General features: G+C 32.8%; 209 protein-coding genes and 6 tRNA genes (1 of these 215 only partly in view). 99 read left to right on the top strand and 116 right to left on the bottom strand.

The features are described from left to right. A protein-coding gene (locus EDB96_RS05470; protein ID WP_134139585.1) for a SusC/RagA family TonB-linked outer membrane protein crosses the window boundary here: on the bottom strand, positions 1-2,036 show its 5' portion. Its footprint begins 1,252 nt before the window's first position; the window shows 2,036 of its 3,288 coding nt (coding positions 1-2,036); its start codon is at positions 2,034-2,036; its stop codon lies off the left edge, out of view. 441 nt (positions 2,037-2,477) lie between these two features. On the opposite strand from EDB96_RS05470, the gene EDB96_RS05465 reads away from it, so the two are divergent. Further along, positions 2,478-3,143: a ribonuclease HII gene (locus tag EDB96_RS05465; RefSeq protein ID WP_134139584.1), complete on the top strand. Its 666-nt coding sequence runs from the start codon at positions 2,478-2,480 to the stop codon at positions 3,141-3,143. A 42-nt stretch (positions 3,144-3,185) separates the two neighbouring features. Here EDB96_RS05465 and EDB96_RS05460 read toward each other — a convergent pair whose 3' ends face one another. The 4 genes from EDB96_RS05460 to EDB96_RS05445 form a co-directional block, all read right to left on the bottom strand. Continuing rightward, on the bottom strand, positions 3,186-3,776 hold the full coding sequence (locus EDB96_RS05460) for an NAD(P)H-dependent oxidoreductase (protein ID WP_134139582.1): 591 nt from the start codon (positions 3,774-3,776) through the stop codon (positions 3,186-3,188). A gap of 77 nt (positions 3,777-3,853) precedes the next feature. Next, positions 3,854-4,672, bottom strand: coding sequence for an AraC family transcriptional regulator (locus tag EDB96_RS05455; protein WP_134139581.1), 819 nt, complete (start codon positions 4,670-4,672; stop codon positions 3,854-3,856). 18 nt (positions 4,673-4,690) lie between these two features. After that, positions 4,691-5,392: a lipoyl(octanoyl) transferase LipB gene (lipB, locus tag EDB96_RS05450; RefSeq protein WP_134139580.1), complete on the bottom strand. Its 702-nt coding sequence runs from the start codon at positions 5,390-5,392 to the stop codon at positions 4,691-4,693. A 5-nt stretch (positions 5,393-5,397) separates the two neighbouring features. Continuing rightward, on the bottom strand, positions 5,398-6,150 hold the full coding sequence (locus tag EDB96_RS05445) for a hypothetical protein (protein WP_134139579.1): 753 nt from the start codon (positions 6,148-6,150) through the stop codon (positions 5,398-5,400). Positions 6,151-6,483: 333 nt separating this feature from the next. On the opposite strand from EDB96_RS05445, the gene lysS reads away from it, so the two are divergent. After that, positions 6,484-8,187 carry a lysine--tRNA ligase gene (lysS, locus tag EDB96_RS05440; protein WP_057117071.1) on the top strand — a complete coding sequence of 568 codons (1,704 nt, stop codon included), beginning with the start codon at positions 6,484-6,486 and terminating at the stop codon, positions 8,185-8,187. A gap of 114 nt (positions 8,188-8,301) precedes the next feature. Here the strand turns inward: lysS and EDB96_RS05435 are convergent, their stop codons facing one another. The 3 genes from EDB96_RS05435 to EDB96_RS05425 all read right to left on the bottom strand — a co-directional run bounded on the left by EDB96_RS05435 (position 8,302) and on the right by EDB96_RS05425 (position 10,961). Beyond that, complete coding sequence (locus EDB96_RS05435; protein ID WP_134139577.1) at positions 8,302-8,904, bottom strand: hypothetical protein; 603 nt, start codon at positions 8,902-8,904, stop codon at positions 8,302-8,304. Positions 8,905-8,939: 35 nt separating this feature from the next. Beyond that, positions 8,940-9,965, bottom strand: coding sequence for a 2-hydroxyacid dehydrogenase (locus tag EDB96_RS05430; RefSeq protein ID WP_134139576.1), 1,026 nt, complete (start codon positions 9,963-9,965; stop codon positions 8,940-8,942). Positions 9,966-10,037: 72 nt separating this feature from the next. Then, a complete protein-coding gene (locus EDB96_RS05425) occupies positions 10,038-10,961 on the bottom strand; it encodes a DUF4274 domain-containing protein (RefSeq protein WP_134139575.1) in 924 nt (307 codons plus the stop codon). A 217-nt stretch (positions 10,962-11,178) separates the two neighbouring features. Here EDB96_RS05425 and EDB96_RS05420 point away from each other — a divergent pair, with 217 nt between their 5' ends. Together EDB96_RS05420 and EDB96_RS21170 are read left to right on the top strand one after the other, a co-directional pair. Beyond that, positions 11,179-11,610 carry a hypothetical protein gene (locus EDB96_RS05420; protein WP_134139574.1) on the top strand — a complete coding sequence of 144 codons (432 nt, stop codon included), beginning with the start codon at positions 11,179-11,181 and terminating at the stop codon, positions 11,608-11,610. 160 nt (positions 11,611-11,770) lie between these two features. Further along, the gene (locus EDB96_RS21170) at positions 11,771-12,508 is read left to right on the top strand and encodes a hypothetical protein (RefSeq protein ID WP_243839309.1); all 738 of its coding nucleotides are present in this window, start codon (positions 11,771-11,773) and stop codon (positions 12,506-12,508) included. A gap of 44 nt (positions 12,509-12,552) precedes the next feature. Here EDB96_RS21170 and EDB96_RS05410 read toward each other — a convergent pair whose 3' ends face one another. The 5 genes from EDB96_RS05410 to EDB96_RS05390 form a co-directional block, all read right to left on the bottom strand. Further along, entirely contained in the window at positions 12,553-15,027 is a 2,475-nt protein-coding gene (locus EDB96_RS05410) for a zinc-dependent metalloprotease (protein WP_134139572.1), read from the bottom strand. 163 nt (positions 15,028-15,190) lie between these two features. Then, a complete protein-coding gene (gene hemL, locus EDB96_RS05405) occupies positions 15,191-16,477 on the bottom strand; it encodes a glutamate-1-semialdehyde 2,1-aminomutase (RefSeq protein WP_134139571.1) in 1,287 nt (428 codons plus the stop codon). Between the two features lie 149 nt (positions 16,478-16,626). Continuing rightward, positions 16,627-17,526: a glucosaminidase domain-containing protein gene (locus EDB96_RS05400; protein WP_057117081.1), complete on the bottom strand. Its 900-nt coding sequence runs from the start codon at positions 17,524-17,526 to the stop codon at positions 16,627-16,629. Further along, positions 17,519-18,427: a 1-aminocyclopropane-1-carboxylate deaminase/D-cysteine desulfhydrase gene (locus EDB96_RS05395; RefSeq protein WP_134139570.1), complete on the bottom strand. Its 909-nt coding sequence runs from the start codon at positions 18,425-18,427 to the stop codon at positions 17,519-17,521. Before EDB96_RS05395 ends, EDB96_RS05400 begins: the two co-directional genes overlap by 8 nt. After that, positions 18,424-18,759 carry a hypothetical protein gene (locus EDB96_RS05390; protein WP_134139569.1) on the bottom strand — a complete coding sequence of 112 codons (336 nt, stop codon included), beginning with the start codon at positions 18,757-18,759 and terminating at the stop codon, positions 18,424-18,426. Before EDB96_RS05390 ends, EDB96_RS05395 begins: the two co-directional genes overlap by 4 nt. 113 nt (positions 18,760-18,872) lie before the next feature. Between EDB96_RS05390 and EDB96_RS21020 the strand changes: the two genes are divergently transcribed. The 5 genes from EDB96_RS21020 to ilvA all read left to right on the top strand — a co-directional run bounded on the left by EDB96_RS21020 (position 18,873) and on the right by ilvA (position 24,853). After that, positions 18,873-19,049, top strand: a complete 177-nt coding sequence (locus tag EDB96_RS21020; protein ID WP_157848510.1) for a DUF5522 domain-containing protein — start codon at positions 18,873-18,875, stop codon at positions 19,047-19,049. A gap of 149 nt (positions 19,050-19,198) precedes the next feature. Then, positions 19,199-20,173: a 2-hydroxyacid dehydrogenase gene (locus EDB96_RS05385; protein WP_134139567.1), complete on the top strand. Its 975-nt coding sequence runs from the start codon at positions 19,199-19,201 to the stop codon at positions 20,171-20,173. Positions 20,174-20,597: 424 nt separating this feature from the next. Beyond that, entirely contained in the window at positions 20,598-22,577 is a 1,980-nt protein-coding gene (locus EDB96_RS05380; protein WP_134139566.1) for a urocanate hydratase, read from the top strand. Positions 22,578-22,717: 140 nt separating this feature from the next. Further along, positions 22,718-23,257, top strand: a complete 540-nt coding sequence (locus EDB96_RS05375) for a DUF4136 domain-containing protein (protein WP_134139565.1) — start codon at positions 22,718-22,720, stop codon at positions 23,255-23,257. 351 nt (positions 23,258-23,608) lie between these two features. Next, positions 23,609-24,853, top strand: a complete 1,245-nt coding sequence (ilvA, locus tag EDB96_RS05370; RefSeq protein ID WP_134139670.1) for a threonine ammonia-lyase IlvA — start codon at positions 23,609-23,611, stop codon at positions 24,851-24,853. A gap of 78 nt (positions 24,854-24,931) precedes the next feature. On the opposite strand, the gene EDB96_RS05365 is transcribed toward ilvA, so the two are convergent. Then, a complete protein-coding gene (locus tag EDB96_RS05365) occupies positions 24,932-27,094 on the bottom strand; it encodes an RICIN domain-containing protein (protein ID WP_134139563.1) in 2,163 nt (720 codons plus the stop codon). A gap of 376 nt (positions 27,095-27,470) precedes the next feature. Here EDB96_RS05365 and EDB96_RS05360 point away from each other — a divergent pair, with 376 nt between their 5' ends. The 3 genes from EDB96_RS05360 (at position 27,471) to EDB96_RS05350 (ending at position 30,321) form a co-directional block, all read left to right on the top strand. Beyond that, positions 27,471-27,881, top strand: a complete 411-nt coding sequence (locus EDB96_RS05360; protein WP_134139561.1) for a group III truncated hemoglobin — start codon at positions 27,471-27,473, stop codon at positions 27,879-27,881. 80 nt (positions 27,882-27,961) lie between these two features. After that, entirely contained in the window at positions 27,962-28,408 is a 447-nt protein-coding gene (locus EDB96_RS05355) for a hypothetical protein (RefSeq protein ID WP_134139560.1), read from the top strand. Positions 28,409-28,545: 137 nt separating this feature from the next. Continuing rightward, positions 28,546-30,321, top strand: a complete 1,776-nt coding sequence (locus EDB96_RS05350) for an aromatic amino acid hydroxylase (RefSeq protein ID WP_134139558.1) — start codon at positions 28,546-28,548, stop codon at positions 30,319-30,321. Between the two features lie 194 nt (positions 30,322-30,515). Here the strand turns inward: EDB96_RS05350 and EDB96_RS05345 are convergent, their stop codons facing one another. The 6 genes from EDB96_RS05345 to EDB96_RS05320 all read right to left on the bottom strand — a co-directional run bounded on the left by EDB96_RS05345 (position 30,516) and on the right by EDB96_RS05320 (position 41,566). After that, the gene (locus tag EDB96_RS05345; protein ID WP_134139557.1) at positions 30,516-31,145 is read right to left on the bottom strand and encodes a DUF4230 domain-containing protein; all 630 of its coding nucleotides are present in this window, start codon (positions 31,143-31,145) and stop codon (positions 30,516-30,518) included. A gap of 177 nt (positions 31,146-31,322) precedes the next feature. Continuing rightward, entirely contained in the window at positions 31,323-33,641 is a 2,319-nt protein-coding gene (locus EDB96_RS05340; protein ID WP_134139555.1) for a BamA/TamA family outer membrane protein, read from the bottom strand. Continuing rightward, a complete protein-coding gene (locus tag EDB96_RS05335) occupies positions 33,625-38,733 on the bottom strand; it encodes a translocation/assembly module TamB (RefSeq protein ID WP_134139553.1) in 5,109 nt (1,702 codons plus the stop codon). The genes EDB96_RS05340 and EDB96_RS05335 overlap by 17 nt, the downstream gene beginning before the upstream one ends. 165 nt (positions 38,734-38,898) lie before the next feature. Further along, entirely contained in the window at positions 38,899-39,858 is a 960-nt protein-coding gene (locus EDB96_RS05330; RefSeq protein ID WP_134139551.1) for a GSCFA domain-containing protein, read from the bottom strand. A 78-nt stretch (positions 39,859-39,936) separates the two neighbouring features. Continuing rightward, positions 39,937-40,713 (bottom strand): hypothetical protein, encoded by a 777-nt coding sequence (locus tag EDB96_RS05325; protein WP_134139550.1) that lies wholly within the window; start codon positions 40,711-40,713, stop codon positions 39,937-39,939. Positions 40,714-40,837: 124 nt separating this feature from the next. After that, a complete protein-coding gene (locus EDB96_RS05320) occupies positions 40,838-41,566 on the bottom strand; it encodes a hypothetical protein (protein ID WP_134139548.1) in 729 nt (242 codons plus the stop codon). 231 nt (positions 41,567-41,797) lie between these two features. Here EDB96_RS05320 and EDB96_RS05315 point away from each other — a divergent pair, with 231 nt between their 5' ends. Then, on the top strand, positions 41,798-42,919 hold the full coding sequence (locus EDB96_RS05315; protein WP_134139547.1) for a matrixin family metalloprotease: 1,122 nt from the start codon (positions 41,798-41,800) through the stop codon (positions 42,917-42,919). A gap of 55 nt (positions 42,920-42,974) precedes the next feature. Here the strand turns inward: EDB96_RS05315 and EDB96_RS05310 are convergent, their stop codons facing one another. Further along, positions 42,975-43,760, bottom strand: coding sequence for a hypothetical protein (locus EDB96_RS05310; RefSeq protein WP_134139545.1), 786 nt, complete (start codon positions 43,758-43,760; stop codon positions 42,975-42,977). Positions 43,761-43,998: 238 nt separating this feature from the next. Then, positions 43,999-44,736, bottom strand: a complete 738-nt coding sequence (locus EDB96_RS05305; protein ID WP_057117096.1) for a hypothetical protein — start codon at positions 44,734-44,736, stop codon at positions 43,999-44,001. A 322-nt stretch (positions 44,737-45,058) separates the two neighbouring features. Between EDB96_RS05305 and EDB96_RS05300 the strand changes: the two genes are divergently transcribed. After that, entirely contained in the window at positions 45,059-46,804 is a 1,746-nt protein-coding gene (locus EDB96_RS05300; RefSeq protein WP_057117097.1) for an ABC transporter ATP-binding protein, read from the top strand. 439 nt (positions 46,805-47,243) lie between these two features. Here the strand turns inward: EDB96_RS05300 and alaS are convergent, their stop codons facing one another. Beyond that, on the bottom strand, positions 47,244-49,880 hold the full coding sequence (gene alaS / locus EDB96_RS05295) for an alanine--tRNA ligase (protein WP_134139544.1): 2,637 nt from the start codon (positions 49,878-49,880) through the stop codon (positions 47,244-47,246). A 278-nt stretch (positions 49,881-50,158) separates the two neighbouring features. On the opposite strand from alaS, the gene EDB96_RS05290 reads away from it, so the two are divergent. From EDB96_RS05290 to EDB96_RS05255, 8 genes are all read left to right on the top strand, one after another. Beyond that, complete coding sequence (locus EDB96_RS05290; RefSeq protein ID WP_057117100.1) at positions 50,159-51,136, top strand: M23 family metallopeptidase; 978 nt, start codon at positions 50,159-50,161, stop codon at positions 51,134-51,136. A gap of 49 nt (positions 51,137-51,185) precedes the next feature. Then, a complete protein-coding gene (locus EDB96_RS05285; RefSeq protein WP_057117101.1) occupies positions 51,186-51,518 on the top strand; it encodes a MerR family transcriptional regulator in 333 nt (110 codons plus the stop codon). Between the two features lie 34 nt (positions 51,519-51,552). Next, complete coding sequence (locus tag EDB96_RS05280; RefSeq protein WP_057117102.1) at positions 51,553-52,137, top strand: LemA family protein; 585 nt, start codon at positions 51,553-51,555, stop codon at positions 52,135-52,137. 70 nt (positions 52,138-52,207) lie between these two features. Beyond that, the gene (locus tag EDB96_RS05275; protein ID WP_057117103.1) at positions 52,208-52,645 is read left to right on the top strand and encodes a TPM domain-containing protein; all 438 of its coding nucleotides are present in this window, start codon (positions 52,208-52,210) and stop codon (positions 52,643-52,645) included. 3 nt (positions 52,646-52,648) lie between these two features. Further along, positions 52,649-53,488: a TPM domain-containing protein gene (locus EDB96_RS05270; protein WP_134139542.1), complete on the top strand. Its 840-nt coding sequence runs from the start codon at positions 52,649-52,651 to the stop codon at positions 53,486-53,488. Positions 53,489-53,592: 104 nt separating this feature from the next. Beyond that, positions 53,593-54,006, top strand: a complete 414-nt coding sequence (locus EDB96_RS05265; protein WP_057117104.1) for an RrF2 family transcriptional regulator — start codon at positions 53,593-53,595, stop codon at positions 54,004-54,006. A 250-nt stretch (positions 54,007-54,256) separates the two neighbouring features. Next, positions 54,257-56,803 carry a TonB-dependent receptor gene (locus EDB96_RS05260; RefSeq protein ID WP_134139541.1) on the top strand — a complete coding sequence of 849 codons (2,547 nt, stop codon included), beginning with the start codon at positions 54,257-54,259 and terminating at the stop codon, positions 56,801-56,803. Between the two features lie 164 nt (positions 56,804-56,967). Continuing rightward, the gene (locus EDB96_RS05255; protein ID WP_134139540.1) at positions 56,968-57,705 is read left to right on the top strand and encodes a DUF2490 domain-containing protein; all 738 of its coding nucleotides are present in this window, start codon (positions 56,968-56,970) and stop codon (positions 57,703-57,705) included. Between the two features lie 127 nt (positions 57,706-57,832). Here EDB96_RS05255 and EDB96_RS05250 read toward each other — a convergent pair whose 3' ends face one another. The 3 genes from EDB96_RS05250 to era form a co-directional block, all read right to left on the bottom strand. After that, the gene (locus tag EDB96_RS05250; protein WP_134139539.1) at positions 57,833-60,586 is read right to left on the bottom strand and encodes an outer membrane beta-barrel protein; all 2,754 of its coding nucleotides are present in this window, start codon (positions 60,584-60,586) and stop codon (positions 57,833-57,835) included. Positions 60,587-60,742: 156 nt separating this feature from the next. Then, positions 60,743-62,053, bottom strand: coding sequence for a ribosome biogenesis GTPase Der (der, locus tag EDB96_RS05245; protein ID WP_134139537.1), 1,311 nt, complete (start codon positions 62,051-62,053; stop codon positions 60,743-60,745). Positions 62,054-62,327: 274 nt separating this feature from the next. Continuing rightward, the gene (gene era / locus EDB96_RS05240; protein WP_057117109.1) at positions 62,328-63,209 is read right to left on the bottom strand and encodes a GTPase Era; all 882 of its coding nucleotides are present in this window, start codon (positions 63,207-63,209) and stop codon (positions 62,328-62,330) included. Between the two features lie 116 nt (positions 63,210-63,325). Between era and EDB96_RS05235 the strand changes: the two genes are divergently transcribed. Continuing rightward, positions 63,326-63,398 (top strand) — tRNA-Met (locus EDB96_RS05235). 158 nt (positions 63,399-63,556) lie between these two features. Here EDB96_RS05235 and EDB96_RS05230 read toward each other — a convergent pair. Next, positions 63,557-63,982 (bottom strand): hypothetical protein, encoded by a 426-nt coding sequence (locus EDB96_RS05230; protein ID WP_134139535.1) that lies wholly within the window; start codon positions 63,980-63,982, stop codon positions 63,557-63,559. 22 nt (positions 63,983-64,004) lie between these two features. After that, positions 64,005-65,369, bottom strand: a complete 1,365-nt coding sequence (locus EDB96_RS05225) for a hypothetical protein (protein WP_134139534.1) — start codon at positions 65,367-65,369, stop codon at positions 64,005-64,007. A gap of 582 nt (positions 65,370-65,951) precedes the next feature. Between EDB96_RS05225 and EDB96_RS05220 the strand changes: the two genes are divergently transcribed. Together EDB96_RS05220 and EDB96_RS05215 are read left to right on the top strand one after the other, a co-directional pair. Then, entirely contained in the window at positions 65,952-66,623 is a 672-nt protein-coding gene (locus EDB96_RS05220; protein ID WP_134139532.1) for a hypothetical protein, read from the top strand. A 464-nt stretch (positions 66,624-67,087) separates the two neighbouring features. Continuing rightward, a complete protein-coding gene (locus EDB96_RS05215; RefSeq protein ID WP_134139531.1) occupies positions 67,088-68,182 on the top strand; it encodes an exopolyphosphatase in 1,095 nt (364 codons plus the stop codon). A gap of 72 nt (positions 68,183-68,254) precedes the next feature. On the opposite strand, the gene EDB96_RS05210 is transcribed toward EDB96_RS05215, so the two are convergent. After that, the gene (locus tag EDB96_RS05210; RefSeq protein WP_057117114.1) at positions 68,255-68,500 is read right to left on the bottom strand and encodes a hypothetical protein; all 246 of its coding nucleotides are present in this window, start codon (positions 68,498-68,500) and stop codon (positions 68,255-68,257) included. 288 nt (positions 68,501-68,788) lie between these two features. Between EDB96_RS05210 and EDB96_RS05205 the strand changes: the two genes are divergently transcribed. Both EDB96_RS05205 and EDB96_RS05200 read left to right on the top strand, forming a co-directional pair. After that, the gene (locus EDB96_RS05205; RefSeq protein ID WP_134139530.1) at positions 68,789-70,048 is read left to right on the top strand and encodes a putative DNA modification/repair radical SAM protein; all 1,260 of its coding nucleotides are present in this window, start codon (positions 68,789-68,791) and stop codon (positions 70,046-70,048) included. A gap of 5 nt (positions 70,049-70,053) precedes the next feature. Next, positions 70,054-70,836 (top strand): TIGR03915 family putative DNA repair protein, encoded by a 783-nt coding sequence (locus EDB96_RS05200; protein ID WP_134139529.1) that lies wholly within the window; start codon positions 70,054-70,056, stop codon positions 70,834-70,836. A 6-nt stretch (positions 70,837-70,842) separates the two neighbouring features. Here EDB96_RS05200 and EDB96_RS05195 read toward each other — a convergent pair whose 3' ends face one another. Continuing rightward, positions 70,843-72,309 (bottom strand): glycoside hydrolase family 130 protein, encoded by a 1,467-nt coding sequence (locus EDB96_RS05195; protein ID WP_057117116.1) that lies wholly within the window; start codon positions 72,307-72,309, stop codon positions 70,843-70,845. A 205-nt stretch (positions 72,310-72,514) separates the two neighbouring features. Between EDB96_RS05195 and EDB96_RS05190 the strand changes: the two genes are divergently transcribed. Further along, positions 72,515-73,054 carry a helix-turn-helix domain-containing protein gene (locus tag EDB96_RS05190; RefSeq protein ID WP_134139527.1) on the top strand — a complete coding sequence of 180 codons (540 nt, stop codon included), beginning with the start codon at positions 72,515-72,517 and terminating at the stop codon, positions 73,052-73,054. An 88-nt stretch (positions 73,055-73,142) separates the two neighbouring features. Then, positions 73,143-74,081: a hypothetical protein gene (locus EDB96_RS05185; protein WP_134139526.1), complete on the top strand. Its 939-nt coding sequence runs from the start codon at positions 73,143-73,145 to the stop codon at positions 74,079-74,081. 27 nt (positions 74,082-74,108) lie between these two features. On the opposite strand, the gene EDB96_RS05180 is transcribed toward EDB96_RS05185, so the two are convergent. Beyond that, entirely contained in the window at positions 74,109-74,354 is a 246-nt protein-coding gene (locus EDB96_RS05180; RefSeq protein ID WP_134139525.1) for a hypothetical protein, read from the bottom strand. Positions 74,355-74,760: 406 nt separating this feature from the next. On the opposite strand from EDB96_RS05180, the gene EDB96_RS05175 reads away from it, so the two are divergent. From EDB96_RS05175 to EDB96_RS05160, 4 genes are all read left to right on the top strand, one after another. Continuing rightward, positions 74,761-75,309 carry a DUF4494 domain-containing protein gene (locus EDB96_RS05175; RefSeq protein WP_057117119.1) on the top strand — a complete coding sequence of 183 codons (549 nt, stop codon included), beginning with the start codon at positions 74,761-74,763 and terminating at the stop codon, positions 75,307-75,309. 202 nt (positions 75,310-75,511) lie between these two features. Continuing rightward, positions 75,512-77,044: a glycosyltransferase family 39 protein gene (locus tag EDB96_RS05170; protein ID WP_134139524.1), complete on the top strand. Its 1,533-nt coding sequence runs from the start codon at positions 75,512-75,514 to the stop codon at positions 77,042-77,044. Further along, positions 77,037-77,561, top strand: coding sequence for a DUF4269 domain-containing protein (locus EDB96_RS05165; protein WP_134139523.1), 525 nt, complete (start codon positions 77,037-77,039; stop codon positions 77,559-77,561). Before EDB96_RS05170 ends, EDB96_RS05165 begins: the two co-directional genes overlap by 8 nt. Before the next feature lie 91 nt (positions 77,562-77,652). Then, positions 77,653-77,725, top strand: a tRNA-Met gene (locus EDB96_RS05160). A gap of 206 nt (positions 77,726-77,931) precedes the next feature. Here the strand turns inward: EDB96_RS05160 and EDB96_RS05155 are convergent. From EDB96_RS05155 to EDB96_RS21015, 5 genes are all read right to left on the bottom strand, one after another. Continuing rightward, a complete protein-coding gene (locus tag EDB96_RS05155) occupies positions 77,932-80,100 on the bottom strand; it encodes a peptidase domain-containing ABC transporter (protein WP_134139522.1) in 2,169 nt (722 codons plus the stop codon). Positions 80,101-80,107: 7 nt separating this feature from the next. Further along, complete coding sequence (locus EDB96_RS05150) at positions 80,108-81,250, bottom strand: HlyD family secretion protein (RefSeq protein WP_134139520.1); 1,143 nt, start codon at positions 81,248-81,250, stop codon at positions 80,108-80,110. Between the two features lie 114 nt (positions 81,251-81,364). Then, complete coding sequence (locus EDB96_RS05145; protein ID WP_134139519.1) at positions 81,365-81,832, bottom strand: CPBP family intramembrane glutamic endopeptidase; 468 nt, start codon at positions 81,830-81,832, stop codon at positions 81,365-81,367. A gap of 69 nt (positions 81,833-81,901) precedes the next feature. Further along, positions 81,902-82,066 carry a class IIb bacteriocin, lactobin A/cerein 7B family gene (locus tag EDB96_RS05140; protein ID WP_134139518.1) on the bottom strand — a complete coding sequence of 55 codons (165 nt, stop codon included), beginning with the start codon at positions 82,064-82,066 and terminating at the stop codon, positions 81,902-81,904. A gap of 18 nt (positions 82,067-82,084) precedes the next feature. Beyond that, positions 82,085-82,243, bottom strand: a complete 159-nt coding sequence (locus tag EDB96_RS21015) for a hypothetical protein (protein ID WP_166669269.1) — start codon at positions 82,241-82,243, stop codon at positions 82,085-82,087. Positions 82,244-82,565: 322 nt separating this feature from the next. Between EDB96_RS21015 and EDB96_RS05135 the strand changes: the two genes are divergently transcribed. From EDB96_RS05135 to EDB96_RS05110, 8 genes are all read left to right on the top strand, one after another. After that, the gene (locus EDB96_RS05135) at positions 82,566-84,281 is read left to right on the top strand and encodes a helix-turn-helix domain-containing protein (RefSeq protein WP_134139517.1); all 1,716 of its coding nucleotides are present in this window, start codon (positions 82,566-82,568) and stop codon (positions 84,279-84,281) included. Positions 84,282-84,426: 145 nt separating this feature from the next. After that, positions 84,427-84,603, top strand: coding sequence for a hypothetical protein (locus EDB96_RS21010; protein ID WP_166669268.1), 177 nt, complete (start codon positions 84,427-84,429; stop codon positions 84,601-84,603). A 63-nt stretch (positions 84,604-84,666) separates the two neighbouring features. Further along, a complete protein-coding gene (locus tag EDB96_RS05130) occupies positions 84,667-86,349 on the top strand; it encodes a S8 family serine peptidase (RefSeq protein ID WP_166669267.1) in 1,683 nt (560 codons plus the stop codon). After that, positions 86,346-88,547 (top strand): lantibiotic dehydratase family protein, encoded by a 2,202-nt coding sequence (locus tag EDB96_RS05125; protein WP_134139514.1) that lies wholly within the window; start codon positions 86,346-86,348, stop codon positions 88,545-88,547. Before EDB96_RS05130 ends, EDB96_RS05125 begins: the two co-directional genes overlap by 4 nt. Continuing rightward, entirely contained in the window at positions 88,548-89,423 is an 876-nt protein-coding gene (locus tag EDB96_RS05120; RefSeq protein ID WP_134139513.1) for a thiopeptide-type bacteriocin biosynthesis protein, read from the top strand. It begins immediately after the preceding gene. Positions 89,424-89,564: 141 nt separating this feature from the next. Continuing rightward, positions 89,565-89,720: a hypothetical protein gene (locus tag EDB96_RS21005; RefSeq protein ID WP_166669266.1), complete on the top strand. Its 156-nt coding sequence runs from the start codon at positions 89,565-89,567 to the stop codon at positions 89,718-89,720. A 141-nt stretch (positions 89,721-89,861) separates the two neighbouring features. After that, positions 89,862-90,368 (top strand): PRC-barrel domain-containing protein, encoded by a 507-nt coding sequence (locus tag EDB96_RS05115; protein ID WP_134139512.1) that lies wholly within the window; start codon positions 89,862-89,864, stop codon positions 90,366-90,368. Positions 90,369-90,762: 394 nt separating this feature from the next. After that, a tRNA-Glu gene (locus tag EDB96_RS05110) sits at positions 90,763-90,834 on the top strand. A gap of 110 nt (positions 90,835-90,944) precedes the next feature. Here EDB96_RS05110 and EDB96_RS05105 read toward each other — a convergent pair. Continuing rightward, positions 90,945-91,250 carry a hypothetical protein gene (locus tag EDB96_RS05105; RefSeq protein WP_057117129.1) on the bottom strand — a complete coding sequence of 102 codons (306 nt, stop codon included), beginning with the start codon at positions 91,248-91,250 and terminating at the stop codon, positions 90,945-90,947. A gap of 524 nt (positions 91,251-91,774) precedes the next feature. Here EDB96_RS05105 and EDB96_RS05100 point away from each other — a divergent pair. Then, positions 91,775-92,263 carry a DUF1761 domain-containing protein gene (locus tag EDB96_RS05100; RefSeq protein WP_134139511.1) on the top strand — a complete coding sequence of 163 codons (489 nt, stop codon included), beginning with the start codon at positions 91,775-91,777 and terminating at the stop codon, positions 92,261-92,263. Between the two features lie 118 nt (positions 92,264-92,381). Next, positions 92,382-93,527 carry a GNAT family N-acetyltransferase gene (locus tag EDB96_RS05095; RefSeq protein WP_134139510.1) on the top strand — a complete coding sequence of 382 codons (1,146 nt, stop codon included), beginning with the start codon at positions 92,382-92,384 and terminating at the stop codon, positions 93,525-93,527. A gap of 12 nt (positions 93,528-93,539) precedes the next feature. Here EDB96_RS05095 and EDB96_RS05090 read toward each other — a convergent pair whose 3' ends face one another. Beyond that, positions 93,540-94,409, bottom strand: coding sequence for a diacylglycerol/lipid kinase family protein (locus tag EDB96_RS05090; protein WP_134139508.1), 870 nt, complete (start codon positions 94,407-94,409; stop codon positions 93,540-93,542). Positions 94,410-94,470: 61 nt separating this feature from the next. Between EDB96_RS05090 and EDB96_RS05085 the strand changes: the two genes are divergently transcribed. Continuing rightward, entirely contained in the window at positions 94,471-95,433 is a 963-nt protein-coding gene (locus EDB96_RS05085; protein ID WP_057117133.1) for an App1 family protein, read from the top strand. Between the two features lie 226 nt (positions 95,434-95,659). Here the strand turns inward: EDB96_RS05085 and EDB96_RS05080 are convergent, their stop codons facing one another. From EDB96_RS05080 to EDB96_RS04990, 18 genes are all read right to left on the bottom strand, one after another. Then, the gene (locus EDB96_RS05080) at positions 95,660-97,573 is read right to left on the bottom strand and encodes an ABC-F family ATP-binding cassette domain-containing protein (protein ID WP_134139507.1); all 1,914 of its coding nucleotides are present in this window, start codon (positions 97,571-97,573) and stop codon (positions 95,660-95,662) included. Between the two features lie 233 nt (positions 97,574-97,806). Continuing rightward, positions 97,807-98,805, bottom strand: a complete 999-nt coding sequence (locus tag EDB96_RS05075) for a TerC/Alx family metal homeostasis membrane protein (RefSeq protein ID WP_134139506.1) — start codon at positions 98,803-98,805, stop codon at positions 97,807-97,809. 30 nt (positions 98,806-98,835) lie between these two features. After that, a complete protein-coding gene (locus EDB96_RS05070; protein ID WP_134139504.1) occupies positions 98,836-100,347 on the bottom strand; it encodes a helix-hairpin-helix domain-containing protein in 1,512 nt (503 codons plus the stop codon). Between the two features lie 2 nt (positions 100,348-100,349). Next, positions 100,350-101,759, bottom strand: a complete 1,410-nt coding sequence (locus EDB96_RS05065) for a PP2C family serine/threonine-protein phosphatase (protein ID WP_134139503.1) — start codon at positions 101,757-101,759, stop codon at positions 100,350-100,352. Between the two features lie 5 nt (positions 101,760-101,764). Then, positions 101,765-102,817, bottom strand: coding sequence for a TerY-C metal binding domain-containing protein (locus EDB96_RS05060; RefSeq protein WP_134139502.1), 1,053 nt, complete (start codon positions 102,815-102,817; stop codon positions 101,765-101,767). Between the two features lie 249 nt (positions 102,818-103,066). After that, positions 103,067-103,558: a hypothetical protein gene (locus EDB96_RS05050; RefSeq protein WP_134139500.1), complete on the bottom strand. Its 492-nt coding sequence runs from the start codon at positions 103,556-103,558 to the stop codon at positions 103,067-103,069. A 2-nt stretch (positions 103,559-103,560) separates the two neighbouring features. Continuing rightward, the gene (locus tag EDB96_RS05045; RefSeq protein ID WP_057117141.1) at positions 103,561-104,196 is read right to left on the bottom strand and encodes a vWA domain-containing protein; all 636 of its coding nucleotides are present in this window, start codon (positions 104,194-104,196) and stop codon (positions 103,561-103,563) included. An 81-nt stretch (positions 104,197-104,277) separates the two neighbouring features. Continuing rightward, positions 104,278-104,916: a vWA domain-containing protein gene (locus EDB96_RS05040; RefSeq protein WP_134139499.1), complete on the bottom strand. Its 639-nt coding sequence runs from the start codon at positions 104,914-104,916 to the stop codon at positions 104,278-104,280. 12 nt (positions 104,917-104,928) lie between these two features. Continuing rightward, a complete protein-coding gene (locus EDB96_RS05035; RefSeq protein WP_057117143.1) occupies positions 104,929-105,342 on the bottom strand; it encodes a hypothetical protein in 414 nt (137 codons plus the stop codon). Further along, on the bottom strand, positions 105,342-106,001 hold the full coding sequence (locus tag EDB96_RS05030) for a TerD family protein (RefSeq protein WP_134139498.1): 660 nt from the start codon (positions 105,999-106,001) through the stop codon (positions 105,342-105,344). The genes EDB96_RS05035 and EDB96_RS05030 overlap by 1 nt, the downstream gene beginning before the upstream one ends. 21 nt (positions 106,002-106,022) lie before the next feature. Then, complete coding sequence (locus EDB96_RS05025) at positions 106,023-106,574, bottom strand: TerD family protein (protein ID WP_057117145.1); 552 nt, start codon at positions 106,572-106,574, stop codon at positions 106,023-106,025. Positions 106,575-106,582: 8 nt separating this feature from the next. Then, entirely contained in the window at positions 106,583-107,548 is a 966-nt protein-coding gene (locus tag EDB96_RS05020) for a hypothetical protein (RefSeq protein WP_134139496.1), read from the bottom strand. 28 nt (positions 107,549-107,576) lie between these two features. Beyond that, positions 107,577-108,662: a toxic anion resistance protein gene (locus EDB96_RS05015; protein ID WP_057117147.1), complete on the bottom strand. Its 1,086-nt coding sequence runs from the start codon at positions 108,660-108,662 to the stop codon at positions 107,577-107,579. Between the two features lie 4 nt (positions 108,663-108,666). Next, positions 108,667-109,275: a TerD family protein gene (locus EDB96_RS05010; protein WP_057117148.1), complete on the bottom strand. Its 609-nt coding sequence runs from the start codon at positions 109,273-109,275 to the stop codon at positions 108,667-108,669. 3 nt (positions 109,276-109,278) lie between these two features. After that, positions 109,279-109,833: a TerD family protein gene (locus tag EDB96_RS05005; RefSeq protein WP_134139495.1), complete on the bottom strand. Its 555-nt coding sequence runs from the start codon at positions 109,831-109,833 to the stop codon at positions 109,279-109,281. 3 nt (positions 109,834-109,836) lie between these two features. Beyond that, the gene (locus EDB96_RS05000) at positions 109,837-110,643 is read right to left on the bottom strand and encodes a phosphoribosyltransferase family protein (RefSeq protein WP_134139493.1); all 807 of its coding nucleotides are present in this window, start codon (positions 110,641-110,643) and stop codon (positions 109,837-109,839) included. A gap of 2 nt (positions 110,644-110,645) precedes the next feature. Further along, positions 110,646-111,311, bottom strand: coding sequence for an HAD family hydrolase (locus tag EDB96_RS04995; protein WP_057117151.1), 666 nt, complete (start codon positions 111,309-111,311; stop codon positions 110,646-110,648). Positions 111,312-111,383: 72 nt separating this feature from the next. Beyond that, positions 111,384-111,959 (bottom strand): TerD family protein, encoded by a 576-nt coding sequence (locus EDB96_RS04990; RefSeq protein WP_057117152.1) that lies wholly within the window; start codon positions 111,957-111,959, stop codon positions 111,384-111,386. 308 nt (positions 111,960-112,267) lie between these two features. Here EDB96_RS04990 and EDB96_RS04985 point away from each other — a divergent pair, with 308 nt between their 5' ends. Beyond that, positions 112,268-112,651 (top strand): DUF983 domain-containing protein, encoded by a 384-nt coding sequence (locus EDB96_RS04985; protein ID WP_134139491.1) that lies wholly within the window; start codon positions 112,268-112,270, stop codon positions 112,649-112,651. Here the strand turns inward: EDB96_RS04985 and EDB96_RS04980 are convergent. The 8 genes from EDB96_RS04980 to topA all read right to left on the bottom strand — a co-directional run bounded on the left by EDB96_RS04980 (position 112,632) and on the right by topA (position 123,644). Then, the gene (locus tag EDB96_RS04980; protein ID WP_134139490.1) at positions 112,632-113,705 is read right to left on the bottom strand and encodes an NAD(P)/FAD-dependent oxidoreductase; all 1,074 of its coding nucleotides are present in this window, start codon (positions 113,703-113,705) and stop codon (positions 112,632-112,634) included. The two genes, EDB96_RS04985 and EDB96_RS04980, sit on opposite strands and share 20 nt — an antisense overlap. Positions 113,706-113,776: 71 nt before the next feature. Continuing rightward, complete coding sequence (gene gldN, locus EDB96_RS04975; RefSeq protein WP_134139669.1) at positions 113,777-114,766, bottom strand: gliding motility protein GldN; 990 nt, start codon at positions 114,764-114,766, stop codon at positions 113,777-113,779. Between the two features lie 187 nt (positions 114,767-114,953). Then, entirely contained in the window at positions 114,954-115,943 is a 990-nt protein-coding gene (gene gldN / locus EDB96_RS04970; RefSeq protein ID WP_057117156.1) for a gliding motility protein GldN, read from the bottom strand. 44 nt (positions 115,944-115,987) lie between these two features. Then, on the bottom strand, positions 115,988-117,529 hold the full coding sequence (gene gldM / locus EDB96_RS04965) for a gliding motility protein GldM (RefSeq protein ID WP_057117157.1): 1,542 nt from the start codon (positions 117,527-117,529) through the stop codon (positions 115,988-115,990). A 51-nt stretch (positions 117,530-117,580) separates the two neighbouring features. Beyond that, a complete protein-coding gene (gene gldL / locus EDB96_RS04960) occupies positions 117,581-118,228 on the bottom strand; it encodes a gliding motility protein GldL (RefSeq protein WP_057117158.1) in 648 nt (215 codons plus the stop codon). Between the two features lie 59 nt (positions 118,229-118,287). After that, positions 118,288-119,688: a gliding motility lipoprotein GldK gene (gene gldK, locus EDB96_RS04955; protein WP_134139488.1), complete on the bottom strand. Its 1,401-nt coding sequence runs from the start codon at positions 119,686-119,688 to the stop codon at positions 118,288-118,290. Positions 119,689-119,951: 263 nt separating this feature from the next. Further along, entirely contained in the window at positions 119,952-121,103 is a 1,152-nt protein-coding gene (locus EDB96_RS04950; protein ID WP_134139487.1) for a formimidoylglutamase, read from the bottom strand. Positions 121,104-121,109: 6 nt separating this feature from the next. Continuing rightward, positions 121,110-123,644, bottom strand: a complete 2,535-nt coding sequence (gene topA, locus EDB96_RS04945; RefSeq protein WP_134139485.1) for a type I DNA topoisomerase — start codon at positions 123,642-123,644, stop codon at positions 121,110-121,112. Between the two features lie 443 nt (positions 123,645-124,087). Here topA and miaB point away from each other — a divergent pair, with 443 nt between their 5' ends. From miaB to EDB96_RS04895, 10 genes are all read left to right on the top strand, one after another. Next, complete coding sequence (gene miaB / locus EDB96_RS04940; protein WP_057117162.1) at positions 124,088-125,533, top strand: tRNA (N6-isopentenyl adenosine(37)-C2)-methylthiotransferase MiaB; 1,446 nt, start codon at positions 124,088-124,090, stop codon at positions 125,531-125,533. An 84-nt stretch (positions 125,534-125,617) separates the two neighbouring features. After that, positions 125,618-126,139 carry a YcxB family protein gene (locus EDB96_RS04935; protein ID WP_134139484.1) on the top strand — a complete coding sequence of 174 codons (522 nt, stop codon included), beginning with the start codon at positions 125,618-125,620 and terminating at the stop codon, positions 126,137-126,139. A gap of 56 nt (positions 126,140-126,195) precedes the next feature. Further along, entirely contained in the window at positions 126,196-127,455 is a 1,260-nt protein-coding gene (locus EDB96_RS04930) for a sigma-54 interaction domain-containing protein (protein WP_134139483.1), read from the top strand. Between the two features lie 96 nt (positions 127,456-127,551). Then, a complete protein-coding gene (locus tag EDB96_RS04925) occupies positions 127,552-128,058 on the top strand; it encodes an LptE family protein (RefSeq protein WP_134139482.1) in 507 nt (168 codons plus the stop codon). 79 nt (positions 128,059-128,137) lie between these two features. Beyond that, positions 128,138-129,820, top strand: a complete 1,683-nt coding sequence (locus EDB96_RS04920; RefSeq protein ID WP_134139480.1) for a tetratricopeptide repeat protein — start codon at positions 128,138-128,140, stop codon at positions 129,818-129,820. Between the two features lie 3 nt (positions 129,821-129,823). Then, positions 129,824-130,165, top strand: a complete 342-nt coding sequence (secG, locus tag EDB96_RS04915; RefSeq protein ID WP_134139479.1) for a preprotein translocase subunit SecG — start codon at positions 129,824-129,826, stop codon at positions 130,163-130,165. A gap of 143 nt (positions 130,166-130,308) precedes the next feature. Then, positions 130,309-130,584: a co-chaperone GroES gene (gene groES / locus EDB96_RS04910; RefSeq protein WP_012023920.1), complete on the top strand. Its 276-nt coding sequence runs from the start codon at positions 130,309-130,311 to the stop codon at positions 130,582-130,584. Between the two features lie 81 nt (positions 130,585-130,665). Beyond that, positions 130,666-131,022: a four helix bundle protein gene (locus EDB96_RS04905; RefSeq protein WP_134139478.1), complete on the top strand. Its 357-nt coding sequence runs from the start codon at positions 130,666-130,668 to the stop codon at positions 131,020-131,022. A 141-nt stretch (positions 131,023-131,163) separates the two neighbouring features. Then, positions 131,164-132,795 carry a chaperonin GroEL gene (gene groL / locus EDB96_RS04900; RefSeq protein WP_057117167.1) on the top strand — a complete coding sequence of 544 codons (1,632 nt, stop codon included), beginning with the start codon at positions 131,164-131,166 and terminating at the stop codon, positions 132,793-132,795. A 300-nt stretch (positions 132,796-133,095) separates the two neighbouring features. Further along, on the top strand, positions 133,096-134,295 hold the full coding sequence (locus tag EDB96_RS04895) for an ectonucleotide pyrophosphatase/phosphodiesterase (RefSeq protein ID WP_057117168.1): 1,200 nt from the start codon (positions 133,096-133,098) through the stop codon (positions 134,293-134,295). A 253-nt stretch (positions 134,296-134,548) separates the two neighbouring features. On the opposite strand, the gene EDB96_RS04890 is transcribed toward EDB96_RS04895, so the two are convergent. The 5 genes from EDB96_RS04890 to EDB96_RS04870 all read right to left on the bottom strand — a co-directional run bounded on the left by EDB96_RS04890 (position 134,549) and on the right by EDB96_RS04870 (position 139,760). After that, a complete protein-coding gene (locus EDB96_RS04890) occupies positions 134,549-135,388 on the bottom strand; it encodes an oxidoreductase (RefSeq protein ID WP_057117169.1) in 840 nt (279 codons plus the stop codon). 91 nt (positions 135,389-135,479) lie between these two features. Continuing rightward, the gene (locus EDB96_RS04885) at positions 135,480-136,388 is read right to left on the bottom strand and encodes a helix-turn-helix domain-containing protein (RefSeq protein WP_134139476.1); all 909 of its coding nucleotides are present in this window, start codon (positions 136,386-136,388) and stop codon (positions 135,480-135,482) included. A 361-nt stretch (positions 136,389-136,749) separates the two neighbouring features. Beyond that, the gene (locus EDB96_RS04880; RefSeq protein WP_134139475.1) at positions 136,750-138,279 is read right to left on the bottom strand and encodes a SulP family inorganic anion transporter; all 1,530 of its coding nucleotides are present in this window, start codon (positions 138,277-138,279) and stop codon (positions 136,750-136,752) included. Between the two features lie 243 nt (positions 138,280-138,522). Beyond that, on the bottom strand, positions 138,523-138,762 hold the full coding sequence (locus tag EDB96_RS04875; RefSeq protein WP_241774361.1) for a hypothetical protein: 240 nt from the start codon (positions 138,760-138,762) through the stop codon (positions 138,523-138,525). Positions 138,763-138,770: 8 nt separating this feature from the next. Then, complete coding sequence (locus EDB96_RS04870; RefSeq protein ID WP_134139474.1) at positions 138,771-139,760, bottom strand: hypothetical protein; 990 nt, start codon at positions 139,758-139,760, stop codon at positions 138,771-138,773. Positions 139,761-139,847: 87 nt separating this feature from the next. On the opposite strand from EDB96_RS04870, the gene EDB96_RS04865 reads away from it, so the two are divergent. Together EDB96_RS04865 and EDB96_RS04860 are read left to right on the top strand one after the other, a co-directional pair. After that, positions 139,848-140,933, top strand: coding sequence for a sensor histidine kinase (locus EDB96_RS04865; protein WP_243839308.1), 1,086 nt, complete (start codon positions 139,848-139,850; stop codon positions 140,931-140,933). Beyond that, positions 140,906-141,619, top strand: a complete 714-nt coding sequence (locus EDB96_RS04860) for a LytR/AlgR family response regulator transcription factor (protein ID WP_134139472.1) — start codon at positions 140,906-140,908, stop codon at positions 141,617-141,619. The genes EDB96_RS04865 and EDB96_RS04860 overlap by 28 nt, the downstream gene beginning before the upstream one ends. Positions 141,620-141,693: 74 nt before the next feature. On the opposite strand, the gene EDB96_RS04855 is transcribed toward EDB96_RS04860, so the two are convergent. After that, complete coding sequence (locus EDB96_RS04855) at positions 141,694-142,110, bottom strand: hypothetical protein (RefSeq protein WP_134139471.1); 417 nt, start codon at positions 142,108-142,110, stop codon at positions 141,694-141,696. A gap of 288 nt (positions 142,111-142,398) precedes the next feature. On the opposite strand from EDB96_RS04855, the gene EDB96_RS04850 reads away from it, so the two are divergent. The 6 genes from EDB96_RS04850 (at position 142,399) to EDB96_RS04825 (ending at position 146,846) form a co-directional block, all read left to right on the top strand. Beyond that, a complete protein-coding gene (locus tag EDB96_RS04850; RefSeq protein ID WP_057117174.1) occupies positions 142,399-142,863 on the top strand; it encodes a hypothetical protein in 465 nt (154 codons plus the stop codon). 402 nt (positions 142,864-143,265) lie between these two features. Continuing rightward, positions 143,266-144,495, top strand: a complete 1,230-nt coding sequence (locus EDB96_RS04845) for a TMEM143 family protein (RefSeq protein ID WP_134139470.1) — start codon at positions 143,266-143,268, stop codon at positions 144,493-144,495. 341 nt (positions 144,496-144,836) lie between these two features. After that, positions 144,837-145,352 (top strand): DUF2199 domain-containing protein, encoded by a 516-nt coding sequence (locus EDB96_RS04840; protein ID WP_134139468.1) that lies wholly within the window; start codon positions 144,837-144,839, stop codon positions 145,350-145,352. 45 nt (positions 145,353-145,397) lie between these two features. Continuing rightward, positions 145,398-145,862, top strand: a complete 465-nt coding sequence (locus EDB96_RS04835) for a DUF962 domain-containing protein (RefSeq protein ID WP_134139467.1) — start codon at positions 145,398-145,400, stop codon at positions 145,860-145,862. An 80-nt stretch (positions 145,863-145,942) separates the two neighbouring features. Then, a complete protein-coding gene (locus EDB96_RS04830; protein WP_134139466.1) occupies positions 145,943-146,467 on the top strand; it encodes a hypothetical protein in 525 nt (174 codons plus the stop codon). A gap of 187 nt (positions 146,468-146,654) precedes the next feature. After that, positions 146,655-146,846 (top strand): hypothetical protein, encoded by a 192-nt coding sequence (locus tag EDB96_RS04825; RefSeq protein WP_134139464.1) that lies wholly within the window; start codon positions 146,655-146,657, stop codon positions 146,844-146,846. Between the two features lie 37 nt (positions 146,847-146,883). Here the strand turns inward: EDB96_RS04825 and EDB96_RS04820 are convergent. The 16 genes from EDB96_RS04820 to mraZ form a co-directional block, all read right to left on the bottom strand. After that, positions 146,884-146,957, bottom strand: a tRNA-Arg gene (locus tag EDB96_RS04820). A gap of 80 nt (positions 146,958-147,037) precedes the next feature. Beyond that, positions 147,038-147,487, bottom strand: coding sequence for a GatB/YqeY domain-containing protein (locus EDB96_RS04815; protein ID WP_057117182.1), 450 nt, complete (start codon positions 147,485-147,487; stop codon positions 147,038-147,040). 201 nt (positions 147,488-147,688) lie between these two features. Next, the gene (ftsZ, locus tag EDB96_RS04810) at positions 147,689-149,665 is read right to left on the bottom strand and encodes a cell division protein FtsZ (RefSeq protein WP_134139463.1); all 1,977 of its coding nucleotides are present in this window, start codon (positions 149,663-149,665) and stop codon (positions 147,689-147,691) included. Between the two features lie 86 nt (positions 149,666-149,751). Continuing rightward, positions 149,752-151,161 (bottom strand): cell division protein FtsA, encoded by a 1,410-nt coding sequence (gene ftsA / locus EDB96_RS04805; protein WP_057117184.1) that lies wholly within the window; start codon positions 151,159-151,161, stop codon positions 149,752-149,754. A gap of 6 nt (positions 151,162-151,167) precedes the next feature. After that, on the bottom strand, positions 151,168-151,890 hold the full coding sequence (locus tag EDB96_RS04800; protein WP_057117185.1) for a cell division protein FtsQ/DivIB: 723 nt from the start codon (positions 151,888-151,890) through the stop codon (positions 151,168-151,170). Then, positions 151,877-153,226 (bottom strand): UDP-N-acetylmuramate--L-alanine ligase, encoded by a 1,350-nt coding sequence (murC, locus tag EDB96_RS04795; protein ID WP_134139462.1) that lies wholly within the window; start codon positions 153,224-153,226, stop codon positions 151,877-151,879. The genes EDB96_RS04800 and murC overlap by 14 nt, the downstream gene beginning before the upstream one ends. Before the next feature lie 202 nt (positions 153,227-153,428). Continuing rightward, positions 153,429-154,514, bottom strand: a complete 1,086-nt coding sequence (murG, locus tag EDB96_RS04790; protein ID WP_134139460.1) for an undecaprenyldiphospho-muramoylpentapeptide beta-N-acetylglucosaminyltransferase — start codon at positions 154,512-154,514, stop codon at positions 153,429-153,431. 40 nt (positions 154,515-154,554) lie between these two features. After that, positions 154,555-155,865, bottom strand: a complete 1,311-nt coding sequence (locus EDB96_RS04785) for an FtsW/RodA/SpoVE family cell cycle protein (protein WP_134139458.1) — start codon at positions 155,863-155,865, stop codon at positions 154,555-154,557. Between the two features lie 78 nt (positions 155,866-155,943). Then, positions 155,944-157,275 (bottom strand): UDP-N-acetylmuramoyl-L-alanine--D-glutamate ligase, encoded by a 1,332-nt coding sequence (gene murD, locus EDB96_RS04780; protein ID WP_134139456.1) that lies wholly within the window; start codon positions 157,273-157,275, stop codon positions 155,944-155,946. Positions 157,276-157,338: 63 nt separating this feature from the next. After that, positions 157,339-157,689: a four helix bundle protein gene (locus EDB96_RS04775; RefSeq protein ID WP_057117190.1), complete on the bottom strand. Its 351-nt coding sequence runs from the start codon at positions 157,687-157,689 to the stop codon at positions 157,339-157,341. Between the two features lie 52 nt (positions 157,690-157,741). Beyond that, on the bottom strand, positions 157,742-158,977 hold the full coding sequence (gene mraY, locus EDB96_RS04770; protein WP_057117191.1) for a phospho-N-acetylmuramoyl-pentapeptide-transferase: 1,236 nt from the start codon (positions 158,975-158,977) through the stop codon (positions 157,742-157,744). A 112-nt stretch (positions 158,978-159,089) separates the two neighbouring features. Beyond that, positions 159,090-160,553, bottom strand: a complete 1,464-nt coding sequence (locus tag EDB96_RS04765; RefSeq protein WP_134139455.1) for a UDP-N-acetylmuramoyl-L-alanyl-D-glutamate--2,6-diaminopimelate ligase — start codon at positions 160,551-160,553, stop codon at positions 159,090-159,092. Continuing rightward, positions 160,550-162,559 (bottom strand): penicillin-binding protein, encoded by a 2,010-nt coding sequence (locus EDB96_RS04760; protein ID WP_134139454.1) that lies wholly within the window; start codon positions 162,557-162,559, stop codon positions 160,550-160,552. Before EDB96_RS04760 ends, EDB96_RS04765 begins: the two co-directional genes overlap by 4 nt. Beyond that, positions 162,550-162,897, bottom strand: coding sequence for an FtsL-like putative cell division protein (locus EDB96_RS04755; protein WP_134139452.1), 348 nt, complete (start codon positions 162,895-162,897; stop codon positions 162,550-162,552). The genes EDB96_RS04760 and EDB96_RS04755 overlap by 10 nt, the downstream gene beginning before the upstream one ends. A 21-nt stretch (positions 162,898-162,918) precedes the next feature. Then, positions 162,919-163,827, bottom strand: a complete 909-nt coding sequence (gene rsmH, locus EDB96_RS04750; protein WP_208326182.1) for a 16S rRNA (cytosine(1402)-N(4))-methyltransferase RsmH — start codon at positions 163,825-163,827, stop codon at positions 162,919-162,921. Continuing rightward, entirely contained in the window at positions 163,802-164,275 is a 474-nt protein-coding gene (gene mraZ, locus EDB96_RS04745) for a division/cell wall cluster transcriptional repressor MraZ (RefSeq protein ID WP_134139448.1), read from the bottom strand. Before mraZ ends, rsmH begins: the two co-directional genes overlap by 26 nt. A 378-nt stretch (positions 164,276-164,653) precedes the next feature. Between mraZ and EDB96_RS04740 the strand changes: the two genes are divergently transcribed. Beyond that, the gene (locus tag EDB96_RS04740) at positions 164,654-165,418 is read left to right on the top strand and encodes an alpha/beta fold hydrolase (RefSeq protein WP_057117196.1); all 765 of its coding nucleotides are present in this window, start codon (positions 164,654-164,656) and stop codon (positions 165,416-165,418) included. Positions 165,419-165,461: 43 nt separating this feature from the next. Further along, a complete protein-coding gene (yihA, locus tag EDB96_RS04735; RefSeq protein ID WP_057117197.1) occupies positions 165,462-166,094 on the top strand; it encodes a ribosome biogenesis GTP-binding protein YihA/YsxC in 633 nt (210 codons plus the stop codon). A gap of 929 nt (positions 166,095-167,023) precedes the next feature. Here the strand turns inward: yihA and gldC are convergent. After that, positions 167,024-167,362, bottom strand: coding sequence for a gliding motility protein GldC (gene gldC, locus EDB96_RS04730; protein WP_057117199.1), 339 nt, complete (start codon positions 167,360-167,362; stop codon positions 167,024-167,026). Further along, entirely contained in the window at positions 167,362-168,318 is a 957-nt protein-coding gene (gene gldB, locus EDB96_RS04725) for a gliding motility lipoprotein GldB (protein ID WP_057117200.1), read from the bottom strand. Before gldB ends, gldC begins: the two co-directional genes overlap by 1 nt. Positions 168,319-168,418: 100 nt before the next feature. Here gldB and nadE point away from each other — a divergent pair, with 100 nt between their 5' ends. Beyond that, the gene (nadE, locus tag EDB96_RS04720; RefSeq protein ID WP_134139446.1) at positions 168,419-169,225 is read left to right on the top strand and encodes an NAD(+) synthase; all 807 of its coding nucleotides are present in this window, start codon (positions 168,419-168,421) and stop codon (positions 169,223-169,225) included. A 93-nt stretch (positions 169,226-169,318) separates the two neighbouring features. Continuing rightward, positions 169,319-169,948 (top strand): response regulator transcription factor, encoded by a 630-nt coding sequence (locus tag EDB96_RS04715; RefSeq protein ID WP_008467169.1) that lies wholly within the window; start codon positions 169,319-169,321, stop codon positions 169,946-169,948. A 97-nt stretch (positions 169,949-170,045) separates the two neighbouring features. Here EDB96_RS04715 and dnaG read toward each other — a convergent pair whose 3' ends face one another. The 4 genes from dnaG to EDB96_RS04695 all read right to left on the bottom strand — a co-directional run bounded on the left by dnaG (position 170,046) and on the right by EDB96_RS04695 (position 174,657). After that, positions 170,046-172,112: a DNA primase gene (gene dnaG / locus EDB96_RS04710; RefSeq protein ID WP_134139444.1), complete on the bottom strand. Its 2,067-nt coding sequence runs from the start codon at positions 172,110-172,112 to the stop codon at positions 170,046-170,048. Between the two features lie 128 nt (positions 172,113-172,240). Further along, positions 172,241-173,269 (bottom strand): hypothetical protein, encoded by a 1,029-nt coding sequence (locus EDB96_RS04705; protein WP_134139442.1) that lies wholly within the window; start codon positions 173,267-173,269, stop codon positions 172,241-172,243. A gap of 112 nt (positions 173,270-173,381) precedes the next feature. Further along, the gene (locus EDB96_RS04700; protein ID WP_134139440.1) at positions 173,382-174,110 is read right to left on the bottom strand and encodes a hypothetical protein; all 729 of its coding nucleotides are present in this window, start codon (positions 174,108-174,110) and stop codon (positions 173,382-173,384) included. Beyond that, positions 174,097-174,657 (bottom strand): RNA polymerase sigma factor, encoded by a 561-nt coding sequence (locus tag EDB96_RS04695; protein ID WP_134139438.1) that lies wholly within the window; start codon positions 174,655-174,657, stop codon positions 174,097-174,099. Before EDB96_RS04695 ends, EDB96_RS04700 begins: the two co-directional genes overlap by 14 nt. A 311-nt stretch (positions 174,658-174,968) precedes the next feature. Here EDB96_RS04695 and EDB96_RS04690 point away from each other — a divergent pair, with 311 nt between their 5' ends. Beyond that, entirely contained in the window at positions 174,969-175,844 is an 876-nt protein-coding gene (locus EDB96_RS04690) for a hypothetical protein (protein WP_134139436.1), read from the top strand. A 3-nt stretch (positions 175,845-175,847) separates the two neighbouring features. On the opposite strand, the gene EDB96_RS04685 is transcribed toward EDB96_RS04690, so the two are convergent. Next, positions 175,848-176,825, bottom strand: a complete 978-nt coding sequence (locus EDB96_RS04685) for a polyprenyl synthetase family protein (protein WP_134139434.1) — start codon at positions 176,823-176,825, stop codon at positions 175,848-175,850. A 161-nt stretch (positions 176,826-176,986) separates the two neighbouring features. On the opposite strand from EDB96_RS04685, the gene EDB96_RS04680 reads away from it, so the two are divergent. Further along, on the top strand, positions 176,987-177,847 hold the full coding sequence (locus EDB96_RS04680) for a hypothetical protein (protein WP_057117209.1): 861 nt from the start codon (positions 176,987-176,989) through the stop codon (positions 177,845-177,847). A 272-nt stretch (positions 177,848-178,119) separates the two neighbouring features. Here EDB96_RS04680 and rlmN read toward each other — a convergent pair whose 3' ends face one another. After that, a complete protein-coding gene (gene rlmN / locus EDB96_RS04675; RefSeq protein ID WP_134139432.1) occupies positions 178,120-179,166 on the bottom strand; it encodes a 23S rRNA (adenine(2503)-C(2))-methyltransferase RlmN in 1,047 nt (348 codons plus the stop codon). A gap of 320 nt (positions 179,167-179,486) precedes the next feature. Between rlmN and EDB96_RS04670 the strand changes: the two genes are divergently transcribed. The 3 genes from EDB96_RS04670 (at position 179,487) to EDB96_RS04660 (ending at position 181,443) form a co-directional block, all read left to right on the top strand. Continuing rightward, positions 179,487-179,885, top strand: a complete 399-nt coding sequence (locus tag EDB96_RS04670) for a hypothetical protein (protein WP_134139431.1) — start codon at positions 179,487-179,489, stop codon at positions 179,883-179,885. A 111-nt stretch (positions 179,886-179,996) separates the two neighbouring features. Next, positions 179,997-180,638 carry an O-methyltransferase gene (locus EDB96_RS04665; RefSeq protein WP_111284805.1) on the top strand — a complete coding sequence of 214 codons (642 nt, stop codon included), beginning with the start codon at positions 179,997-179,999 and terminating at the stop codon, positions 180,636-180,638. 82 nt (positions 180,639-180,720) lie between these two features. Beyond that, entirely contained in the window at positions 180,721-181,443 is a 723-nt protein-coding gene (locus EDB96_RS04660; protein ID WP_134139429.1) for a phytanoyl-CoA dioxygenase family protein, read from the top strand. A gap of 165 nt (positions 181,444-181,608) precedes the next feature. Here the strand turns inward: EDB96_RS04660 and EDB96_RS04655 are convergent, their stop codons facing one another. The 7 genes from EDB96_RS04655 to EDB96_RS04625 form a co-directional block, all read right to left on the bottom strand. Beyond that, entirely contained in the window at positions 181,609-182,172 is a 564-nt protein-coding gene (locus EDB96_RS04655; RefSeq protein WP_134139428.1) for a phosphatase PAP2 family protein, read from the bottom strand. Then, the gene (locus EDB96_RS04650; protein ID WP_113679888.1) at positions 182,172-182,519 is read right to left on the bottom strand and encodes a twin-arginine translocase TatA/TatE family subunit; all 348 of its coding nucleotides are present in this window, start codon (positions 182,517-182,519) and stop codon (positions 182,172-182,174) included. Before EDB96_RS04650 ends, EDB96_RS04655 begins: the two co-directional genes overlap by 1 nt. Positions 182,520-182,672: 153 nt before the next feature. After that, positions 182,673-184,916: a M1 family metallopeptidase gene (locus EDB96_RS04645; protein WP_134139427.1), complete on the bottom strand. Its 2,244-nt coding sequence runs from the start codon at positions 184,914-184,916 to the stop codon at positions 182,673-182,675. A 65-nt stretch (positions 184,917-184,981) separates the two neighbouring features. Beyond that, positions 184,982-185,488, bottom strand: coding sequence for a DUF6702 family protein (locus EDB96_RS04640; protein ID WP_134139425.1), 507 nt, complete (start codon positions 185,486-185,488; stop codon positions 184,982-184,984). Next, positions 185,485-186,240, bottom strand: coding sequence for a hypothetical protein (locus EDB96_RS04635; protein ID WP_057117221.1), 756 nt, complete (start codon positions 186,238-186,240; stop codon positions 185,485-185,487). The genes EDB96_RS04640 and EDB96_RS04635 overlap by 4 nt, the downstream gene beginning before the upstream one ends. Continuing rightward, on the bottom strand, positions 186,230-186,928 hold the full coding sequence (locus tag EDB96_RS04630; protein ID WP_134139424.1) for a carboxypeptidase-like regulatory domain-containing protein: 699 nt from the start codon (positions 186,926-186,928) through the stop codon (positions 186,230-186,232). Before EDB96_RS04630 ends, EDB96_RS04635 begins: the two co-directional genes overlap by 11 nt. Positions 186,929-186,944: 16 nt before the next feature. After that, positions 186,945-187,715 (bottom strand): carboxypeptidase-like regulatory domain-containing protein, encoded by a 771-nt coding sequence (locus tag EDB96_RS04625; RefSeq protein WP_134139423.1) that lies wholly within the window; start codon positions 187,713-187,715, stop codon positions 186,945-186,947. A gap of 163 nt (positions 187,716-187,878) precedes the next feature. Here EDB96_RS04625 and pepE point away from each other — a divergent pair, with 163 nt between their 5' ends. Continuing rightward, positions 187,879-188,586 (top strand): dipeptidase PepE, encoded by a 708-nt coding sequence (gene pepE, locus EDB96_RS04620; RefSeq protein ID WP_134139422.1) that lies wholly within the window; start codon positions 187,879-187,881, stop codon positions 188,584-188,586. A 140-nt stretch (positions 188,587-188,726) separates the two neighbouring features. Here the strand turns inward: pepE and EDB96_RS04615 are convergent. Together EDB96_RS04615 and EDB96_RS04610 are read right to left on the bottom strand one after the other, a co-directional pair. Next, positions 188,727-188,799: transfer RNA gene (locus tag EDB96_RS04615), tRNA-Gly, on the bottom strand. A 107-nt stretch (positions 188,800-188,906) separates the two neighbouring features. Next, positions 188,907-188,979: transfer RNA gene (locus EDB96_RS04610), tRNA-Gly, on the bottom strand. A 135-nt stretch (positions 188,980-189,114) separates the two neighbouring features. Here EDB96_RS04610 and EDB96_RS04605 point away from each other — a divergent pair. Further along, on the top strand, positions 189,115-189,552 hold the full coding sequence (locus tag EDB96_RS04605) for a GNAT family N-acetyltransferase (RefSeq protein WP_166669265.1): 438 nt from the start codon (positions 189,115-189,117) through the stop codon (positions 189,550-189,552). A 1-nt stretch (position 189,553) separates the two neighbouring features. After that, complete coding sequence (locus EDB96_RS04600) at positions 189,554-191,137, top strand: murein L,D-transpeptidase (RefSeq protein WP_134139418.1); 1,584 nt, start codon at positions 189,554-189,556, stop codon at positions 191,135-191,137. Here EDB96_RS04600 and EDB96_RS04595 read toward each other — a convergent pair. After that, positions 191,126-191,851 (bottom strand): murein L,D-transpeptidase catalytic domain family protein, encoded by a 726-nt coding sequence (locus EDB96_RS04595; protein ID WP_057117231.1) that lies wholly within the window; start codon positions 191,849-191,851, stop codon positions 191,126-191,128. The two genes, EDB96_RS04600 and EDB96_RS04595, sit on opposite strands and share 12 nt — an antisense overlap. 541 nt (positions 191,852-192,392) lie before the next feature. Here EDB96_RS04595 and gpmI point away from each other — a divergent pair. Further along, a complete protein-coding gene (gpmI, locus tag EDB96_RS04590; protein ID WP_057117233.1) occupies positions 192,393-193,910 on the top strand; it encodes a 2,3-bisphosphoglycerate-independent phosphoglycerate mutase in 1,518 nt (505 codons plus the stop codon). 133 nt (positions 193,911-194,043) lie between these two features. Here the strand turns inward: gpmI and EDB96_RS04585 are convergent, their stop codons facing one another. Next, positions 194,044-195,297: a DUF445 domain-containing protein gene (locus EDB96_RS04585; RefSeq protein ID WP_134139417.1), complete on the bottom strand. Its 1,254-nt coding sequence runs from the start codon at positions 195,295-195,297 to the stop codon at positions 194,044-194,046. Positions 195,298-195,553: 256 nt separating this feature from the next. On the opposite strand from EDB96_RS04585, the gene map reads away from it, so the two are divergent. The 8 genes from map (at position 195,554) to EDB96_RS04545 (ending at position 205,250) form a co-directional block, all read left to right on the top strand. Continuing rightward, the gene (gene map, locus EDB96_RS04580; RefSeq protein ID WP_057117239.1) at positions 195,554-196,372 is read left to right on the top strand and encodes a type I methionyl aminopeptidase; all 819 of its coding nucleotides are present in this window, start codon (positions 195,554-195,556) and stop codon (positions 196,370-196,372) included. 69 nt (positions 196,373-196,441) lie between these two features. Next, complete coding sequence (locus tag EDB96_RS04575) at positions 196,442-196,846, top strand: GxxExxY protein (RefSeq protein WP_134139416.1); 405 nt, start codon at positions 196,442-196,444, stop codon at positions 196,844-196,846. A gap of 40 nt (positions 196,847-196,886) precedes the next feature. Then, positions 196,887-197,660, top strand: coding sequence for a class I SAM-dependent methyltransferase (locus EDB96_RS04570; protein WP_057117668.1), 774 nt, complete (start codon positions 196,887-196,889; stop codon positions 197,658-197,660). A 61-nt stretch (positions 197,661-197,721) separates the two neighbouring features. Then, complete coding sequence (locus EDB96_RS04565; RefSeq protein WP_243839307.1) at positions 197,722-200,682, top strand: DEAD/DEAH box helicase; 2,961 nt, start codon at positions 197,722-197,724, stop codon at positions 200,680-200,682. Between the two features lie 75 nt (positions 200,683-200,757). Further along, positions 200,758-202,017, top strand: coding sequence for a DUF5103 domain-containing protein (locus EDB96_RS04560; protein ID WP_134139415.1), 1,260 nt, complete (start codon positions 200,758-200,760; stop codon positions 202,015-202,017). A gap of 79 nt (positions 202,018-202,096) precedes the next feature. Continuing rightward, on the top strand, positions 202,097-202,483 hold the full coding sequence (gene apaG, locus EDB96_RS04555) for a Co2+/Mg2+ efflux protein ApaG (protein ID WP_008467225.1): 387 nt from the start codon (positions 202,097-202,099) through the stop codon (positions 202,481-202,483). Between the two features lie 154 nt (positions 202,484-202,637). Next, a complete protein-coding gene (gene pruA / locus EDB96_RS04550) occupies positions 202,638-204,263 on the top strand; it encodes an L-glutamate gamma-semialdehyde dehydrogenase (RefSeq protein WP_057117247.1) in 1,626 nt (541 codons plus the stop codon). A 255-nt stretch (positions 204,264-204,518) separates the two neighbouring features. Next, the gene (locus EDB96_RS04545) at positions 204,519-205,250 is read left to right on the top strand and encodes a hypothetical protein (RefSeq protein WP_134139414.1); all 732 of its coding nucleotides are present in this window, start codon (positions 204,519-204,521) and stop codon (positions 205,248-205,250) included. Positions 205,251-205,318: 68 nt separating this feature from the next. Here EDB96_RS04545 and rsmG read toward each other — a convergent pair whose 3' ends face one another. Next, positions 205,319-205,948, bottom strand: a complete 630-nt coding sequence (gene rsmG, locus EDB96_RS04540; protein ID WP_057117253.1) for a 16S rRNA (guanine(527)-N(7))-methyltransferase RsmG — start codon at positions 205,946-205,948, stop codon at positions 205,319-205,321. Positions 205,949-206,055: 107 nt separating this feature from the next. On the opposite strand from rsmG, the gene EDB96_RS04535 reads away from it, so the two are divergent. Beyond that, positions 206,056-207,153, top strand: coding sequence for a fatty acid desaturase family protein (locus EDB96_RS04535; protein ID WP_057117256.1), 1,098 nt, complete (start codon positions 206,056-206,058; stop codon positions 207,151-207,153). Positions 207,154-207,223: 70 nt separating this feature from the next. Further along, the gene (locus tag EDB96_RS04530) at positions 207,224-208,414 is read left to right on the top strand and encodes a pyridoxal phosphate-dependent aminotransferase (protein WP_057117259.1); all 1,191 of its coding nucleotides are present in this window, start codon (positions 207,224-207,226) and stop codon (positions 208,412-208,414) included. Between the two features lie 60 nt (positions 208,415-208,474). On the opposite strand, the gene EDB96_RS04525 is transcribed toward EDB96_RS04530, so the two are convergent. Continuing rightward, on the bottom strand, positions 208,475-209,533 hold the full coding sequence (locus EDB96_RS04525; RefSeq protein ID WP_134139413.1) for a serine hydrolase domain-containing protein: 1,059 nt from the start codon (positions 209,531-209,533) through the stop codon (positions 208,475-208,477). 203 nt (positions 209,534-209,736) lie between these two features. On the opposite strand from EDB96_RS04525, the gene EDB96_RS04520 reads away from it, so the two are divergent. From EDB96_RS04520 to EDB96_RS04500, 5 genes are all read left to right on the top strand, one after another. Continuing rightward, positions 209,737-210,192 carry a ferritin-like domain-containing protein gene (locus EDB96_RS04520; protein WP_057117264.1) on the top strand — a complete coding sequence of 152 codons (456 nt, stop codon included), beginning with the start codon at positions 209,737-209,739 and terminating at the stop codon, positions 210,190-210,192. Between the two features lie 413 nt (positions 210,193-210,605). Next, positions 210,606-212,480 (top strand): peptidase U32 family protein, encoded by a 1,875-nt coding sequence (locus tag EDB96_RS04515; protein WP_134139411.1) that lies wholly within the window; start codon positions 210,606-210,608, stop codon positions 212,478-212,480. 402 nt (positions 212,481-212,882) lie between these two features. Further along, a complete protein-coding gene (purT, locus tag EDB96_RS04510) occupies positions 212,883-214,058 on the top strand; it encodes a formate-dependent phosphoribosylglycinamide formyltransferase (RefSeq protein ID WP_262712469.1) in 1,176 nt (391 codons plus the stop codon). A 3-nt stretch (positions 214,059-214,061) separates the two neighbouring features. Beyond that, a complete protein-coding gene (locus tag EDB96_RS04505) occupies positions 214,062-214,382 on the top strand; it encodes a DUF6370 family protein (RefSeq protein WP_134139409.1) in 321 nt (106 codons plus the stop codon). After that, entirely contained in the window at positions 214,382-214,957 is a 576-nt protein-coding gene (locus EDB96_RS04500) for a Crp/Fnr family transcriptional regulator (protein ID WP_134139408.1), read from the top strand. Before EDB96_RS04505 ends, EDB96_RS04500 begins: the two co-directional genes overlap by 1 nt. Before the next feature lie 162 nt (positions 214,958-215,119). Here the strand turns inward: EDB96_RS04500 and aceA are convergent, their stop codons facing one another. Together aceA and aceB are read right to left on the bottom strand one after the other, a co-directional pair. Then, on the bottom strand, positions 215,120-216,400 hold the full coding sequence (gene aceA / locus EDB96_RS04495) for an isocitrate lyase (protein ID WP_134139406.1): 1,281 nt from the start codon (positions 216,398-216,400) through the stop codon (positions 215,120-215,122). 132 nt (positions 216,401-216,532) lie between these two features. Further along, positions 216,533-218,134 (bottom strand): malate synthase A, encoded by a 1,602-nt coding sequence (aceB, locus tag EDB96_RS04490; RefSeq protein ID WP_134139405.1) that lies wholly within the window; start codon positions 218,132-218,134, stop codon positions 216,533-216,535. Positions 218,135-218,252: 118 nt separating this feature from the next. Here aceB and EDB96_RS04485 point away from each other — a divergent pair, with 118 nt between their 5' ends. The 4 genes from EDB96_RS04485 (at position 218,253) to EDB96_RS04470 (ending at position 222,137) form a co-directional block, all read left to right on the top strand. Beyond that, the gene (locus EDB96_RS04485) at positions 218,253-219,734 is read left to right on the top strand and encodes a helix-turn-helix domain-containing protein (protein WP_134139665.1); all 1,482 of its coding nucleotides are present in this window, start codon (positions 218,253-218,255) and stop codon (positions 219,732-219,734) included. Positions 219,735-219,740: 6 nt separating this feature from the next. Next, positions 219,741-220,100: a hypothetical protein gene (locus tag EDB96_RS04480; protein WP_057117290.1), complete on the top strand. Its 360-nt coding sequence runs from the start codon at positions 219,741-219,743 to the stop codon at positions 220,098-220,100. 506 nt (positions 220,101-220,606) lie between these two features. Further along, the gene (locus EDB96_RS04475) at positions 220,607-221,323 is read left to right on the top strand and encodes a pirin family protein (protein WP_134139404.1); all 717 of its coding nucleotides are present in this window, start codon (positions 220,607-220,609) and stop codon (positions 221,321-221,323) included. 280 nt (positions 221,324-221,603) lie between these two features. After that, positions 221,604-222,137, top strand: coding sequence for a YceI family protein (locus EDB96_RS04470; RefSeq protein ID WP_057117295.1), 534 nt, complete (start codon positions 221,604-221,606; stop codon positions 222,135-222,137). Positions 222,138-222,380: 243 nt separating this feature from the next. Here EDB96_RS04470 and EDB96_RS04465 read toward each other — a convergent pair whose 3' ends face one another. Beyond that, positions 222,381-223,244: a helix-turn-helix domain-containing protein gene (locus tag EDB96_RS04465; RefSeq protein WP_134139402.1), complete on the bottom strand. Its 864-nt coding sequence runs from the start codon at positions 223,242-223,244 to the stop codon at positions 222,381-222,383. 163 nt (positions 223,245-223,407) lie between these two features. On the opposite strand from EDB96_RS04465, the gene EDB96_RS04460 reads away from it, so the two are divergent. Next, complete coding sequence (locus tag EDB96_RS04460; protein WP_057117300.1) at positions 223,408-223,770, top strand: DUF983 domain-containing protein; 363 nt, start codon at positions 223,408-223,410, stop codon at positions 223,768-223,770. 73 nt (positions 223,771-223,843) lie between these two features. Next, positions 223,844-224,719: an ACP S-malonyltransferase gene (fabD, locus tag EDB96_RS04455; protein ID WP_057117303.1), complete on the top strand. Its 876-nt coding sequence runs from the start codon at positions 223,844-223,846 to the stop codon at positions 224,717-224,719. A gap of 247 nt (positions 224,720-224,966) precedes the next feature. Here fabD and EDB96_RS21135 read toward each other — a convergent pair whose 3' ends face one another. From EDB96_RS21135 to EDB96_RS04435, 5 genes are all read right to left on the bottom strand, one after another. Continuing rightward, entirely contained in the window at positions 224,967-225,137 is a 171-nt protein-coding gene (locus EDB96_RS21135) for a hypothetical protein (RefSeq protein ID WP_208326181.1), read from the bottom strand. After that, on the bottom strand, positions 225,122-225,316 hold the full coding sequence (locus EDB96_RS04450) for a hypothetical protein (protein ID WP_134139401.1): 195 nt from the start codon (positions 225,314-225,316) through the stop codon (positions 225,122-225,124). Before EDB96_RS04450 ends, EDB96_RS21135 begins: the two co-directional genes overlap by 16 nt. 196 nt (positions 225,317-225,512) lie before the next feature. Next, a complete protein-coding gene (gene galE / locus EDB96_RS04445; RefSeq protein ID WP_134139399.1) occupies positions 225,513-226,526 on the bottom strand; it encodes a UDP-glucose 4-epimerase GalE in 1,014 nt (337 codons plus the stop codon). A 13-nt stretch (positions 226,527-226,539) separates the two neighbouring features. Next, entirely contained in the window at positions 226,540-226,980 is a 441-nt protein-coding gene (locus EDB96_RS04440) for a nuclear transport factor 2 family protein (RefSeq protein ID WP_134139398.1), read from the bottom strand. Between the two features lie 3 nt (positions 226,981-226,983). Next, a complete protein-coding gene (locus tag EDB96_RS04435) occupies positions 226,984-228,117 on the bottom strand; it encodes a DegT/DnrJ/EryC1/StrS family aminotransferase (RefSeq protein WP_134139397.1) in 1,134 nt (377 codons plus the stop codon). Between the two features lie 132 nt (positions 228,118-228,249). On the opposite strand from EDB96_RS04435, the gene EDB96_RS04430 reads away from it, so the two are divergent. Together EDB96_RS04430 and EDB96_RS04425 are read left to right on the top strand one after the other, a co-directional pair. Continuing rightward, the gene (locus EDB96_RS04430; RefSeq protein ID WP_134139395.1) at positions 228,250-229,479 is read left to right on the top strand and encodes a 3-deoxy-D-manno-octulosonic acid transferase; all 1,230 of its coding nucleotides are present in this window, start codon (positions 228,250-228,252) and stop codon (positions 229,477-229,479) included. Positions 229,480-229,829: 350 nt separating this feature from the next. Beyond that, positions 229,830-230,045, top strand: a complete 216-nt coding sequence (locus EDB96_RS04425) for a hypothetical protein (protein WP_057117327.1) — start codon at positions 229,830-229,832, stop codon at positions 230,043-230,045. Positions 230,046-230,167: 122 nt separating this feature from the next. Here the strand turns inward: EDB96_RS04425 and EDB96_RS04420 are convergent, their stop codons facing one another. Beyond that, on the bottom strand, positions 230,168-230,551 hold the full coding sequence (locus tag EDB96_RS04420; RefSeq protein WP_057117330.1) for a hypothetical protein: 384 nt from the start codon (positions 230,549-230,551) through the stop codon (positions 230,168-230,170). Between the last annotated feature and the right edge of the window lie 135 nt (positions 230,552-230,686).

Here is a 230,686-nt window from a genome sequence, read left to right as displayed (position 1 = left end):
TCATCTTGTGGCAACATAGAGAATGCATCATTACGCACTGTTCCTTCTACAAAAAAGAAATCTCTGAATCCTACTGAAGCAGATGCATAAACACTGTTTACCGCTGAATTATCTTCAACCTCAACTGGAAATGGAGAAGCATTTACTGAATTTGATAATGCATAGATTTCCGGAATAATAAGTCCTCCATCTGTAGAAGCTAAGGTAGATGTACGTCTGGTTCTTAAAGCATTATATCCAATCAAACCTGTTAGTGAGAAATCCTCAGTAATTTTTTTATTGAAGTTTAAGGTAACCTGATAGTTTTGCTCAGAAAACATACCCGTATATTTTTGGTATCCTGAACCAACAGCTAAACGGTTAATACCAAATGTTCCTGCCAAAGATCCTACTGCTTTTCTCTCTTCACGTAATTCTGAATAAGAATCTGTACTTATTTTTCCTGTAGCGTTTAACCAATCTGTAAATTTATAATCTAACTGACCATAACCGATGAAACGATTTCTTTCGTCTGTTTGGTAATTTCTATATCTTGTAAAATATGGGTTATCCCAATACTTAGGATTTGTATTTCCATTAGCAGGATCTGCCATGTTCCATGAAATATTTTGTCCGCCTGAATTTTGGAAAGCTTCTTTCTGAGATTGAATATCTACGTTAGTTCCCCACCATTGACGAAATAAACCTGCAACGTTGTCTCCACCGTAACCAGTAGTATTTCTACCCATTGTAGTCTGTGCTAAATAATTTGCGAAAACACTTGCAGATAATTTATCCGTTAATTTGTGGTTGAATTTAATACTTGCATTATTTTTCTTCAATTCACTATTTGGTAAAATACCAGTCTCTTTATAGTTGTTGTAATTGATAACAAAGTTGCTTTTATCTGAACCACCTTCAAAAGAGATTGAGTTATTGAATGTTTGAGCAGTTTGAAAAAATGTAATTGGACCATTTTTAGCAGCTACCCATGGAGATTTTTGTCCAAATTTTGAAGAATATGGAGAATATGATTCCCAAGTATAAACAGAAAGATTTGGATCAAACGCAACACCGTAAGAAGCATCATCTGTAGTACTTACCACTTGGTTACCATTTTTATCGATAACAAAAAAAGCACCTGTTGGCCCAACTGGAGTACCTTTTGGATTTCCAGCTGCATCATAAGTAGGTCCATAACCTTGTCCGTATTTATTTTGGTAAACAGGGAAAGTCTTTTTATCAACTGAGCCTACTCCAAACTCACTAGATACAGTCACTCCCATACCTTTTTGAGCTTTTCCTTTTTTTGTAGTAATCATAATTACACCATTTCCAGCTTGAAACCCATATAAAGCAGATGCGGCAGCACCTTTCAGTATGTTTAATGATTCGATATCATCAGGATTAATATCCATACCAGCATTACCGTAATCATAAGTATTACGTGCTCCAGCAGTTTGTGCTCCATTACTAGAATTCACATTGGAATTGTTAATAGGCATACCATCAATAACAATAAGCATTTGGTTATTTCCAGTAAGGTTTTTAACACCTCTCGAAACTACGTTTGTAGATCCTCCAAAGTTTGTGTTCTTTCTAATTTGTACCCCAGCAGATTTACCAGAAAGATCATTAAGGAAGTTTGCACCTGTTGTTCCACCCACTAAATCTTGTCCTTTTATTTCCTGAGTAGTATATCCAAGAGCTTTTTTCTCTCTTTTAATACCTAAGGCCGTAACAACAACACCTTCTAACTCAGTAGTATTGCTAGCTAATTTTACATTTAATGTTGTAGAACTAGCTGCAACTTCTTGCGTTTTCATTCCAATGTAAGTAAAAGTCAAGACTTCGCTTGACGTAGCTTTGATAGAGAATTTTCCATCAAAATCTGTTTGTGTTCCAGTTTTAGTTCCTTTAACTAATACACTCACACCTGGTAGAGGCAATCCTGCATTATCGGAAACCACACCCGAAACAGTTCTTTCTTGCGCAAAGGTTAGTTGCGTAATCAGCGCCACCAAGAGCACTAAGAATCCATTTAACTTTAGTTTCATTTTTAAAAATTTTGAATTAGTATCTGGCAAACATCTTAATATTTTCTTAAAATAACAACAAGACAAAATAACACTATATCGTTTTCGTTTTAAACTTACTTCAAAACAATTGTCAAAAACTTACTTTTTTATAAACAAACCTCAAGATTATCAGACATATACGTAAAATTAGAATGGTTCTATTTAATTTATTTTTAACAATAATTTAACATTATTTTAGCAAATTTAATTTTTTATTTAACTCATAAATCCATATATCAGATGTATAAACTGACAAAATTTCATTTTTTTTTAATGTATTTTAAACTCTATTTGTTAAAAAATGTTAATTACATCCATTATTAAGAACTTATTTAACATTTTGTTAATGATTTCTTATTTACTCAAACATTTGCAAATCAGAAGAAAAAAATACAATCTTTGTGATTCAAAAAAAATTAAATGCTTCAATTAAATTATTCAGGATTTATTTTAGAAACTGGCACTGATGAAGCTGGCCGCGGATGTTTAGCCGGTCCTGTGACAGCGGCTGCAGTAATTTTACCTCATGATTTTAACAATGAGTTTTTGAATGACAGTAAGCAATTGTCTGAAAAAATTAGAAAAGAACTAAAACCTATAATTGAGGATCAGGCTGTTTGCTTTTCAGTAACACATTTACATGCGGATGAAATAGATGAAATCAACATCTTAAACGCTTCGATGAAAGGAATGCAGGAATGCATCTTGAAATTGAAACATGTTCCTGAATTTATTATTGTTGATGGAAACCGATCTTTAAATGCCAAACTTGGACTTAAAAATGCTTTTGGAAGACAGTTTTCTGAAGATGAAATAACACTTTTAAAATCGATCCCAAATCAAAGTATTATAAAAGGAGATGCGAAATATTTAAGCATTGCCGCTGCTTCAGTTTTAGCTAAAACCTATCGTGACGAATTTATGGATAAGATTCACGAAGAATTCCCCATGTACAACTGGAAACAAAATAAAGGATATCCAACAAAAGAGCATCGCGAAGCCATTAAAGAATTTGGAACAACAAAATACCACCGAATGAGTTTTAGACTTCTTCCTGAACAATTAGAATTGAATTTTTTAGAATAAAAAAAGACTTAATTGGATAAGTCTTTTTTTATTGCACTAAAATTAATTAGACAATGTCTTTTCTAAAAATAACATTTTGAGCTGATTCTCCCACTCTAATACATTTTCAACAGAAGGTCTATCTGCTTTATCAAAATAAAAATGGTGTTTAATTTCTAAACCACTATAATTAAAAATCCCAGTGTCTGAAGTTAATGTCAAGGCTTTATCCATTCCCATTGTTTTATATTCAGCATTCGATTTTCCATGAGAGTTAATAATAATGGTTTGTTTTCCGGTCAATAGTCCTTTTTGAATTCCTTGATCATATCGATATGCAAATCCATAACTAAAAACTCTGTCAATATATCCTTTCATAATAGCTGGCATTCCAGTCCACCAAATTGGATAAATAAAAATAATCTGATCTGCCCACGAAATAAAATCTTGTTCTATTTTAACATCATCAGCAACCTGTCCAATCCTTTGTCCCTGCATATCTTGCAAAGAAAGAACTGGATTGAAATTGATTTCATTTAAATCACGAACAACTATTTGTTGTCCAGATTTTTCTAAAGATTCTATAATGGTATTTTTGAAAAAATGGTTTAAACTTCCTGAATTTGGATGTGCATAAATAATTAAATTTTTCATGTTTCTATTTTTAAAGATTAACATGACAAATGTAAAACGCACATTTGGGTGACAATTGTAAGAAAACGAAATTAGCTTTAATCCATTTTTGAACTGCAAATGTCTGATTGAAATTTCAAATATTTGGTAGGCGAAATATTCATGTAGTATTTAAAATCATGAATAAGCTGGCTTTGATCGTAATATCCACATTTATCTACAATAGTTAACCAATCTGTTTTGCATTCTTCTAGTATATCTTTCTCTATTTGATTAACAGCTTTTAAAAACCTTTCGTAACGATTTGCTTCTTTAATTGTGTAACCAAAAATTTTCTTTTGGTTAAGTTGAATATTTCTTTCTGTTTGGTTGATCTGCGAAGCTATTGCCTTTATAGGATTTATATTCTCGTTTTGAAAATCGTTTAAAAGTGTTGTGATTGCTGTTTGCTCTCTTAAATATGGCTTGCAGAAATCTAAAATATAATCAACACGATCTTTTGTATCTGGAAGTTTAATGAGCTCATCCCATAAAAGTGTAAAACAATTTTCATTAATTAAATCATCTGGATGAATGGGCAGAGAATCAAAAAGAGCATTTCCAAAGAACCGATAAAAAGCATCTTCTTTAAAATTGGCAACTAGAATCTCTGAATTAGGTTCTAAAGTATAATCAAAAGCTTGTTTTATCGGACCAAGAAGAACACATTTTTCAACTTCCAAAAAATGATTCTGCTGAGATTTCAAGTATGATTTTGTGCCGAAGTTAAAAACTAAAATAGTCTGAAAACTAGGCAATAAAGTTTTTGTAATAGGAAATGTCGTTTTGTTTTCGGCAAAATAAAAATGAGAGAAAACAGTTTCAAATGCTGAAGGAACTGCAATTCTATAATTGTTATTTTCTTCAGCATTTTTCATACTATAATTATTAGAAATTTATTCAACAAATTCAGCCTCAAACAAATGAGCTAAATGCTTAATAATTCTCGATTTTACTTCTTCTTCATCTACTCTTTCCACACCAAGTTCAACTTGTAAAGAAGTAACGCCTTTTCCGCGAATTCCACATGGAATAATATTATCAAAATAACCCAAATCTACATTGACGTTTAATGCAAATCCGTGCATGGTTACCCACCGTGAAGCTCTTACGCCCATTGCGCATATTTTGCGGGCAAACGGGGTTCCAGCTCCAAGCCAGACACCAGTTTCTCCTTCGCTTCTACCCGATTCTAAGCCATATTCTGCTAAAGTCAAAATAATTGATTCTTCGAGTAAACGTAAATATTTATGAATATCTGTAAAGAAATTTTCTAAATCCAGAATCGGATAACCCACAATTTGTCCAGGTCCATGATACGTAATGTCGCCGCCACGGTTAATTTTATAAAAAGTTGCTCCTTTTGCTTCGAGCTGTTTTTCGTTTAATAATAAGTTTTCTAAATCACCGCTTTTTCCTAAAGTATAAACATGCGGATGCTCTACAAACAATAAATAATTTGGTGTTGGCAGATCAAGTTCTTCTCTTCTGTTTTTGATCTTTAAATCGACTATATCTTTAAAAATTTCTTCTTGATATTCCCAAGTCGATTTATAATCTTTGTTTCCCAGATCCTGAAGTTGGATTTTTTTATTCATTTTAATTATTTTTCAAACTCAACATCAAAGTTAAGTTTGTCTGGATTCTCCATATAATCCGTGAAAGAGTATTGAATTGTAATTGATTTTCGATCGTCGCTAAATAATGCATTCGGATTAGAGACTTTCTTAATCTTTTCTGGAAAGTGATATTTTACAATATAGTTAGAAGATGCAAACATCATTTTAGACATATCTGGAGCAGAGTCCTTCGCTTTTGCTGCCAGTTTTTGCTGGTCTATTACTGCTTTTCTTGTAAATTTCTTTCCGTCGTATGTATAGCTTAATTTACTATTATTATCTCCAAAACCATTTCCAAGCGGATTTGCATTTGCTCCTCCTTCCAACTTTTGAAATGTGCTTAGTGTTTGCAAAATGTCTTGCAGCTCGTTTACATTTTTAAAGTCAGTAGCCATTGTCATTAGAAATTGTTTTTTCTCCGAGCTCATTTTTGTGGTAACTACAAAGTTTTCGAGTTTTTTGAGTTCTTTTTGAGTTTCTGGAGACAACTTAGCAATACTGTCTTTTTTCTCTTCGAATAATTGTTTGAAGGTAAAAGTGGAGTCAATATCTTTTTTAGCATCGCTGCCCATTTGACCTGCTAATTGATCTCCCGCCATTTCCATCAAAGCAGAACCATCCATGTCAACAGCAAATTTTCCAGTTCCGTTATCATTGATGTAAATATTTTCAGTAAAAGTACAGCTTGTTAATGTTGCTATTAAAAAAGAAAAACTAAGTAGTTTGTATAATTTCATCGTAGTGCAATTTTTTATCAAATATACGAAGACTATTTTATTTTTTAAGATTCTGAGATATTCAGATATTAAGGTACCAAGATAATAGCTTTTAAATTCAGTAAAATACTTCTCAAAGCATATTTTGAAAATAAAAATATCTAACATATTTCCGATAGAAGCGGTATCGTTTTCTGCTTTTTCTGCAAAAAAGATACAATTGCCCCCAAGCTTCGGAAGCAAGACAAAAGGTGATTGAAACCCAATAAATTGCTGCTGCAAAAAATCTAAAATCTGCATTCTAAAATCTACATTCTTTTCTTTATCTTTGCACACTTAAAAAAAGAGCACAAAATGGCATTATCAGAACAAGAAATCATCAGAAGAGAAAAACTTCAAAACTTACGCAGTCTGGGAATCAATCCTTATCCAGCTAATCTTTTTCCTGTAAATCATACTTCTAAGCAAATTAAGGAGTCTTTTGAAGAAGGTAAGAAGGTTATTGTTGCGGGTCGTTTGATGAGCGTGAGAGATCAAGGAAAAGCTTGTTTTGCTGAATTGCAGGATAGCGAAGGACGTATTCAATTGTACGTGAATCGCGATGTTTTGTGTGAAGGTGACGATAAAACTTTATATAACCAAGTATTTAAAAAATTAACCGATTTAGGTGACTTTATTGGTATTGAGGGTGAATTGTTCACTACAAAAGTGGGTGCACAATGCGTTCGCGTTGACGGTTTTACTTTCTTGAGCAAAACGTTACGTCCGCTTCCTTTACCAAAAGTTGATGAAGAAGGAAACGTTCACGATGCATTTAATGATGCTGAATTGCGTTACAGAATGCGTTATGTAGATTTAACTGTAAATCCGCATGTTAAAGAAACTTTCATCAAACGTACAAAGTTATTCAGCGCAATGCGTGGTTATTTTAACGATGCTGGATATCTTGAGGTTGATACTCCGGTTTTGCAGTCAATTCCTGGTGGTGCTGCGGCAAGACCATTTATTACACACCATAATTCGCTTGATATTCCGCTTTATATGCGTATCGCAAACGAATTGTATTTAAAAAGATTAATTGTTGGTGGATTTGAAGGTGTTTATGAGTTCTCAAGAAACTTTCGTAATGAAGGAATGGACAGAACACATAATCCTGAATTTACTGCAATGGAAATATATGTAGCCTACAAAGACTACAACTGGATGATGGAATTTGCTGAAGGTTTATTGGAACATTGCGCAATTGCTGTAAATGGTACAAGCGAAGTGACTTTTGGTGAACATACAATCAACTTTAAAGCTCCTTATGCACGTGTTACAATGACAGATTCTATCAAACATTTTACTGGTTTTGATATCTCTGGAAAAACAGAGCAAGAATTGTTTGAAGCTGCAAGAGGAATGGGAATCGAGGTTGACGAAACAATGGGTAAAGGAAAATTAATTGATGAAATTTTTGGAGCGAAATGTGAAGGAAATTATATTCAGCCAACTTTCATTACAGATTATCCAAAAGAAATGTCTCCGCTTTGTAAAGAGCATAGAGATAATCCAGATCTTACAGAGCGTTTTGAATTAATGGTTTGTGGTAAAGAAATCGCAAATGCATATTCTGAATTAAATGACCCAATTGACCAGCGTGAGCGTTTTGAAGATCAAATGCGTTTGGCTGCAAAAGGTGATGATGAAGCTAACGGAATTATCGACGAGGATTTCTTAAGAGCGCTTGAATACGGTATGCCACCAACTTCTGGAATGGGAATTGGAATGGATCGTTTGATTATGTATTTGACAAATAATGCTTCGATTCAAGAGGTTTTATTGTTCCCACAAATGCGTCCGGAGAAAAAACAAGCTCAAGTTGAATTATCGGATGAAGAAAAATTTATCGTAGATTTATTGAAAGGAAACGAAAGTAAAATGGATCTTCAGCAATTAAAAATTACTGCCAATTTAAGTGGTAAAAAATGGGATGCGTCTATGAAAAATTTATCTAAACATGGTTTGACTAAAGTTGTGGTTGACGGCGAGTTTAAAACGGTGGAATTGGTGGGATAAATTTTTTAAAATTCCAATTTTAGAAAATTTCAAATTCCAATTTGGAATTATAATATTCAAACCCGATAGGTTTTAAAAACCTGTCGGGTTTGTTAATTTTTAATAGATTCAAACCTAAAACGAATACTTCTCTAAATTCTTTCCTTGAATATCTAAAACTGTTGTACTTTCTTTTGGAATATCCCCTTTTAGCTTTTCTTGAACAGAAGGATTTGACGGATATTTTCCGTTTTTCATTTTTACAAGATGAGAAATTCCGCCGCTTTTCACGATCAGATCATAAAATTTATCGGTTGAGGAAGTCGCTACATAAATTGGAAAATCGGTCACTGTGAAACGATTAATTACGCTTCCGTCATTATTTAAAATATACCCCGAACATCCTCCGCTTCCGCAGAAATATGAATTGGAGAAACCAACAAAATATTCATTTTTTTGATCGTTATTCAAATCAAAAGCTTCATAATAAAAGTAACGGTCATCTTTTGTCATTGCAGGAAGATCTGCTTTTAACAACACATTCAATTGTTTTCGAATCAAGTCAACTGTTTTATCTTCTTTTGCTGGAGCGTCACTTACGTCGGCAGTTCCCGCAGCAGTTTTTGACAAAGTGTCTTCAGCAATTGTTTTGATTATACTTTTGTCGTCGGTTTTATCTTTATTTTGACATGAAATCATTCCCAGAATCATAACTGCCGCTAAAATTGTATTTCTCATAATTTCTTTATTTTAAATTCTCAACATTACGTTTGTTAAACCAATAAAGCTGCTTTGTTTTCAATATCATTTTGACTTACCAGTGATTTTATATTATTGAACGTTACCAAAGCAATCTGCGTTAAAGCTTCATTGGTAAAAAATGCTTGATGCGCTGTTACCAAAACATTCGGAAAACTCATTAAACGCTGAATTGCATCATCTTGAATAATATCTGCTGAAAGATCTCTAAAGAACAGTTTTTCTTCCTGTTCGTAAACATCAATTCCTAAATAACCTATTTTACCTTCTTTTAAACCTTCAATAACGCAGGCCGTTTCTATTAATCCACCACGGCTTGTATTGATAATCATAACGCTGTCTTTCATCAAAGCAATTGAGTCTTTATTAATGACATGCTTCGTTTGATCGTTTAGCGGACAATGAAGCGAAATGATATCACTCGATTTAAAAATCTCTTCTAAACTAACAAAAGAAACGCCGTCTTTTATCATTTCTTCATTGGTAACAATATCATACGCCAAGACTTTACAGCCAAAACCTAGAGCAATTTTCGCGAAAGCTTTACCGATATTTCCTGTTCCGATAATTCCAATTGTTTTGCCAAATAAATCAAAACCTAATAATCCATTTAAGGAAAAATTCTGTTCGCGAACTCTGTTGTAAGCTTTGTGTGTTTTTCGGTTTAAGGTTAAAATCATTGCCATTGCATGTTCTGCAACTGCCTGCGGAGAATAAGCTGGAACACGGCAGACTTTTATATTGTATTTTTTAGCAGCTTCTAAATCAACATTATTAAATCCGGCGCATCGTAAGGCTATAATTTTTACATTCTTTTCTGCTAATTGTTTAATAACGGCTTCGTTCACAATATCATTTACAAAAACGCAGACAATCGAAGCGTTTTCGATTAAAATTACGGTTTGCGGATTTAACTGCGTTTCAAAGAAATCCAGTTCAAAACCAAAATCAGTATTATATTTATTAAAGAATGCTTTATCGTAAGGCTGTGTTGAGAAAAAAGCAATTTTGTTGTTCTTTACATTATTTTCTAAACTCATAATACATCGTTTTTGGTTCTTAATTTCTAGTTTTACTAAATTAAGCAATTAATTCTGACGAAAGCATATAAATTACTGTTCTCTGAATTTTAAATGATCTGTACTAAAAAGCAAACCAATTCCACTGTAAGGATCTTTTTTTAAATCGAAAAAACTATTTACTCCCGACAGATCTTTATATAAATCAGCAATTATAGAAGAATTTTGAAATCCATCAATTGTATGATTTATAATTGTATCAGCAAGACAGGTTAATTCTTTTGAAGCATTTGTAACACCAATGTTATTTCCCGTTTCCCAATCCCAAATAATCCAATCCCAATTGTGTTTGCGTCTCACACAATCAAGCCATAAATAAGAAAGATTCGTGATTTTTAGTTGATTAAAATCTTTTTCTTTCCAATATTCCACACTTTCTATTATTGCTTCTACAGCTTCATCTGTTTGATCGTATATAAAATCAGGATTAGAGATCTGAATAATCTTTAGAGCATTATTTATTTTTGTATTGATTGATTTTAATTCTTTTTCAGTTGGTTTTCTTAAAAAGGCAAAATCAATATCTTGTTTTTCAAAAACGTCTCCTGCTGATTTTACAAGCATTACATAAGGAATACATTTTACATTAGCATTTAGGTCCAAAAACTCTTCATTTGGATCAAAAGAAAAGTTAGCAGCAGTATAAAAACCTGAGACATATTTCTCCTCAATTTCTTTTATCAGCTGATAATTATGATAATTTAAATCTTCCTTTATTTCATCTTCATTCTTAAAGTTACAAAAATAATCTGGCTGAAGCATCCAATACAAACAGAGAGCCGTTCCCTTATCAAGGTATTTTTGTTTTATAATCCATTTAAAAGGTTCAATACCATCATCATAATTCCAATGTTGAACAAATTGATGAAGCTCTGGAGCAGTTAGTTTTTGATAAGACAGCTCTCCTTCTAATGCTTTAAGGACTCTATTCTTGTTATTTTTAGTAAATAGTTTCATTTTAGTTTTGATAGTGTCAATTTTTGAAAAACATGCAATAATTAAACAAATTTAATAGTTTATAAAAGGAGAACTAAAATAATTGGCTTCATTAATTTATTAGTATTTATTTTTTGATTATTATTTTATGTTAAAAAAAAGATAAACCAAAAGATTACTTTAAACCTATTACATCGATTAAAGTCTAACGAGTATAACAATTAAAAAAACTTAAAAAATGAAAAAATTATTAATCGCAGCTATGTTATTTGTTGGAATAGCAAGTTTTGCACAAGACACAGATCAAAAACCTCAACGCGAGCAAAGAGAAAGAATGACTCCAGAACAGCGTAATGAGAAACAATTACAAAAATTAACAACAGAATTAAGTCTTGACGCTAGTCAGCAAGCACAGGTTAAACAACTTTTGGCTGACAGAAGTGCTAAAGCTGAAAAATTTAGAGAAGCAAGAAAAGACAATACTACAAAACCTACTGCTGAAGAAAAAGCTGCTTTCAAAAAACAAATGGAAGATGAAGTTGCAGCAAACGATGCTAAAATGAAATCGATCTTAAAAGCTGACCAATACACAAAATGGAAATCTTTGCAAGAAGAGAAAAAAGATAAAATGAGAGAAAAGGTAAAAGAGTATAAAAAAGAAAACAACTAAAAGTAGTTTATAAAAGAGGTCTAAATGGCCTCTTTTTTATTTCCATTATTATTTATGCTTTCATTAATACTTTCTGTTAAATAAAAGACAAACTTAATATTTGGATTAAACTTAATAAAATCGTGGCAGTCTAATTGCTATAATCTTAAAAAAACGAATTATGAAAAAATTATTTATCGCAGCTTTATTATTCGTTGGAGTAGTAAGTTTTGCACAAGACATCAATCAGAAACCGGCACGTGATCAAAAAGAAAAATTAACTCCGGAACAGCGTAACGAAAAACATTTACAAAAACTGACTTCTGAATTGAATTTAGATAAGAAACAACAAGAACAAGTAAAACAGCTTATAGCTGAAAAGAGTGCCAAAGCAGAAAAATTTAAGGAGTCTAGAAAAGACAGCAAAACAAAACCTACTGATACCGAAAGAGAAGCTTTAAAAAAACAAATAACAGCTGAAAAAGAAGCTACAGATGCTAAAATGAAAGCAATTCTAAACGCTGATCAATACACAAAATGGACGGCTCTTAAAAAAGATCACAAAGATCATAAAGGAAGAGGAGATCATAAAGGAGATCACAAAACGCCGCAAGAACGCGATCAAGCACATTTGCAAAAATTAACTACTGATCTAAGCTTAAATGCTGACCAGCAAAAACAAGTCAGCCAGCTTTTATCTGACAGAAGTACAAAAATGGAAACGCTGAAAAAAAGCCGAGGTGACGCAAAACCAACTGACGCTGAAAGAAAAGCCATGAAAAAACAAATGGAAGAGGATCACAAAGCTTTTGATGCAAAAATGAAATCTATTTTGAATGCAGATCAATATAAAAAATGGACAACGATTCAAAAAGAACACAAAGATAAAATGAAAGATCACCGAAAAGATAAAATGTAATTGAGATCAAAAAAAGAGGCTGTTAAAGCCTCTTTTTGTTTGTATTATTTTATCGGATTTAATATCAAATCAATTCTTTTGATACAATCTTCATAATGATATTTGGTTTCGGTATTAACTGCTCCTGCTTTTGCTGCAACGAGTGATTTTCGTAGTGCACTTAATTCTCCTCTTACTAACGCTCTTAAATCAGATTGAGTTACGTTATAATAAATAGTAGATCTATCTGTTGGTTTAATTTCCTCAGTCATTAAATATCCCATTCTGTCAATATATGCACGCTGTAAGTTCCTGCGATAAACAGTTACATTTGAAGCCGCCGCAGCTTCTTTCCAAATTCCTCTTCGGATGTCTTTGAAGAAATCTAAAGCTTTGTAATTATCACCGCTCAAAATTTCGTTGTCCATTAGTCTTCCAACTCTTCCTAAAGTCATTAAATTATTAAGCTGTCTTACTTGCAGACTTCTAAACTTTTCTGTGTAACCCGCAAACTCTGTATTTTGGAGCGTTTTTACATTTACAATCCAGGTTGGCGATTCAAAAGCATTTTTTTGAAGCCAATTCATCGCTTCAATTTGTTTTGCTTTTGGCACTACTTCATAAACACTTCCTGCTTGATTTGGCTTTTTAGTATTTTCATAAATTCCTCCAACATTGGTTACAACATGACCAACATAACGACTCCAGCAATCTAATAACTCTTTGTATAATTCGTCTAAATCTTCGTAATTATTAGTAACATTACTGGTCCATTCGTTTAAATGACTCGCTACATATTCTAAATTTTTAAGTCCGTAAGAACTTGCTTTCATCGAATTATTTCCAATGTCTTCTGTTTGAGAAGAAGGATCAAAAGCACTACTTTGTTTTCCGAATTTATAAATCGGATTTCCTGCTTTATCCAAGATCCATTTGTCTAAAGTTGGTACTTCTTCTTGTGGAGATTTCACATTCGGGATCACTCTGTATCCCCAATTTACAGCATATTGATCGTAGGCACCCATTTTACGAACAAAACGTATATTTTTATCTCCAGGCTGTGCGATGTAATTAAAACGGGCATAATCCATTATACTGGCTGAGATTCCGTTTTGCTGTGTAAAATCCCCATTTCTATAACTCTCCACATCATAAGCACAACTTGCGCCCATATTATGAGGAAAACCTAATGCATGCCCAACCTCGTGTGCAATAACCATTCGCATCATTTCTCCCATTTCTTCGTCGCTCGTCTGTAAAGTTCTCGCTGACGGATTTGCTGCTCCAGTTTCTAATAAATATCTATTTCTATAAGAACGCAAATGATTGTGATACCAAATTACATCACTCTCTATAATTTCTCCCGTTCTCGGATCTGAAACACTTGGTCCAACTGCATTTCGTGTTGTACTGGCGACATATCGAATCACAGAGTAACGAACATCTTCTGGGCTAAAATCTGGATCTTCTTCTTTAGTTGGGGCATCTTTGGCAATAATGGCATTTTTAAATCCAGCGGATTCAAACGGTTTCTGCCATTCTTCGATTCCTTGTTTAATGTATTTTTTTAATTTTTCAGGCGTTGCAGGATCGAGATAATATACAATTGGCTTTATTGGCTCAACCAATTCTCCTCTGTTGTAGGCTTCTGGGTCTTTTGGCTCTAATCTCCAACGTCTGATATAGGTTTTCAAATCCGATTTTAATTCGTTACTGCCATAATCGTATTGACTTACAGTAAACCAGCCCACACGCGGATCTGCCAATCTTGGTTTCATTGGAACTTCTGGAAGCAAAATCATAGATTGATTCATTTGAATACTTATAGATTCTGATTCTTCTAACATCGAAGGTTTCGAAGCGTTGTATGTAAAGTCTTGAATTACTTCGATATTCATCGGAAAACTTTTCATTGCATTAATGAAACTTCTCGAATCATCTAAACCTTTAACTTTATAGGTTTCTCTCATTTCTGCTGAAATTCCGCTGATTGCTTTTACATCTGTGCTGTAGAATTTAGTAACATCAATAACTATATTTGCCGAATCTTTACTAAAAGCAGCGATATCAAAAGCATATAAAGTTGGTTCATAATTATTTGATTTTACCGAAATACTAATCGGTAATGTATCATTGGCAACAGCATTATAAGATTTTGATTTGATTAAGATTTTATCTTGAAAACGCTGCCAGACAATTAACTGTTCATTGGTTTCAGAACCTGCGTTTACGTAACCTCCACCTAAATTAGAAGGCAGTTTTGCAAGTCTGCTCACTAAAAGCATGTCTTTGTTTAAATATTTATTCGGAATTTCGAAGTAGTATTTTTTATCGACTTTATGAACTGTAAATAGACCTTCGTCTGAAACTGCATCTTTGGTAATTACTTTATTGTAATCTTTAATCGAAGATTCTGGTTTCTTTTCTGGCTGAGGTGCCGGAACTTCTTTTTGATCTTTTTTCTTTTTATTCTGTGAAAATGTTTTGGAAGGAGATAGCGCAAAAATGGCTATTAAAGATAAAATGAAAAATTTCTTCATTTAATGTTAGTTTAGTGGTTAATTGACAAACAAAAATAATTTTTACTTACAATAACACAACCAATACCATTCGTATTAACTTTTTATTAACTAATAAAATTCTTGCATAAAAAAAGGCTCAACTTTTTAATAAAGCGAGCCTTAAATATTGTTTTTCTATAAATTAGAATGTCTTCGAAACTTTGTCGATCGCATTAATTGTAAAATCTAAATCTTCGTAAGTTAACGCATCTGTAATAAACCAAGTTTCATAAGCAGATGGCGCAATGTAAACACCTTCCTGCAATAATCCGTGGAAGAATTTCTTAAAGGTTTCATTATCACCTTTTGCAGCCGTTTGAAAATCTGTAACTGGATTGGCATCAAAATGAACAGAAATCATAGAACCAACTCTATTAATTGTAAAAGTGACATTATTCGCTTTTAAAACTCTATCAATTCCTGCTTCTAGGTAAGCTGTTTTTTCTTCTAAACGAGTAAAAATTTCTCTATCATTATCCAATGCTTTTAGCATTGCCAATCCCGCTGCCATTGCTAATGGATTTCCAGATAATGTTCCTGCTTGATAAACTGGTCCAAGAGGCGCTAAATGGTTCATGATTTCTTCGCGCGCAGCAAAAGCCCCTACTGGAAGTCCTCCTCCTATTACTTTTCCAAAAGTCACAATATCAGCATCGACACCATACAATTCTTGAACTCCACCACGAGCCAAACGGAAACCTGTCATAACCTCATCAAAAATCAAAAGAATTCCGTTTGCTGAACACAATTCTCTTAAGCCTTCTAAGAATCCTTTTGCTGGCGGAATACATCCCATATTTCCAGCAACTGCTTCAATAATAATCGCTGCGATTTCTCCTTTATTAGCTTCAACTAAAGTTTTTACATTTTCTAAATCATTGTATTTTGCTAACAAAGTATCTTTTGCAGTTCCTTCTGTCACTCCTGGACTATTTGGAGATCCAAAAGTTACAGCACCGCTTCCTGCCTGAATCAAAAATGAATCAGAATGTCCATGGTAACAGCCTGCAAATTTTACTATTTTATCTCTTTTTGTAAATCCGCGAGCCAGACGAATCGCACTCATACACGCTTCTGTTCCTGAATTTACAAATCTAATTTTATCAATATTCGGAACCATAGAAACGGCCAATGCTGCGATTTCTGTTTCCAATTCTGTCGGCATTCCAAATGAAGTTCCTAGTTTTGCTTTTTCGATCACGGCATCAACAACCGGCTGATAAGCATGACCCAAAACCATTGGTCCCCAAGAGTTAATATAATCAATTAATTTATTTCCGTCTTCATCATATAAATAAGCACCTTTAGCACTTTTTACAAAAATTGGAGTTCCGCCAACAGCTTTAAACGCTCTTACTGGTGAATTTACTCCTCCTGGAATTACTTTTTCTGCTTCAGCAAAAAGCTGACTACTTCTTTTATATAACATTCTTATTTTAGATTTTAGAGTTCAGATTTTAGATTTTTTAGATTAAAAACTGAAAAACTTATTTTTGGATTTTATATTAACTTCAAACTGAAAACTGAAAATTGTGACTGAACACTGTGACTGAACACTGTGACTGAGACTGAAAACTTTTACTTCACCTTCAATCTCTGCCCAATTGAAATCGCATTATCAGTCAGGTTATTTTTTCTCTTCAAATCATCAACTAATAAATTAAATTTCTTTGAAATGGAATACAAAGTATCTCCTTTTTGAACTTCGTATGAATTTGGATCATACGTATTCATATTGATCTTTGGATCAGATGCGACATCATAAGATGTTTTTTTTGCTGGAGCAGAAGTATTGATTGGCACGTAGTTTCTACCTGTAACTTGACAATCGTATTGATGCAGATTGTAACGTTCAATATAACTAATTAACTTATCTGGATATTTTGGATCTGTTGCATAACCTGCCGCTCTCAAACCTTTTGCCCAAGATTTGTAATCGTCTTTTTCGTAAGTAAATAAGGTAGCATATCGTTTTTTTCCAACCAAAAATAAAGCGTGATCCCTGTAAGATTCTGAAGCTTGAGGATATTTTCTAAAACATTCCTGAGCCGAATCATCGTCGTGGCGAACACTTTCTCCTAACCAATCATTATGACATTTAATCCCGAAATGATTATTCGCTTCAAGCGCTAGATCTCCTCTTCCCGCACCCGATTCCAAAATTCCCTGTGCTAAAATAATACTGGCTGGAATTCCATAAGTTTTCATGTTTCCCATCGCAATCTCTTTATACTGCAAAACATAATTATTAATCAAATCGCTGGTTACAACTGTTTTTGAAGTAGATTGAATAACCTCAGTTGTATTATTTGTAGAAGGATAATTTTTACCAATTGGTTTAACGGGAGTAGTTCTTTTTGCCGCTGCAGTCCTCGTTTGAACTGCTGCAGCCTTTTTAGTCGTCGCGATGGCAGGCTTACTAGAAGAGCAGCTTGCTAAAGCTAATATTACGAGAAGTAATACAATTTTTTTAATCATTGGTTTTGAGTATTGGTAATTTTTTCTGCTTCAACTTTATATTCATTCCATCAATTCCCTGTAATCCACCAGTGTGAATGAGTAAAATTTTTGAATGTGCAGAAAAATAATTTTTGCTGATTAAATCTATAACGCCAAAAACCATCTTTCCTGTATAAATTGGATCTAAAGGCACTTTATTTTCTTCAAAAAAAGCATTTATAAATTCGATTAATTCTAAATTTATCTTGCCATAACCTCCAAAATGATAGTCAGAAATTAAATTCCAGTTATCTTTTTTTGCAAAAATACGAATTTCATCGGTTAAAAAGTCACCTTTTAACGCTGGAAACCCTAAAATTTTCTGATTTGGCAATGCACTATTAATTAATCCAGAAATCGTGCCGCCAGTTCCAACAGCGCAACAAACATAATTAAAGTCGACATCTTCATCTGTCAAAATCTCTTCACAGCCTTTTACAGCCAGTTCGTTTGTGCCTCCTTCTGGAACTAAATAAAAGTCTCCAAATCTATCTTTTAACTTTTCAATAAAAGAACTTTCGTTTTTTAAACGGTAATCTTCACGAGAAACAAACTCAAATTCCATTCCGTTTTCCTGAGCAAATTTTAAAGTTGGATTTTCTTCAATTTTATTCAAAAGTTCATCGCCTCGAATAATACCAATCGTTTTAAAACCCTGCTCCTTTCCCGCATACGCCACTGCTGCAATATGATTGGAAAATGCGCCGCCAAAAGTCAATAGCGTTTTTTTATTTTCGGCTTTCGCCTGAAGTAAATTATATTTTAATTTTCGAAATTTATTCCCCGAAACAAAAGGATGAATCAAATCTTCACGCTTTATCGTCAAAGAAATGTCATTTGGAAAATTGATTGAAATAGGCTGGTTGATAACTGGATTCATTTTAATGTAATATAATGTAGAAACTGAAAAAAAGATCGCTGTTTCAAATAATCCAACTCGGTTTCTTTTGCGTAAGCTTCTCTCTCAAAACTAATATTTCGGTATGCCAAATCCATGTTTTGGTATTGAACTAATCGAATTAAATATTCGAGAACATACCAGACAAAAAACGGAATTACCAAAAGTTCTAACTGCTGTCTCAAATGAATTTTTTCGTGGTTTACAAAAACTCCGTTCGATTTATCAAAATCATATTTTATTAAAATAAACGGAAATACAGCCATTCCGCGATATCCTTTCGGAATTAAATATTTGGCAACAATCAGAAACATTGGCTGTAAAATTTATAAATTTGTAGATATAAAATTATTAGATTTCATTAAAATCATAATCAAATATTTATTTTTGATTTTTAAGAAATGAAAATACGACCGAAAGCAGTTTTATGAAAGAGCAAAGTAATGAAAATAAATTAATCGAAGGCGAAGATTTTTACTATACACCCGAAGGTTATAAATGCTTTACTGAAAAACACCATTTAAAAAGAGGTTATTGCTGCAAAAGCGGCTGTCGTCATTGTCCGTATGGTTATGATAAAAAGACAGGCACGATTAGGAAATAATCTAATTAGAAAATGTGCCAATTTGATAATTAGATAATTATTGAAAGTGAATTTAAATTAAACTAACCTCATTAAAGATAGATATGATTTTCAACTTCAAAAAAATCTAAGAAGTCTAACAATCTAACATCTAAAAATCTAAACAAAAAATGAATGTTTTTATAACTAAAAATATACCTGAAGCCGGGATTGCATTATTAAAGGAAAAAGGCATCAACCTAACTATAAATCCAACAAAGCATGTATTATCAAGGGAGGAATTTATAAAAATATGTCAGGAAAATGATGCTCTTCTAAATGTAGGCTCTAGTAATTTAGATGAAGATTTTTTTGAGCAGTGCCCAAATTTAAAAGGTATTGCTTTGTTTTCTGTCGGATTTGATTCTGTTAATATAGAATCGGCAAATAAGAGAAAAATTCCTGTTGGAAATACGCCTGATGTTTTGAGCAGAGCAACATCTGACACCGCTTTTTTATTGATGCAGAGTGTAGCCAGAAAGTCGTTTTACCATCACAAAAGAATTATAAACGGCGAATGGGGAACTTTTGATGCAATGGCCAATTTAGGACAGGAACTTTATGGAAAAACGTTGGGAATATTTGGTTTAGGAAGAATTGGTTTTGAAATGGCGCAAAAGTGTAAAGCTGCTTTCGGAATGAACATTATTTACCACAATCGTTCTCATAATGAAAATGCCGAAAAAGAACTTGATGCGGAATTTGTAGATTTTGAAACTCTACTTTCACAAAGTGATGTTTTGAGTGTTCATGCTAATTATACTTCAGAAAACAATGAACTTTTCAATAAAGACACCTTCGCTAAAATGAAACCTAATTCGATTTTCATTAATACAGCGAGAGGAAAATTTCATAATGAAGAAGATCTTTATCATGCCTTAACCAATGATATAATTTGGGGAGCTGGACTTGACGTTACGAATCCAGAACCTATGAAACAAGACAATCCGTTATTAGAGCTGCCAAATTGCTGTGTTTTACCGCATATTGGTTCTGCAACCTACGAAGCCAGAAATGGAATGGCTGTTTGTGCCGCACAAAATATAATAGCACTTTCTGAAAATAAAAAAATGCCGTTTTGTGTTAATGAAGAAGTTTATATTTAAAAGTTCCAAATTTTTAAATTCCAAATTCCAATCTAAAATCTGAAATCAACAATCTAAAATTATAAAATGGATATTCGTTCAAGAAAATTTAGGATTAAAATCCACAAATCTTATCATAGGTCGGATATCCGTTATCCGTAGTTTTTTTTAATTAGAAAATGTGTCAATTTGAAAATTAGATAATTATTGTTTTATCGAATTTTCATGGGCAAAAATTTCGCTCCGATGGAGCTTTTGTACCGATCCGTTTTTATTCTCTATAACTATTTCGCCTTTCCAAGGCTTAAAAAAAATAACTCTGGAGGAGTTAAATATTTATAGAACATAATTATCGATTTTAATTTCAGCCCCAGCGGGGCGACACAACTAAAGGTAAAAAACCTTAGCAACTCAGAATCTTAGCAACTTAGCACCTTAAAAAAAAATGACTTTCAAAGAAGAAATACAACAAGGAATTCCAAATATATTACCTCCAAAAAAAGAATACGATTCAACGATTAACCACGCGCCAAAACGAAAAGAAATTCTTTCGGCAGAAGAAAAAAAACTGGCTTTAAAAAATGCGTTGCGTTATTTTGATCCAAAACATCACGCCGAATTAATCCCTGAATTTTCAGAAGAATTAGAAAAATACGGACGTATTTATATGTATCGCCTGCGTCCAGATTACAGAATGTACGCAAGACCAATTGACGAATATCCAGGAAAATCATTGCAAGCCAAAGCTATCATGCACATGATTCAGAACAACTTGGATTATGCTGTAGCGCAGCATCCGCATGAATTGATTACGTATGGAGGAAACGGTGCCGTTTTTCAAAACTGGGCACAATATTTATTGACGATGCAGTATTTGTCTGAAATGACAGATGAGCAGACTTTGACCATGTATTCTGGACATCCGATGGGATTATTTCCTTCGCATAAAGAAGCACCAAGAGTAGTGGTAACAAACGGAATGGTAATCCCAAATTACTCCAAACCTGACGATTGGGAAAAAATGAATGCCCTTGGCGTTTCGCAATACGGACAAATGACCGCCGGAAGTTATATGTACATTGGCCCGCAGGGAATTGTACACGGAACTACAATTACGGTTTTAAATGGTTTCAGAAAAATAAAATTAAATCCGGAAGGAAATCTTTTTGTGACATCTGGACTTGGCGGAATGTCGGGTGCACAGCCAAAAGCTGGAAATATTGCCGGATGTATTACGGTCTGCGCCGAAGTAAATCCGAAAATCACTAAAATTCGTCACGAACAAGGATGGATTAATGAAGTGGTAACTTCTACAGATGAATTGGTTGCGAGAGTCAATTCGGCGAAAGCCAATAAAGAAGTAGTTTCGATTGCTTATTTAGGAAATGTAGTTGATGTTTGGGAACGCTTTGATCAGGAAAATATCAAAATTGATTTAGGTTCAGATCAAACTTCTTTACATAATCCTTGGGCTGGAGGTTACTATCCAGCGGGGATTTCTTTTGAAGAAGCCAATCAAATGATGGCCGATAATCCCGAATTATTCAAAGAAAAAGTACAGGAATCTTTACGCCGTCAAGCGAAGGCAATTAACAAACATACTGCAAAAGGAACTTACTTTTTCGATTACGGAAATGCCTTTTTACTGGAAGCTTCCCGCGCTGGTGCAGATGTCATGGCAGAAAATAATATCGATTTTAAATATCCAAGTTACGTTCAGGATATTATGGGACCAATGTGTTTTGATTACGGATTTGGTCCTTTCCGTTGGGTTTGTACCTCTGGAAGACCCGAAGATTTATTAAAAACAGATGCAATTGCTTGCGAAGTTTTAGAAAAAATGGCTGAAACTGCTCCAAATGAAATTCAGCAGCAAATGCAGGATAACATCAAATGGATTAAAGGTGCACAGGAAAACAAACTGGTAGTAGGTTCTCAAGCCCGAATTTTATACGCTGACGCAGAAGGAAGAGTTAAAATTGCAGAAGCTTTTAACCAAGCGATTGCTAGAGGTGAAATTGGAGCTGTGGTTTTAGGACGCGATCATCATGACGTTTCTGGAACTGACTCACCTTATAGAGAAACATCTAATATTTATGACGGATCACGTTTTACAGCCGATATGGCTATTCAAAACGTAATTGGCGACAGTTTTAGAGGAGCAACCTGGGTATCAATTCATAACGGCGGAGGAGTTGGCTGGGGAGAGGTTATAAACGGCGGATTTGGTATGGTTCTTGATGGTTCTAAAGAGGCTTCAAAGCGTTTAGCATCAATGCTTTTCTGGGATGTTAACAACGGAATTTCCAGACGAAGCTGGGCTCGAAATGAAGGTGCTGTTTTTGCCATAAAAAGAGCAATGGAAAATGAGGCTTTATTAAAAGTAACTTTACCTAATATGGTAGATGAAAGTCTTCTTAGCTAAGTAGATTTTTTCGTACCCTTATTGTCATCTTGAGCGAAGTCGAAGGCTAATGAAACCGAATGAAATCACTCTGACAGAAAAAATAAAGTTGTTTTTTAGGATAAACTAATTACAAACAAGAACATTAAATTTTTAATAATATGAAAACACTTAAGTTAATTCCATTTTTCCTGCTGTTGATACTTTCTTCCTGCAGCAGTGTTACTGTTTATTCTGATTACGACAAAACTGTCGATTTTACGCCTTATAAAAGATACGCTTACTTTAAGCCCGGAATTGACAAGGTCGAGATATCAGATTTAGATAAAAGAAGAATTCTTCGTGCTATCGATGATCAAATGCAGGCTAAAGGTTTTACTAAAAGCGATAATCCTGATTTACTTGTAAATATATTTACAAAATCAAGAGAACAAGTAGATGTAAATCAATTTAGTGCTGGCTGGGGTTACGGCTGGGGATGGGGATGGAATCCGTGGATGATGTATGGCGGTAACCAAACTACTGTTTCTACTTCTACCGAAGGAACTTTGTACATTGATTTAATTGATGCTAAAAAGAAAGAAATGATCTGGCAAGGTGAAGGTGTTGGAACTCTAACTCGAGACATCGATAAAAAAGATGAAAGAATTGCCGAGTTTGTTGGTAAAATTTTAGCACAATATCCTCCAGTTAAGAAATAGTATTCAGTTTCAGGTTACAGTGGAAATTTTCAGTTTATTTCATAAAACTTAAAATATTTCATGAGTACTTCGCAAAATAATTAATACATTTGCTATTCAAATAACAAAAAAATGACAAACTTTAGTAACATTATTATCGCTATTATTAGCATTATTGCAATTCAGCAGTAATGGCGAGGTGTTATATAAGTTTGTAAAAATATAATTTATAGAAACCTCCCAATTGGGAGGTTTTTTATTTTAAAAAGATTTTAAATAGCCAAGAATTGCACCAATTAGCACGAATTATTTTTTCTAAGAGAATAAAATTAGTGTCAATTCATGGAATTCGTGGCAAAAAAACAAAACATGATGAGTTTATTTAACGAAGTACTTAATGCAAAAAAGCAGCTCGCAGATGTAGTTGCCGCAACTCCTTTGACACAAAATTTGAATCTTTCAGATGAATTTAAAGCTACCGTTTTATTAAAAAGAGAAGATTTACAAATCGTTCGGTCGTATAAAATTAGAGGTGCTTACAATAAGATTTCTTCGTTAAACGAAAAAGAAAAAGCAAACGGAATTGTTTGCGCCAGTGCAGGAAATCATGCGCAGGGCGTTGCTTATTCTTGTAATCTTCTCCAAATAAACGGCAAAATTTATATGCCAAAAACTACGCCGAAACAAAAAGTAAAGCAAGTACAATTGTTCGGGAAATCGTTTGTTGAAATTGTTCTTACAGGGGATACTTTTGATGATGCCTACGCATCTGCAACTGCTGATGCGATCAAAAACCACAAAACATTTATCCATCCTTTTGACGATGAAAAAGTAATTGCAGGACAAGGAACTGTTGGTTTAGAAATCTTAGAAAGTTTTAAAGAACCTATTGATTACGTATTTGTGCCAATTGGCGGCGGCGGACTGGCTTCTGGTTTGTCTGAAGTTTTTAGACACTTAAGTCCGAATACAAAAATAATCGGCGTTGAACCAAAAGGAGCGCCTTCGATGAAAACATCGATTGAAGAAAATAAAAATACGCCGCTAAAAACCATTGATAAATTTGTAGACGGAGCTGCTGTTAAACAAGTTGGCGATAAAACTTTTGAAATCTGCCGCTACAACCTAGAAGATATTATTCTTGTTCCCGAAGGAAAAGTGTGCACAACAATTTTACGATTGTATAATGAAGAAGCTATGGTTGTTGAACCTGCGGGTGCGCTAACAATTGCTGCTTTAGACTTTTATAAAGATAAAATTAAAGACAAAAATGTGGTTTGCATTGTAAGCGGCAGTAATAATGATATTGAAAGAACTGCCGAAATAAAAGAACGTTCTTTACTTTACGAAGGTTTAATGCATTATTTTATGATTCAGTTTCCACAGCGTCCTGGGGCTTTAAAAGAATTTGTCAATAATATTTTAGGTCCAGATGATGACATCACGTATTTCCAGTTTGCTAAGAAAAACAGCCGCGAAGTGGGTTCTGTTGTTGTGGGTTTAGAGTTGAAAAACAAAAATGACATCATGCCAATTAAACTCAAAATGACTGAAAATGGTTTCGAATTTCAATATTTAAATGACAATCAAGATTTGTTCACACAATTAATTGGATAAAAATAAAAAGGCTGTCACATAAAATGACAGCCTTTCCAAATCAAATATAAAATTACTAATTGAATTCTAAACTTGTAATTACTGCTTTAGTATTTTTTTAGAATAAGAGCCTTCACCATCCGTAACTCGCACTACATAAACTCCTTTTGGCAATCTCGAAATCTCTATTTCTTGTTGATTTCCTTTGACAAAGTTTATAGTTTTCTTTAAAACAGGCTGTCCCGTTATATTAAATATTTGTACATCGGCACTGCCTTGATGATTGGTATCAATTTTTAAATAATTGCTGGCTTCATCAACAAAAACTGTCATATCATTTGAGCTCTCATTTTCAGCCACTACTGTTTCTACTGCCAAAGCACTTTTGGCTGCAGAAGACTCAACTTGCACGAATTGCCATTGTTGGTTCAAACCTCCAGTATAACTCCAAACTTGAATATTGGCTCCATTTGCTGTAGATACATTTTCAACATCTAGAGATTTTCCGCTGTTTACATTTATGATTTTGTAGTAACCGCCTCCTAAACTTGTCACAGTCCATTTGAATTCATTTGAAGACAAAAAAGTTTTTTGCTGCACCTTTAATCCATCTGCGGTACCGTTATTTTCCACAGCCAAGTACATTCCAGTTGATTTTACAATAATGTAATAATTCCCGCTTCCGTCAGAAACAAATTTCCAGCGCTGATTATTGCCGCCTCCGTTTGTTATATCATATTGCTGAATCCTTCCTCCGCTTGTAGTTGAATTATCAGCAACATCTAAACCTTTATTACTATTTCTTGAAATAATATTATAGTAACCAGGAAAACTAGTAACAGGAGGTGTTCCTGCTCCCCATGTAAAAGTTACTGCAGATGAAGCAGGAACTGCATAATTAAATGCCGATGATCCTGATACTACTTTTATTGTGTTTGATGATCCGCCGGAGTTATATACTACAAGTGCAATGGAACCATCAGGATTTTTAAATCCAACTGATGAAATACTGCCGCTTGTACTTGACGAACTAATTCTTACAGCTCCTGGTTTTACATATTTTGAAATTTGGCCAATAATATAAAATGCAACATTTTTAGTATAGGTAGTGCTATTATTAACTGTAATCGCTCCTAAACAAGTGTTACATCCGCCTGGAGTTCGCGGTCCTAAACTTGAATTATTTGCTGCATTCCATTCCAAAACTGTTTTCGACCAGTTATTTGTACTGCCTATCACAACATTTTGCATATGCCAGCCAAAATCACCGCTAAAACTTCCGCCTGAGCCTGTATATTGTTCTGTAAAATATACGTTTTTATTTGTGGCATTTCGTACTGTTGACATTGCCGATATATTTCCTAAATACAAATGAAAAGCTGCTCCATCTACATAGCTGCTATTATTCAAAACATCAGTAGGATATGCGGTGTTATCGCAGTTATGATCAAAAGCAATAATTTTGACATTTCCGTAACCTGCCGCAGTCATTTGAGGTCCAAGTTGTTGATTAATAAAATTCTTTTGTTCTGTCGAATTCATCAGCATACTTGGCTCATTATTTGGATTTTCTGGCTCGTTTTGTGGAGTAATTCCCCAAATCGGAATTCCCTGCGCCTGCATTGCCGCAATGTATTTCACAAAATATCTCGCATAAGCCGCATAATATTGTGTTTGTAAACTTCCTCCAACCCAAGAACCATTAGTTTTCATCCAGCGTGGTGCAGACCAAGGTGTAGCTAGTATTTTTATGTTTGGATTGATCTGCTGGATTTTTTTGATAATTGGAATTAAATATGTTAAATCAGGCCCGTTTAAGCTAAAATTGTTCATATTTGTATCGCCAGAAGTTTCATTGTAACTGTAAGATGAACTGCTTAAGTCAGAAGCTCCGATACTGATACGAACTACACTTGCATTTAATCCTGTTGTAGGATTATATAAATCATTTAGCAATTGGTTTTGCTGTGTTGCTGCCATACCGCTGATCACTTCACAACTGCCTTCAGTTAGGGTGTAACCAAATCCATCAATGGTTTGATAAGTTGTTCCCAGATTGACTGTGACTGTGGAAGGATTAGATCCTGAATTGGTTCCAAAGCTGACAGCAGATTGCTGCTGTAATAATTTGGTTTGATCTCCTGTTGTCATCCAAGGAGTTACAGTTTGTGCATTTAAGCTGTAAATAAATAATAGCATACTACTAAGAAGCAGTTTTCGCATTTTATTTACTCGCGCAGATGTTTGAGTAGTTTTGTGCATTTTTTTGTGGTTTTGGTTTTTGATAATTAGTTTTTCTTATTAATTTCCTTTTATTTTACTAAAACATCACAATATTATGAGTATTTTTACAATATTATCATTTTTAAAACTTTACAAATACACATCAAATTTAAAAATCAGATATAACAAAAACTCATCTCCTTGTTCTATAATTAACTAAGAATCATTAATTTAAAAAACAAAAAATCATAAAAAACTTACTTATACAAAGCTAAATAACTTATCAAAAAACAAAATAGTTATACAATTACCTTACAAAACGTGTTTATTGCGTATTTACAGGGATTAATGACAAATATCAGTATAGTGAAAAAAGTTAAATTGTATTTTTGCAATCTACTTTAAATACAATAAAATGGCAGATTTAAAAGATATTTCGACAATAGAAGACATTAAACAAATGGTCGACAGCTTTTATGGAAATGTTAGAAAAGATGATCTTATTGGTCCTATTTTTAATGATAAGCTGCAAGATCGCTGGGAACCGCATTTGCAAAAAATGTATAATTTCTGGCAGACTATTTTATTTGATGTCCGCGCTTATTCTGGAACTCCATTTCCACCACACAAACAACTGCCTGTTGATAAAACTCATTTTGACCGCTGGATTCAGATTTTCAATTCTACCATTGACTCACAATTTGCGGGTGTAATTACTGAAGAAGCTAAAATGCGTGCCGCAAATATGGCTTTTATGTTCAGTCATAAAATTGAATATTTCAGAAATGCCGAAAACGAGTTACGAAATTCCAGTAAAAAAGATTAAAAACTAATTGGTCAATAAAAAACAGATTCCTTAATTCGATATATTTGAATGAATTAATCTCAAATCTATATTTCTTATTTATGAAAAAAGTAATCTTGTTTTTTATAATTTGTTTTTCTTTTATAAATCATTCAAACGCACAATCTCAAGCTCCAGTTTCTAATTTATACAAAGGAACAGTTGACGGAAAAACTCCTATAACACTTTATATCAAAACAGAAGAAAATCCGTGTACTGCCGATTTAATGTTTACTTCAATGTATCGCTACAATAAATCAAATAATTGGATTCAGCTTGATATTACTCAAAACAGAAAAAAAGAGAATGAATTTGTCTTAGTCGAACATGGTTTCAGCGGTGTGTTAATCTTAAAGAAAACCGGCAATACGTTTACTGGTTTATGGATTAGCCCTGATGCTCAAAAACAGCTTAAGGTTGATTTAAAAGAGGCTTCAATGACTAAAAAGGAAATTGAAAACTTTGAAAAAACAATGGAAAAAGTCAATTATGAGAATAATGACTGCTAAAATTTTAACTATTACTCATTTCTCAAAATCTATAAAAACGCAATAAAAATCACTTTAGAATAAAAATATTGTGGTAAACAGCAAAAATTAGCGGTCTAAATTCGTAATTTTACATTCTAATCTACAACGTTTGCGAAATGAACCCAAATATTGAAACCAATCCGTTATTAGAGCGATTGCCTAAACATTTACAGCAATTTATTAAGCCTCAAGATTATAGTGATTATACTCCTATTAATCAAGCGGTTTGGAGATATGTTATGCGTAAAAACGTAGATTATCTTTCTAAAGTTGCCCATCATTCGTATTTAGAAGGTTTACGCAAAACTGGAATTGAGATCGATTCCATTCCGAGTATGTACGGAATGAATCGTATTTTGAGCGAAATTGGCTGGGCGGCAGTTGCCGTTGATGGATTTATTCCGCCAAATGCTTTTATGGAATTTCAGGCTTATAATGTTTTGGTTATTGCTTCGGATATCAGGCAATTAGAACATATTGAATATACTCCCGCACCAGACATCATTCACGAAGGTGCTGGCCACGCTCCTATTATTGCCAATCCTGAATATGCTGAATATTTGAGACGTTTTGGCGAAATTGGGTGCAAAGCCATTTCTTCTCATAAAGATTATCAAATGTACGAAGCGATTCGTCTGCTTTCTATTTTAAAGGAAGCCGAAGACACGCCGCAAGAAAAAATAGACGAAGCCGAAAAAGCTGTTGCCGATTTACAAAACAATATGGGCGAATTGTCTGAAATGGCGCAAATTAGAAACCTGCATTGGTGGACAGTTGAATATGGCTTAATCGGGACGGTTGAAGATCCTAAAATATATGGTGCCGGATTACTTTCTTCTATTGGTGAAAGTGCTTGGTGTATGACTGATAACGTGAAGAAGATTCCGTATGATATTTCAGCGGCGAATCAGAATTTTGATATTACGCAGTTACAGCCACAACTTTATGTAACGCCGACATTTTCTTATTTGAGTCTGATTTTAGAAGAATTTGCGAATAAAATGGCTTTGCGAACTGGAGGCCTTTCGGGAATTCAGAAATTGATTCAATCCAATGCTTTAGGAACAATTGAATTGAGTACAGGTTTACAAATTTCAGGAGTTTTTACCAATGTAATTGAAGACGAAGGAAAACCTGTTTACATTCAAACAACTGGAAAAACAGCATTGGCTTACCGCGAAAAAGAATTAGTCGGCCACGGAACTTTAACACATCCTCACGGTTTTGGAAGTCCTATTGGAAAATTGAAAGGTTTTAATCTGGCCATTGAAGACATGAGTCCGAAAGATCTGCAGGCTTACAGTATTGTAGAAAACGAGACTGTAAAACTGGAATTTGAAGGTAATATTATTGTTGAAGGTGAAATCATTACAGGTTCTAGAAATCTTCATGGAGAGATTATTTTAATCAGTTTTAGAAATTGTACGGTTACGCATGGTGAAACGATTTTGTTTCAGCCCGATTGGGGAAATTATGATATGGCGATTGGTAAAAAAGTTATATCTGCATTTTCTGGTCCAGCCGATGTGAACTCTTTCGATTTAATTAATATTGTTCCGACCACTAAAACTATAAAGGCAAAACATACTGAAGAGCGTGATGAATTAGAAATTCTATACGCAACAGTTCGTAACATTCGAAATAATAAAGACTCTAAAACCGAATTAAAGTCTGTTTTTGAAAAATTAAAAAATAATCATTCTAACGATTGGTTGTTATCAATTGAAATAGCAGAGCTTCTAAAAGATTCAGACGAAAAGCAGCTTTTACAAGAAGTATTGGTTTACTTGGATCAATTGAAGGTAAAACGTCCTGAAATTGCACATTTAATTTCTGGCGGATTGGATTTGATTTTTGATAGCTCTTTGCCTAATTTGCCACAAAGGCACTAAGGCGAGAAAGTTTTTATTATTTGAGTTTTTTAAGCTTATTTGTCATTTAGACGGAGGAGCAATTACACTCGGGATTCGACAAAGATTGACGATTAGAATTGCGAAATTTCTAGTGTGATTGCTCCTCCGTCAAAACGACAAGATTGCAAAAAAACCTTTGAACCTTTGCTACTCTGAACCTTTGTACCTTTCCTCTATAACTTCAAATCTTGATTCAGCTCAGTCTCAGATTCGATAACTTTCCCGTTGTATTGTAATTTCCAGCCCATTGAATTTGTCATAATTAAGATTTTTGACAATTCACTTATTAATCTATTTTGGGCATTTGTTTTTAGAGTAGATTTCTCAATTTTTTTAGCCAGATTGGCTTTTACTGATTTATTGATTTTATTGTAGTCATCTCCAGTAAACGGATTCAGTTTACTTTGTTCAACATCATAAAACTGAATATCTGGATTTATTGTAATTTCTTCTTTTGGGATATTTAATATGGTTATCGTTTTGTTTTTTTCATCGATGTCGTATTTCATTTGATGTAAATCGTAAGCAACAGTAACATTAGCATTTACTACAATTAGTGCTTTCTTTTCAAAAGAAACCAAATCCATTAAATATTTCTGCTGATTCTTATAAGTAACTACCTCAGAGAAATGACCTTCGGTTACGACCAATTTTCCGACGTTAAGAATCTGCTGCTGAATTAAATTAGTATTGTACTGAATATCAGAATCGTCTTCTTTTTTAAACTGACAATATTTAAAAGCCAGAACAATTAATAAAACGATGATACCAATACCTATAATTCTTTTGATTAAGTTTTGCATTCTAATAAAATATTTAGACCAATTTACTTCTTTTTTTACTATTCTTTGCCACGAATTGCACTAATTACACTAATTTTTTAAAATGTCAAATTTGACGTTCTTAATTTTTAATTTGTGAAATCGATAAAAAACATACAGCTAAGATTAGTGAAAATTCATGAAATTAGACACAAAAAATTAGAACGGATATCCGATCGCAATATTCAAAATCAGGTTGTCTTTTCTCCAAGAGCTATCTCCAAAATCAATCTTATCAATCACCCAGCGCTGCCCATCTGGAAGCGCAGGATTACGAAGCGGAATTGCTAAATCTGTTCTTAAAATCAAAAATGACAAATCAAAACGCAAACCTACTCCGGCACCAACTGCAAGTTCTTTCATAAAATCTTTTGAAATTTCAGCTGCTGGTTTATCTGGGTCGGCATTTAAAAGCCAAATATTTCCAGCATCCAAGAACACTGCTCCACGAACAATACTAAACAATTTAGCTCGATATTCTGTATTAAATTCCAACTTCAAATCTGCTGATTGATCTGGTGTGTAATTATTATTTGTTGTCGGCGGAATCACATAACTACCCGGTCCTAACGTTCTGGCTCTAAAAGCTCTAATACTATTCGTTCCTCCTACGACAAACTGTTTTGAAGTTGGAAGTGTATTTGAGTTTCCATAAGCAAATCCAGCACCGAGAATTAATCGGCTTGCTAATTCGCTTTCTTTTCCGAGTTTTAAATAATGTCTGAAATCTGTTTTGATTTTTACATATTGGCTAAACGGAACATCGAATATAGTCTTTACATTATCTTTCTTATAATTGGCACCTGTAACCAATCCTGTAATATTTCCCGCTAAATCCAATTCACCATTAAAATAGATGGTATTTTTTCGGCGTTTCTGCATGGTATTCGTATAGGTATAATTGTAAGTCGGACCAAAAATCAACTGTTTTTCAATTACTTTTCCAAGCGCAGGATCTTCTTTTATATCTGCCAAATATTCTGGTGTAACATGATTTGGACTCACATACGTAACATCAATAACATTTAATTGATGTTCTTTACGAATATTTTCTTTCCATAAATAACCAAATGAAGTGTTGAAAGAATTCAAGGCATACAACTGTGTTCTTTTTTGATATTCGTAACGCAAAGTTGCTTTAGTTCTTGGCACAAATTCGCTGTTTCCTTGTATATTAAATGGCGTTATAAATCGTGGCCAAGTCAAACTAACTTCCCCTCCGAGTTTATAAATATTTTTTCCTCTATTCACTCCCCCAAGCTGGAAATCAGCTCCTCCAAAGACCGAAGCTGTAAATAATTCTGCTCCTCTAAAAAAGTTTCGATTGTTCCAATTTAAATTTAATTCTGTCCCCGTGTAACTTGCTGAATTGGTTTTACCTATAACTTCAACACGAATAAACTTTTTAGGAAGCAAGGTTAAATAATAGTAGGAATTTAAAGCATTTGGAATCGAATCAGACGGTTTAAATTCGTTTTTCACAAAACTGAATGTTCCCAGATTTACAAATCGGTTTAAAGTTAAATTGTGATCTTTTCTATTGTATAAATCTCCTTTTTTAAAGTAAATCGTTCGATCATAAACTCTTGGTTTAAAAGTTTCTGCAGTGTCTATTATTGTAAAATCTTTGTATTGTGTGATATTTCTTTTTCGATAAACGGCACTATCGTTTGTAAGTGAGTAATTTGGATAAACAAATATTTTATCAATCTTGTAAGAAGTCAGCGCTTTTACTGGCGTATCATCTTTAATTACAAGTCTAATTTTTACTTCATGATTTCCTTTAGTACTGTCTACTTTTGCTAAAATATAATCTGGATTAAAATAAAAATATCCATTTTCTTTTAATCTCGCATCAATACGTTCTCTCTCGGCTTTAATGACATCCAAATCGTAAGGTTTTCCAACTTTAAGAAGACTTCTACGGTGGCTCTTGGCTATAATCTTTGATATTCTTAAAGAGTCATCAGGGAAAGTAACACTTTTTATAATGTATTGCTGTTTCGGAGTAACGGTGTATTCTGCAGTTACTCTTTTATTTCGAACAGTCGAATCGGCGCTTACACGGCTTTTAAAATAACCTCTGTTTTCCGTAAAATTTCGCAAAACCGATGCGTTATAATCCAAATCAACTTTGCTGAATAAAACCGGTGCTTCTCCCACTTTATTTCGAAGCCAATATCGTGTTCCTTTTTGTTTTTTAGGTTCTCCAGCCAAATTATAAATCCATAATTTAGGACGTAAACCGAAAATCTGTTTATTAGGTTTTGGACGCAATAAATCTTTCAATTCAGTTTCCAGCGCCTTACGGTCTTTCTTTTTCATCAGCGAATCTTTTACGGTAACCGAACCGCCGACATAAAGCAAATCGCCTTCTGGAAGATATTTGGTATTACTGCATCCTACAATAAAAAACAAGGAAAACAGTGCCATACACTTGATATAAAATTGTCTTATATGTTTATGTTTTCTGCTCATTTCCTTCAATTTGTTTTTCTTCCTGATTTTGTATTTCTGGTTTTTCTTTTGCTTCTTTTTCTTTCTGTTTTTGTTTTTCTTTTCGAATTTTTTCTTCGCGAATCATTTCTTTTTCCTGCTCACTGCGATGAAACAACTCTCTAAATTTGTTGTAACTCATTGTAATCACAAATGCAACTCCTGTTTCAACAACCTGACCTTCAACAGCAACTTGATATTGGTTTTTTCTATAGGCACGAACCATATATCTTCCGTCTTTTGTTAATTGATAATCTAAAGCAACATCGCCGGCAATATTTGTACTTTCTTCATTGGCACGTTCCTGTCCTTCAACACCAAAACTGCTTCCCACGGTTACTTTCAATCTATCATCCAGCAATCTTTTAGAAACTTCAACATTCAGGTCGGTTCTATTCTGCATAGTTCCAGTTGTATAATCTTCTGTAGATTCTAAGTCAAAATTTACTTCAAATCCGGTAATCAATTCGCCTGCAAGATTGTTTAACTGCTGCGAAAGTATTTTACTTACACTTTGTCTGGCAAAAGATTCAGCACTTGCGCCGCCGCTTTCGCTCGAAAACGGATTTTCTCCAACAAATCTATTTAATAATAAAAGTGCAAAAACCTGCTTATTTAATTCTGCTGGATCTTGTTCCAGTTGTTTTAATCTTGTCTGCGTAAGTTCAACCACATCTGAAGCAACATTATAATTTCCTTCCGGAAGTGTAATTCCAAAAGAGATTTCTGGTTTCATCAGCTCTCCGTTCATCTTTAATAAAGTCTGAAAAGGAAGTTTTTGTTTGTATGTATTTTGCACCGTTTGAGGTTCGCTTTTTAACTGATTACCCAATAAATCAATCGGCGCTGCATCTACTTTATAAATGGCGGTTATATTTAAGTTGGCTAATGTCGGTTCGCCATTCCATGTGATGTAACTTCCTTTCTGAATATCAAATTTTCTTCTGATGCCGTTGAAATTCATTTCGTAAGCTCCATCAGAAAACTCATATTTACCAGTCAGAGTCGTTTTACCCGATTGATCGATTCCTCCGACTAATTCTGCTTCACCTTTTAATTTTAAATAATCGCCATTTCCTTTATCGATCAGCAAAGTTAATTCTGCTTCTTTATCAATCGTAATGGCAACGTTTACATCCATTCCTTTTAGTTCCGATTGATCGAGTTTATTCTGCATGTCAACAGTTTGTTTCAGATACATATTATCTTCATCAACAAACTCTACAATTCCTTCTCGATCTGCAATTGAAGGATCTGACTGCGGCAATACAACCGTAAATTTGGTTTCTTTATTTATTTTAATCGTTCCGTCGACAACTGGACTATCCAAATTTCCTTTGATATTCAATTTGGTATCCAAAAACAAATCACCATAGAATAAATCATTATCTGCTGCTTTAGAGTTTATGGCTCTAAAATCATTTGCTTCTACCAGAAGATTAAAATTATACTTCACAAAATCAGCCGATTGAATTGTTCCGTTAACATACAATTCGTTGTCATTTTCATCAAAAAGAGAGAACTTATCAAATGAAATCGTTTCATTATTAAACGTGATTTTTTCTTGTCCAATTTTAAAGTACGAATTCAATTGTGTAACTCTAAAAGCGGCATCATTAAAATTCAATTCGCCATTAATTTTAGGAGCCGAAGTATTTCCTGTCAATTTAAAATTTCCAGAAAGAAAACCTTTTCCTTCTGTTATATTTCCCATACTAAAACCTTGAACACTTTTGATATTCAACTTATTAATTGCAACATCAAAATCAAAATTTCCAACATCTAGTTTATAATCTCCAGTTAATTTTACATCATTTCCTTCGTCGCTTAAAGCAACATTCGCAGCAAGCGTATTAGCGGTTTTATTATCTACTTTTATTTCTAAATCACCTACTTTTTCAGCTTTAAAAGTAAAATCATCAATTTTTAAATCTGATGTAAATGTCGGATTGGTCATAACGTTTTCGACCAAAGCATTTCCGTTTATTAGACCCTGCATCAACAACTCATCTTTTTTAACCATGTTCATAATGGTTTCAATTTTGAAGTTTACAAAATCAACTTGAAGCGGTGCATTATTCTGAGTTCCCTGCGACTGAATTTTTAATTCATTACCAGAGTTATCTAAATAGAATTTGTTGATATAAAGTCTTTTATCTCCAAACTCAATCGAATTTTCGGGATCAACGTTCCATTTATCATAATTTAAAACGAAGTTCTCTGCGTCAATTTTAAAAATGTTTTTAGAATTTTCATGGTTCAGATTTCCAGCAATGTAGTATTGTTGTTTGTCTTTAACATCTTTCACTTCCAGCGCATACGTTAAGACGTTGTTTTCTACTTTTCCAGACAAACTAGTAAACGGAATTTTAAGAGAACCGCTTTCGATAGTGGCAACAGAAACCAAATATTCTAAAGCATTTTCTTTTGCTTCAATATTGATTCTTCCGTCTGAAATAGTGTTATCGGCATAAACAATTCTCGGAATAGTTCCTTTTATGGCTAAAGAATCTGTTTGATTGTTATAATTTCCATTTATGGTAAAAGGTTCTAATCCAGTTAATTTTGGTAATAATTTAAAAAGAACAGGATCATTATCTACTTTTAATTTGAATGCCAATCGCTGTTCGTCAGATTCTGCATTGACTTTCGGATTTTGAAGGTCAATATATTTAGACAATGATTTTTGAATTGAATTTGATAAAGTGGTCAACTTATATTTTCCTACTACTTCGGCTTTTAAAAATTGTGACGAAATTTTAATCGAATTACTGTCTTTATCTGCAAAAGCAAGAACGCGGATCGAATCTAAAACAATTGGTTCGGCATCCTTTAAGATCTGAATGTTCGAAAGAAAAACTTTTCCGTTTAAGAAATCAGGATTGCTGTTTGCGATATCAGCATCAACATTTCCACGAAGCTTCATTGGCCCGGCATGCAGATTCAGTTTTTCTAGATCGGCAATATCTAGATTTAGTTTTAATTTTATGCTTGGATATTTGTCTTTTGTATCACCTGAAGCCGTCAAATCAAAATTTAGATTTGGATCTTTCATTCCAGATTTTACGGCAAAAGAACCATTTTCAATATTTCCTTTTAAAGCTAAATCTTTGTACGTATAGCGATTAAAAACAGCTTTTTGCACCAGACCATCAATTGCAGCATTTGCCGTTTTTGGGTCTAAACCATTTCCTTTTACTTTCGCTTTAAGCGTAATTTTTCCGATCGAATCGTTTTTAATTAATCGGCCTACATTAAAATCCAATAAATAAACGGTTGCATCGTATTTTTCTCTTTTTTTAAGACGCTGATCAAATAAAGCATCAACTTTGGCATTTCCGAAACTGCTTTTTAAGGCGAGATTGGTTTTAAAGTTTTGAACCGATCCTTTAAATTTTCCCTGCAGATTTAGTTGAGAAGGCAATTGAATGTTTTTGGGAATTGTCCCAGCCGGCACAAACATATTAATGTCTTTTGCAGTGCTCGAAATGTTTTTAATATTCAAGTCGTAATAAGCTTTTTGCGCATCCGGCAGTCCGGCGATTTTCCCCGAAAGGGAAACTTTTGTAGAACCTATTCCGCTCATTTCGAATTTCGAAATATTCAGATCTTTTACTTTTCCATTTACTCGGCTGTCTACATACAAAATTGCATTTGGATTACTCTTAAACGGATTTGTTTTTTGCAAATCTGGCACAAATAATAAGATATCTTTGAAACCAATTTTTGATTGTTTCAAATTAGCATCAACAGCAAAATTTCCTAAATCTTTTTGAAGAGATTCCAGCGATTTGTATGCTGCTTTAATTTTATCCTGCACAAGGGTTTGAGGCGTTTTCAAATACAAATTATTCAAATACGCATTTTTTGGTCCGTAGAAGAAATCTGTTTTTAAAGCCTGAATTTGTAAACCGCTTTTTTCGTTTACGGTAAGTGTTTTTATGTTTCCAGAAATCGTATCGTTTGCATAATATAATTTCTCTGCTTTGAAATTGAATTTACTCAAATCTAAATGACTGTAATCTAAACCTTTTGTTTTGGGTTTTGACTGCATATCATCAAATTTAAAAGCTATATTTTCTAGACTGGCATCATTCAGCTTAACTTTCCAGCCTGCTTGTTTGATAGAAGTTGAGTCTAAATCCGGCGCTTGAATTTGTTTATCTTTTGCACCTAATCGTAAATTTCCGCTAAGGTTTTTCACTTCAAATGTGTCAAAATCTAAAAGCTGTTTATTGAGATCAATTTCGTTTACAGCCAAATTCAAATTCCCTAAACGAATGCCCGAATTTAATTTTGAATCTTTATTGTCGTATAAAATATCAATTTTAGATAAAGTGATTTTATCCAGCGCAAGTTTAAAATCTGGTCTTTTTGAAATCGTATCGACAGTCTTAACTGAAACTTCAGCAATTCTTTCCACAACATCTTGATCTAAAACTACTTTTAAGCCATTTAAATTGATATTCGGAATATTAAAATCCATTTTATCAAGGTCAAATTTCTTGAATTTGGTATCAAAATGGGTCAGATTTACACGAATATCATTTTTAGAAAAATCATCTTTAAAATTGAATTTTACTTGATCGAGATTTACTTTTACTACAGAAATTTTGAAAGGTTTGGCATCTGGATCTTCAACTTTTGGTTCTTTAGATTCAAACGCTTTTATAATATAATCGAAATTAAAAACCCCATCTTTATTTCTTGAAATATTAGCTTTTACATTTTCAAGTGAAACTGAATTGATTTCAAGTTCGCTGCTTACGAGTTTAAAAAGATCAACATCAACTTCTAATCGTTTACCAGCCAGTAACGTATCTTTTTTCTGGTCTTCAAAATAAAAACCTTCCAGCACTACATCTTTTGGAAATTTAATGGAAATATGATCTAAAGAAACCTTGGTTTTAATCTTATTATGAAGATAAGTAATCGCTTTATCCTTAACGAAATTCTGAACCGACGGAACTTGAATTAATATGATAAGAAGAAGTAAAAGTGCCACTATAGAAACCACGCACCATAACAGTACACGAAGTGTTTTTTTTAAATAATGAATGGGTTTCTTATTCATACGTCAATAAAATACATGATTAAATTGCTTCTGAAAAAAGCATAATTAGACATTTTACAAAAATGTAAAATTTAAACTTTAACAATTTACACAATTATCAGGAATTATTCTAAAATTTTACTGTTAAAAAGCTGTCATTGGTTACAACCAAAGGCTTTTTATAATTTAAAATTTTATATGAGGCAGTTTATCTCCTATTGCAATTATTTTCTGTTGTAATTTTGCCAGGAATTTTTGATGCTGTTCAGATTCTGGATTGAAGCTTCTGTGGCGTAGGCTTTTTTGAATTTCATCTACTTCCTGCATTAGCGCAAAACTCTCTTGTGAAATATAATTTTCGCTGAAAAGCTTCCAGATATAATCTATAGCTATTTGATTAGGATGAAGCATATCTTCTGAATAAAAACGATAATCGCGAAGTTCATCCATCATTATTTCATAAGACGGGAAATAATGATGAATTGTCAATTGTGAATTGTCAATTTTTAAAACGTTGTGAAGCGCTGTAAATAAATGCGATTTACTTAACTGGTTTTCCACGAAACCGTCTTTTATATGACGAACTGGAGAAATCGTAAAAATGAAATTTATCTCTGGATTTACAGTATGAATTAGCTCAATTGTACTTTGAATACTTTTTTGAATTACATCAACAGATAATAGTTCTTTTGAAAATTGCTTTTGAGGAACTTTATGACAATTAGCAACTACTTCTTCACTTTCTACATTTCTGTAAATCCAAGAAGTTCCAAAAGTTATAATAAGGTGCGTCGCTTCTTTTAGCTGTTTGTACGTTTCTGTAACCGCTTTATTTAGGCTTTCAAGAAGTTCTTGTCTATCAGCATTACTTAAATCAGAATGAACATCAAAACTATGCCAGCGTTCGTTATGAAAGAAAACATCTTTTTCTCCGAAAAGTTCCTGATGGCAAACTCTTTTAAATAGTTTCTCAATTGAAACAGGATTAAATATAATTCCAAAAGGATTTGTTTCATTTTGAAATTTGAAGTAATCGAATTTCTCCGCCATATTTTCTGCAAAACAAGAACCAATAGAAAGTAATTTCGAATTATAATCGATTGGTTGATTACTTTTTAAAATTGGAATTTGGGTTCTGAATTGCATGGTGTTTATTTTAAACACGAATTTCAGCAATTTTCATCAATAAAAAAACCAAATACAAAAGTATTTGGTTTTTATAAATTAGTACGTATACTCTATTTCATATTCGATTGATCCACTATTAGTATGCGAAGTATGTCTTGTGGGATAATTTTTATCATTATAAATATAGTCAGACAAATAAACACCTTCAGAACAATCAGAGCAAGCTTTGGAGGTTATTTTTACAGCGTTGTTTTTACCTATTTCACTGATTTCATTTAGCAACAGATCAAAGCCCAAAACATTCTTAAGAGGATTGTTTTTGGTATCATATTCATAAACCCTAGTTGCGCTGCCAGATTGTTCCTTTGTAAGATTTCCATCTTTGTAAGTCAAAATTCCTTCATTATATTTAGTTTCCTCTTTCGTATTTATATTTACTGAATAATTTACATAGGATATTGATTCGTTAGAAGAATGAGTGTAAACTGTTTTTGTAATATATTGCCCTTCTGGATATTGAGTTGTAATAATCTCTCTGAAAATTTTAGTTTTTAATTTTCCATTTTCATACGTATAAACAGCTTCATCAGTTTTAGTTTCATTTCCCTGCTGATCTATTTCAAACATTTCTTGCTTGGTTATCAGGTCAACATTATAAGTAAATAATGTTTTTGAATCTGATTCTGTGCTACTTATAATTTTATTTCCATTATATTTCAGAGTAATAGTTGTATTTGTTCCCAAATATATATTGGGATAGATGTAAGATATTGTTTGTGGCAAAACCGATTTGTCTTCTGAAGAACTATCATCACTTGAACAAGAATTGAGTATTAAAATTAAAACAAAAGGGAGGATTAAAAGTTTTTTCATTTTTACAGGCTAAGATTAGTGATTCAAAAATAAATCAAACCTATATAAAAAAGCAAAAAAATCTTACCTTATTTTAATACAAAAAGAACTTATTGAAGCAGTTTAAAAAATTTTAAAATAAATATCAATACGAGTATTCCACAATTTCCTCGATTTCTCCTTTATAATCATAAATTGTCTTTTTAGTTGGATAGCCACTCTTATTATATTCGTATTCCATATTATAAGAACAGGGTTCAAAAATCATATCTGGCACATAATTAATTTTAACATCGTATTTTTTCAAATTATTACTTGACGATATATTCTGTTCAGACTCAAAATTAATCTGATCCAACAACTTACTAAAACCTAAAACATTTTTAAAAGCGTTATTCCTTTCATCATAATCGTAACGAGAAGTGGAAACAATATCTCTAAAACCCCAACTAAAAACTGAATTGGTCAAGTTTCCGCGAACAAAAGTGAGTATTTTATTTTCGGAATTTTTGAACTCTTTTTCAGTTTTATTATCGAAATCGTAGGTTTCCTTTAAAATTGTACCATCACTCTTATAACTGTAAACATACTTTTTCACTTTACCGCTTAGGTTAACATTTACAGTCTTTAGATCTTCATTTTCATACTCATAAGAAGTTTCAGAATATTCTACTTCTCTTCCATTCACTAATTTATATCTAGTTTCTTTTACTATATAACTGCCTTCATATAAATACTTAATCTTTTCTTTTTCATTACTTATCATTAGAATTTTAGATCCGTCATACACAATAGTTGTTAAGAAATTTTGAGAAGGAGCACTAGGATATTTAGTGTGGAGAGTTTTAGGAAAAATATTGTTTTGACTATGCATATACTCTTCATCTGAGCACGAAATCAAAACAAAACAAATAACTGATAAACAAAAGAATAAATACTTTTTCATTTTTATATTGTAATAATAATGTACAAAATGAATCTTTTTGCTAATTCTTAGTTTCCATCAAAAGACATAATTATACCAGTATAAGACATAGTTGAAAAGTGACCTGAAAAAATAATATCCCTTATTTTAAATTTACACTCTATCTAAAACGTTTTTAATATGAGAAAGGTTAAATTTCTAATTTGTATTTTTATTTTAGGCCTCTTTTCATGTAATCATGAAGAAAATAAAACCTCTGACGAGATGCAGATGTGTGCTTTTGATTACGTAAATGAAAATTCTGATCCAACTACAAAATCCAACGCCGCTATTATAAATTGGCCGAGATGGCAAACGGGTCAAACTATTAAAATTAAATTTTTGGATGGTGATGCTGCTGCCCAGGAAAAGGTAAAAAGGTTTGCATCCGAATGGACAAATTATGCCAATCTAACATTTAAATACGTTCCCACAGATGAATATGCCGATATTAGAATTGGTTTTAATGTTGGTAATTATGGTGCATGGTCTGTTTTAGGAATGCGATCTGCGTATGGAAATGTAAACGAACAATCAATGCGCCTTGGTCCTCTTACTTCTGCAAATGAAGCTTCTGTACGAAGAACGGTATTACACGAGTTTGGGCATGCATTAGGACTTATTCATGAAAATGCAAGTCCGGCCGCCAAAATTAATTGGGATTTACCTAAAGTTTATAAGTATTATAGTGACTTAAATGGATGGTCAAAAGAAGAAGTAGATCAGTACGTGATTAAAAGTCCTGAATCAACTAATTATAGTGAGTATGACCCTCTTTCTATTATGCACTACTACGTTGATCCAGCTCTTACTGCAGATGGAGTTCGTGTAAACGAAATGAGCGTTTTATCGGATATTGACAAAAAGTCAATCAATGAATGGTATCCTTTTCCTGCAAGATCAAGTATAAATTCTGGAGAAAGAATTGATTTAATTCCTTGGACACAATCTATAAAATCTCCCAACGGTAAATATCAATTAAAATTCAGTATTGGTGTTTTGCATATAATTGATTTAACTGATAATACAATAATATGGCAAGTTGGAAAAGCATTTGGAAGCAATGATAGTTCTTGCCAATTAGAAACTAATGGAAATATTATAATCAAAGGCCGTAAAAATATGACTACCGGCCAGAGTGTATTATGGACAAGTTCAACTTCAGGATTTCCAGGAGCAACACTTAACTTGCAAGATGATGGTGATCTTCAACTAATTTATAATGGTTTTGTAAAATGGTCCTCTAAAAATGGTAAAATGTAAAGAAATAAAAAAGCCAGATGCAAATTACATCTGGCTTTTTAAAAAATATACTTATTTAATAAGTATACTCAATTACTTTTAGAACTGTCCCATGGGAGTTGTATATGATCTTTTTAATTGGAAATCCTTTAGTATCATAATCATAGTCATTTGTAGATATCATAAAATTAGATGCTATATTATTAGTTACATTGAATGTCGTTTGTTTTACAACATTATTTGCCGAAAGGATATTTGGCTGAAAAGATATATCTTGTCTATACAACAAATTAAAACCTTCTACATTTTTAAAAGGATTACTATTAGTATCATAATCATAACTGTTTGTAGAAACAGAATCACCATAAGTCGAAACGATTTGATCTAAATTTCCATTTGAAAAAGTAAGTGTTTCAAAACCTTGGCTTTTTGTTTTAACTCCAGTTTTTTGATTTACATTATAAAATTCCACCTTAACTGTTCCGTCATTATTATCTGTGTAAACCTCTTCAGAAGAATAACTATTAGGTATTACAGTAGATATCGTCGCTAATTTGCCATTTAAATAACTATACGAGATTTGCTTTTGAATAGTATTTGAAGCATTTGAAATAACTTGTTTTACTATTAAGTTTCCGCTATAAGTATATTCTGTTTTTCCACGCTCATTTGTAATACTAACAATCTTATTTCCATCATAGACAATTTTATTTGTTAAATTTTCAGAAGAATAATTTGGATCACTAAGTTTAATAGTTTTAGGCAAAACTACATTTTCCGCTTTTGGAGTAACAATTTCATCTCGATTACAAGCTAATAGTGTCAAAGCTAAAGCACTAAAAAGGCATACAATTTTTTTCATTTTTGTAAATTAAAAGGTTAAATAATTATACCAAAAGTATATTCCTCCAAATGAATTATATACCTCTAAAGGTTTTATCAATAACAGAAAACGACAAAATTGTAATTTTAAACTTAGGATTATATTTTTAAGATCTAGAACTAAATTTTTACTATTTCCTGACCTTTATGTTTATTCCAAAAATTAAAAAGCCAGAAGTTACTACTTCTGGCTTATAAGCTAAATTGATTATCTCTAATTAGTAGAAATATTGAGTTGAATAAGAAATTCCATCAATCTTATCATTACTCTTTTCAGGGTAGCCTGAAGTATTGTAAGTGTAAGTATAAGTACCTGTAATTACGCCATCCGTAGTTTCAGAAACTTCATTATGTGCAATACCAGTTCCTTCACCATCCACAAATGCAATTTTATTGAAGCCTAAAATATTTTTAGCTGGATTATTTTTATCATCATAGGTGTATTTTCTATCAGGTTGATTTCCTGTAATTGAAATAATTTCAGCAACTTCACCATTTACAAACTTAATTGTTGATGTTCCGCCAACACTAGTTTGGACTTCACTATCCCCTCCATAAGACTGAACAGAAATTGTACCATCAGCATTATAAGTATAAACTTCTTTATGTCCCCAATCCATATCAGGCTCAACTCTCACAAAAGTTGCTAATTTATTATCGGAATTATAAGTGAATGTATTAACTTGTTCGATAGAACCATCAGAAAGTTTAAATTCAATTTTGGTAATTAAATCACCCGTGTAAGTGTAATTCATAGAGCCAGTCTCATCAACAATACTTACAATTTTGTTACCATTGTATGTATAATTTACTGTGCTTTTACTTTCTCCATCTTGGCTTGTCAGAATTACTTTTTTTAGCAAAACTGAATCAGAAGAACCAGAAGGTGAATCATCGCTTGAACAAGAAGTTAATGATAGAGTCAAAGCTCCAAAAAGAAGTAAAAATTTTTTCATAGTTTTTTTGATTAAATTTGTTATTGGTGCAAACGTAATACAACATAAAACTAAAACCTTACGGGATTCCGCATTCAGATAAATAATATAATTCAAACATTATTTAATACACTAATAGCAAGCGATCTAAGAATAATCAACTTAAAAATAAAATTTAATCATAAAGAAAAAAAGGTGTAAATACTTAGCTTTTTTCCTGCATTTTTAAACATAGAGGCTAAAAATGGGGTTTAAAAAAAATTTACATTTTTAATAACAGAAATCAACTATACATCCCCAAACAATTCCTTATTTTTGCATCTTCCACTTTTTAAAATCTTATATGAAATTATTATATACTTACATCATCAAACATAAAATGCTTTTATTTTTTGCTTTGATCATGGCTTCTATCAACATTTGTTTCAGTTTATCAGACTCAATAATTACAGGAAAACTAATGCAGGATTGCGGAGTTGGTTTACACAAATACGCAGGAAATCCAACCGGTTTCATCAAATCTTTATCTTTCTGGCTTGGTCTTTCGCTTGGAGCTGCTATGATTTCCAGAATTACCAAAAATTTTCAGGATTACTTTACTAATGTCGTGATCCAGAGAACTGGAGCTCAAATGTATACCGACGGAATTAAAAAATCTTTAGATCTGCCTTATGCTGAATTTGAAGATCAGCGAAGCGGTGAAACTTTGAGTAAATTAACCAAAGTACGTTCTGATTCTGAAAAATTGATTACTCTTTCTATTTCATTGATCTTTCAGACTATAATAGGATTCATATTCGTAATCGTTTATGTTGCTCGAATTGACTTTAGAATTTCTATTATCTTTTTAATTACAGCTCCAATTATTGCTTTGGTAAGTTCTTATTTAGGTAAAAAAATTAAAATTGTTTCTAAAAAAATCGTTAATCAAACGAACGCTTTAGCAGGATCAACAACTGAAAGTTTAAGAAACATTGAATTGGTAAAAAGTCTTGGTTTGACTTATCAAGAAGAGAAACGTCTAAACTTAAACACTTTTAAAATTCTACAGTTAGAATTGGAGAAAATTCGATTTATTAGAAGTTTGAGTTTCATTCAAGGAACAACAGTTCACTTTTTAAGAACTTGTGTTGTTTTTACTTTGTATTATTTCTTATTTGGAGGAAAAATTATTGTTGGTGATTTACTAACAATGGTATTTTTTACTTTCTTCATTTTCGGTCCGCTTCAAGAACTTGGAAACTTCATTATTGCATTGAACGAAACCAAAGTTTCAATGGAAAATTTCAAAGTCTTATTAAGCGCTCCAAAAGAATTCCGTCCAAAAACTCCAAAACATGTTGGTGCAATTCAATCCTTATTATTTTCGAATGTAAGCTTTCAGCATAAAACGGCCAAATTTAAAGCGGTTGAAAATATCAATTTTGAAATCAAACAAGGGCAAACTGTAGCATTTGTGGGTCCGTCTGGTTCCGGAAAAACAACTTTGGTAAAATTATTAGTTGGATTATATACACCTGCTGAAGGTCAAATTTTGTATAACGATATTGATTCAACCGATATTGATTTACTCGATCTAAGAAAACAGTTAGGTTTTGTAACTCAAGATGCCCAATTATTCTCTGGAACAATTCGCGAGAATTTATTATTTGTTAAGCCAAACGCAACCGATGAAGATTTATATGATGCACTAAAAAGAGCAAGCTGTGACAAACTTTTGAGACGTGCCGAAGATGGTTTAAACACGACAATTGGAGAAGGCGGCATCAAAGTTTCGGGTGGAGAAAAACAACGTTTATCTATTGCCAGAGCTATTCTTAGAAATCCAAATCTATTAATTTTTGACGAAGCAACTTCTGCCTTGGATTCTATTACTGAAGAAGAAATTAACGCCACAATCAGAAATATATCTGACAAAAATAGAATTACTGTTTTAATCGCACACCGTTTATCTACTGTAATGCATGCTGATAGGATTTTTGTTTTGGAACAAGGTAAAATCATCGAGCAAGGTAAACATGATGATTTAATTGTTGAAAAAGGATTGTATTATGCTATGTGGCGCCAGCAGATTGGAGAGCGTAAATAATTTTAAGGTTCTTAGTTGCTGAGATACTAAGTTTCTAAGTTTTTTGAATAGCGTTCAGCTTTAGCTGGATGAAAAAATTAAATAAAAGAGAGAGGCTTTAGCCAAAACTATTACGTTTGGCTAAAGCCCTTTTCTTTTAACCTACTATTGAGCAGGTTTTTTATTAAAATATCGATTAAACGCTCTATTTGTCATTTCGACGAAGGAGAAATCTTCGCAAGTAATTCCGCAACAAGAATCAAACTTTGTCGAGCTTCTCGCGAAGATTTCTCTCCCGAAGCCTCGGGATCGAAATGACATAAAATGAGAAAAAATAAATACTATAAACACAAAACCCGACAGGTTTTAAAAACCTGGCGGGTTTGCTTTATTGTAATTTCAAAGTCTTAGAACATTAATATCTTAGTCCCGAGGCTTCGGGATAGCAATTTTAAAAAACTTACTTTAAAAACTCACTTGCCTTAGCCAAAGCCTCTGCAATTCCATTTGCATTTTTACCTTTTCCAGATGCGAAGAAAGGCTGTCCTCCTCCGTTTCCTTCAATATATTTACCTAATTCTTTGATTACTGCGTTTGCATTTAAGCCTTTAGCTGCAACTAATTCTTTAGCGATATAACAATGAATATTCGGCAAACCGTCTTCAACAGAAGCTAAAAACACAAACGAATCTGGTTTTGAACTTCCTAATGCCGAAGCTAACTCTTTTGTCGACGCCATGCTTAAATCAACTTGTTTAGCTAGGAAATTAACTCCGTTTACTTCTTGGAAATCTTTCTCTAATTCAATTTTTAATGCTCCTACTTTTTCTTTTAATAACTGCTCAACTTGTTTTTTCAACTTCGCATTATCATCTTGTAAAGAAGCAACTGATTTTAAAATATCCTGTGGATTTTTTAATGTTTCTTTTATTTCAGATAACGTATTTTCTTGATTTTGATAGAAGTCTTTTACAGCATTACCTGTAATTGCTTCAATACGACGAATTCCAGCCGCAACCGCACCTTCCGAAATAATTTTGAAATGCCAGATTTCAGCAGTGTTTTTCACGTGAATTCCACCACAAAGCTCTTTACTTTCACCAAACTCAATCATACGAACATTATCGCCGTATTTCTCTCCAAATAAAGCCATTGCACCTTTATCCAATGCTTCTTTAATCGGAATATTTCTGTGTTCTACCAACTGTAATTGCGCTTCAATTTGTGCATTTACACTTGCTTCAACCTGACGTAATTCTTCATCAGAAACTTTGCTGAAATGAGAAAAGTCAAAACGAAGATAATTTGGATTTACCAACGATCCTTTTTGCTCTACATGCGTTCCTAAAATACTTCTCAAAGCTAAATGCATTAAGTGCGTAGCCGAGTGATTTTTTGAAGTTGATGTTCTTAAATCAGTATTTACTTTTGCCACAAAACCTGCTTCGATATTTTCCGGCAATTGTTTTGCAAAATGCAAAATCAGGTTATTTTCTTTTTTAGTATCGATGATTTCAATTGTTTCATTTGCAGAAACTAAAGTTCCTTTATCACCAACTTGCCCTCCTCCTTCTGGATAAAATGGCGTATTGTCTAAAACGATTTGGTACAAAACACCATCTTTTTTAGAATCAACTTTACGGATTCTTGTAATTTTTACTTCGTTTTCTGTTTTATCATAACCCACAAATGTTTCTACATTTCCAGGAATTAAAACATTCCAGTCTTCTGTAGAAACCTCAGAAGCAGCACGAGAACGAGTTTTTTGTTTTTGTAATTCAACTTCAAATTCTTCTTCCTTATATGAGAAACCTTTTTCTTTTAGAATAAGAGCTGTTAAATCTTTTGGAAAACCAAACGTATCATACAATTCAAAAACCTTAGCACCAGAAACTTCTTTTCCTGTAGTTTCTGCTACCACATTTTCTAACAATTGTAATCCTTGATCAAGAGTTCTTAAGAAAGAAGCTTCTTCTTCGCGAATTACATTCGTAACCAATTGCTGCTGTGATTTGATTTCTGGGAAAAATTCTCCCATTTGGTTTGCCAGAACTTCTACCAATTTATTGATAAAAGGCTCTTTTGTACCTAAAAATGTAAATCCGTAACGAATAGCACGACGCAAAATTCTACGGATTACATAACCTGCTCCTGTGTTTGATGGCAATTGTCCGTCAGCAATTGCAAAAGCAACCGCACGTACGTGATCGACAACTACACGAATCGCAATGTTTGTTTTATTTTGTTCTTCCGAGATATCTTTTACCTCGTCAGATGTATATTTTAAACCTGTAATCTGTTCTACTTTTTCTATAAGAGGTGTAAAAACATCCGTATCATAATTGGATGTTTTTCCTTGTAATGCCATACACAAACGCTCAAATCCCATTCCCGTATCAACGTGTTGTGCAGGAAGTTTTTCAAGAGATCCGTCAGCTTTACGGTTGAATTCCATGAATACGTTATTCCAGATTTCAACTACTTGCGGGTGATCGTTATTAACTAAACTTTTTCCTGATACCAAAGCTTTTTCAGATTCTGGACGTAAATCAACGTGAATTTCAGAACAAGGTCCGCATGGTCCTTGATCTCCCATTTCCCAGAAATTATCTTTTTTATTTCCAAGAATAATTCTATCCTCATCAATTAAAGTTTTCCAAATATCCCAAGCTTCCTGATCAAACGGAACATTATCTTCTTTACTTCCTTCAAAAACAGAAACATAAAGATTTTCTTTAGGGATTTTATAAACTTCAGTCAAAAGCTGCCATGCCCAATTGATTGCTTCTTTTTTGAAATAGTCTCCAAAAGACCAGTTTCCAAGCATCTCAAACATGGTATGGTGATACGTATCAAAACCTACATCTTCTAAATCATTATGTTTTCCTGACACACGAAGACATTTTTGCGTATCGGCTATTCTTTTACTTTTTGGAGTTCCATTCCCTAAGAAAAATTCTTTAAACTGGGCCATTCCCGAGTTATTGAACATTAAGGTTGGGTCATCTTTAAGAACGATAGGAGCCGATGGAACGATTAAGTGTCCATTGCTTTTAAAAAAGTCTAAAAATTGTTTACGTACGTCTTGTGATTTCATATTTAAATTAGAAAATGTATCTGTTTACAAATGTGTCAATTGATAATGTGATAATTAGAGAATTTGCCAATTTGATAATGCGTTAATTTTAAAATCGAAAACTAAAAACTTATGTTTTACAACAATAAATTCCCTATTTTGCGCATTATATAATTATGTAATTCCCCCAAATTATAAATTATTTTGTTCTTGTAAAAAAGCGGTCAACAACTGAAACATTTATCTGTTTTGTTCGTCTAACTTATTTTACGAGCTGCAAAAATAGCGTATTTTAAAATATGGCGAAAGTAAAATATTATTACGACTCAGAAAATCTGGCTTATACGAAAATAAAAACCAGAAAAAGAATTAAAATCGGTTACGCATTACTGTTTTTATTGGCTTCGGCACTGTTTGGCTTTTTAGTTTTTGTTCTTTTAATTAATACTCCCTATTTTGAAACTCCAAAAGATCGTTTACAGGCACGTGAAATTGAAAATTTAAAATTACAGTATTCGATTTTGAATAAAAAACTAGACGAAATTGACGAAGCTGCAGATGCCTTGGAAGAACGAGACAATAATATTTATAGAGTTTATTTTAATAAAGCTGAAATTCCAGATTCTATTAGAAAAGCAGGTTTTAGAAATCCTGAAAGATACAAAGCTTTAGAAGGTTATAATAATTCGCAGTTGGTTACAAACACCACTAAAAGAGTAGATAAACTTTCTAAACAATTGGCAATTCAATCTCAATCTTTGGACGAAATATTGAAATTAGCGGGTGCAAAAGAAAATTTACTATTAGCAATTCCAGCGATTCAGCCCGTTCAAAATGAAAATTTAAAACGTGTTGCTTCTGGTTTTGGATATAGAATTGATCCTTTCACGAAAGTACGAAAAATGCACAACGGAATGGATTTTACTGCCAACACTGGAGCACCTGTTTATGCCACTGGTGATGGCGTTGTAGCAAGAGCTGACAACACAGCGTCAGGCTTTGGGAACCATGTTGTGATCAGGCACGGTTTTGGATATGAGAGTTTATACGCGCATTTAAGCAAATACAACTGCAGACCCGGACAACATGTCAAACGCGGAGATGTAATTGGTTATGTTGGAAGCACAGGAAGATCTGAAGGGCCTCATTGTCATTACGAGGTTCATAAAGATGGAAAAGTGGTAAATCCATTAAATTTTTACTACGGAAATATTTCTGCAGCAGAATATGTAGCAATTTCGCAAATGGCAAACCAAGAAAATCAATCATTAGATTAATATCACGAAAAAATAGTATTTTTGAAATAAATATAGAAAAAAACGAATCATGCATATTGAACTTTCTAAAGATAAAAGATATTATAGTATTGGCGAAGTTGCCAAAGCTTTTAATGTCAATGCTTCTTTGATACGATTTTGGGACAGCGAATTTGATATCCTGAAACCTAAAAAAAATGCAAAAGGAAACAGAATGTTCACGCCGGATGATGTTACAAATCTTCAATTAATTTACCACTTGGTCAAAGAAAGAGGTTTTACTCTTGAGGGCGCCAAAATACATTTAAAAGAGGGACAGAAGAAAACATTAGATAAATTCGAAATAATACGTAAATTAGAGTCCATAAAAACACAATTGAACGACATCAAAAACGAATTGTAATTAAAAATAGATATAAACATAAATCAAAACAAACATGAAAAAGTGGTTAATCCCTGTAGGAATTATTGTAGCACTTATTGCTATTATCGCATTTTGGTCGATTGGTATTAAAAATACTGCTTTACAACATAGTCAAGCCGTAAATAAAGAATGGGGAAATGTTCAAACGGCTTACCAAAGACGTAATGATCTTATCGGGAACTTAGTAAACACTGTAAAAGGTGCCGCTGATTTTGAAAAAGGAACTTTAACAGCAGTAATCGAAGCTCGTGCAAAAGCTACTTCAGTAACAATTGATCCAAGTAATGTAACTGCTGAGCAATTAAAAGAATTTAATCAAGCTCAAAGCGGTGTAAGTTCATCATTATCAAGATTATTGGTTTCTGTTGAGCAATATCCAACTTTAAAAGCAAACGAAAATTTCTTAAAATTACAAGACGAATTAGCAAGTACTGAGAACCAGATTTTAACTGCTAGAACTCGTTTTAATGAAGCTGTACAAGTTTACAACGGTTATGTTTTAAAAATTCCAAACAACTGGTTCTTGAGCGAATACAAAGAAAAACCTTATTTCGAAGCTTCTACGGGAGCAGACAAACCTGTTGAAGTAAAATTCTAAAAGATTAGAATAATATAAAATCTATCCCGTCCCGAGGTTTCGGGATCGGGACTAAACTCTAAAATTAGTCATGTCAAAAGTAGAAGATTTTTTAACCAAAGAAGAAGAACAAGAGATTGTTGAAGCTATTCGTATGGCAGAAAACAATACTTCTGGCGAAATTAGGGTACATATAGAAAAAACAACTTCTAAAGCTCATTTTGACAGAGCTTTAGAAGTTTTTCATGAATTGCGAATGGATGAAACGAAATTGAAAAATGGCGTTCTACTCTATCTTGCAGTTGAAGATAAAAACTTCGTAATCTGCGGCGACAAAGGAATTAATGATGTAGTAGCTGATGATTTTTGGGATTGCACCAAAGATGTTATGACCAGCCATTTTAAATCTGGAAATTTTAAGCAGGGAATTGTCGATGGTATTTTAAATGCCGGAGAACAACTCAAAAAATATTTTCCATCTTTGGAAGATGACACAAACGAATTATCTAACGAAATCTCAAAAGGATAAATGATGAAAAATTCCAAAAATAAAATCTCAAATTCCAATAGAATTTTTCAGTTTACTCTTTTGTTTATATCGTTTTTAACCTGTAATATCATTTTTGCACAATTTGAAATTCCGGAAAAACCTAGTTTTCAAACTTCTGTTTACGATTATGCCAATGTTTTAAGTTCTACTGAAAAAGCGCAGTTAGAAGAAAAACTTATTCGCTATTCTGATTCTACGACAACACAGATTGTAGTGATTACCATTGAAAGCTTAAAAGGCGAAGATGTAAGTCAGCTGGCAACAAAATGGGGACAAACTTGGGGAATTGGAGGAACAAAGCAGGACGATAATGGTGTTGTAATTCTATTAGCTAAAAATGAAAAAAAGATAGCTATTAATCCAGGATATGGACTTGAAGATCGTTTAACAGCAGGAATTGGCGGTACAATAATTCGAAATATCATTATACCAGAATTTAAGGCCGGAAGCTTTTACAATGGTCTTGATAAAGGTACTGATGCAATCATAGATGTTTTTAAAGGAAAATTTAAAGGCGAACGCAAACAAACCAAAGGCAAAGATTTTCCAATTTTTCCTTTTATTGTTATCGTCGTAATTGTACTAATTTTACTTGCCCGCAATAAAAAAGGCGGCGGAGGTAATTCTGGCAATAATGGCGGTGGAGGTCCTAGCCTGCTTGACGTAATTATTCTAAGCAATCTTGGAAGAAGCGGCGGCGGAGGATTTGGAGGCTTCGGCGGCGGATCATCTGGTGGTGGTTTTGGCGGCGGAGGCGGAGGTTTCGGCGGTGGATTTGGCGGTGGAGGTTTCTCTGGCGGTGGTTCTAGCGGTGGCTGGTAAACTTACTTTGTTTCAAGTTTTTTTGGTTTCTCCCGAAGTCTCGGGATCAAGTTTAGGTTTCAAGGTTAAAAAATCTTATTTTTACAATTTACAATTTAATATAGATGTTATCACATAAAGCAAAATACGCCCTTAAAGCATTACTTTATTTAGCAGAACAAGACGAAAATCACATTTCTAGAACTGTAGAAATTGCTGATGGCGCCAATATTCCTAAAAAGTTTTTAGAACAAATTTTATTAGATTTAAAACGAGGACGTTTTGTGAGCAGTAAGCAGGGAAAATTTGGCGGATATTATCTAATAAAATCAAAAAATGACATAACTCTGGCAGAAATTCACCGATTATTTGACGGTGCAATTGCACTTTTGCCATGTGCTTCTTTAAATTTTTACGAGCCTTGTTCTGATTGTAAAACCGAGTCTGAATGCAGTCTGCGTCACGGTTTAATGCTAATTAGAGACAAAACTTTAAAGGCTATGGAAGGTATCACAATCGCTTCATTGGTAAATAAATAAAAAAATATTTTTTAATTCCTAGTAAATCGATAGAATTAATATTTATATTTGCAGAAAATAATTAACTAATCATTTACTAAATTTTAACTCATGAAAGTACATTCTAGTCAATCAGGTGTAACAAAACTTTTGCAAAACAAACCAAAAAGACTTTCAGCCTCTACTGAGAGCAATTCATTTATAATGTGTATGTGCTGATTTTAAAAAATTTTATTTTAAATTCTACTAATCACATATACTTAATATAAAAATGAAAACATCTATAAAAAATATCTTTACATTATTATTATTTTTAACCTTCTCTATTTCATTTGCACAAAACATTGAAGGTGTAGTTACAACAAGTGAAAACATTCCTTTAGAAGCGGTAAACGTGGTAATTAAAGGAACTACTCATAGCGCTATAACAGACAACAGCGGTAAATTTATCATTGACTCACAAGGCAGATTACCATTGACTCTTTTGATTCAATATGTTGGATATAAAACAACTGAAATTGAATTAAGTGCCGTTCCAGCAAATCCAATTCAGGTTGCTCTTAAAGAAGAAAACGAACTTGTTGAAGTTGTAGTTTCTTCAAGACGTCGTATCGAAAAAGTTCAAGATGTGCCAATTGCGATTTCTGTAATTACAGGAAAACAAGCAGAACAAACTGGGGCATTCAACGTGAACCGTATTAAAGAATTGGTTCCTTCTGTTCAGCTTTACTCTTCAAACCCGAGAAATACGGGTATCAACATTAGAAGTTTAGGTTCTCCATTCGGATTGACAAATGATGGTATCGATCCAGGTGTTGGTTTCTATGTTGATGGTGTTTATTATGCACGTCCGGCCGCTACAACACTTGATTTTATCGATGTGGAACAAATTGAAGTTTTACGCGGACCACAAGGTTCATTATTTGGAAAAAACACAACTTCGGGGGCTTTCAATATTACAACTCGTAAACCAAGTTTTACTTCTGGCGCTGACTTTGAAGTGAGTTACGGAAATTACAATTTCTTACAGGCGAAAGCTTCTCTTACTGGGGCTTTGGGTAAAAAAGTCGCAGGTAGAATATCTTTTTCTGGTACGCAACGAGATGGTCTAGTTGATAACATTGTAACTGGAAGACCTACAAATACTTTAAACAATCAAGGAATTAGAGGTCAATTACTTTGGACTCCAACAGTAAATACGAATGTTATATTTGCTGCCGATATTACAACACAGCGTCCTGACGGATATGCTCAGGTTGTTGCAGGTGTAGCTCCAACGCAAAGAGCAGCATACCGCCAATTTGATGCTATTATTAAAGATTTGAATTACCAATTGCCAAGTCTTAATGCTTTTGATCGTAAAATTGATCAAGATACACCTTGGCGCTCTAATCAAGATATGGGAGGTTTCTCTTTAAATATTGATACAAAAATTGGAGGCGGAACTCTTACTTCAACAACTGCATGGCGTTTTTGGAACTGGGACCCTTCAAATGATAGAGACTTTACAGGATTACAAGTTTTGGCAAAATCTCAAAATCCTACAAGACAAACTCAAATTACACAGGAAGTTCGTTACGCAGGACAGTTAACTTCTAAAATCAGCGGTGTTGCTGGAGTATTCTTTATTGACCAAACTTCGCAAACTGATGGTACTGAAGAATCTGGAAATGCACAATGGAGATTTGCTCAAAGTTCAACTAGTTCTTTATGGAAAACCCCAGGTCTTTTTGAAGGATATGGAATTAAAACCGATGCAAATATTAGAGCTTCTAGTGCAGCTGTATTTGGCCAAATTGACTGGGCTATTACTGATTTTCTTCATGTTTTACCAGGTTTACGTTATAACTTCGATAAAAAAGATGCTCATTATGCCCGTACAACTTATGGAGGTTTACAAACAACAGATCCTGCTTTACTTGCTTTGAAAAAACAAGTATATTCTGATCAGGCATTTGATTCTGCTATTGACAATACCGATTTTTCTGGAAACATAACAGTTACTTTAAAAGCTTCAGACAAAATTAATGCGTACGGAACTTTTGCAAAAAGTTACAAGCCAGTTGGTGTAAACGTTGCTGGACTTCCAACTGATTCTAAAGGTAATCCGTTATTAGAACTTGCGGTTATTAAACCTGAAAAAGTATATCATTATGAAGTTGGAGTAAAAACTTCACCATTCAGAAATTCAATTTTCAATTTAGCTTTCTTTAAAACAGATATTAAAGATTTCCAAACAAACGTTCAGGCTGCAGAATTAGGTGTTAATCGTGGATACCTTGCAAATGCTGACAAAGTACGCGTACAAGGTGTTGAATTAGATGCTAGTTTTGTTATAAATCAGCATTTAACTATTAATGGTGCTGCCACTTATACAGATGGTACGTATGTAAAATTTACAAATGCACCTCTTCCGTTAGAAGAAACTGGAGCTCCAGTATCTTTTAAAGATGTTTCTGGCACTAATTTGCCAGGTGCTTCAAGATGGGCAGGATCTTTAGGAGGTGAACTTTCTGACAATGCAAGATTCTTCGGAAATGCTGGAAAAATTTTCCTAGCTGTTGATTCTTACGCTCGTTCTGAATTTTCTTCAAGCCCTTCGGCTTCAAAATATTTAGTTGTTCCAGGATATGCGATTTTCAATGCCCGTTTAGGTTTCCGTGCCGGACAAGGTTTATCTGTTCACTTTTGGGGTCGTAACCTTTTAAATAAAGATTACTACGAGCAATTATTACCGGCTGGTGGTAACGCTGGACAATATGCTGGAGTATTAGGTGATCAAAGAACTTATGGGGTTACATTGAAGTACTCACTATAAGGTTAGAGTTAATTAGTTTAGTATTAAAACCGAGATCTATTTAAAAATATATCTCGGTTTTTTTATTGTACGAGATTGAAATCACAAATTACTATTTAAAGCAAATTTTATTCTTCTTCAATCAATCTTCGTTTGTATATATTCGCAGCCTGAATGTATATTGAATGAAGATTTTCAAATTAATATTTCTTTTAGGCTTTTTAAGTCCGATTTTATCGGCACAAAATATAAAGAAAACAGATCAGCAGACACTGACTTGGATTCGTTATTACAACATATTTCCTTTAAGCAAAAAATGGGCGCTTCATTCTGAATTTGACAATAGAAGTTTTGTAAATCCAATTCATGAAAATCTTTTTGTTATAAGATCTCAGGCTCGTTATCGTGCAAGTAAGATTATGGACTTCGGAGGAGGATTTGCCTATTTTAATGTGAATACTCAAAACCCAAATGTTGATCCTGATTATTCTGTTCCCGAATATCGCGCACAACAAGATTTAACTTTTATAAATGATATTGCTAAAATCACCTTTCATAATCGTTTTCAAATAGAAGAACGTTTTATTCAAAAAACAGACAAAAATGAACTTTTAAACGAATTCTCATTTGCGTACAGATTTCGTTATCGCCTGCAAAGTACTTTTACGATTTGGGAAAAAGAACAACGAAGCATAATAGGAACTATTTCCGATGAAGTAATGCTGAATTACGGCAAAGACAATAGAAAGAATACCTTTGATCAAAACCGGTTGTATATTGCATTAAGGTATCATTTCACGCCTAATCTGGGTTTAGAATTAGGATATCTCAAAAATTTTCAAAGACGCTCCAGTGGTATCGATTTCTATGACCGTGATATTATTAGGTTTACAGTTTACCATAGAATTAATCGTAGATTTTAGATCTAAAAAAACCGAATCAAATTAAAAATTTGATTCGGTTTTTTAATTTGAGCCTTTGTCACTCTGAACCTCAGCAACTCGAAACTTAGTACCTCAGAACCTCAGCCTCTTAGAACCTCAAGAAAAATCATGACCCTCTCTGTCTTTTTCCTCCTTTTTTACTTTCGGCGAAGTTTCCGATTTTGTAGGCCAGAGAAAACATTACATAACGTTTTAAAACTGTATTTTCTTCATCACGAATGGATGTTGAAGAAATTGTTCTTGTAGCACTTTGATTTTGATTTAAAACATCATACACTTTAACTTTCGCATATAATTTTTTATCTAAGAAACCGTACGATAAACTTGTATTCCAAAGAAAGAAATCCTTTTTGAAATCATCTGAAATGTTTGAGTTATAAGTATATCCAAAATCATTTCCAAAAATTAAATTAGCCGGCCAATAAGATGTTGTCTGCAGATTAATTCTATGAATAACATTTGATGTCGCATCTCTTGAATAATTTTCATATCGAGTTTCGTTATATGATAAACTGTAAGATGGCGCAATCGAAAGTACATCTCCATAATCGTAAGATACATAAACACTTGGCGTTACTACAATAGATTTTGCATTATATAATTGTGCGTTTGTAAATCCTTTATCAAAATTATAATTTCCACTTAAACGCAATCCGTATCTTAAAGTATGAGCATCTTTTTTAATTTGCTGATTCCAGTTTCCTCCAAGAGAAGCTGAATAAGTTCCTGAAATATTCACGTACGTTGTATTTCTTTTTCCACTTTCATCATAAATTGAAGTTGAAACAACATCATTGTTATAATAATCTCCTTTTATAAAAACGCTATAACCAGAACGCGTTCTAAAATCGAAATTTTTGAAATCAATTCCAACGCTGTTTTTCTCGATCGGATTCAGGTCTGGATTTCCAATAACACTATTTAACGGATTATTTAAATTCGCTACAGGCATTAATTGGACTGCAGATGGAAGTGCATTTGAATAATCATATTTGAAAGTCAAATTCTTTGAACGATTGAATTTATATCGAAATTGAGCATTCCCATACGGAAGCGCATATCTTTTATTCAAATCTGTTGCTTGATTGAGGTAAAAAGAATGATTATCAAATTCAACTATTGAGGTTCTTGAATTTACATTCAGGCTAAATTTACTTTTCTGCCAGCTGATCCCAACCTTTGGGGTAATTGAATTTTGCTTAGATGTGGTATAATTCGTCAATGATAAATTTAAATCTGAATATTGATCTGTATTTTCATCAAAATTGAATGTTTTTTGATCATTTACAGAATTCTGCCAGTTAAAATCGGTTCCAAAACGTACTCTAAGCGAATCTGTTATCGGCTCTGTATATTCTAGATCCAAAGCATAATTATCACTTTTAGAGGTATTCTTTGCATTTTGATTTCTTTCATCATTTGGTTTTCCATCTTGGTAAAAAATAGTTTCAGAAACGTTGATACCGTTTGAATCGTTTTTAGTGTTATTGTTATTAAAAACTACACTCAGGTTTCGTGATTTCTTTTGAAAAACTTTATTAAAATTAATACTATTGGCAAAATTCAAATTTGAACCTTCCGTATGCGATGTGGCGCTACTTTCGTTCAAAGGATCTCCATTTTCGTTTTCAGAAAAAGTCGATGAAGATGAATTACTGGTCGATTTCGATTGATTTAATTTTGGAGCAAAAACGATCTGCATTGTTGGATCGATTTTATATTCTAATTCAAAATTGACATTATTTCCAGTATTTTCATTTTTAGTTTTAGAATCTGCTTCGGTCACAATATTTCCAGTTGGCAGGAAACTTATTTGATTCGATTTACTGTCATTTTTAGTAATGGAATTAGTAAAATTATAACTGCTCATAAACTCCAAATCGTCTGTCCAGTCATCAGAATAATTAATTCCCGCCAAAGTAGATTGCGTAATTCCTTTTCCGCCCCCGCCAGCGCCTTGACTACCTCCTTTTGCGTTACGTCCGCCACCCATATTATCAAAAACCTCATCCATAGAAAATCCGGTTGAGTTGATATTATTTGAGGAAGCTAAAACGCTGATTTTTTGTTTATTCTTAAAAAAGTTCATCATCAAACTGCTTTCATAGCGCTCGTCTGATCCATATCCGCCAAGTACTTTTCCAAAATACCCTTTATTTTTCTTTTCGTCAATGGTAATATTTACAGTCGAATAGTCTGAGCTAGATTCCTGCTTAGCGAGTTCTTCTTTCTTGGTTTTAAAATCAGAAACCTGAATTTTTTTAATAATGTCAGCTGGAAGGTTTTTAATTGCAATGGCTCCGTCTTTGTCAAAAAACGTTTTTCCGTTTACCAAAAACTGAGTGACTTCTCGCCCATTTACCGTAATTTTCCCTGTATTATCTACATCAAATCCTGGTAATTGTTTCAGTAAAGTTTCTACATTCGCATCTGGGCGAACCTTATAAGAACCTGCGTTAAATTCTAAAGTATCTTTTTTAATTGTAATTGGCGGTGCTTCGCTTTTAATTACTACCTCGTTTAAGACATTTGCATTTTCAAGCATGTATAACTTTCCGAAATCTTTACTTTCTGTAAGTCCTTTTTGTTCTTCGTAATAAGCTTGATAACCCGTATAATTTACTTTTAAAAAAACTGGTTTTTCATACTTTTTAGTATTAATAATAAAATTTCCGTTTTTATCTGTAGTAGCATATTCTATAATAGTAGAATCTTTTACGGTAGTAAAATAAACGGTAGCAAGTTCAAGCGGCAATTGCGTGTTGATATCAACAACAGTTCCTTTAACAACAATATTATTTTGGGCATTTGCCGAGTAAACAAAAGCTAAAAACAATAGAAACGAATAAATTTTGGTCATAAAATAGGTTAGTTAGATCAGTAAGACTTAAAAAAATGCAAAAGGTTTAATTGTGTTTTTCACATTTATTCAAATATAGTGCCAATAAAAAATCAGTTTTGTAATTATATAGACACCAAACATAAAAAAGTCCCCTATTTTTGGGGACTTTTTTTTTTATTTTTCTCTGATATAAATATCGATTGGGACTCCAGAAAAATCCCATTTCTCTCTAATTTTATTTTCCAAGTATCGTTTATACGGTTCTTTAACATATTGCGGCATATTAGCAAAAAATACAAACTGAGGTGTTTGAGTTGGTAATTGCATACAATATTTAATTTTCACATATTTTCCTTTTGTCGCCGGCGGCGGATAAGCTTCAATAACTTTCAACATAAATTCGTTGAATTTTGAAGTAGGAATTCTTTGTTTTCTGTTTTCAAAAACCTGAACCGTAGCTTCCAATGCTTTTAATAAACGCTGCTTTGTTAAAGCAGAAACGAATAAAATAGGCACATCTGTAAAAGGCATTAATTCTTTTTTGATTTTCTCTTCGTAATCACGAGTCGACATGGTATCTTTCTCTACCAAGTCCCATTTGTTTACCAAGATTACCACACCTTTACGGTTTTTCTCTGCAAGCCAGAAAATACTTTGATCCTGACCTTCAAATCCGCGGGTTGCATCGATAACTAATATACAAATATCTGCATGCTCAATTGCACGAACTGAACGCATTACAGAATAAAACTCTAAATCTTCTTTAACCTTTGCTTTACGACGAATTCCCGCAGTATCTACTAAGTTAAACTCAAAACCAAAACGGTCAAATTTGGTATCAATTGCATCACGAGTTGTACCTGCAATATCTGTTACCATGAAACGTTCTTTACCAATTAATGCATTAATAAAACTTGATTTACCTGCATTCGGACGTCCTACAACAGCAAAACGTGGTAAAACCACTTCTTCTTGAGGTGTCTCTGGCTTTTCTGGGAAAGCATCGATTAGAGCATCTAATAAATCTCCTGTTCCGCTTCCAGAAATACTGGCGAAAGTAAAATATTCACCCAGACCTAGGTTATAAAACTCAACTGCATCTTTTTCACGCATTGCGTTATCAACCTTATTTACAGCCAATAAAACTGGTTTTGTTACTTTACGCAGTAATTTAGCAACTGTTTCATCCATTGGTGTAATACCTTCTTCAACATCAACCACAAAAATAATAACATCTGCTTCGTCGATAGCAAGCTCTACTTGTTTACGGATTTCACCTTCAAATACGTCATCAGATCCGCGAACGTATCCACCTGTATCAATGACAGAAAACTCTTTTCCGTTCCACTCGCTTTTACCATAGTTTCTATCACGGGTAACCCCAGATACTGAATCTACAATAGCTTCTCTTCTTTGTATCAGCCTATTAAAAAGGGTCGATTTCCCTACATTAGGTCTTCCTACTATCGCAACAATGTTATTCATTTTTTTGAATTTTAGATTTCAGATTTAAAATTTCAGATTTCGTTTTTGACTAAATCACAACAAATTATAAATCAAAAATGCTTTATTTAAATTTTTTGCAAAGGTAGTCTTTTTTAGTTTGCAGTAACAGTTTTAAGTATTCAGTTAAAAAACTGGTAAAAACGTGACCTCTAAATTAAAAACTGACTACTTTTTTTGGAGTTGTTTCCTGCTATATTTAATTCGCATTCACAATTTTCAGACTGAGACTGTAAACTGCGACTGAATACTCTTTTTACTGATTATATCCAAATCGTTTCAGCATATTAGCGTTGCTTCTCCAGTTTTTATTCACTTTTACATATAGTTCAATGTGAATTTGTTTTCCGAAGAATTTTTCTAAGTCGGCACGTGCATCGGTTCCCACTTTTTTAAGGGCTGCACCTTTATGTCCTATGATGATTCCTTTTTGCGTTTCGCGCTCCACCATAATTACAGAACGGATTCTGATAATTTTTTCATCTTCAAAAAATTCTTCTGTAACGATTTCAACTGCATACGGAATCTCTTTACTGTAATTCAATAAGATTTTCTCACGAATAGTTTCATTAACAAAGAAACGTTCTGGTTTATCTGTTAATTGATCTTTAGGATAATAAGCTGGTGATTCTGGAAGTAATTCGATAATTCTTCCAAAAACTTCTGGAACATTGAAATTCTGCAAAGCCGAAATCGGGAAAATTTCTGCATTTGGTACTTTCTCTTTCCAAAAAGTAACTTGCTGCTCTAATTGTTCCTGATTGGAATTATCGATTTTATTTAATAGTAATAAAACTGGAATTTTAGCATGAATGATTTTATTAAAGAAAGCTTCGTCTTTTAAGTCCTGCTCTCCTATTTCGACCATGTAAATCAAAATATCTGCATCTTCAAAAGCCGATTTTACAAAGTTCATCATCGATTCCTGCATTTCGTAGGCCGGCTTAATGATTCCAGGCGTATCAGACAAGACCAATTGAAAGTCTTCGCCGTTTACAATTCCTAATATTCTATGACGTGTAGTTTGTGCTTTAGATGTAATGATTGACAATCGCTCTCCGACGAAAGCGTTCATCAATGTTGATTTTCCAACATTTGGATTCCCGATGATGTTTACAAAACCTGCTTTATGTGACATTTGCATAATATTTAAGGTGCAAAGGTAGTCATATCAACTCAATACAGAAAATAAAACATTTTTTAAAGTTTTCGTTGGATTTCTAAAAAATCGGCGTATCTTTGCACCCGAAACATCGCGGGATAGAGCAGTAGGCAGCTCGTCGGGCTCATAACCCGAAGGTCACAGGTTCGAGTCCTGTTCCCGCTACTACTTTAAAGCAAAAGCCTGAGAAATCTAGATTTCTCAGGCTTTTTTTGTGTTTCGAAAAATACTGTTTTATTTTTTTTTATATTTGTTGCAATTCGTGAACAATTATTTCAAAGCCAGTTGGGTACTATTATTCTAGAGACAACTAAGACGATTTTTTATCCAAAAATCACAATTGAAATATTAACTTTAATATAATCGGTCTTATCATCACTTTCCCTTATTAAAATAATTTTATAGTTTTTCATAAAATCCATCAATCCTTTTATATCTAATGATATTTTCCCTTGATTTATAAAAAATTTTGAATTCCTTATAAAATACTTTAAATCTAAGACCTCGACAGGTTTTAAATCAAATAAAATTTCAGCTTCTTGAAAACAAAATTCGGTGTGTCCATTTCTGTCTTTAATAAAAAAAGTTTTAGGAATATTCTTGTTTTCAAATAGATAGGAATTATCTATTTTAAAATACAGCGTATCTCTTTTTTCTTTTTCCTGAGCTTGTACATTACTTAAAAAAAATAAACATATAATAATTGCACATCCTGTAAAAAGAGAGCTTTTAAATTTCGACATCATCATTCAAATCAAATTAAGTTTGATATTATTTACTACAAAGACTAACTTGTGTTAGCTTCTTAGCTACATTATTAAACGTTGCATTTATTGATGCTTTTTTTTCAGGAGTCAAATTGTCCCAAGCTACCACATCCACCTCTTTCAAGCCATTCCACGCCATTGCTTCATACAGTTCATCATTAGGCTCTTCACCGTAAAAATTTACATATTTATCAAAATCCTCTCGCAAAACATTTTTGTGAAAATCTTTTAGAGCCTCTTTCATACTACTCATATACTGGTTAGCCATAGCACTATGGTATTGCTCACCCGCATATCTTGAATAAACCTCTCTAAAATTTGCCGCCTCTATATCATTAATATCTGTTGTAAGTAACTTTCTCAACATATCAGCGTGTATATATTCGTGTAAAATTAATCTAGCTGCTTCCAAAGAACTTATAGATTCAATTTTAGAACTACTAATTAATATTTGCAAATCATTACTACCAACAGTATAAGTGGTCTTTCCATTTATTTCTTCGTTGTCACTATTAAAAACTTTATCAGCCGAACCAATGACAATGTTAAATTTCGCATTACCTTCAAAATTACTTAATAATTTTTCAATAAAAGAATTTCCATTCTGATTTAGTAAATTATTTATACATTTTGCCTTACCAGTAAGATTATCAATAATTTGTGGTTTAGCTGGAGTACTTGTTCCAGGATTTGAACCAGCGCCGCCCCCGCCGCCATAGCTTGGAGGAATGTCTTCTTCTCCTGTTGGTCCTCCACCTTCACAATACAACAATTGAATCGGATGAAAACCATCTTCCTTCCACCATCCAATCCAAACACAAGTTATTGCTTCTTCACGCATTTTTGCAGTTTGCGAAGGTAAGACTTTATTTCCATCTTTAAATTGCAATTGAGTATTCACACCATTAGACAAGTCTTGTAAAAAAACTTTTCCATCAAAATTTTCGTTAATATTATAATAATTGAAGTTATTATTATCAACATTTGATTGCTTAGAATCTGTAAAAATCTGAACATAAAAAACACGAAACTTATTTTGGTCATTTTTTAAGAACATCAATCGGTGATGGTCGTTAAATAAACTAGCTTTTTCATTTGAAGATTGCAATTGGCTTTGTAAAGTAAATGGAACTTCAATTACAACACCATCTGCACCATCTGAAATTATAGCATTTTCCCACTCTAGTGCATCTATATATTCAAAGATTGGTGAATTAAGTTCATTTTTGTGTAAACGATACCAATTTTTCACTTCATTTACTGCGCTAGCAGTCGAATTATCTTCAATTTCATTTGTACCACAATTTGAAAGGAGTAAAAGAAAGCATAAAAGCGTAAAGCTTTTGAGAAGGAGTGTAATTTTTCTCATTTTAATATCGTTTAATTAGTTTGGTAATTTAAAAATTTTAACAAATAAAAAATTACGGAAAACCGTAAAAACATATAAAAATTCGTAATTCTGAAATTTTAAATTAAAAATAACTGTCCATTTAATACAAATAACGCTATCATTTGCCACGGAATTAAAAATATAAATATCCTGAGAAAAAACGGGGAGTTGCAATAACTGCTTATACTTACTACCTTACGCTTTTCTTAAATAGTAAACAAGTCGATTTTCTATTAAATATTCTTTTTTGCTATGATTGGTATATCCACCTTTTCACTTCGGTATTTAATCAATACTTTAGTAAAAATTTATTGATAGAATGATTAATAAAAAAAACTAACTAAAAGAGATATCTGTTCCAAATTTATAAATCCTGCTTTATTAAAATCTGGTTGGAATATAAAAACACAAGTCCGAGAAGAAGTCACATTCACATATGGACGTATTATAGTACAAGGAAAATCATTCAAATCCTTCAGCCTGAGGGGGACACAAATATTCGAATCTGCAGTGGAGGAAATTATAGCTCAATCTTAACAGCTATCGTTTAAATAAATAATTATGATACTCTCATTATTAATAAATAATTTTATGAAAATTTTATGTGTAATCTTTATTGCAATATTTTTTTTTAGTTGCAATAAAATTGTTATAAGTGACAATCTCAATTTTGTACCTGAAAAAACTTTTAAAATCAAAAACTTAAATTTTTCAAAAAAGAAAAGTATTTCTATAGGAAGTTACGTAACAGATAATGATTCTGTTATTTCCCAATACAAAATCCCTTCAAAGTACTCTCTTATAGTTATCAAACTGTCAAACATCTCTTCTAACTTAATCTTTAATAGCTACCAGAAAAGCAACTACCCTACTCCTGGTTACTTTTCCACAATTAATGAAGATTTATTTGAGATGAATATAAGTCCGAAAATTTTTGATGAAAAAGAAAGAATTAAAACAATAGATTTTATTACTGAACAAAGACCAACATTTAATATTAATAATGATAGCGTTAAAAATTTTACTGTCAATTTTAATAAATTAGTGATTAAAATCAATGATGACGCTAACAAAGTTATATATGGAAAAATTGAATACTATGGATTAAAAAATCTTGATGCGGAAATTTTGTTCTACAAAGTTGAAAATGAGGGATACTTATTTATTTTGACTCCTTCTAAAGAAAAGGTAATTATGGAAAAAAATATCTTATATCAATATCTGTTTGAATGATTCAAGTATATGAAATTATCATATCTTTCATAGAATAAATTTATCTTTTGTAAATCATCTTTAAAATGGTTCGAAAATTGTCCTTTTGGGATTACTAAGACAAAAGCTTCAAAGAAATCTGAAGCTTTTCTATTATACAAAAATTACTAAGCCCACTCATTCTCTTCTACCATTTTACTCTAATAAATTGATTTCTATTGTGATATATAATCTTGCTTAACGTCTAAAATATCTCATTTTAATATAAAACCACAAACTTCCAAGCATAGTAATAAAACTTAAATAATTAAATAATATGTTTTCTTACTAACTGACTTTAAATTAGTAAATGTTTTTATAAATTTGCTATCCTGTAATGAAAGCTGTTTTTTTCAATAGAAAATTATGACTTTCACACAAATACCACCAAAATCACTTTAAAGTCTTTATTCGAAAACAAATCATATAATCACAATTACAATACAATGCTTAAAAAAAACAAACCCCAAGTTCTATTTTTTATTCTTTTAAATTTATTTTTTACGCTTAATTCATTTTCTCAAAAAAGCATTTATGCAGGAATTGAAATCGGCCGCAGGGCTATAAAAGTTTCTGTTCTCGATGTAAGTAACATTAAAAAAGCCGATTATAAAATCCTTTCTTTCTGGACAGAAAGAATTCCTTTTGCCGATCATATTGCTGCTTCTGGCGAACTTACTCAAGATGACATCACTAAAACTAGTGTTATCGTTGTTGATCAATTAAAGAAAATAAGAGCCGAGTATAAAATTCATGAAGAAAACATTTTTATTGTTGCTGCTCCAGTTTTTCAATCTGCACGAAATATTGATGTTTTAAAAAACAAAATCTTTTCTCTTAACAATAAAGAATTAGAAGTGCTGGATGCAAACGAAGAAGCAAAAACTTTAGTTAAAGGTGCTATTCCTCCTGTTGATTATGCAAATGCTTTCCTTCTTGACATTGGAGCTCAAACTACTAAAGGCGGTTACATTGATGAGCTTAAAGACAACAAACTAGAGTTTATTCCTTTAGCATTAGATTTTGGTACAATGACACTTACTGATGCTGTAGAAAAAACGGTTGTAAATAAAAGTCAAGTAAATGATATGTCGACTTATCAAGAAAAATCTTTTGACTTTAACCCAATTCTACGTAAGAAGACAAAAGAAATGTTTGATGCAAATCCTCCTTTAGAAAAAAAGGATAAATTATATTTATCTGGCGGAGCTGTATGGGCATTTTCGACATTATATTATAACGAAAACGTTAAGGAACATTATGTTACATTAAGTCTGCAAGACGTTATTGATTACGATGCCATTCTAAAAAACAACTTTAGCAAGTTTACAAACTTGGCAAAAACGAATAAAGAAGCTGCGAGAGTTTTAAGCACTTACGATCAAAAATACCTTATTTCTGCAAATAATATTCTAGTGACTTGTCTAGAAAGTATTCCAAATTTAGCGGCAAAGAAAATATACTTTGTAAAAGAAGGACAAGTAACTTGGCTGATCTCTTACATTGCAGATCGTTCTAAAAAGGTAAATACTAATTTCTAAAAAGTATCTTCACTTATACAAAAGCTTCAGAGAAATCTGGAGCTTTTTTTATTCGATTCCTTAACCAACAAATCAAGCAGCTTTTTTTACCCTGCGTTTTTTCTTCTCTAAAAGTTGGAGATTGTTTTCGGCACAAAGAATCTTTTCTGTTGTACCATTTTTTTGAATTTCAATCAAATAATGAAAATCTCTTTCTTTTGAAGCAGATCTTATTATAAGTCCTTTTTTAAAATCCATTTTTCTTTCGATCACTGTTCCCTTATAAGATATTCCACTCAATGCAGTGTAGGTTACATCTTGTCCTTGTATAAATTTCATCGTTTTAGCTATTCGGTTTATTATTCGCTAATACTAGTAAAAATCAATCATTAAGGGGGTTTGATTAATTTTTATACTGTTGCGCAATATAAAGACATTGAAAAAACTGCAGCTACGTATTTATACCTGTTTTCGGATTATGAATGTTAATTTTTCAGAATAGATATTTACTTATCTGCTCAAAAATTGATACAATTTAGAACAGCTATTTTCGAGTCATTTTTGAGTCAAATGAGTAGTTTTGAAGGTGATAAATTTCATTTCAAACAACAAATAAACAAGATCAAAATGGTACATGAAAGAGTGATGGAGAAATTGGCGATCTTAGCAGATGCAGCCAAATATGATGTTTCTTGTTCTTCAGGTCAGAGCAATCGCAAGAATAAAAACAAAGGATTAGGAGACGCTTCTGCAAATGGAATCTGCCATGCATTTACCGAAGACGGCCGCTGTGTGGCTCTGCTTAAAATTTTATTGACCAACCATTGCATTTTTGATTGTGCTTATTGTGTCAGCCGAAAAAGTAATGATATAAAACGAGCTGCCTTTACGGTTCAAGAAGTTGTCGATCTTACAATTGGTTTTTATAGAAGAAATTATATCGAAGGATTATTCCTGAGTTCGGGTATTTTTGATAATCCCGATTATACAATGGAACGTCTGGTTAGAATAGCGAAAAAATTACGACTGGAAGAAAATTTTAACGGATATATTCATCTAAAAGCTATTCCAGGCGCCAGTGACGAATTACTAAAAGAGGCTGGACTTTATGCCGATCGTTTAAGCGTAAATGTAGAAATGCCGACTGAACAAAGTTTGAAACTGCTTGCGCCAGATAAAAATCACATCGATGTAATTAAACCGATGGAATATCTTAAAAATGAAATTGTCGGCTACAAAGAAGAGAAAAAATTAAACTACAAAGCACCGCTTTTTGCGCCTGCAGGACAAAGTACGCAAATGGTTATTGGCGCCACAAAAGAAAATGATCTCGAAATTTTAGGCATGGCCAATTATTTCTACGAAAAAATGAATATGCGCCGCGTTTACTATTCTGGATATGTACCCATAAGTTATGACAATCGGCTTCCTGCAATTGGCACACCAGTACCTATGATTCGGGAAAATCGTTTGTATCAAGCCGATTGGTTAATTCGCTATTACGGATTTAATGTAAATGAAATTGTTGGTTTCGATCAGCCAAATCTTGATCTCGAAATCGATCCGAAATTGGGCTGGGCTTTACGAAATTTAGATCAATTTCCTGTTGATATTAATACCGCAGATTTAGAATTAATTCAGCGTATTCCAGGAATAGGATTTTTGAGTGCTAAGAAAATTGTTGCCGCCCGACAGTTTAAAAAACTCCAGCCGCAAGATTTAAAAAAATTAGGAATTGCTTATAATCGCTCTAAATTTTTTCTAGCATTTGCATCTCCTTTTTACCTGCAGAAAGATTTGACTTCTGTTCAAATAAAAAATCAGATTTTAAATTTACAAAACAGTAAATACCAAAATAATTTTTCTAACCAGCTGGCTTTATTTTAATTATAATGACACACGTAATTTATGACGGAAGTTATGAAGGCTGGCTTACAGCTGTTTTTGAAGTTTATGAATATAAGCTCGAAGATGTAATTTTTGCTAAAAAAGAAGTTTCAAATGTTTTACTTTTTTCAAATACTCATTTTGTAACGACAGATAACAATAAAGCCAATCGAGTTTTAAATGGTCTACAAAAAAAACTTTCTGCCAGTGGTTTTACGAACCTTTATTATGCTTTTTTATCAGAATTGAATCAGATTGACGAAACCTTATTTCGATTTGTACAATATGTATTTTCAAGTTCACAAAACATCGAACAAGATTTTAGCAATAATGATGTTTTAAATGTTAGAAAAGCAACACATTTAACCGGCAAAGAAAGTCATAGAATGAAAGCTTTTGTTCGTTTTAAACTAACTAAAGATGAATTGTATTATGCAATTGTCGAACCCGACTGCAATGTTTTGCCGATTATAGAAAATCATTTTAAAAACCGTTACGCAGACCAGCGCTGGCTGATTTATGATGCAAAACGGAAATATGGCATTTATTATGACCTGGAAAATGTTTCAACTGTCGAATTAACGTTTGATTCGAAAATTTCTTCATCCCAATTTTTAGCTGAAATAGCCGATGAGGATGAAGAATTTTTTCAAAATTTATGGCGCAATTATTTCACAAGCGTTAACATTGAATCGAGAAAGAACACGAAACTTCATATCAAACATATGCCAAAGAGATATTGGAAGAATTTGATAGAGAAAATTCCAGATCTTAAAAATAAGCGTTAAACACTCTTATTTACTATTCTTAAGCGCATCCAGCAATTCGGCCAAATTAACTACACCATAAGTAGAACAATAATCTGATACTGCATAAGGTAGTATTAAACTATCGTTATGAATAATGGCACCGCAGGAATATACCACATTTGGCACATATCCCTCGCGCTCATCTTCTAATGGAGAAAGCAATGGTTCTGTAAGTCTTCCTATTTCTTTAGAAGGATCGTCGAGATCAAACAATGAAGCTCCAATACAATAACGTCTCATTGTACCTACGCCATGCGTAATTACAAGCCAGCCTTCTTCTGTCCACAACGGCGAACCGCAATTTCCAATCTGAGTCAATTCCCACGTATAACGAGGTTCCTGCAAAAGAATTGGCGTATTCCATTGTGTTGCACGATCAGAATACATGATATAATTATTTACACCGTCTATTCTGGCAAGCATGGCATATTTACCTTTAATTTTTCTCGGAAACAAAGCTAGATTTTTATTCTGAGCGCCAACACCATGAAGAGGCATGACTCTAAAACTGTAAAAATCTTCGGTCGAAATAAGTTTCGGCAATATTGTATGTCCGTTATAAGCGGTATAAGTTGCCATTACACGAACAGAATCATCATCGTCTACAAAACGTACAAAACGAGCATCTTCTATTCCTCGGCTTTCAGAATCAGAAATTGGAAAAATTACTCGTTCTGTAATATCAGAATCGTGCTTGAATTGTATGTCGTAAAACGAATTCGCCAGCCACAATATTTCCTGTAATGCTGTTTTTCGCTCTTCACGAATTATAGGATCACTCAAAGCTGTGTTTAGCATATTTTTGAGAATCGCAAATTCAAATTCATCTGGGAGGTCCTGCATAATCTGGGTAATATATTTATCCGTCGTATGCATTTCTGTCAATTTCGTTAAAAATCTTTCCTTATTAAATAAAGTCTTATGTTCGATTTCGGCTTTATCAATATGGTTTCCAATTTTCATAATATGGAGATTATTGTCTCTGTCTAAGATTCCTCTCCTAAAAACAATAGACGAAATATGACCTTCACCAGTTGCACGAAAAGAAATTACGACACGTTTTTCACCTGCTTCCAAACCTGTTTGGTCAAAATCTTCTACAATTGAAGGATTGAAAATTGCAGCAGATTCAATTGCATATTCCATTGTGCAATATGATCCAATAAGCATTTTTCTATCTAGAGACATTGCCTCATAATCAATTTTCATTTCTTCAATAATAGGTCTTATTCGTTCGCAATGTCTAAAGAAAACTGCAGAGATGTTTCTATGACGTCTCGCAAATTCTCGCAGTGTTTGTTCTAAAGTTTGTAAAACTTGTTTTTCGTCCAACATCATTATCCGAAGTACCATCTGTTGGGTTCGTTCGTACCCGTTCATAAAATATCGGGCGACAACTCTTCTCGAATCTGGTGTAAATTTTATATTTTTTCGGACTACTGATACTCGCATAAGTTTATTTTTGGTTAAAGTAAATCTTTCTTAATACATAACAAGTTAATAATTTTGTTAAAGAAAAACGATTAAATTTTTATTAAACTTTTCTATTTCTGTTATGCGTCGTTAAAAATGTTAAAGGAAAATAAGGAATTAAATCGCCGGTGATCAAAACTTTTTTCTATTTTCGTCAGCAAACTTCCAAAAGCAATTTATAAGAATGAAGAATAAAGTCAAAATTTTGAGAGAGGAAAAAAACATGACTCAAAATGAACTTGCCGAAAAATCTGGACTTTCATTGCGAACTATTCAGAGAATTGAAGCAGGAAATATTCTTAAAGGATTTACTTTAAAAACAATTGCGCAGTCTTTAGAAACTGAACCCGAAAATCTAATTGCTACAAAAGAAAATAGCGAAATTGAAAGGGCCAAATTAATTAATCTTTCTGCTTTAAGCGGATTTATTATACCATTCGGAAGTATTATTTTCCCTTTAATTTTAACTTACAAAACCAAAGACTTTAAAAACAGAGAACTTGGAAAACAAATCATCTCCATTCAAATCTTTCTGAGTCTTATACTTTCGTTTTTAATGATCTTGAGTCCGTTCATTCAAAAAGCATTTTCTATAGAATTTCCTCTTTTTCTGGTTCCGTTAATTGTAATTCTCTCCTTAAAATTAGTTGTTGTTATATTAAACGGAATTAGTTTAAACCAAAAACAAAGATTAGCTATTAAACTAAAACACAACTTCTTATAGTTAAAGTCATAAAACTGACGTAAAAATGTCGCCTAGTTTTTTCACCAAAATCGGAAACTAAATCCGAATGTTGCAGAAAAAACAAACCATGAAATTATTTAAGAAAATTGCAATTATTAGTGTAACAATTATTGTTTTGTCATTATTGGGAGGATATCTTTACTTTCAAAAGAAATTTACACCACCAGAAAACTACCTGAATGTTTCTGGAACAGCAGAAAATATTCCGACAAGATGGATTTCTACAAATGAAAACTCACATGCTGCTCTGCTTCTGCCGATTAAATTAAATGGAATTGATAAGACATTTTACATGCAGTTAGATTCAGGTTCGCCAATTACTGTTTTCTACAAAAATTCTTTAGAATCAATTTCCGAAAAATTTCCTAATCGAATTAAAATCGATAATGAAAAAAATAAAATCTCAACAGGTTTTAAAATCGGAAATATGAATGTTATTTCTTCTGATTTTGAAGTTTTAAATTATGGCAGTAAAATTGACTTTGACAATGCAAATGCCGAAAATATAATTGGAACAATTGGAACAGATTTATTAGAAAAAAGAATAAGTGTCTTAGATTTTAAGCATAACAAATGTTCTTTTATCGAAAAAATACACGAAAATAATTTTATAGATTTTGAATTTAAAAAACGTAAAATCTTGATTCCTGCTATGGTCGACAATGAAAATTTAAAATTATTGTATGATTCTGGAACAAGCGGTTACGAATTGATTACCACAAAAGAAGCTTGGGAAAAGTACAAGTCCAAAACAAGCGCAATAAAAACTGAAAAAGGAAATTCTTGGGGCAATACTTTGGCTGTGTTCTCTGCTTCTGCCAATAAGAAAATACAATTTGGAAATGTGCCCTTACCACTTTCAGAAGTTACTTATATTGAAGGTACATCAAAACTACAAAACTTTTTAATGAAACAATCAGGCATGCAGGGAATGATTGGAAATAAGCTTTTCCTTAATCATACTTTAATTTTAGATTGCAAAAACGAAAAATTTAAGCTGGAATAAAAATAAAATTTATCCAATAAAATAATTTTAAGAATTGATTTCGATAATTTCTTTGACGTTCTCGATAAAAGCTTCGGTATCTTTAATTTCTTGTTTGATCGTTGAATGATGATCTGATAAATTATATTGTTCTATCATATCTTTTTTCATATATTTTATCACCGAATCAAGACTTCGAGTATCGTTTTGATTTGCTTTTTTTAATTCACGATGTTTACTTTCGAGATATTTTAGTGTTTCGTTTAATCTTTGAACGTTTAATTTTCCTGTCATTGTATTCCTTAAATTATTAAAAAATAACAGCTAGAAATGTGGCAAAACTCAATATGCCCCAAAAACTAATACCATTCGAATTTACCTCACTCCTAGCCATTATCTTCTCACACTTACGTTCAAATTGACCATTTGGTTTGAGAATGACCTAGTTTTTTTATCAATTTAAAATTAAAGGCAAATAATTTATTGGCTTACAATAATTTAGAATCAAAAAATATTTTTGCAATTCTAAAATCCAAAAGAATGAATGTGATTACAAAGTATTTTTCCAAGCAAAAACACAACAATCAGAACATCAAAACATTATAAAAAACCATCCAAAATTGTGAATATCTATTTCAAGTTTTAACTATTTATTTTCATGTAAAATTTATCTTTGACATCCTTAAAAATTTAAAAAGAAATGAGCGCAGTTTGGTACGAATGCAAAGTAAAATATAGAAAAACAGATGAAACAGGAGGACAAAAAGTTTTAACCGAGCCCTATTTGGTTGATGCTTTGTCTTATACAGAAGCTGAAAAAAGAATGACTGAAGAAATGGCCGCCTATACTAGTGAAGAATTTAAAATCACAGCGATCAAAGTGGCAAACTATGCCGAAATTCATCCTTTTGAAAATGCGGACAGATGGTTTAAATCTAAAATCACTTTAATTGCTTATGATGAAGAAAGCGGTAAGGAAAGAAAAACAAGCATGTATATGCTGGTTCAGGCAAATGATGTTCGCGAGGCTTTTGACAACACACTTCATATAATGAAAAATACAATGGGCGAATATTCTATTCCGTCTATTTCAGAAACACCAATTATGGATGTTTTCCCTTATTTCAGTGGTGAAGAAGGCGAAACAGAAATGCTGGAAAGATTCAATACCTTAAAAGCTTCTAAACCTGAAAAAGCAGAAGCCGAAATTGTAGATCACATGGAATTTGAAACAGCAGGAGAGGAATAATTTTTTTAAATTTTCAAAAAAGAAATTCCAAATTCCACAAAAAGAAATTAATCTTTATAAAATAGCTTCAGAGAAATCTGGAGCTTTTTTTTATTTCTAAAACAACGAAACCCAAACCTTTTATAACAATCAAAATAAATATTATATTCGCTTTACGTTTGTACTGACAGAAAACCACTTACAACTAAAAACCAAAAACTTCATGACTAAAAAAACACTGATTTTAATTGGGTTTATTATTCTAAAATTTGTTTTGCAGTATGTTTTAATTAGTCCCGAATATGATTTGCAGCGCGACGAATATCTGCATTTGGATCAAGCACATCATTTGGCTTGGGGATATTTATCGGTTCCGCCGGTAACTTCATGGTTTTCGTATATTATTTTCCTTCTAGGGAATTCGTTTTTTTGGATCAAGTTCTTCCCTGCTCTATTTGGTGCGTTAACACTTCTTGTTGTCTGGAAAACTATAGAACTTTTAAAAGGAAATCTTTATGCATTAATTCTCGGAGCACTCGGAATTTTGCTTTCTTGTTTATTACGCATCAATACGCTTTATCAGCCAAACTCCTTAGACATTTTATGCTGGACTGCATTTTATTATATTTTAATACAATACATAACTTCCGAAAAACCAAAATGGCTTTATCTTGCAGCAGTTGTGTTTGCTTTTGGTTTTCTAAACAAATACAATATTTTATTTCTCTTACTCGGATTAATTCCTGCCATTTTACTATCAAATCAGCGAAAAATAGTAGCGCAAAAAGAACTTTATTTTAGTTTGATTTTAGGTTTAATTTTAATTATGCCTAATCTCCTTTGGCAATACAATAATCATTTTCCGATTGTACATCACATGAAAGAATTGGCAGAAACACAATTGATAAATGTTGATCGTATCGGATTTTTGAAAGAACAAATTCTATTTTTTATCGGCTCTTTGTTTGTCATTTTTGGTGCACTTTATGCATTATTGGTTTACAAACCTTTTAAGAAATACCAACTCTTTTTTGGAGCTTTTATTTTTACTCTTCTAATTTTTATCTACTTCAAAGCAAAAGCTTATTATGCAATTGGTTTATATCCAATTTATATTGCTTTTGGTGCTGTTTTTTTATCTGAAATTTTAAATAATGGATGGAAACGTTTTTTAAAACCTGTTTTTATTCTTATTCCGTTATTACTTTTTATTCCAATGTATAATATTGCTTTTCCAAACAAAAGTCCAGAATATATAGTGGAGCATCCAGAAAAGTACAAAAAACTGGGAATGCTTCGCTGGGAAGACGGAAAAGACCATCATCTGCCTCAGGATTTTGCTGATATGCTGGGCTGGAAAGAATTGGCCAGAAAAACAGATTCGATTTACGATTTAGTGCCCAACAAAAAAGAAACTATTGTGCTTTGCGATAATTACGGACAAGCTGGAGCGATTAATTTTTATTCTAAAAAAGGAATTAAAGCCGTTTCCTTCAACGCTGATTATCTGAATTGGTTTGATCTTGACATTCAGTACAAAAACCTTATTCGTGTAAAGGATTATGACGAAAACAATGAAGAACTTAAAGAAACGAGTCCGTATTTTGAAACGGCTGCAATTGGTGGTCAAATAACAAATCGATATGCAAGAGAATACGGCACTACGATTTTTGTTTTCACGAATGCAAAAATCAATATCAATAAGAGATTAGAGCAAGAAATCAACGAAGAAAAAAGCGATATCATAAATGATTGATTTCAAGGACATATCTTATTTAAAAACAGGAAACCCAAAACAGCAAGCTGCATTTCATATTTTAAAGCAACATAAAGTTTTAGAAAATCTTGCTGACTTTGACCCTATTTTAGTGGGCACAATTCCTATGAATATTGATATTGAAAATAGTGATTTAGATATTATCTGTTATTGGAAAAACAAATCTGAATTTATGAAGAAAATTAAAAATTTGTTCCAAAATGAAAGCAATTTTGCGATTCGAGAAAATCTCATTAACGATCAAGAATCTGTTATTGCGAATTTCTTCATTGACGCTTTTGAAATCGAAATTTTTGGGCAAAATACTCCAACAGAACTTCAAAATGGATACAGACATATGGTTATTGAAGACCAAATTCTTCGTTCCAAAGGCGAAAACTTCCGATTAGAAATCATTAAACTAAAAGAAAAAGGAATAAAAACCGAACCTGCATTTGTCTTGCTACTTGGCTTAACAGGAAATGTTTACGAGGAATTATTAGATTTTAAAATCTAACAAACACCCTAATTTTGAAAAATTATACTAAATAAAGTACAAAAATTATTTGCATAACCGTATTTAGTGTGTATCTTTGCACCCGAAACATCGCGGGATAGAGCAGTAGGCAGCTCGTCGGGCTCATAACCCGAAGGTCACAGGTTCGAGTCCTGTTCCCGCTACTAAGACAAAGCTTCAGAGAAATCTGGAGCTTTTTTTTGTTTTCTAACTTTAGCTGATATTTTTATATATGTTAGATTAACGAGTAAGAAAGAAGTATAAAGCTCTAAGAAACACAAAAAAAGTACGCAAAGTCAGTCCGCTGAAACTTTCAGGATTTCGCAGGTTTTCAACTGAACACTTTGAGGGAGCGGGAGAACTACAAACTTTAAACTAAACTCTGTTTTTTCCACAAGTCGAAGTATTTTTCTTTTTTCTCAAGTAAAACATGATGACTGCCTGATTCTACAATTTCACCATTCTGCATTACCATAATTTTGTCAGCATTTGAAATTGTACTTAAACGGTGAGCTATAATAATGATAGTCTTACCTTGTTTTTTAAAGTTGCTTATAGTTTCTCTAACAATCATTTCAGAACTTGTATCTAAGGCTGAAGTGGCTTCATCCATTAATAATATTTCAGGATCTTTATACAAAGCTCTTGCAATCGCGATTCTTTGCTTCTGCCCTCCAGATAGCATTGCTCCGTTTTCACCAATTTGGGTTTCAAAACCATTAGGCAACTTCTCAACAAATTCAATAATTCCCAATTGCTTTGACAAATCCAATATTCTTTGAATGTTAGGAAAAGAATCCCCTAATGCAATATTTTCTATAATATTTCCCGAGAATAAATTCAGCTGCTGCGGAATAACTCCAATAAGCTGTCTCAAACTTTTATAATGTATAAATTGAGTATCATAATCCCCAAGATATATTTTCCCTTCATTTATTGAATATAAATTTTGCAATAATGAAATCAATGTTGTTTTTCCACTGCCGCTTTCCCCTACTATTGCTGTTGTTTCATTTTTTCTAAATACAGCGTTAAACCCTTTAAAAACTTCCATTCTTGAACCATATCTAAAACTAACATTTTCAAATTTTATATCTCCGATATTTTCTCTTTGCATTTCAATTTTATTCTCTGTCTTTTCACGCTCCAAATCCATGATTTCAAAAAGCCTGTCAGCTGCAATAAGAGCATTTTGCGCTGTTTTATTCATCCCTATTAAAGACGCGACGGGAGAAGTAAAATAGCCTACCAAAGCATAAAAAGAGAATAATTCGCCTGGCGTAATAGCACCATCAATTACATAACCTGATCCTACCCACATAAGAATTACTGTAAATAAAGAAGCCAAAAATTGTGTAGAAGTGCCTGAAAAAATACTATTTAATCCTGATTTATAAGCTGTAAACAAAAGTTTGACAAATTTATTTTCGGTTTTTAGATTTGAAAATTCTTCTATTCCAAATTCTTTAACTGTTCTTATATGCGTGACGCTTTCAACCAATTGAGTCTGAAGCTCGGCTGCATTCTCCATTATGCTTCGTTCAACTTTCCTATTGAACCTATTGAGAATGAAATAAATTAAACCATAAAAAGGTACTACCCCTAAAATAATTAAAGCTAATTTCCAATGATAGGTAAACATCAAGGCGAATGAAAAAATGACAATAAAAACATTTACAATCATATCAATTGCTACTTCATTAATAAACGATCTGATTTTGACTGCATCATTAATTCTTGATGTAATTTCCCCTATTTGCATTGTGTCAAAAAAGCGCTGAGGCAAATGCAATAAATGTTTATAATAACCTAAAATTAACTTAGCATCTATTAGCTGTCCCGTTTTCAAAACAAAAATACTTTTTTGAGAACCAACAAATCCTTGCAGCAAAATTACACCAAGCATACAAACGCTTAGCAAATTAAGAAGTTTGCGATTGCCTTCTACCAAAATATAATCTGTAATCTTCTGGATATAAATAGACATTGCCAATCCTAAAACGGTAAATATTATTGCGCCAAACAATGCCTGAATTAAAATAGTTTTGTGAGGCTGGATCAGGTGCCAAAATCGAGTCAACGGTGATGTTTTTTCATCGTACGTTCTAAAGCTATCGTTTTGTGCAAAAAGTATTAAAACACCTGACCAGATCTTCTGAAACTCTTCAAAAGTGTACACTTCCATTTTCCCTACACCTGGATCCATCACCGTAATTTTGGACTGATTTTCAACTTTAGATTTTTCAACCCTGTAAATTACCACATAATGTTGCAGCTGTTGCTTTATAAAAACATGCGCAATTGCAGGCATTGGTATTTTATCTAAAGAATCTATTCCTCCCTTTACTCCTTTGGCTGTAAAACCCATTTTCTCAGCTGCTTCAATAATGCCAAGAACATTGGTGCCTCGTTTATCTGTATGTGCATATTGGCGAATTCGTGCTATTGGGAGATTAACCTTGTAATGATTTCCAATAGATACAAGACAAGCAGCGCCACAATCTTTAATATCATGTTGTTTTATTTTGATAGATGCCATTATAGTACTAATTCTCTATTGATAATTGTTTTGGGTTTAACCAGTCATCTACTTTGTCAAATAATAAATCAAACAAAGTTCTTCTGGTTATATAATAACGTGTAGTAAGTGTCATTCCTTTTGAAACCGCGGTTTTATATCCAGATCTAAGTTTCATTTCTGTTGAGGTTAATTCACTGCGAACTTTAAAAAAAGTCTGGTTTTCCTGAACAGAAATATTTCTGTCTATATCGATAACCTTCCCTTCAAGTAATCCCCATTGATTATAATTGAAAGCATCAAATTGAAATTTTACTTTCTGATTTTTATGAATAAGTCCAATATCACTTGGAGAAACCATGCTTTCGACAATTAAATGATCTAATGCTGAAATAGTTGCGATAGACTGAGATGCATTTAAAAAAGAACCTTTCTGTAAGCCTGAAAAATTCTCAATTGTTCCAGAAATTGGCGCAATGATAACATAATTTTGCTCTTCAACATTAATTTTTTCAATACTCCCGTTAAGATTTTTTATACGTTCTTCGAGATCTCTTTTTTGATTTTCCCAAGTTGACTTTTGCTCGCTTATGTAACTTTTCAGAGCTTCATTTGCCGAGCGCAATTCATACTCATATTTTTCATATTCTACTTTTGCAATAATATTTTTATCATATAAACCTTTATTTCTATTGAAATTTACAGTTGCCTGTGAGATCTTACTTTCTAATTCACTTTTACGGGATTGAAATTTTAAATATTCTTCTCTTGCAGTTGTCGTTTTTAAAGTAGTTGTTCTAGCAGATAAAATTGATTTTACATCTTCTAAAAGCTCTGTAACAGAATTAGACACTACATGCTGAGTATTTTTTTCTGTTTCTAGATTTTGTTTGGCAATTTTCAGCAGTATGTCTCCTTTCTGTACTACCTGATTATTTTTTAGATTAAGATATACTATACGTCCACTTACAATTGCAGTTACAGGAACATTATCCGTTGTACTGCGAACAATTCCGCGACTTTGACTGCTAATATCAACTTTAATGATGGGCAACAAAAACAATAAAATAATAATCGTCAAAACAACAATCAAGTAGATAGAAAAACTTCCGGTCTTGTTTTTTGAAACAAGATTTTCCAATGTATTTACTGGATCTGAACTAAAATTCATTTCATTTTAATATTAACGGAATTTGATAAAATATAAGGAATTCTAAAATCTGAAATGGCACAGATCTTCCGTAACAAAAAAATATTGCACGGGTAAACTCTTTTAGAAATTATTTTAAGTTACATAGGTTTTGATAAAAAAAACAAAACCATTATAGATAATATGGGCTACTAATGGTAGTAATATTGCACCCTTTTGATTCTTGCCCCTTATATATAAAAAGGCAAATAACAAGCCTCCTGTGAAAGCGTACAAAAAGTAAAAAATATTATAAAGATGGAATGATGCAAAGACAAAAGCAGATAAAACGCAACAATATTTTAATTTCATTTTTAAACTTTTAAAAATCTCAATAACTACGTACTGAAATAGTAAAGTTTCAATGAGAGGAGCAACTAAAACAAATAAAACTATTTTTTCTTTAACTGTATAACTATCGTTAAAACCTTTATTTAACGAAATATCGAAAAGATTTGAAATAACCGAAAATATGTAATTATTTAAAAAATTAAGAAGAATTACAAGCAATATCAATTCCCACCGCTTTAGTCCAAATACAATATTTTTTATTTTTGAGGTCATATATATTAATTTTAATAAAGAGGCTTTTTTATCGCCTCTTTATTTTTTAACTTATTTAATGAATAAATATTACCATCTTTGATATACTTGTGGCTCAATATCTCTATACGCAGCATACAAACGCCCCGCAACATAACCAACGCCATAAGCTAAATCTTCCCATATTCCGCCATCAATTGCTAATAATTCTTCTGAATTTAATTCATTTACATTCAGTTCGTTTAAATTTTTCATGATAAATTATTTTTTTAATTATTTACTACCAGCTTTAAAGCCATCACTAATTCCTTTTTTTATTTCATCCCAATGATCCACAATTTGGGTAGCGAACCATTCTGGCCATCCACCACCCTCAATAGAAATACTTTGATCTCTATTAAGCTCAACTACATTTAAATTTTCTAAATTCATGATTGATTTTTTTAATGATTAAACATTTGAATTAATTTATTCTTGCAATCGGCCAATTACATTACAAAAAAGAAATTTGTTTCTTGCAGCGACGTCCTACTGTAAAAAATGCCTCACTTTTCTGAAACCAAAACTAGACAAACATGATACTACTCACAAATGTTGGCTATCGAAATTCAGGAATGTCGATAGTAAATTCAGGAATTTCATCAAAAAACACTTCCAAAATACACTATATCAAATAATTACAAAAAATAAAAAAAGCTAAGTATTAGTAATACTTTTTTTGGAGTTATTCTATTTTTGTAAGAAACAACAATACATGATTAACAATAGACCATCAAAAGTGTTATTAATACTTTTATTCCCGTTTTTTTTATTCGCCCAAGTTGACAAAAATGATCTTAAAAAACTATCATATGATGATTTACACGATTTGTATTTTAAAAATATAGGTAATCAAAAGAAACAATTATTATATACAAATGCCTACATGGCTAAAGCAATAAAAGAAAATAGTAATATTAGAAAAGCCAGGGCCAATTACCAAATTGCGTTATTCTACTATCAATCCGACAGAAATAAAGCTATTCAATATCTTGATAGTGTTATCAAATATTCAAAAGAATCTAAAGATAAATTTTTCCCAGCAGCAGCTTATTGTGAAAAGGCAGATCTTTTAAAGTTTCAATTTAAGTTTAAAGAGGCAATGCTTAATTATAACAGAGCGGAGAAAGTGGCACTTCAAACTAATTTAGACTATTACTATGTAGTGAGAGAATATATAGGAATTACTAAATCAGAAGACTTGGGAGAATACAATGAAGCTTTAGAAATCTACAAAGAATGCTATAAGTATTACAAAACGAAAGATTTTAGATCTGAAAGATACGCCAAAGATTATCAAAGCATTATTTTTGGAATTGCAGATTGTCATAAATCTTTACAGAACATTGACTCCACAACATATTATAATAAACTTGGCTATAATGAATCTAGAATAACTAAAAATGAAGAATATCAATATCTTTTTATTTTAAATGAGGGTGCTAACCAAGTATTGAAACAGAATTACAGTTTGGCATTAGACAGTATAAACAAAGCACTGCCTAAGATGATAGAATATAATAACACAGGAAACATTTTAGCTGGTTACTACTACTTAGGAAAAGCCTACGATGGGCTAAGAAAAAAGACAAAAGCTGCAGAAAATTTCATTAAAGTAGATTCTATCTATAAAATGACAAAGGAAATAAGTACCGAGTTTGTAGATGGATATCCATATTTAATTACTTACTACAAAAAATTAGGGGATAAAGAGAATCAATTAAAATATATCACTGCATATATGTCAATCGATAGTTCTTTACAAAAAAATTACAAAGAACTAAATAAATTGGTACATAGAGAATACGATGTTCCTCGTTTAATATCTGACAAAGAAAATCTTATCACTACTCTTAAGAATGATGAAATAAAAACACATTGGGGATTAGGTGTTTTATTTTTAACGACCATCAGTTTAGGCGGTTTTGCTTTCTATGAGTATCGTACAAAGAAACAATATCGATCTAGATTTGAAAAAATAATAAATCAAAATCCCGTAAATAACATTAACGAATCTGAGATTGAAACTAATCCTAAAATTGATCCAACTAAAAGTGAAGAAATAGGTATCGCACAAGAGTTAGTAAATCTAATTTTGGAAAAACTTAGTTTTTTTGAAGATAATAAAGGATATCTGCAATCAAATATAACAGTCCAAATTTTATCCACCACATTTGAAACCAACAGTAAATACGTGTCAAAAATAGTTAATGTATACAAAGAAAAATCATTTACTCAATACATAAATGATCTACGAATTGAGTTTGCCATTAAACAATTACAGGAAAACAACAAGCTTAGAAAATATACTATTCAAGCACTTGCATTAGAGTTTGGTTTTAACAATTCAGAATCTTTTTCGACTGCATTTTACAAAAAAACAGGTTTAAAACCAACCTACTTCATTAAAGAACTGGATTCTGCAATATAGAACAAACCACTAATTAACAACTTATTAAACTCAGAAGTCGACTCGAAATTCAGGAATTTCGACAAGTATACTAACTTACTTTTCTATTATACAAAGTAGACTGATTACATTTGCAACAGTAGCGTAATTTAAAAACTTATTAAAGATGAAAATGAAAAAACAAAAAAAAGAAATACAGAAATTCAGTCTTGAGAAATTCGAAGTCGCAAAACTAAAAAACTTACATTTAATTGTTGGTGGGGGAAATGATATCGATGATCCAATCGATACAAATGATCTTAAAGGAAAAAAAGGTTCTTCTGAAGTTTGTAATAAACCATAAAACTAATTATCTAATTTCACTAAAAAAAGCATTTATTCAGACATGAAATTAATTAATAGTTTCTTGATTTTTTTCTTCATTTTTGTAAGTTGCAAATCTGCCAAAGAATATAAGAATTCTAACAGAATTCTAAATTCTGAAAACACCCCAAAAACAATATCATTAAATAATTGGTATCAAAAAGATTACCAAGAAGATACTATTTCCGGTATTTCACTAGATAAATGGTATCGCCTAAATAAAAAGAAACCAAAAATTAAAAATATTATTGTAGCTGTAATAGATACTCAAATTGATATAAATCATGAAGATTTAAAAGGACAGCTTTGGATAAACAACAAGGAAATTCCAAATAATGGAATTGATGATGATCAGAATGGTTACATAGATGATATTAATGGATGGAGTTTTACAGGTACTAAAAGTGGTGGTTATGTAGTCTGGAATAGATATGAATATGTTCGCATTCTACAAGAATGGACACCTCTATTTAAAGATAAAACAGAATCTCAAATTGATTCTAAAGATTTATACAAATACAATGAATATCAAAGAGCTTTAAAAAAATTTGAAGAAAAAGACAAGTTTTACAAAAATTGGTTAAAATCATTAGATCATAATGTCGCTATTTATCCTTTAGTCAAAGATACGTTAAAACATTTTTTCCCTAAGGAAGATTATACCTACAGACAATTGGATAGTCTCTATAAAAAATATAAAATAAATGATAAAAGATATCGACAAAGAAGAGATGACGGCGATACAGATTTAGGAGCGCTAATTTCTTATATGATGGTTAGTTTAGATGTTGATCAAAATTCTTTACAAGACATATTGGACCAACAAACTCAACTTGATTCTATAGTAAACAAAAACTTGAATATAAATTATAATGAGCGTCTTTCAATAGGTGATAATCCAAATATTTTAGAAAAAGGATATGGCAATAACAATGTCAGTAATAATAAGGTCGGACATAGGCCAATTCAAGATCATAACACAATGGTTTCGGGAATTCTCGCAGCCAACAGAAATAATGATATTGGAATAAAAGGCATAGCAGATATAAAAATTATGCCTTTAAATATATCTCCTTCAGGAGATGAGCATGATAAAGATATTGCAATGGCAGTTCGTTATGCCGTCGATAATGGAGCCAAAATAATTAATATGTCATTTGGAAAAGAGTTTTCCATGCATAAAGATTGGGTATCAGAGGCTTTTAAATATGCCGAAGAACATAATGTGCTTTTGGTGCACAGTGCAGGAAACGACAGTGAAGATTTAGACAAAGTAAGCCACTATCCTAATGATCAAAACTATGATGGTATCAGAGGAATCTGCAATAATTTTATTAATGTTGGATCAACTACTAAAAATTTAGGAGAAAAATTTGTTTCAGATTATTCTAATTACGGCAAACAAAATGTAGACCTATTTGCTCCCGGAGAAGATATTTACACAACTGGTGCCGGAAACATCTATAAGACAGATTCTGGAACTTCATTTTCTGCACCTATGGTAGCGGGAACCGCTGCTATAATCTGGTCTTACTACCCTACTCTTACCGCAAAAGAAGTCAAACAAATCATTATGGATTCAGGGACAGCTTATTCAATAGATGTAATATTACCAGGTACCGAAGACAAAAAAGTTCCGTTTTCTGAATTATCAAAATCAGGTAAAGTTCTAAATGTTTATAATGCTATGCTATTAGCCGAAAAAGTTAGCAAAAAGAAGGAATGAAACCAAAGTTTAAAATTTCTTCTTTTTCACAATATATACTGAGAACCCCTTTATTCCCCATTCCTTTTTATTTGCATCTTCTCAAAAATTATAATTGTGAAAAGGCAATTTCTATTTACAAAAATACACTAGTAAAAGAAGCGTTAAATCTAGCATCACCAGAACTGGTAAATGAGCTTAACAAATGGGAAAATTCTAAAGCTGATTCTTCTAATGAAAAATCAGTTTTAGAATTTACATTACTCAAATATATTGCAAGAATGTCTTCAAGATGCACGCCTTTTGGTCTCTTTGCTGGATGCTCGGTTGGGAAAATAGATGTCGAAAGCAATATAAAATTAGATTTACCTGAAAACCACAAAAGATTCACTCAATTAGACATGCAGTTCTGGGTAGCATTGCTGCAAAATATCACCAAACGAGAAAAAGCAATTTATAATTTAAAATATTTTCCAAATTCTTCTATTTATGAATTTGGTGATTTTTATAGATATATAGAATACAAATACATAAAGACAAAGCGCGAACATACTATTACATCCTTACGAAAAACTGAAGCTTTAAATGAGATAATAAATCAAACAAAATCAGGATTAACTGTAGACGAAATGGTTTCTATTTTAGCAGATGATGATTCTCAAAAAGAAGAGGCTCTAGATTTCATTATACATCTTATAGATTTCCAGTTTTTAGTAAGCGAAATAGAAGCCGCTGTAACTGGCTGTAACGATTTTGATCGCGTTGTGTCCATTTTAAAAAATATCCCAGATCTGGAAGAGGAATATCAATTTTTAAAGGGACTGAATAAACAAGTTTTAGATTTGGATCTTTCTCTGATTCCGGCAGAAAATCAGTACAAAGAAATCAAAGAAAATATTTTCAAAAAAAAGTTTGAATATGATGAAAAATATCTTTTACAAACTGATTTAAACATAACTTCTATAACAAATAGTTTAAATGCCGCTATTTCAGAAAAGGTTATCAAGGGCCTTTATTTTTTAAACGGTATACATCCTGCAAAAAAACCTCATAATCTCAAGATGTTTATCAAAGCATTTTCTGAAAGATATGAAACACAGCAAATGCCTCTTATGGCTGTTTTAGATACAGATTGCGGATTAGGCTATCCTGTAAATCATGAAATGAATGATTCGCATGAGATCCTCGAAGCTTTTACTTTTAAACGTAAAAAGAGCAAAAATGAGACTCAGAGCTGGACTTCATATGATTCTATTCTAGAAAAAAAACTTCAAGAGTGTCTTTCAAAAAAAAAGAACAAAATAGAATTACATGAAAGTGATTTTCCTTATTTTGATACTAATCTGGATCAGATTCCTGCTACATTCTCTGCAATGATTGAGATATACAGTAATCAAAAGCTGGCAATTGAATCTTCAGGAGATATTAGCGCAGCAAAACTCTTGGGCAGATTTTGCAACGGAAACACTGATATTCAAAAACTTACTAAAAAAATTATAAAAAAAGAACAAGAATACCATAATGATAAAATTCTAGCTGAAATTGTTCATATCCCTCAATCCAGAACTGGAAACATTTTACGAAGACCTGTTTTAAGAAATTATGAAATTGCCTATCTGGCGAATTCAGGTACTGAAAAAGAAAACACTATTGAGTTAAATGATTTATTTGTCTCTGTGAGAAACGATGAAATTAAACTCTATTCTAAAAAACTCAATAAAGAAGTTATTCCTTGTCTTTCAAACGCTCATAACTTTAGTACTAATTCACTGCCTGTCTATCATTTTTTATGCGATTTGCAGGGGCAGAATACAAGACCAATATCTAGCTTTAGCTGGGGAATTTTAGAGTCTCATTACAATTATTTTCCGAGAGTAGAATATAAAGAAATTATACTTTCGAAAGCGAAATGGCATATTGCTAAAGAAGAAATGGCTCCATTTTTTAAATTAATTGGTAAAGATCTATTGGAAGCATTCTCGCTTTGGAGAAGCAACAGAGGTATTCCATATCTCGTAAACTGGGTCAATTCAGACAATACACTTCTTTTAGATTTTCAAACAGAAATCGGAATTCAATTGTTTTTAAAGTCAGCTGGAAAGAGAGACAAAATTATTCTGGAAGAATTTCTATTTACGGAGGAATCTATTGTAAAAAATAATAAGGAAGAAGGATTTAGCAACCAATTTATATTATCATTTTTTAAAGAACAATTATAAATGCAGAGAAATTTTTGTTTAGGGAGTGAATGGCTTTACTATAAAATTTACACAGGAGCGAAAACAACAGATCTTATTTTACTTGAAAAATTATATCCTGCTATTTTACAATTAAAAAAGAAAAAAATCATTCAAAAATGGTTCTTCATTCGATACCAAGATAATGACACACATTTTAGAATCCGATTTTTATTGGAAAACAAAAAAGATCTATCAAAAGCGATTCATATACTTTATCCAATTCTGAATGATCTGCTTCAGAAGAATTTAGTGTGGAAAATTCAAACGGATACTTATAAAAGAGAAATAGAGAGATACGGTGAAACCACTGTTGAAGATTCCGAATTTTTATTTTGGAAGGATAGTGAAATGATGATTAAATATATTTCGCTAAAGAAAACATTTCAAAAAAAAGAAATGGCACTTTTATTTAGTTTTTGCTCGATCGACTCTCTTTTAAATTCTTTTTATTTATCTGCGTCAGAGAAGTTCGGTCTAATGCAAACTTTACAGCACTTGTTTAAGGAAGAATTTGAGGCAGATAAAATATTAAAAAAAGAACTTGATAAAAAATACAGAGAATTATCTAACGAAGTAAAGTATTATATAAAAGGACAAAATAGATCTAATATCCCTGATTTTTACGAATTAATCGAAGAAAAACAAAATCAAACCGCAGGGAAAATCTTAGAAATAAAAAATGCAATTCAAATCGATCTTTATGACTTTTTAGCAAGTCATATACATATGATGATTAACCGCCAATATACCTCTAACCAAAGAATGTATGAGCTTATTATTTATGATCATCTCTACAGATATTATAAAACTTTAAATTACGAAAAAAAACATTCCCTCAAAGCTAATACTACTTAAAATAAAACCTTGCCTTCTGATAATCAATTACTCTACTGGGAATTGTGTAACATCCTGCTGAAATTAAATACTTTCGAATCTTTTCTCATTTGTACCTTTAATAGTAATTAAAAACTATTCTATAATCAAAAAAAATACGTTATGGCAGAGATTAAAATTGAGAAAAAGAAGCCGATATGGCCATGGATTGCAGTAGTGCTAATCATAGCAGCGCTTGTTTACTACATATTTGTACAAGATCATGAAACTACAACTGAAAACAATGTAGAAGTTGAAAACACTACAAGTGGACAATAAACATTATTAAGAAAAAGCAGGAATTAATTGCTTTGTACATCTATTAAAGCTTTGTACAAGACATTTTTTACATATCTGCTAAAAGTTTGTTGCAGTTATATGCAGCATACATATGAATATATAATATTAAAAAAAGAATTTATGGAAAATAAACATAGAAATTTATACAGACTCGACGAACTTTCTGATTATAAGATTGCTTCCAATTATTCAGACGTAAGAGGATGGAAAATTGTAGATGCTGATAACCGCACTATAGGTACAATTGATAATCTGTGGGTTAATAAAGATATGCAGCGCGTTGTCTACTTAGACGTAAAAATCGATAAAACATTAATAGACGATAGCCGAAATGAAGTACACGATGCAATAGCAAACGACAATGGAAAGGAATTTATCTATCAAGATGGAGACAGTCACATTATTGTACCTATTGGATCTGTTAGCATTAATAAAGACACGAAAACTGTAATGGCCAATACCATAGGATATGATACATTTAGACATACAAGCAGATATAGCAGACAGCATAATTTTGACAGAAATTACGAAAGAAGTGTAATGAAATCTTATTATCCTGAAAATGATTCCAGCTTTCTATCAGATGATGATACTTTTTATAACCGCAGGGAATTTGACAGCAAATAGTACTGCGACTACATAAAATTTAAATTACAAAAGATCAAACTTTAAAAATGTTTGATCTTTTTTTTATGGATATTGTTGTTGCCTTTAGACCTAGTTGAACTCTTTCATTAGGACTTAAAAAAAACAATCCTAAATTTTTAAAGGAATATTCTTTCAAAACATATTTAAACCAATATTTTTTTAATATTCACAAAAATTGTCATATAATAAATATCATTTTTTTGATAAAAAACAATCAACTACTAATCAAACAAATACATTTAAATCAATCTCATTTATTTACCATTTACAACTGCAAAATTTGAAGTTATCAAAATGACAAAACATTTTTTTTCTAAAAGACACTTGTATATTTGAAAATTAGTTATAGTTTTGCACCCGCATTACAAAAGCAGGTCCGTTCGTCTATCGGTTAGGACGCCAGGTTTTCATCCTGGTAAGGGGGGTTCGATTCCCCCACGGACTACTTAGTCATAATAAAAGCTTCAGAGAAATCTGGAGCTTTTTTGTTTCTATTTAAAACAAAAAAAAGACCTTTTTCAAAAGGCCTTTTTCATATTAATATTTTGAGAAAAATTATGCTCTAAACAAAGCATATTTATTGTAGTTATACAAAACCTTATCATACGGAACATAAAGCGAAACAATCTTTTCTGTTGATTCATCAAATTTGATTCCGTTATGTTTTCTGAACAAATAAATCTCTTTTAAACAATTAGAAAGACTTTGGTGAATTTCACTTGTAAAAGTTGGCAGTTTTTTATCTCCAACCAAAAGGTCAATTTGATAATTTGAACTGCTTTTTGATAAGTTATTACCAATAATTCTTATTGTAAAAGTTGTTGACTTTCCGTATTGTTCACCTTGGTATTGTAGTGTCATAATTTCTGTTTATTAAGTGATTAATAATACCGACCATCAATCGGTTTTTGCTTCTTGGAATAGTTATATTAAAGTTATAAAAAATTTGGACAAACATAAAAAATCCTTTCTAAATTAAATGTTATTTTTTTTAATACCCTTTAAATTCTAAAAACAAAAAACCGTAACGAATTACGGTTTCAGCAATTAACTAAATATATTTAATCAACTTTTTTAACGAGTGTAAAATTCATTCATAAGCACGATTAATTTTGGGTAACTATTGTAATTTATTTTCAAGATTTATGGATTTCGACTGAATAAAACAAAAACTAGCGTATTGGTAAAAAATGCTAAAGTTCAATGATAGATTTTAGTTTTTAATTCTTCGACTAAATTATGCATTTCATAGATATAATGCACATAATGTCGACAAACTGTTAATAAGTAAATAATTAATACGATTTATTCTTCCTTTATTAAATAATAGATGTGAATTAATTTTTTGATTACATTTGACTAACTAATTCTAAAAACCTCATATTATGGAAATTAACTTCGTTGCACTTCTTTTAGCAGCAATTGTCACTCTTGTTGTTGGATTTATTTGGTATAACCCGAAAGTATTCGGAACGATCTGGATGAAAGAAAATAATCTTACTCAAGAAGAATTAAGAAAAGGGAGTATGATTAAAATCTTTGGATTAACATACATTTTTTCTTTAATGATTACGATGACTTTAATGTCGTTGACAATTCATCAGTCTGGCGCAGTGGGTATGGTTGGCGGACCACCGTTAATTGATAGTGCAAAACCATCATTCGCTGCTTTTATGGCAGATTACGGAATGGCGTATAGAACTTTCAAACACGGCGCGCTTCACGGATTTATTTCTGGGTTGTTTTTTGCGTTTCCGCTAATTGGGATTAATGGTTTGTTTGAAAGAAAATCTTGGAAATACATATTTATTCACGCTGGTTATTGGATAGTTACGCTGACTTTAATGGGCGGAATTATCTGCGGTTTCGCATAAATAAAAAAATATATAACCCGTTTGAAACCTAAAGTCAAACGGGTTTTTCTTAATAATAACTTAAAGAAAATGAGTTATTGCAAATATTATCTAATTTTGACGAAATTAGTTCACTCTCTTGAATACAAACTATTCTTTCCAGATTTACAAAAGCGCTTCATTACTGCCTGTAGAATGGAATTTGCTTGCTGCTGATAATATTTTTTTAACGCGAGAATATCTCGAAGTTCTGGAAAACTCTTCTCCAGTTAATATGACTTGTCATTTTATCGGAATTTTTGAAGAAGAAAAACTGATTGGAATTGTTTTAACGCAGTTTTTATTTGCCGAAAAACTAGAATCGTTTGGGGAGCGTGATAAATGCTTAAAAACATCTGTTCGAAATTTTGCTTTAAAGAATTTTGCATCGCATGTTTTATTCATTGGCAATAATATGCTTACTGGTCAGAATGCTTTTGTTTTTGATAAAAATATCAAGCAGTCAAAAGCTATTAAAACACTTCATAAAGCTATCAATCAGCTTAAAAAAGATTTAAAGGAAAGCGGAAAAAAAGTTCATATAACGAGTATAAAAGATTTTACTGCGAAAGAAATAGAACCTTTACAAGCTGAATTCAAAAATAACTATACGTTTTCGACACAGCCGAATATGATTTTTGAAATTCCTAAAAATTGGGAAACAGAACAAGATTATATTGATGCTTTATCTAAAAAATACCGTGACCAATACAAACGCGCCCGAAAAAAATCTGACGGTATCTTGAAACAAAAAATGTTTTTAGATGACATTAAAAAATATGAAGATGTTATTTATGACTTGTATTTTCACGTTGCCAAAAACGCTCCTTTCAATACTTTTTTTCTAGCTCGAAATCATTTTAGCTTTTTTAAAGAAATAATGGGTGAGAACTTTTTGCTATATGGTTATTTTTTAGACGAAAAATTAATTGGTTTCAACACTTTGATTAAAAACGGCGATGTAATGGACACCTACTTTTTAGGCTATGATGAAAGTGTACAGCGCGAAAAAATGCTGTACTTAAATATGCTGTACGACATGATTGCCTATTCTATTAAAAAAGGTTTCAGAGAAATTGTTTTTGCTAGAACGGCACTTGAAATTAAAAGTTCTGTTGGAGCAAAACCTGTAAAAATGTATGGTTTAATTACACATAGCAATGCATTGATTAACCATAACATTTCTAGGTTTTTTAATTATCTGGAACCAAAAACAGAATGGCAGGAAAGAAATCCTTTTAAATAATACACTTTACCGCTAAGGAACAGCCAATTTCATTTGCTTGTGCAAAATATGAATTTCTAAAGATTTCTGTGCCCCGCAATATTCTCCGTCAATCTGAAAATTTACTGGATAATCTGTTTCTATAGTGGCTTTGTCTGTTGAAATAATGACAATATCATCAGAATCGATTGGCATATTTCCCGTAATAATTTTTCCAATTAAAAGTAAATCCAGGCTTTTTAAAATTACCAATTCAAACTTTCCGTCATTCATAGAACCATTAGGATTTATGATTACTCCTGTTCCATATTTCTGCGAGTTGGCAACTACAATCATTCTTGCAACGTGCTGAACTGTTTTGTTGTTTGCCGTAATAGTTGCTACAAATGGTTCTTCTGCCTCTTTAAGAGTTGTAAAAGCTTGTAATGCATATCCCCAAAAACCCCTCACATCACTTTCTTCGTAGTTTTTTACCAAGTTTGCGTTTAAACCAAGATCGCTTAAATGAATACTTTTTTTGCCATTGATGCAAATCATATCCATTTCGATATAGTTGTTTAAAAAGGCTATTTTAAGGTTCTCTTCGATTCCGGCTGGAAGATCCAGATCTACCGAAAGTCCGTTTGCAGAGCCAGCTGGCAGAATACCGATTATGACGTCGTGATCTTCCATTGCTTCTGCAACCATTTTTATAGTTCCATCGCCTCCTGCTACAACAATTCGTTCAGGATTATGCTGCTTATATATAGTTTGTATTGCTTTTAAATCGTTTTTTCCTGTGGTTTCATAAACCTCCAGATTAAAATGATGTGTCGACGCAAATTCTTCAACAGATTCAATTAAATCCGATTTGTCTAGATCTCCAGATATCGGATTTACAATAAATAGTATATTCTTTTTCAAAATTTTATTTTTAAAACCAATTAATTTAAGTAATTTACAGTTACCTAAATATACGTAATTAATGAAACCAATTCTACAATTATATCGAGGTTATGCAAATGAGCAAGAATTAATTGTGATGGGGCATGTTTTAAGAAGAGAACACAATTACGATTTTGAAAAAAAGAAGTTAAAAAATGCCACCTCGATTCTCAAATTATTCCGAATAAAAACCATTAAAAATTTTGATGTTTATCTTCATTATAATGAGGAAATAATTCACACCAAAACTTTAGATGATGGTTATTTTAAATTTTGTATTCCGCTTGAAAAGGAAACGCATTTTGGCTGGATGCCTTATGAAGTAAGCCTGAAATACAATGACATAAAAACGAGCTGCAAAGGCAGTTTTATAAGACCCCATAAAGGCAAACTCGGAATTATATCAGATATCGATGATACTTTTTTGATCTCGCACACCAATAATTTCTTTAGAAAAATCTATATTTTACTTTTTAGAAATGTAAACGACAGAAAGGTCTTTAAAGATGTTGTTTCGCATTATCAGGCGTTGAGCCAGTCAGGAAGAGAGAATCCAGAAGAGGCAAATGCTTTTTTCTATGTTTCGAGCAGTGAATGGAATTTATATCGATTTATTGCAAAATTTACCCGAATTAATAAACTGCCAAAGGCGGTTGTGCTGCTTAAAGATATCAAAAGAGGAATTACGGATTTTTTTATGAGCGGAAGAGGGAATCACGATCATAAATTTGAAAAAATAAAACACGTTGTAGAATTCTACCCTACTCTCAAATATATTTTAATGGGCGATGATTCCCAGCATGATCCTGTATTGTATGAACGAATCTGCAAAATATTTCCCGTTACCGTGATCGCTGTTTACATTAGGCAGACTGGTAAATATCAGAAAAAAGAAGTTCAAAAAATTCTTAAAAACCTTGAAAGCCTAAATGTCTCAGTTTGCTATTTTAAAGACAGCAGTAAAGCGATTGAGCATTCGAGGTCTATTGGGATCATTAAGTAGTTTGTTTTAGGTTTTAGGTTTTAGGTTTTAGGTTTTTGACCAACTTGAAACCTGAAACCTGAAACTTTTTCTAGCCCAGATTGCAGTGGAAAGCCCGGAATAAAAAAAGCAAAAGTTTCTTGTTCTAAAAAAGCGACCAACGGAAGCTCTTTTTAGAACATTAGAAACTTTGCTTTTTTTATGAGGACTTGAAACGGAAAGCTGGATCAGCTCCCGAAAAATTATATTATGCACTAAAATTATCAATTTCTTCTTGAACGACTTCCCAATCTAAAAGTAACTGATCTAAATCTTTTTTCTTTTTGTTGTAAGCTGTAAAAAATGAGGCGTCTTCTATATGTTTATCATAATTAGAAGCCAGTAGTTTATCGTCGTGCTGAATGTCTTTTTCTAATTGCTGAATCTGGCTTTCGATTTTACTTAATCTGTTTTGAAGTGCTTTTCCTTTTTTCTGGTCTTCGTACGATGTTTTGTTATTTTCTTTTGGAGCTGTTGTTTTTACAACATCTTTTTTCTCAACCTCGCGCATGTTTTCTAGATTACGCTGTTCTAAGAAAAAGTTGATGTCTCCCAAATATTCTCTGATTTTTTGATCTTTGAATTCGTAAACGATGTTCGACATTCCTTGAAGGAAATCCCTGTCGTGAGAAACCAATAATAGTGTTCCTCCAAATTTTTGAAGTGCGGCTTTTAAAACATTTTTAGATTTGATATCTAAGTGGTTTGTCGGCTCATCCATCAGCAATACGTTGATTGGCTGTAACAGTAATTTACAAAGTGCCAAACGGTTACGTTCACCTCCAGAAAGTACTTTCACTTTTTTCTCCACATCATCTCCACGGAATAAAAATGAACCTAACATGTCACGAACTTTCATACGATTTGTATCAGTCGCAGCATCTTCCATAGTTTGTAGCAAAGTGATTTCGCCATCTAAGTATTCGGCCTGATTTTGTGCGAAGTAACCCAATTGAACATTATGCCCTAATTTGATGTTTCCTTCGTACTCAAACTCGTTTACAAGTGCTTTGATGAAAGTAGATTTACCTTGTCCGTTTTGTCCAACAAATGCAATTTTACTGCCTCTCTCTACCAATAAACTAATATCTTTTAGTATCGTTTTGTCTCCGTAGCTTTTGGTAACATTTTCTGCTTCGATTACTACTTTTCCCGGCTCTTTTGAAACTGGGAAAGAGATATTCATTACAGAGTTATCATCTTCGTCAACTTCGATTCTTTCTACTTTATCTAATTTTTTAATCAACGACTGCGCCATCGAAGCTTTTGAAGCTTTGGCACGGAATTTCTCGATTAATTTTTCTGTTTCTTCAATTTTTTTCGCCTGATTTTTTTGAGTTGCTAATTGCTTTTCGCGAATTTCATGGCGTAATTCTAAATATTGAGAATAGGGTTTATTAAAGTCGTATGCTTTTCCTAAAGAAATTTCGATTGTTCGGTTGGTAACATTATCCAAAAACATTTTATCGTGCGATACAATCACCACAACGCCAGGATAATTACGAAGAAAACTCTCTAACCAAATAATACTTTCGATATCTAAGTGGTTGGTTGGCTCATCTAGAAGCAATACGTCATTTGACTGCAAAAGTAATTTTGCCAATTCGATACGCATTCTCCAACCTCCAGAAAATGTTTCGGTTTGATTATTAAAGACTTCTCTTTTAAAACCTAAACCTAAAAGGATTTTCTCTGTATCTCCAACATAATTATAACCGCCTAAAAGCTCAAAGCGATGTGTATAATCAGATAAGTCTTCGATAATCTGGCTGTATTCTTCACTCTCATAATCGGTTCTTGTAACCAATTGATGATTGATTTCCTCTAATTTTTTTTCTACAATTTTGATCTCTGTAAAAGCTTCATATGCTTCTTCCAGCACAGTTCTTCCCTGCTCAAAATCAATATCCTGACGCAAAAAACCCATTCTGATATCTTTCTCTTGCGAAATAACTCCTGAGTCTGGTTTAAAATCTCCTGCCAGCATTTTAAGCATTGTAGATTTACCTGCTCCGTTTTTACCCACAAGACCAACTCGGTCTCCTGCACCTAAACGAAAAGTAACTTCTTCAAATAAATATGTTCCTCCAAAAGAAACCGAAAGATTGTGTATGTTAAGCATAATTTGAGCAAAAGATAAAGGCTGAAAAACCTTTATTTTATTAATAAAAAAAACAAAATGTAAATAAACTTAGGTTTTACAATTTTGAAAGTGCAAAAGTATAACTTTTAATTGAAGTTTTTACATTGAAAAACAATAGCTTTACAGTATTCGAAAACAAAAAACGGATTAAAAATTACGTTTAATTTTCAATCCGTTTTAAATTTTAATTTTTTAGGTTAAAAAACCTTTATTTATGCTTCTTTAGGTTCTGGCATTAAGATCGAAGCTAAAACCGAAATTAAAAGAACGCCTCCTATTACCAATAAAGAATAAATTGAATCTATATGATAGAATGGAGAAATGATCATTTTTATTCCGATAAATGATAAGATAATTGCCAAACCATATTGTAATTTGCTGAACAAGTGAATAAAGTTATCCAAAAGGAAGAACAACGCTCTAAGTCCTAAAATTGCAAAAATATTAGAAGTATAAAGAATAAATGGATCGCTTGATATTGCAAAAATTGCAGGAATAGAATCTACCGCGAATAGTAAATCTGTAAACTCAATTACAGCTACAACTACTAAAAGCGGTGTTGCTAATTTTTTTCCGTTTTCTATCGTAAAAAATTTGTCTCCATCATATTTATCGCTGACATTGAAAAACTTTCTAATCAATCTTGCTCCTCTTGTGTTGTTGTAATCTTCCTCATCATCATCGTCTCCAGAAGACCATGATTTAATACCTGCGTAAACAAGGAACAATCCGAAAGCGGTCATGATTAAGTTAATATCATATTTAAATCCTTCTAATCCTGCAAGACCTAAAAGTTTGTTTAAATAGGTAAGTTCGATTAAGAAAGCTCCAGAGAATATAAAAATAGCTCTTAAAACTAATGCTCCAATAATTCCCCAAAACAGAACTTTATGTTTGTTTTGATTAGCAACATCAAAAAACTTAAACACTAAAATAAATACAAAAAGGTTATCAACAGATAATGCTTTTTCAATCCAATAGGCCGATTGGAATTCGTAGAATTTTGCAGGTCCAGCAAAATAATACACTAAACCGCTAAAAAGCATTGCTAAACTAATCCAAACTAATGACCAAGTAATAGCTTCTTTATTTGTTACGACATGGCTTTTTTTGTTGAAGATTCCTAAATCCAGCAACAGCATGATGACTACTGCAACCGCAAAAACGATAATTAAACCGGGATGTTCCGAAAAAATTGGGTGTTGATTCATTTGAAATATTAATTAAGTTAAATTTTAAAATTATGTATTAGCCATTGTAACCATGATTACTCTTCCTCCTTCTTCATTAGAAAGCAGTATTTTTTTTCCGTGTGTAAGTTCCACCATTGTACCAATTGGAATTTCTTTGTCTTCGGTTAAATCTTTTAATGAAGTCAATTTTTGATTAACCAGCACCCACTTACCATTGAAAAAAGTAAAATAGCCCACTGGTACCTTTTGTTGCTGGGTCAATTTCTCATTTCTCGCAATATTACGATTAACATGCCATTGAAACAAATACTGGTCTTTATAGACCATTAGCCTATGATTCTCGGGCTTCCAAGTAGTTTCTTGAAACTGATAATACAAGTCTAAAATAGGAAGTGTCCCTTGATGTGCCGTACCGCAGAAAGGACATTTTGGAGTATTTGTATTGTCAAAAACATACCATTTCTGCTCACATGCTATGTTGTGGCATTTCTGCATCAAATCGGTTGTTTTGAGTAGTGCTATTTCCCATTCTTCCGCATTTGGGCGCTGCATCGGATTGTGTAATCCATCTATAAACACTTTATCGAATAATGTTTTTAAATAGGGTCCAGTTATGGTGTATGGTAATTTAGTTATATCTGCCCACGGCAGGTCCCATTTAGAAACCTGATTCAATTTTGGTCTATTTGTGTCATCTGTTGGGTGTTCAATAAACATTGCTTTTTCACCCATAGATAATAAATCGTCTTTTTCGGTATCTAAATCATGGACTTTCCCTCCTTTTAAAGGGTGTCTGTGCAATAGAAACATATAGATAAGTACTGGAAGTGCATGCAGATCTGTCAATCTATTGGGCAGTTTTCTGTTAGAATCATTTTTATCTAAGTGTTTGGTCGAAAGCACTTCTGGAGCAATAAATTCTGCAGTACCAATTACTTCTGCTTGAAATAAGCCTGGTACAACCAATCCGTCCAAATCTATCATGCAGGCAGATCGTTCAATAGGATCTATCAAAACATTATTGTACGATAAATCAGAGTGCGCCAATCCCATAGCGTGCATTTTTTTTACTCCTCTGGAAAGATTGACACAAACCTGAAAATAGCTTAACCAATCTCCCAACTCAGAATTTGCAATACGGAGTGGAAAATGCGGATTTCTAAATTTCGGCCCAGCAAACCATTTTCCATTTTTTTCTTTTCCAAGAATTAGTTCGCTAGTTTGATACCCTTTCTTAAAGAAAAATTTAGATTTATAAATGGGTACTATTATTCCGGTCGAATTATTATATTCTATAACATCTGTCGGCCATCTAAAAACTTCATTTAAATAGTAATCTCCTGCCTCTCCGTTCTGGATTTGTGCATAGTATTTATTAGTTATTTTTTGAAGTCTTTCTTTCTGATTAAAGTCTAATTTATCTCTAAAAATAGCAACAACATATTTTCTATCTGGACTAAAATAAACATCTTTTACACCACCGCGCATAGGTTCGCCATTATCAACAAATTGATAAGTTTTTGCGGGGTCATTTATCGATTTCACTGTAACTACACTCATATTTAATAAATTATAGCAAGAGTTCTATCATCATGATTGCCAGGACTCCAAAAGTCCATCCAATTAGAAAGCTGGGCTGCAACATCTCCGTTTTCATCATCAAAATCAACTTTAGAATTGTCTTGATTATTCCCTTTTAAGTCAGATAAAAACTCGTTCCATTTTTCAATTTTTTCCAAATTGGCCTCAACTACAAATTTTGGATCGTAAATTCCATCAGTCATTAGCATTAAATAAGAGAAATCATCAACTAATTTAAAGCCGAATCGGGAAGAAAGTTTCTCACTTTGAAAAATCTCCGGCATAGTAATAAATCTTGTACCGCCCCCAAATTCGCCAACGTCTATAAAATTCATTAATGTCACTTCAGTCAAATCTTTATTTAATAAACCTATCGGACAATCTCCAACTCCAAAAGTTAAGATGGCATATCCGAAATCATATTTTTTAACTAAAGCGAAAATTAAAGTCGCATGAAATTTTTTCAGTTCTTCATCAATATTACCAGCAAATTCTTCGATTTTCTGATTGACGAAATGAGATGCTTTTAATAAAGTGTTATAAACAAAATGACTTATTTTTTTTGATGTTTCTAAATCTGTTTTTTTATAGTGCTCTAGCAAAATTTCGTCAAAATCCTTTAGATTTTCCTTATCAAGATTTTGTTCAAAATAGTCAACTACAGTATCGCAAGCCAATTTTGAACCTTTTCTGGATAACGCTGCAGAACCTGCTCCATCAGAAACTGCTAAGACACTCCAGCCATTTGAATCTAAATTTTTGAATGCAAAATCGTCTTCTCTAAAAGAGCCGACATTTGCATGACTTCTTCCTCTTTTTGAAGCCACAACAATTTTTTTATCTAAAAAAGTGCTCGAAATTGCAACATGATCATCTTTGGCAAAAGGAGCATTTTTATCGCTTTCTATATTTTTCCAAAGGGATTTTGGATCTGGATTTACAATAACCGTCAATATCTTTTCATGTGATGGCGTTTCCTCAGATTCGCCTTCAATTTTAAAAAGGAGTTTAATTTTTAAATCACCACTTATTTTTGGGCTTCCAAAAAGCAATTTACTCTCATGGTCAAAAGTAAGTCCCGTTTCTTCTAAATTTTGAATTTCGAAAGAAGTAAAATCAATCCAGCCCAGCTGCGCAAAATCAATTTTAGCGTCGTATATTTTATTTACAGTACCGTTTGGCAGAAAAACAGATTGATGTGTAATATCATCAATTCGATTTTTTAAATTCCAATTTTGCATAATCATCCGCTGTTTTTCTTTAATTATTTTTACTGCTGTGATATTGTTTTCATTATTAATGAAATCTTCAAAAAGAGTTTGTTTACTTTCGGGAATATCGATTTTATTTTGGAATAATAAAGACTGCAGGTATCTTTTGGTCTCTTCCATACGTATTATCCTTGTGTTCTGTTTACATCAAAACCGCCTTCTCCATATCCATAAGATCCTTGATTATTACACCATGGACATGTACTGATTTGCTCGTCGCCAATACAATGTATTTTTTGACATACACATACTGCAAAAGCAATTTGATTGCCGCAGCAAGGACAGGTTGGCGCGCCAAATAGTTCTTCGGTATTTACTTTATTGTTGAAATTAGAGTTATCTGCCAATTCAAAATAATTATTATCAACCTGATAAGCCCCTACTAGTTTGTAATTTTTTGAAGCCAGCTCAATTCCTGCATATATTGAAGGCGCAATGTTCTTGCGGTATTTCATCAAATAAGGTCTCTTTGTATTTTGGCATTTCCCACTAAGAACGACGTAATTATCATCAACATACTGTTTGTTTGGTTCTTCTTTGGTTAAATCAATTTTAGAAATTGTTTCTCCATCTAATTTTGCCAATTCAAATCCAGATGAGTTATTTTCAACACTAATACTGCTTGTTTTAATAGAATCTGTAACCCATTTAAAAAACTCTTTATACGATTGAACGTTTGTATTTTTAAAGTGAAGTACATTTTCTGTAAGCTGTCCCAGTAGTTTTGTATCTGTTTCGTTTCCAAATGAAACCGCAATTAAATTTGCAGTTCGCTGCCAATTATTTTTCCATTCGTTTATTGCTGCCTGCGTATCATCTGTCGGAACTCCATCTGTAAATAAGAATACTATTGGTTTCCAATCTCCTTTTACTTCATAAGTGGTTTTAACGATATTACTTCTTAATTCATACATTAAATGTCCAAGCCCCTTACTTAGTGATGTACCGCTTCCTATTGGAAATTTAGGAGGATAAAAACTCACTATTTCCTGTAAAGGCACCAATGTTTTAGGCTGTCCGGCAAAGACGATAATGGAGACATAAACGGTTTCCAGCGCATGCGGATCTGTTTTTAATGCCTGAATTATAGTGGCCAATCCTTCTTCAACCTGTTGAATTGGTTCTCCAACCATTGATTCAGAAATATCGATTAAAAAATATATTGGTAATCTTCTCATTTTAAAGGAATTTTAATAGCATTAAAAAAATAATTAATAGTACGATCTGTGTCATATCAACTGCAAGACCTACACCTACTTGAAAAGGTTTTATTGTGGTTTTTAAGAAATTGAATATGGGAGAAAATATACTATTGAAAAAATCAAAAACCGTTTTGTATTGAGGATTCAATTTATCTTTATAAGGCAATAATTTTGAATATAAAAACAGACCGACAATTAAAACGTTGATAAATATTTTAAATAAAATCATCTTGAAAGTGTGGCTAATAATTCCGTTGAAATAGCTTTAAAAGCTGCAACTTCTTCTTTATTTATTTTGTCCATTCCATAGACAGAAAAACTATTATTTGGCTCCATATAATTGATAGAGAAAGCCGCTCCATAACATTTATTCCATTCTGAAAATGGTATTGCATGCATTACTTTTACATAAATACAATTTCTTCGCACAATGATATCTTTTATTACCAAATCGCTTTGGTGGATATTATAAGTTAACGATTGCACAGCGCTTTTAATTGAATGATTAGCAGCAATAGTTGAATTATAGCAAACAACTAAATTATCAATATTCATATTGTCTAATTTTTCCTCTTCGCTAAATTCATAATTATCTAAATAATAATTGCTTGTATCCACATGACGATGCGAACTGCCACTATCTGAAGCTTCACTTATTGAAGAAATTATTTTGTACAATAAGGATACAACAGATATTATTGTTAAAATTACTTCCATAATTAAACCACAACTGTTATTTCGCTTGGCGGTGGCGGCAGCGTTACACTTTCTCCCGTTCCCTGACTTTTATTTCCTTGTTCGATGGTTTCAGAAACCCATTTAAAAAATTGCTTCAAAGTAGAACTATCAGCAGAATCTAAATGCACAACATTGTCTGTAAGCTCTTTTAAAATACTGTCGTTTGCCATATGTCCGGCCGCACAACCTACAACTGCACCAAAATTTAAGGCTTTTATTTCTTGAATTTTTTCTCTGTAGAATTGAATATCTGATGGTTTTCCATCAGTAAAAACGAATAATAATGGTTTCCAATCACCTTTTAGAGTTGCAGATCCTTTTATAACTTCTGTTTTTACTTTCTGAATTACAAAATCTAAACCTGCGCCCGTATTGGTCGGACCACTTTGCGGACAAGTTATTTCAGGAAGCTGAAAATGAACCAATTCTGTCAAAGGAACAATTTCTTTTACTTCTCGATCGTAAGTTATAATACTAATCCAAAGCGAATCAAGAGCCTGGGCATCTGAACGCAATGTGTTAATCATACCGCTTAAAGCATTATTCAAGGCTTGAATCGGTTCTCCATACATTGAACCTGAAGTATCTAGCAAAAAATATACTGGTAGTCTTCTCATAATGATTTATAAAAACTAGTAAACAATAAATTACCGAACTATTTTATTAAGACGGTATTATAAACTCCGCCTTCCCTAAACTTAAACTACAATGTTTAGTTCAGATGGCGGCGAAGGTAATTCTTTTACATTTGTAAATTCTCTGCCTAAATCTTCAATTTTTGTAGATGTTACACCAATTGAAGCTGTTACCCATTGAAAAAACTTTCCAATACTAGCGCTATCTGCGTTTTCTAAACTTACTACAGTATCTGTTATTTGTTTCAATACACTGGTATCTGCTCCGCCCCCTGCAGCGCATGCAACAGTAAAAGCTGTTTTTACTTTTTTAAATTCGGCTAGACCACTTTCCCAGTTATCGGTCGGAATTCCATCGGTCATAATAAAAACTAATGGTTTCCAGTCACCTTTTTGCTCTGTTGTTGTTTTTGCAACTTCAGTTTCTATTTTCTGTGCAGTTAATTTTAAAGCTTCGCCTAAAGCAGTTACTCCAGTTGCTTTTAAATCAACCATTTGAAAAGAGGCTAAATCCGTCAACGGAATAATTTGCTGTGCAGTACTGTCAAAAGTAATCACACTCAAAAAAGCAGTTTCAATAGCTTGTGGATTTTGACGAAGTGAACTAATCATCATCTGCACGCCGTTTTTAACAGCTTCGATGGGCTCACCAGTCATTGAACCAGATGTATCTAATAGTAAGTAAACAGGCAGTCTTCTCATGGTATAATTTATTTAAACAGGGATATTATAAGTTGGTGTTTCAGAGGCATTACTGCCCTGATTAGAGCTTTCAACTCCACCAATATTATAAGTACTTGTATTAGCTTCAGGATCATTTTGTATCAATTCACTCATTACTAATTGAGTAAGGTCTTTACCTCCTACTATATGATGATAAAGTGAGCCAATTGTATAAATTGGTCCCCATGGAAATCCCCACCATCCGATAAAGAAATTTAATAAAACATATCCATAAGAATACTTGAAAGTATTTTCGTCAGGTCTGATAAAATAGATATCAGAGCTTCTTTTTAAAGTCATTATAACAAATGAAATGGTGTACGGAAAGATCACAAACTTCCCGCCTTGATCGACTAGGTCTCTTACCTGAGAAACTCTTAGTCCTTCGATATTTTTGATTTGCATTATAGGTAAGACTGAACGATTTTGTGAATAGTTTGTCCTAAAAACGTATCATCTGTTGGATCACCAATTGCGCTGAATTTCCATTCTCCGTTACGTTTGTACAATTTACCCATAATAATAGAACGCTTATTTACGTATTGACGGTCTGCAGCTACATTATACGAAGCAAATTCAGAAACTACTCTTGTTGGAGTACCTTCATACATTCTGATTTTTGCATATGGAATTTGAGAGAAATCTTCTTTTCCTGCATTATTCAAAAAGAAAAATATTTGATTCACTTTGGCATCAACTTTAGAAAGGTCAACTATGATAATTTCATTATCTAATCCGTCATCCCCTCCAGTATCTCCTGCAAGATCATCACCAGTATGTTTTAAAGCTCCGTCAACACTAACTAATTTACCTTTTGGTAAACCAAATTGTTGTAAAACTTCCACTCTATACAAAGGAGAGTATAGGTGATCACAAAGTTTATTTTGATCATCGATCAATACGCAGCTTAAATCTAAATCGATATCTACTACATTTTTTGATAATCCTAAAAAGCCTTTCGTTTCGATTGCTCCCCAATTTACTCCAACACAGAAGTTTGTTAAAGTTTCTCCACTCGTTTTTCTTAAATCAATTTTTTGACCTTTGGTTAAGTTAATTGCCATTTTGAGTTAATGTTTTTTAAATTAATTATATTTATTTAAGTAATCTTGTAAACCGCCTTTCATTCCGATACCAACAGCTTCAAATTTCCATTCGTCATTTCTTTTGTAAATTCTTCCAAATTCAACCGCCGTTTCTATAGAAAAATCTTCATCAAGTTCATACTTAACCAACTCAACGTTAGACTGATCCAAAATTCTGATAAATGAATTTCTGATTTGACCGAAGTTTTGTCTTTTTGTATCTGCATGATGAATTGTAACTACAAAACAGATTTCATAAACGTCTGGAGAAATTTTAGACAAGTCGATGTAAATTTTTTCATCATCGCCGTCGCCATCTCCTGTTAAATTGTCACCTGCGTGAGTAACTGCCTGATCTGGAGATTTTAAATTATTGTAATAAATAAAATGATTGTCATTTGGAATTTTTCCATTTGCACCAACTAAAAAAACTGAAGCATCCAAATCAAAACTTGATCCTGTGCTGCTTGAATTACTATCCCATCCTAATCCTACAGTAAATTTTGGAGCATCGATACTTTGTCTTTGTCCTTTCTCTAAGTTAATTGCCATTTTATTCTTTAATTTATATTAATATTCAACATTGTTTTTAAAATATTGGTCTGTTCATCAACATTCTGTAATTCATCCAGAAAATCTACAGACGAAATTTTTTCAAGATATTCACTTAACACCTCCAGCACACTTTCTGGCAGAGTTGTTTTTATTGTACTAAGCTCATTTTTCAACTCAGCATTTTTATTTTTAAGGCTTTTAATAATTGTTTTTTTAGAAGAATCATTTTTTGAAATATCGATTCCTTTAACTGCTTCTTCATTTAGAAAATAAAATGCTTTTTCGTTTGCTACAAAAACGAACTTATCATTAGAATCCCTAAACTCATAAACCTCAATAATTTCATTATTACAAACCAAACCGCAGGAAAATTTAATTTTAAAATTCAGGATATTTAAACGTCCTAGAAGTTTCCTTTCGAATTTAGCATATTCATTTTCGTAAACGCTTTTATTAAACTGCGAAAGCTTTTCGTACTGATCAATTGTTATTTCTCTGTAATACTCAGCCTGAACACTTTGTGAGAATGCTAACAAATCATTCCAATTAAAAAAAACATCATTTTCTGTTACGAATAACTGATAGAGTTCTTCTATCTTTTTTGACATATTCTGAGCGTGCAGCTGCATTTGTTTTGCCAGCTTTGTCTCTCCCACCTCTAATTTTAATTTCGACAGAATATCATCATTAATATAAATCTCATCCGAAATTAAAACGTACTGCTGTTCTTTTGATTTTTTAATTTTTTGAAATAAATCAATAAGACTATTTGTATACTGAATATGAAATAATTCCAGCTTATTAATATCCAGTATTCTATTGTTTTGAAAGAGTGTGTGAATGATTTTTGTCCTTACCAATACTCCAATAAGATCCTTGTGATTAAAGAAATTGGATAACAATTCTAAAATCACAAGCTTTCTGTTGCTTTCTTTTATTATTTGAAGATATCTTTCCTCTTCCTCCTGCATTAGTTTTACAAATATTTTACGCTTATTTTTAGCTTATAACGCCTTTTTTCAATTCTTGTTCAAGACTTTGTAAACCAGCATCAAGCTGTCTTCTGGTTTCCGTACCCTGCTCGTGAATTTGTTTTACTTCTGTCAAAGTATCAATCAAAGATTTCGTTGTCATTTTAAGAGTTTCAAGAGAAACGATAGTATTTTCGTTTTCTTTGGCAACTTCAATACTGTTTTGTTTCAGCATTTCTGCATTTTTCTGTAAAATAGTATTTGTCGTTTCTGACACTCTTCTTTGTACTTCAATATTTTGCTTTTGTCTTTGTAAAGCAACCGCCAATGTCAGCTGATTTTTCCAAACCGGCATTGTTGTCGTTAGTATAGACTGCGCTTTTTCGGCAATAGAGGTATTGTTATTTTGTACAACTCTAATTTGCGCCAAAGATTGAAGCATAATAAAACGTACAATTTTCATATCGGCAAGACGCTTGTCTAGACGATTAATGAAAGTTCTTTTATCAGAAATTTGATAATCCTGATATTGTGCACTATTACCTTCCATTACAGCAAGTTCTTCGTTCAATTCTTTAAAACGAATTTGACCTGCAATAATGTGTTTTTCCATTTCTTTAATAAGGTTCACATTCCCATCAAACATTGTTTGAAGAGCGCTGTTGTCTTTTACAGAATTAATCATTCCTGCCTTAACTTTATTACTGATTTTGTCAATGTTTACAGTAATTCTATCGTATTCTTGGAATAATTTTTTTACATCTATAATAAACTTATTAAGCAATGGAATTTTTGATAAGAATCTTTTAAAGGGACCTTGATCTAATTGATCAACATCTACATAATTTAATTCTGTCAATAAATCATTAATCAAAGAGCCTACTTCTCCTGAATTGTAAGTTCTTACATTCGTTAAGAAATTATCACTTTGTTTAGCTATAGAATTTTGAATTTCTGCACCATAATTCAAGATTGAATTGGCATCATTTTCATTTAACTGATTTGAAATGCTTTTATAGCTGTTTACTTCTGCTTCTGTAATTGAAGCCAAGTTCACATTTCCATCTTTATCAATTAAAGCAGAATTCTCCTGAGTAACTAATTGGTTTTCCATAATTTTATAGGTGATTCTCTTGAATCGTAACAATAGTTTGTTCTAGTTTTTTATCGTTTGTTGGTACTCCAACTGCGTTAAATTTCCATTCGTCGTTTCTTTTATAAAAAACGCCTAAAACCATCGATACATTTCCTGCAAAAGAAGCATCGTTTGCAATATCATAACGAGCAAATTCTTGACTTACCCTTGTTGGAGTTCCTTCATAAATTCTAATAGATGCGAAAGGAATGTCTTTAAAATCCTGGCCTCTAAAACTATTTATAAAAAACGCAACATAACTTGCAGCAGGTGTTAACTGAGAAAAATCTAACGTAATAACTTCATTATCTAATCCGTCATCACCATTTAAATCTCCTGTTAAATCGTCCCCGCTATGTTTAATAGCACGGTCATTAGAAATTAATTTTCTAAAGTTTACCGAATCGATATGATTTTTTTTGTCATCATAAACGGCGCAGCTTGCATCTAAATCTACTGCTTCTTTTTTACTGCCAAAAAATCCTTTTTTTTCGATTGCTCCCCAATTCACACCAACACAGATGTTTACTAGTTTTGATCCGTTACTTTTTTCAAGATTAATACGTTGTCCTTTTTCTAAATTAATTGCCATATCTTAGTTATATTTATTTAAATAATCCTCTAATCCGCCTTTCATTCCCACACCCATTGCTTCAAATTTCCATTGTCCGTCTTTATTGTAAATTCTTCCAAATTCAACTGCAGTTTCAATTGAGAAATCCTCTTCTAATTCATACTTAACCATTTCAGTATTATTAGAATCATCTACAATACGAATGAATGAATTACGCACTTGACCAAAATTTTGTTTTCTGCCTTGAGCATCATGAATAGTAACAACAATACAGATTTCTTGTACAGCACTGTCAATTTTAGTTAGATCGATTTTGATTTGTTCATCATCTCCATCTCCATCTCCTGTTAAGTTATCTCCTGTATGAATAACCGATTCGTCTGGGGCTTTTAGATTATTATAAAAGATAAAATGAGCATCAGATAATATTTTTCCGTTTGCACCTACAATAAAAGCTGAGGCATCAAGATCGAAACTAGTACCTGTACTGCTATTGTTTGTATCCCATCCTAAACCAATTGTGAATTTTGGTGCATTGATATTTTCTCTTTGTCCTTTCTGCAAATTAATAGCCATGATCTACTCTATTTTTATTTCGTTAATATTGTTTTTGTATTCTAAAATTTGATGATAATTATTACTGATAGCCAGATGAAATAACTCATTGCTTTTTTTTCTGGAAATGTTCGATATTAAGTACGCAAACTGCTTATTTTCGAGACTTAATATGTACTTTACAATTCTTGTATTGTATTGAAAATCTTCGCTGTTTACAATAGATACGATATCTTCTACGTTTTTTACAGCAAAATAATTGTAATGATTTTCTATTTTTGGATGAACCTCTTTATTGACTAATTCTGCATAATAAACAAACAGAAAATCGCCCTTTACTTCGTATTGATTTAATATTTTATTGACAGTGTGCTCATGACTTCCCGTAATTTTAATATCATCTACAAAAACGCATAATTTGCCTTCAATAAAATTACGATCGATATAATAGGTATCATTCGATATTAATTTTACTCTTTGTTCAAAATCTAAATTTCCGTAATCTGTTACATAGGTTTGGTTCCTGTAAATCTTAGATTCAATACAAGCTTTTTTTCCATTTTTAAACAAAAAGCTATTCAGCTCTTTTTTAAAATAGTAGCATAAAAAGTTGGATGCTGTTGGAATAGATAAATAAGGACTTGGCAGGATAACGATTTCTTTATCTGATAAAATTAAATCTCTATGTTGATCAACAAACCCGTCAAAGAGTTCTTCAGCAAATTTCTCTGCATAAAATTTATCTCCAAACTTAAATCTGCTGTACTCTGCTTCTTTAAAAGGACAGATTTTTTCATCAGCAATTTTATGTAAACTGTAGCTTTTATTCACTTTTATATTTTTAATAGATGAGCATTAAAGCCAAATTTTGTGGCTCCATCATAATCAGCAATACTATTATCGCCAACATGCAAAACATCTTTTTTTTCTATTGGTTTATATTTACTTACTTCGTTAAATACTAACTGAAAAATTTCAGTATTTGGTTTTGAAAATCCTACTTCATCAGAATAAATCTGAAACTTAAAATATTGTGACAGGTTATAATATTCTAATACTTTTCGCAAAGTATTTCCTTTAATGAATGCCGTATTACTTAAAATATTTATAGACTTCCCTTCATCAGTCACTTTTTTGAATACTTTTTCGATATCAGAATATATTAAAACTGGTTTATATTCCAAAAACAACTCTTCTGTATGACCATAGAATTGTAGAAAACGATCTGTTCCATTTTTATTTAAGTCAACATCAAGAGCGCTTAAAATTAAGTAATAAATTTCGTACGTATCTATATTTAATCCTGTTTTTTCATTAATATTATTGCATAAAACATCGTAATATCGAATCACTTCATTTACTTTCTCAATTCCGTGTTCAATTTCAAAAAAATCTCTAAACAATAAATTTCTTTTTTGCTTAAATTCTGGATGTGATTTTATTAATGTGAGCCATAAATCAAACGAAAGATGACTGTAATTTTCATAATTTATTTTCAAAAGTCTGCATTTAAAATTAACATCATAAAGTAATTGTACCGAAATTACTTTTTTACAAAGGCGAACTTTTAGTTATTTTATTATTTCTCCAGAATAATATTTCTCTAAAAAATAACTTAAATCGGCTCTGTAACCAATTCCAGAAGCTTCAAATTTCCAATTGCCATTTCTTTTATACAACCTTCCAAATTCAACACCTGTTTCTATAGAAAAATCTTCTCCCAGTTCATACTTAGCAATTTCCTGCCCATTAGAATCATCAACAATTCTGATATATGAATTTCTTACTTGTCCAAAATTTTGTTTCCTGCGTTCAAAATCTTCAATTGTAACCACAAAAAGAATTTCTTCTACAGCTGGATCAATTTTACTTAAGTCTACTTTTATAGCCTCATCATCGTCACCGTCACTATTTCCTCCCGTAGGATCATCACCTGTGTGTAATAAAGCACCGTCTGGAGATGATAAATTATTATAAAAAACAAAATAGCTTTCACCTAAAAGTTTTCGGTTTGCATTTATCATTATCGCTGACGCATCTAAATCAAAATCATGCCCTGTGCCCTCATTAGGATCCCAACCTAAACCAACAGTAATATTAGACAATCCGATATCAATTTTTTGTCCTTTTTGTAAATTTATTGCCATTATAATATTTTATATTAAAAAATTAACCTGTACAATAATACAAAAAAGAAGACCATTAAATAATGAGGGATTCCGTAAAAACGAAAATATTTATCAACAAAAACAGACTAATTTTATATCATAACTAAAAATTATTTATTTTATACAGGCAGATGATCAAAAAAAGAAGCTAAATCATCCATTAATGAAAAGTAAAAAAAGACAATCATATTAACTATCTTTACATTTTAATAAATGGTGAATAAATAAAGAATTTTAATACCTCACTAATCTTAATTGAACCATCATTTTACACTCAATAAATAAAAATGTTAAAAAAAGGATCCAAACTAAATAGTATTTTAACAGGAAGTTGTCCAAAATGCCAAAAAGAAAGCATGTATGAAGACAAAAATCCGCTTCATTTGACTAAAGTTCTAAAAATGAACGAAAAATGCAGTCATTGTGGATTTAAATATCAAATTGAACCTTCGTTTTTTTATGGCGCAATGTATGTAAGCTACGGACTAAATGTCGCTGTTGGAATTGCCGCATTTATTGTTTCTTTTGTCTTTTTTGGAGCTACTATCGAACAATCGTTTGTAGCAATTATTTTGACTTTAGTGGTTTTATTTCCTTTTGTGCTGCGCCTTTCTAGAAACTTATATATAAATATGTTTGTTTCTTATGATCCTAAGGCCGGTCAGAAATAATACTTTTTAAATATCTTTTATGAAATCGCTTAATATCTGCTTCGCGATCTATAGGAATATTGTTTTCGATATGATCGTATAAAGCTTTAGCCATTGCCGGGCCCAGCATTACGCCGCGAGTACCAAGTCCGTTGAGGATGTGTAGTGATTTATAAACTTCATGTGTTCCCAAAAGAGGTCTTCTATCCGAAACGGTAGGTCGTACTCCTCCAAAGTGCTTTACAATTTCAAAATCACACGTAATAATTTCTTTGATACGCTCTAAAAGTTCTTGTTTACCTTCTTCTGTGGGTGTATCTGTTTTATCCTGCCAATTGTACGTCGCACCTACTTTGAACAAATTTCCACCCAGCGGTAAAATGAAAACACTGGTATTTACAATTACATCAATATTTAATTTTGGTGCTTTTATAATAAATAATTCTCCTTTTGTACCATCCAGAGGCAGGTAACTGAAATAAGGATTTTTATGCATTCCGAAACCTTCTGCAAAAATAATATGACGCGCTTTGATATTTTTATATTGAATCCCAGAATCTAAAATCTCTAGGAAACTGCTGTGAAAAGAATCCTCAAGTAATAAATTATTTTCAAGCAAATATTCTCTATAACTATCTAATAATAAAGCAGTCTTAACATAACCAGTATGCAAAACCTCTCCATAATCAAAAGGAGAATCGATACTATTATATTTCTTAGTAATTAATTTGGTAGATAGGAAAGGTGCCAAATTAATTTTATCAGAAGCTGCAAACCAGTTGTTCTGCTCTTCAATTGAAAAGAACTTTCTTAAAACCGGCATTTTAAAATTGAATTTCTCTTTTAATTTATCTTCTACCTGGTGATAGAATTCATTCATGAGAACTAATTGTTCTTGTGCCTTCCACACTTCACTAAAACGCTTTAGAATAACAGGATTGTACAAACCTCCTGCTACTCTAGATGAGTTTTGCGATTTGTTATCCAAAACCAAAATAGTTTTATTGTTTTTAAGTGCGGTTTCGGCAAAAGAAATTCCAGCCAATCCAGATCCGACGATTAAATAATCAAGCATTGCGAAGTGTATAAATAAAAAACTCTTACTACAAAGGTAGCAAGAGTTTTTCTATAATTTGATTTGAGTACTTAGTAATTCCACATATCTTGCTCGAAATTACGTATCTTTTCTTTTAATCTTTCTGATTCTAATAACTGACTCTGTGCATCGTCACGAATATAATCTTTGATCTCACGATCTCCGTACATATTCTCTTCTTTATAAATAACCGCATTAAATCTTCTCGAATTCAATATTTGATCAAATGAAATTGGAAGTGCTGAATTTTGATCATTAAAGGCTTTAGCCTCGTGTAAAACTTCCCGTGCATTCGGGAAAAATACCCAAAACAATTCAATGTAATCCTTCTCGTCACTATTCATGGTATAAACATCTGGGGTTACCGGACAAATGCCAAGTAAACGATATTTCAATTCACTCTGACGTTTATCAAAATACCAAAATCCTTTAATCTTATATTGACTAACATCTGCTGCAGTAAGATCTTGCTTCAATATATATTCAGCAGGAACAGTTCTAGTTGGTCCAACTGTTCGATCTTCATACGTTACTTTTTTGTTCTTTCCCGTACCAGTAACAATCTTTTTCTTAACCACACGTGTTTTGTAGTCATCTGGATATTGATTGATTAATTCTCTACCTGCATCTGTTGTATCTACACGAGATAATGCCCCTTCAATGTCTTTTAAAGATTTCTTTGTATTAAAATAACTGTCTGCATAAACTTCCGTTATTCTACCATTCTTTATAGCCTTCGTCAAAACATCGTAAAGTGAGCGTCTATCGGGGCCAATGTTAGCAGTATCCACAGGAAAATATAATGGAAAGTTGATTTTTTCATTTAAGTCAATGATTTCCCAAGTAGTTTTCCCCATCAAAATATCTCTATCATCTACATAACCATAAGCAAGGGGCTTATCGTTATCAGATACCATCTGTGCAGGTGTTTTAATTCCTATCTGATCTGCAGTTTTTGCATTAAGTAAATTAGACTGCGCATTAGAAGCTAAGCCTCCAGCGATGGAAACAATAGCTATTAAAAAATTTCTTATTTTCATCATAATATTTATTACAAGACATTAAACGAAAATTTATTATAAATATTGTTATTTTTCTTACATAAATAAATTATTATAATTTTGAAAGCTTTTAATTCAGCTTAAAAGCTTTTTTAATTTATTACATAAAAAAAACTCTTACTACAAATGTAATAAGAGTTTTTTAATTATTATGTTATGTATCAACTTAGTAGTTCCACATATCTTGTTCGAAATTGCGAATTTTCTCTTTCACTCTTTCAGATTCTAACAATTGATTTTGAGCATTGTCTTTCATGTAATCGCTAATAGCTCTGTCTCCATAAAGATTCTCTTCTTTGTAAACAACAGCATTAAAACGTCTTGAATTTAAAATCTGATCAAATGAGATTGGAAGAGCTGAATTGTTATCATTGAAAGCTTTTGCTTCATGCAGAGCTTCTCTGGCATTTGGGAAGAATACCCAAAATAATTCAATATAATCCTTTTCATCACTATTCATTGTATAAACGTCTGGAGTTACTGGACAAATTCCAAGTAAACGATATTTCAATTCACTTTGACGTTTATCAAAATACCAGTATCCTTTAATTTTATACTGAGTAACATCTGCAGCCGTAAGATCTTGTTTCAAAATGTATTCAGCAGGAACCGTTCTTGTTGGTCCAACTGTTTCTTCAACATAAGAAACACTTTTATTTTTACCTTTACCTGTTACTACTTTTTTCTTCACAACACGTGATTTGTAGTCATCTGGATATTGGTTAATTAACTCTCTACCTGCATCTGTTGTATCAATACGAGATAATGATCCTTCGATATCTTTCATAGATTTTTTGGTATTAAAATAACTATCAGTATACACTTCTGTTACTTTTCCACCTTTAATAGCTTTAGTCAAAACGTCATAAAGAGAACGTCTATTAGCACCAATATTAGCTGTATCTACAGGAAAGTATAATGGAAAGTTGATTTTTTCATTTAAATCAATGATTTCCCAAGTAGTTTTTCCCATCAAAATATCTCTATCATCTACATAACCATAAGCCAAAGGCTTATCATTGTCAGATATAAGTTGAGCAGGAGTTTTAAGTCCAATCTGATCAGGCGTTTTTGCGTTAAGCAAATTAGATTGCGCATTAGAAGCAAAACCTCCAGCGATAGAAACAACGGCTATTAAAAAATTTCTTACTTTCATCGTGGTATCATTATAAGATATTGAACGTAGCTTACACTACTTTATTATTGTATTTCGTAAATTACTGGAGCAGTTCTTGGCAATAAATAACTACCTGCACCTACCAGTTTAGTTTTAATTTCAGAAATAGTAACTTGGTCTCCTTTACCTGCTCTTGAAAGTACTTGTTTACATTGTGCATTCATTTTGTTTCCTGAAACAACAACTGTAGGTTGTCCAGCAATTTTCATATTGAATCCAACAACATCTAAACCAACCTCAAAATCAAAATCAAGAAGTTTAGCTCCAATAGTAGCAATCTCAAGGTTAGATTTAGGTCCTTTTACAACACCCATTTCTCCTCTAATTGTTCCTGTTGGACCAGGAATACCTTTAATTCTGAATGTTTTCTTGTCTGTTACTTTATCACCGTTTGGTAATGTACCAGTTACAGAAATTGTAGCTTCAGTACCTTGACCTGGGCTCATGTTATATTTTCCTGGTTTTCCAGCTGAAGATAATCCTGGAGCACTAGCAACGATTTTGTTAGCGTCAACACCAGCGAATGATACAGAGATTGGGTTAACAACTCCTCTATATACAACATTCATTTTATCTGCAGAAATTGTAGCAGAGTTTGGTCTTGGAACTACAACATATTTTCCAGAGAATTTTAATGGAATATTTTTTCCATCTTCTAAGAAAGTAAATTGCCCATTGATATCTTGTTCTCCAACTCCACCAGCAGTTAAAGAGATAACAGCTTGTCCGTTTACGATTTGTCCTGGACCTTGGAATGAAGTAGGTTTAGTGTTTTCGTCATAACGGCCTAAAACAACTTTACCTGTAACTTTTTCACCTTGGAAATATGCATTTTTGTCTAAAACAACAATTGCTTGATAATTACTGTAAGAAGCAGCAGCAACTGCAGCTTTTCCTAATGCGCTGTTATAAACATCAGTTTCAACTTTTTTAACATCATTCTGCCAAGTTGAAAGTTTTGCAGCAGATGCGATTGCAGGAAAACCTTTGAAGTGATAAGCTAAATACTTTTCTTTAATTCCTTCTTTGTTTTTTACATCAGAAACATCAAATTTCTTTTCAACCTCAGCAATAATTGCTGCGTATTTTTTGTCTGTTCCTAAAGCACCTTTAATATCTGCTTTGTATTTTTCGATTTTAGAAATAATTTCGTTACCTTTTTTAGTGTAACCATCTCCTGTAAACCAGTCGTCGATATTATCTCCTCTATCCATTGACTCATAAGGCATTTTTCCAGTTTCTTTATCAACTTCGAAACCTTTAACTGCCTGAGCTTTTAAAGTAGCTATATAATCATAAAAATCTTTTGTAATTGCTTCAACTTTATGAGCTGTAACTGCAGCAATAGCGAATTCTCCTTTTGCTTCAGCAGCTTTTTGATCTAAAGATGTTAATAAACCTGCATTTGTTTCTGTTGAACTTGTATTTGCACTTTCAAATTTTTCATTCATCAAACCAAAAGCAGAAATAACTTCTTTTGATACGTTCATTGCTAACATTGCGATGAAAACCAGATACATCAGGTTAATCATCTTCTGTCTAGGGGTTAATTTTCCTCCTGCCATTTTTTTCTAATTAGTTCTTTATTAATAAATTTAATATTAGTTAAAAACTAATTATCCTTTGTTACTCATTGCAGAAAGCATACCACCGTAAACACTGTTTAAAGAAGCAATGTTTGCAGTCATAGATTGCATTTGCTCTTTTAATTTAGAAGCGTTTTCAGCGATTTCTTTGTTAGCTTCAGCGTTTCTAGAAGCGCTCTCTAACTGTACTTTATATAAACTGTTTAATGATTCCATTTGAGCAGCAGCAACAGATAATTCTTCAGAATATTTCTTTTGACCTGCGATTGAATCTACAGTTGGAGCAATTCCTTTAGCAGCAGATTCGAAGTTTTTGATGCTGTTTCCTAAACTTGACATTAATTCACCGTCAATTTTAGCTTCTTTTAATAATGTGTCTAATTTTTGAGATAATAATCCTTGAGCTTCAGTTGGAGCTTCAACTTTAACCTCTTTTTTTCTAGCTTGTCCGTTAGCTAATTCAGGGTAAACAAGAGTCCAATCTAACTCGTCTTCAACAGGTTCGAAAGCAGAAAGTGCAAAGATTAACGCCTCAGTAACCAATCCTACTGAAAGCATAACTGTTCCTGTTAATGGTCCAATTTCAAAGTGAGTAATTTTGAATAAAGCTCCAACGATTACCACTGCCGCTCCCATACCATAAGCGAAATTCATTGCTTTTTTACTTAATAATGCCATAATACTTTTTTTTAGGTTTTAATTTAAATAGATTTGTTGGATATTGATAAAATTATAAATTACTTTCTTTTGTTAGAGCTTCCAGTTACTTGAGTTCCCATGTAATCTTGTACAGTTCTAAATCCGATATAACTTCTAGCTGAATCAGCATATTCGTGGTCACGAGTACTAACTTGTAAGAAGTAAGCAACATCTTTCCAAGAACCTCCACGAACCACTTTTCTTTGATTTTTACCATCAATTACGTTTGGATTCATTGTTGAAACATATTCGTAAGCATTTGGATTATAAGCAGAATCAGTCCATTCTGAAACGTTTCCTGCCATGTTATATAATCCGTAACCATTTACGTCGTATGATTTCGCTTCAACAGTATATAAAGCTTCATCAGCAGCATAATCTCCTCTGCTTGGCTTAAAGTTTGCTAAGAAACAACCTCTATCGCTTTTAGTGTAAGGACCTCCCCAAGGATAAGTAGCAGATTCTAGACCACCTCTTGCAGCATACTCCCATTCTGCTTCAGTTGGTAATCTGAAAGCATTAACTAAGTCACGCCCTTTTTTCTTAGATTTGATATAACTATTTTTATTTAAAGTTCTCCAAGCACAAAATGCTTTTGCTTGTTTCCAAGTCACACCTACTACAGGATATTCTCCATAAGCTTTGTGCCAGAAATAATCATTATGCATTGGCTCATTATATGAGTAAGCAAAATCTTTAATCCAAACTGCAGTATCAGGATAAACATTTACCTGTTCTGTTTTTACGAAATCACTTCTTTTTCCAACTTTAGCTTTTGCAGCAGCTTGAATATCCATCCAAGAATAACGGAATTTCAATTTATTTACATCAATTGTTCTTAAACCATTGTATGATTCTTCAATTGGTAAATACATAGAGTCCATTACTTCAGCATAATACTCATCTGGATACGCTTTTGTATCTTTAATTAGTTTAACTTTTCTGTTTAATTTTCTTCCAGCATATGGATCATCTTTTGTACCAACACTATAATAGTTATCGTACATATATTTATCATAAGCTGTCATTTTTTCTGGATCAGAATCGTTGAAAGCATAGTCAGAAATACTTCCGCCTTTTTTTCCTTTTCCGTCAGTAGCTTTCTGTCCTGTCTCATCAGCCAAGATTGCTAAACGAACTCTCATTGTAGAATCTTTTACCCACTCTACGAATTGACGGTACTCACTATTTGTAATCTCAGTTTCATCCATATAAAATGAACGAACAGTTACAGTTTTAGTTGGAGCATCTTCTACGTTAGCTAAATCAGCATCTGATTTACCCATAATAAAAGATCCACCCGGAACTAATGTCATTCCATAAGGCTTCTCGGGATGCCATTTCCCTCCTGTAACACCAACTAATTCACCTTTGTCACCTGACTTACCACAGCCGATTACTAGTGTTAACATTGCTGCAAATGCAATAAACTTCTTCATATAAATTTGGGATTATCTATTCATTATTAAAAGTCCGTAAACGTATTTATTATTTATCTAAAAAACAATACTACTTGCGAAATTTATTTTACCGTTCAAAAATAATGTTAAATAAAATAAAAAAAAAATATTTTATCGATAAACTGTGTCAAAAAATCGATGTAAAACGTTAATTTTTATGGTTTATAACAATATTCTTACTAATTTATTTTAACTTTTTTTAATTAATTTTAAAAATTTAAGATTCCGCTTAAATTTTCTCGCTACAAAGCGTTTTTTCGCTGTGCTTTCCACCATCTTTCTGGCAATTCTTGATTGCAAGCTGACAAATATTCGTCATAAGAACAGGGTAATAACGTATTTCTTTTTAATTTATTGCTGCCATTTGATTCAAAAGGAATTTCTATCCACCAGCGATCTGTTTTATCACTTTTATAGAAAATCAATTCTTCATCTTCAAGAGGCACGATATATTTTAAATAGTTAGCTCGGCTTCCAAATGGATATTCTTTTGAGCGATAATGATAACCTTCAATAAAATACCATACAATTTGAGAAATTATTACCGATTCTGCCATTGTACTATTGTGATTAAAGATTCCAAAAGAGGAAACTTTATCACTAATTCCAGCGTATCTTGACAAAGCACAAATTTCTTTCCCATTAAATCCGTTCGGCTCAAAAGTAACAGTATTTCCTGAAGCAGAAGACTTTACAGAATTCAAATCGATACTAACTAGATCTGCATCTCTAAAAACCGGCTCTGCCAAAGTTATTTTATTTGAAATTTCTCCCAGACGATATGCATCAAAAAATAACTTTTCGATCAAATCAATCTCTTCTTGAGAATTATAATAGGTCTGATATCCTATATTACAATAATTAAAAAGATTATTTGGTTCATCAATAATAATTTTTGTCAGATACGAATTAGCTGATACTGATTCGTTTTCCTTTCCAAAATCAAACCTATTATCAACTGCAACTAAGTTAACCATCTGCTCTAAATCGTCATAAGCACGGTACAAAGCATAAGTCAAATCTTGAGAACCTCCCAGGACTATAGGAATGACTTTATTCTTAATTAATGCAGCTGTAACTTTCTTTACTGCAAAATAAGTATCCTCTACTGAATCTCCGGCAAGTATATCTCCTAAATCGGCAATCGATGCATCCCAGTTGCCTGGAAACATTCCATATAGCTTTTTACGTACCGCCGAAAGATTAACTTCATTGACCATATTAATGTTGGTACGATCTTCTAAAACACCAACTATGGCTATATTAATTTTTTCAATATCAGGAAACTGATCTTGGGTGTGAAAGACAACTTTACTCCCAAGCTCTTGTGAAGACAGTGCGCTGACGAATTTTACAATCGCATCATTAACTGGTTCTAGAAAATCAAATTCCATCTATATTTATTTCTTTTTAGCAGCTGTTTTTTTAGCTGGTGCTTTTTTAGCAGTTGTTGTTTTCTTAGCAGTTGTTGTTTTCTTAGCAGCCGTTTTCTTTGCAGGTGTTTTAGCCGCAATCATTTCTTGAACCTGAGCTAATGTTAATTGCGATGCATCAACATCTTTGCTCAACTCAATTTTGATTTTCCCTTTTAGAATTACAGAACGTCCCCAACGGGCTTTTTCGACTACAATTCCTTCATCTTCCCAATTATGAATAACTTTATCGATGTTTTTCTGAAGTTTTTCTTCAATAAGTTCTTCAACATCTGATTGTGATAAATTATCAAAATTGTATTTCTTATTCACATTAATAAAAAGACCATTCCATTTGATGAATGGACCAAAACGCCCCACTCCTTTTTGAACTGCTTCTCCTTTATAAACTGCAATCGGCGCATCTGCAAGTGCTTTTTCGTCGATTAACTCTTTTGCTCTTTCTTTAGAAACACTTAACGGATCTTCTCCTCTTGGCAACGAAATAAAAACGCTTCCGTGACGAACGTAAGGTCCATAACGACCGTTGCTTACTTCTACTTCTTCTCCTTTATATTCACCTAAACTCTTTGGAAGCAAAAATAAATTTAGAGCTTCTTCAAGTGTAATATTTCCAATATTTTGATCTGCCATTAAGCTGGCAAACTTTTTATCCTCATCATCTGCTTCTCCAATTTGAGCCATTGGTCCAAATTTTCCTAAACGAACAGATACTTGTCTTCCGTCCGCATCTTTTCCTAGAATTCTCTCTCCGCTTTCACGTTCGGCATTTGCTTCAACTTCTTTCACATTTGGATGAAATTGGTTGTAAAATTCCTGCATCATTTTAGCCCAGTCGATATTTCCTTCAGCAATTTCGTCAAAATCCTGTTCTACTTTTGCCGTGAAATTATAATCTAGAATGTTTCCGAAATTTTTCACTAAGAAATCAGTAACAATAGTTCCGATATCAGTTGGAACTAATTTTCCTTTATCTGAACCTGTGTTTTCTTTCAGCAGTTTTTCACCTACCTTACTATTTTGTAATGTAAGTTGTGTATAATTACGCTCCTGACCTTCAAGTGTTCCTTTTTCAACATAATTTCTATTGATAATTGTTGAAATTGTAGGCGCATAAGTAGAAGGACGGCCAATTCCAAGTTCCTCTAGTTTTTTTACCAAAGAAGCCTCAGTGTAACGTGCCGGCGGTCTTGAATATCGTTCTGTAGCTGTAATATAGTTATTTACTAACTTTTCATTTACTTTTAATGCAGGAAGCATTCCTTCTTGTTCTTCTTCGTCATCATCATGACCCTCAAGATATACTTTTAAGAAACCTTCAAAAAGCAAAACTTCTCCAGAAGCTGTAAAAATTTCGCTGTGATTATCAGCTTCAATTTTCACATTTGTTCTTTCTAACTGTGCATCGCTCATCTGAGAAGCCAAAGTTCTTTTCCAGATCAAATCGTATAAACGAGCCTGATCGCGATCGATATTTACTGTATGACGAGACATATCAGTCGGACGAATTGCTTCGTGGGCTTCTTGAGCTCCTTTGTTTTTATTAGCAAAAACACGAGGTTTTGAATATTCTTTTCCGTACGATTTTATGATTTCAGCTTCTGCGGCATCCATTGCTTCTTTAGAAAGATTTACCGAGTCCGTTCTCATATAAGTAATAAGTCCGGCTTCGTACAAACGCTGCGCTAACTGCATCGTGATTCCAACTGGCAAATACAATTTTCTTGCTGCCTCCTGTTGAAGCGTAGAAGTTGTAAAAGGAGATGTTGGAGATTTTTTGGTAGGTTTAGTTTCTAAATCGGCTACCTTATATTTAGAACCGATGTTTTGATTTAAGAAATCTTCGGCTTCTTTTTTTGTATTGAAGTTTTTTGGCAGTTTTGCCTTGAAAACTTTTCCTGCTTCATTTACAAACTCTGCAACTATAGAATAAGATGCAACTGCAGTAAAGTTTTGAATTTCGCGTTCTCTTTCTACAATCAAACGAACAGAAACAGATTGTACACGACCAGCAGAAAGTCCGCCTTTAATTTTTCTCCACAAAACCGGAGATAATTCATAACCTACTAAACGGTCTAATACTCTTCTCGCCTGCTGCGCATTTACTAAGTTATAATCAATTTCTCTTGGATTATCGATTGCTTTTAGAATCGCAGATTTTGTAATCTCGTGAAATACAATTCTTTTGGTTTTTTTAGTATCTAATTTCAGTTCTTCCGCCAAGTGCCAAGAAATAGCCTCTCCCTCGCGGTCCTCATCGCTTGCTAACCAAACCATTTCGGCATTTTTAGATAGTGTCTTAAGTTTACTTACCAAAGCTTTTTTATCGGGAGAAACTTCATATTTTGGTTTAAAACCATTCTCTACATCTACTCCTATTTCTTTGGATGGTAAGTCTGCTATGTGACCATAACTTGACTCCACCTGAAAATCGCTCCCAAGAAATTTCTCGATCGTTTTCGCCTTTGCAGGTGACTCCACTATTACTAAATTCTTTGCCATTGCTCTATTTTTCTGCAACAAAAGTATCTATTTTTTTTAAATATTAACCTTGCTAATGAATTTTTGAAGTATTTTGATATTATGAAACTTAAAATTGCAGATTTATCTGTAATAATCTCGATAATATATATAGGTATAACTTTTAATCGATTATGACCTATTAAATGTGCTTTTAAATTTTAGTCCCGAAGCCTCGGGATAGATTTTAGATTTTAGATTTTAGATTTTAGATTTTAGATTTTAGATTTTAGATTTTAGATTTTAGATTTTAGATTTTAGATTTTAGATTTTAGATTTTACTTAAAAAAAAGCTAAAGCTTTTTTCTGGGATTCTTTCAATCTGCAATCTATCCCGAGGCTTCGGAACTAAAATCTAAAATTTCTCCTCTGCCATCTTGTCATATGATCGTATTTACGCTATCTTTGCACTTTGAAATTTTACAATGGAAAAGATTATTGAAGAAAGCAAGCAGGGCGAAAGTCTTGTTTTAGAAAATAAACCTGAGAATACTAAAAAACTTTTTATAGAAAGTTACGGCTGTGCGATGAATTTTTCGGACAGTGAAGTCGTAGCTTCCATTTTGTCTGACGGAGGGTATAACACAACTTCTGTTTTAGAAGAAGCTGATTTGGTTTTGGTTAACACCTGTTCTATTCGAGATAAGGCTGAGCAGACTATTCGTAAGCGTTTAGAGAAATATAATGCTGTAAAACGTACGAATCCGAAAATGAAAGTAGGCGTTTTGGGCTGTATGGCTGAGCGCTTAAAAAGTCAGTTTCTGGAAGAAGAAAAAATAGTTGATCTTGTTGTTGGCCCTGATGCTTATAAAGATCTTCCAAATTTATTGGCTGAAGTTGAAGAAGGACGTGACGCCATTAATGTAATTTTATCAAAAGAAGAAACTTACGGGGATATTTCGCCTGTTCGTTTAATGAGTAACGGAATCACAGCTTTGGTTTCGATCACTCGCGGATGCGATAATATGTGTACCTTCTGTGTTGTACCTTTTACGCGCGGTCGTGAACGCAGCCGTGAGCCGCAAAGTATTATGGCTGAAATTCAGGATTTATGGAATAAAGGATTTAAAGAAATTACACTTTTAGGTCAAAATGTGGACAGTTATTTGTGGTACGGCGGCGGTTTGAAAAAAGATTTTGTAAATGCTTCTGAAATGCAAAAAGCTACTGCAGTCGATTTTGACCAATTATTAGAAATGGTTGCGGTTGGTTTTCCTAAAATGCGTATTAGATTTTCGACTTCTAATCCGCAGGATATGCACGAAAGTATTTTACACGTTATTGCGAAATATCCAAATATCTGTAAACATATTCACTTACCGGTTCAATCTGGAAGTAACAGAATTCTGAAAGAAATGAATCGTCTGCATACGCGTGAAGAATATATGGCTTTGATTGACAAAATTAGAGCGATTGTTCCAGATGCCTCAATTTCGCAGGATATGATTGCCGGTTTTCCAACTGAAACAGAAGAAGATCACCAAGATACCATGAGTTTAATGGAATATGTAAAATATAATTTCGGTTATATGTATTCATATTCTGAACGCCCAGGAACTTTGGCCGGAAGAAAAATGAAAGATGATGTTGAAGAAGAAACAAAAGCCAGAAGGTTACAGGAAATTGTTGATTTACAACAAAAACACGCTTGGTTTAGAAGTGAAGAATTTGTGGGCAAAACAGTTGAAGTTTTAGTAGAAAAAGTTTCTAAGAAATCTAAAGATGAATTCTCTGGAAGAAATTCTCAAAGCATAACAGTGGTTTTCCCAAAAGAGAATTATAAAATTGGAGATTTCGTAAACGTAAAAATCACAAGCTGTACTTCAGGAACTTTAAAAGGCGAAGCGGTTGGTTTGAGTGAAATGAATTAAAATTGTTTCAGGTTTCAAGTTTCAGGTTATTTCTGTAACTTCAAACTTGGAACAAAATTATAAGCCAAGTTAAAAAAGACAAGAATGGATAAACAAATAATTTTAAAACCTAGCTTCAATGTTAGTAGTTCAATGAAAGGAACTTATTATATATTATATAAACCATTACATATCTTTATTTTCTTCTTTTTATTAGTTGCGTCAATTTTTAGCTTAAGTGATTATTTTTTTAACATACTAGACAATAAGGACGAAACTAAACATGATTTTCCATTTTTTGCTTTAATTATTATTTTGATTCCTTTTTTAATCTATTTATTAACTTATAAAGCTGTAAAAAAAGAAATAAACCACAATCCTCGTATAAAAGAAGACATAAAGTATATTTTTAATATTGAATATTTTCAAGAAAAAGGAGAAACATTTGAAGTAAAACATTTTTGGAAAAACATCATAAAAATTGTTGAGAAAAAAGATATGTTTTTATTCTATTTAAACAAAAACAGAGCAATTCTTTTACAAAAAACAGATTTAAAAGGTGACCAATACGATGAATTAAAACAACTTTTTAATTCAATCAACATAAAAAAGAGTTTAAAAAGTTAAGTTTCAGAAGACAAACCTGAAACCTAAAACAAATAAAAACTTGAAACAAAAAATACATGGAAACAGTTCAAGCAATAAAACAACGATTTGAGATTATTGGTAATGATCCAAAATTAAATCGCGCCATCGAAAAAGCCATTCAGGTTGCTCCTACTGATATTTCGGTAATGGTGACTGGGGAAAGTGGTGTTGGTAAAGAAAATATTCCAAGAATTATTCATTCGCTTTCACATAGAAAGCATGGAAAATATATTGCGGTAAACTGTGGAGCTATTCCAGAAGGAACAATTGACAGTGAACTTTTCGGACACGAAAAAGGAGCTTTTACAGGCGCTACAAGTACGCGTGAAGGTTATTTTGAAGTAGCCGACGGCGGAACTATATTTCTAGATGAAGTTGGCGAATTACCACTGACAACACAGGTAAGACTGCTGCGTGTTTTAGAAAATGGTGAATTCATAAAAGTGGGTTCATCTCAGGTTCAAAAAACAAATGTTCGTATTGTTGCAGCAACAAATGTGAATTTATTCAATGCTATTGAAAAGGGTAAATTCCGTGAAGATTTATACTATCGTTTGAGTACTGTCGAAATTACTTTACCTCCTTTGCGTGAAAGAAACGACGATATTCATTTGTTATTCAGAAAATTTGTGGCCGATTTTGCTCACAAATATAAAATGCCGCCTTTAAAATTAGACGATGATGCTGTTCAGTTATTACAAAAATTCAGATGGAGCGGTAACATTCGTCAGCTTCGAAATGTCGCTGAACAGATTTCTGTTTTAGAAACTAATCGTGACATTACACTGGCAACTTTAAAATCGTATCTGCCCGCAGAAGGAAGCAATTTACCTTCTGTTATTAATGACAGTAAAAAAGAAAGCGACTTTAGTACCGAGCGAGACATTTTATACAAAGTCCTTTTTGATATGAAAAGCGATTTAAACGACTTGAAAAAACTGACTTTAGAATTAATGAAAAATGGTACTTCTAAAGTACAAGACATTAATCCGAATTTAATTCAGAAAATATACGGGAACCAGCAAAACGACAGCGAAATTGATTTTGAAGAAGAACCAAGAACAGCTGTTATGACTACTCCTGCAGTTAGAGAAGAAAATTATCAGATTCCAGATGATAACTATTTGTTTGCCGAGACGATTGAAGAAGAAGAGATTTTGCGTTTGGAACAAAAGGAAATCGAAATGATCAAAAAATCATTAGAAAAAAACAAAGGGAAACGTAAAGCAGCGGCAGATGAATTAGGAATTTCTGAAAGGACATTGTACCGCAAAATCAAACAATTTGATCTTTAATTTCTGCAAAGAAGTTAAGACTTGAAATTGTTTAAACGAAATGAATATCTTTGACCGAGCGTCAGCTGGATGGCGAAGAAATACTTACAGATTAAAATGAAACACTTAAAATATCTTTTACTATTATTAGTTGCATCAACTTTTAGCAGTTGTACTGTAAAATACAACTTTACTGGAACGGGAAAAATTGATGCCAAAACCTTTCAGGTAAATTTCTTTCAAAATAATGCAGACTTGGTTGAACCTGGAATCGACAGGACTTTCACATTGGCCCTACAAGATTTGATTATGAATCAGACCAACTTAAACTTAGTAAGTAATGGCGGAGATTTGAAGTACGAAGGAGAAATTACAGATTACCGAATAACTCCTATGACAGCAACTGCAGATCAGCAGGCTGCACAAAACCGTTTATCGATTCGTGTACAAGTAAGATTTTCTAATAAAAAGAAAGAGACAGATGATTTTGAGAAATCTTTTGAATTCTATTATGATTTCCCAGGAAGAGATCTTCCAACTGGATCTGTTTTAAATGAAGCAATCAGAGTTATTTTTGAAAGAATTACGCAGGATATCTTTAATGAGTCATTAGCTAAATGGTAATTCTTTATTTGTTGAAATCATTTAATTGATTTTAAAACCAATAAACAGTTAAACTAAAAAACGATTAAACAAACAAAAAATGAACGTTACTGATTATACCTACTTAATGAACAAACCGGAAGCTATTACAGAAAAGCAGGCGGACGCATTAGGAAGTGTTTTGAATGAATTTCCGTATTTTCAAAGTGCCCGTGCATTGCGATTAAAAGGACTTTACAATCAAAACAGCTTTAAGTATAATTATGCATTAAAGGTTACGGCCGCTCATACTTCCGATCGTTCTGTTTTGTTTGATTTTATTACTTCTGAAGCTTTTACTTCTATTCAAAATGATTTCTACGAACAAAAACTTAGAGACCTTCTTGAAATTACTGTTTTTGACAGTGAGATAATTTCGCCAGAGCAAATTCAGAAAGCACTTGAGGTAAAAACAGACACTCTTGAACAATCTATTTTGAGTTCTATTAAAGAATCAGAAACACCTTCAATTGATCAATTTGTAAAAGTTGAAGAACCTTTAAAAATAGAGGAACCAATAAAATCTGAAGAAACCAAAAATATTCCAGAAATAGATCCGTCAATTTTTACGGCAATCAAAGAAGCTCAAACAGTAACTTTTGAAAAGCCAATAGAAATTGAAACACCAAAAGCTCTTCCAGAAATAGATCCTTCTATTTTTATTGCGATCAAAGAGTCGCAGTCAATTACTTATGAAAAACCAGTAATTGAAGACGAAAATAAGATTGATACAATTGAAGATTCAACTTTAGATATTACAAAAGAAACTAAAACTCCGCCTATAACAGAACCAACAAATATTGAAGTTCCTAAATTTGATCGTGTTGAAGATTCTATTTTAAGTTCAATAAGAGGAGCTGAAACTGCTTCTACACCTGAATCTGTAAAAGTTGAAGAGCCTAAAATTGATCCCGCAATTGAGCGTTCGATTTTAAATTCAATTAAAGAAGCTGAAGCTACAACTTCTCAAGAACCGAAAACTGAAGAAGCAAAAATTGATATTATTGAAGAGCCAGTTTTAAATTCAGCTGAAGAAGAGGAAGATGATAGTGTCATCGAAGAAATGATAATTCCTGAATTTAAAATTAATCCCGTTGAACGATCAATTCTTTCTTCAATTAAGGAAGCTGAAACTGTAATTCCTGATGAAACTAACGAAGAAATTCTGAAAGAAACTAAAGAGGAAATCACCGAACAAGTTCAAGAAGAAATTCCAGCAGCGACTGAAGAAGAAGTTCAAGAAGAGAGAACCGAAGCTGTAATAAATGCAGAAGAACATTTAGAAATTGGAAAACCTTTAGATTTTTCGCTTAACGAAAAACACTCTTTTCAAGAATGGCTTCAACTATCTAGAACAGAACCAATTGATCGTTCAGACGAAGTTTCGGCAGATGAAGAAATTAAAAACACAACTGTTGAAACCAAAAAAGAAGAGCCGTCAATTAATGAAGAGAGACTAAAAAAAGCTGAAATTATCGATAAATTTATCGAAACCAATCCGAAAATCTCTCCAATTAAACCTGGAAACAGCGCGCCGGTGGTACAAATTGAAAGCAATACCGAGGATACTTCGTATTTGATGACTGAGACTCTGGCTAGAGTTTATCTGGAACAAAAGAAATATACAAAAGCAATTCAAGCTTATGAAATATTAATTTTGAAATATCCAGAAAAAATTACTTTCTTTGCAGACCGCATATCGGATATAAAGATTTTACAACAAAATAACAATAACAATAATTAAGTAATGAGCACATTTTCAATTTTTTTAGTTTTAATCACAATAGTTTGTTTTCTATTGATCGTAGTTATTATGGTACAAAACCCTAAAGGAGGCGGATTGTCTTCTACTATCAGCGGAACGCAGATGTTAGGAGGAGTACAAAAAACAACTGACTTTTTAGATAAAAGTACTTGGACTTTAGCGACCGTTCTAATTGTGTTAATTTTACTTTCTAGCTTAAGTTTCTCTGGATCTTTAAGCGATACTGATTCTAAAATCATTGATAAAACTGAAGCTCCTGTAAATACACCAGCTGCACCAGCGCAAGGAACTACTCCTGCTCCAGCAGCACCAGCAGCTAAATAATTTCAGCTCGATATAAAATCTAATGCCAGCCTGTCAAAGCTGGCATTTTTTTTAAGAAATAATGTCAGTTTTAGCACCATGGCACAATTTCTGAAAGTTTATTGAACATTAAAAAATGTATAACTAATAATAATATAAAAATCATGGCTTTAAACATTAAACCGCTTTCAGACCGCGTACTTATTGAGCCTGTTGCAGCCGAAACGAAAACTGCCTCAGGTATTTTTATTCCAGATACTGCCAAAGAGAAACCACAAAAAGGAACTGTGGTTGCAGTAGGAAACGGATCTAAAGATCATACAATGACCGTAAAAGTTGGTGATACTGTTCTTTATGGCAAATATGCTGGAACTGAATTAAAATTAGAAGGAACTGATTATTTGATTATGCGTGAAGATGATATTCTGGCGATAATTTAATTGCTGTAAGCTTTAAGCCGTAAGCTATAGGCTTCAACAAAAGCTTAAAGCCTATTGCATAAAGCATAAAGCCAAAAAAGAATGAGAGATTTTAAGAAATATGATATTTGGCAGCTAAGTCATTCTTTAACTTTAGAAATCTATAAAATTACTTCTCTTTTTCCAAAAGAAGAATTATACGGATTAACAAGTCAGATCAGAAGGGCTTCTTCATCAATTCCAACTAATATTAGTGAAGGATGCGGAAGAAATAGCGACAAAGAATTCAATCAATTTCTCAACATCGCTTTAGGCTCTGCCAATGAAACAGAATATCTTGTGATTTTAGCTAAAGATTTGCAATATCTTAATAATGAAATTGCTCAAGATCAAATAGAAAAAATCAATAGCATTAAAAGCAAAATTTACAAATTAAAACAAATATTAGTTAAGCAGTAGGCTTTAAGCCGTAAGCTATAAGCTTCTAAACAAAGCGTAAAGCCTACTACCTAAAGCTTAAGGCAAATAAAAAACAAATACTAATCAGCAGTAGAGAAAAGCCTAAAGCTTAAAGCCTACTGCCTAAAGCAAATAAAAAAAATGGCAAAAGATATAAAATTTGATATTGAAGCACGTGACGGATTAAAACGTGGTGTTGATGCATTAGCAAATGCTGTAAAAGTAACGCTTGGACCAAAAGGTCGTAACGTAATTATTGGAAAATCATTTGGTGGACCAACAGTTACTAAAGATGGTGTTTCGGTTGCAAAAGAAATCGAATTAAAAGACCCATTAGAAAACATGGGCGCTCAAATGGTTAAAGAAGTGGCTTCTAAAACCAATGATTTAGCAGGAGACGGAACTACAACTGCTACAGTTTTAGCTCAGGCTATCGTAAAAGAAGGTCTTAAAAACGTTGCTGCAGGTGCAAATCCAATGGATTTAAAACGTGGTATCGACAAAGCTGTTGAAACTATTGTTGCCGACTTAGCAAAACAAGCTAAAGTTGTTGGAAGCGATTCTGATAAAATCAAACAAATTGCTTCTATCTCTGCGAATAATGACGAAGTTATTGGTGAGTTAATCGCTACTGCTTTTGCAAAAGTTGGAAAAGAAGGTGTAATTACTGTTGAAGAAGCTAAAGGAACTGATACTTTCGTTGACGTTGTTGAAGGAATGCAGTTTGACAGAGGATACCTTTCTCCTTACTTCGTAACAAACCCAGAGAAAATGGAAGTTGAATTAGACTCTCCATACATCTTATTATACGACAAAAAAGTATCTTCTTTAAAAGAATTACTTCCAGTTTTAGAGCCAGTTGCTCAATCAGGAAAACCATTATTAATTATTGCTGAAGATGTTGACGGAGAAGCTCTTTCTACATTAGTGGTAAACAAATTAAGAGGTGCTCTTAAAATTGCTGCTGTAAAAGCGCCAGGTTTCGGAGACAGAAGAAAAGCAATGCTGGAAGATATCGCAATCTTAACTGGTGGAACTGTAATTTCTGAAGAAAGAGGTTATACTCTTGAAAATACAACTATCGAAATGTTAGGAAACGCAAAAAGAGTTTCTATCGATAAAGACAATACTACTATCGTAAGCGGTGCTGGTGAAGCTGATATTATCAAAAATAGAGTAAACCAAATTAAAGGTCAGATGGAAACTACAACATCTGATTATGATAAAGAAAAATTGCAAGAGCGTTTGGCTAAATTAGCTGGTGGTGTTGCTGTTCTTTACGTTGGTGCTGCTTCTGAAGTAGAAATGAAAGAGAAAAAAGACAGAGTTGATGATGCCTTACACGCAACTCGTGCTGCTGTAGAAGAAGGAATTGTTGCTGGTGGAGGTGTTGCTTTATTAAGAGCAAAACTCGCTTTAGCTGACTTAAAAGCTGATAACGCTGATGAGGCTACAGGAATCCAAATTGTTTCTCGTGCTGTTGAAGCTCCATTAAGAACTATCGTTGAAAACGCTGGTCTTGAAGGTTCTGTTGTTGTGGCTAAAGTTTCTGAAGGTTCAGGCGACTTTGGATACAATGCAAAAACTGACGAATATGTAGATATGCTCACTGCTGGAATTATCGATCCTAAAAAAGTAACTCGTGTAGCTCTTGAAAACGCTGCATCTGTTTCTGGAATGATTCTTACTACAGAATGTGCATTAATTGATATTAAAGAAGAAAATGCCGGAGGCGGAATGCCAATGGGAGGCGGAATGCCAGGAATGATGTAATCGTTCTTTTCTTAAAACTTAAAACGCCGGATATTAATCTGGCGTTTTTTTTTGTTTTTATTTGCCACGATTACACGAATTTTCACGAATAATTTTTTCTAAATCTTGCCAATTTTTTTAGCCACAGATTAAAGGATTAAAAAAGATTATAATCTGTGAAAATCATTTTAATCTGTGGCAACTTTCTTCTAAACAAAGCATTTTGAAAATTCGTGGCAAACATTTCCGTTAGTTTAACATTCTCTTTTTCTTTAAAAAATCTGTTATTTCTACCTTTGCAGTTCTATTTAAAATTGCAAAATGAGAAAATTTACAACTCACCTTTTATCTTTCACATTCTTATTTCTTACTACTCTTTCACATTCCCAAACCAATAAAGATGCTTATGTTGTTTTAGTTTCTATGGATGGTTTTCGCTGGGATTATGGTAAGCAATTCAATCTTCCGAATCTTAAACAAATTTCAAAAGAAGGCGTTCATGCAAAATCTATGAAACCTTCTTATCCAACAAAAACTTTCCCTAATCATTATACTATAGTGACAGGACTTTATCCAGATCATCACGGAATTATTAATAATGTTTTTTATGATGCCTCTTTAAACGAATCATTTTCTTTATCAAGCAATGCAAAAAATGATTCCCGATTTTATGGCGGCAATCCGATTTGGAATTTGGCTGAACAGCAAGGCGTAAAAACGGCTTCTTTTTTCTGGCCGGGCTCTGATATAGATAATAGAAATCCGAGTTATTTTAAAAATTACAATGGTAAAATTCCGTATGAAGCTAGAATTGATACGGTTATGAAATGGCTGCAACTACCAGAAAAACAAAGACCACATCTTGTAACTTTGTATTTTGACGAGCCTGACCACAGCGGACATAATTTTGGCCCAAATTCGCCTGAAACCAAAAAAGCAGTTATTAAAATGGACTCTATTATGGGGGAATTATCGCGAAAATTGGATCAACTGCCAATTGGAAAACAAATCAATTTAATTATTGTTTCAGACCACGGAATGGCCAATATCAGCAATGATAAAAAAGTGGCTGTTTTGGATTATTTAAAACCAGAATGGCTTGGCTACAAAGATGTTATTAACCCAATTATGAGTTTACAGGCAAAAGCTGGATTTCAGGATTCGATTTATAATGCTTTAAAGAAAGTTCCACATATTAAATTCTGGAAATCAACCGAAGTTCCAAAGAGACTTCATTACGGCACTAATGCGCGTGTACATGATTTCGTTATTGAAGCCGAAAAAGGATATAGCTTAGTCAGTAAAGAAAGTACGCATATAAAAGGCGGAACGCATGGTTATGATAACAATGAAAAAGATATGCATGCTATTTTTTATGCAAAAGGTCCTGCTTTTAAAATAGATAAAACAGTCAAAACTTTCCCGAATGTTTCTGTTTACCCGCTAATTGCCCATATTCTAGGTTTACAAATTGGAGAGATTGATGGAAAACTGAGTGATGTAAAATCGATGCTTCGTTAATTAGATAATGTGGCAATTAGAAAATTTGATAATTAGAAAATGAATTAAATGTCACCCTGAGCGAAGTCGAAAGGCATTCCAATTGGCACGCGGGCTTCTCCCGAAGTTTCGGGACGCTCAGCCTGACAGTTTATAAACACAACAAACCCGACAGGTTTTAAAAACCTGTCGGGTTTGTTATATTCAGAGAAGACTCACGTAAGCGTCAACAGTAAAATCATTTTCTAATTATCCAAATTGACAAATTATCTAATTAAAAATTAGTCCCAACTGAAACCTCTTTCCATTTACCCAATTCATCTTGGACACTTGCAATTTTCTGATTTGCCATATTAAAAGCATCTTCTCCTAAGAATAAATGCAACGGCGGATTTTCATCTTGGCTCACTTTAATTAATGCATCGGCTAATTTTTCTGGATCTCCTGGCTGATTTTCGTTGATGCTCTCTTTGTGAGCATTTTCAGATTGTCTAACTTCTTTGTAAGCCGCAATCGGATTTTCTGGCAATAACAGAGAACTATCTTTTAAGAAATCTGTTCTAAAATAACCTGGATAAACGATTGTTGCATGAACTCCGAACTCTTTTACCTCAGCAGATAACGATTCTGTTAAACCTGCAACGGCAAATTTTGTAGAACAGTAAATTCCCCAGCCTGGAAAATTCCCAACATAACCTCCAACAGAAGAAATATTAAAAATATGTCCTGATTTGTTAGCACGAAGAATCGGCATTGTATTTCTAATTACATTCAATAATCCGAAAACATTTACCTCGAAATTTTTTCTAGATTCAGCATCTGTTAATTCTTCCAAAGCTCCTAATAAACCATAACCCGCATTATTCACTAAAACATCGATTGTTTTAAAATGACTTATAGTTTTTTCAATAGCATTTTTAACGCTTTTTTCATCAACCAAATCCATTTCTAAAGGAAGAAAGTTTTCAGATGTATTTCCTAATACTTTCATCAAAGCCTCTTCACTTCTAGAAGTTGCAGCAACTTTAAAACCTTCTGCTAATAATTTTTTAGCTAATTCTAATCCAAGTCCTTTTGAAGCACCTGTGATAAACCAAACTTTGTTATTTTCCATGATTTTAATTTTTTACGTTTTAATTACAGGACAAAGTTATGAGCGAAGTGCTTCTCAAACATTAAAAGAATCAAACCAGAAATTGCAAAAATCAAACAATTTCTACTTGACGATAGTTTTTTGGTGAAACCTGAACATTTTTTTTGAAGAAATTAATAAAATGAGATGATTCTTCGAATCCCAAACACCATGCAATTTCGCTAATATTCCAGTTGGTTTGTTTCAATAAAATCATTGCTTCCTGAACAATTCTTTCTGAAATAATCTGAGAAGTTGTTTTTCCAGTTGTTTCTTTTAAAGATTTATTCAAATGATTAATATGCACATTTAACTGATTCGCAAATTCAGATGGCGAACGGAAATTAATTTGCTGCGTAATAGATTCAATTGGAAACTGACGCTCTAATAATTCTAAAAACAAAGACGAAATTCGGATAGTGGCATTCGATTTACTATATAATGAAGTAGTTACAGTCTGTGTTTTGAGTGCTAAATGAATAATCTCAAAAACTAGATTTCGAAGAATATCATATTTAAAAGCATAATCAGAATTAATTTCGTCGAACATTCTTAAATAAATGGCTTTAAGAGATTCTGCTAATTCTGTTGAAATTGGAACCACGGGATTTCCGCCAGGCTGAAATAATGGATACTCTTTTAAATTGCCAAATTGACTAAAAAAAGCATCTGTAAAAATGCAGAAAAATCCGGTTTGATTCTCATCTATATGTTCCCAGCTGTATGGAATCTGCGGATTTGCAAAAAATAAAGCCTGATCTTCAATGACTGCTGTTTTATCTGCATAATGAACTTTGTTTTTACCAATAATCAAACTTATTTTATAAAAGTCCTTTCGGGTATAAGGCAAAGGATTACAAGTACTTCCAACATAATCATCCAATTTAAAAACATTAAAATGTCCGATTTCTTTTTTAAGACTCTCGGGCATTCCTTTTATTTTAATTGTATAAAAATCTTCTAGTGTTTCTGTCAGTTTCATTTTGTAAAGTTACAAAAATCAAATTATTTTAATTAGAAATTTTGTCAATTAGAAAATTAGATAATTGGTGTGTGGCTTCTCCCGAAGTTTCAGCACGCTCAGCCTGACAAACTTAACACATTACAAAAATTTTAATCATAATCCAATTACATCTGTAGAGACGCACCGCAGTGCGTCTTATGCGCAGAAACAACGCAACAATATAACGCAAGAAACCCGACAGGTTTTAAAAACCTGTCGGGTTTAACCTATGATAAGAAACGATATACAAACAGTAAGCAGACGCACTGCAGTGCGTCTCTACAGAAAATTGGATCGCAACATTAAAAATTCACCATTAACAATTCACAATTCACAATTATCAAGACACTACTTTATAAGTTGGATCTTCAATCACATTCACTTTAATAACGGCATCCGCATTTTTAAGTAATTGCCTGCAGTCCGGACTCAAATGTTCCAATTCAATTACTTTATCTAATTGATTGTATTTTTTAGTCAGATTGTTTAAAGCTTCAATTGCAGACATATCGGAAACACGGCTTTCTTTAAAATCAATTATAACGTTTTTGGGGTCATTTTTTACATCAAACTTTTCCATAAAAGCAGTTATGGATCCGAAAAATAAGGGACCATAAATCTCATAATGTTTTACTCCATTTTCATCAATATAATGTCTCGCACGAATTCTTTTAGCACTTTCCCAAGCAAAAACTAGAGCCGAAATAATCACACCAATTAAAACCGCCAAGGCTAAGTTGTGCAATACAATCGTAATTACAGCAACCAAAATTCCGACAAAAATGTCGTGTCTCGGCATTTTGTTTATAATCCGGAAACTTGCCCATTCAAAAGTCGTAATCGCAACCATCATCATGACGCCGACTAAAGCTGCCATAGGCAATTTACCAATTACAGGCGCGCCAAAAAGTATAATCAGCAAAATAGTCAAAGCTGCAATAATTCCAGAAAGTCTTGCTCTAGAACCAGCACCAAGATTTACCAAAGTCTGTGCGATCATTGGGCAGCCGCCCATTCCGTACAAAAATCCGTTTAATATGTTTGAACTTCCCTGCGCAATACATTCGCGATTACTGTTTCCGCGAGTTCCAGTAATTTCGTCGACTAAATTCAGCGTAAGCAAACCTTCAGTCAAACCAACGGCCGCGACAATTACAGAATATGGAAATATCACTTTTAAAGTGTCAAAAGAAATCGGAATATTTGGGATATGAAACGGAGGAAATCCGCCTTGAACAGAAGCAATATCTTCTACCGTTTTGGTTTCGATATTAAATACAATTACCAACGCAAATACAATCATAATTGCTACCAGAGATGCGGGAACGGCTTTTGTAATTTTCGGAAAAATTAAAACAATAGCAACAGTAAGCGTGACCAAACCAACCATTATATACAATGGCGTTCCTTGAAGCCAAGAAACTTGACCATTTACAACGGTTTTAAACTGCTCCAGCTGCGACATGAAAATTACAACTGCCAATCCGTTTACGAAACCAAACATAACAGGCTGCGGAACGAGTCGTATAAATTTTCCGAGTTTAAAGAGTCCGATACAAATCTGCACAACTCCGCCAAGTGCGACGGCTGCAAAAACATATTCTATTCCGTGCGATTTCATTAAAGCGATCAAAACAATTACAGTTGCCCCTGCTCCACCAGAAATCATTCCGGGTCTTCCTCCAAAAATAGCTGTTATTAAACCCGCTATAAAGGCCGCATATAACCCAACCAAAGGCGGAAATCCTGCAAGAATAGCAAACGACAAAGATTCTGGAATCATGGTCATTGCCACTGTTAAACCAGCTAAAATTTCATTTTTATAATTGACTTCTTGGGTAAAATCGAAGAGTTGGAACGCTTTTTTCATGGCACAAAATTAGAAAAATAATATGCAAAAAAAGAACAAACCTTTTCGTGGTGAAAAAGCGGCAAGAAATTAATGCGATAAGCAGAACAGCTGTATTAGCGTAATTGTTCTAAGAGAAAAATTAAAATGTAAAGAATAAAACCTGTCATCTTGATAATTTATATTAAATTAAAATTATTAAGCAAAAATACTTACAAAAGAAACAAATATAGCTGCGTACTTACACCTGTTTTTCAATATAAATTAATCAAGTCTTACACAGGTATAACCTAGGCAATGCATATAATCCACTATATTATCGCACTCCAGATCTATACCTTCTACCCTTAAAATTTTATCGCAGTCTTCAAGATCAAAATTTATTTTATAATCTGGAAATTGAGTTTGAATAACGGCGATGACATAATTTTTATCAGATTCTTTCTGAACATTCGTTTTAAAAATTTCCACAACCATGGGTGACTCTTTTAATTCTTTAAACATATACATTCTTACTTTCTATTAAAAAGATTATAAGATACTCCGAATCTAAAATAACCCTGTGTATCTTCTTTTTGATCATAAACATAGCGATTGGTGCGTTCTCCCTTCTCGGTAATTCGAGCGCTGACAACATTATTAAAACCGCCTTTTACAAATGCAATCAGCTTTGGGGTAAAGCTGTATTCATAAGTAATGCCCGATTTTAATTCTAATTGATTGAGTTCGTAAACTCCATGTAAATTTGAGGAGTTTAAATTTAGATAAAAAGTTTCAGTATTTAATTCCGTTCCTAAGGAAATTCTTCCATTTTCTAACAATTCTCTTCTAAATAATAATCGCTGTGGGAGAATAAAATCCATATCCCATTTTGAGTTTTTAAATTTATGATTCATCGAGAAAAGCGGCGTTAGCGGTACAATAGAAGACGGATCCAGCAATACCAAAACTCCAGCAGTAATTGTCGTAGAAGGAGTTCTCGTAAGCACCAAAACTGACGATGCAAATCCTTTTATACGCTGTAAATTCTCTTCATTTCCATCAACTGATGCCGTAGCACTGTAAATAACAGGTTTATTAAAAAGAGATGCCATATAAGTTGCCGTCACAGCACCTGCCCAGTAATGAATATCTTCATTTTCTCTTCTATAAGTTTGGGTTGTGGCATAACTATAAATGTCTCCAAACTGATAACTTTCATATTTATAACGAAGCGAAGTCGTCAAAACAAAACGCTTTGATTTTGAAGCATAAAATGGCAGATTAAAAGCTGCTTTAAAACGACTGTGATTTTCAACTCTTCCTCTTTCAAATTTATTCCCAAATAATTCAGAATCGTAATTAGAAGGTCCTAACTGTTCATATTGCAAATCAAAAGTTCTGGTTGTAGGGAATTTGTCTACTATTGCTTTTCCTAGTGCTTTTATACCTGGCTCTTTTTCCTGAGCAATAGCGTGCACGGAAATAAACACAACGAAAACTGAAATGATTTTAGACTTCATAATTGGTATAAATTGTTTTTGGAATAAATTATAAATTCGGCTCAAAAGTAATTTACAAGCTCATATTCTAATAGTAATTTTATACCAGTGGCGTATGATTTATACGAATGGCGTTTGTATAATTTCCCTCTTACAATTGGCTTAAAACTATACGATTATATTATTTTTGCCGTTATGACAATCGCTAAAATTTATCAGAACTTTTTTTTTCGAAATCTCTTTGTAAATACACTTGTTTATTTGGTTATTCTTGCTTGTGTTTACGACGAAATAAGACTCGACGGACACAGCTGGGCATATATTTTGAGCAAAATTGCCGTCGGATATTTCCCTTGCATTGTCTGGATAACATTTTTTAATGTTTTCATCATCAAACCTATTTTATTTAAAAAGAAAGTCAAACTCTTTTTCACACTTCTTGTTGGGTATTGGACTTGTTTTTACTTTTTTATGAATTGGTTTTTTCCTCTGGTGGGATTAGGAAATTTTAAGACACTTCAAATATTATCTTTAATAATCAACGGAACATTTTTTTATTTCATTCATGTCGTTATCACCAAAAAAATCATGGATGCCGATAAAGATATTATGAATTTCAAATCGGAACTTTCGTTTTTAAAACAGCAGTTAAATCCGCATTTTCTACTCAATGCGATGAATAATCTTTACGGCGAAGCCCTGGCCGAACCCGATAAAGTTCCAGATCGAATCCTAAATCTTTCGGATATGCTGCGTTATCAGATCGAAGCTTCTAAAAAAGATTTTGTTTTGGTGGAAGAAGAAATTGCTTTCGTAAAAAAATATATTGAATATTACACCTTTAGAAACGAACGTTTGAATGTAACACAAAATCTAGAAGGTGCATTTGACGAAATCGAGATTCCGCCTTTATTTTTTTTACCATTGGTAGAAAATGCCGTGAAGTTTTCTGCCGAAACTGCAGAACCTTTTATTAATCTGGATTTAAAAGTAAAATGTCGAAATTTGTCTTTTACTTTAAAAAACAATTATCTTGATTCGGGTTCGCGTCTTTCGAGCACAGGAATCGGAATTGAAAACCTAAAAAGACGTTTAGAAGTTTACGGCTTAAAACACGATTTAAGCTGTAAAAAAGAAAAAAACATGTTTGTAGTAAAATTAAGTATATGGCATTTACCTACCGCTGTCTCATAATCGATGACGAATCGCCGGCGCACAAAGCGCTGATTTCGCACATCTCGAAATTTGACGAACTGGAACATTCCGGAAGCGCTTTTAATGGTATGGAAGCCATAAAACTACTTAACGAAAATCAATATGACATTATTTTTCTAGACATTAATATGCCTGTAATTTCAGGTGTAGAATTAATGGAATTGCAGCCCAACCGACCGCTTACAATTGTCACAACAGCTTATTCTGATTTTGCGCTTTCGGCTTACCAAAACGATGCAATTGATTATTTAATGAAACCCATTTCGTTAGAAAAATTTTCAAAAGCCATAGAAAAAGCCAAAACTTATTATTCTGGAAATACTCTTAAAAAAGAAACAAATAGTAACGAAAAAGTACTTTCGTACCGTTCTAATGGGCAATTACTAGAAACTCCGCTCGCTGATATTTTATATATAGAAAGTCTGGGCAATTACATGAAACTGCACAACTGCAAACTAAAATCGCCAATTATTATTTACGGTTCGCTTGCAAGCATAAGTACAGAGATTGACTGTTCAAATTTCCTTCAAGTACATCGTTCTTATATCGTCAATACTGCTAAAATTACCGCTGTTACTTTTAAAAATCTCACTATGTCTAATGGCGAAATTATTCCTGTGGGAAGGAGGTATCAAATTTTGCTAGATAATATTTCAATTAGATAATTTGTCAATTTTGATAATTAGACAACTTTTGGAAAAGTTGAACTTCATGCTTTAATTTTAAACCCATTTTGGATTTACTTCTTTTTCCTTAGATACTCAATCGCCCCAGTAGACCATAAAGCCAGAAAAATCAAAACAGGCTGAAAAAACAATCGTATCAAACGCGCTTGATCTGTGTTCATGCCCAGCGCATCAATTCTATTTAAATATTGGGCAATATTGCCCGGAAAAACCATTACATAAAATACGGCAAGGAAAATTCCCATGTGAACTTTATATTTTGTCAAAAAAATGAGAGCAAGCCCAAGTATTAGTTCTACAATTCCAGAAAGAATCACTACTAAATCTTTATCCATAGGAACCCAGTTAGGAACCTGCGCCTGAAAATCTATTCTTTGAAAAGTAAGATGCCCAAAAGCAGCGGTTATCATAAAAAGTCCCAGCAAAATTCTAAAGAAATTTTGTGTTTTAGTTGTGTGTATATTTTCCATAGTAAAGATCAATAATTAAAATTTGAAAGAATTATCTATCAAATTTAAGATATTAAACGACAAACTCCATTTCATGCAATTTATCTTTTCATTACATAATATCTATGTCCTAAACCTAGTGAAACATATTAAAAACCTTTTGCATAACCGATGTTTTAGACATTATAAAGCAATTCAGCATTCGTTGTTTATTCTTTTCTTTAAAAAAAACATTTTATCTGAATAACTTTTCTTACTTAATTGGTTAAATTCGCATGCTACAAAACCACTAAGAATATTTTATAACCAATGAGCATATTCAATTTATTTAAACGATCAGATATAGAATGCCCGAGGTGTCTCGGCAAAGGATTTGTTGAATGGGAAGACATTGTTCGTTTAAATAGACAATTAAAATGGGTTCCTGCACCCTGCGCTTATTGCAATGCAGTTGGAAGGGTGCCTAAAGAAATGCTGTCTAAAGTTACTGTAGACTGCATGTATCTCACTATAGATCTACCAGAATCTGTAATCGAAAAAATAAAAGAAGGTGATCAAGAAACAATAGAGAAAGGAAAACAACGCGAACTTTTTGTTGATCATCTTATACAATTTGCAGAACACCACTATTTAACACAAAATATGGACGCAGAAAGCATCGCCAATTTGTATTTAAACACAGAAGAAGAATCTGCTCTTTTTTCTGTAAATAAAGACGAATTAATCAAGTACATTCAAGGCGTAATCGAATTAAAAAAATCCGGACAAAATTAAACCAATTTGATTCATAAAAAACAAACAATCAAAACCTTAGCATCCTAGCAACTTAGCACTTAAAAAAAACACGTATAAATACCTATAGTCACAATTTTATTATGTACTAATATTGCTAAGAATAATTTTTTAGTTAGAATATAAGTTTTCTTCGAGAAGGCTTTTTAAATTTTTTGTCACTTTTTTTTTGGAACACAAAGTGGGATTTCAAATCGCTGGTAACGATTAGAAATCCCACTTTTTTTGTTTTGATAGTAGCCGCAAAGCACAAGATGTTTTTTCCTTTCAAACCTTTGTGCCTTTGTACCTCTGCCATTTTGCCCCCTTTCTTCTCTTTGCCCCTCAAAAAAAAGAAGTATTTTTGCGTTTAATAAACGCCACGAAATTAAAGCCCAGAATCAAATGACACGAGAACATTATATTCCGTTTAATAAAGAATTTTTACTCGAGCAGCAGATTGCAGCTTTCGCGGAAGATCAACAAAAGGCTGCAGATTTTAAAAAGTTTTTTGATATTATAGAGCATTATTATCATTACGAATCTTTTAATCTTAACCGAAACTTAAAGCAGCATTACGCGCTTTACGATCCAGATTTGAGCGAAAAAGAACGTGAAGGTTTTATTGGTAAAAGTGATTTTGGAGTTTTTAAAAAAACCTTACTTAAAGTTTTAGAACGTGGTAATTATTACAGAATTAACGAAGATATTCTAAAAGAAGCCTTTCAAGAATCTGATTTAATTGGTTTAAATCTGGCAATAGATTTTAATGCTTTCAAAGATTACGAACTATACGCACGTGGCCATCATAAGGCAAAAGAAAAAGTCAAGAAATATTTTTTCTGGAAAAAAGAAGTGGAAATCGAATATTACGATCGTGTTCTTATCTACCTCAATTACAGCGACGCAGATTATCTAACGGCAAAAAAAGTCAAATTAGGAAAGATGCCCATTGATCCAGGTTCAATTGCCTTGAAAATATTTAAACGCGTTCCTAAAAACGATCTTGAAACGATATTTCCGAATGCAATTCCGAAAATGTCATTGAAAGACAAAATGCTGCTTTGGGTTCCTGGAGTTTTTGGTGGAATTTCGCTTTTAAGTGCCAAAGTAATTCCTGCGCTTATCAATATGTACGATGCATATCAAACTGGTGAAACCATTGATTTATTGAACAGTAAAACTTCCTTAAATCAAGGATTAATTGCTTTGGGAATTTTAGCTGCTTATTGTTTTCGTCAATACAATAACTTCATAAACAAGAAAATCAGATATTCTAAAACACTTTCGGATAGTTTGTATTTTAAGAATGTCGGAAACAACAGCGGTGCTTTCTATTCACTACTAAATTCATCAGAAGAAGAAGCCTTAAAAGAAACAATCTTGGCATACGCATTTCTAAATAGAAGTCAAACCCCATCAACAGCCGAAGAGCTAGATTCACAAATTGAATCTTGGTTTTCTTCTCATTTAAAAACCGAGTTGGATTTTGATGTAAACGATGCATTACTAAAATTAAAAAGTATTGGAATAGGAATAGAAACTAACGGGAAATGGCAGGTGATTCCTCTAAACGAAGCACTAATCAAAATCGATGAGTTGTGGGATAGTGTTTTTGAATATAATCAGAAATAAGTTTAAAAAAATGAATAACTTAAAGTCATTTTCTATTTTTACAATAACCTTATTTATTTTGGCTTTTATTATGATTAAAAGCACGCAACAATTTAGGTATATTGACAAATTAAGATGGCTTTATCATGTTGGCTGGATTTCATGTTATATCTTCCATCTCATTTCTTTAATCTTATCTTTTCTCTTTTTAATTTTTGTTTTAAAAAAAGATTTTAACTTAAAAGTACAATATAAATTCATCTGGATTGCTTTAGGATTGTGCCCAAGTCTATTTTGGGCAATTTCAATTCTACTACTTTTAAACCATTTATAATTCGTTATATTCCCAAAAAAAATAAAAAATGTACACTTACAAATGCTCCTGCTGCGGAGAAATTTACGACGAAATTCCCTTATGTTTTGGCAACGAATATCCTGCTTACTATTTTTCTATTCCGACCGAAGAAAGAGAACAGCGCATAGAATATGGCGGCAGCTGGTGTTATGTAGATGAAGAACATTTTTTCCATCGAGGAAGATTGACTATACCGATAATTGATTATCATGAAGATTTCGTTTTTAATGTCTGGACCACAATAAGCGAAGAAAATTTTTGCCTGCGAATGGATTTATGGGAAGATCCAGATAGAATTAATCAAGAACCTTATTTTGGCTGGATGCAAACCGATGTGCCTACTTATGGCAAAACAATTTCACTGAAATCAATTGCCATTGAACAAGAATTAGGATTAATTCCAGAAATTAAAATGATCGAAGAAAACCATCCTCTAACCATTGATCAGGAAAATGGAATAACCTTTGAAAAAGCCATTTCAATCGTCGATGAAATTATGAAAATACAGCACGGTAAAAGCTAAAAGAAATTTTATTAGATTTACGCATCTAACCTTAAAACCAAAAAAATGAGAACATTAGAGCAGTGGTTTGCCGAATATGCCGTAAGCCACCAAAACCCAACAAACAAAGCGATACACTATATTTGTGTTCCTGCTATTTTCTTTTCTATTGTAGGTTTATTAATGAGTATTCCGAGTGGAATTATCGCTGATACCTTAAAATTAAATTTGCCAATTATTGAAAATTGGGCATTTGTAGTTTTACTTTTCGTTCTTATTTTTTACATCAGATTATCAGTTACAATGGCGATTAAAATTGCTATTTTTTCTGCAATTTGTTTGGTTATTAATTATTACATCGGGCAAATTGTTCCGCTGTGGGCATTCTCAATTGGCGTTTTTGTTATTGCCTGGATCGGACAATTCTACGGACACAATATTGAAGGCAAAAAACCCTCTTTCTTAAAAGATCTTCAGTTTCTATTGATTGGTCCGGCTTGGGTGGTAGAAAACTTGTTTTCTAGAAAGTAATTTATATGATTACTAAAAAATAAGTATTCTCTTATTTTAAAAATATTATTTATATTTTTGATTTACCAAAAACTAATCTTATGATACAATTAATCTGGGGAATCTTAAACATTGCGATTATACTTTATTTTATTGTTATCTGTTTTAGAGCAACTAAACTGATCCGCGATAATATAGGTACATTTGGTGCCGTAGTATTTTCTTTTGTTTTATTATCTTTCATTACAAATCCAAAAAAAGATAAAGACACTGTAAATCAAAGTTTAAGATTTGAGCCTACAGAACAAAAAAATAAAGAGCTAGATAAACCATCTCTCAACACCTATTTGTCAACAATAATAATTGACGAAGATTTAATCTCAAAAATTAATATCACTATAAAATATGATACAGAAAAAGTAATTTCAGCTACTACATACAAAACAGGATATACTATTGGTACAACTTGGAAACCCTCTTATATTGAAATTAAAAAAATAGGCAAAAAAGATCAATGTGAATATATCGTTTCTGGTGTTAACGAATGGCAACTCGTTGGTTTTGTCTTATACTCACAACCTAAAGATTACAAAGGAATCGCCGAATTAAAAAAAGAACAGTACTAGACAAGTAAAATCGCTTCGAGTTTATTCAACAAAATACCAACAGATATATATAAAAGGACAAGAAAGATTTTTTTTACCCTTTTTTTATACCAAAAAAATAGTTTACATATTTCTATAGGGCGCGGTCAATACAATTCTAAATCCAAATTTGGAGTAAAAAAATCTCTTAACATTAAAACTATAAACTATGGAAAATAAAAAACCAATTACATTTATTTTTTGGGTTATCACTATCATTTTAGGTGTAACCTTATACAAGCAATTTGACTTTGAAACCTTTAAATTTGAGAAACCTGCACTAGCAGTTTTGTATATAATTGTTTTTGTGTTTTCTGTTATTGTTTTAATTAAAAACTTTAAAAAGCGTTCTGAAAAATAAAAAAAGCGCAAACTCTTAAAGATATGCGCTTTTTTTGTGACCCCGGAGGGGTTCGAACCCCCAACCCTCAGAGCCGAAATCTGATATTCTATCCAGTTGAACTACGAGGTCAGTTTATTTATGATTTCAGATTATAGATTTTAGATTACTGATTGGAATCTAAAATCTACATTCTAAAAATCTAAAATTAATTATGACAATAATTTTTTCACAATTGTAGAAATAGTTTTTCCTTCAGCAGTTCCGCCTAATTGTGCAGAAGCTAATCCCATAACTTTTCCCATTGATGCAATTCCAGAAGCACCTGTTTCTGCAATAATTTTAGCAATAACAGCTTCTACTTCTTCTTCGCTTAATTGAGCTGGTAAAAACTTCTCGATTACTGCAACCTGAGCCAATTCTGGTTCAGCTAAATCAGGACGATTTTGTTCTGTAAAGATTCTTGCGCTTTCTTTACGTGTTTTTACCAATTTTTGAAGTAATTTAATTTCTTCATCTTCTGATAATTCTTCTTTTGATCCAGAAGAAGTTGCTGCTAGTAACAATTCAGATTTAATAGCTCTCAATGCTTCTAATGCAACAGTATCTTTTGCTTTCATGGCCGTTTTGATCTCGTCCATGATCTTTGCTTGTAAACTCATATTTTTTTTATTTGAATAAGCAGTGCTTATAAATTGATATTTATATTGAAAGTTTGTTCTCGACTTCGCTCGAACTGACAATAGAATTAACTTTAAAAATCAACTTAAGAAGTCAAATTTTTAAATTCTGTGCGAAGATAAAAAAAATAACCCGAAAATTAAATCCAATTTTCGGGTCATCCTAATATTATGATTCTAAAATTAATCTACGTTGTCGTGCAAAAATGAATTGTTTGAACGCAATTGTAAATCATTGTTACTGTCTGTTCCAACAGAGATTCTAGAATTTGTATTATTTGACTGTGAATTCGATAAATCAATTCCTAGTCTTTTGTAAGCTGGTTCTTTTTCCAGCTCATCAATTCTAGAAACATTATTATGGAATTTATAGTTAAACTCTTTTAGTTTCTTTCTTCTTTCTTCTGCTCTTAAACGAAGTGTTTCTTCAATTGTTAATTCCATTGGAGAAACTTCAGAAGTAGTTGTAAAATCAGCTTGGCTAGCAAAATCAGTTCTTGGTTTCAAAGTAATATTTAATTCCTCTGGAACAACATCTTCAACCACTTTTTCAATTGGTTTAGAAGTCAACAAGTCGTTTTCAACTTCCATATATTCTTCTAGAGAATATTTGATGATTCCGTTATCAGAAACTTCTGTTACCGGCACAAACTGTACAGGATCATTTACTTTTATCTCGCGTGTTTCATTTGTCAATTCAAACAAAACTTTATTATCTTCAATAACTGGTTCCCTTTTTACAGGCTCTGATTTAAACAAAGGTAGATCAAAAGAAAAAGTAGTCTGCTCTTCTCTTTCAAAAACTCTTTGTTGCTGCACAGGCTGTTGTTGTACTTGTTGTACAACTGGAGTTTCTGGTGCAGAAATTGTAAAATCGATATCTGTAATTGGCGAAACAATTTCGAAAGTCACATCCAAATTTTTAATAAATTCAGACATTACCACTAACTCTTCCTGATTGATTGCTGGAGCAACAGCTTGTGGAGTTGGCGTAAATGTTTCGTCATCATCCATTAAATCAAAAACAACTTTATCTTCAGTTTTTGCTGTAGGTGTATCAACTGTTAAGTCGAAAGAAGTAAGTGGTCTACTAGTTAAATTATGAACACTTCTCTGCTCATCTTCTAACGTATGAATGATTTTTTTAGGTTCTGTATTAACAATTTCATTTTGTTGTTCTACATCAAAACCTGTAGCAATAATAGTTACAGCAATAGCTTCACCAAGAGTTTCGTCTTCACCAACTCCCATGATAATATTTGCATTGTAACCAGCCTCAGCTTGGATGTGATCGTTGATTTCTCCGATTTCATCAAGAGTAATCTCATTAGTTCCAGAAACGATAAGCAACAATACGTTTTTGGCACCTGTAATTTTATTGTCGTTTAACAAAGGAGAATCCAAAGCCGAAACAATAGCGTCTTTTGCTCTGTTTTCACCTGTTGCCACAGAAGATCCCATGATAGCTGTTCCACTGTTAGCCAAAACAGTTTTTGCATCACGTAAATCGATATTTTGAGTATAGTGGTGCGTAATTACTTCGGCAATACCTCTAGAGGCAGTTGCCAAAACTTCATCCGCTTTAGAGAATCCAGCTTTAAAACCAAGATTTCCGTATACTTCTCTTAATTTGTTGTTGTTGATTACAATTAATGAATCGACTTGCTTGCGTAGTTTTTCGATTCCAATAATTGCTTGCTCCTGACGTACTTTCCCTTCAAATTGAAACGGAATGGTCACGATACCAACTGTTAGTATTTCTCTTTCTTTTGCTAATTGAGCGATTACCGGAGCAGCACCTGTTCCTGTTCCTCCACCCATACCAGCAGTAATAAATACCATCTTAGTATTTCTATCTAACATTTTTTCAATATCAGAAATACTTTCGATAGCAGACTGCTGTCCAACATCTGGGTTTGCTCCTGCTCCTAATCCTTCAGTTAAATTAACTCCTAATTGAATTTTATTTGGTACTGAACTATTTTGCAGCGCTTGTGAATCGGTATTACAAACGATAAAATCTACGCCTTTAATACCTTGCTTGAACATGTGGTTGATTGCGTTACTTCCGCCTCCGCCTACACCTATTACTTTGATTACATTTGATTGATTTTTTGGTAAATCAAATGAAATACTTCCAAATTCTGAGTTGCTCATCATCTTTTTGGTTTTTGAAATTCTTATTTAGTACATTTTTTACTTCTTGACTTGGGGCAAAAAGTAATTTCCTTCTCTTGTTATTCTAATTATTCTGCGTTGTCTAAAAATTCTTTGATTTTATCAACGTATCGATCAAAAAATGATCTTCTTATTTTATTTTCAGTAGACTCGTCTTTAGCTGCTTTATGACTCACAACTTCTCTTGTCTCTTCAATAGCTTCTACTCTCTCAACGTAGTTTTCTTCTACTTCGTATCGCTGTACTGGAGTTGGTGCATTTCTGTAAACCACTTTTGGCTGTTCATTAACCAGTTCCATTCTAACAGCACTTTGAGAACTGTTTTCAATACTGTTCATTACTAATCCAACCGCTGTTGCGAATAATGGACTAGAGATTTCTTCTCCAGAATTCCCTGCTAAATGCTCATTTGGATAACCAATTCTAGTATCCATTCCTGTAATGTATTCTACCAATTGTTTGATGTGCTTTAATTGCGCACCACCACCTGTTAATACAATACCAGCAATTAGTTTTTTACGAGGATCCTCGTGACCGTATGCTTTTATTTCTGCAAAAACCTGTTCTACAATTTCCACAACTCTTGCGTGAATAATTTTAGATAAGTTTTTTAATGAAATTTCTTTTGGTTCTCTTCCTCTTAAACCAGGAATCGAAACGATCTCATTATCTTTATTTTCTCCCGGCCATGCTGATCCGAATTTGATCTTTAAAAGTTCTGCTTGTTTTTCGATAATCGAACAGCCTTCTTTAATATCATCTGTAATTACATTTCCACCGAAAGGAATCACCGCTGTATGACGAATGATACCATCTTTGAAAATAGCCAAATCTGTTGTTCCGCCACCAATATCGATAAGCGCAACACCAGCTTCTTTTTCTTCTTGACTTAAAACCGCATCGGCAGAAGCTAATGGCTCTAGTGTTAAACCAGATAATTCAATTCCTGAACTCTGAATACATCTTCCAACATTTCTAATTGAAGAAGCCTGTCCAACTACAACGTGAAAACTAGATTCTAATCTTCCGCCGTACATTCCGATTGGCTCTTTAATTTCAGACTGCCCGTCGATTTTAAATTCCTGCGGTAAAACATGAATAATTTCTTCTCCTGGTAACATCGCCAGTTTATTTACCTGATCGATTAGGAGCTGAATATCATTTTCACCAATAACCTCTTCTGGATTATTTCTGCTGATGTAATCAGTATGCTGTATACTTCTGATGTGCTGCCCGGCGATCCCTACAACAACATCTTTTATTTTGTAACCTGAATTATTTTCTGCTTCGATTATCGCTTGTTGAATCGATTGAATCGTCTGCGTAATGTTGTTTACTACTCCTCTGGCAACACCCAAACTTTTGGATTTACCAATGCCCAAAATCTCCAACTTACCATATTCATTTTTCTTGCCAATCATGGCAACGATTTTGGTTGTTCCAATATCTAGACCTACTGCAATGTTATCTTTTTCCATTTTCTATTATTTAGTGCAAACTACTTGTTCCGTAAACCTAAGGTCAATTTTACTGTATTTATATAACGAACTATCTAAAACTGCTTTTTGAAAAAAGGCTTTATAGTTTCTAAATTTCTTATCAACATTCATTGTTCTGCCGAAATCTATGAAGTAATCATAGTTACGATTAAACATTTTTAGGCTTCCATTCGGCATAATCTCTATTGCAATGATGTTTTTTTTCAAAAACGCATCGTCATAAATTGTGCGAAATAAAGCTGCTAAATCTTCGTTATTTTTTTTATTAATTGCCCCTGAAACAAGCGGAACTCTTGCAGTAAAATTGTCAGACAAAGGCATTTTATTACCCTCGTAATCAATATAAAAAGAAGCGTCGCCGTCATAAACTCTTGCTATGGGCGTCTTCTGTTTTACTACTGCTTTTAGAACTCCATCGATACTTACAAAAACATTTGACTTCTCAATCATCTCTTGTGTATCGAGGGTTTTCTCTATCTTATTCAAATCTACTTCATCTTTTCTAATACTTGAAGCGTCTCTTTTATTTTCTATCAACAATTTATTAACCGTTTCAGGCTTCACAAAAAGCGTATTTTCTCCTACAAAAACGACCATCGATTTTTTCAATTTTCGATCGCCATTTCGATGTTGTGCGAATGAAAATAAAAAAACTACAAGACCTAAAATAAGTACTAATCGAATATTTGTCCAATTAAATATTTTCATTTAGCATTTTTTTAATTGACGGAACCATTTCTCCTATATCACCAGCTCCAATTGTCACAATTATTGGTGCATCGCTGGCTTTGATTTCACGCAATAAATCGTTTTTTGCAACAATTTTTTTGTTCGAATTTGTCATTTTACCCAAAAGCCATTCAGATGTTACTCCTTCCATCGGAAGTTCTCTAGCTGGGTAAATATCCATTAAAAACACTTCATCAAATTTTGATAAGCTTTCGGCAAATCCATCAGCAAAATCTTTTGTTCTGCTAAATAAATGAGGCTGAAAAATGGCCAGCACTTTACGACCTGGATACAATTCCCTAACTGCCTGATGAACAGCATTTATTTCTGTCGGATGATGTGCATAATCATCAATATATACTAATTTTTCACTCTTAATTTGATACGAAAAACGTCTTCTGATTCCGTTGAATGAAGCAATGGCTTTTGCAATAGACTCGGTCGGGGTGCCAAAAGTGTTAGCCATCGCAATAGCCATCAATCCATTCATTAAATTGTGTTTGCCGGGCAGCCCAAAACGAAGGTCCTTCATAATTTCTGACGGTGTCTGCACATCAAAAACATAAGCGCCATCTTCTATTCGAATATTAAAAGCCTTATATACAGCATCTTCATTTATAGCACATTGAACGCCCTCAAGAGGTAATTCTTTTGTTATGAAGAGATTGTTTTTATCTTCTACTTTTGCCGCAAATTCTCTAAAAGAATCCTCAATTGCCTCACTAGTTCCATAAATATCCAAATGATCTGCATCCATAGACGTTACACACGCGATATCCGGACGTAAATGCAAAAATGATCTGTCAAATTCATCGGCTTCAACAACAGTTACTGTTTTTCCACTTCCAATTAGGTTTGAATTATAATTTTCAACAATTCCTCCAATAAAAGCTGTAACATCAGCTCCGCTTTGAAATAAAATATGCCCCAGAATACTAGATGTTGTTGTTTTTCCGTGTGTTCCAGCAACTGCAAAACAAAATGTATCTTTACTTATAATTCCAAGAACTTCTGCACGTTTTTTAACCTCATAATGTCTTTCTATAAAATAATTCCACTCAGAATGTGTTTTTGGAACCGCCGGTGTAAAAATAACCAGTGTATTCTCTACATAATAATCGGTTGGAATTAAACTAATATTATCTTCAAAATGAATATCAATACCACTTTCAATCAATTCACTTGTCAGCATAGAAGGGGTTTTATCATAACCTGAAACTTGTTTTCCAATATATTTGAAATAACGAGCCAAGGCACTCATTCCGATTCCTCCGATACCAATAAAATAAACGTTTTGTATTTGATTTAAATTCATCTTAATTTCTTCTTTAAGTATTAAGTTTCAGGCGCTAAACCATAAACTTTATGCTTTATAATTGTGTTAAGCTTTCATCTTGGTTTTTCCTAAAAAACTAAAAACTAAGCCATTATGTTTTTATACTTATAAGAATCGAAAGTCCCCTAAAATAGCGTTCTTCCTTTCTCTTGATGTTGTATAATTTTCTTGAAAATTTATATTATAACAACTTTTTGATTTCTTCTACAATTACTTTTGTAGCATTTGGCATAGCCAATTTTTTAATATTGTCACTCAATTGTTTCTGTTTACCTTCATCTTTCAACAGCGCTTCAAAAACAATGCTAAACTGGCTTTCCAACTCAGATTCTTTCAATAAAATTGCACCTTTTGCATCTACAATAGCCTGCGCATTTTTAGTCTGGTGATCCTCAGCTACATTTGGAGATGGAATAAAAATTACAGGTTTTCCAACAATACATAATTCTGATACTGACGAAGCTCCTGCTCGTGAAATTATTACATCTGATGCTGCATATACAAAATCCATTCTTTCGATAAAATCAACCACTTTTACATTTGGCTGATTGTATTTTTTATAATCTTCAAAATATAGTTTTCCACATTGCCAGATTACCTGAACATCTTGCGAAAGAAAATTTTGCAATTCTTTTTCAATTAACTGATTGATTCTTCTCGCTCCTAAACTTCCCCCTAAAACCAACAAAGTTTTTTTATTTGGATCTAAACCATAAAACGAAATTGCTTCATCACGTTTACTGTCGATATCAATTAAATCCTGACGTACTGGATTCCCAGTTAAAACAATTTTTTCTTTCGGAAAAAAACGTTCCAAATTTTGATAAGCGACGCAAATTTTATTTGCTTTTTTACTCAATAATTTATTGGTAATTCCTGGAAATGAATTCTGCTCTTGAACCACTGTCGGAATTCCTGCCGAACCTGCCGCTTGAAGTAAAGGTCCGCTGGCAAAACCACCCGTTCCTATTACTACATTTGGTTTGAATTTTTTAATAATTCTTCTTGATTCCAATAAACTGCTTGCTAGTTTAAGAGGAAACATCATATTTTGTAAAGTCAATTTTCGTTGTAAACCAGCTATCCAAAGACCTTTTATTTCGTAACCTGCCTGAGGCACTTTCTGCATTTCCATTTTATCTCTGGCACCAACAAAAAGAAATTCTGCATCAGGAAATTGTAATTTTAATTCATTTGCAATCGCAATCGCAGGATAAATATGTCCTCCTGTTCCTCCTCCGCTAAGTATGAATTTATACTTTGTCATCATTTAAAAAATTACAACGTTTTTAAAACTATTCTTTATTTTATTTGTTTAAAACCGCATTCATCGGATTCCTTGAATTATCTTCTATAGAATACATTTGTTCTTCTTCATATATTTCTTGAGGAACTACATCTTCTTCTGCCAATTCTTTATCAATCAATCGCTGTAATGCTTCTTTTCTTTTTTCTTTTTCCTTTTTTTCTTCGGCAATTTCTTCCTCTTTTTTCGTAACACTGATTATTATTCCCAGCGAGAAACAAGTCATCCAGATCGAACTTCCTCCACTACTTATCAATGGTAGTGTCTGTCCAGTTACGGGTAGCAGTTCAACCGCTACCGCCATATTAATCATCGCTTGGAATATCATCGGAAATCCAAGTCCGACGACGACTAATTTTCCAAATAGCGTATTGGCTTTATGAGAAGCAATCACAAATCTGAACAATAACAATAAATACAGCACTAATATCGAAACGCCTCCAACTAAACCATATTCTTCTACTACAATCGCGTAAATAAAATCGGAAGATGATTGTGGAAGAAAGTTCTTTTGAACACTTTTTCCAGGTCCTAATCCGCCTAATCTACCTGAAGCAATCGCAATTTTTGCTTTTTCTATCTGATAATCATCTTCATCGGGTTTATCGGTTGTAAAGTTCATAATACGACTTTCCCATGTTGAAACCCTGCTGAAAAACCTAGAGTCCGGAAAAGCTTTGGCTACCAAAAGGAAAAATGCCAGCATTGCAATTCCTGAACCTATAATAAAACCTATATATTTTAATGGATATTTACCAATGAACGTCAGCATCATAACCATCGAAAAAATCAACGCTGTGGTCGAAAAGTTGGCTGGTAATATAAGTGCCAAAGTGATAAATACCGGAATCCAGAGCTGAATAAATGAGGTTTGAAACGGCTCATTTTCTTCTTTCTTTTTTGACAAATAACGCGCAACATAAATAAACAATACGCTTGCCGCTAGAGTCGAAGTCTGAAATGTGATTCCAATAAACGGAACCTGAATCCATCGACTTGCATTTGCGCCCGCAATTACGGTTCCTTTTAATAATGTGTACAATAATAGAATCCAAACTACTGGAAGCGCTATTTTAGAAATCGCTCTAAAATAATGATACGGCACTTTGTGAACCCAGTATATAATTAGAAAACCTATACAAACGTGAGCCAAATGTTTTACCAAATAACCCAATGTATTACCGGTTCCATGACCAATATAAGCCAGATTACTACTCGCACTAAAAACAGGCATAAACGAAAATAACGCCAATAAGGCCACAAATGACCATATTACCCTATCTCCTTTTAGTTTGTTTACTAATTGCTTCATTGTTTTTAGTTTCAGGTTTCTTTTGTTTCAGGTTTCAAGTTCCTCATAACATGAAACTTGAAACTTGAAACTTTTATTCTACAAGTTGTGTACCGCTTGCTTAAATTGTTTTCCTCTGTCTTCGTAGTTTTCGAATAGATCGAAACTTGCGCAGGCTGGAGACAACAAAACTGCATCGCCTTTTTCTGTTAATCTTTGAGCCGTTTTTACTGCATCGTTCATATTGTTCACTTCAACCATAATATCAACAACGTTTCCAAAAGCATCTATAATTTTACGGTTGTCTACTCCTAAACAAATAATCGCTTTTACTTTTTCACGTACTAATGACATTAATTCATTATAATCATTTCCTTTGTCAACACCACCCACAATCCACACGGTTGGAACATTCATACTATCTAAAGCAAAGAATGTAGCATTTACATTGGTCGCTTTTGAGTCATTGATATATTGAACGTTTTGTATTTTTAATACTTTTTCTAAACGGTGCTCAACACCTTGAAAATTAGATAAACTTTCACGAATAGTTGCATTTCTAATCTGCATCAATTTCGCCACAGAGCTTGCTGCCATTGCATTTTTCATATTATGTTTTCCTTCTAACGCAATGTATTCTGTTTCCATTGTAAACTCTTCTTGGTTGATCTTTATTTCCATTTTGTTGTTATTTATAGAAGCCCCTTCATCGAATGTTTTCGTTAATGAAAAAGGAATTAATTTTGCTTTTGTTTTGTTACTCTTTAACCATTCTGTACTTGCCTCATCGTCTGCATCGTAAATGAGATAGTCGCTTTCGGTCTGGTTCATCGTTATCCGGAATTTCGAATTAATATAATTTTGATATTTATATTCGTATCGATCTAAATGGTCTGGACTAATATTGGTTATTATGGCAATATCTGGTCTGTAATCTATTATTCCGTCTAACTGAAAACTGCTTAATTCAAGAACGTATGCATCAAATTTATTTTCGGCTACCTGCCAAGCAAAGCTCTTTCCGATATTACCGCCTAAACCGACATTTAATCCTGCCGATTTCAGCAAATGATAAGTCAGCATTGTTGTTGTTGTCTTACCGTTACTTCCAGTAATTCCTATTGTCATTGCTTCTGTAAAAGGTGCTGCAAATTCAATTTCAGAAATCACCTTAATCCCTGCTGCAACCAGCTTTTTTACTATTGGTGATTTCTCTGGAATTCCTGGGCTTTTCATTACGACATCGGCATTCAAAATCAAATCTTCTGTATGCTGTTCTTCTTCCCAAGCAATTTTATTAATGATAAGAACTTCTTTGTAACTCTCTTTTATCTTTCCAAAATCTGACACGAAAACATCGTATCCTTGTTTTTTCCCGAGGATTGCGGTTCCAACTCCACTTTCTCCTCCTCCTAACACTACTAATCTCATAGTTTTTTTAATTAAAAATTCAGAATTAAAAATTAAAAATCAGTTGTGACTTTCAATGAATTCCTATTTTCCTTTTAGGGTTAGTATAATTTTCGCTAATATTCTGCAAATTTCATTAGCCTCACCAAAGATGCTGTCAAATTCATTTACAGAGATATAATCTGTTGCTTTTAATAATTTCAACCAATAAATTGTTTCTCTAGCTTCTTTATATGAAATTTCAAGCTTGAATAAAAACTCCTTATTAGAACGTCCTCCAATCGATTCTTCGATGTTTGCTCCAATTGAAGTTCCACATCTTAAAAGTTGTTTACTTAAAATAAACTCCTTTTTTGTATTAGTTAGATATTTATATAAATTGATTATTCTAACCGCAAAAAGAAATGATTTCTCTTGAACAATATTCTCTTTCATCTACAAGAACGTGCAACTTTTAATTTTTAATTCTAAATTTTTAATTTAAAATTTATCTCAGTTTTAATGTAATAATTGACAATATGGCTAACATCACTGCAACAATCCAGAAACGGGTCACTATTTTACTTTCATGATATCCTTTTTTCTGATAATGATGATGAAGCGGCGACATCAAGAAAATTCTTCGACCTTCACCAAACCTCTTTTTTGTATATTTAAAATAAGATACTTGAATAATTACTGAAGCACTTTCTGCTAAGAAAATACCACAGAACAAAACAATTAATATTTCTTTACGAACTGCAATTGCTAAAACAGCGATAATTCCTCCAATTGTTAAACTTCCTGTATCACCCATAAAGACAGATGCCGGATATGAATTGTACCAAAGAAAACCAATCAGCGCTCCAACAAATGCCGAAATAAAGACAGTCATTTCTCCCGAATTGGGGATATACATAATATTTAGATAATTCGAGAAAATAATATTTCCAGAAACAAACGTGAATATACCGAGCGCGAGGACAGAAATGGCCGACGTTCCTGCAGCGAGTCCATCGATTCCATCTGTTAAATTAGCTCCGTTTGAAACCGCTGTGATGATAAAAATTACAACTGGAATAAATATTAACCAAGCCCATTTTTCATATCCATCTCCCATAAACGACAAGATTTCAGCATAGTCAAATTCATTGTTTTTCACAAATGGAATTGTTGTTGCTGTTGATTTCTCTTCTACAGGTGCAGGTAATACAACAGTTGTATTTGCAGTGCTTGTTTTAAAAACATCCGTACGTCCTGTATCTGTTCTTACTGTAACAGCAGGGTTAAAATAAAGAACAGCTCCAACGATAATCCCTAAACCTACTTGTCCAATAACTTTAAAAATACCTTTAAGCCCTTGTTTATCTTTTTTGAATATTTTGATATAATCGTCTACAAAACCAATTGTTCCCATCCATAAAGTAGTTACAATAAGTAATACGATATAAATATTATGCAGTCTTGCAAACAACAAAACTGGAACTAATGTGGCAAAAATGATAATCAATCCGCCCATTGTTGGTGTACCAGCTTTTTCATTTTGACCTGCAAGACCTAGTTCACGAACAGTTTCTCCAACTTGCTGGCGTCGAAGAAAATTAATTACCCTTTTACCATAAATTGTTGATAAAAGCAATGAAAGCATAAATGCCAAAGCCGATCTAAATGTGATGTACTGAAATACTCCTGTTCCAGGTAAATCTAATGTCTTGTCAAAATATTCAAATAAATAGTATAGCATATATCTTTTATTTTAAATTCCAATTTTGAATTAAAATTCCAATTTTTATCCCGAAACTTCGAGACCAATTCCAATGCTGCATTGGATTTTGGAATTTGGAATTTTGATTTTGTTATTTGTTCAATTGTTCTAAAATTTCCTTTACTGTTTCCATATCATCAAAATGATGACGAACACCATTTATTTCCTGATACGTTTCATGTCCTTTACCGGCAATCAGAATAATATCTTTTGGCTGAGCCAATTGACAAGCGGTTTTAATAGCTTGTTTTCTATCTGTAATTCGCAGCATTTTTTTATAGTTCTGTGGCTCAACTCCCTGCTCCATTTCATCCAAAATGACTTCTGGATCTTCATTTCTTGGATTATCAGAAGTCAGAATAGCTTTATCACTCAAATCTGAAGCAATTTTCGCCATAATAGGACGTTTCGTTTTATCTCTATTTCCGCCACAACCCACAACAGTGATTAACTGTTCATTTTTGGTACGAATATCATTTATCGTCTTCAAAACATTTTCTAAAGCGTCTGGCGTATGTGCGTAATCTACAACAGCCGTAATTCCTCCGTCTGATACAATATACTGAAAACGACCCGAAACACTTTCTAAATCAGACAGTAAGCGCAACGCTTCAAGACTATCAATTCCAAGCTCTACAGCTGTTCCATAAATAGCTAAAACATTGTATGCATTAAAAGTTCCAATTAGCTTTACCCAAACCTCATTATCATTAACTTTTAATAATAATCCTGATAATTGGCTTTCTAAAATCTGAGCTCTGTAATCGGCATACGATTTTAAAGCGTAAGTCAATTTTTTGGCAGCTGTATTTTGCAGCATTACAGTTCCGTTTTTATCATCTATGTTAGATAAAACGAAAGCTGATTTTGGAAGTGAATCAAAAAACGACTTTTTAACATCTCTGTATTCTGCAAAAGTTGGATGATAATCTAAATGATCGTGTGATAGATTCGTAAATATTCCACCTACAAAATGTAATGCTTCAGTACGTTTTTGATGAATTCCATGCGAACTCACTTCCATAAAACAATGTGTAACTCCAGCTTCGACCATTTCATTTAAATAATGATTAATTGTTAGCGAATCTGGTGTTGTATGCGTTGCTGGATATTCTTTTTCATCAACCATGATTTTTACAGTTGATAATAAACCAACTTTAAAACCTGCTTTTTGAAACAGTTGAAATAATAATGATGCAATTGTTGTTTTTCCGTTTGTTCCAGTTACACCAACTAATTTTAGTTTTGCAGATGGATCTTCAAAATAATTAGCGGCCATAAAAGCCAAAGCTGTATTGGTATCTTTTACCTGAATGTACGTAACATCTTTGGTAATATTTTCTGGAAGCGTATCGCAAATGATTGCTTTTGCTCCTAATTGAATTGCTTTTTCAATATAATCATGTCCATTTGAAAGTGAACCACGAATTGCCACGAAAACATCATTTGCTTCGACTTTACGTGAATCAAATTCAATTTTCTGAATAGCAGTTTCTGTTGAACCTTTTACAGATTCAATAGCTACTTTATATAATATGTCTTTTAATATTTTCACGATAATTCTAATACAATTGTTGTGTTTTTGCTAATATTGGTTCCCGCTTGAATCGATTGATTCTTTACTTTCCCCATTCCATTTACTTTTACTTTTAAACCTAAATTCTCCAGTAAAGCAATTGCATCCATTCCCGGCATTCCTTTTAAGTTCGGAATCTGATTAACCTTTTTATTGGCTTCTGCGATATATTTATCATAACTAGCATCCTGTTTTGGAATTCTAGTATCTAATTTTTTAATCTTATTTGTTGAAGGCGCATCTGTAAATATTTTTTGAGCGATTCTTTTAAAGACTGGCCCTGCAACATCTGCTCCGTAATAGTTATTCTTAGCCGTATTTGGCTTATGAACCACTACAATACAAGAATATTTAGGATGATCTGCTGGAAAATAACCCACAAAAGAAGAAGCATAATACAATGCTGATTTTCCTTCTTTTCCTCCATAATTCATTTGAGCTGTTCCCGTTTTTCCTGCCATCGAAAAATCTTTCGAATACAATTTAGAACCTGTTCCTTTCTTCACCACATTAAGCAGTACTGCTTTCACTTTCTTTAATGTTTCTAGCGAACAAACTTTTGGATTTATAACTTCAACATCAAATTTCTTGATAGTTTTATTCCACTCTTTAATTTCAGACACAAATTGCGGTTTTACCATCACACCATCATTTGCAACTGAATTGTATAATGCCAAAGTCTGCATTGGTGTAACTGAAACTCCATATCCAAATGCCATCCAAGGAAGCGAAACTCCTGACCAATGTTTGTCTCCTGGCTGTGGTATATATGGTCTTCCTTCTCCTTTAAAATGCAATCCCAGCGTCTTATTTAAGCCATAACTATTGACATGATTTACAAACTTAGATGGGTTATTTTTGTAATTTTCATAAACCGCTTGAACCATTACAGTATTTGATGAAAGTTCAAATCCACGTGCTAATGAAACCTTTCCATAACCTCCGTTGTGCGAGTCACGAACTGATCTTCCATAATATTTAACTACACCGTTATGGCTGTCATAAACTGTACTTGTATCAGCTACTTTATCATCCAAAATTGCCATTAAATCAACCAACTTGAAAGTTGATCCCGGTTCATGAGATTCGGCAATTGCGTAATTTGTTGTTTCGTAATACGATCCGTCCTCTGCTCTTCCTAAATTTGAAATTGCTTTCACATGGCCTGTTTGTGTTTCCATAACTACAACACAGCCGTGATCTGCTTCATAATCTTGCAATTGTTTCAGCAAAGCATGATGCGCGATATCCTGAATAAAAACGTCTATAGTCGAAATAACATCATAACCATCAATTGGATCTACTTCATTCAAATCACGAATTGGTTTCCACTGCCCTTTTGCAATTTTTTGTTTTAGAATTTTACCGTCTTTCCCGTTCAAATAACTCTTAAAAGCCCACTCAATTCCTTTTCCAACTTCTACACCAGTTGCAGGATCAACCCGATCGTAACCAATTGTTCTTTCTGCAATTTTTCCAATTGGATGTTTTCTAACGGTTTCTTGTTCAACTATAATCCCACCTTTAAAAGCGCCTAAATTAAATAATGGAAAACCTTTAATTTTCACATATTCGGTATAACTTAAATTTCGGGCAATCAAATAATAACGGTTTTTATTTTCGCGCGCTTTTCTTAATTCTTTTTCGTAATAACCTGATGGTCTGTCTAAAACAGTTTCTAAAGAATCTGCTAATTGCTTTACATACTTCTCAAAAGTTTCTTTTTTTGGCGCTTTTGCATCAAAACGAATTTCATAGTTCGGAATTGAGGTTGCCAATAAACTTCCATCAGCAGAATAAATATTTCCTTTGTTTGCCGGAATTACAAAATTTCTAACTGTACGCTGTTTAGCCAGTTTTCTATAATAATCTCCTTCAACCCACTGAATATTGGTTAACTTAACAACAATAGCAATTGCCATCAAAAAGATGAAAACTGCTACGAGGTAAATTCTGTAGGATATATGTTTATCTTCTACTGCCATATTCTTTTAAAGAAATTTTTTTCTTCTTCTTTTGTAACTTCTATTTTAACTGGAGGAACTGTAGAAGGAAAAATTTGTTTTTCCTTCATTTTATCAGAAATCGTTGACTCCATTTTTAATTTCATTAATTCTGAACGTCGATCTACAAATTCAGACCTCAATTCTTTTACTTCGTTGCTTAATTTCGCAATTTCAAAAACCTTTTGCTCGTATCGCTGTGTATTTGCAATCATCAAAATGGCCAGCAGAATTATAAAAACAATAAAACGCCAATTTTTTACCGCATCATCATGTATCAGAAATCTTGCTTTTAATATGCTAAACACGCCGCTTTTCATTTTTTCCTACCTTAATATATATTATATCTTTTCAGCAACTCTTAATTTGGCACTTCTTGCTCTATTATTGATTTTGATTTCCTCATTATCTGGAACAATCAATTTTCCTATTGTTTTAAATGGAACTGAAAAATTTCCGAAAAAATCTCTTTCTGGTTCTCCTTCAAACATTCCGTTTTTGATAAATCTTTTTACCAGACGATCTTCTAAAGAATGATAAGAGATTACAGAAAATCTTCCTCCTGGTTTTAAAACCTCCAATGACTGCTCGATGAATTCTTTCAAAACATCCATTTCCTGATTTACCTCAATTCGAATAGCCTGATAAATCTGGGCCAATATTTTATTTCGAACTTTCTCTGGCAAATATTTCTTCAAAACATCTTTTAATTCGTCTGTCGTTTTGATCGGATAATCTCTTCTTGCCTCTACAATTGTTCTTGCTAAAACCGGTGCATTCTTCAACTCCCCATAATCAAAAAAAACACGACGTAAATCCTGTTCTTCATATTCGTTAACCACCCGATAAGCATTCAAATCATTTTTTTGACTCATCCGCATATCTAGTTCGGCATCAAATCTGGTTGAAAAACCTCTTTCTGGAACATCGAACTGATGTGACGAAACTCCTAAATCTGCCAAGATTCCGTCTACCGCTTTTACTCCGTGAAAACGTAAAAATCTTTTTAAAAACCTAAAATTCTCATTTATCAAGGTAAACCTTTCGTCTGGCAATGCATTTGCAAGTGCATCTTCGTCTTGATCAAATGCAAACAGCCTTCCGTTTGGCCCTAATCTTTTTAAAATCTCTTTTGAATGACCACCGCCTCCAAACGTAACATCTACATACACACCATCAGGTTTAATATTTAAACCATCTACTGTTGGATGAAGCAAAACCGGATTATGATATTCCATTGTCGTCGTCATTAATATTTCCCATTACTTCTTCGGCTAAATCTGCAAAATCCATATCTTCGCCGCTTATTGATTTTTCGTATAAATCTTTATCCCAAATCTCCACAATATTAACCGCAGATGAAAAAACCACATCTTTAGAAATACTTGCAAACGTTACCAAATCTTTTGGAACAAGCAATCTTCCTAATGCATCAACCTCAACCACTTTAACACCAGCAGTAAACCTTCTAATGAAATCGTTATTCTTTTTTACAAAGCGATTAAGCTTGTTGATTTTTTTCATCATCGCATCCCATTCTTCCATAGGATACAATTCTAAACACGGCTGAAAAACAGAACGCTTCAAAACAAACCCGCTTTGAAGAGAAGCAGTCAATTGCTTTTTCAAAGGTGCAGGCATCATCAGCCTCCCTTTAGCATCGACTTTACATTCATATGTTCCAACAATTGTGTTCAAAAAAAACTAGTTAACATGTTATACAGCAAAAATATAAAAAATATTACCACATTTTACCACTTTATACCACTTTGTTAATAAGTTTAACCACATTGCTACCACTTTCTATAATTAACAAACAATCAATACATTAACTATTAATTAACAGATTAATAAATACGTTATTCATTCGAAAAAATAATGCGCTAATTTTCTTAAAAAATTGATTATAATGCAGATTTATTAACATTTTAAGATTTTAACAAAACATGCATTAATTACTGGTTTTTAACGGATTAGAAATTCTACCGAAATTATCTAGTTAAAAAATGGCAGCAAAAATTCATTTTTATTTATTTAACCCTATATTTGTCGAAATTGAAATTGGCATTAGATTAGATGGACAAACACTACAAAAAAGAAGGCAAATACAGCTATTTTGAAGCTGGAGAAGGTACACCTATCGTTATTCTGCATGGGTTAATGGGAGGTCTTAGTAACTTTGATGGTGTAGCACAATATTTCCCAACAAAAGGATATAAAGTTGTTATCCCGGATTTGCCAATATATACTCAAAGTATTTTAAAAACTAACGTAAAAAGTTTTGCCAAGTACGTAAAAGATTTTATTACTTTTAAAGGATTTGACAAAGTAATTCTTCTGGGAAATTCTTTAGGAGGACATATTGCATTGTACCACACAAAGCTTTATCCCGAAAAAGTTGCTGGACTTGTAATCACTGGAAGTTCTGGTCTTTACGAGAGTGCAATGGGAGACAGTTACCCTAGAAGAGGCGATTACGAATACATCAGGAAGAAAGCTGAAGATGTATTTTATGACCCAAAAATTGCAACTCCTGAACTTATTGATGAAGTGTACGCAACCGCTAATGACCGCATCAAATTAATTAAAACTTTAACGATTGCTAAAAGTGCAATTCGTCATAATATGGCTAAAGATTTACCAAAAATGGATGTAGAAACCTGCATTATTTGGGGTAAAAATGACTCTGTAACGCCGCCAAATGTTGCAGAAGAATTTGATAAATTATTGCCAAATTCAACTTTATATTGGATTGACAAATGTGGACACGCCGCTATGATGGAACATCCTGATGAATTTAATGAAATTCTAGAGAAATGGCTCACTGAGCAGAAATTATAGCCTCTGACTTTCGATTTTAAGAAGGTTTTAAAAAACAAAATACATGAAAATTAATAGCGCCGAATTTATTATCAGTAATTCTGATGCTTCAAAATGCCCAGCTGAGTTTCTGCCGGAATACGCATTTATAGGCCGATCAAACGTAGGTAAATCATCGTTGATAAACATGATTACCAACCATAAAAATTTAGCAAAAACATCTGGAAGACCAGGAAAAACTCAATTAATAAATCACTTTAAAATCAACAATAATTGGTTTTTAGTCGATTTACCAGGTTACGGTTATGCTAAAGTTTCAAAAAAAACTAAATCTGTTTTTCAGCAGTTTATTACTGATTATTTTGAAAACAGAGAACAATTGGTCTGTGCTTTTGTTTTGATTGATATTCGCCACGAAGCCCAAAAAATAGACATTGAATTTATGTCTTATATGGGAGAAAGCGAAATTCCGTTTTGTATTATTTTTACTAAAGCTGATAAAATCAGTAAAGTAAAAGTAGACTCTCATATTGCTGCTTACAAAAAACAAATGTACGCCAACAACTGGGCTGAAATGCCGCAATATTTCGTAACCTCATCTACAGAATCAATCGGAAAAGAAGAACTTTTGTCTTACATTGATGAAGTAAACCAAGAAGTTTTTAAGAACAACAGCGGATTTTTAAATTCTATTTAAAACATCAATTCTAAATATTTAAACTCCAAATTCCAAAGTATTAAAAATGGAATTTGGAGTTTTTTTATTATTAGTCATCAGTTTTAGAAAATTAGAGAATATCTTTCAACTTGAATTCCTTAGCATTCCTTTTATATCTTAAAACTTTCCATTCTTTAAATATTAAGAATTGATACAAGATGTAAAACAAAGAATTAAAAAACCAAAAATCAAGTACAAATGGTTCAGTAAAAATTACTGAATCGGTATTACCACTCAAAAAAATACTTAAACTGCTGATAAGGTAAATTATCAATCCATTAGAGAAATACAAATAATCTAGTTTAGCAATTCGAATATTTTGTATCACAAAAGTAAGTGCATATACAATCAGTAACACTGAGGTAACACCAATTTCAAACAAATTAAACTTCCAGTAAAGATCTGGTTTTCTGTAATATTGTATCACCAATAAAATTAAAACCAGTACAAGAAAAAAAAGTACTGCATTTTTCAACCTAACATTTGTAAACAAACTCCAGAAGAATATACTTAAAGCAATAAATTGAAAAATAAAGTAGTAATGGGAAAGGAAAAAATTTGATCCCGGTCTATAAAACCCAATAATATTACAGCACAATTCCTGCACAAATAAAAACATCAGATAAACCGTAATTATGAAATACTGGACATCTTTGTTTTTTCGCGTCGTATAAAAAAGAATGCTATTTAACAACAAAAAAAATAATCCGACAAGACTTACTAGAAATGGGAACAGCATACAATCTAATTTTACCTTACTAAAGTAATCTATAAAAATAAACCTCCTTAAAATTTTTGATTAATTTTATTTTAAAAGCGAAAGAAGATACCTTAAAGAGGAAATAAAAAATCCCAAATTCCAATTTTTAAAGCTTGGCATTTGGGATTTCTTTTTTTTATTAGAATTTTTATTGTTTTGTCAGCTCCAATTTTTCAGCGAAATAATCACAGAAATCTTTCATGGTGTCAGACATTTTTTCATCGTCTGTAGCACGTTTAAAAGTATCTGACATTGCTACTAGAGTCTGGTGGAAGAAAATCTTCATTTCGTCTACCGGCATATCTTTTGTCCATAAATCGATACGCATTGTTTCTTTTGCTTTACTGTCCCAAATAGACAACATTATAGCTTTTGCTTCTTCAGCGTTAACTCCGCCATCTTGAGCGCTCCAAGTTAATTTTTCGGGAACGCGGTTTTCGTCTAATTCTACGTTGAATTTAATCTCTGAATTTATTGTGTCTGCCATTATTTCTTAGGTTTATATTTTGATTTTTCGAAAATCTCTTTCGGCTGAACTTTAAATAATTCAGCTAAAGAAACATTATTGTTTTTCATATAAGAACGCACCATCTGCCACCCAATCCAAGCGCCTACACGGCCTGGAGAATCGTTGTCTATTTCCAAATAAAATTTAGAAAAAGGAGCTGGTGTCATAAATCGCGTTGTCAATTTTGGATCATCGCTGTACAGCATTTCATTTTCTATAAAATAACGCCACATATAGGCTTCATTTTCTTCACACCATTTAATCTGCTCTGGTGTATAACCCATTTTTTCTGCATCTGTATAATCTGGAAGAAGCAGGTCTTTTGCATAAAGCTGTTTTCCTTCAAAAACCATTTGAGCCACTAAACTCCTGTCTGGTAAATTTGGGATATTTCGGTAAGAAAAACTCGAAACTACATCTGGCATAATCTGTCTTTCCTCAAAATTCTGTTTTAAATAGTTTGGAAATTCATAAAACTTATGATCTTTCCCCAGATAGAGTTCTAAAGCTACAATTACAAGGCTATCTGCATAAATTGCTTTTGCACTGTAATCCATCTCACCAATAACTGTAATGACTTTTGGAATTTTAGTTTTAGGGAAATAATATTTTACGTGTTGAAAAAGAGCATCAAACTCTTTACGAACTGGTTCAAAATTGCTGTATTTTTTTTGTACCTCTTCATAAACTTCCTTCCAGATCGGATCGTTCATTTTCTGCAGCCAAATATTGTCATCATTGCCGGCAGGAAAGAAAAAAGGATATTGTTTTTTCACCTTTGCAAGATCTTGAGGTTTGGTCTCAAAAAATACCTTATCAAAACGTTCTACTTTTATATCAACGGGAATTTCTTCTACTTCTTTTTCAACCTTAGATTTTTGATCGCAAGACAAAAAAAACAGGCACAGAACCACTGCAAAGCGATAAATTTTCATTTTATTTTAATTAGATTTGTGTTACCAGAATTTAAAGTAAATGTATACTTTGAAATAATTCTGCAAATATACATCCCTGCATTTTAAAACTTAAACTATTATGGCTAAAAAAAGTACAATTCAGACAGAAAAAGTAAATACGCATATTGTAGAGTGGTTAAAAAATTATGCCAATAACGCAAAAGTAAACGGTTTTGTAATCGGAATCTCTGGCGGTGTAGACTCTGCGGTAACTTCAACTTTATGCGCGCAGACAGGACTGAAAGTATTGTGTGTAGAAATGCCTATTCATCAGGCAGAAAGTCAAGTAAGCAGAGCAAAAGAACATATTGAACAGCTAAAAAAGCGTTTCCCAAATGTTTCTGATGTTCAAACTGATTTGACTGAAACTTTTGAATCTTTTAAAAATGCTGTTCCCAAAACAGATGATGATGCAAAAGTAAGTTTAGCATTGGCCAATACACGCGCTCGTATCAGAATGACTTCTTTGTATTACTTAGCTGGTCTTCACGGTTTACTAGTTGCTGGAACTGGTAATAAAGTAGAAGATTTTGGAGTAGGTTTTTACACTAAATATGGAGATGGCGGCGTAGACTTAAGTCCGATTGCCGATTTAATGAAATCTGATGTTTATGCATTAGGAGAATTTTTAGAAATTCCGCAGTCAATTTTAACAGCAGCACCTACAGATGGATTATTTGGTGACAATCGTACCGATGAAGATCAATTAGGAGCAAGTTATGATGAACTCGAATGGGCAATGTTAACCGCGGAGTCAGGAAAAACGGCGGATGACTTCGAGGGGAGAGAAAAATCTGTCTTTGAAATTTATAAAAGATTAAACACCAGCAATAAGCATAAAATGGACCCAATTCCGGTGTGTACTATACCAAAAACGTTAAAATAATTTTTTTTAACATTTGTCTGCAATTAATTACAGAATTTATTTATTAATTTTACAGTTCCAAAAACATGAACAATTCTAAAAAAGGTAAAAATTATGATTAAAGTATGTCTAGCAGACAATCATCCTGTGACGCACTTTGGCGTTAAGTCTTATTTTAAAGACCACGATCAAATTTCAATTGTTGCCAACGTAGGCAATTTTTCAATGGTTAGAGACATTCTTCAGACGAAGGAGATCGACATTTTAATTTTAGATTTAGAATTAGAAGGTCTTTCAAGCATCTTTGAAATTAAATCTATCCTAAAAAATTTCCCAAAAACAAAAATTGTTATTTTCAGTGATCTTGCTGAGCAAATGTATGCTCCAAATGCAATTAAAGCAGGAGTTTCCGGGTATGTACACAAAACAGAAAAACTAGAAACACTAGGACATTCTATTATCAAAGTACACGAAGGAAAAATTATCATCAACGAAACAGTACGCAAAAACATGGCCCTTATTGCGAAACAAAGCAAAAGCGAGCGTCTGTACAGAAAACTTTCAAATCGCGAGATCGAAGTTTTGCGTTACTTAAGTGATGGAAAGAAAAACAATGAAATCTCTAAAATCTTAAACCTGAACGAAAAAACGATCAGTACTTACAAACTGAGATTATTGACTAAATTAAATGTTACTAATTTAGTTGACTTAGTAAATAAAGCGAAGACTTTAGAAATTATTTAATTACAAATCGAAGATCTTAATTTTATTTTTTAAGTAAATCGGAAATCTTTATAAAAACTCTATCTTTTGATTCATCATTAGATAGAGTTTTTTTCTTTTAATGATATGGCACTACTACTCGCCCTAATTTCTTAGAAAAATTATTTAATAATTTAGAATAATCCACAACCATACTCAAAACTTCAGAATTATCTTCCTGCGGATTTGTCAAAAGAGAATTTTTCAATTCTGCAATAATTCCAGATACCAAATACCATCGCATTGAAAAAATAGTTTCAGAAACATTTTGTTCTATGGTTTCGCTTTTATGTTTTGGATAAATATTCTGCCCTTCCCAATTATGAATGGTAACTCTTTCATCTTCCATTAAAATATTGGTTACTTCCTGAGCAAATTCGGGCTGTAAATGCATCAAATATTTATCTAAACTAAAAGTCTCATTTTGATTGTAGAAATCAATTATATTGTTGTAAATATTTTGAAATAATGTATTCGACAATTCTACCTCATCTTCTTGTAGACTTAAATACACTTTTTCAAATACTTTATATTCTCTTTTTTCAGAAACCTCTTTTATGTTTCCTTCTTCATCTGTCTTTAAGAAAACATCTTCGAAATTTTCGACCACACTTCCGTACAAAAGAAGAATTTCAATAATTTTTCTTTCAAAGCCGTATAAAATATTTACCTTTTCTGCTGGTGCTTCTGGATAATAACCCGGTTCTCCAGGATAATCATCTGGCGGTCCGGTTCTTGGGTCTTCGGGATCACCTCCTGAAAATCCTGCATTTTTTGGAGGCTGATTTCTATGAACTTCAAAAGGCTTTTGATCCTGTTTTTGTTTTTTGTTCGCCTCTGCAATATCCTTTTGAATTAACTGCGCCAGGGTACTTACCAAAACCTGCTCCGAAATATCCATTATTCGCGCACATTCCTGAATATATACTTCTCGCTGAATACGATCTGGTATTTTAGAAATACTCGTAACCATATCACGAATCAGGTCGGCTTTTTTGATTGGATCATTTTTAGCTTCACCCATCAAGATCGAAGCTTTAAACTGTATAAAGTCTTTACTGTTTTCTTCTAAATAAGCAACTAATGCATCATGCGAATTTTTACGCGCAAAACTGTCTGGATCTTCTCCGTCAGGAAAAGAACAAACCCTAACATTCATTCCTTCTTCCAAAATCAAATCGATTCCTCGAATTGACGCTCTTAAACCTGCAGCATCTCCATCAAAAAGTACTGTAATATTTCTAGTCAGACGATTTATCAAACGAATCTGGTCTGGCGTTAAAGCTGTTCCTGAAGAAGCCACAACGTTTTCAATTCCTGCTTGATGAAACTGAATTACATCGGTATAACCTTCAACTAAATAACAATTGTTTTGTTTGGCTATAGATTGCTTGGCATGATAAATTCCGTAAAGGACTTTGCTTTTATGGTAAATATCACTTTCTGGCGAATTTAGGTATTTTGCCGCCTTTTTATCATTAGTCAAAATACGTCCTCCGAAACCTAAAACACGTCCCGACATACTTTGAATTGGGAACATTACACGTCCTTTAAAACGATCAAAAGGACGGTCTTCTCGGGCAATTGTTAATCCTGTACTTTCTAAAAATTCTAATTTATATCCTTTTCCAAGGGCTTCTTTCGTCAAAGCATCCCAAGTTTCTGGAGAGTATCCTAAGTTGAACTTTTTAATCGTTTCATTGGTAAAACCTCTTTCTTTAAAATAAGATAAACCAATTGCTTTTCCTTCTTCACTATTGAGGAGAACATCCTGAAAATATTTGGCCGCAAATTCAGAAACCAAATACATACTTTCGCGGATGTCTGTATTTGCTTTTTCTGCTTCTGATTGTTCTGTTTCTTCAATTTCGATATTATACTTTCTGGCTAAATAACGAATGGCTTCTGGATACGTAAACTGCGAATGTTCCATCAAAAATTTAACAGAGTTGCCGCCTTTTCCCGTACTAAAGTCTTTCCAAATCCCTTTTGCCGGCGATACCATAAACGAAGGAGAGCGCTCATCTGAGAATGGACTCAATCCTTTGAAGTTACTTCCTGCACGTTTTAAATTCACAAAATCGCCGATAACCTCCTCTACTCGAGCAGTTTCAAAAACAGAATCTATGGTATTTTGTGAAATCAAAGTCTAATATATTTTTAAAGTTGAGAGCTTGTAAAAATACGGAAATCCTATTTGAATTTTAATCATTTTTAAAACAAAAAAGCATCTCGTTTGAGATGCTTTTTTTACTAACTAAACGACCAATTCTTTTAGTTTAAATCTACTCGAAGTCCTAACGAAATGTTATTCTCTTTGACTAAATTATTCTGAAATAATGGATTTAAATCGTATTTAAAATATAAACTCAATTCTCTATAACCGATATACGAACTCAGACCGTAAATAAAATTATTTACATTGTAATCGCCTTTTATTGTGGTTTTATATTTTAAATCTTCGTCTTCAAATTTTAAAATCTGTTTTGACTTTACATTGATTCCCGCATAGCCTCCAATTCCAAAACGGAAACTTCTATGTGTTTTAAAATAAGTTTTTCCGTTGCTTTCCACTGGTCTTGAAAAATCAAACTCTAAATGTACAGGCGCAACCAAATAGACATTTCTAAAACGAGATTCATTTAAATTAACCGAATTCACTTCCAGATTAGTCTGCTCTCCATTTACAACAAAACTTCTGTTATCTGTAGGACGAATATTATTGTACACTAATGAAAGTCCGTATTTGGCATGAAGCAGATTATCATTTTTCAATAATCTTGAGTTATACGTAAAACCCCATTCGTAAAAATGCGAACCGATAAAACTGTAATTGGAATCCTGAAGCTTTCCATCGACCATCATATTATTCAATCCCATTGCAAATACAAATTGAGAAGTGGTTCTTTTTTCGCCGTGGATAGAATCTTTGGTGTCTTTATGAGATTTCCAGCGAATCATATAGACTTTAGAAGAATCTTCTTTTATCTTTCCATCTACTTTTTTCTGCACCAAATCATTTAATTCATTTTGTGCCAAAGTAATTTTTTCTTCAATAATTACAGCTCGAGCTTCTGCAAGTTCTTTTTTGCGTTTATCAGCCTGTTCCTGCGTAATTTTACCTTCAGATAATTGAACATTTACAGCTTCAACTTCTTCTTTTAGAGCTTCTTTCTCTTCTTTAGTAATTTTCTCAATTTTATTAGCGATTCTTTTCGCTTCAGATTCAAAAGTTTCCTGCCCCATTACTTTGCTTATCAGTAAGAAAAAGAATAGAATGAAATAAATAGTAATATTTTTCATGATTGATTGATTTTAAAAATGATTGATGATTGATTTTTAATTATTAATTGTTGATTGTTAATGGTTAATTTTTGATATGAATTTGATGTTGAAATTGCCATTGTCATTGCCTCTACTCTTTTTGATTTCTATTCGATAAAGCGACTTTGACATCTTGAAAGTTCTTGTTTACTTTGGTAATCATTTTTTCTCTAAAAGAAAGCTCTAATTCACCGTCTACCTGATTCAGTAAATCGCTGGCATTGATTTTTACTTTTGCCTTTTTAGTAGAACTTTCGGCTAAAACTTTATTTTCTGCAGTTTCTAATAACTGATCTACATTGGAATTTTTAGCATTCTCTGTAATTAAGACTTGATTGCTGGCTGATTGTTTTTCTTGATTGTTTTTGATGATGATTGAAGACTCCGCTATTTGATTTGATTCATTTTTATTGGTTTTATTTGAAATTTGATTGTTCAATTTTTCTTGTTTTGCTGAAACTTGTTCTGAAGTTTTTTCAGCAATTGCATTTTCAGTTTTAATTGAATCTATATTATTTATAGCTGGTTTTGTAACTGATTCTTTTTGGATTTCCTTTTCAACCACTACAGTTTTTGGAACTTCAACTGCGTTTTTATTTTGATTGAAAAACAAAGTCCCCACCAATAGAAATCCGATAAAGCTGGCAGCGATGTACAACCATTTTCTTTTCGATTTTTTATTTGAGTTAATCGTAATTGGTTTGTTCTCTTCTGCTACACTCAACATTGCATCCAATCGATCCCAGGCTTTATTGCTTGGTTCAATTTTTCTCTCGTTAAGTTTATCACGGAAATCCTTTTCAAAACTATTCGGTTCCATTATCTTGTTTTTTTAAAATACTAATTTGTGTTTGCAGCATTTTTCTAGCGTGCGATAATTGCGATTTTGATGTTCCTTCATTAATTCCTAACATCTTGGCAATTTCATTGTGTTTGTAACCTTCAATTGCGTATAAATTGAAAACCATTTTATAACCATCTGGCAGAGCATCAATTAAATATTGAATCTGTTCTACAGTAAACTGGCTGTCGATTTCATTAAAACTTTCTTCTACAAAAAACTCATCTTCGGCAAATTTTACTTTTTTCTGAACTCTTAAGTACGAAATGCATTCGTTAACCATAATTCGGCGGATCCAGCCTTCAAAACTTCCTTTGTGTTCAAAGTTTTTTAAATTCGTAAACACTTTCATAAATGCTGTTATCATTACATCTTCTGCCAGCTGAATGTCTTTTATATATTGACGACATACACTTAACATTTTTGAAGAAAACTTACTGTAAATCTGCTGTTGTGCCTGACGATTATTCTCGACAGCCAACTTTATGATTTTAGTTTCTTCTTGATGTAAATGAATAATTTTCATTTATAAGCTTTTGGTTTTTGGTTTGTTTTTGGTTTTAGAAACAGACTTCTATTAGCATAGACGATTGTCGATTTGAAATGGTTGCATGAGAGTAAAAAAAAAATAAAATTTTAAATTCCAAATTCGAAAAATTGGATGTATTCTTTATTTCATGCATTGTCAAGCTCACATAAAAACAAAGAAAATCAAAACAATAGCTTCGTTTACTATTAATTTGAAATCTTTTAAAAATTATTTTCTGTCTCATTTATACTTTTTTAGTAATTTGTAAGTTTAAACTTTCAATTTAAAAATATTGATTCTTATTAATAATGAAAAAAATCTGCCTATTAATACTTATTTTACTCTGTTCCTGCCAACAAAAGAAATTTGAACAAAAAGAAAATACGAAAATAGATTCTACATCTAAAGAGCATAACACTTCAGAAGAAAATATTGAAGTGGATTCTAAAAAATTTATCGGTACAAATTGGTTCAAAGTTTTTAAAACAGATACAATTATTGCCAGTGAAATGTACTGGAAAAAAATAATTGAAAAAGATTCATTAATTAAAATATTTAAAGCTGACTTTTTTAAGTCACCTCCATTAAAAGATAAGAAAGTAAAATTCTTTTGGTATGATAATCAAGTTGATCCTGGAACTTTAATAAATAAAGAATATTGTAAAACAATGTCAGAGCCTGAGCGCGCAGCTCTTGGTTTTGTCGCAAAATTATCGAATACTTTCGACACTTATTATGATAAGGGAAATAAGAGTTGTTCCATACATATTGCTTTAAATTTAGATTATCCATGTTCAAAAAAATATAAATATTTTATGCAATATTGGTTTAGAAATGATACTAAATATTTAAATTCAATAAACAATTGCTCTCCAGTACAAGAAACATTTGCAGGATCATCAAATTTTGATGCTTTTAATGAAATAAGCATAACTGTAAAAGGGAATAATATATTTATCGATTATGAAATTGGAGAGTCTGGCCGTGATATTCGGCACTGCAAATGGAATAGTAAAATTAGTTTTTTAGTCGACAAAGACAATATTAAAGTAATTGATTGGAAAGAATCAGAAGAAGACTGCGAATACTATTACCCTAACTATAGCGATCATTTACCTCCTCCCGGATATAAAGATGATGGGACTGGCACATATCGTCTAGTTAAAAAATCTAAAAAGAAATAAAACCTATTTCTTCCTCTCAATAACGTAATTCACCATCAAAGTTAGAGCATCTTTATACTCAGAATCTTCGAAGTTTTGAAGCAGAGAAAGCGCTTCCTGCTGGAATTGCACCATTTTGTCTTCGGCGTAAGCCAAACCATTGTTGCTTTTTACAAAGGCAATAACTTCTTTGACGCGTTTCTTGTCTTTGTTGTGGTTTTTGATGGAGTTTATCAGCCACTTTTTTTCCTGCGGAGTACAAGTATTTAAAACGTGAATTAAAGGCAGTGTCATTTTTTGCTCTTTAATATCGATTCCGGTTGGTTTACCTATTGCTTCTTCGCTGTAATCGAATAAATCGTCTTTAATTTGAAAAGCCATTCCGATCAACTCACCAAACTTTCGCATGTTTTCTACCTGAGCATCATCTTCAATTACGGCTTTCGCGCCAAGCGCACAACAAGCTGCAATAAGTGTTGCGGTTTTCTTTCGAATAATTTCGTAGTAAACATCTTCGGTAATATCGAGTCTGCGGGCTTTCTCTATTTGCAGTAATTCACCTTCGCTCATTTCGCGAACGGCTACAGAGATAATTCTCAGTAAATCAAAATCTCCATTATCGATAGAAAGTAATAAACCTTTAGACAATAAATAATCTCCAACCAAAACTGCAATTTTATTTTTCCAAAGCGCATTGATAGAGAAAAATCCGCGGCGGCGATTACTATCATCCACAACATCGTCGTGTACTAAAGTTGCTGTGTGAATCAGCTCAATTACTGAAGCTCCGCGATACGTTCTTTCGTTTACAATACCGCCAGAAACCATTTTTGCAGTAAGAAAAACAAACATCGGACGCATTTGTTTTCCCTTACGGTTTACGATATAATAAGTAATTCTGTTTAGCAAGGCAACCTTCGAGGTCATCGATTCATGGAACTTTTTTTCGAAAAGTTCCATCTCGTTAAAAATAGGCTGCTTTATTTGAGACGTAATATTCATTTAGACTTCAAATATACTATTTTTAATAAAAATACGTTGTGTATTTTAGGTTAGGATTTTAATATTTTATGTCTTAATCTAAATATTCCCACCAAAAATAGCTCTAACTAATACTGATTTGAATTCATTAATTTAAAAGAAGAACCCAAAACTATTTATTTATGAAAACAAAATTTTTATTACTTAGCACTTGTATTACAATGTCTTTTTTCATCAGCTGTAATTCTGATGAAAAAACAAATGATGGATCTGCAAAAACGATTACGAACGAAGAAATTATCACAAATTCTAAAATCGATGCCTCTGTAGATGATGTTACCAATATTGCCGAAGATCAATTTAGCTCACAAATTAATATTAACGCAAAACCTGGCGGACCTATTAAAAACTTTCTGCCTAGCTGCGCTACCATAACAACAGTTTTAACCAATAATACTTGGACAAAAACAGTAGATTTTGGTGTTGAAGGCTGTACTTTGAATAACGGAAATACGGTTAAAGGAAAAATGATTGTTTCTTTTTCTAATGATTTTAGTTCGTCTACTCAAACTATTAGTTACACTTTTGAAGGATTTTACCATAACGGACGAAAACTTCAAGGAAGTAAAAGTATTGTGAGAACAATTAAAGAAACTAATTTGCTAGTGACAGCTCATCCTGTTTCTACAGCTTCAATTGATTTGACTATTACTTTTGATGACGGAGGCGTTTACACCAGAAAAGGAACTTTGATAAAAGAAATGACTTCGGGTTACGATACTTGGTTTGATTGGGATGATAACGTGTTTGTGGTTACAGGAAGCGGTACAACAACTTTTCCTAACGGAGATACTTACTCGGCAGAAATTACTACTCCTTTAGAGTTTAATGCTTTGTGTAGAAAATCTTTTGCTGTAAAAGGAATTGTTTCGATTACTAAAAACGGCGCTTCGGCAACTATAGATTATGGAAGCGGAGAATGTGATACTCTTGCAACAGTAACTAAAGATGGCGTTACAGAAGAAATAGATTTGAAAAAATAAAATCCTTTTTGCCCGAAAAAAAAGCATTAAGAACAAGATTGATCCTTGTTTTTAATGCTTTTTTTATTTGTTTTATTTTTCAAATGTTCCTACGGAATATATTTTCATTGTCATTATTTTTTCTACCGATGAGATACTCCTACGGAGTATATTGGTTTCTGTTTTTTGAGCAATGAAATATTCCTAACGGAATAATATTTTCAGCGAATATTTACTCTAATACTTTTTTCTACCAATCAGATATTTCTAACGTAATATATTCTGGCGAATATTTATTCTGCTTCTTTATTGGCTAGCTGGCCGCATGCGGCGTCTATGTCTTTACCTCTGCTTCGTCTTACTTTTACAACTATTCCAATATTCTCTAATGCTTTAATATAAGCCGCAATAGATTCTTCTGAAGCTTGCTGGAATTCGCCGTCATCAATTGGGTTATACTCAATCAAATTGACTTTGCAAGGCACATATTTACAGAATTTTACTAATGCATCAACTGAAGCTTTATCGTCGTTAATTCCTTTCCACACTACATATTCATACGAAACTTTGCTTTTGGTTTTTCTGTACCAATATTCTAGAGCTTCACGTAAATCTTTTAAAGGGAAATTTTTACTGAATGGCATGATTCTCGCGCGAGTTTCGTCAATTGCAGAATGTAGTGAAACTGCTAATTTAAACTTCACGTCATCATCTGCCATTTTTTTGATCATTTTAGGAATTCCAGAAGTCGAAACCATAATTCGTTTTGGAGACATTCCTAAACCTTCTTCAGAAGTAATCATATCGATTGCTTTAATGACATTATTGTAATTCATTAAAGGCTCTCCCATTCCCATAAAAACGATATTCGAAAGTGGATGATTATAGTACAAACGGCTTTCTTTATCAATAGCCAGGACCTGGTCGTATATTTCGCCTGGTTCCAGATTTCGCATTCTTTTTAATCTTGCTGTCGCACAGAAATTACAATCTAAACTGCAACCTACTTGACTAGAAACACAAGCTGTGGTTCTGGTATCTGTTGGAATTAAAACAGATTCTACGACAAGACCGTCATGAAGGCGTACGGCATTTTTTACAGTTCCGTCGCTGCTTTTCTGCATCGTATCCACTTTGATATGATTGATCACAAAACTGTTTTCAAGCATAGATCTTGTAGTCTTCGCTACATTTGTCATATCTTCAAAACTGTGAGCACCTTTGCTCCACAGCCATTCATAAACCTGATTTCCGCGAAAAGCTTTATCTCCATTTTCAACAAAAAAATCGCGAAGCTGCTCTTTTGATAAGGCTCGTATGTCTTTTTTCTCCATTTGCATGCTGCAAAGTTAATCACTTTTGTCATTTTTTACCGCTTTTTAGTGCATTCTTAACAAGACCTCAAAAACAGTGAAGAAAATAAGGGCAAATTCAAGTATAATTAAACTCTTCATTCTTTAATATAAAATTTATAATAACTAAAATTTTTTCGCCATAAAAAAAATCGAACGCCAAGCTAAAAAGTCAAAATTTGGCACAAGAATTGTTTTGCTCTCAAAAGAAAAATAATCTTACAAAGAGCTCAATCATTTTAAAATTTGTACTTTTATTTTTCAGCCATATAACCTTTAAGTTTTATCAACCTAAAAAAAATGTAATTATGAAAAAACAAATTTTAAGTTTAGCTGTTGTTGCTTTATTAGCATTTGGTGTTCAATCATGCGAGAAGAAAGAGCCTAAACCTGCAGATGAAGAATTAACTCTTGGAAACAAGGTTGACTCATTAACAACAGATATTAAAGAAGTAACAGACACTGCAGTTAGTAAAGCCGAAAGCGTTGCTGCAAAAGCGAAAGATGCAACAGAAAATGCAGCAAGCGACGTAAAAGATGCAACTAAAAAAGCTGCAAATGATGTTGAGAATGCTGCAAAAAAGACAGCAACTGATGTAAAAGACGCTACTAAAAAAGGTGCAGAGAAAGTTGAAAACGCAGCGAAAGCAGCAAAAGACGGAACTGTAAAAACAGCAAAAGAAGTAAATGAAGCTTTGAAAAAATAAATTTCATCTAAATCTAAATTGAAACCATCCGCCTTGGCGGATGGTTTTTTTTATGCAAAAAACTACGCCGATATTTTTGTACTTTTGCTTCAAATTACAAGATATTACAACATGCATTTCATATCACAAGAATTAGAAGATTATATCGAACAGCATTCTGAAAATGAACCAGAATTGTTAGCTAAACTCAATAAAGAAACTTACCAAAAAATACTTTTACCGAGAATGTTAAGCGGTCATTTTCAAGGACGTGTTTTAAGCATGTTGTCTAAATTGATTCGTCCCGTAAATATTCTTGAAATTGGAACTTACACAGGTTATGCTGCCTTATGCTTATGTGAAGGCATGCAGGAAAATGGTCAATTACATACTATAGATATTAAAGAAGAATTAGTTGATTTTCAGCGAAAATACTTTGATGCATCTCCTTGGGGAAAACAAATTTTCCAGCATTTAGGCGAAGCTGTAAATATTATTCCAGATTTAGATGTAAAATTTGATTTGGTCTTTATTGATGCTGATAAGGAAAATTACCTCAACTACTGGGAAATGATTGTTCCAAAAATGAATAAAGGTGGCATTATTTTGTCTGATAACGTTTTATGGAGCGGAAAAATCCTCGAACCTGTTCATCCAAATGATGTAAGTACAAAAGTTCTTTTGGAATATAATCAACTCTTAAAAGATGATCCAAGAGTCGAAACAGTTTTACTGCCAATTCGTGATGGATTGACGGTTTCGAGAGTGTTGTAGATTTTTAAGATGCTAATGTTCTAAGATGCTAAGAGACTAAGCTTTTTCATTTATTTATCTGTCATTAAAATTAGTTTTCAAAATGAATAATTCAAGAGAAATATATTCTGAAGGTTTTACAATAATAAATAATGTTTACGCTGAAAAAGAGATCGATAAACTAATTTCATTAATTGAAAATAAAACCAAAAATGATTCTGACAATGCTACTTTTAGAAAGTCTCAAGATTTATTTGCTATTAGACAGTTTCACAAAGAAATACCTGAGATATTAGACTTTATTTTTAATGAAAATTTTAAAAAAATTATTGAATCTAATTTTGGAAAAGGATATTTCATAACCAAATCCATATATTTTGACAAGCCTGAAAAATCAAATTGGTTTGTGGCATATCATCAAGATTTGACCATTTCTGTTGACCAAAAAATTGAGGTTGAAAATTTTGAAAATTGGACTTTAAAACAAAATCAATTTGCTGTTCAGCCTCCGAAAGAAATTTTAGAAGATAATTTCACGATCAGAATTCATATTGATAAAACTACAAAGAATAATGGAGCTTTAAAGGTGATCAATAATTCGCATTCGAAAGGAATTCTGAGAATTGAAAACCTAAATTTTGAGACTGAAAAAGAAACGATTTGCGAAGTTGAAAAAGGCGGAATAATGATCATGAAACCATTATTATTTCATGCTTCGAATAAAACTACAAATAACGAACGAAGAAGAGTTATTCACATAGAATTCAGTAGACAACAACTTCCCGAAGGATTAGATTGGAGCGAAAAAATGATTTATAAAAATTAATTCATATATTAAAAAAAGAAAAAGGCTTTAGCGAAAATACAGTAAGTATTTGGCTAAAGCCTTTTTCTTTTAAACCTAATTATCTTCAGCTAAGGATAGAATTCATATAATTTTAAGAGCTCAGTCTCGGGATAGTTCCTTAGAATTTGAGAACCTTAAAAAGAACTATCCTGGGAAATATTGCGGTTTTAATTTTCTATACACTAAATAAAGTAAAGATCCAAAAAGCGCTCCGAAGAAATACCCTGCTAGAATATCACCAGGATAATGCAATCCTAAATAAATACGGCTGTAAGCGAAAACTAAAGGCCATAAAAATAACAACCCAAAATATTTGAAGTGACGTTTTAAAACTAAAAACAAGAAAGTCGCAACAGCCATTGTATTTGCCGCATGCCCAGAGAAAAAACTATATGATTTTCTAACCTGTACAATTCGAATAATCGAAGCTAAATCTGGATTATTACAAGGACGTAAGCGTTGAAAAGTATGTTTGAATAAATTACAGGTTTGATCTGTAAAAGCAATCAAAATTGCTACAAACAGCAATAGATACAAAGTTTGTTTGCCACCTATTTTTTTATAAATAAGATAAAAAAACAATAAAAAAAGTGGCGTCCAATGCAACTGATCGGTAATGAAAAGCCAAAATTTATCGTATGTTTCAGAACCAAGTCCATTAAGATATATTAATAGATTTGTATCTAATTCCTGTATTTTTTCAAGCATTATCTTTGGCGTTTAATAGGTCCGGAAATGGTATCAATATCTTCTTTTACTTTGTCGATTTCATTGGCTGTATCTCCTAAGAGACTTCCATTTTCTCCAAGTATATTAGATTTTGCATTATTAATTTCTGCATTAATATTTCCAGTAATATCCGTCAAAGATTTAGAGTCAAGACCATTAGCCTCTGCTCCCTTTTGAATTTCACTTTTAATATCATTAGTCGCATTTTTTAATTGAGCCATAGCTTTACCCATCGTGCGTGCAATTTCTGGTACTTTATCAGAACCAAAAAGCATTAGTACAATAAACAGTATAAAAACTAATTCTCCTCCTCCTATACCAAACATAACTTTTATTTTTGTTGTCGCAAAGATATTAAATTTTGCAGCGTAGAGTTTTAAAATTAACTTAAAAAGTCCTTTAAAATGTATTTTAATAAAAAAGAAAAAGTTCATCAAGCTTTTACAAACCTGATGAACTTTTAATTATCATTTATTAGTTTAGTCAAATTTTGACTTTGTCTCAACTTTTGGCCAAGAATTATTGGTAACATCGATATCTGCTGTTAACAGTTTTGGATCGACTTGAATACTCTTAATTGCTTTTGTTGTAGCATACACTTTTTTAGCCGTTTCGTTACTTTTTCTCCAGATTTGTGCTGGATATTGGTAACTATCTTTAGAACCGTCTTCATAAGTAATCTCAACTAAAATCGGCATAATCATTCCGCCTGGCTTATTAAATTCAACTTCGTAGAAGTATTTAGGCGATTTGATACTAGCTTTTTCTTCATCTGTAAAAGTCTGATCTACATAATCTGCCAAAGGCTTGAAATCTTCAATTTTTAAAGCTTTTTTCTTTGATTGATTAACTTCTGCATTATCTCCAGAAACTAAATAAACAAAAGGTCCTTTTTCATATCCAAAACGTCCTTTTCTTACTTTGACATCCTTAATATCTGCAGTTGGAGTATCTGAAACATAATATTGTTTTACATCTTTAATTCCGATATCTACAAAATCTGTTGAATAAAACCATCCTCTAAAGAACCAGTCAAGATCGACTGCCGAAGCATCTTCCATAGTTCTAAAGAAATCTTCAGGCGTTGGGTGTTTGAATTTCCATCTGTTTGCATACGTTTTAAAAGCATGATCAAACAATTCTCTTCCCATAACCACTTCTCTTAAAATATTAAGACCAGTTGCTGGTTTTCCGTAAGCATTATTTCCAAATTGGTGAATTGTCTCTGAATTCGACATAATTGGCTCTAAAAACTTTTGATCTCCACTCATGTAAGGAACAATATTTTTTGCTGGTCCTCTTCTAGAAGGGAAATTTGGATCTAATTCCTGCTCTGCTAAATACTCTAAAAATGAATTTAAACCTTCATCCATCCATGTCCACTGACGTTCATCAGAATTTACAATCATTGGAAAGAAAGTATGCCCAACTTCGTGAATAATAACACCAATCATTCCGTTTTTAACTTCTCTGCTTGTTACGCCATTTTCGTCAGGACGACCGTAGTTCCAGCAAATCATTGGATATTCCATTCCTTGATCTTCCGCAGAAACTGAAACTGCTTTTGGATAAGGATAATCAAAAGTATGAGATGAATAACTTTTTAAAGTATGAGCTACAACCATTGTAGAAGTTTCTCCCCAAAGTGGATTTGCTTCTTTTGGATAAACAGATTCTGCCATAACAGTTCTGTTGCCAATTTTTACAGCCATTGCATCATAAATGAATTTTCTTGAAGAAGCAATTCCGAAATCACGAACATTTTTAGCACTAAATTTCCAAGTTTTTTTCTTTTCAGAAAAACCTTTTTCAGCAGCTTCCGCTTCTGCCTGCGTTACAATAACCACTGGTTTATCAAATGATTTTTGAGCCAGCTCGTATCTTTTTACTTGTTCTGCCGTAAATACTTCGCTTCTGTTCATTAATTCTCCTGTAGCATCTATTACGTGATCTGCAGGAACCGTAATATTTACATCAAAGTTCCCAAAAGGAAGAGCAAACTCTCCGCTTCCCCAAAACTGCATATTCTGCCAGCCTTCAACATCATTATAAACTGCCATTCTTGGATAGAATTGAGCAATTACATACAGCTTGTTTCCGTCTTTTTCGAATAGCTCATATCCAGAACGACCGCCTTCTTTTCTATAATTATTGATATTGTACCACCATTTTATTGAGAAAGAGATTTTTTCTCCTGGTTTTAAAGGTGAAGACAAATTAATACGCATCATTGTTTCGTTGATGGTATATGACAATGCATTTCCTTTAGCATCTTTAACTTGCTCAATATTAAAACCGCGCTCTAAATCTTTTTTCAAATATTTAGACGAAAAACCATCTAGAGGTAAAACCTGATTGATTTTTTCACCTTCTGCTAATGAAGTCTGACCATTGGCTCTTGCTTGATTTTGATCCAGCTGCACCCATAAATACTCTAAACTATCTGGCGAATTATTAGAATAGGTTATAGTTTCAGATCCGCTTAATCTTGAATTTTTATCGTCTAATTCAACATCAATTTTATAATCGGCCTGCTGTTGATAATAAGCTGGTCCTGGAGCTCCAGAAGCTGTACGAAACATATTTGGAGTTGCCAGCAAATCGTACATCTGGCTAAATTTATTGGTATCGTATTTTCCCTGCTGTCTAACAGGCGTGGTTGTTGCTTTTTCCTGTGCAACTAACATTGCAGGAAAAAGTAATAATAATGAAAGTTTTTTCATAAAAATCTAATGGTAATTTATCAGGCTGTGAAAATAGCAATTAAAATAATAATTCTAGAAATCCATTAATACTTTAACACTTCTTTTCTTGAAGATTCTGTAAAAAGAACACTTCTTTTGGTATCAAAAGCTGAAATATGTGTAATGTTTTGTTGTTCTGCATTCCAATCTACTAAAAGAGTGTTTGAAATTTCTAATGTTTTAAACTTCTCCACATCTTTAATCCTTGAGTAACAAACTATAACATCATCTGCTTCTACTTCTTTAGATAAAAAAGTTATTGCTTTTGGCTGCCCATTTACTTTGATCAAAAAATTTTCTGAGAGATATTTTTTTAATAAGTCAATATCTGCCTGCGTTTCTTTGCTTGTGCCCACGAATGTTTTTTTGTGATACTTCTTTTCCATTGCATTGTTCAAATCATCAATAAAAATGCGGGAAGTAATCTGCAGCATTTTTTTTTCGACAGCATAATTTACTTGAAAAACCCCAACATAAAATTTATGAAAAGTAAATGCAGATGATAATACAAACAAAACTGCCAGCAGACAGTAAACTAATTTATTTTTCATTTTTGAACAGCAGCAGCTTTCTTAAATTCTTTATTCTTATTCACCATAAAATCCATTAACTGGAATTTTTCATCAGGCTCTAAAAATTGTTTCGAAGCTGCATCATTAGAGCAATACATCAAAAACAATTCTATTTCATCTTCTTTAAGTCCGAGAGTTTTGGTATAGAAATCTTTTGTAAAATTATCTTTAGCATATTCTACAAAAGCAATATCCGTAACCTCTTCTTCTTTTACATCTTCTTTTTTGCTTAAAAGCTTTTTAACATCTTTAAAAATTCGAACAAAGTCCATTCCATATTTAATGGTTTGATCAGAGAGCATTGCTGTGTTTTTGGCTGTCGATTGCTTGTCATCTTCAAACTGCATATCCACTATTCCCTGTGAACCACCTTGCAATGATTTTACTTTTAATTCTTTGTGAACAACAACTTCTTTAAGCTGATTATTCACCAAATCAAGTTTTATTTTAAAAAGAACCTCGGCACAATCTTTTTCTGTCAGAACAATTTTTTTGGATTGAAATGCCAAACCAGAAAACAACAAAGTGTCTTTTGGGCGAGCCATAATATCAAATAAACCACCTGCACCGATAAATGTTCTTACATTTGCATTAATATTCATTACATAGCCACTTTCTATCGCTAGAAAATCATTTATTACTTGACCATGTAATGGCTTTCTTGAACCGTTTTGCCCTAATACAATTTGACAAAATAAGCAGACAACGAGTACTCCTAATTTATTTTTCATTTTCGAGAATTGTTAGATATTTTCTTGCTAGATCTGTGATTAAAAACATACTCATTGTTTTGTTTTTAGTATTCAAAGATACAGCAAATTCAGCATCTTCCACACAAAATAATTGAAATCCTTTTATATAATCCACAGGTATTTTCAATCTTTCGGTATAATAATTCTCGTCAAAAAGGTATTCTAATTTTCTAAAAAGGGCTTCTTTTTTCTCAACATTTACCTCTTTTTTCAACATTGCAGTCCGCCCGGAAATTGCATTTAAAAGCTTATCGACAGAAGTCGAATTTGCAGTATAAACTTTTCGTTCTGCAGGCGTATATTTTTTCTGTCCATACGGAATAATACCTAAATTTTCGGCAGTAATATTGGCATTTTCATTCACAACAACCTCTCTCAGCTCCACCTCTTTTGCGGTCATTTTAACAACCAGTAAATTAGACGCCAAATCCTCTGTTGTAATCCTTAGTTTAAGCGGATCTAAATTCACAGCAGAAAAGACCAAAACATCTCCTTCTCTTACTGCAATCGAAAAATTACCATCAGAATCTGAAATTGTTGCAACCTGAGTTGTATTGTTAATAATATTTACTCCCTCAATCGGCGTTGATTGTTCCATTATTCTACCTAACAACTCTTTAGAATTGTTTTTTTGCCCAAAACCAATCTGAACAAAAATCAAAAGCATTATAACAGTTATTTTTTTACTTATTTTCACTCGCAATTATTTCTTTATACTTTGCCGCTAATTCCCCTAAAAGAAATTCGGTAGAAGTTTTATTTTTAGAATTCAAAATGACGGTAAATTTTTCATTTTCCACAGCATAATATTCAAAACCTTTTACATATTCTGCTGGAATTTTTAAGCGGTCAATAAAATGATCCAAACTAAACATATTCTCCAGAAGTTTCATAAAAAATTCTTTTTTCTCTACTGCCACTTCTTTTTTAAGCATTGCCGTTCTTCCCGAGAAGAAATTTAACAGCGGATCTGCAGAAATAGATCCGCCAGCCATTGTTCCAGCATTTGCTGTAGCATTCAAAGCGGTTGCTGTTTTTAGTTTTCGCTCGGCTGCTGTATATTTTTTTTGGCCTTCAGGAATTATTCCTAAACTTTCTGCATTAATATTATCATATCGTTTTATCACAACTTCTTGTAGCTGATACATTACCATACTAAGCTTAACCGAAAAATTAAGATTGGTAAAATCCTCAGGTTTCAGCATAATTCTTTTTTCTTTAAAACTTATGGAAGAAAACACCAACACATCATCGGCTTTTGCCAAAATCGAAAAAGATCCAGAGGCATCTGTTGTTACTGTTTCTTCTGTCTGAGCATTAATCACATGAACGCCTTCTAAATCTGAGGTATTAGAGGCTATTTTACCATTAAAAACAGAACGATCTTGGACTTGAGACAAGCACGCCTGCCCTACCATCACAACAATTAAAAAACAAGTAATTTTCTGAAACAAAATGAAATAAATTAAAAATATTCTTAAAAGGTAAAAATATCTTAATATCCTCCAAATTTAGTATTAACGACTTGGTAAATATATGTTAATTAAAATCATAAAAAATTATACGAAAAGAGAGTTTTTAATACCTTTAGCAAACAAAATTTGAGTTTAAAAAATCATGAAAAGCATTATTATTGCCAGCACATCTACTCTACACGGAGGCAAATACTTAGAATATCTTTTACCTGCTTTAAAAGAGCATTTTAAAGACTGCAAAACAATTTTATTTATTCCTTACGCACGACCTGGTGGCATTACACATGAAGAATACACGCAAAAAGCTGCCGAATCATTTGCATCAATTAATATTGAGGTTAAAGGGATTCATGAATTTGAAAATCCGCAAGATGCTGTAAAAAATGCAGAAGGAATATTTACTGGCGGAGGGAATACTTTTTTACTAGTTACTCAGTTGTACAAAAACAATATCATGCAGTTACTCTCTGAAACTGTAAAAAACGGAACTCCATATTTAGGCTCAAGCGCCGGAAGTAACATTTGCGGTTTATCAATGCAGACTACAAACGATATGCCTATTATTTACCCGCCAAGTTTCCAGACTTTAGGATTAGTTCCTTTCAATTTAAATCCGCATTATTTAGATGCCGATTTACAATCTAAACACATGGGAGAAACTCGCGAAACAAGAATTAAAGAATTTCATGCGTTCAATTCGATTCCGGTTTTAGGATTAAGAGAAGGAAGCTGGCTGGAAGTTAAGGGAGAAAAAATTACCCTAAAAGGCGATTTGAAAGCGAGACTTTTCAAGAAAAACGAAACACCACAGGAATTAGAAACCGAAAGTGATTTGAGCAACTTAAAATAAAATTCCAATATTTAAATTTCAAATTCCAAATATTTAGCATTTGTCTCTTTTTAAACTTGGAATTTGGAATTTAAAACATTGTAATTTGCGTAATTGCCTAAAAACAAAAAAGCCTCAAACAATGTTTGAGGCTTTTGAAGAGCGAAAGACGAGGCTCGAACTCGCGACAACCAGCTTGGAAGGCTGGAGCTCTACCAACTGAGCTACTTTCGCATTAACAGGGTGCAAATATAAATAATTTAATCTTTAAAAAAAACTAAAATCAAAAATTATTTACTTTTGACAAAAAAAACGAAATCTAAAAGATTCTGTTTTTTTAGAGCGAAAGACGAGGCTCGAACTCGCGACAACCAGCTTGGAAGGCTGGAGCTCTACCAACTGAGCTACTTTCGCATTGGTGGTGCAAATATAAAAAGAAAGTTCAGTTCAAAACAAGCTTTTTCGCAAAAAAAATCAATAAAAATCAACAATTATTTATAACTGATTTAAAATTAAAAAGTTATAAATTCAATTTTTTTCAAAAAAATCATGATTACAATTAAAAAAATTACATCAAAAGAAACTTATGCAGTACGTCAACCCGTTTTAAGAAAAGGAAAACCTATAGAAAGCTGCATCTTTGAAGGAGATGACCTTGAGACTACACATCATTTTGGACTATTTGATAATGAAAATTTAATAGGAATTATTTCCTTATTTAATAAAATCAACACTATATTTGCCGAACAAAATCAAGCTCAAATTCGAGGGATGGCCGTTTTAGAAACGCATCAAAAAATGGGATTTGGCGAAGCTTTAGTCATACATTGTGAAACCTACTGCAATGAAAACAAAGTTGATTTGATTTGGTTTAACGCCAGAACAGCCGCTGTTGGTTTTTATCAAAAAATGAATTATCATCCCCTAGGTAAACCATTTGATATTAAAGATGTTGGCGAACATTATTTGATGTTTAAAAAATTATAATATGAAGAAATTTTACTCTTTAGTGGTAATATGCATTTTTATGGGGTGTAAAAAAGAAACTCCAAAACCTAGTCCTGTCATCAAAAAAACGGTGCCAGCAATCATACTTACCGACGAGAGAAAAGTTGAAATAGATACTGCAACAATAAGCACTTTTAAAAGCGAAACCCTGAAACAATTTTATATCGCATCTGAAAATAAAACGGTTTGGGGAAATCTAGAAAAAAGAACTTATGTTTTATCTCAACTAGAAAAATCTGATAAATTAGGCTTAGATCCAGAAGATTACAAAGCATCTCAATTAAAAAAATTCGAAAGCAAAATCAGCTCTCTAAGTGATACTGATTTAGCTACTTATGATATTTTACTGACTTATAATTTTGAAAAATACCTGAATCATTTACACAAAGGAAAGCTAGATCCCAAAAAACTTTACACCAATTGGGATTTGGATGAAAAGGTATTTGATATAAACTCTGTTTTAATAAAGGCTTTCAACAGAAACAAACTTGATAGTATTGTTGAAAACATCCAGCCTAAAACGCAAACCTATAAACAGCTTTTAAAAGCACTTGAAATTATAAATACTTTTCCAGATGAGGATATAAAAAATATTGAATCTGCTAAAAAAATCACTTTAAATGACACTAATCCTGCTTTAATAAACATTAAAAAAAGACTTTTGTACTGGAATGACATGACTGGTAAAGACAGCCTTACAAGCATTTACAACAAAAAGACTTTCGAAGCAGTTAAAAAATTCCAAGAAAGACACGGTCTTGCTGCAGACGGAGTTATTGGTGCAGGAACCATTAGTGCTTTAAATTATTCTAAAGAAAGAAGGAAAAAACAAATCATTGCCAATTTGGAACGCTGGAGATGGTATCCAAACGAATTAGCCGAAAACTATTTTATCATTAATATTCCTGATTACAGTTTGAATGTTGTCGAAAATCAAGACACTACTTTAGTTAGAAATGTTGTTGTTGGAACCAGCAAAAGACGAACTCCTGTTATTACTTCGTATTTAAAAACAGTTGTTTTTAATCCGACATGGACTGTACCTCCTACAATCTTAAAAGAAGATGTTGTTCCTGCGATGAAACGAAACCGAAATTATCTAGCTAAAAAAAATATTACTATATATGATTCGTCAGGAAATGTTGTGGATCCAATCGCGTGGAATGAAAACAAACCTAATAGATATCGTTATGTTCAAAGCCCTGGATACTCTAATTCATTAGGATTAATGAAAATTTTATTTCCTAATCATCATAGTGTTTACCTGCACGACACTAATCACCGTAATATTTTCGGACGAAACAATCGTTCTATGAGTTCTGGCTGTGTCCGTGTTGAAAATCCGCTAGAATTGGCTAAACATATTTTGGACGAAGATGGAAACTGGCCGCAAGATAGAATTGATACTATTATTGCTTCTAAAAAAACAATGAGTTTCAAAATCACAAAAAAATATGCTTTGTATCAATGGTACTGGACAGCATGGAGCAAAAAAAATCAGCTCCTGTTTAGAGCTGATATTTATGATTTGGACTCGGACTTATATGCTAAATTAAGAAATTAGCCTTTCTTCCATCGCGAAACTTCTAGATGGATGATAGATATATAAACACGATTTGTCTTTTATTAATTGAATTATTTCATTTGTCATTTCAACAGGAACTGCAGGACAACCTTGGCTTCTGCCTAATCTTTTGTGATCTCTAATAAATGATTCAGAAACATAATCTGCTCCGTGCATAACAACACCTCTTTCGCGGGCATTGTCATTTACACCATTTTCTAAACCATCTAAGCGTAAAGAAGCACCATGTTTTCCTTGATAGATTTCGCCAGTAGCATAAAAGCCTAAACTGCTTTTGAATGAAGAATTAAGATTTGAAAATGCTGAAGCAAATTCTTCTCCCGTATTTCTTCCGTGAGCTACAAGTGAATTAAACAAGATTTTATTAGTCGTCAAATCGATTACCCACAAACGTTTTGTGTTTGATGATAAACTGAAATCGATAAGCGTTAATATATTTTTCTTGATAACTCCTTTTTCTTTCAACAAATAAAATCCTTTTAAAGCTTCCGAGAAAGTTTTAAGTTCCGGCATTTTAAAGTTATTAGAATTTAAAGTGTTATAAACGCTTTCGATTTTAGAATCAACTGTAACTTTTTCGACTTTAGCAATCGTTCTTACAGCGGCGTTCGTTTTAAGATCGGCAGTGCTTTTTGAATCTTTTCCAAAAGATAATAGCAAAAACACAAATAAAGGATAAATTTTGTAAATCATTGAATTTCTTTAGGTTAAACAAAAACTTGGGTAAGGCAAAAGTATTAAAAATATATTGCTGACAAAATAAAACACAGGTTATCAAGCGCTTTTTGTTTAAACTTTAACAATTTATAAGTAAATAATTAGGAGAATTTCAAAAAATATTCATTTTTATCGCGTATTTACCTACAAATAATCAAAAAGCATCTTTCGAAAAATTGTAATTATATAAATTAATAAAATTTAAGTATAACATTTGGAGAAATATGAAGATTTAGTCTTCTAAAAATATTTTGTTTAACTTTTAGGATTAATTGATTTTCTAAACAATTAATACTTTTAAAAACACCTTTTTAGATAAGTACAAAATATTTATTGACTACAATGCTGTCAAAAATAAAGCTAGAATGAGAGCTTAGTGTGAATTAATTTTAAAAAATAAAGACTTCTATAATTAAATTAATATTTTTTATGAAGCTTCATTTTATTAAACATAAATGTAACAAAGCTTTCTTGCCAATTTTAGAAATGACTTATCTTTGTAGAAAACAAAAAAGTAATGAACAAAAAAGTTATCCTTATGATTTTAGATGGTTGGGGAAAATCTCCTGACCCTAAAGTATCTGCAATAGACAATGCAAATGTTCCTTTTATAAACAGTCTTTACAAAAATTACCCAAGTGCACAACTTAGAACTGACGGCTTAAATGTTGGTTTACCTGATGGACAAATGGGAAACAGCGAGGTTGGACATATGAATCTTGGTGCCGGAAGAATTGTATATCAGGATTTAGCTAAAATAAACTTAGCGGTAGAACATAAAACATTAGCAAAAGAACAAGTTTTAATTGACGCTTTTACTTATGCTAAAAACAACAATAAAAAAGTACACTTTTTAGGATTAGTTTCAGATGGTGGTGTTCACTCACATACTTCACACCTTCGCGGCTTAATCGATGCTTCTCAAGAATATGGCTTAGATCAAGTGTATGTTCACGCTTTTACTGACGGGCGTGACGTGGATCCTAAATCTGGAGCAAAATACATTCACGATTTAGAAGATTATATAAAAGATACTCCGGTAAAAATTGCTTCTATTATTGGACGTTATTATGCAATGGACCGCGACAAACGTTGGGAGCGTGTAAAACTAGCTTATGATTTAGTAGTTAACGGAGTAGGAATTCCGTCTACAAATGCTGTAGCAAGTGTTCTTGACAGTTATGCACATGAAGTTACAGACGAGTTTATTGCTCCAGTTGTAATCGTTGATGAAGAGCAAAAACCTCTAGCTACAATTGTTGAAGGTGATGTTGTAATTTTCTTTAATTTTAGAACAGACAGAGGCCGTGAACTTACAGAAGCTCTTTCGCAGCAAGATTTTCACGAGCAAAACATGCACAAACTAAACTTGTATTATGTAACATTGACAAACTACGACGAGACGTACCAAAACGTAAAAGTAGTTTACAATAAAGATAATATTACCGAAACGCTAGGTGAAGTTTTAGAAAAAGCAGGTAAAAAACAAATCAGAATTGCTGAAACAGAAAAATATCCGCACGTAACATTTTTCTTTTCTGGTGGTAGAGAAACTCCTTTTGAAGGTGAATCTAGAATTTTAAGAAATTCTCCAAAAGTTGCCACTTACGATTTACAGCCAGAAATGAGTGCTTATGAACTTGCAGATGCACTTGTTCCTGAATTAAACAAAGGCGAAGTTGATTTCGTATGCTTGAACTTTGCAAATGGTGACATGGTTGGACATACCGGAATTATGGAGGCAGCTATTAAAGCTTGTGAAGCTGTAGACGCTTGCGCTAAAAAAGTTATCGAAGCTGCTCTTGCTAACGATTACACTACAATTGTAATTGCCGACCACGGAAACTGTGAGACTATGATTAACCCTGACGGATCTCCAAATACAGCACACACAACAAACCCAGTGCCGATTATTTTGGTTGACAAACAATTAAAAAGCATTCAAGATGGTGTTTTAGGTGACATCGCTCCTACTATTTTAGAATTAATGGGGATTCAGCAGCCAAATGCTATGACTTGTCATTCATTGTTGTAGAAAATATTTTTCTTTATATAAAAATAGGCGAATTCTAAAGAATTCGCCTATTTTATTTTTATGCATTTTTTGTCATTTCGATCCCGAGGCTTCGGGATCGAAATGACAAAACTGTGCACACTTCTTGATAATCTTAGACAATAAAATAATGATACAATTGCTCAACACCATAAATTATTAGTCCGATAATTCCACCGACTAAAGTTCCGTTGATTCTGATGTATTGTAGGTCTTTACCGATTTCTAGTTCTAATTTTTCCGAAACTTCTTTTCCGTCCCAGGATTTTACTGTTGACGAAATTAAATCTCCTATTACCTTTTTATTGTTTAAAAGTATTGAAAGCAAATCGTTTTTAATAAAGTTATTGATTTTATCAATCATTACAGGATCTTCTTGAATTCCGTTTCCAAAGGTTTGAATTAAACTTGAAATGCTGTTCTTTATAGAAGATTCATCTCCTTTGTTTAAATCGTTTGTTATGGATAGTTTTATTTCATCCCAAATTCCATTGATATAGTCTTGGACTTCTTTTTTTCCAACAAAACCCAAAATCATATCGTTTATTTTCACTCTCATTTCTTCTGAGTTTTTTACCTTTTCTAAAAAGTCAAAAATATACTCATCAATCTTTAAGCGAACTGCACTTTCAGGTTTCTTAGCTTCATTTAAAAAATCCTGTAAACCATTAAAGACACCTTCTGTAATACTTTTATCAGCCAATCCGAAACTTAAAAGCGGCGTTGAAGCTTTTACTTTCTGTCTTATTAAGTCTTTATTATTAGTCAATTCGCTGCTCATTACTTCAAGAAGATTGGTAAGCATTTGATTTTTCAAATCTCCCTTCTGCAAAGGCTCTAATGCGACAGCAACCCAGTTTCCAAAGTTTATTCCTTCAATCTTTTCTCTAAACTGAACTTGAATAAACCTCCTGACGTCTTCGTCTTTTATTGTCCTTAAAATGCCAGGAATAATATTTACTGCAACCGCATTCGCAATTTTGTCTGCATTTTCATGCTGTGAAAGCCAGTCTGATGCTTTTGTCGCAAAATTGAATTCATCTAGTTTGATTTCTAACTTTTCACGATTTAAAAATTCTTCTGAAACAAAATTTCCTAGATTTTCCCCTATCTCGTTTTTCTTAGTCGGAATAATTGCCGTATGCCAAATCGGAATTCCTAATGGATGACGAAATAATGCTACAACAGCAAACCAATCGGCGATTCCGCCTACCATTGCTGCTTCACTAAAAGCCTGCAGCATCGGAATTTTAAAGTAAATCGCAATTATAAATAATAAAACTGCGACTCCTAAAAGCGACAAAGCGTTTTTCTTCATTCTTTTGAGAGCCTTTACTTTGGATATATCTTGATCTATAGTAGTTTCCATGATTACAAAACGTTTTTACTACTAATTTAGGGCTTTTTAGCGAGATATTAAAGTAAAAAAGTCTGCCGCGAATTGCACGAATTAACACGAATTATAATTTGACTGAATTATTGAACAATATTCAATTAGTAGAAATTGGTGAAATTGGCGGCGAAAAAAAAATAAATCTTGCTAGAAAGCTTAATTTTCGGCGAAAAATTTTACTTAAAAAATAATATTAAAAATTGTACTTTTGCGAACTGAAAATGGGAAAAATATGATTATCCAAAAAACAAGGGAGGAAATCGAATTAATGCGCGAAAGTGCATTAATCGTATCAAAAACATTAGGAATGATTGCTTCTGAAATTAAAGAAGGAGTTACTACATTATATCTTGACAAATTAGCCGAAGAATTTATTCGCGATCACGGTGCTGTTCCAAGCTTTTTGGGACTGTATGATTTCCCGAATTCTCTTTGTATGAGTCCAAATGCTCAGGTTGTTCACGGTATTCCTAATAATGTTCCGCTAAAAAATGGTGATGTAATTTCGGTTGACTGCGGTGCTTTTAAAAACGGTTTTCACGGAGATCATGCATACAGTTTTGAGATTGGTGAAGTTGCTCCAGAAGTAAAAAAACTTTTAAGAGTTACTAAAGAATCTCTTTACGTTGGGATTAGAGAATTTAAAGCTGGAAATCGCGTTGAAGATGTTGGAAATGCGATTCAAAAATATACAGAAGCTCACGGTTACGGAGTTGTTCGCGAATTGGTTGGCCATGGTGTAGGTCAAAAAATGCACGAAGAGCCAGAAATGCCAAACTACGGAAAACGCGGACGCGGAAAACTTTTTGTTGAAGGAATGGTTGTTGCCATTGAACCGATGATCAACATGGGAACAAGAAACATCAAACAATTAAAAGACGGCTGGACAATCCTGACTGCTGACGGAAAACCAAGTGCGCATTTCGAGCACGACGTAGCTTTAATTGATGGAAAACCAGAATTATTATCGACTTTTCAATACATCTACAAAGCGCTAGGAATCGAGAGTAATGAAGAAGATGAATTTAGACAAGTGCCATTAGTATTGTAAGAGCTATTCCACAGAGATTCACAAAGATATACGCCGAGATTCACAAAAATTATTTATACGCCTTTTAAAATGTATTCTCAAAATTTAGTCTCTCAAGATGAACTGGATGCTATTTCGTATAAAATTATCGGTTTAGCAATTGAGGTTCACAGACAATTAGGTCCTGGTTTATTAGAATCTGCTTATCAGGAATGTTTGTATTATGAGATTAAGAATTCTGGCTTAATTGTTGAAAAACAAAAAGCTTTGCCTATAATCTATAAAGACATAAAATTAGACCACGGATATAGAATTGATTTACTGATAGAAAATAAAATAGTAATTGAATTAAAAACTGTTGAAGCTTTTACTGATGTCCATTTTGCGCAAATACTAACATATTTGAAACTCGGAAATTATCCATTAGGATTACTTATTAATTTTGATTCAAAAATATTAAAAAACAATATAAAAAGATTTATAAACACTTTGTGAAGCTCTGTGCCTACTTTGTGTAACTCTGCGAAAAAGCCCCATGAAAAAACTTTTCAAATTAGTACTTAATACCATTCCACGTCCATTATTAATTCGTTTGAGTTATGTGGCGCGTCCTATTTTAGCTTTCTCTTTAAGAGGAGATAAATTTACAGATCCAATTGACGGCAGAAGCTTTAAATCTTTTTTGCCTTACGGATATGGGAAACAACGTAACAATGTGCTTTCGCCAAGCACACTTTCGTTAGAAAGACATCGTTTGCTGTGGTTGTATTTAAACGATCAGACTGATTTTTTTACAGCACCAAAAAAAGTGCTTCATTTTGCTCCAGAACAGGCTTTTTATAAATTATTCCGCAAGCAGAAAAATCTGGATTATACCACAACCGATTTGTTTTCACCTCTTGCAGATGTAAAAGCAGATATTTGTAACCTTCCTTTTAAAGACAACGAATATGATGTCATTTTATGTAACCACGTTTTAGAACATATTCCAGATGATACAAAAGCGATGCAGGAATTATTCCGCGTTTTAAAACCAGGCGGAATGGCGATTTTACAAATTCCACAAGATTTAAACCGTGAAGTTACTTTCGCAGATGATTCGATTACAGATCAAAAAGAACGCGCTAGAATATTTGGCCAATACGATCACGTTCGTATTTACGGACGCGATTATTTCGATAAATTAAGAAGCATTGGCTTTATCGTAATTGAAGAAGATTACACCAATAAAATTGCACCAGAATTGGTTGAAAAATATTGTTTAGCAAAAGGTGAAATTATCCCCCTTTGTTTTAAACCTGAAAACTAAACCGTTTTTCAACATAAAACTGACATAAGTTCATTTAAAAAGTTTTCAAAATAGCAATAATTTGAAAACTTTTTACTTTTATAAGCCTTTACAAAAATACAACCCAACCAAACCTGAAATCTTGAAACCTACAAAATCATTTCAATTTTGCTTTGACATCAGCTTTGAAAAAAATCTGAATACATTTCTTCCAACAGCTTATATCGTTGAAGATACCGATGAAATCAAATATTTAAATAAGAAAGCGACCACTGGAGTTATAGAAAGTTTCGGAATTGCTTTTGAAGATTTAGATTCTAATACAAAAAAGATCCTTACAGCCTGCGAATCTTTAAAACCTGAATTCATTTTTAAAAAATTCAGCGCTAAAATAAAATCGGCAAAGACAATTGCTGATCTTCAAAAAGATTCTAAAATTGATTTTGCGATCCGTCAGCATTTAAAATTCCATTTAAGTTCATTTTATAATCTGATAGTTCAAGAACAATTTCCACTGTCTCTTAACATCGGACCTGAAAAGGATTTTTATCGCTCAAGAGTTGCTGTTAATCCTTTGATTTTCGAACCTCAAATTCAATTCGACAAACACCCTGAAGGCATTACCTACACCCTTTCCTTAAAAGAAAACGAAACGGCTTTTTTACCAATGAATAACAATATTGATATTCTTTTGGACGAGCCGGGCTGGTTGGTTGTCAATAAAAAACTAGGACAACTAAAGGAGCTTAATGCGAAAAAACTAATGCCTTTCTTAAAGAAAAATTCAATTGAAATTCCATCAAAATTAGTGGATGATTACTTTAAAAGTTTTATTCCAGAAATAGCCAAAAAAATAGATATTGAAGCAACTGGTTTTGAAGTCGAAAATCGCGATAAAATTATTTCGTGCACGATCCAGCCCGTTCACGACTTCTTTAAAAACTGTTATTATCTCAATCTTTATTTTGATTATGACGGTTATTGTTTTGATGCTTCTAAAACAAAAAAATCACATTCGTTTGTTGATTTCAGCATTGCCAATCAGCCAAAAATTATTCAATTTAAAAGAAGTACAGAAGAGACTTTTTACACAGAAAAATTAGAAGAACTTGGTTTAAGCGTAATTAAAAATGAATTCTACGGATTGAATTCAGAAATCGAAAATCCTGATCCTTTTCTGAATATTCACTTTGTTATTGATCATAAAGAAGAACTTGAAAATCTCGGATTTACAATTCAGAATTTAAAAGTCGAAAGCAAAGAAATCATTACAGAAAACCATATTGTTTCGGCATCAAAAGATACCAATGGAGATTGGTTTGACATTAAAATAATCATTACAATTGGGAATTATAAGATCAATTTCAGCGAAATTATTCCGAATATAAAAAGCAAAGAAAGACTCTTTTTACTACCCGACGGAAATTATTTTCTGATTCCTTTAGAATGGTTCAGCAAATACAGTTCTCTGGCTAAATTGGCTAAAACAGAAAATGGAAATCTTCTTTTGCGTAAAAGTAATTTTACTGCTTTGGATGCAATTCCAGAAATTAAAGACGATGTGACTTACAAGGCCGAATATAAATCTTCAGATTTGTTAAAGGCAACTTTAAGACCGTATCAAATTGATGGGGTAAAATGGCTTTTGGGGCATTTCAATTCGAATTTAGGCGCCTGCCTAGCCGATGATATGGGACTTGGAAAGACTTTACAGACTTTAGCCGTTTTGGTTGCTGTGCAAGAGCAATTAGGATTTACCACAAAAACTACGAATTTTGATTTGTTTGCCAATGAAACGACAATCGAAAGAGAACCGCTAAAAACTCTTATCGTTTTACCTTCTTCATTGGTTTTTAACTGGTACAACGAAGCGGGAAAATTTACACCGCATTTTTCAAAAATGCAGTATGTGGGTAATGACAGAAAACAATTAGCGCATAGATTAGCGTCGACCGATTTAATTTTTACAAGTTACAGCATCATATATCGCGATATTGCAATTTTAGAGAAATACGATTTCCGCTATTTAATTTTAGACGAAAGTCAATACATTAAAAACAAAAACTCTAAAATTTTTAAAGCGATAAACAAAATAAGCACAGCTCACAAAATTGCATTAAGCGGTACTCCTATCGAAAATTCGCTTGACGATTTATGGTCTCAGATGCAGTTTATAAATCCAGATGTTTTGGGAACTTATAATTTTTTCGCAGAAAATTTTAAAATCCCGATTGAGAAAAAACAAAATGAAGAAGTTTTATCTGAATTGAAAAATCTCGTTCAGCCTTACATTTTGAGACGAACCAAAGAACAAGTTTTAAAGGATTTACCAGAATTATCAGAACAGATTTATTACTGCGACATGGATCCGGAACAGGAAAAATTATACGAAAAAGAAAAATCTAAAGCGCGTAACTTTTTACTAAAAACAGATGGATCAAGTCCAGATAAAATTAGCATTATCAATACATTGATGAAGTTGAGACAGCTGAGCAATCACCCAAAAATGGTAGATAAAGACTCGGAAATTGATTCTGGAAAATACATCGCGGCTACCAATTATCTGGAGAATTTAGTAAAAGCAAAACAAAAAGTAATCATTTTCAGTTCGTTTGTTACCAATTTGAGTTTTTATACCGATTGGTGCAAAGAAAACAAAATAGATTATTGTGAAATTACAGGCGAAACTCCTGCGAGTAAAAGAGAGCAGCAGGTCAATTTATTTCAGGAAAAAGAAAATCCTTTGTTGTTTTTCATTTCGCTTAAAGCCGGCGGTGTTGGCTTGAATATTACGAAAGCGTCATATGTTTTATTCTTAGATCCATGGTGGAATCCTTTTGCTGAAAAGCAGGGAGTCGGCAGAGCGCATCGTATAGGGCAGTTGAATAAAGTAAATGTAATTCGATTTATTTCGAAAAATACAGTTGAAGAAAAAATAATCAAACTACAGGAAAACAAAAAACTGCTGTCTGATTCCCTTTTGGAAGAAAGTTATATTAACGATGAAATTGAAGCTAATTTAGATTACATTCTGAATTCTTAAAATTCTCAATCCAATAAATGGCATCTTCTTACGTTTAATAAAATTCTTATATTTACAATCTTACAACGTAATAAGATGCCAAAATTTTTATATCAAAGCTTAATTGCGCTTTTTATTTTTACATTCGCGAAAGCACAGGAAACACAAACTGAAGTCGTTCCTCCTTATAATATTAAAACGGTTACTTTTGTCCAAAATGGCAGTAATGTAGTTCCGATTTTTGAATTAGGATCGACATTTGAATTTCAATTTGATGATTTGTTTGGAAATGAAGCCAATTATTATTTTGAAGTTACGCATTGCGATTATAATTGGAAACCAACTGATATTCCTAAAACAGATTATATTCGCGGTTTTGACAATCAAAGAATTACAGATTATTCCAATTCTTTTAATACGCTTCAGGTTTATTCTCATTACCGTCTTCCCTTCCCTAATCAATTTACCACACAAATACGCTTGTCGGGAAATTATATTTTGAAGATTTTAAATGAAGATAAAGAAGTTGTTTTTTCGAGAAAATTTATTTTATACGATTCGCATTGTACTGTTGCCGCTCAAGTAAAAAGAAGTAGAAACCTTAGCAATATTGATTACAAACAGAATCTCGATTTTTCTATTGTTTCAAATGACATTACTTTTCAAACTCCAACACAAAATGTAAAAGTACTTTTATTACAGAATGGAAATTTCAATACGGCCATTAAAAATATCGTTCCGCAATACACAATTGGAAATCAATTGGTTTATAAATATGATGCCGAAACTCAATTTTGGGGCGGGAATGAATTTTTATATTTTGAAAACAAAGATATTCGTGCGGCAAATAATAATGTGGGCCGTGTAGGTGCCAATAATGATATTTATAATGCCTATTTGTATACGAATCAAGCACGAGGAAACCAGATTTACACCAATTATGAAGATGTAAACGGAAATTTTGTTGTTAAGAACATTAATGGTTCTAATAATGACATTGAAGCAGATTATGCCTGGGTTTATTTCTCGCTTTCTGCACCTGCCTTTCGACTAAACAAAGACATCTATATTACTGGAATGTTTAATAATTATAGTCTTTCTCCAGAATATAAAATGGATTATAACACTGATAAAGGCGTTTTTGAAAAAGCTGTTATGATCAAGCAGGGATTTACTAATTTTCAATATACGGTTGCTGATAAAAAGGGTGTTATCGATTATGAAAATGCTATAGACGGAAACTTTTATCAAACTGAAAACGAGTACACAATTCTGGTTTATTATAAAGAAGCAACAGATCGTTACCAGCGAGTTATTGGAAAAGGAAACGCAAACTCAATAAACATCGTTAATTAAAACATTGTTAAGGTTTTAGGATTCATAGATTTTTTTCGTAGCTTTGTACCTATAACGCACACAGATTTACTAGGTTAGTATGGTTTCTCAAATAACACGAGGCATAAAAATATCGGTTTTAACTAGTTTTGAAGGTACTTACTTCAAAAACTATAAGATTCACTTTGCCTTTAGTTATGTAGTTACAATCGAAAATCATAGTAAAGATTCGGTACAATTAACTTCACGTCACTGGGAAATTTTTGATTCTCTAAACGATCTAGAAGTTGTAGATGGTGAAGGTGTAATTGGCAAAAAACCTGTTTTAAAACCAGGCGAAAACCATACTTATAGCTCAGGCTGTTTATTATCATCTCCTTACGGTGCAATGAAAGGTCATTTTAATATGATCAATTTTACTACTACAAAAACATTTAAAGTAATAGTTCCTACTTTTAGAATGTGTGCTCCTTTTGCTCTAAATTAAGACATACTTTACTTCTGTCTTTTTTATCGTTATCTTAATCATAAAATTATCAATTTATTAATTTATCCTTTGTACTTTTGTGCAGCGTTAGATTATTCGTAACAAAACTCAAATCGTCTAACTTAAATTATCTAATAATCTAATTTTAAATAACATGCTTAAAGGATTTTTTCATGTACCAAAAGCGGTAAACGAGCCTGTAAAAGGATACGCACCGAACTCGCCAGAAAAGGCAGCTGTTCAAGCTGCGTATACCACATTGTGGAATTCTCAAATTGACGTTCCTTTATATATTGGAAGCGAAGAAATCAGAACTGGAAACACAAAAAATATCACAGCGCCACATGATCACAAACACATCGTTGGAAAATATCATTTAGCTGAAAAACAACATATAGAAAAAGCGATTGCTAATGCACTTGAAGCAAGACATGCTTGGGCAAACATGGCATGGGAACAACGTGCTGCTATTTTCTTAAAAGCTGCAGAACTTATCGCAGGACCATACAGAGCTCGTATCAACGCAGCTACAATGATTGGTCAATCTAAAAATATTCATCAAGCAGAAATCGACGCATCTTGCGAATTAATTGACTTTTTACGTTACAATGTTGAGTTTATGACTCAAATCTACAACGATCAGCCAAAATCAGATTCTACTGTTTGGAACCGTGTAGAATATAGACCTTTAGAAGGTTTTATTTATGCAATTACTCCTTTTAACTTTACTGCTATTGCTGCAAACCTTCCGGCAAGTGCTGCAATGATGGGTAACGTTGTCGTTTGGAAACCAAGTGACAGCCAGGTGTTTTCTGCAAAAATCATCATCGATGTTTTCAAAGAAGCTGGTGTTCCTGACGGAGTTATCAACGTAGTTTTTGGAGATGCTCTAATGATTACAGATACTGTTTTAGCTAGCCGTGATTTTGCTGGTGTTCACTTTACAGGATCTACTCATGTATTTAAAGATATTTGGGCTAAAATTGGCGCAAACATCCAAAATTATAAAACTTACCCAAGAATCGTTGGTGAAACAGGTGGTAAAGATTTCATCATTGCACACCCAAGCGCAAACGTAAAACAAGTTGCTACAGGAATTACTCGTGGTGCATTTGAATTCCAAGGTCAAAAATGTTCTGCAGCTTCAAGAGCTTATATTCCGCAAAGTTTATGGCCAGCTGTAAAAGAACAATTAATTGCTGACGTAAAATCTATGAAAATGGGATCTCCAGAAGATTTTGGAAACTTCATTACAGCAGTTATCCACGAAGGTTCTTTTGATAAATTAGCTAGTTATATCGACCAAGCTAAAAAAGATGCTGACGCTGAAATCATTGTTGGTGGAAATTACGATAAATCTGTTGGATACTTTATTGAACCAACTGTTATTGTAACTACAAATCCAAAATATACTACAATGGAAACCGAATTATTCGGACCAGTAATTACGATCTATGTTTACGAAGATGCAAAATGGGAAGAGACTTTAGAATTAGTTGATACTACTTCTGAATATGCTTTAACTGGAGCTGTATTTAGCCAAGATCGTTATGCTATTGAAGTAGCAACAACGAAATTGCAAAATGCTGCTGGTAACTTCTACATTAATGATAAACCAACTGGAGCTGTTGTAGGAATGCAGCCTTTTGGAGGTGCAAGAGCATCTGGAACTAACGATAAAGCAGGTTCTGCATTGAACTTATTACGTTGGGCTTCTCCACGAACTATCAAAGAAACTTTTGTAACTCCAGAAGATTACAGATACCCATTCTTAGGATAATAAATCTTATATTTAAATATTACCAAAAGCTGAACCATTTAAAAATGTTCAGCTTTTGTTTTTTTAGTTAGGATGTTCACAATTGACTTACAATTACATTTTGTAGTACTTTTCTTATAATGTTGATTTTCAACAAAGTAGAGATTGCAAAAAGCTTATTTTAATACTTTTAAAACTTCTTGTGCCTTTTTTTAAATACCGACCCCTTTAAATTTGTCCCAATAAATTCAAGTTTAAGTAAAACAAAAAAAAGATATGAGAAATTTAAACAATGTTCCTAAAGTAATAATGGACTCAAAAAGCATTGGACATCCTATTGATTTTAAATGGACAAAAAAGAAAATAGATCAGTTATTAGATCCAATTGAAGGAAATGAAGATTTAGAAAATACTTTAATGCAAATTAATCATAAAGGTTCAATCGGATTAACTGCTGCGTTATTAGAATGGGTTTATTGGCGTTTTACAGGTTACACTCAAGCAACGTGTGATACACAGAAGCGTATTGAAGCTCTTTGGTGTTCTATAAGCAATCGTGAGCAAACTAATCCTTTATTGTTTGATACAGATTTGGAAATTTCAGCCACAGGTGCAGTAAATGGTGCTCTATGGATTGCACTTATGAACGTAAGAATGATTGATGTGAGATATAGAAAAGGGTCATACTTTTTACAAAATGAACTTGTAGGTCTAGTTTTACTGGCACGCCATATTACTCCAAAAAAGAAAAAATTTGATAAATGGTTCAGTCAAACCATAACAACATTAATGAATACCCATCCTTGCAGTTACAGAAATACAGCTTTGGACGAAACAGATGAAGCTGTATACAATTCATCAAATGAGCCAGTAATCTCTCGTGAGTTTTTCTTTGATTCAGAATTTAAATATAGCAATGAAGCATCAGAAAATGCAATTCATAATTTTATAGATAACCTAGATCTTAAAGCAAATCCTTTTTTAGATTTTTCTAGAAAAGCATCTTAGTAGTAACAACTATTAATTCAAAAAATAACCCGTAAAGAATTCTTTGCGGGTTATTGTTTTTTATTCATTTATGGTTTGAATTTTAAAGGAAGATGCACCACCTTTTTGGTTTCAAAAAATTCATCATCAAATATTGCAGCCAAATCGTATAAAGTTGCATTTGGAAAATCTTTTAATTCTTCGGCTAAATCACCGCCTTTTAAATATAGAATTCCATTTTTTAAAGTGTGTTTATGCTGTTTCTTAATTTTATCTTTTATCCAAGAAACAAAATCCGGCATATTAGTTACCGCTCGGCTCACTATAAAATCGAAATCTCCCTTTACCAATTCGGCACGTTTTTGTTCTGCTTTTACATTTTTCAATTCTAATGCATCAACAACACCTTGAACTACTTTTATTTTTTTAGCGATAACATCAATTAAATAAAAACGAGTTTCCGGAAAAAGGATCGCTAACGGAATTCCAGGAAAACCGCCGCCAGTTCCAACATCAAGAACAGTTGCCCCAGGTTCAAACTTCATAATTTTTGCAATTCCTAACGAATGCAAAATATGCTTTGTATATAATGAATCAATATCTTTACGAGAAATCACATTGATTTTCTCATTCCAATCGTGGTATAAAAAGTCTAATTTTTGAAATTGTTCGATTTGAAGATCGGTCAAATTTGGAAAATATTTCAATATCTCATCCATTGCTGTAAATTTTTAACAAAAGTACTACTTTACGATTGAAATATTTAACTCAATTTTGCAAATTGAGAATTTATAATAATTACCTTTGAAAACTATTTAAAATAATTATGAATAACACTGCACCTACATTTGCAAGGCAAGACAATCTGAAATTTTTCAGGACACTTAACTCTCGGGTAAACAATTACTTTAAGGAAAACAACATTCAGAAAACTGGAAACTGGAAGTTACACTTAAAAGCCGTTATTCTATTCGCAGTTTTTTTAACTCCGTATTTTTTAATCCTTACATTAGACATGCCTTTTTGGGTAATGCTCCTTTTATCAATCGTAATTGGTATCGGAATGGCTGGAGTTGGAATGAATGTAATGCACGATGGAAATCACGGTTCCTATTCGAATAAAAGCTGGATCAATAAATTTATGGGAGGAACCATTTATGTTCTTGCTGGAAATGTTTACAACTGGCAGGTACAGCATAATGTACTTCACCATACTTATACTAATATACCTGGACACGACGAAGATTTAGACGCTGGAAGAATTATTCGTTTTACAGAACATGCAGAATGGCATAGTTTTCACCGTTTTCAACATTATTATTCTGTTTTCTTATACGGTTTATTGACTTTCAATTGGGCAATCACAACCGATTTTAAGCAAATGAGAAATTATCTGAAAAGAAAATTATCTTACGGAGAACCAAAAAGCCCAAAAATTCTTTGGACAACTTTGATCATCACTAAACTTATTTATATTTCAATTTGGATTGTTTTACCAATGGTAATTGGAATTACTTGGTGGAAAGTGCTAATTGGCTTTTTTGTAATGCATTATACAGCTGGATTAATTCTTAGTGTTGTATTTCAATTGGCACACGTTGTAGATCATACAACAAATCCCTCTCCAAATGAATTAGGAGAAATGGACAATACATGGGCTGTTCACCAATTGTATACTACAACTAATTTTGCACCAAAAAATGCAATTGTAAACTGGTACACAGGTGGATTAAATCACCAAATCGAACATCATATTTTTCCAAACATCAGTCACATTCACTATGGTAAAATTGCAAAAATCGTAAAGGAAACTGCAAAAGAATGCAACCTGCCTTATTATGAGTACAAAACAATGCGAAGTGCTATTGTAGCTCACTTTAAGCATTTACGTGAATTAGGAATGAAGCCTGAATTATCTGTTTAAACTAAAAAATCTATTAATAATTAACCTTCCTTAATTAAAGTTGAAATTAAGGACATTCAAAATTTTTATAATGAACCATATTCTTTCAGACAGAATTAACAACCTTGCGACATCACAAACTTTAGCAATGGCTGCTTTGGCACGCGAATTAAAAGCGCAGGGAAAAGACATTATCAGTTTAAGTTTAGGTGAACCTGACTTTAATACACCAGACTTCATTAAAGAAGCAGTAAAAAAGGCAGTCGACGAAAATTACAGCACATATTCTCCAGTAGAAGGTTATTTAGAATTGAGAGAAGCAATCTGCAGAAAATTCAAAAGAGACAACGGATTAGATTATAAACCAACTCAAATCGTAGTTTCTACAGGAGCAAAACAATCTTTATACAACATTGCACAAGTAATGTTAAATGATGGTGACGAAGTTATTTTACCAGCACCATACTGGGTTTCTTATTTCGAAATCGTAAAACTTTCTGGCGGAGTTCCAGTTGAAGTTCCAACATCTGTAGAAACAGATTTCAAAATTACACCAGAGCAATTAGAAGCTGCTATCACACCAAAAACAAAAATGATGTGGTTCTCTTCTCCTTGTAACCCTTCAGGATCTGTTTACAGCAGAGAAGAATTAACAGCTCTAGCAAAAGTTTTAGAAAAACACCCAAATATATATGTAGTTGCCGATGAGATTTATGAGCACATCAATTTCTCAGGAACTTTCTGCAGTATCGGTTCAATTCCAGGAATGTTAGACAGAACAATTACTGTAAACGGAGTTGCAAAAGCATTTGCTATGACAGGTTACAGAATTGGTTACATAGGTGCTCCAGAATTCATTGCAAAAGCGTGTACAAAAATTCAGGGGCAAGTAACATCAGGAGCAAATTCTGTGGCTCAACGTGCTACAATTACAGCTGTAGACGCAGATCCAAGTGTATTAAACCACATGGTTCAAGCTTTCCACACACGTAGAGATTTAGTTGTTGGATTACTAAAAGAAATTCCAGGAATTAAAATCAACGTTCCAGAAGGTGCATTTTACGTTTTCCCAGATGTTTCTTCTTTCTTCGGAAAAACTTTAAAAGGAACTGAGATTAAAGATGCAAACGATGTTTCGATGTATCTTTTAGCAGAAGCAAACGTGGCAACTGTTACTGGAGACGCTTTCGGAAATCCAAATTGTATTCGTTTCTCTTACGCAACAAGCGACGACATTTTAAAAGAAGCATTACGCAGAATCAAAGAAGCTTTGACTGCTTAATATACTATCTCATAAGTAAAAAATTAAAAAGGGTATTTTTTTAAAATACCCTTTTTAATTTTAATCTATTAAAAGTGAAGCAACAGCTGTTGTAATTAAAGTTGGAGAATTACATTCACAATTACTCAAACCAATAACATAAATTTGTTCAGAAGGTTCGTAAATCCCCATCGATTTAAAACCAAAAATACTTCCTCCATGTTCGCGCACGACTTTATCTTTTATTTTTTCTAAGTGCCAGCCATATCCATAATCAATCTTTGTCCCATTATTTAATTGATAATTAGTAAAAGCTTTTTCAGTAAATTCAGAACTTAGTAATACATTCTTATTAAGAGCATTTTGCCATTTTAGCATATCATCTACATTAGACATTATTGCACCCGTTGCATAAGGAATAGAAAAACTAATATAATTTTTATTTACATAACCTTGTTTATCACGGTAACCTGAAACCCTGTTTTTAATTATTCTCTCATGACTAGCATATAAAGTATTATTCATTCCTATTTTCCTGAAAATGCGTTCACTTATAAAATCACGATATGTTTGTCCCGATACAATTTCGATAATATAACCTAAAAGGACATATCCAGAATTGCAATACTTATATTGTTCTCCAGGCTTAAAATCAATTGGTTCATCTTTAAAAAAGTCTACCAATTCTTTTGGGGACAAATCTTCTCTGGCAATATTTTTTATAGATTTCATACTTGTAAAATCTTTAATTCCAGAAGTATGAGTAAGCAAATGATGTATTTTAATTACATTTCCATTTGTTGGATAATCTGGAATAAATTTTGTGATTTCATCGTTCAAATTGAGTTTCCCTTGCTCCGCCAGCATTAAAACAGAAATGGCTGTAAACTGTTTAGTAATTGAACCTATTTCAAAAATAAACTCTGGTTTCATTTTAACATTCAGTTCCAAATCTGCCATTCCAAATGCTTTTCTGTATACCACTTTTCCGTTTTTTGCAGCCAAAAAAACAGCTCCGGGAATTTCAGGTTTAAATTTTGCAGTTATAATACTATCAATTTTAGCTTCTAGTTTTTGAGAAAAAACACTCGAACTGAAAACTAAAAATAAAGCGAGAACGTATTGTAATAATGATTTCATTTTTTTATTGATTAATGATTGATAACCTTTTGACGACTTAAGTCATTTTTTGGTTACAACATCTGCTAATTTGTAAAAATCGAAAAAATATAACTTTCAAAATTCCCATTCCACAATATTGTAAAACCTCAGCTATAATCCTGTAAAACAGACCGATTAATAATTGCCAACTTTGTAATGTATTAATTTAAAAACTATTAGTCATGATACATACAGATGAAACCACAAAAGAAGCAGTTAAAACTTTAGAAGGATTAATTTCAATTCTTGAAGACGGAAAATTAGGATATACCAACGCTGCAGAGCACGTAGAAAATCCAGCAATGAAAACTGACTTTCTAGAATATGCTAGAGAAAGAGCTTTATTTATTGTTGAATTACAAGACGAGATCAATAAATTAGGAAAATCAACAGATACTTCTGGCGGTGGACCATTAGGAGCCTTACATCGTGCATGGATTGATATTAAATCATCATTTACAGGAGGAGATACAGAAGCTATCATTAATGCTTGCGTTACAGGTGAAGAAGCTGCAATTGAAAAATACAAAATGGCACTCGAAGAAAACCATCTTGAATACAGCCAAGTTTCAGTTGTTTCAAAACAGTTAAACAGTATTCAAAACACATTATCACAAATTAAAATGAGAGCGAATTAATCGATCGATCGATTCATGCTTTTTTTTTTGAAAACTGCTCGGTTTTAGGATCGGGCGGTTTTTTTGTTTTAAAACTGAAAAATAAATATTATTTTTCGTAGTATATGAAATATTAAATAAGGTATTTTACCCTATATTTTCATAAGTCTGGACTTGCATTGGAACCAAAAAAATATATAGAAATTTGAGTTTCTTTCTGCAGAAACCTTGCTTCTGAATATTCTTTCGGGGATTTACTGCGGGATATTCTTTTCCTATTAGGTTAAATCTCAAAAATATTCTCTTAATCATCATCATTCCATATTAAGTTAACAATTTCAAAAAAATCCCTCCATCATTAGCAAACTCGAAATATTTATAAGAACTTTGCAAACTTTTTTCCGTGAATACCACAAAAGCCTAAAGTTCTAAAAATGAAGAAGAAAATTGAAATATTAGCTCCTGCTAAAGATTTAATTGGAGGAATGGCCGCCATAAACAGTGGCGCCGATGCAGTTTATATTGGTGCACCGCAGTTTGGTGCGCGTTCTAATGCCAACAATTCTATTGAAGATGTTGCCGCTTTGGTACAATATGCGCATTTATTTAATGCTCAGGTTTTTGTTGTAATGAATACCATATTGTACGATAACGAACTGGAAACGTGTCGCTCAATGATTTGGGAATTATACGATATTGGTGTCGATGCCCTGATTATTCAGGATATGGCAATTATGGAAATGGACTTACCTCCGATCGTACTTCACGCCAGTACACAAGCCAATAATCGTGATGCCGATAAAATTAAATTCCTTAAAGATGCCGGAATCAAACGTGTGGTTTTAGCACGTGAATTGAACCTGCACCAAATTAAAACAATTTACGATCATGCTGATGTTGAATTAGAATTTTTCGTAACTGGAGCTTTATGTGTTTCATTCAGCGGGAATTGTTATATGAGTGTAGCCAACGGAGAACGCAGCGCCAACCGTGGTTCTTGTGCGCAAAACTGTCGTTTACCGTATAACTTAATCGACGGAAACGGAGAAACTTTAATCAGAAACAGTCACTTACTTTCGATAAAAGATTTAGATATTTCAGAACAAATTCCGAATTTGATTGAAGCCGGAATTGTTTCTTTTAAAATTGAAGGAAGATTAAAAGATGTTGTTTATGTTAAAAACAACGTTTCTTACTTACGTCAAAAACTAGACAGCTTTTTAGAAGGAGCTGGAAGCGAAAAATACATGAAAGCTTCTTCGGGAACTTGTACCTACACCTTTGATTCTTCTCTAAGCAGAACTTTCAACCGTGGTTATACTGATTATTTCGTAAACGACAGACACAGCTCGATTGGTTCTTGGGAAAGCCCAAAATCTAAAGGCCAGTATATTGGTAAATTAATTCGAACTGTTGGAAACGCTTACGAAATCGAAAACGGCGAATTGCTAAATAACGGTGACGGACTTTGTTTCATCAACGAAAACAACGAAGCCGACGGAATCTACGTAAACAAAGCCGAAAACGGTAAAATATATCCAAACGTTTTAAAAGAAGTTAAAGATGGAACTTTCATCTATAGAAATAACGACGCCGCTTTCATCAAAATTGTAGAAAGAGAAGACAGTGCGGTTCGTAAATTAAGTACCACTTTATTACTTACTGAAACAGAAACTGGTTTCGAATTAATCGCAACCGATGAAGACGGAAATGTAAGCACCGTTACTTTAGAACACCCAAAAGAACAGACTAAAACTGGCGAATCAATTGAAGAAAATATAAAAACACAATTGGCAAAAACAGGTTTCACACCTTATACTGCTAATGAAATCAATATTATGTTTTCTCAAAACTGGTTCCTTCCTATTTCAAAAATCAACGAAATGCGAAGAACTGTTTACGATCAGTTAACTGAAATTCGTTTGGCGAACTACAAACGCGAAGAACACCAATTGGTAAAAACTTCACATCCGTATCCTGAAACAAAATTAGATTTCATGTACAATGTTTCGAACAAAACAGCTCGTAAATTCTACGAACGTCACGGTGTTACCGAAATCGAAAAAGCATTCGAATTGCAATGGGATCCAGGAAAATCTCGTGTAATGACAACCAAATATTGCATCAAATACGAATTAAAAAAATGTCCGATACATCAAAAAGATATAGTGGGTGTTAAGGTAAAAGAACCATTAGTACTAAAGCAAGGTGAATTAGAGTATAAACTAAAATTCAATTGCAAACCTTGTGAAATGGAAATCTGGGAAAAAGATGCTGAATTTGAGATTGAAGAAGATCATTTTCATTAAAATACAAACCGATACTTTTTAAAAGAAGTATCGGTTTTTTATTTTGGGCGTGTCCCTCCGGGTCGGGCTATCCGTTACAAGTCCTCGCACTTCCTTCGTCAGGCTGTGGGCTTTCCACTTCTATCCCTCACGCAAACGAATTAACAAGAACTTTTATATTTATAATTTCTCACAATCTTGTCATTTCGATCCCGAAGCCTCGGGATCGAAATGACAAACTATACGGTTACTTTACCTAAAAATTAAATTTCAAATTAAAAAAAATCTGCTCGATCTGCAAAATCTGCGTGAAACCTCTATGAACCTTATTTTAACTTAAAAACAAAAACTTTGCGTTCTTCGCGTAATTCTTTGCGAACTTTGCGGTTAAAAGCATTTTTCTGTACTTTTACTACTCAAACAATACAACACTCCAAAATGAAAATACTACTCCTAGGTTCAGGCGAATTAGGCAAAGAATTTGTCATTGCCGCGCAACGAATCGGACAAACAATAATCGCAGTTGACAGTTACGAAAATGCGCCGGCAATGCAAGTTGCTCACGGATTTGAAGTCATCAATATGCTTGACGGCGAAGCTTTAGACCGAATCGTAGCCAAACACAAACCCGATTTTATAGTTCCAGAAATAGAAGCCATTCGCACCGAACGTTTTTACGATTACGAAAAGCAGGGAATTACGGTTGTTCCTTCAGCGAAAGCTGCAAACTTTACCATGAACCGTAAGGCAATCCGCGACTTAGCCGCAAAAGAATTAGGTTTAAAAACAGCCAAATATCAATACGCAACATCTGCAGAAGAATTACAAAAAGCCGTTCAGGAAGTTGGAATTCCATGCGTTGTAAAACCCCTAATGTCATCATCAGGAAAAGGGCAATCGACTATAAAAACAGAAAGCGATATCGAGAAAGCATGGCAATATGCCGTTGCAGGTTCACGTGGCGATGTTATTGAAGTGATTGTAGAAGCTTTTGTAGATTTTCATTCAGAAATTACGCTTTTGACGATTACTCAAAATGGAAATCCAACTTTATTTTGTGCTCCAATTGGGCACAGACAAGAACGTGGCGATTATCAGGAAAGCTGGCAGCCGGCGCAAGTTTCTGAAGCTGATTTGTACGAAGCACAGGATATGGCGGAAAAAATCACCGAAGCGCTTGGAGGTGCTGGACTTTTTGGGGTTGAGTTTTTCTTAACCAATGACGGTGTTTATTTCTCTGAACTTTCTCCTCGCCCACACGATACCGGAATGGTAACTTTGGCAGGAACGCAGAATTTCAATGAGTTTGAACTGCATTTACGTGCAATTTTAAGTCTTCCAATTTTCGAGATTACTTTAGAAAAAGCTGGAGCGAGTGCCGTAATTTTAGCATCAGAAGATTCTACAAATCCGACTTTCAGCGGAATCGAAAAAGTCGCTGCTTTGCCAAAAACTGATTTCAGGATTTTTGGAAAACCAACTTCAAGACCCTACCGCCGAATGGGCGTTGTTTTAGCGAATGATTCATTAATAACTCCAATCGAAAAAGTAACAGAACGCGCCAAAGAAACGGCAAAATTAATAATTGTAAATTCTTAAGAAATGAAAAAAATTATATTCACGCTTTTCCTGTTTATCGGGATTACAGCACAAGCGCAAACCAAAAAGAAATTTGACAAACCAACAATAGTTGAAGCTTCGTGCGGAGAATGCCAATTTGGAATGAAAGGTAAAAGCTGTGATTTGGCCGTTCGAATTGACGGAAAATCGTATTTCGTAGATGGAACAACTATTCATGATCACGGTGACGCACACTCTGAAAAAGGTTTTTGCAATGCCGTTAGAAAAGCTTCTGTTACAGGAGAAATTGTAAACGATAGATTTAAAGCGACTTCATTCACCTTAATAGATGATAAAAAATAATGGCATTAATACTCGAAAATATTGCTAAACATGTTTCTTTGACACTAGAAGAGCAGGCACTTTTTTTATCTAAGCTAGAAACGAATACTTATAAACCTAAAACAATTTTATTGAATGCCGGCGAAGTTTGCAAACACTCTTATTTCGTTAATTCGGGAATTTTACGAAGTTTCAATATCAACGATAATATTGTGGAGCATGTACTTTCATTTGCCTGCGAAGGCTGGTGGATGAGCGATATGTACAGTTATTTTTCGCAAAAACCAGGTCAGCTTTTTATTGAAGTTTTGGAAGAAGCAGAAGTGGTTTCATTATCCAAAGAAAATCAGGAACAATTGTATCTTGAAATTCCAAAACTGGAACGCTTTTTCAGAATTCTAATTGAAAATTCATTAGTTGCCAATCAGCAAAGATTAATGGATAATTTAAGTTTACCTGCGGAAGAGCGTTTCGAAAAATTCAGTAAAAAATACGGGACCTTAATTCACAAAGTTCCCCAAAAACAAATTGCGTCTTTTATTGGAGTAACGCCTGAATTTTTCAGCAAAATGAAAGCGAGACTTTTGAAGAAATAATTTTTTTTTTGGCCACGAATTACACAAATTTCCACTAATTAAATTGCTTTAAAATTGAAATAAAATTCGTGGAAATTTGTGTAATTCGTGGCAAAAAGAAATCCTTTTAATCTGTAAATCTGTGGCTAAAAATAAGACCAGTTCATTGAACTGGCCTTTGAATTAAAATTGCTCAACCTCTGTAGAATGTTTCATCGCGGTTATTGTTGATTTTCCTATCATTACGGTATTTTGAACCGCATCAAAATAAGAAGTTCCAACGAACGCTTGGTGTTTTACCGCTCGGAATCCGTTTTTTTGTAAAGCGAATTCTCTTTCCTGCAATTCAGAATATCCTGCCATGCCGCGTTCTTTATAGGCTTTTGACAATTCGAACATACTGGTATTCAAAGCATGGAATCCTGCCAAAGTAATAAATTGGAATTTATATCCCATTGCAGCTAAATCTTCCCTGAACGTTTCCATTTCGGCAACCGTTAATTTTGCTGCCCAATTGAAGGATGGAGAACAGTTGTACGCCAGCATCTTATCTGGGAATTCTTTTTTCATCGCCGTCGCAAACTTTCTCGCATAATCTAAATCGGGATTACTGGTTTCCATCCAAATTAAATCAGCGTAAGGTGCGTAGCTTAAACCTCTTGCAATTCCCTGATCAATTCCGTTTTTAACGTAGAAGAAACCTTCAGCTGTTTTTTCACCTGTTAAAAATTTCCTGTCTCTTGGGTCTGCATCGCTTGTTAATAAATTTGCCGCATCAGCATCGGTTCTTGCTACAATTAAAGTTGAAACGCCCATAACATCCGAAGCCAAACGTGCTGCAATTAATTTATTAATCGCTTCCTGAGTTGGCACCAAAACCTTTCCGCCCAAGTGTCCGCACTTTTTAGCAGAACTCAACTGATCTTCAAAATGCACTCCAGAAGCCCCAGCTTCAATCATCGATTTCATTAATTCGAAAGCATTCAGATTTCCTCCAAAACCTGCTTCGGCATCGGCTACAATCGGAACTAAATAATCTTTTTTATCTTCAATTTCATTTACAGTTTGAATCTGATCGGCACGTAATAAAGCATTATTGATTTTTTTTACCACCATCGGAACGCTGTTTACCGGATAAAGTGATTGGTCTGGGTACATTTCTCCCGCCAGATTTGCATCAGCAGCAACTTGCCAGCCACTCAAATAAATCGCCTCTAAACCCGCATCAACTTCTTGAATCGCCTGATTCCCAGTTAACGCGCCCAACCCCGCAACATAATCCTGACTTTTTAACTTTCTCCATAATTTTTGGGCTCCCATTTTGGCAATAGAATGCTCAATTTGATAAGAACCTTGAAGCGTAACTACTTCGGCAGCAGTATAAGGACGTTCAACACCTTTCCATCTCGGGTTCGTGATCCAATCGTTAATCAATTCCTGAATTCTGTCTTCTGTTGTTTTCATAAATAGTTTAGTTAAAGTGGTTAGTAAAGCATTTTATTCAATTAAAAATTTTGAATTAAAAATTAAAAATCTGTGTTATCTGCTAAATCTGCGCGAAACATTTTTAATTTTTAATTCTCAATTTTTAATTCTTTATAAATATTTGTAGCATGGAATAGTCAAGAAATCAACGAAATCAGCATTTACAACTAATCTTTCCAGTACTTTTTCAGCCAATGGAAATTGTTGTTTTTCGTGATTTTCTTCTCCTAATTCCTCTTTGATTTTTCTGAATTCATCTAAAGCCAATTCGTGATAATAAGCCAAATCTAATTTTCGTCCATTATCCAAAACCACTTTATTCTGAAGCCATTGCCATAATTGCGATCTCGAAATTTCTGCGGTTGCGGCATCTTCCATCAAATTATGCAAAGCTGCCGCGCCTTGACCGTTCAGCCATGAAGCCAGATACAAAACTCCTACGTTGATGTTTTTGCGAACGCCGTTTTCAGTGATTATTCCGATTGGTGGTTCAATCAAATCTGCTTCTGTGATTTTTCGATGTTCTCTTTTAATATGAATCTGGTTGGGAGTTGGCATTCCTTTATCAAAAATTTCTTTTGCCAGAGAAACCAAATCCGGATGTGCTACCCATGTTCCGTCGTGACCATTTCGAACTTCGCGTTCTTTATCGGTTTTCACTTTCGCGAAAGCGAGAGCGTTAGCTTCTTCATTATTTCGAATCGGAATCTGCGCTGCCATTCCGCCGATTGCATGAATGCCTCTTTTATGACATCTTTGAATCACCAAATTGGAATACGCATTCATAAAAGGCGAAGTCATATTTACCTGATCGCGGTCTGGAACAATGAACTTTGGATTTTTTCTAAACTTTTTGATATAAGAAAAAATATAGTCCCAGCGCCCACAGTTTAAGCCAACGATATGTTCTTTTAATTCGTAAATAATTTCATCGAGCTGAAAACTTGCTGTAATGGTTTCAATTAAAACCGTCACTTTTATCGTTCCTCTTTTCAGCTTCAAATAATCCTCGGTAAAATCAATTACATTGTTCCACCAGCGTGCTTCCAGATAGTGCTCTAATTTCGGAATGTAGAAATAAGGTCCAGAATGATTTTCTAAAAGTCGTTTATGATTATGAAAAACATACAATCCAAAATCTACCAACGAACCCGAAACTTCTTTTTCTTCAATTAAAAGATGTTTTTCCGGCAGATGCAAACCTCTTGGACGCACAATTAACGTTGCCGTTTTTTCATTTAAATGATAGGACTTCTGTTTCACCAAATCGGTATGTGTAATTGTTTTATTTACCGCATCGATTAAATTCAGCTGACCTTCCATCAAATTTTGCCAGGTTGGCGAAGTGCTGTCTTCAAAATCGGCCATAAAAGTTTTTGCTCCCGAGTTCAAAGCGTTGATAATCATTTTACGATCAACGGGTCCGGTGATTTCTACTCTTCGATCCAACAAATCTTTCGGAATTTCACCTGCTGTCCAATTGCCTTCTCTGATACTTTTCGTTTCCGGAATAAAAACCGGCATAATTCCCTGATCAAAAGTGACTTGTTTTTGCTCGCGCTGCAAAAGCAATAGTTTTCGCTGTGATTCGAATTTTCTATGCAGTTTAGTTATAAAAGCAATCGCTTCTTCTGTCCAGATCTTTGGATAACGAAGTTTCTTTTTGGCTAAAAACTCCATCGCCTTTTCGGTAATTTCTAATTGGTTTTTCATAGCTAATAGATTTTATACTACAATGTTACAAAAAGTTTTTTATAAAAATAGCGAACGTTCGCTAAAATTTAAAAATATTTTTTTGGCGATTATTTGTAAATCAGTTACATTTGATATTATGGATATCGAAAAAGACTATATAAAGCTGATATTTGGGCTTAAACTCAAGCAAGTCAGAACACAAAAAAATCTTTCTCTTTTTGGCTTAGCCAAATTGACAAATCTTTCAAAATCGTATTTAAACGAAATTGAAAAGGGAAAAAAATATCCTAAAGCAGATAAAATTTTACTTTTATGCAAACATTTGGATGTGACTTACGACCAAATGGTATCTTTAAAACTCGATAACAACCTCGCCCCAATCGGTGAAATTTTAAAATCTGGAATTTTAAAAGAGATTCCGCTAGATCTTTTCGGAATTCAGGAAGCGGATTTAATAGATATTATTGCTAATGCTCCAGCCAAAGTCAATGCGTTTATTAGTACCATTATAGAAATTGCACAGCATTATAATTTAAGCCGTGAAAGTTTCTTTTTAGCCGCTTTACGATCGTATCAGGAAGCGCATAGTAATTATTTTGAAGATTTAGAAGAGAGAGTAATTGCGTTTTCTAAGTCGTTTCAGATCAATCTCGATTCAAAAATTACTATTGAAGAATTAGAAGCGATTTTAAAAGAAGAATACGAATATAATATAAAAGAAATTGCTTTTACCGATCAGGAAGCTTTGGGCGATTTGCGTTCGATTTATGTTCCGAAAAGCAGAACTTTACTACTTTCAACAGAACTTGACGCTCCGCAGAAAGCTTTTATTTTAGCTAAAGAAATTGCTTATAATTATTTAAAAATTTCAGATCGATTATTGACATTCAGCTGGATTAAATTTGAAAATTTCGATCAGGTTTTGAATAATTTTTATGCTTCGTATTTCGCGGGCGCTTTGTTATTGCCGAGAAAATTGGTTGTAGACAAAATCAATAATTTCCTAAATAATGAAAAGCCAAATCCAGAAGAATTTGTTTCTTTAATTGAAAGTTTCGAAGTTTCGCCAGAATCATTTTATCAGCGCTTAACGAATTTATTACCGAAAGATTTTCAGTTGAAAAATTTATTCTTTTTAAGAATGTCACATCCAATTGGATCCGATGTTTATCAAATTAAAAAAGAATTACACATTACAAATCAGCAAGAACCGCACGCCAACGAAACCAATGAGCATTATTGTAGAAGATGGGTTTCGGTAAAAACCATAAATGAAGCCATCAGACAAAATAAACCGCATTTTTTTGATGCTCAAATCTCGAGTTATGTACATAGCGGGAATGAATATTTAGTCTTTTCATCGGCAACAAAAGACCCTTTTGTAGAAAATAATATTAGAAGTATTTCGGTTGGAATTTTAATTAATCCAACAATGAAAAAGAAGTTTAAATTCATTGAAGGAAAACCTCTTATTAAACGAATAGTTGGTGTTACTTGTGAAACCTGCGATGTAAAAAACTGTTTGGAAAGAGCTGCACCGCCAATTGCCCTGGAAATGAAAAAACGCCATGACAACACAGATTTTGTTGTACAGCAGTTTATTAATCAATATAGTTAGAACGTTATGAAATATTTTGCTTTAACAATAACGCTGTTTCTTATTAGCTTCAATCAGAAGACAGACAAACTTACCGGACGTTATAATTATTTAATTGAAAACAACAATGTCTATATTCAAAAGGATAAAATTACTTTTAAGGATAGTGTTTTTGTCTTTGATAACAAGTTTATGCCAAAGGGGAAAATTTCTTATGGCAATACAATATTATTAGACAATTTCATCAATACTGATTTAATTATAAGTATCCCAAAAGATCAAATCAAAAAAGATACTATTGAATTTTTCATGCATGATAAGAAAAGTTCTGCTGCTAATTATCTTGATGAGGTGGTTGGAAAAGGGAAATTGATTAAAATTAAGTAATAGGAGTTTTTTTTAAAATCTCGCAAAGACGCGAAGTCGCAAAGTTTATTTCACTTTGAATACAATTACCTAAAAATATCTTCTCACAACCTTGTCATCTCGACGAAGGAGAGATCACACTATAAACTCCGATTCTATAATCTTCAATCTTTGTCGAGCTACTTACGAAGAATGGATTAAAATCCATCCCTACAATATGTTTTTGTTCCTTCGGAACGCTATCCCTTTACATTTATTCAACTTCTGAAAATTAAACTTCTAATTTAGCCCCGATAGAAGTGGAAATCCTTTTGTGGTGGGGTTCACCACAAAAGATTGGAACGGATAGCGGGACGTCAGGTCTTTTGAAAACCAAATTTCTGCTCCAGAAAAACCTTATCCCCAAAGCTTCGGGATAGTATTTTAGAACCTCAGAACCTTTAAAAAACCTTTCTTAATCTAGATTAAGTGCTTTTCCTTGACCTTGGCGGTATCTTTGTACTATAAAATAACAAAACACATAGGTCATGGAAAATATAGTATTACATAAAGCAGAAACAAGAGGAAACGCAAATCACGGATGGCTTAACGCTTATCACAGTTTTAGTTTTGCAAGCTGGTACAATCCAGATAGAATTCAGTTTGGAGCACTTCGTGTTTTGAATGATGACACGATTGCGGGTGGAATGGGTTTTGGAACACATCCTCACGATAATATGGAAATCATTACGATTCCGCTAGAAGGAGATTTGGCTCACAAAGACAGTATGGGAAATACCGAAATCATCAAAAACGGTGATATTCAGGTGATGAGTGCCGGAACCGGAGTGCAGCACAGTGAGTTTAATCCAAATGCAGATCAACAGACTAAATTGTTGCAAATCTGGTTGTTTCCGAATAAAAGAAACGTTTCACCTCGTTATCAGCAAATTACTTTAGATGTTGCGGACAGACATAATAAACTTTCTCAGATTTTATCTCCAAATGCAGATGATGAAGGAGTTTGGATTCACCAAGACGCTTGGTTCAATATGGGTAATTTTGACTCAGGTGTATCTACTGAATACACAATCAAAAAAGAAGGAAATGGCGTTTATGCTTTTGTTTTAAAAGGAAACGTTACCATCAACGGTCAGGAATTAAACACTCGTGATGCAGTTGGAATTTCAGGAACTGACATTTTAAAAATTCAAGCCAATACAGATGCTGAATTTTTATTGATGGATATTCCGATGAACTATTAATTCAAACAAAAAACAATTAATACCTGTACTTGGAAACGATAATAAATCTATAAATCAGATTATTATCGTTTCTTTTTTTTGTAATTTCAATAAATAAAGAAAAAAGTCTCCCGCAGATTTTGCAGATTTTATCTGTGAGAAAAACTTATATCTCAACCTAGATTTTCGTAAAAGAAATTACCTCATTTTTTATTTCTTAATCTAGGTTAAGTGCTCAAAGAATACTCTCACCGTAACTTTGTCCTATCAAAATGAAATTAATTATTTAAAAATAAAAATTATGGCAACTACAAAATGGTCAATTGACCCGACTCACTCAGAAATTGGTTTTAAAGTTAAACACATGATGTTTACAAATGTTTCAGGAAAATTTGGAACATACGACGCTACAATTACTACAGAAGGAGACAACTTCGAAAATGCAGCAATTGAATTTTCTGCTGATATCGCTTCTGTCGATACTGCAAATGCAGACAGAGACGGACATTTAAGAAGCGGCGATTTCTTTGATGCTGAAAATCATCCAAAATTAACTTTCAAGGCAACATCTTTCAAAAAAATCAATGAAGGAAGCTATGAAATTACTGGAGATTTAAACATTAAAGGTGTTTCTAAAAGCGTAACTTTTCCTGTAGAATACAGCGGAATCTTGACTGATCCTTGGGGAAATACAAAAGTAGGTTTAAGCATAGAGGGAAAAATTAATCGTAAAGATTGGGGTTTAAACTGGAACTCAGCTCTTGAAACTGGTGGTGTTTTAGTAGGCGAAGAAGTTCGTTTAAACATTGAATTACAATTTGTAAAACAAGCTTAATACTTTATAATAGGTTTTAATTTGGTTGGTTAAGAAGCCTGCACCTTTTCTCGGGAGTGCAGGCTTTTTTTTTAGGTTTGCCACGAATTTTACTAATTTCCAAGAATTATTTTTTTTTGCCACAGATTAAAAGGATTATTAGGATTATAAATCTGTGAAAATCTTTTTAATCTGTGGCAAAAATATTTCACCTTTAGAGAGAACAAATCCGTGGAAATTTGTGCAATTCGTGGCGAAAAAAAATCAGCGCACTGTATTTCTAAATTCTGTTGGGGACATTCCAGTTTGTTTTTTAAAAAATCTGGAGAAATACGAATAATCTTCATAACCTACTTTAAAGGCAACTTCGTTTACAGCTAATTGTTTATCGATCAACATTCTTTTTATTTCCAAAATTACGCGGTCTGTAATCACTTCTGTGGCGGTTTTTTGGAGGATTTCATTACAGATTCTGTTCAAATGTTTCAGGGTGATATTTAGTTTTTCTGCATAAAAAGATGGCAGTTTTTCCGTTTTAAAATATTTCTCTAAAAGCGATTCAAATTTATTGATTTTGATATTGTAAGAATGAGTCTGGTGCGAATAGGTTTCACCGTATTTGCGAGCAATTTCGATATGAATCGAATCCAACAAATTCAACATTTTGTCAAGCTGATACTTTAAATTCTCATTATTTTCCTGTATCAGCAGATCAAAATAAGGCTGGATTTTCGGAATTTCATTTTCTTCAAAAACCATTTCTGGTCGATTATGAATAGAATGATAAAAATTATATTCGTTTATATTTTTCTGTCTGAAGTATAAATTGTACAATTCCTGCGAAAAGATAATCACAAAACCTTCAATATCTCCAGATAAACTCCAATGATGCATTTGTCCTGGCTGCAGCACAAAAAGACTTCCTCTTTTGATTTCAAATTGATCAAAATCGATCTCGTGCAATCCTGAACCTTTCGTAAAAAACACCATTAAATAGGAATCGTGACGGTGCGGTTCTTCGACAAAACTGTGACTTTTTAAATGCTCTTTAAAAGTATTCACATAAAAATCTCGGTGAACATCATTGCAGCTAAAATTCTGAACACTATAAATTGGATATTTCTTCATGCGATATTAAATTTTAGATTGTAGATTGCAGATTTTGGAATTTGGAATTTGGAATTTGAAAACTTAAACAAAATGTCTTTATTGTGCTATAAGTAGCGAAGATATAAAAAAGACTTTTATCCTGCTCTATATTACCTTTGTATAAATAAAAAACAACAAGATCATGTCAAATGCATTAACTCATATTTTAAGTAACGAATGTCCTGTTTGTCATAAAGGAAAAGTGTTTACAGACAAAAATATATTTTTGACTTTTGGACTTCCAAAAATGAATGAATACTGCAGTCATTGCCATTATAAATTCCAAAAAGAACCTGGCTATTTCTTTGGCGCTATGTATGTAAACTACGGATTAACAGTCGCTCAGGGTATTGCAACCTATTGTGTTGCACAGTTTTTCTTTGAAACAAATTTCGATTTAAGAATCATTCCGATTATTGCAATTGTTATTACTTTGCTTACTTCTTTCAACCTGCGATTTTCAAGATTAGCATGGATTTATATGTTTAAGGATTATACGAGCTAAAAAAATACTATTTTTGCCTTCCAATTGAAACTAATTTTCAATTTTAAAAAAAAGTAAAAATTAAATTAGACAAATGAAAGCATACGTATTTCCAGGTCAGGGCGCACAGTTTACAGGAATGGGCAAAGACTTATATGAAAACTCGGCTTTAGCCAAAGAATTATTCGAAAAAGCTAACGAAATTTTAGGTTTTAGAATTACTGATATCATGTTTGAAGGCACTGCCGAACAACTAAAAGAAACTAAAGTTACACAGCCAGCGGTATTTTTACACTCTGTTATTTTAGCTAAAACTTTAGGCGAAGATTTTAAACCAGAAATGGTTGCAGGACATTCTTTAGGAGAATTTTCAGCTTTGGTTGCCAACGGAACTTTATCTTTTGAAGATGGTTTAAAATTAGTTTCTCAACGTGCTCTTGCAATGCAAAAAGCCTGCGAAATTACACCATCTACTATGGCCGCTGTTTTAGGCTTAGCTGATAATATTGTGGAAGAAGTTTGCGCTTCTATCGACGGAGTTGTGGTTGCCGCAAATTATAACTGCCCAGGGCAATTGGTAATTTCTGGTGAAACTGCAGCGGTTGAAAAAGCTTGTGAAGCAATGAAAGCTGCGGGAGCAAAACGTGCTTTAATCCTACCTGTTGGAGGAGCTTTTCACTCGCCAATGATGGAACCGGCAAGAGAAGAATTAGCCGCTGCAATTGAAGCGACTACTTTCTCTACTCCAATTTGTCCGGTTTACCAAAACGTAACTGCAAATGCTGTTTCGGATGCAAATGAAATTAAAAAGAACTTAATTATACAATTGACTGCTCCTGTAAAATGGACTCAATCGGTTCAGCAAATGATTGCTGACGGCGCTACTTTGTTTACTGAAGTTGGCCCAGGAAAAGTATTAGCTGGTTTGATTAACAAAATTGATAAAGAAGCTGTTACTGCGAATGCTTAATTTTTAAGTATTCAGTCTCGGTTTTCAGTTTTCAGTTTGAAACTATACTTATAAAAAATCCTCATAAATATTTATGAGGATTTTGTTTTTTCTATAGCTCACTAACTTCTAAACTATTATATTTATAATTGCTGTTATTAAATAACTTTGATCTCTTTTTTCAAAAAACACGTACCAAGTTGTTCTGGCATTGGGTTTATAAAAAATATAATTTAAACCTAAATACTGAAGTGATTTTGGAGTTTTCTTATGTGAAGTTTTTTTTTATTCGTTCAGGAATCGCATCATAAATATGTGAAACATACTCTTCAGCAGATTGAATAAAACCAAAATATTCTTTTTTATACAGAGTGACAACTAAATCATCAAGATAATGAATGACACTTGAAGTATAAATAACTTCTATTTTCCCCACCATTCTCTGATTCTTCTAATTGATTCCGCTTTTGCCTCTTCCGGTGTAAATCCTTTTGCAAACTCGGCATCAAAATCAAAAGTCTCTCGATCTATTCCTTTAAACTTAGGCTTCTGAACTTCGTATTCAACTCTGGGTTCTTCAACCTTATTGTTTTTTTTATTTTCTTCTTCCGAGTCCATAATTCCTACATTTTTAATCTTACAAATTTACAAAATAAATCGGAACAAAATAAAAATCCCAAATAATCTAAATTGATTATTTGGGATTTTTCACTTATTGTTAGACGCACTGCAGTGCGTCTCTACAGAATATATTTGTAAAATTTGGGTTTTTATTATATCGTCAGAAACTGAAAACTGAGACTGAGACCGAAAACTACGAACGAACTTTCTGCTCCCATTTCCAAGCGCTAGCCATTGCTTCGTCTAAGCTTAATTCTGCTTTCCAGCCTAAAACATTGTTTGCTTTATCTGTGTTTGCGTAAGCTTCAGTGATATCACCTTCGCGGCGCGGTTTAATTACGTATGGCAATTTTTTATCGCTTACTTTTTCGAAGCTGTGAATTACTTCTAGAACTGAACTTCCTTTTCCTGTTCCTAAATTAAACGTTTCAACTTTCGCCAAATTCTTTTTGTCGAACAAACGCTTTAACGCAATAACGTGTGCTTTTGCCAAGTCTACAACGTGAATGTAATCACGAACAGCTGTTCCATCTGGAGTTGGATAATCATTTCCAAAAACCGATAATTCCTGACGCAATCCTACTCCTGTCTGTGTAATAAAAGGAACCAGGTTTTGAGGAACTCCTAATGGCAATTCCCCAATTTCAGTTGAAGAATGTGCTCCAACTGGGTTAAAATAACGCAATAATATGGCGCTTATATTAGTTACTTTCGCAGTATCTGTAATAATCTCTTCTCCAATTTGTTTCGTGTTTCCATAAGGAGACATTGCTGTCTGCACAGGAGCATCTTCTGTAATTGGCATTTTTTCGGCTTGACCATAAACCGTACAAGATGAGCTGAATATAAAACTCGCCTCTGGTTTTTGCTGTAATTCTTGTAAAAGATATACTAAACTGCTAATGTTGTTTTCATAATACAACAAAGGCTGTTCAACACTTTCACCAACTGCTTTTGAAGCAGCAAAATGAATAACCCCAGTAACATCGTTATGTTTTTTAAAGAAATCCCGAACGGCACTTTTTTCTCTTAAATCAATTTTTTCGAATAAAGGCGTTTTTCCTGTTATCGCGGTAATTCCTTTTAAAACATCTTCTGAAGAATTCGAAAGATTATCAATTATCACAACTTCGAAGCCTTCATTTTGCAATTCGACTACCGTGTGAGAACCAATAAACCCTAATCCTCCTGTTACTAATACTTTCATTTTGTGGTTGTTTTTATGTAGTTAATTTGTAAGCCTGCCTTGCAATAAGGATCCATTTATTTTTTTGCTTTTGCCAAACAAGCATTATTCCTATTTTAATATCTCTATCAATGCCATCATCTTTGGTATGAGCTGCCAGGACATGTCGAACTATAGCAACATCACCTTGAATAGTTATAGTCTGATTCTGAAAATCGATAGATACAAAATTAGATTTCCCGCTAACTATTCCGTCAATAAATTCAGCTTGATTTTGAAAATTACCATTTGAGTGGACATAATTTAACTTGTCCGAAGTTAATGCTTTCAATTTTGCACCATCAGCATCAATCATTGCCTGACGCAAAATTTCAACTTGAGTACTAACAGCATTTTCTTCTTTAGCATTTGTTTTTTGAGCAAAAACCGAATACTGAACAAGAATCATCAAAATTAAAAGGCTTAATTTCTTCATAATTTATTTATTCAGAAATTCTAAAACAGAATCGGTTATAAATTTAATCTGCTCGTCATCAAGTTCTGTATGCATTGGCAAAGCAATTACTTCCTGCACTAATTGGTTTGTAACTGGAAATTGCTCTTCTTTATAACGAGGATCTACATATGCTTTTTGCGAATGCAATGGAATTGGATAATAAATTGCACATGGAATTCCTTTATCTAATAAATGCTGCATTAGAGCATTTCTATCTGCATCTAAAATTCTTAATACATATTGATGAAAAACGTGATCATTTTCGTTTGCAGCAAAATCTGGCGTAATGATATGTGCATTTCCAGCGAAAGCTGCATTATATTTTGAAGCCGCTAAACGACGTGCTTTATTGTACTCGTCTAACAAAGGTAGTTTTGCATTTAAAACTCCGGCCTGAATACTATCTAAACGTGAATTTACACCCACAACATCGTGATGGTAACGTTCGTACATTCCGTGATTTACAATTCCTCGGATGATGTGCGCTAATTTATCATCGTTGGTAAAAATTGCTCCACCATCTCCATAACAACCTAAGTTTTTAGAAGGAAAGAATGAAGTCGCAGCAACATGACCAATTGTTCCCACTTTTGATTTTGTTCCAGATTTAGAAACATAATCAGCACCAATAGCCTGCGCATTATCTTCAATTACATATAAATTATGTTCGGCTGCAATTTCCATGATAGCATCCATGTTGGCAGCGCGTCCAAATAAATGTACTGGAACAATTGCTTTAGTTTTTGGAGTAATCGCTTTTTTAACTGCTTCGATATCGATGTTCATATTATGCAAATCAACATCAACTAAAACCGGAGTTAATTGCAGCAAAGCAATAACCTCAACAGTTGCGGCAAAAGTAAAATCGGCAGTAATAACTTCATCGCCTGGTTTCAAATCTAATCCCATCATCGCAATCTGAAGAGCATCTGTTCCATTTGCACATGGAATTACATGTTTAGCTCCTAAATAGTCTTCAAGATTTTTTTGAAACTGATGAACCAAAGGTCCGTTAATATAAGTATTTGTATCTAAAACCTCTTGAATTGAAGCGTCTACAGTAGATTTTATTTTTTCGTATTGACTTTTTAAGTCAACCATTTGTATTTTTTTCATTTTCGATATTTTATTTAAAAAGCCTTTCTATTAAACCAGAATGCCAGAAAGAAGGAACAAAAATAGTTATTAATACCTTCAAACCAATGAAAATAAACGAAAGAAATGTAATTTAGCTGCAAAAATTACTACATGCTTTTTTTATATAATTTAGCCGTTTCTTTAGCAGCGTTTTTTCTTAAAATAATTGCACTTTTTAGTCCGAAAATTAAACTTTTTGTTGAAGGCCGGAAAAATGTGTTTTCTATTTTAGAAGAAAAAATCAAAGCAGATGACAAGACCATCTGGTTTCATTCAGCTTCATTAGGCGAATACGAACAGGGACTTCCTGTAATAGAGAAAATCAAAGAAAAATATCCTTCACACAAAATTATTGTTACTTTTTTTTCACCTTCAGGATATGAAGTACGCAAAAACAATACCGTTGCCGATGTCACTATCTATCTGCCTTTGGACACAAAAAGCAACGCTAAAAAGTTTTTAAAATTAGTTCATCCCGAATTGGCGTTCTTTATTAAATATGAGTTTTGGCTCAACTATTTAAAAGAATTAGAAAAAAGCAAAACTCCAACTTATTTGATTTCTGGAATTTTCAGAGACAATCAAATGTTCTTTAAATGGTATGGCGGATTTTATAGAAAAGCATTAAAAGCTTTTACTTTCTTTTTTGTTCAGAATGAAAGTTCCAAACAAAAAATAGAATCAATCGGATTTACTAATGTTATTGTTTCCGGCGATACTCGTTTTGACCGTGTTGCTGCAATTTTAGAAAGAGATAACAAACTTGGTTATATTGAAAATTTCAAAAATAATCAGCCAGTAATTGTTTTTGGAAGTTCTTGGCCAAAAGATGAAGTTTTAATTGCCGAATATATCAATCAAGCACCAGAAAATGTAAAATTCATCATTGCTCCTCACAATATAAAAGCAGATCAAATCGCTGAGCTTAAAGCACAAATTACAAAATCAACGATTTTATTTTCTGAAAAAGAAAATAAGGATTTATCAAAATACGATGTGTTTATAATCGACACCATTGGGCTTTTAACTAAAATATACAGCTACGGTACAATTGCTTATGTGGGCGGCGGATTTGGTAATCCTGGAATTCATAATATTTTAGAACCTGCTGCTTTTGGAATTCCAATTGTTATAGGCCCTAACTATTCTAATTTTGCAGAAGCCGTTTCGCTTGTGGAATTGCAAGGATGCATGGTAATTTCTAATACAGTTGAATTAAAAAAGACTTTCGACCAATTACTATCTGATAATGAATTATTTACAAAAAAGAGCAGCATTTGCAAATCATTTATTCAAGATAATAAAGGAGCCACAGAAACTATCATAAAAACCATTTCGTAATTGTTTTTATTCCAAAATTGGTCGCGATTATATCTTTTTTATGATAATTAAACCCATAAAAACATATTTTAAGTTTAATTAACCAAACAGAATAATCCTTAAAAAACAAAATAAACCATAACAAACGGAATTAAAAGAGCCAAAAGAGCGATAGAATTTTCAACAAAAAATAAATTAGACAAAACATACAATAATATAATTTATTTTTGTTAATTTGGCATATTATTTGATAACTAAGATAATCGTGAGTAAGGAAAATATTTTAAAAAAAAAGTGAAAAAATATTTTACATATTAAAAAATTTATATCTTTGCCACGAATTAATAATTAACCTTTTATAATAAAGTAAGATGAAAAAAGTATTTTTAAGTTTAGCTGTTGTTGCTGTTTTAACTGTTGTATCTTGTAAAAAAGCTGACGCTGCTGCTTCAGAAGCTGCTGTAGATTCTACTGCTGTTACTGTTGATTCAGCTGCTGCTGTTGTTGATTCAGCTGCTGCAACTGTTGATTCTGCTGCTGCTAAAGTTGATTCAGCTGCTGCTAAAGTAGAAGAAGTAAAAAAATAATTAGAACCTAGTTTCTAACGATTTTAAAACCATCTTTTCAGATGGTTTTTTTTATGATCAATTTTCACAGAATTGATTAGCTTCATAAAAAAAAAGCGCTCACTATTGTGAACGCTTTTTTTTTATTCTATTACTTCTTCCAATTCTTCCTCAGTCTCCTCATCATCAAAGATCAATTCATTTGAAGAGAAATCCAAAATTTCCGATCTGGAAGCATAAGTTACAATTTCCTTAATTCCTTTCTGCAAAAGCAATTCTGTACTGTATTTACGGCTTGTCGCAAATTGAGCATCACCAAGCATCAATTTAAAAAAATACTTCCCGCCAGAGCCTTTAAATTTCAAAAACTTTGCAAGTTCAATATTCGCTTTAAATTTCTCAATATCTTCCTCACACTCAAACCTCAATTCATAACTCAGACTTGTAAAAATAACCTTCCCTTTTCGCGAAGTAAATGTAAATTTATATTCATCGTTAAAACGCCTACTGATTACAAAAGCACCCATTTATAATTTTAGATTTTAGATTGGAGATTTCAGATTCTTAGATTCTTAGATTCTTAGATTCTTAGATTCTTAGATTCTTAGATTCTTAGATTCTTAGATTCTTAGATTCTTAGATTCTTAGATTCTTAGATTCTT

This window comes from Flavobacterium sp. S87F.05.LMB.W.Kidney.N (genome assembly GCF_004366435.1).
Taxonomy (GTDB): Bacteria; Bacteroidota; Bacteroidia; order Flavobacteriales; family Flavobacteriaceae; genus Flavobacterium.
Note: the sequence above shows the minus strand (reverse complement) of the source record. Positions and strands in the feature narration are given on the sequence as shown.

What these genes read in the sequence shown, in the direction of transcription:
- EDB96_RS05185 (WP_134139526.1), top strand. Translation starts at nt 73,143, where the DNA reads ATGAAATTATTTAAGAAAATTGCAATTATTAGTGTAACAATTATTGTT.
- EDB96_RS05115 (WP_134139512.1), top strand. Translation starts at nt 89,862, where the DNA reads ATGGAAAATAAACATAGAAATTTATACAGACTCGACGAACTTTCTGAT.
- EDB96_RS05180 (WP_134139525.1), bottom strand. Translation starts at nt 74,354, where the DNA reads ATGACAGGAAAATTAAACGTTCAAAGATTAAACGAAACACTAAAATAT.
- EDB96_RS21020 (WP_157848510.1), top strand. Translation starts at nt 18,873, where the DNA reads ATGAAAGAGCAAAGTAATGAAAATAAATTAATCGAAGGCGAAGATTTT.
- EDB96_RS05425 (WP_134139575.1), bottom strand. Translation starts at nt 10,961, where the DNA reads ATGAAACTATTTACTAAAAATAACAAGAATAGAGTCCTTAAAGCATTA.
- EDB96_RS05290 (WP_057117100.1), top strand. Translation starts at nt 50,159, where the DNA reads ATGGCGAAAGTAAAATATTATTACGACTCAGAAAATCTGGCTTATACG.
- EDB96_RS05345 (WP_134139557.1), bottom strand. Translation starts at nt 31,145, where the DNA reads ATGCAAAACTTAATCAAAAGAATTATAGGTATTGGTATCATCGTTTTA.
- EDB96_RS04785 (WP_134139458.1), bottom strand. Translation starts at nt 155,865, where the DNA reads ATGAAGCAATTAGTAAACAAACTAAAAGGAGATAGGGTAATATGGTCA.
- EDB96_RS04575 (WP_134139416.1), top strand. Translation starts at nt 196,442, where the DNA reads ATGTATTCTCAAAATTTAGTCTCTCAAGATGAACTGGATGCTATTTCG.
- gldB (WP_057117200.1), bottom strand. Translation starts at nt 168,318, where the DNA reads ATGAAAATTTATCGCTTTGCAGTGGTTCTGTGCCTGTTTTTTTTGTCT.
- EDB96_RS04600 (WP_134139418.1), top strand. Translation starts at nt 189,554, where the DNA reads ATGAAGAAATTTTACTCTTTAGTGGTAATATGCATTTTTATGGGGTGT.
- EDB96_RS05285 (WP_057117101.1), top strand. Translation starts at nt 51,186, where the DNA reads ATGCATATTGAACTTTCTAAAGATAAAAGATATTATAGTATTGGCGAA.
- EDB96_RS05265 (WP_057117104.1), top strand. Translation starts at nt 53,593, where the DNA reads ATGTTATCACATAAAGCAAAATACGCCCTTAAAGCATTACTTTATTTA.
- EDB96_RS04560 (WP_134139415.1), top strand. Translation starts at nt 200,758, where the DNA reads ATGCCAAAATTTTTATATCAAAGCTTAATTGCGCTTTTTATTTTTACA.
- EDB96_RS05085 (WP_057117133.1), top strand. Translation starts at nt 94,471, where the DNA reads ATGAAACCAATTCTACAATTATATCGAGGTTATGCAAATGAGCAAGAA.
- fabD (WP_057117303.1), top strand. Translation starts at nt 223,844, where the DNA reads ATGAAAGCATACGTATTTCCAGGTCAGGGCGCACAGTTTACAGGAATG.
- EDB96_RS05465 (WP_134139584.1), top strand. Translation starts at nt 2,478, where the DNA reads ATGCTTCAATTAAATTATTCAGGATTTATTTTAGAAACTGGCACTGAT.
- EDB96_RS04640 (WP_134139425.1), bottom strand. Translation starts at nt 185,488, where the DNA reads ATGAAAAATAAATTAGTTTACTGTCTGCTGGCAGTTTTGTTTGTATTA.
- EDB96_RS05020 (WP_134139496.1), bottom strand. Translation starts at nt 107,548, where the DNA reads ATGCAGGAGGAAGAGGAAAGATATCTTCAAATAATAAAAGAAAGCAAC.
- EDB96_RS04530 (WP_057117259.1), top strand. Translation starts at nt 207,224, where the DNA reads ATGAACCATATTCTTTCAGACAGAATTAACAACCTTGCGACATCACAA.
- EDB96_RS04480 (WP_057117290.1), top strand. Translation starts at nt 219,741, where the DNA reads ATGAAATATTTTGCTTTAACAATAACGCTGTTTCTTATTAGCTTCAAT.
- EDB96_RS05300 (WP_057117097.1), top strand. Translation starts at nt 45,059, where the DNA reads ATGAAATTATTATATACTTACATCATCAAACATAAAATGCTTTTATTT.
- EDB96_RS05145 (WP_134139519.1), bottom strand. Translation starts at nt 81,832, where the DNA reads ATGACCTCAAAAATAAAAAATATTGTATTTGGACTAAAGCGGTGGGAA.
- EDB96_RS05395 (WP_134139570.1), bottom strand. Translation starts at nt 18,427, where the DNA reads ATGAATCCAGTTATCAACCAGCCTATTTCAATCAATTTTCCAAATGAC.
- EDB96_RS05070 (WP_134139504.1), bottom strand. Translation starts at nt 100,347, where the DNA reads ATGAGTGTAGTTACAGTGAAATCGATAAATGACCCCGCAAAAACTTAT.
- EDB96_RS04450 (WP_134139401.1), bottom strand. Translation starts at nt 225,316, where the DNA reads ATGGACTCGGAAGAAGAAAATAAAAAAAACAATAAGGTTGAAGAACCC.
- EDB96_RS04470 (WP_057117295.1), top strand. Translation starts at nt 221,604, where the DNA reads ATGGCAACTACAAAATGGTCAATTGACCCGACTCACTCAGAAATTGGT.
- EDB96_RS04430 (WP_134139395.1), top strand. Translation starts at nt 228,250, where the DNA reads ATGCTTTTTTTATATAATTTAGCCGTTTCTTTAGCAGCGTTTTTTCTT.
- gldM (WP_057117157.1), bottom strand. Translation starts at nt 117,529, where the DNA reads ATGGCAGGAGGAAAATTAACCCCTAGACAGAAGATGATTAACCTGATG.
- EDB96_RS04685 (WP_134139434.1), bottom strand. Translation starts at nt 176,825, where the DNA reads ATGAATATTACGTCTCAAATAAAGCAGCCTATTTTTAACGAGATGGAA.
- murG (WP_134139460.1), bottom strand. Translation starts at nt 154,514, where the DNA reads ATGACAAAGTATAAATTCATACTTAGCGGAGGAGGAACAGGAGGACAT.
- EDB96_RS04925 (WP_134139482.1), top strand. Translation starts at nt 127,552, where the DNA reads ATGAAACACTTAAAATATCTTTTACTATTATTAGTTGCATCAACTTTT.
- EDB96_RS04985 (WP_134139491.1), top strand. Translation starts at nt 112,268, where the DNA reads ATGTTAAAAAAAGGATCCAAACTAAATAGTATTTTAACAGGAAGTTGT.
- gldC (WP_057117199.1), bottom strand. Translation starts at nt 167,362, where the DNA reads ATGGCAGACACAATAAATTCAGAGATTAAATTCAACGTAGAATTAGAC.
- ftsA (WP_057117184.1), bottom strand. Translation starts at nt 151,161, where the DNA reads ATGGAAAAAGATAACATTGCAGTAGGTCTAGATATTGGAACAACCAAA.
- EDB96_RS05355 (WP_134139560.1), top strand. Translation starts at nt 27,962, where the DNA reads ATGAAAAAAGTAATCTTGTTTTTTATAATTTGTTTTTCTTTTATAAAT.
- nadE (WP_134139446.1), top strand. Translation starts at nt 168,419, where the DNA reads ATGGCTAAAAAAAGTACAATTCAGACAGAAAAAGTAAATACGCATATT.
- EDB96_RS05430 (WP_134139576.1), bottom strand. Translation starts at nt 9,965, where the DNA reads ATGAGTTTAGAAAATAATGTAAAGAACAACAAAATTGCTTTTTTCTCA.
- EDB96_RS04585 (WP_134139417.1), bottom strand. Translation starts at nt 195,297, where the DNA reads ATGGAAACTACTATAGATCAAGATATATCCAAAGTAAAGGCTCTCAAA.
- EDB96_RS05400 (WP_057117081.1), bottom strand. Translation starts at nt 17,526, where the DNA reads ATGATTAAAAAAATTGTATTACTTCTCGTAATATTAGCTTTAGCAAGC.
- EDB96_RS05325 (WP_134139550.1), bottom strand. Translation starts at nt 40,713, where the DNA reads ATGAAAAAACTTTTAATCCTCCCTTTTGTTTTAATTTTAATACTCAAT.
- EDB96_RS05365 (WP_134139563.1), bottom strand. Translation starts at nt 27,094, where the DNA reads ATGCACAAAACTACTCAAACATCTGCGCGAGTAAATAAAATGCGAAAA.
- EDB96_RS05220 (WP_134139532.1), top strand. Translation starts at nt 65,952, where the DNA reads ATGATACTCTCATTATTAATAAATAATTTTATGAAAATTTTATGTGTA.
- EDB96_RS04680 (WP_057117209.1), top strand. Translation starts at nt 176,987, where the DNA reads ATGAAAACAAAATTTTTATTACTTAGCACTTGTATTACAATGTCTTTT.
- EDB96_RS04890 (WP_057117169.1), bottom strand. Translation starts at nt 135,388, where the DNA reads ATGGAAAATAACAAAGTTTGGTTTATCACAGGTGCTTCAAAAGGACTT.
- EDB96_RS05420 (WP_134139574.1), top strand. Translation starts at nt 11,179, where the DNA reads ATGAAAAAATTATTAATCGCAGCTATGTTATTTGTTGGAATAGCAAGT.
- EDB96_RS05080 (WP_134139507.1), bottom strand. Translation starts at nt 97,573, where the DNA reads ATGCTTAACATACACAATCTTTCGGTTTCTTTTGGAGGAACATATTTA.
- EDB96_RS04755 (WP_134139452.1), bottom strand. Translation starts at nt 162,897, where the DNA reads ATGAAAAGCGGCGTGTTTAGCATATTAAAAGCAAGATTTCTGATACAT.
- EDB96_RS04655 (WP_134139428.1), bottom strand. Translation starts at nt 182,172, where the DNA reads ATGCTTGAAAAAATACAGGAATTAGATACAAATCTATTAATATATCTT.
- EDB96_RS05385 (WP_134139567.1), top strand. Translation starts at nt 19,199, where the DNA reads ATGAATGTTTTTATAACTAAAAATATACCTGAAGCCGGGATTGCATTA.
- EDB96_RS05065 (WP_134139503.1), bottom strand. Translation starts at nt 101,759, where the DNA reads ATGGAAGAGACCAAAAGATACCTGCAGTCTTTATTATTCCAAAATAAA.
- apaG (WP_008467225.1), top strand. Translation starts at nt 202,097, where the DNA reads ATGGTTTCTCAAATAACACGAGGCATAAAAATATCGGTTTTAACTAGT.
- EDB96_RS04525 (WP_134139413.1), bottom strand. Translation starts at nt 209,533, where the DNA reads ATGAAATCATTATTACAATACGTTCTCGCTTTATTTTTAGTTTTCAGT.
- aceA (WP_134139406.1), bottom strand. Translation starts at nt 216,400, where the DNA reads ATGAAAACAACAGAAGACAGAATTCAGGAATTGATTAACGATTGGATC.
- gldN (WP_057117156.1), bottom strand. Translation starts at nt 115,943, where the DNA reads ATGAAAGTAAGAAATTTTTTAATAGCCGTTGTTTCTATCGCTGGAGGT.
- mraY (WP_057117191.1), bottom strand. Translation starts at nt 158,977, where the DNA reads ATGCTATACTATTTATTTGAATATTTTGACAAGACATTAGATTTACCT.
- EDB96_RS04825 (WP_134139464.1), top strand. Translation starts at nt 146,655, where the DNA reads ATGGAAAATAAAAAACCAATTACATTTATTTTTTGGGTTATCACTATC.
- EDB96_RS05135 (WP_134139517.1), top strand. Translation starts at nt 82,566, where the DNA reads ATGATTAACAATAGACCATCAAAAGTGTTATTAATACTTTTATTCCCG.
- topA (WP_134139485.1), bottom strand. Translation starts at nt 123,644, where the DNA reads ATGGCAAAGAATTTAGTAATAGTGGAGTCACCTGCAAAGGCGAAAACG.
- gldL (WP_057117158.1), bottom strand. Translation starts at nt 118,228, where the DNA reads ATGGCATTATTAAGTAAAAAAGCAATGAATTTCGCTTATGGTATGGGA.
- ilvA (WP_134139670.1), top strand. Translation starts at nt 23,609, where the DNA reads ATGAGTTTATTTAACGAAGTACTTAATGCAAAAAAGCAGCTCGCAGAT.
- EDB96_RS05010 (WP_057117148.1), bottom strand. Translation starts at nt 109,275, where the DNA reads ATGGCAATTAATTTAGAAAAAGGACAACGTATTAATCTTGAAAAAAGT.
- rsmG (WP_057117253.1), bottom strand. Translation starts at nt 205,948, where the DNA reads ATGGATGAGATATTGAAATATTTTCCAAATTTGACCGATCTTCAAATC.
- EDB96_RS04545 (WP_134139414.1), top strand. Translation starts at nt 204,519, where the DNA reads ATGAGAAATTTAAACAATGTTCCTAAAGTAATAATGGACTCAAAAAGC.
- EDB96_RS04880 (WP_134139475.1), bottom strand. Translation starts at nt 138,279, where the DNA reads ATGAAAAAAGCGTTCCAACTCTTCGATTTTACCCAAGAAGTCAATTAT.
- EDB96_RS05125 (WP_134139514.1), top strand. Translation starts at nt 86,346, where the DNA reads ATGAAACCAAAGTTTAAAATTTCTTCTTTTTCACAATATATACTGAGA.
- EDB96_RS05045 (WP_057117141.1), bottom strand. Translation starts at nt 104,196, where the DNA reads ATGAGAAGACTACCAGTATATTTTTTGCTAGATACTTCAGGTTCAATG.
- EDB96_RS04645 (WP_134139427.1), bottom strand. Translation starts at nt 184,916, where the DNA reads ATGAAAAAACTTTCATTATTATTACTTTTTCCTGCAATGTTAGTTGCA.
- EDB96_RS05255 (WP_134139540.1), top strand. Translation starts at nt 56,968, where the DNA reads ATGAAGATTTTCAAATTAATATTTCTTTTAGGCTTTTTAAGTCCGATT.
- aceB (WP_134139405.1), bottom strand. Translation starts at nt 218,134, where the DNA reads ATGAAAAACCAATTAGAAATTACCGAAAAGGCGATGGAGTTTTTAGCC.
- murD (WP_134139456.1), bottom strand. Translation starts at nt 157,275, where the DNA reads ATGAGATTAGTAGTGTTAGGAGGAGGAGAAAGTGGAGTTGGAACCGCA.
- EDB96_RS05340 (WP_134139555.1), bottom strand. Translation starts at nt 33,641, where the DNA reads ATGAGCAGAAAACATAAACATATAAGACAATTTTATATCAAGTGTATG.
- EDB96_RS04630 (WP_134139424.1), bottom strand. Translation starts at nt 186,928, where the DNA reads ATGCTTTTGATTTTTGTTCAGATTGGTTTTGGGCAAAAAAACAATTCT.
- EDB96_RS04660 (WP_134139429.1), top strand. Translation starts at nt 180,721, where the DNA reads ATGAATAATTCAAGAGAAATATATTCTGAAGGTTTTACAATAATAAAT.
- EDB96_RS04435 (WP_134139397.1), bottom strand. Translation starts at nt 228,117, where the DNA reads ATGAAAAAAATACAAATGGTTGACTTAAAAAGTCAATACGAAAAAATA.
- EDB96_RS05315 (WP_134139547.1), top strand. Translation starts at nt 41,798, where the DNA reads ATGAGAAAGGTTAAATTTCTAATTTGTATTTTTATTTTAGGCCTCTTT.
- EDB96_RS04520 (WP_057117264.1), top strand. Translation starts at nt 209,737, where the DNA reads ATGATACATACAGATGAAACCACAAAAGAAGCAGTTAAAACTTTAGAA.
- EDB96_RS05305 (WP_057117096.1), bottom strand. Translation starts at nt 44,736, where the DNA reads ATGAAAAAATTTTTACTTCTTTTTGGAGCTTTGACTCTATCATTAACT.
- EDB96_RS04815 (WP_057117182.1), bottom strand. Translation starts at nt 147,487, where the DNA reads ATGAGTTTACAAGCAAAGATCATGGACGAGATCAAAACGGCCATGAAA.
- EDB96_RS04650 (WP_113679888.1), bottom strand. Translation starts at nt 182,519, where the DNA reads ATGTTTGGTATAGGAGGAGGAGAATTAGTTTTTATACTGTTTATTGTA.
- EDB96_RS05375 (WP_134139565.1), top strand. Translation starts at nt 22,718, where the DNA reads ATGAAAACACTTAAGTTAATTCCATTTTTCCTGCTGTTGATACTTTCT.
- EDB96_RS05460 (WP_134139582.1), bottom strand. Translation starts at nt 3,776, where the DNA reads ATGAAAAATTTAATTATTTATGCACATCCAAATTCAGGAAGTTTAAAC.
- murC (WP_134139462.1), bottom strand. Translation starts at nt 153,226, where the DNA reads ATGAATTTAAATCAAATACAAAACGTTTATTTTATTGGTATCGGAGGA.
- EDB96_RS05200 (WP_134139529.1), top strand. Translation starts at nt 70,054, where the DNA reads ATGACACACGTAATTTATGACGGAAGTTATGAAGGCTGGCTTACAGCT.
- EDB96_RS04460 (WP_057117300.1), top strand. Translation starts at nt 223,408, where the DNA reads ATGTCAAATGCATTAACTCATATTTTAAGTAACGAATGTCCTGTTTGT.
- EDB96_RS04635 (WP_057117221.1), bottom strand. Translation starts at nt 186,240, where the DNA reads ATGAAAAATAAATTAGGAGTACTCGTTGTCTGCTTATTTTGTCAAATT.
- EDB96_RS05225 (WP_134139534.1), bottom strand. Translation starts at nt 65,369, where the DNA reads ATGAGAAAAATTACACTCCTTCTCAAAAGCTTTACGCTTTTATGCTTT.
- EDB96_RS04935 (WP_134139484.1), top strand. Translation starts at nt 125,618, where the DNA reads ATGGATAAACAAATAATTTTAAAACCTAGCTTCAATGTTAGTAGTTCA.
- EDB96_RS04850 (WP_057117174.1), top strand. Translation starts at nt 142,399, where the DNA reads ATGAGCATATTCAATTTATTTAAACGATCAGATATAGAATGCCCGAGG.
- EDB96_RS05105 (WP_057117129.1), bottom strand. Translation starts at nt 91,250, where the DNA reads ATGACACTACAATACCAAGGTGAACAATACGGAAAGTCAACAACTTTT.
- EDB96_RS05140 (WP_134139518.1), bottom strand. Translation starts at nt 82,066, where the DNA reads ATGAAAAATTTAAACGAACTGAATGTAAATGAATTAAATTCAGAAGAA.
- EDB96_RS04670 (WP_134139431.1), top strand. Translation starts at nt 179,487, where the DNA reads ATGAAAAAACAAATTTTAAGTTTAGCTGTTGTTGCTTTATTAGCATTT.
- EDB96_RS05260 (WP_134139541.1), top strand. Translation starts at nt 54,257, where the DNA reads ATGAAAACATCTATAAAAAATATCTTTACATTATTATTATTTTTAACC.
- EDB96_RS05435 (WP_134139577.1), bottom strand. Translation starts at nt 8,904, where the DNA reads ATGAGAAATACAATTTTAGCGGCAGTTATGATTCTGGGAATGATTTCA.
- EDB96_RS04595 (WP_057117231.1), bottom strand. Translation starts at nt 191,851, where the DNA reads ATGATTTACAAAATTTATCCTTTATTTGTGTTTTTGCTATTATCTTTT.
- EDB96_RS05015 (WP_057117147.1), bottom strand. Translation starts at nt 108,662, where the DNA reads ATGGAAAACCAATTAGTTACTCAGGAGAATTCTGCTTTAATTGATAAA.
- gldK (WP_134139488.1), bottom strand. Translation starts at nt 119,688, where the DNA reads ATGAAGAAGTTTATTGCATTTGCAGCAATGTTAACACTAGTAATCGGC.
- EDB96_RS05170 (WP_134139524.1), top strand. Translation starts at nt 75,512, where the DNA reads ATGACTAAAAAAACACTGATTTTAATTGGGTTTATTATTCTAAAATTT.
- gpmI (WP_057117233.1), top strand. Translation starts at nt 192,393, where the DNA reads ATGAACAAAAAAGTTATCCTTATGATTTTAGATGGTTGGGGAAAATCT.
- EDB96_RS04475 (WP_134139404.1), top strand. Translation starts at nt 220,607, where the DNA reads ATGGAAAATATAGTATTACATAAAGCAGAAACAAGAGGAAACGCAAAT.
- EDB96_RS05150 (WP_134139520.1), bottom strand. Translation starts at nt 81,250, where the DNA reads ATGAATTTTAGTTCAGATCCAGTAAATACATTGGAAAATCTTGTTTCA.
- EDB96_RS05350 (WP_134139558.1), top strand. Translation starts at nt 28,546, where the DNA reads ATGAACCCAAATATTGAAACCAATCCGTTATTAGAGCGATTGCCTAAA.
- EDB96_RS05390 (WP_134139569.1), bottom strand. Translation starts at nt 18,759, where the DNA reads ATGTTTCTGATTGTTGCCAAATATTTAATTCCGAAAGGATATCGCGGA.
- EDB96_RS05175 (WP_057117119.1), top strand. Translation starts at nt 74,761, where the DNA reads ATGAGCGCAGTTTGGTACGAATGCAAAGTAAAATATAGAAAAACAGAT.
- EDB96_RS04860 (WP_134139472.1), top strand. Translation starts at nt 140,906, where the DNA reads ATGGCATTTACCTACCGCTGTCTCATAATCGATGACGAATCGCCGGCG.
- EDB96_RS05215 (WP_134139531.1), top strand. Translation starts at nt 67,088, where the DNA reads ATGCTTAAAAAAAACAAACCCCAAGTTCTATTTTTTATTCTTTTAAAT.
- EDB96_RS05075 (WP_134139506.1), bottom strand. Translation starts at nt 98,805, where the DNA reads ATGAATCAACACCCAATTTTTTCGGAACATCCCGGTTTAATTATCGTT.
- EDB96_RS05050 (WP_134139500.1), bottom strand. Translation starts at nt 103,558, where the DNA reads ATGGAAGTAATTTTAACAATAATATCTGTTGTATCCTTATTGTACAAA.
- rlmN (WP_134139432.1), bottom strand. Translation starts at nt 179,166, where the DNA reads ATGCAAATGGAGAAAAAAGACATACGAGCCTTATCAAAAGAGCAGCTT.
- EDB96_RS21135 (WP_208326181.1), bottom strand. Translation starts at nt 225,137, where the DNA reads ATGGTGGGGAAAATAGAAGTTATTTATACTTCAAGTGTCATTCATTAT.
- EDB96_RS04990 (WP_057117152.1), bottom strand. Translation starts at nt 111,959, where the DNA reads ATGGCAATAAATTTACAAAAAGGACAAAAAATTGATATCGGATTGTCT.
- EDB96_RS04740 (WP_057117196.1), top strand. Translation starts at nt 164,654, where the DNA reads ATGGACAAACACTACAAAAAAGAAGGCAAATACAGCTATTTTGAAGCT.
- rsmH (WP_208326182.1), bottom strand. Translation starts at nt 163,827, where the DNA reads ATGACGACGACAATGGAATATCATAATCCGGTTTTGCTTCATCCAACA.
- EDB96_RS05040 (WP_134139499.1), bottom strand. Translation starts at nt 104,916, where the DNA reads ATGAGAAGACTGCCTGTTTACTTACTATTAGATACATCTGGTTCAATG.
- der (WP_134139537.1), bottom strand. Translation starts at nt 62,053, where the DNA reads ATGAATAACATTGTTGCGATAGTAGGAAGACCTAATGTAGGGAAATCG.
- EDB96_RS05060 (WP_134139502.1), bottom strand. Translation starts at nt 102,817, where the DNA reads ATGAGAAGATTACCAATATATTTTTTAATCGATATTTCTGAATCAATG.
- EDB96_RS04605 (WP_166669265.1), top strand. Translation starts at nt 189,115, where the DNA reads ATGATTACAATTAAAAAAATTACATCAAAAGAAACTTATGCAGTACGT.
- EDB96_RS05330 (WP_134139551.1), bottom strand. Translation starts at nt 39,858, where the DNA reads ATGCAATTCAGAACCCAAATTCCAATTTTAAAAAGTAATCAACCAATC.
- groL (WP_057117167.1), top strand. Translation starts at nt 131,164, where the DNA reads ATGGCAAAAGATATAAAATTTGATATTGAAGCACGTGACGGATTAAAA.
- EDB96_RS04665 (WP_111284805.1), top strand. Translation starts at nt 179,997, where the DNA reads ATGCATTTCATATCACAAGAATTAGAAGATTATATCGAACAGCATTCT.
- EDB96_RS21015 (WP_166669269.1), bottom strand. Translation starts at nt 82,243, where the DNA reads ATGAATTTAGAAAATTTAAATGTAGTTGAGCTTAATAGAGATCAAAGT.
- EDB96_RS04845 (WP_134139470.1), top strand. Translation starts at nt 143,266, where the DNA reads ATGACACGAGAACATTATATTCCGTTTAATAAAGAATTTTTACTCGAG.
- EDB96_RS04870 (WP_134139474.1), bottom strand. Translation starts at nt 139,760, where the DNA reads ATGAAGTCTAAAATCATTTCAGTTTTCGTTGTGTTTATTTCCGTGCAC.
- EDB96_RS05270 (WP_134139542.1), top strand. Translation starts at nt 52,649, where the DNA reads ATGAAAAATTCCAAAAATAAAATCTCAAATTCCAATAGAATTTTTCAG.
- EDB96_RS04500 (WP_134139408.1), top strand. Translation starts at nt 214,382, where the DNA reads ATGGCATTAATACTCGAAAATATTGCTAAACATGTTTCTTTGACACTA.
- EDB96_RS04895 (WP_057117168.1), top strand. Translation starts at nt 133,096, where the DNA reads ATGAGAAAATTTACAACTCACCTTTTATCTTTCACATTCTTATTTCTT.
- EDB96_RS05005 (WP_134139495.1), bottom strand. Translation starts at nt 109,833, where the DNA reads ATGGCTATTAATTTGCAGAAAGGACAAAGAGAAAATATCAATGCACCA.
- EDB96_RS05030 (WP_134139498.1), bottom strand. Translation starts at nt 106,001, where the DNA reads ATGGCAATTAACTTAACCAAAGGTCAAAAAATTGATTTAAGAAAAACG.
- EDB96_RS05155 (WP_134139522.1), bottom strand. Translation starts at nt 80,100, where the DNA reads ATGGCATCTATCAAAATAAAACAACATGATATTAAAGATTGTGGCGCT.
- miaB (WP_057117162.1), top strand. Translation starts at nt 124,088, where the DNA reads ATGGAAAAGATTATTGAAGAAAGCAAGCAGGGCGAAAGTCTTGTTTTA.
- EDB96_RS05275 (WP_057117103.1), top strand. Translation starts at nt 52,208, where the DNA reads ATGTCAAAAGTAGAAGATTTTTTAACCAAAGAAGAAGAACAAGAGATT.
- EDB96_RS04760 (WP_134139454.1), bottom strand. Translation starts at nt 162,559, where the DNA reads ATGGCAGTAGAAGATAAACATATATCCTACAGAATTTACCTCGTAGCA.
- pepE (WP_134139422.1), top strand. Translation starts at nt 187,879, where the DNA reads ATGAAAAGCATTATTATTGCCAGCACATCTACTCTACACGGAGGCAAA.
- lysS (WP_057117071.1), top strand. Translation starts at nt 6,484, where the DNA reads ATGGCATTATCAGAACAAGAAATCATCAGAAGAGAAAAACTTCAAAAC.
- gldN (WP_134139669.1), bottom strand. Translation starts at nt 114,766, where the DNA reads ATGAAAATAAGAAATTTTTTAATAGCTATTGTTTCCATCGCTGGAGGC.
- EDB96_RS04570 (WP_057117668.1), top strand. Translation starts at nt 196,887, where the DNA reads ATGAAAAAACTTTTCAAATTAGTACTTAATACCATTCCACGTCCATTA.
- EDB96_RS05035 (WP_057117143.1), bottom strand. Translation starts at nt 105,342, where the DNA reads ATGCAAATCAAAAATATCGAAGGACTAAGAGTTTCTCAGGTAAGAGAC.
- EDB96_RS04485 (WP_134139665.1), top strand. Translation starts at nt 218,253, where the DNA reads ATGGATATCGAAAAAGACTATATAAAGCTGATATTTGGGCTTAAACTC.
- EDB96_RS04875 (WP_241774361.1), bottom strand. Translation starts at nt 138,762, where the DNA reads ATGTTTAAAGAATTAAAAGAGTCACCCATGGTTGTGGAAATTTTTAAA.
- EDB96_RS05310 (WP_134139545.1), bottom strand. Translation starts at nt 43,760, where the DNA reads ATGAAAAAAATTGTATGCCTTTTTAGTGCTTTAGCTTTGACACTATTA.
- EDB96_RS04420 (WP_057117330.1), bottom strand. Translation starts at nt 230,551, where the DNA reads ATGGGTGCTTTTGTAATCAGTAGGCGTTTTAACGATGAATATAAATTT.
- EDB96_RS04425 (WP_057117327.1), top strand. Translation starts at nt 229,830, where the DNA reads ATGAAAAAAGTATTTTTAAGTTTAGCTGTTGTTGCTGTTTTAACTGTT.
- EDB96_RS05230 (WP_134139535.1), bottom strand. Translation starts at nt 63,982, where the DNA reads ATGATGATGTCGAAATTTAAAAGCTCTCTTTTTACAGGATGTGCAATT.
- EDB96_RS04775 (WP_057117190.1), bottom strand. Translation starts at nt 157,689, where the DNA reads ATGAAAGAGAATATTGTTCAAGAGAAATCATTTCTTTTTGCGGTTAGA.
- EDB96_RS05195 (WP_057117116.1), bottom strand. Translation starts at nt 72,309, where the DNA reads ATGCGAGTATCAGTAGTCCGAAAAAATATAAAATTTACACCAGATTCG.
- EDB96_RS04505 (WP_134139409.1), top strand. Translation starts at nt 214,062, where the DNA reads ATGAAAAAAATTATATTCACGCTTTTCCTGTTTATCGGGATTACAGCA.
- yihA (WP_057117197.1), top strand. Translation starts at nt 165,462, where the DNA reads ATGAAAATTAATAGCGCCGAATTTATTATCAGTAATTCTGATGCTTCA.
- EDB96_RS04535 (WP_057117256.1), top strand. Translation starts at nt 206,056, where the DNA reads ATGAATAACACTGCACCTACATTTGCAAGGCAAGACAATCTGAAATTT.
- EDB96_RS04830 (WP_134139466.1), top strand. Translation starts at nt 145,943, where the DNA reads ATGATACAATTAATCTGGGGAATCTTAAACATTGCGATTATACTTTAT.
- EDB96_RS05250 (WP_134139539.1), bottom strand. Translation starts at nt 60,586, where the DNA reads ATGACCAAAATTTATTCGTTTCTATTGTTTTTAGCTTTTGTTTACTCG.
- EDB96_RS04705 (WP_134139442.1), bottom strand. Translation starts at nt 173,269, where the DNA reads ATGAAAAATATTACTATTTATTTCATTCTATTCTTTTTCTTACTGATA.
- EDB96_RS04690 (WP_134139436.1), top strand. Translation starts at nt 174,969, where the DNA reads ATGAAAAAAATCTGCCTATTAATACTTATTTTACTCTGTTCCTGCCAA.
- EDB96_RS04855 (WP_134139471.1), bottom strand. Translation starts at nt 142,110, where the DNA reads ATGGAAAATATACACACAACTAAAACACAAAATTTCTTTAGAATTTTG.
- EDB96_RS04930 (WP_134139483.1), top strand. Translation starts at nt 126,196, where the DNA reads ATGGAAACAGTTCAAGCAATAAAACAACGATTTGAGATTATTGGTAAT.
- map (WP_057117239.1), top strand. Translation starts at nt 195,554, where the DNA reads ATGATTATCCAAAAAACAAGGGAGGAAATCGAATTAATGCGCGAAAGT.
- EDB96_RS04905 (WP_134139478.1), top strand. Translation starts at nt 130,666, where the DNA reads ATGAGAGATTTTAAGAAATATGATATTTGGCAGCTAAGTCATTCTTTA.
- EDB96_RS05380 (WP_134139566.1), top strand. Translation starts at nt 20,598, where the DNA reads ATGACTTTCAAAGAAGAAATACAACAAGGAATTCCAAATATATTACCT.
- EDB96_RS04440 (WP_134139398.1), bottom strand. Translation starts at nt 226,980, where the DNA reads ATGAAGAAATTAAGCCTTTTAATTTTGATGATTCTTGTTCAGTATTCG.
- EDB96_RS04515 (WP_134139411.1), top strand. Translation starts at nt 210,606, where the DNA reads ATGAAGAAGAAAATTGAAATATTAGCTCCTGCTAAAGATTTAATTGGA.
- EDB96_RS05360 (WP_134139561.1), top strand. Translation starts at nt 27,471, where the DNA reads ATGGCAGATTTAAAAGATATTTCGACAATAGAAGACATTAAACAAATG.
- EDB96_RS04920 (WP_134139480.1), top strand. Translation starts at nt 128,138, where the DNA reads ATGAACGTTACTGATTATACCTACTTAATGAACAAACCGGAAGCTATT.
- EDB96_RS05100 (WP_134139511.1), top strand. Translation starts at nt 91,775, where the DNA reads ATGGAAATTAACTTCGTTGCACTTCTTTTAGCAGCAATTGTCACTCTT.
- EDB96_RS04465 (WP_134139402.1), bottom strand. Translation starts at nt 223,244, where the DNA reads ATGAAGAAATATCCAATTTATAGTGTTCAGAATTTTAGCTGCAATGAT.
- EDB96_RS05335 (WP_134139553.1), bottom strand. Translation starts at nt 38,733, where the DNA reads ATGAATAAGAAACCCATTCATTATTTAAAAAAAACACTTCGTGTACTG.
- EDB96_RS05445 (WP_134139579.1), bottom strand. Translation starts at nt 6,150, where the DNA reads ATGAAATTATACAAACTACTTAGTTTTTCTTTTTTAATAGCAACATTA.
- EDB96_RS04800 (WP_057117185.1), bottom strand. Translation starts at nt 151,890, where the DNA reads ATGAAAATATTTAATTGGACAAATATTCGATTAGTACTTATTTTAGGT.
- EDB96_RS04885 (WP_134139476.1), bottom strand. Translation starts at nt 136,388, where the DNA reads ATGAAACTGACAGAAACACTAGAAGATTTTTATACAATTAAAATAAAA.
- secG (WP_134139479.1), top strand. Translation starts at nt 129,824, where the DNA reads ATGAGCACATTTTCAATTTTTTTAGTTTTAATCACAATAGTTTGTTTT.
- EDB96_RS04695 (WP_134139438.1), bottom strand. Translation starts at nt 174,657, where the DNA reads ATGAAAATTATTCATTTACATCAAGAAGAAACTAAAATCATAAAGTTG.
- EDB96_RS05210 (WP_057117114.1), bottom strand. Translation starts at nt 68,500, where the DNA reads ATGAAATTTATACAAGGACAAGATGTAACCTACACTGCATTGAGTGGA.
- EDB96_RS05025 (WP_057117145.1), bottom strand. Translation starts at nt 106,574, where the DNA reads ATGGCAATTAACTTAGAGAAAGGACAAAGACAAAGTATCGATGCTCCA.
- EDB96_RS04950 (WP_134139487.1), bottom strand. Translation starts at nt 121,103, where the DNA reads ATGGAATTTGATTTTCTAGAACCAGTTAATGATGCGATTGTAAAATTC.
- alaS (WP_134139544.1), bottom strand. Translation starts at nt 49,880, where the DNA reads ATGAAATCACAAGACGTACGTAAACAATTTTTAGACTTTTTTAAAAGC.
- EDB96_RS05280 (WP_057117102.1), top strand. Translation starts at nt 51,553, where the DNA reads ATGAAAAAGTGGTTAATCCCTGTAGGAATTATTGTAGCACTTATTGCT.
- EDB96_RS21010 (WP_166669268.1), top strand. Translation starts at nt 84,427, where the DNA reads ATGAAAATGAAAAAACAAAAAAAAGAAATACAGAAATTCAGTCTTGAG.
- EDB96_RS05455 (WP_134139581.1), bottom strand. Translation starts at nt 4,672, where the DNA reads ATGAAAAATGCTGAAGAAAATAACAATTATAGAATTGCAGTTCCTTCA.
- hemL (WP_134139571.1), bottom strand. Translation starts at nt 16,477, where the DNA reads ATGTTATATAAAAGAAGTAGTCAGCTTTTTGCTGAAGCAGAAAAAGTA.
- EDB96_RS04980 (WP_134139490.1), bottom strand. Translation starts at nt 113,705, where the DNA reads ATGCTTGATTATTTAATCGTCGGATCTGGATTGGCTGGAATTTCTTTT.
- EDB96_RS04835 (WP_134139467.1), top strand. Translation starts at nt 145,398, where the DNA reads ATGAGAACATTAGAGCAGTGGTTTGCCGAATATGCCGTAAGCCACCAA.
- lipB (WP_134139580.1), bottom strand. Translation starts at nt 5,392, where the DNA reads ATGAATAAAAAAATCCAACTTCAGGATCTGGGAAACAAAGATTATAAA.
- EDB96_RS05320 (WP_134139548.1), bottom strand. Translation starts at nt 41,566, where the DNA reads ATGCATAGTCAAAACAATATTTTTCCTAAAACTCTCCACACTAAATAT.
- groES (WP_012023920.1), top strand. Translation starts at nt 130,309, where the DNA reads ATGGCTTTAAACATTAAACCGCTTTCAGACCGCGTACTTATTGAGCCT.
- EDB96_RS04840 (WP_134139468.1), top strand. Translation starts at nt 144,837, where the DNA reads ATGTACACTTACAAATGCTCCTGCTGCGGAGAAATTTACGACGAAATT.
- era (WP_057117109.1), bottom strand. Translation starts at nt 63,209, where the DNA reads ATGTCACATAAAGCAGGTTTTGTAAACATCATCGGGAATCCAAATGTT.
- EDB96_RS05120 (WP_134139513.1), top strand. Translation starts at nt 88,548, where the DNA reads ATGCAGAGAAATTTTTGTTTAGGGAGTGAATGGCTTTACTATAAAATT.
- EDB96_RS21005 (WP_166669266.1), top strand. Translation starts at nt 89,565, where the DNA reads ATGGCAGAGATTAAAATTGAGAAAAAGAAGCCGATATGGCCATGGATT.
- EDB96_RS05205 (WP_134139530.1), top strand. Translation starts at nt 68,789, where the DNA reads ATGGTACATGAAAGAGTGATGGAGAAATTGGCGATCTTAGCAGATGCA.
- ftsZ (WP_134139463.1), bottom strand. Translation starts at nt 149,665, where the DNA reads ATGATGAGCAACTCAGAATTTGGAAGTATTTCATTTGATTTACCAAAA.
- pruA (WP_057117247.1), top strand. Translation starts at nt 202,638, where the DNA reads ATGCTTAAAGGATTTTTTCATGTACCAAAAGCGGTAAACGAGCCTGTA.
- EDB96_RS21170 (WP_243839309.1), top strand. Translation starts at nt 11,771, where the DNA reads ATGAAAAAATTATTTATCGCAGCTTTATTATTCGTTGGAGTAGTAAGT.
- EDB96_RS05190 (WP_134139527.1), top strand. Translation starts at nt 72,515, where the DNA reads ATGAAGAATAAAGTCAAAATTTTGAGAGAGGAAAAAAACATGACTCAA.
- EDB96_RS04715 (WP_008467169.1), top strand. Translation starts at nt 169,319, where the DNA reads ATGATTAAAGTATGTCTAGCAGACAATCATCCTGTGACGCACTTTGGC.
- EDB96_RS05410 (WP_134139572.1), bottom strand. Translation starts at nt 15,027, where the DNA reads ATGAAGAAATTTTTCATTTTATCTTTAATAGCCATTTTTGCGCTATCT.
- galE (WP_134139399.1), bottom strand. Translation starts at nt 226,526, where the DNA reads ATGAAAGTATTAGTAACAGGAGGATTAGGGTTTATTGGTTCTCACACG.
- EDB96_RS04700 (WP_134139440.1), bottom strand. Translation starts at nt 174,110, where the DNA reads ATGGAACCGAATAGTTTTGAAAAGGATTTCCGTGATAAACTTAACGAG.
- EDB96_RS05165 (WP_134139523.1), top strand. Translation starts at nt 77,037, where the DNA reads ATGATTGATTTCAAGGACATATCTTATTTAAAAACAGGAAACCCAAAA.